This window comes from Nocardiopsis moroccensis (genome assembly GCF_055763695.1).
Genome location: NZ_CP199747.1, coordinates 2674621 through 2903328, shown reverse-complemented (window position 1 = coordinate 2903328; position 228708 = coordinate 2674621). Strand labels below are relative to the sequence as shown.

General features: G+C 71.0%; 207 protein-coding genes, 5 tRNA genes and 1 riboswitch (2 of these 213 cut by a window edge). Of the genes, 121 read left to right on the top strand and 91 right to left on the bottom strand.

Going from position 1 to position 228708, the window contains the following annotated elements; all coding sequences use genetic code 11:
* From ACUKCB_RS12915 to ACUKCB_RS12895, 5 genes are all read left to right on the top strand, one after another.
* A protein-coding gene (locus ACUKCB_RS12915; protein WP_473040733.1) for an ATP-binding protein crosses the window boundary here: on the top strand, positions 1-731 show its 3' portion. Its footprint begins 1060 nt before the window's first position; the window shows 731 of its 1791 coding nt (coding positions 1061-1791); the start codon falls outside the window, past its left edge; the stop codon is at positions 729-731.
* A gap of 98 nt (positions 732-829) precedes the next feature.
* A complete protein-coding gene (locus tag ACUKCB_RS12910) occupies positions 830-1249 on the top strand; it encodes a roadblock/LC7 domain-containing protein (protein ID WP_473040732.1) in 420 nt (139 codons plus the stop codon).
* Positions 1246-1617: a DUF742 domain-containing protein gene (locus ACUKCB_RS12905; protein ID WP_473040731.1), complete on the top strand. Its 372-nt coding sequence runs from the start codon at positions 1246-1248 to the stop codon at positions 1615-1617. The genes ACUKCB_RS12910 and ACUKCB_RS12905 overlap by 4 nt, the downstream gene beginning before the upstream one ends.
* On the top strand, positions 1598-2272 hold the full coding sequence (locus ACUKCB_RS12900) for a GTP-binding protein (protein ID WP_473040730.1): 675 nt from the start codon (positions 1598-1600) through the stop codon (positions 2270-2272). Before ACUKCB_RS12905 ends, ACUKCB_RS12900 begins: the two co-directional genes overlap by 20 nt.
* Positions 2269-3543: a cytochrome P450 gene (locus ACUKCB_RS12895; RefSeq protein WP_473040729.1), complete on the top strand. Its 1275-nt coding sequence runs from the start codon at positions 2269-2271 to the stop codon at positions 3541-3543. Before ACUKCB_RS12900 ends, ACUKCB_RS12895 begins: the two co-directional genes overlap by 4 nt.
* 45 nt (positions 3544-3588) lie before the next feature.
* Here the strand turns inward: ACUKCB_RS12895 and ACUKCB_RS12890 are convergent, their stop codons facing one another.
* Together ACUKCB_RS12890 and ACUKCB_RS12885 are read right to left on the bottom strand one after the other, a co-directional pair.
* A complete protein-coding gene (locus tag ACUKCB_RS12890) occupies positions 3589-4830 on the bottom strand; it encodes a cytochrome P450 (RefSeq protein ID WP_473040728.1) in 1242 nt (413 codons plus the stop codon).
* Positions 4831-5013: 183 nt separating this feature from the next.
* Positions 5014-5355 carry a UBP-type zinc finger domain-containing protein gene (locus ACUKCB_RS12885; RefSeq protein WP_473040727.1) on the bottom strand — a complete coding sequence of 114 codons (342 nt, stop codon included), beginning with the start codon at positions 5353-5355 and terminating at the stop codon, positions 5014-5016.
* A 137-nt stretch (positions 5356-5492) separates the two neighbouring features.
* Here ACUKCB_RS12885 and ACUKCB_RS12880 point away from each other — a divergent pair, with 137 nt between their 5' ends.
* On the top strand, positions 5493-6260 hold the full coding sequence (locus ACUKCB_RS12880) for an enoyl-CoA hydratase/isomerase family protein (protein WP_473040726.1): 768 nt from the start codon (positions 5493-5495) through the stop codon (positions 6258-6260).
* 57 nt (positions 6261-6317) lie between these two features.
* Here ACUKCB_RS12880 and ACUKCB_RS12875 read toward each other — a convergent pair whose 3' ends face one another.
* The 9 genes from ACUKCB_RS12875 to ACUKCB_RS12835 form a co-directional block, all read right to left on the bottom strand.
* Complete coding sequence (locus ACUKCB_RS12875; protein WP_473040725.1) at positions 6318-7571, bottom strand: RNA-guided endonuclease InsQ/TnpB family protein; 1254 nt, start codon at positions 7569-7571, stop codon at positions 6318-6320.
* Between the two features lie 217 nt (positions 7572-7788).
* A complete protein-coding gene (locus ACUKCB_RS12870; RefSeq protein ID WP_473040724.1) occupies positions 7789-8082 on the bottom strand; it encodes an Rdx family protein in 294 nt (97 codons plus the stop codon).
* 113 nt (positions 8083-8195) lie between these two features.
* Complete coding sequence (locus tag ACUKCB_RS12865; RefSeq protein WP_473040723.1) at positions 8196-9311, bottom strand: winged helix DNA-binding domain-containing protein; 1116 nt, start codon at positions 9309-9311, stop codon at positions 8196-8198.
* 99 nt (positions 9312-9410) lie between these two features.
* A complete protein-coding gene (locus ACUKCB_RS12860; RefSeq protein ID WP_473040722.1) occupies positions 9411-10997 on the bottom strand; it encodes a BCCT family transporter in 1587 nt (528 codons plus the stop codon).
* Positions 10998-11662: 665 nt separating this feature from the next.
* Positions 11663-11736 (bottom strand) — tRNA-Val (locus tag ACUKCB_RS12855).
* Positions 11737-11756: 20 nt separating this feature from the next.
* Positions 11757-11831, bottom strand: a tRNA-Cys gene (locus ACUKCB_RS12850).
* Positions 11832-11882: 51 nt separating this feature from the next.
* Positions 11883-11955, bottom strand: a tRNA-Gly gene (locus tag ACUKCB_RS12845).
* Between the two features lie 71 nt (positions 11956-12026).
* A tRNA-Gly gene (locus ACUKCB_RS12840) sits at positions 12027-12099 on the bottom strand.
* A 160-nt stretch (positions 12100-12259) separates the two neighbouring features.
* Positions 12260-12691: a roadblock/LC7 domain-containing protein gene (locus tag ACUKCB_RS12835; protein ID WP_191273248.1), complete on the bottom strand. Its 432-nt coding sequence runs from the start codon at positions 12689-12691 to the stop codon at positions 12260-12262.
* Between the two features lie 398 nt (positions 12692-13089).
* On the opposite strand from ACUKCB_RS12835, the gene ACUKCB_RS12830 reads away from it, so the two are divergent.
* Positions 13090-13932 carry an aminotransferase class IV gene (locus ACUKCB_RS12830; protein WP_473040721.1) on the top strand — a complete coding sequence of 281 codons (843 nt, stop codon included), beginning with the start codon at positions 13090-13092 and terminating at the stop codon, positions 13930-13932.
* 144 nt (positions 13933-14076) lie between these two features.
* Here ACUKCB_RS12830 and ACUKCB_RS12825 read toward each other — a convergent pair whose 3' ends face one another.
* Positions 14077-14499, bottom strand: a complete 423-nt coding sequence (locus ACUKCB_RS12825) for an SsgA family sporulation/cell division regulator (protein WP_191273252.1) — start codon at positions 14497-14499, stop codon at positions 14077-14079.
* 477 nt (positions 14500-14976) lie between these two features.
* On the opposite strand from ACUKCB_RS12825, the gene ACUKCB_RS12820 reads away from it, so the two are divergent.
* Positions 14977-15050 (top strand) — tRNA-Val (locus tag ACUKCB_RS12820).
* A 138-nt stretch (positions 15051-15188) separates the two neighbouring features.
* On the opposite strand, the gene ACUKCB_RS12815 is transcribed toward ACUKCB_RS12820, so the two are convergent.
* A complete protein-coding gene (locus ACUKCB_RS12815) occupies positions 15189-15506 on the bottom strand; it encodes a PGPGW domain-containing protein (RefSeq protein ID WP_473040720.1) in 318 nt (105 codons plus the stop codon).
* Positions 15507-16085: 579 nt separating this feature from the next.
* Between ACUKCB_RS12815 and thrS the strand changes: the two genes are divergently transcribed.
* Entirely contained in the window at positions 16086-18059 is a 1974-nt protein-coding gene (thrS, locus tag ACUKCB_RS12810) for a threonine--tRNA ligase (RefSeq protein WP_473040719.1), read from the top strand.
* Positions 18060-18175: 116 nt separating this feature from the next.
* On the opposite strand, the gene ACUKCB_RS12805 is transcribed toward thrS, so the two are convergent.
* From ACUKCB_RS12805 to ACUKCB_RS12780, 6 genes are all read right to left on the bottom strand, one after another.
* Positions 18176-18334, bottom strand: coding sequence for a hypothetical protein (locus ACUKCB_RS12805; RefSeq protein WP_473040718.1), 159 nt, complete (start codon positions 18332-18334; stop codon positions 18176-18178).
* Positions 18335-18445: 111 nt separating this feature from the next.
* A complete protein-coding gene (locus ACUKCB_RS12800) occupies positions 18446-19135 on the bottom strand; it encodes a hypothetical protein (protein ID WP_473040717.1) in 690 nt (229 codons plus the stop codon).
* A gap of 240 nt (positions 19136-19375) precedes the next feature.
* Positions 19376-20272 (bottom strand): serine/threonine-protein kinase, encoded by an 897-nt coding sequence (locus tag ACUKCB_RS12795; RefSeq protein WP_473040716.1) that lies wholly within the window; start codon positions 20270-20272, stop codon positions 19376-19378.
* 792 nt (positions 20273-21064) lie between these two features.
* Positions 21065-22222 (bottom strand): acyl-CoA dehydrogenase family protein, encoded by a 1158-nt coding sequence (locus ACUKCB_RS12790; RefSeq protein WP_473040715.1) that lies wholly within the window; start codon positions 22220-22222, stop codon positions 21065-21067.
* Positions 22222-24363 carry an acetyl/propionyl/methylcrotonyl-CoA carboxylase subunit alpha gene (locus ACUKCB_RS12785; RefSeq protein ID WP_473040714.1) on the bottom strand — a complete coding sequence of 714 codons (2142 nt, stop codon included), beginning with the start codon at positions 24361-24363 and terminating at the stop codon, positions 22222-22224. Before ACUKCB_RS12785 ends, ACUKCB_RS12790 begins: the two co-directional genes overlap by 1 nt.
* Before the next feature lie 7 nt (positions 24364-24370).
* On the bottom strand, positions 24371-25981 hold the full coding sequence (locus ACUKCB_RS12780) for a carboxyl transferase domain-containing protein (protein WP_473040991.1): 1611 nt from the start codon (positions 25979-25981) through the stop codon (positions 24371-24373).
* Between the two features lie 138 nt (positions 25982-26119).
* Here ACUKCB_RS12780 and ACUKCB_RS12775 point away from each other — a divergent pair, with 138 nt between their 5' ends.
* The 4 genes from ACUKCB_RS12775 to ACUKCB_RS12760 all read left to right on the top strand — a co-directional run bounded on the left by ACUKCB_RS12775 (position 26120) and on the right by ACUKCB_RS12760 (position 28652).
* Positions 26120-26758 carry an SACE_7040 family transcriptional regulator gene (locus ACUKCB_RS12775; RefSeq protein WP_473040713.1) on the top strand — a complete coding sequence of 213 codons (639 nt, stop codon included), beginning with the start codon at positions 26120-26122 and terminating at the stop codon, positions 26756-26758.
* 300 nt (positions 26759-27058) lie between these two features.
* The gene (locus tag ACUKCB_RS12770; protein WP_473040712.1) at positions 27059-27658 is read left to right on the top strand and encodes a sulfite oxidase-like oxidoreductase; all 600 of its coding nucleotides are present in this window, start codon (positions 27059-27061) and stop codon (positions 27656-27658) included.
* Positions 27658-28383, top strand: coding sequence for a ferredoxin reductase (locus ACUKCB_RS12765; protein ID WP_473040711.1), 726 nt, complete (start codon positions 27658-27660; stop codon positions 28381-28383). The genes ACUKCB_RS12770 and ACUKCB_RS12765 overlap by 1 nt, the downstream gene beginning before the upstream one ends.
* Positions 28383-28652 (top strand): DUF6510 family protein, encoded by a 270-nt coding sequence (locus ACUKCB_RS12760; protein WP_473040710.1) that lies wholly within the window; start codon positions 28383-28385, stop codon positions 28650-28652. Before ACUKCB_RS12765 ends, ACUKCB_RS12760 begins: the two co-directional genes overlap by 1 nt.
* 127 nt (positions 28653-28779) lie before the next feature.
* Here the strand turns inward: ACUKCB_RS12760 and ACUKCB_RS12755 are convergent, their stop codons facing one another.
* Positions 28780-29208, bottom strand: a complete 429-nt coding sequence (locus ACUKCB_RS12755) for a hypothetical protein (RefSeq protein ID WP_473040709.1) — start codon at positions 29206-29208, stop codon at positions 28780-28782.
* Positions 29209-29513: 305 nt separating this feature from the next.
* On the opposite strand from ACUKCB_RS12755, the gene ACUKCB_RS12750 reads away from it, so the two are divergent.
* Complete coding sequence (locus ACUKCB_RS12750; protein WP_473040708.1) at positions 29514-30890, top strand: NAD(P)/FAD-dependent oxidoreductase; 1377 nt, start codon at positions 29514-29516, stop codon at positions 30888-30890.
* Here the strand turns inward: ACUKCB_RS12750 and ACUKCB_RS12745 are convergent.
* Positions 30875-31564, bottom strand: a complete 690-nt coding sequence (locus ACUKCB_RS12745) for a metal-sensitive transcriptional repressor family protein (RefSeq protein ID WP_473040707.1) — start codon at positions 31562-31564, stop codon at positions 30875-30877. The two genes, ACUKCB_RS12750 and ACUKCB_RS12745, sit on opposite strands and share 16 nt — an antisense overlap.
* Before the next feature lie 80 nt (positions 31565-31644).
* Positions 31645-31935, bottom strand: a complete 291-nt coding sequence (locus ACUKCB_RS12740; protein WP_191273738.1) for a metal-sensitive transcriptional regulator — start codon at positions 31933-31935, stop codon at positions 31645-31647.
* Between the two features lie 308 nt (positions 31936-32243).
* Here ACUKCB_RS12740 and ACUKCB_RS12735 point away from each other — a divergent pair, with 308 nt between their 5' ends.
* From ACUKCB_RS12735 to ACUKCB_RS12715, 5 genes are all read left to right on the top strand, one after another.
* On the top strand, positions 32244-32489 hold the full coding sequence (locus tag ACUKCB_RS12735) for a DUF2630 family protein (RefSeq protein ID WP_191273275.1): 246 nt from the start codon (positions 32244-32246) through the stop codon (positions 32487-32489).
* A 132-nt stretch (positions 32490-32621) separates the two neighbouring features.
* Positions 32622-33317: a DUF4126 domain-containing protein gene (locus tag ACUKCB_RS12730; protein ID WP_473040706.1), complete on the top strand. Its 696-nt coding sequence runs from the start codon at positions 32622-32624 to the stop codon at positions 33315-33317.
* Positions 33318-33370: 53 nt separating this feature from the next.
* Positions 33371-34048, top strand: a complete 678-nt coding sequence (locus ACUKCB_RS12725; protein WP_473040705.1) for an HAD family hydrolase — start codon at positions 33371-33373, stop codon at positions 34046-34048.
* A gap of 307 nt (positions 34049-34355) precedes the next feature.
* On the top strand, positions 34356-36413 hold the full coding sequence (locus ACUKCB_RS12720; RefSeq protein ID WP_473040704.1) for an acetoacetate--CoA ligase: 2058 nt from the start codon (positions 34356-34358) through the stop codon (positions 36411-36413).
* 117 nt (positions 36414-36530) lie between these two features.
* Positions 36531-37793, top strand: a complete 1263-nt coding sequence (locus ACUKCB_RS12715) for a heparan-alpha-glucosaminide N-acetyltransferase domain-containing protein (protein WP_473040703.1) — start codon at positions 36531-36533, stop codon at positions 37791-37793.
* 12 nt (positions 37794-37805) lie between these two features.
* On the opposite strand, the gene ACUKCB_RS12710 is transcribed toward ACUKCB_RS12715, so the two are convergent.
* Together ACUKCB_RS12710 and ACUKCB_RS12705 are read right to left on the bottom strand one after the other, a co-directional pair.
* On the bottom strand, positions 37806-38504 hold the full coding sequence (locus tag ACUKCB_RS12710) for a hypothetical protein (protein WP_473040702.1): 699 nt from the start codon (positions 38502-38504) through the stop codon (positions 37806-37808).
* A gap of 70 nt (positions 38505-38574) precedes the next feature.
* Positions 38575-39786 (bottom strand): IS30 family transposase, encoded by a 1212-nt coding sequence (locus ACUKCB_RS12705; protein ID WP_473037630.1) that lies wholly within the window; start codon positions 39784-39786, stop codon positions 38575-38577.
* A 385-nt stretch (positions 39787-40171) separates the two neighbouring features.
* Here ACUKCB_RS12705 and deoC point away from each other — a divergent pair, with 385 nt between their 5' ends.
* The 7 genes from deoC (at position 40172) to ACUKCB_RS12670 (ending at position 47721) form a co-directional block, all read left to right on the top strand.
* Complete coding sequence (gene deoC, locus ACUKCB_RS12700) at positions 40172-41119, top strand: deoxyribose-phosphate aldolase (protein WP_473040701.1); 948 nt, start codon at positions 40172-40174, stop codon at positions 41117-41119.
* A gap of 3 nt (positions 41120-41122) precedes the next feature.
* The gene (locus ACUKCB_RS12695) at positions 41123-42553 is read left to right on the top strand and encodes an aldehyde dehydrogenase family protein (protein ID WP_473040700.1); all 1431 of its coding nucleotides are present in this window, start codon (positions 41123-41125) and stop codon (positions 42551-42553) included.
* Entirely contained in the window at positions 42546-43538 is a 993-nt protein-coding gene (locus ACUKCB_RS12690) for an aldehyde dehydrogenase family protein (RefSeq protein ID WP_473040699.1), read from the top strand. The genes ACUKCB_RS12695 and ACUKCB_RS12690 overlap by 8 nt, the downstream gene beginning before the upstream one ends.
* Before the next feature lie 64 nt (positions 43539-43602).
* Positions 43603-44253, top strand: coding sequence for a GNAT family N-acetyltransferase (locus ACUKCB_RS12685; RefSeq protein ID WP_473040698.1), 651 nt, complete (start codon positions 43603-43605; stop codon positions 44251-44253).
* Entirely contained in the window at positions 44250-44888 is a 639-nt protein-coding gene (locus ACUKCB_RS12680) for a GNAT family N-acetyltransferase (RefSeq protein ID WP_473040697.1), read from the top strand. The genes ACUKCB_RS12685 and ACUKCB_RS12680 overlap by 4 nt, the downstream gene beginning before the upstream one ends.
* Positions 44885-45682 carry a purine-nucleoside phosphorylase gene (locus ACUKCB_RS12675; protein WP_473040696.1) on the top strand — a complete coding sequence of 266 codons (798 nt, stop codon included), beginning with the start codon at positions 44885-44887 and terminating at the stop codon, positions 45680-45682. The genes ACUKCB_RS12680 and ACUKCB_RS12675 overlap by 4 nt, the downstream gene beginning before the upstream one ends.
* 365 nt (positions 45683-46047) lie before the next feature.
* A complete protein-coding gene (locus tag ACUKCB_RS12670; protein ID WP_473040695.1) occupies positions 46048-47721 on the top strand; it encodes a phospho-sugar mutase in 1674 nt (557 codons plus the stop codon).
* An 18-nt stretch (positions 47722-47739) separates the two neighbouring features.
* On the opposite strand, the gene ACUKCB_RS12665 is transcribed toward ACUKCB_RS12670, so the two are convergent.
* Positions 47740-48234, bottom strand: coding sequence for an Lrp/AsnC family transcriptional regulator (locus tag ACUKCB_RS12665; RefSeq protein ID WP_452545838.1), 495 nt, complete (start codon positions 48232-48234; stop codon positions 47740-47742).
* Between the two features lie 749 nt (positions 48235-48983).
* Here ACUKCB_RS12665 and ACUKCB_RS12660 point away from each other — a divergent pair.
* The 10 genes from ACUKCB_RS12660 to ACUKCB_RS12615 all read left to right on the top strand — a co-directional run bounded on the left by ACUKCB_RS12660 (position 48984) and on the right by ACUKCB_RS12615 (position 60291).
* The gene (locus ACUKCB_RS12660) at positions 48984-50021 is read left to right on the top strand and encodes a thiamine pyrophosphate-dependent dehydrogenase E1 component subunit alpha (RefSeq protein ID WP_473040694.1); all 1038 of its coding nucleotides are present in this window, start codon (positions 48984-48986) and stop codon (positions 50019-50021) included.
* Positions 50018-51037 (top strand): alpha-ketoacid dehydrogenase subunit beta, encoded by a 1020-nt coding sequence (locus tag ACUKCB_RS12655; RefSeq protein ID WP_473040693.1) that lies wholly within the window; start codon positions 50018-50020, stop codon positions 51035-51037. The genes ACUKCB_RS12660 and ACUKCB_RS12655 overlap by 4 nt, the downstream gene beginning before the upstream one ends.
* A 5-nt stretch (positions 51038-51042) precedes the next feature.
* Complete coding sequence (locus ACUKCB_RS12650; protein WP_473040692.1) at positions 51043-51387, top strand: biotin/lipoyl-containing protein; 345 nt, start codon at positions 51043-51045, stop codon at positions 51385-51387.
* 177 nt (positions 51388-51564) lie between these two features.
* Positions 51565-52287: an alpha/beta fold hydrolase gene (locus ACUKCB_RS12645; protein WP_473040989.1), complete on the top strand. Its 723-nt coding sequence runs from the start codon at positions 51565-51567 to the stop codon at positions 52285-52287.
* A 313-nt stretch (positions 52288-52600) separates the two neighbouring features.
* Positions 52601-53656, top strand: coding sequence for a BMP family lipoprotein (locus ACUKCB_RS12640; protein ID WP_191273310.1), 1056 nt, complete (start codon positions 52601-52603; stop codon positions 53654-53656).
* A gap of 191 nt (positions 53657-53847) precedes the next feature.
* Positions 53848-55455, top strand: a complete 1608-nt coding sequence (locus tag ACUKCB_RS12635; RefSeq protein WP_473040691.1) for an ABC transporter ATP-binding protein — start codon at positions 53848-53850, stop codon at positions 55453-55455.
* Positions 55452-56930, top strand: coding sequence for an ABC transporter permease (locus ACUKCB_RS12630; RefSeq protein WP_473040690.1), 1479 nt, complete (start codon positions 55452-55454; stop codon positions 56928-56930). The genes ACUKCB_RS12635 and ACUKCB_RS12630 overlap by 4 nt, the downstream gene beginning before the upstream one ends.
* A complete protein-coding gene (locus ACUKCB_RS12625; protein ID WP_473040689.1) occupies positions 56927-58519 on the top strand; it encodes an ABC transporter permease in 1593 nt (530 codons plus the stop codon). Before ACUKCB_RS12630 ends, ACUKCB_RS12625 begins: the two co-directional genes overlap by 4 nt.
* A complete protein-coding gene (locus ACUKCB_RS12620; protein WP_225942370.1) occupies positions 58516-58914 on the top strand; it encodes a cytidine deaminase in 399 nt (132 codons plus the stop codon). Before ACUKCB_RS12625 ends, ACUKCB_RS12620 begins: the two co-directional genes overlap by 4 nt.
* An 87-nt stretch (positions 58915-59001) precedes the next feature.
* On the top strand, positions 59002-60291 hold the full coding sequence (locus ACUKCB_RS12615; RefSeq protein WP_473040688.1) for a thymidine phosphorylase: 1290 nt from the start codon (positions 59002-59004) through the stop codon (positions 60289-60291).
* Positions 60292-60456: 165 nt separating this feature from the next.
* Here the strand turns inward: ACUKCB_RS12615 and ACUKCB_RS12610 are convergent, their stop codons facing one another.
* Together ACUKCB_RS12610 and ACUKCB_RS12605 are read right to left on the bottom strand one after the other, a co-directional pair.
* Complete coding sequence (locus ACUKCB_RS12610; RefSeq protein ID WP_473040687.1) at positions 60457-61035, bottom strand: hypothetical protein; 579 nt, start codon at positions 61033-61035, stop codon at positions 60457-60459.
* Between the two features lie 95 nt (positions 61036-61130).
* A complete protein-coding gene (locus tag ACUKCB_RS12605; protein ID WP_473040686.1) occupies positions 61131-61595 on the bottom strand; it encodes a hypothetical protein in 465 nt (154 codons plus the stop codon).
* Positions 61596-61748: 153 nt separating this feature from the next.
* On the opposite strand from ACUKCB_RS12605, the gene ACUKCB_RS12600 reads away from it, so the two are divergent.
* The 6 genes from ACUKCB_RS12600 (at position 61749) to ACUKCB_RS12575 (ending at position 69902) form a co-directional block, all read left to right on the top strand.
* Entirely contained in the window at positions 61749-63557 is a 1809-nt protein-coding gene (locus ACUKCB_RS12600) for an acyclic terpene utilization AtuA family protein (protein WP_473040685.1), read from the top strand.
* Positions 63554-65152 carry an acyl-CoA carboxylase subunit beta gene (locus ACUKCB_RS12595; RefSeq protein ID WP_473040684.1) on the top strand — a complete coding sequence of 533 codons (1599 nt, stop codon included), beginning with the start codon at positions 63554-63556 and terminating at the stop codon, positions 65150-65152. Before ACUKCB_RS12600 ends, ACUKCB_RS12595 begins: the two co-directional genes overlap by 4 nt.
* 13 nt (positions 65153-65165) lie before the next feature.
* Entirely contained in the window at positions 65166-67316 is a 2151-nt protein-coding gene (locus ACUKCB_RS12590) for an ATP-binding protein (RefSeq protein WP_473040683.1), read from the top strand.
* A gap of 8 nt (positions 67317-67324) precedes the next feature.
* Positions 67325-68485: an acyl-CoA dehydrogenase family protein gene (locus ACUKCB_RS12585; protein ID WP_473040682.1), complete on the top strand. Its 1161-nt coding sequence runs from the start codon at positions 67325-67327 to the stop codon at positions 68483-68485.
* A gap of 34 nt (positions 68486-68519) precedes the next feature.
* Positions 68520-69131: a TetR/AcrR family transcriptional regulator gene (locus ACUKCB_RS12580; RefSeq protein WP_473040681.1), complete on the top strand. Its 612-nt coding sequence runs from the start codon at positions 68520-68522 to the stop codon at positions 69129-69131.
* Between the two features lie 195 nt (positions 69132-69326).
* Positions 69327-69902 carry a hypothetical protein gene (locus ACUKCB_RS12575; protein WP_473040988.1) on the top strand — a complete coding sequence of 192 codons (576 nt, stop codon included), beginning with the start codon at positions 69327-69329 and terminating at the stop codon, positions 69900-69902.
* Between the two features lie 39 nt (positions 69903-69941).
* On the opposite strand, the gene ACUKCB_RS12570 is transcribed toward ACUKCB_RS12575, so the two are convergent.
* The 4 genes from ACUKCB_RS12570 to ACUKCB_RS12555 form a co-directional block, all read right to left on the bottom strand.
* On the bottom strand, positions 69942-70346 hold the full coding sequence (locus tag ACUKCB_RS12570) for a hypothetical protein (RefSeq protein ID WP_473040680.1): 405 nt from the start codon (positions 70344-70346) through the stop codon (positions 69942-69944).
* Positions 70347-70413: 67 nt separating this feature from the next.
* Positions 70414-71694, bottom strand: a complete 1281-nt coding sequence (locus ACUKCB_RS12565) for an MFS transporter (protein WP_473040679.1) — start codon at positions 71692-71694, stop codon at positions 70414-70416.
* Between the two features lie 151 nt (positions 71695-71845).
* Positions 71846-73816, bottom strand: coding sequence for an acyl-CoA dehydrogenase family protein (locus ACUKCB_RS12560; protein WP_473040678.1), 1971 nt, complete (start codon positions 73814-73816; stop codon positions 71846-71848).
* A 185-nt stretch (positions 73817-74001) separates the two neighbouring features.
* Complete coding sequence (locus ACUKCB_RS12555) at positions 74002-74301, bottom strand: helix-turn-helix domain-containing protein (RefSeq protein WP_473040677.1); 300 nt, start codon at positions 74299-74301, stop codon at positions 74002-74004.
* Between the two features lie 82 nt (positions 74302-74383).
* On the opposite strand from ACUKCB_RS12555, the gene map (ACUKCB_RS12550) reads away from it, so the two are divergent.
* From map (ACUKCB_RS12550) to ACUKCB_RS12540, 3 genes are all read left to right on the top strand, one after another.
* Positions 74384-75151, top strand: a complete 768-nt coding sequence (gene map / locus ACUKCB_RS12550; RefSeq protein ID WP_473040676.1) for a type I methionyl aminopeptidase — start codon at positions 74384-74386, stop codon at positions 75149-75151.
* An 83-nt stretch (positions 75152-75234) separates the two neighbouring features.
* On the top strand, positions 75235-76296 hold the full coding sequence (locus ACUKCB_RS12545; protein WP_473040675.1) for a potassium channel family protein: 1062 nt from the start codon (positions 75235-75237) through the stop codon (positions 76294-76296).
* Positions 76297-76457: 161 nt separating this feature from the next.
* Positions 76458-77597, top strand: a complete 1140-nt coding sequence (locus ACUKCB_RS12540) for an RNA-guided endonuclease InsQ/TnpB family protein (protein WP_473040674.1) — start codon at positions 76458-76460, stop codon at positions 77595-77597.
* Between the two features lie 197 nt (positions 77598-77794).
* Here the strand turns inward: ACUKCB_RS12540 and ACUKCB_RS12535 are convergent, their stop codons facing one another.
* From ACUKCB_RS12535 to ACUKCB_RS12520, 4 genes are all read right to left on the bottom strand, one after another.
* Positions 77795-78679 carry a S66 peptidase family protein gene (locus tag ACUKCB_RS12535; RefSeq protein WP_473040987.1) on the bottom strand — a complete coding sequence of 295 codons (885 nt, stop codon included), beginning with the start codon at positions 78677-78679 and terminating at the stop codon, positions 77795-77797.
* A gap of 241 nt (positions 78680-78920) precedes the next feature.
* Positions 78921-80312: a M20/M25/M40 family metallo-hydrolase gene (locus ACUKCB_RS12530; RefSeq protein ID WP_473040673.1), complete on the bottom strand. Its 1392-nt coding sequence runs from the start codon at positions 80310-80312 to the stop codon at positions 78921-78923.
* A 239-nt stretch (positions 80313-80551) separates the two neighbouring features.
* Positions 80552-81385 carry a M55 family metallopeptidase gene (locus ACUKCB_RS12525; RefSeq protein WP_473040672.1) on the bottom strand — a complete coding sequence of 278 codons (834 nt, stop codon included), beginning with the start codon at positions 81383-81385 and terminating at the stop codon, positions 80552-80554.
* Between the two features lie 211 nt (positions 81386-81596).
* Positions 81597-82040: a MarR family winged helix-turn-helix transcriptional regulator gene (locus tag ACUKCB_RS12520; protein ID WP_473040671.1), complete on the bottom strand. Its 444-nt coding sequence runs from the start codon at positions 82038-82040 to the stop codon at positions 81597-81599.
* Positions 82041-82133: 93 nt separating this feature from the next.
* Here ACUKCB_RS12520 and ACUKCB_RS12515 point away from each other — a divergent pair, with 93 nt between their 5' ends.
* A complete protein-coding gene (locus ACUKCB_RS12515; RefSeq protein ID WP_473040670.1) occupies positions 82134-82487 on the top strand; it encodes a hypothetical protein in 354 nt (117 codons plus the stop codon).
* 240 nt (positions 82488-82727) lie between these two features.
* Positions 82728-83057, top strand: a complete 330-nt coding sequence (locus ACUKCB_RS12510) for a DUF6247 family protein (RefSeq protein ID WP_452545888.1) — start codon at positions 82728-82730, stop codon at positions 83055-83057.
* Between the two features lie 41 nt (positions 83058-83098).
* Here the strand turns inward: ACUKCB_RS12510 and ACUKCB_RS12505 are convergent, their stop codons facing one another.
* On the bottom strand, positions 83099-83953 hold the full coding sequence (locus ACUKCB_RS12505) for a HEAT repeat domain-containing protein (RefSeq protein WP_473040669.1): 855 nt from the start codon (positions 83951-83953) through the stop codon (positions 83099-83101).
* A gap of 161 nt (positions 83954-84114) precedes the next feature.
* Positions 84115-84966: a type I methionyl aminopeptidase gene (map, locus tag ACUKCB_RS12500; protein ID WP_473040668.1), complete on the bottom strand. Its 852-nt coding sequence runs from the start codon at positions 84964-84966 to the stop codon at positions 84115-84117.
* A 127-nt stretch (positions 84967-85093) separates the two neighbouring features.
* Here map (ACUKCB_RS12500) and ACUKCB_RS12495 point away from each other — a divergent pair, with 127 nt between their 5' ends.
* Both ACUKCB_RS12495 and npdG read left to right on the top strand, forming a co-directional pair.
* Positions 85094-85285, top strand: coding sequence for a hypothetical protein (locus ACUKCB_RS12495; RefSeq protein ID WP_473040667.1), 192 nt, complete (start codon positions 85094-85096; stop codon positions 85283-85285).
* Positions 85286-85418: 133 nt separating this feature from the next.
* Complete coding sequence (npdG, locus tag ACUKCB_RS12490; RefSeq protein WP_473040665.1) at positions 85419-86114, top strand: NADPH-dependent F420 reductase; 696 nt, start codon at positions 85419-85421, stop codon at positions 86112-86114.
* A gap of 75 nt (positions 86115-86189) precedes the next feature.
* Here npdG and ACUKCB_RS12485 read toward each other — a convergent pair whose 3' ends face one another.
* From ACUKCB_RS12485 to panB, 5 genes are all read right to left on the bottom strand, one after another.
* The gene (locus ACUKCB_RS12485) at positions 86190-86795 is read right to left on the bottom strand and encodes a hypothetical protein (RefSeq protein ID WP_473040664.1); all 606 of its coding nucleotides are present in this window, start codon (positions 86793-86795) and stop codon (positions 86190-86192) included.
* 26 nt (positions 86796-86821) lie between these two features.
* Entirely contained in the window at positions 86822-87439 is a 618-nt protein-coding gene (locus tag ACUKCB_RS12480; RefSeq protein WP_473040663.1) for a hypothetical protein, read from the bottom strand.
* Between the two features lie 40 nt (positions 87440-87479).
* On the bottom strand, positions 87480-88049 hold the full coding sequence (locus ACUKCB_RS12475) for a hypothetical protein (RefSeq protein ID WP_473040662.1): 570 nt from the start codon (positions 88047-88049) through the stop codon (positions 87480-87482).
* Between the two features lie 193 nt (positions 88050-88242).
* Positions 88243-89283, bottom strand: a complete 1041-nt coding sequence (locus ACUKCB_RS12470; protein WP_473040661.1) for an LLM class F420-dependent oxidoreductase — start codon at positions 89281-89283, stop codon at positions 88243-88245.
* A 197-nt stretch (positions 89284-89480) separates the two neighbouring features.
* Positions 89481-90335, bottom strand: a complete 855-nt coding sequence (panB, locus tag ACUKCB_RS12465) for a 3-methyl-2-oxobutanoate hydroxymethyltransferase (protein ID WP_473040660.1) — start codon at positions 90333-90335, stop codon at positions 89481-89483.
* Positions 90336-90866: 531 nt separating this feature from the next.
* Here panB and ACUKCB_RS12460 point away from each other — a divergent pair.
* The 4 genes from ACUKCB_RS12460 (at position 90867) to ACUKCB_RS12445 (ending at position 97722) form a co-directional block, all read left to right on the top strand.
* On the top strand, positions 90867-92462 hold the full coding sequence (locus tag ACUKCB_RS12460) for an MFS transporter (protein ID WP_473040659.1): 1596 nt from the start codon (positions 90867-90869) through the stop codon (positions 92460-92462).
* A 288-nt stretch (positions 92463-92750) separates the two neighbouring features.
* Positions 92751-93197: an RrF2 family transcriptional regulator gene (locus tag ACUKCB_RS12455; RefSeq protein ID WP_473040658.1), complete on the top strand. Its 447-nt coding sequence runs from the start codon at positions 92751-92753 to the stop codon at positions 93195-93197.
* 221 nt (positions 93198-93418) lie between these two features.
* Positions 93419-94636: a globin domain-containing protein gene (locus ACUKCB_RS12450; protein ID WP_473040657.1), complete on the top strand. Its 1218-nt coding sequence runs from the start codon at positions 93419-93421 to the stop codon at positions 94634-94636.
* Between the two features lie 146 nt (positions 94637-94782).
* Entirely contained in the window at positions 94783-97722 is a 2940-nt protein-coding gene (locus ACUKCB_RS12445; RefSeq protein WP_473040656.1) for a helix-turn-helix transcriptional regulator, read from the top strand.
* Between the two features lie 35 nt (positions 97723-97757).
* On the opposite strand, the gene ACUKCB_RS12440 is transcribed toward ACUKCB_RS12445, so the two are convergent.
* Together ACUKCB_RS12440 and ACUKCB_RS12435 are read right to left on the bottom strand one after the other, a co-directional pair.
* A complete protein-coding gene (locus ACUKCB_RS12440) occupies positions 97758-98285 on the bottom strand; it encodes a hypothetical protein (RefSeq protein ID WP_473040655.1) in 528 nt (175 codons plus the stop codon).
* Between the two features lie 165 nt (positions 98286-98450).
* Positions 98451-98801 carry a hypothetical protein gene (locus ACUKCB_RS12435; protein WP_473040654.1) on the bottom strand — a complete coding sequence of 117 codons (351 nt, stop codon included), beginning with the start codon at positions 98799-98801 and terminating at the stop codon, positions 98451-98453.
* Positions 98802-98886: 85 nt separating this feature from the next.
* Between ACUKCB_RS12435 and ACUKCB_RS12430 the strand changes: the two genes are divergently transcribed.
* From ACUKCB_RS12430 to ACUKCB_RS12420, 3 genes are all read left to right on the top strand, one after another.
* Positions 98887-99669 carry a Scr1 family TA system antitoxin-like transcriptional regulator gene (locus ACUKCB_RS12430; protein WP_473040653.1) on the top strand — a complete coding sequence of 261 codons (783 nt, stop codon included), beginning with the start codon at positions 98887-98889 and terminating at the stop codon, positions 99667-99669.
* Entirely contained in the window at positions 99662-99910 is a 249-nt protein-coding gene (locus ACUKCB_RS12425) for a DUF397 domain-containing protein (RefSeq protein WP_473040652.1), read from the top strand. Before ACUKCB_RS12430 ends, ACUKCB_RS12425 begins: the two co-directional genes overlap by 8 nt.
* 205 nt (positions 99911-100115) lie before the next feature.
* Positions 100116-103001, top strand: a complete 2886-nt coding sequence (locus ACUKCB_RS12420) for a helix-turn-helix transcriptional regulator (RefSeq protein ID WP_473040651.1) — start codon at positions 100116-100118, stop codon at positions 102999-103001.
* Positions 103002-103081: 80 nt separating this feature from the next.
* Here ACUKCB_RS12420 and ACUKCB_RS12415 read toward each other — a convergent pair whose 3' ends face one another.
* Positions 103082-104443, bottom strand: a complete 1362-nt coding sequence (locus ACUKCB_RS12415; protein ID WP_191273394.1) for a glutamine synthetase family protein — start codon at positions 104441-104443, stop codon at positions 103082-103084.
* Between the two features lie 274 nt (positions 104444-104717).
* Between ACUKCB_RS12415 and ACUKCB_RS12410 the strand changes: the two genes are divergently transcribed.
* Positions 104718-106493: an NAD+ synthase gene (locus tag ACUKCB_RS12410; RefSeq protein ID WP_473040650.1), complete on the top strand. Its 1776-nt coding sequence runs from the start codon at positions 104718-104720 to the stop codon at positions 106491-106493.
* A 105-nt stretch (positions 106494-106598) separates the two neighbouring features.
* Here the strand turns inward: ACUKCB_RS12410 and ACUKCB_RS12405 are convergent, their stop codons facing one another.
* Complete coding sequence (locus ACUKCB_RS12405; protein WP_473040649.1) at positions 106599-107207, bottom strand: dihydrofolate reductase family protein; 609 nt, start codon at positions 107205-107207, stop codon at positions 106599-106601.
* Between the two features lie 117 nt (positions 107208-107324).
* On the opposite strand from ACUKCB_RS12405, the gene ACUKCB_RS12400 reads away from it, so the two are divergent.
* Positions 107325-107903 carry a TetR/AcrR family transcriptional regulator gene (locus tag ACUKCB_RS12400; protein ID WP_473040648.1) on the top strand — a complete coding sequence of 193 codons (579 nt, stop codon included), beginning with the start codon at positions 107325-107327 and terminating at the stop codon, positions 107901-107903.
* Positions 107904-108001: 98 nt separating this feature from the next.
* Here the strand turns inward: ACUKCB_RS12400 and ACUKCB_RS12395 are convergent, their stop codons facing one another.
* From ACUKCB_RS12395 to ACUKCB_RS12385, 3 genes are all read right to left on the bottom strand, one after another.
* Positions 108002-111031, bottom strand: coding sequence for a helix-turn-helix transcriptional regulator (locus ACUKCB_RS12395; protein ID WP_473040647.1), 3030 nt, complete (start codon positions 111029-111031; stop codon positions 108002-108004).
* Positions 111031-111183: a hypothetical protein gene (locus tag ACUKCB_RS12390; RefSeq protein ID WP_473040646.1), complete on the bottom strand. Its 153-nt coding sequence runs from the start codon at positions 111181-111183 to the stop codon at positions 111031-111033. Before ACUKCB_RS12390 ends, ACUKCB_RS12395 begins: the two co-directional genes overlap by 1 nt.
* Positions 111184-111251: 68 nt before the next feature.
* Complete coding sequence (locus ACUKCB_RS12385; protein ID WP_473040645.1) at positions 111252-111404, bottom strand: hypothetical protein; 153 nt, start codon at positions 111402-111404, stop codon at positions 111252-111254.
* Positions 111405-111701: 297 nt separating this feature from the next.
* Here ACUKCB_RS12385 and ACUKCB_RS12380 point away from each other — a divergent pair, with 297 nt between their 5' ends.
* The 3 genes from ACUKCB_RS12380 to ACUKCB_RS12370 all read left to right on the top strand — a co-directional run bounded on the left by ACUKCB_RS12380 (position 111702) and on the right by ACUKCB_RS12370 (position 115009).
* Entirely contained in the window at positions 111702-112424 is a 723-nt protein-coding gene (locus ACUKCB_RS12380) for a hypothetical protein (RefSeq protein ID WP_473040644.1), read from the top strand.
* 84 nt (positions 112425-112508) lie between these two features.
* Positions 112509-112847, top strand: a complete 339-nt coding sequence (locus tag ACUKCB_RS12375) for a hypothetical protein (RefSeq protein WP_473040643.1) — start codon at positions 112509-112511, stop codon at positions 112845-112847.
* Between the two features lie 350 nt (positions 112848-113197).
* On the top strand, positions 113198-115009 hold the full coding sequence (locus ACUKCB_RS12370; RefSeq protein ID WP_473040642.1) for a carbohydrate-binding module family 20 domain-containing protein: 1812 nt from the start codon (positions 113198-113200) through the stop codon (positions 115007-115009).
* A 104-nt stretch (positions 115010-115113) separates the two neighbouring features.
* Here ACUKCB_RS12370 and ACUKCB_RS12365 read toward each other — a convergent pair whose 3' ends face one another.
* Positions 115114-115782, bottom strand: a complete 669-nt coding sequence (locus tag ACUKCB_RS12365) for a M15 family metallopeptidase (RefSeq protein ID WP_473040641.1) — start codon at positions 115780-115782, stop codon at positions 115114-115116.
* 185 nt (positions 115783-115967) lie between these two features.
* On the opposite strand from ACUKCB_RS12365, the gene ACUKCB_RS12360 reads away from it, so the two are divergent.
* Together ACUKCB_RS12360 and ACUKCB_RS12355 are read left to right on the top strand one after the other, a co-directional pair.
* Positions 115968-116642 carry a response regulator transcription factor gene (locus ACUKCB_RS12360; protein WP_473040640.1) on the top strand — a complete coding sequence of 225 codons (675 nt, stop codon included), beginning with the start codon at positions 115968-115970 and terminating at the stop codon, positions 116640-116642.
* Positions 116639-117835: a sensor histidine kinase gene (locus tag ACUKCB_RS12355; protein WP_473040639.1), complete on the top strand. Its 1197-nt coding sequence runs from the start codon at positions 116639-116641 to the stop codon at positions 117833-117835. The genes ACUKCB_RS12360 and ACUKCB_RS12355 overlap by 4 nt, the downstream gene beginning before the upstream one ends.
* Here the strand turns inward: ACUKCB_RS12355 and ACUKCB_RS12350 are convergent.
* The gene (locus tag ACUKCB_RS12350) at positions 117823-120900 is read right to left on the bottom strand and encodes a bifunctional [glutamine synthetase] adenylyltransferase/[glutamine synthetase]-adenylyl-L-tyrosine phosphorylase (RefSeq protein ID WP_473040638.1); all 3078 of its coding nucleotides are present in this window, start codon (positions 120898-120900) and stop codon (positions 117823-117825) included. The two genes, ACUKCB_RS12355 and ACUKCB_RS12350, sit on opposite strands and share 13 nt — an antisense overlap.
* Before the next feature lie 153 nt (positions 120901-121053).
* Positions 121054-122478, bottom strand: coding sequence for a type I glutamate--ammonia ligase (gene glnA, locus ACUKCB_RS12345; RefSeq protein ID WP_473040637.1), 1425 nt, complete (start codon positions 122476-122478; stop codon positions 121054-121056).
* A gap of 329 nt (positions 122479-122807) precedes the next feature.
* Here glnA and ACUKCB_RS12340 point away from each other — a divergent pair, with 329 nt between their 5' ends.
* From ACUKCB_RS12340 to ACUKCB_RS12320, 5 genes are all read left to right on the top strand, one after another.
* Positions 122808-123314, top strand: coding sequence for an RDD family protein (locus ACUKCB_RS12340; RefSeq protein WP_473040636.1), 507 nt, complete (start codon positions 122808-122810; stop codon positions 123312-123314).
* A 214-nt stretch (positions 123315-123528) separates the two neighbouring features.
* On the top strand, positions 123529-124959 hold the full coding sequence (locus ACUKCB_RS12335; RefSeq protein WP_473040635.1) for an LCP family protein: 1431 nt from the start codon (positions 123529-123531) through the stop codon (positions 124957-124959).
* Positions 124960-125271: 312 nt separating this feature from the next.
* Complete coding sequence (locus ACUKCB_RS12330; protein WP_473040634.1) at positions 125272-126666, top strand: LCP family protein; 1395 nt, start codon at positions 125272-125274, stop codon at positions 126664-126666.
* 147 nt (positions 126667-126813) lie between these two features.
* Positions 126814-127476 carry a DUF2975 domain-containing protein gene (locus ACUKCB_RS12325; RefSeq protein ID WP_473040633.1) on the top strand — a complete coding sequence of 221 codons (663 nt, stop codon included), beginning with the start codon at positions 126814-126816 and terminating at the stop codon, positions 127474-127476.
* Positions 127476-127712 carry a helix-turn-helix domain-containing protein gene (locus tag ACUKCB_RS12320; RefSeq protein WP_473040632.1) on the top strand — a complete coding sequence of 79 codons (237 nt, stop codon included), beginning with the start codon at positions 127476-127478 and terminating at the stop codon, positions 127710-127712. The genes ACUKCB_RS12325 and ACUKCB_RS12320 overlap by 1 nt, the downstream gene beginning before the upstream one ends.
* Positions 127713-127783: 71 nt before the next feature.
* On the opposite strand, the gene ACUKCB_RS12315 is transcribed toward ACUKCB_RS12320, so the two are convergent.
* From ACUKCB_RS12315 to ACUKCB_RS12270, 10 genes are all read right to left on the bottom strand, one after another.
* Complete coding sequence (locus ACUKCB_RS12315; RefSeq protein ID WP_191273421.1) at positions 127784-128500, bottom strand: DUF4191 domain-containing protein; 717 nt, start codon at positions 128498-128500, stop codon at positions 127784-127786.
* 214 nt (positions 128501-128714) lie between these two features.
* Entirely contained in the window at positions 128715-129668 is a 954-nt protein-coding gene (gene lipA / locus ACUKCB_RS12310) for a lipoyl synthase (RefSeq protein WP_473040631.1), read from the bottom strand.
* Positions 129669-129764: 96 nt separating this feature from the next.
* Positions 129765-130469 carry a lipoyl(octanoyl) transferase LipB gene (gene lipB / locus ACUKCB_RS12305; protein WP_473040630.1) on the bottom strand — a complete coding sequence of 235 codons (705 nt, stop codon included), beginning with the start codon at positions 130467-130469 and terminating at the stop codon, positions 129765-129767.
* Between the two features lie 9 nt (positions 130470-130478).
* The gene (locus tag ACUKCB_RS12300; protein WP_473040629.1) at positions 130479-131411 is read right to left on the bottom strand and encodes a TIGR01777 family oxidoreductase; all 933 of its coding nucleotides are present in this window, start codon (positions 131409-131411) and stop codon (positions 130479-130481) included.
* A gap of 351 nt (positions 131412-131762) precedes the next feature.
* Complete coding sequence (locus ACUKCB_RS12295) at positions 131763-132326, bottom strand: NADPH-dependent FMN reductase (RefSeq protein WP_473040628.1); 564 nt, start codon at positions 132324-132326, stop codon at positions 131763-131765.
* A 192-nt stretch (positions 132327-132518) separates the two neighbouring features.
* Positions 132519-134303, bottom strand: a complete 1785-nt coding sequence (sucB, locus tag ACUKCB_RS12290; protein ID WP_473040627.1) for a 2-oxoglutarate dehydrogenase, E2 component, dihydrolipoamide succinyltransferase — start codon at positions 134301-134303, stop codon at positions 132519-132521.
* 103 nt (positions 134304-134406) lie between these two features.
* Complete coding sequence (gene lpdA, locus ACUKCB_RS12285) at positions 134407-135783, bottom strand: dihydrolipoyl dehydrogenase (protein ID WP_473040626.1); 1377 nt, start codon at positions 135781-135783, stop codon at positions 134407-134409.
* Between the two features lie 133 nt (positions 135784-135916).
* A complete protein-coding gene (locus ACUKCB_RS12280) occupies positions 135917-137440 on the bottom strand; it encodes a leucyl aminopeptidase (RefSeq protein ID WP_473040625.1) in 1524 nt (507 codons plus the stop codon).
* A 355-nt stretch (positions 137441-137795) separates the two neighbouring features.
* Entirely contained in the window at positions 137796-138587 is a 792-nt protein-coding gene (locus ACUKCB_RS12275) for an adenosylcobinamide-GDP ribazoletransferase (protein ID WP_473040624.1), read from the bottom strand.
* Entirely contained in the window at positions 138584-139576 is a 993-nt protein-coding gene (locus tag ACUKCB_RS12270; RefSeq protein ID WP_473040986.1) for a bifunctional adenosylcobinamide kinase/adenosylcobinamide-phosphate guanylyltransferase, read from the bottom strand. Before ACUKCB_RS12270 ends, ACUKCB_RS12275 begins: the two co-directional genes overlap by 4 nt.
* A gap of 206 nt (positions 139577-139782) precedes the next feature.
* On the opposite strand from ACUKCB_RS12270, the gene ACUKCB_RS12265 reads away from it, so the two are divergent.
* Entirely contained in the window at positions 139783-139986 is a 204-nt protein-coding gene (locus ACUKCB_RS12265) for a hypothetical protein (RefSeq protein WP_473040623.1), read from the top strand.
* An 83-nt stretch (positions 139987-140069) separates the two neighbouring features.
* Entirely contained in the window at positions 140070-141281 is a 1212-nt protein-coding gene (locus tag ACUKCB_RS12260; protein ID WP_473037630.1) for an IS30 family transposase, read from the top strand.
* 99 nt (positions 141282-141380) lie between these two features.
* Here the strand turns inward: ACUKCB_RS12260 and ACUKCB_RS12255 are convergent, their stop codons facing one another.
* Positions 141381-142385: an aldo/keto reductase family protein gene (locus ACUKCB_RS12255; protein ID WP_473040622.1), complete on the bottom strand. Its 1005-nt coding sequence runs from the start codon at positions 142383-142385 to the stop codon at positions 141381-141383.
* 163 nt (positions 142386-142548) lie between these two features.
* Positions 142549-143211: a DUF3043 domain-containing protein gene (locus ACUKCB_RS12250; protein ID WP_473040621.1), complete on the bottom strand. Its 663-nt coding sequence runs from the start codon at positions 143209-143211 to the stop codon at positions 142549-142551.
* Between the two features lie 96 nt (positions 143212-143307).
* On the opposite strand from ACUKCB_RS12250, the gene ACUKCB_RS12245 reads away from it, so the two are divergent.
* The 7 genes from ACUKCB_RS12245 to rpsD all read left to right on the top strand — a co-directional run bounded on the left by ACUKCB_RS12245 (position 143308) and on the right by rpsD (position 149012).
* Positions 143308-144078, top strand: a complete 771-nt coding sequence (locus tag ACUKCB_RS12245) for a PspA/IM30 family protein (RefSeq protein ID WP_191273445.1) — start codon at positions 143308-143310, stop codon at positions 144076-144078.
* Positions 144075-144353, top strand: a complete 279-nt coding sequence (pspAA, locus tag ACUKCB_RS12240; protein ID WP_473040620.1) for a PspA-associated protein PspAA — start codon at positions 144075-144077, stop codon at positions 144351-144353. The genes ACUKCB_RS12245 and pspAA overlap by 4 nt, the downstream gene beginning before the upstream one ends.
* A gap of 278 nt (positions 144354-144631) precedes the next feature.
* Positions 144632-145558, top strand: coding sequence for a zinc metalloprotease HtpX (gene htpX / locus ACUKCB_RS12235; RefSeq protein WP_473040619.1), 927 nt, complete (start codon positions 144632-144634; stop codon positions 145556-145558).
* 62 nt (positions 145559-145620) lie between these two features.
* On the top strand, positions 145621-146220 hold the full coding sequence (gene pspAB, locus ACUKCB_RS12230) for a PspA-associated protein PspAB (protein WP_473040618.1): 600 nt from the start codon (positions 145621-145623) through the stop codon (positions 146218-146220).
* Positions 146221-146553: 333 nt separating this feature from the next.
* Positions 146554-146904: a HesB/IscA family protein gene (locus ACUKCB_RS12225; protein WP_191273453.1), complete on the top strand. Its 351-nt coding sequence runs from the start codon at positions 146554-146556 to the stop codon at positions 146902-146904.
* Positions 146905-147146: 242 nt separating this feature from the next.
* Positions 147147-148118, top strand: a complete 972-nt coding sequence (locus tag ACUKCB_RS12220) for a carbohydrate kinase family protein (protein WP_473040617.1) — start codon at positions 147147-147149, stop codon at positions 148116-148118.
* 282 nt (positions 148119-148400) lie between these two features.
* Positions 148401-149012 (top strand): 30S ribosomal protein S4, encoded by a 612-nt coding sequence (gene rpsD / locus ACUKCB_RS12215; RefSeq protein ID WP_452545992.1) that lies wholly within the window; start codon positions 148401-148403, stop codon positions 149010-149012.
* Positions 149013-149237: 225 nt separating this feature from the next.
* Here rpsD and ACUKCB_RS12210 read toward each other — a convergent pair whose 3' ends face one another.
* On the bottom strand, positions 149238-149486 hold the full coding sequence (locus ACUKCB_RS12210; protein ID WP_452545994.1) for a sulfurtransferase TusA family protein: 249 nt from the start codon (positions 149484-149486) through the stop codon (positions 149238-149240).
* A gap of 401 nt (positions 149487-149887) precedes the next feature.
* Here ACUKCB_RS12210 and ctaC point away from each other — a divergent pair, with 401 nt between their 5' ends.
* From ctaC to ACUKCB_RS12190, 4 genes are all read left to right on the top strand, one after another.
* The gene (ctaC, locus tag ACUKCB_RS12205) at positions 149888-150832 is read left to right on the top strand and encodes an aa3-type cytochrome oxidase subunit II (protein ID WP_473040616.1); all 945 of its coding nucleotides are present in this window, start codon (positions 149888-149890) and stop codon (positions 150830-150832) included.
* Positions 150833-152503, top strand: a complete 1671-nt coding sequence (ctaD, locus tag ACUKCB_RS12200; protein WP_191273464.1) for an aa3-type cytochrome oxidase subunit I — start codon at positions 150833-150835, stop codon at positions 152501-152503.
* Positions 152500-152925: a cytochrome c oxidase subunit 4 gene (locus tag ACUKCB_RS12195; protein WP_473040615.1), complete on the top strand. Its 426-nt coding sequence runs from the start codon at positions 152500-152502 to the stop codon at positions 152923-152925. The genes ctaD and ACUKCB_RS12195 overlap by 4 nt, the downstream gene beginning before the upstream one ends.
* A 251-nt stretch (positions 152926-153176) precedes the next feature.
* Positions 153177-154484 carry a L,D-transpeptidase gene (locus ACUKCB_RS12190; protein ID WP_473040614.1) on the top strand — a complete coding sequence of 436 codons (1308 nt, stop codon included), beginning with the start codon at positions 153177-153179 and terminating at the stop codon, positions 154482-154484.
* Here ACUKCB_RS12190 and ACUKCB_RS12185 read toward each other — a convergent pair.
* The 5 genes from ACUKCB_RS12185 to ACUKCB_RS12165 all read right to left on the bottom strand — a co-directional run bounded on the left by ACUKCB_RS12185 (position 154481) and on the right by ACUKCB_RS12165 (position 160186).
* Positions 154481-155629 (bottom strand): glycosyltransferase family 4 protein, encoded by a 1149-nt coding sequence (locus ACUKCB_RS12185; RefSeq protein WP_473040613.1) that lies wholly within the window; start codon positions 155627-155629, stop codon positions 154481-154483. The two genes, ACUKCB_RS12190 and ACUKCB_RS12185, sit on opposite strands and share 4 nt — an antisense overlap.
* A gap of 139 nt (positions 155630-155768) precedes the next feature.
* Positions 155769-156791 (bottom strand): C40 family peptidase, encoded by a 1023-nt coding sequence (locus tag ACUKCB_RS12180; RefSeq protein ID WP_473040612.1) that lies wholly within the window; start codon positions 156789-156791, stop codon positions 155769-155771.
* A gap of 346 nt (positions 156792-157137) precedes the next feature.
* The gene (locus ACUKCB_RS12175; protein WP_473040611.1) at positions 157138-158130 is read right to left on the bottom strand and encodes a C40 family peptidase; all 993 of its coding nucleotides are present in this window, start codon (positions 158128-158130) and stop codon (positions 157138-157140) included.
* A gap of 383 nt (positions 158131-158513) precedes the next feature.
* Positions 158514-159908: an NYN domain-containing protein gene (locus ACUKCB_RS12170; RefSeq protein WP_473040610.1), complete on the bottom strand. Its 1395-nt coding sequence runs from the start codon at positions 159906-159908 to the stop codon at positions 158514-158516.
* Positions 159905-160186 (bottom strand): hypothetical protein, encoded by a 282-nt coding sequence (locus tag ACUKCB_RS12165; RefSeq protein WP_473040609.1) that lies wholly within the window; start codon positions 160184-160186, stop codon positions 159905-159907. The genes ACUKCB_RS12170 and ACUKCB_RS12165 overlap by 4 nt, the downstream gene beginning before the upstream one ends.
* 131 nt (positions 160187-160317) lie before the next feature.
* Here ACUKCB_RS12165 and ACUKCB_RS12160 point away from each other — a divergent pair, with 131 nt between their 5' ends.
* From ACUKCB_RS12160 to ACUKCB_RS12150, 3 genes are read left to right on the top strand one after another with little or no spacing between them, the layout of a single operon-like run.
* Complete coding sequence (locus tag ACUKCB_RS12160; RefSeq protein WP_473040608.1) at positions 160318-162042, top strand: DEDD exonuclease domain-containing protein; 1725 nt, start codon at positions 160318-160320, stop codon at positions 162040-162042.
* Positions 162020-162784, top strand: coding sequence for a rhomboid family intramembrane serine protease (locus ACUKCB_RS12155; protein WP_473040607.1), 765 nt, complete (start codon positions 162020-162022; stop codon positions 162782-162784). Before ACUKCB_RS12160 ends, ACUKCB_RS12155 begins: the two co-directional genes overlap by 23 nt.
* A 49-nt stretch (positions 162785-162833) precedes the next feature.
* Positions 162834-163109: an Lrp/AsnC family transcriptional regulator gene (locus ACUKCB_RS12150; protein ID WP_473040606.1), complete on the top strand. Its 276-nt coding sequence runs from the start codon at positions 162834-162836 to the stop codon at positions 163107-163109.
* 119 nt (positions 163110-163228) lie between these two features.
* Here the strand turns inward: ACUKCB_RS12150 and trpD are convergent, their stop codons facing one another.
* Together trpD and ACUKCB_RS12140 are read right to left on the bottom strand one after the other, a co-directional pair.
* Complete coding sequence (gene trpD / locus ACUKCB_RS12145) at positions 163229-164341, bottom strand: anthranilate phosphoribosyltransferase (protein WP_473040605.1); 1113 nt, start codon at positions 164339-164341, stop codon at positions 163229-163231.
* 240 nt (positions 164342-164581) lie between these two features.
* Positions 164582-165019, bottom strand: coding sequence for a hypothetical protein (locus ACUKCB_RS12140; protein WP_452546012.1), 438 nt, complete (start codon positions 165017-165019; stop codon positions 164582-164584).
* Between the two features lie 481 nt (positions 165020-165500).
* Between ACUKCB_RS12140 and ctaE the strand changes: the two genes are divergently transcribed.
* The 4 genes from ctaE to qcrB are packed head-to-tail and all read left to right on the top strand — an operon-like array spanning position 165501 to position 169865.
* Positions 165501-166127 (top strand): aa3-type cytochrome oxidase subunit III, encoded by a 627-nt coding sequence (gene ctaE, locus ACUKCB_RS12135; RefSeq protein ID WP_473040604.1) that lies wholly within the window; start codon positions 165501-165503, stop codon positions 166125-166127.
* A gap of 17 nt (positions 166128-166144) precedes the next feature.
* The gene (gene qcrC, locus ACUKCB_RS12130) at positions 166145-167083 is read left to right on the top strand and encodes a cytochrome bc1 complex diheme cytochrome c subunit (RefSeq protein ID WP_473040603.1); all 939 of its coding nucleotides are present in this window, start codon (positions 166145-166147) and stop codon (positions 167081-167083) included.
* A complete protein-coding gene (gene qcrA, locus ACUKCB_RS12125) occupies positions 167076-168209 on the top strand; it encodes a cytochrome bc1 complex Rieske iron-sulfur subunit (RefSeq protein WP_473040602.1) in 1134 nt (377 codons plus the stop codon). The genes qcrC and qcrA overlap by 8 nt, the downstream gene beginning before the upstream one ends.
* 3 nt (positions 168210-168212) lie before the next feature.
* Complete coding sequence (gene qcrB / locus ACUKCB_RS12120; protein WP_473040601.1) at positions 168213-169865, top strand: cytochrome bc1 complex cytochrome b subunit; 1653 nt, start codon at positions 168213-168215, stop codon at positions 169863-169865.
* A gap of 414 nt (positions 169866-170279) precedes the next feature.
* Here qcrB and ACUKCB_RS12115 read toward each other — a convergent pair whose 3' ends face one another.
* Positions 170280-172088 carry an AMP-dependent synthetase/ligase gene (locus ACUKCB_RS12115; protein WP_473040600.1) on the bottom strand — a complete coding sequence of 603 codons (1809 nt, stop codon included), beginning with the start codon at positions 172086-172088 and terminating at the stop codon, positions 170280-170282.
* A 557-nt stretch (positions 172089-172645) separates the two neighbouring features.
* Between ACUKCB_RS12115 and ACUKCB_RS12110 the strand changes: the two genes are divergently transcribed.
* Both ACUKCB_RS12110 and ACUKCB_RS12105 read left to right on the top strand, forming a co-directional pair.
* Complete coding sequence (locus ACUKCB_RS12110; protein ID WP_473040599.1) at positions 172646-173158, top strand: hypothetical protein; 513 nt, start codon at positions 172646-172648, stop codon at positions 173156-173158.
* A gap of 145 nt (positions 173159-173303) precedes the next feature.
* A complete protein-coding gene (locus ACUKCB_RS12105; protein WP_473040598.1) occupies positions 173304-174248 on the top strand; it encodes an ROK family glucokinase in 945 nt (314 codons plus the stop codon).
* Positions 174249-174340: 92 nt separating this feature from the next.
* On the opposite strand, the gene ACUKCB_RS12100 is transcribed toward ACUKCB_RS12105, so the two are convergent.
* Positions 174341-175180 carry a lysophospholipid acyltransferase family protein gene (locus ACUKCB_RS12100; protein ID WP_473040597.1) on the bottom strand — a complete coding sequence of 280 codons (840 nt, stop codon included), beginning with the start codon at positions 175178-175180 and terminating at the stop codon, positions 174341-174343.
* A gap of 425 nt (positions 175181-175605) precedes the next feature.
* On the opposite strand from ACUKCB_RS12100, the gene ACUKCB_RS12095 reads away from it, so the two are divergent.
* From ACUKCB_RS12095 to macS, 3 genes are read left to right on the top strand one after another with little or no spacing between them, the layout of a single operon-like run.
* On the top strand, positions 175606-176403 hold the full coding sequence (locus ACUKCB_RS12095) for an alpha/beta hydrolase (protein ID WP_473040596.1): 798 nt from the start codon (positions 175606-175608) through the stop codon (positions 176401-176403).
* Entirely contained in the window at positions 176400-177323 is a 924-nt protein-coding gene (locus tag ACUKCB_RS12090; protein ID WP_473040595.1) for a hypothetical protein, read from the top strand. Before ACUKCB_RS12095 ends, ACUKCB_RS12090 begins: the two co-directional genes overlap by 4 nt.
* Positions 177324-177326: 3 nt before the next feature.
* Positions 177327-178460: a MacS family sensor histidine kinase gene (macS, locus tag ACUKCB_RS12085; protein ID WP_473040985.1), complete on the top strand. Its 1134-nt coding sequence runs from the start codon at positions 177327-177329 to the stop codon at positions 178458-178460.
* Positions 178461-178463: 3 nt separating this feature from the next.
* Here the strand turns inward: macS and ACUKCB_RS12080 are convergent, their stop codons facing one another.
* Positions 178464-179099 carry a molybdopterin-dependent oxidoreductase gene (locus ACUKCB_RS12080; protein WP_473040594.1) on the bottom strand — a complete coding sequence of 212 codons (636 nt, stop codon included), beginning with the start codon at positions 179097-179099 and terminating at the stop codon, positions 178464-178466.
* A 369-nt stretch (positions 179100-179468) separates the two neighbouring features.
* Between ACUKCB_RS12080 and aroF the strand changes: the two genes are divergently transcribed.
* Entirely contained in the window at positions 179469-180515 is a 1047-nt protein-coding gene (gene aroF, locus ACUKCB_RS12075; protein ID WP_473040593.1) for a 3-deoxy-7-phosphoheptulonate synthase, read from the top strand.
* A 61-nt stretch (positions 180516-180576) separates the two neighbouring features.
* Here the strand turns inward: aroF and thiI are convergent, their stop codons facing one another.
* The 7 genes from thiI to thiO all read right to left on the bottom strand — a co-directional run bounded on the left by thiI (position 180577) and on the right by thiO (position 188642).
* Positions 180577-181860 (bottom strand): tRNA uracil 4-sulfurtransferase ThiI, encoded by a 1284-nt coding sequence (gene thiI, locus ACUKCB_RS12070; RefSeq protein WP_473040592.1) that lies wholly within the window; start codon positions 181858-181860, stop codon positions 180577-180579.
* 212 nt (positions 181861-182072) lie between these two features.
* Positions 182073-183098 carry a 6-phosphofructokinase gene (locus ACUKCB_RS12065; RefSeq protein ID WP_191273519.1) on the bottom strand — a complete coding sequence of 342 codons (1026 nt, stop codon included), beginning with the start codon at positions 183096-183098 and terminating at the stop codon, positions 182073-182075.
* Between the two features lie 169 nt (positions 183099-183267).
* Complete coding sequence (locus ACUKCB_RS12060) at positions 183268-183933, bottom strand: response regulator (RefSeq protein WP_473040591.1); 666 nt, start codon at positions 183931-183933, stop codon at positions 183268-183270.
* A 49-nt stretch (positions 183934-183982) separates the two neighbouring features.
* Positions 183983-185959 carry a Stk1 family PASTA domain-containing Ser/Thr kinase gene (gene pknB / locus ACUKCB_RS12055; protein ID WP_473040590.1) on the bottom strand — a complete coding sequence of 659 codons (1977 nt, stop codon included), beginning with the start codon at positions 185957-185959 and terminating at the stop codon, positions 183983-183985.
* Positions 185960-186288: 329 nt separating this feature from the next.
* Positions 186289-187119 carry a thiazole synthase gene (locus ACUKCB_RS12050; protein WP_473040589.1) on the bottom strand — a complete coding sequence of 277 codons (831 nt, stop codon included), beginning with the start codon at positions 187117-187119 and terminating at the stop codon, positions 186289-186291.
* Between the two features lie 3 nt (positions 187120-187122).
* Positions 187123-187335 (bottom strand): sulfur carrier protein ThiS, encoded by a 213-nt coding sequence (thiS, locus tag ACUKCB_RS12045; protein ID WP_473040588.1) that lies wholly within the window; start codon positions 187333-187335, stop codon positions 187123-187125.
* On the bottom strand, positions 187326-188642 hold the full coding sequence (thiO, locus tag ACUKCB_RS12040; protein WP_473040587.1) for a glycine oxidase ThiO: 1317 nt from the start codon (positions 188640-188642) through the stop codon (positions 187326-187328). The genes thiS and thiO overlap by 10 nt, the downstream gene beginning before the upstream one ends.
* Positions 188611-188721: riboswitch (TPP riboswitch) on the bottom strand. Its footprint overlaps the gene before it by 32 nt.
* Before the next feature lie 121 nt (positions 188722-188842).
* Here thiO and ACUKCB_RS12035 point away from each other — a divergent pair.
* Together ACUKCB_RS12035 and thiE are read left to right on the top strand one after the other, a co-directional pair.
* Positions 188843-189202, top strand: coding sequence for an Rv2175c family DNA-binding protein (locus ACUKCB_RS12035; protein WP_191273527.1), 360 nt, complete (start codon positions 188843-188845; stop codon positions 189200-189202).
* 79 nt (positions 189203-189281) lie between these two features.
* Complete coding sequence (thiE, locus tag ACUKCB_RS12030) at positions 189282-189953, top strand: thiamine phosphate synthase (RefSeq protein WP_473040586.1); 672 nt, start codon at positions 189282-189284, stop codon at positions 189951-189953.
* Positions 189954-189996: 43 nt separating this feature from the next.
* Here thiE and ACUKCB_RS12025 read toward each other — a convergent pair whose 3' ends face one another.
* The 4 genes from ACUKCB_RS12025 to ACUKCB_RS12010 form a co-directional block, all read right to left on the bottom strand.
* Positions 189997-190998, bottom strand: coding sequence for a zinc-binding dehydrogenase (locus tag ACUKCB_RS12025; RefSeq protein ID WP_473040585.1), 1002 nt, complete (start codon positions 190996-190998; stop codon positions 189997-189999).
* Positions 190999-191137: 139 nt separating this feature from the next.
* The gene (locus ACUKCB_RS12020) at positions 191138-192031 is read right to left on the bottom strand and encodes an SDR family oxidoreductase (RefSeq protein ID WP_473040584.1); all 894 of its coding nucleotides are present in this window, start codon (positions 192029-192031) and stop codon (positions 191138-191140) included.
* A 68-nt stretch (positions 192032-192099) separates the two neighbouring features.
* Positions 192100-193389: a DUF418 domain-containing protein gene (locus tag ACUKCB_RS12015; protein ID WP_473040583.1), complete on the bottom strand. Its 1290-nt coding sequence runs from the start codon at positions 193387-193389 to the stop codon at positions 192100-192102.
* A gap of 149 nt (positions 193390-193538) precedes the next feature.
* Entirely contained in the window at positions 193539-194615 is a 1077-nt protein-coding gene (locus tag ACUKCB_RS12010; protein WP_473040582.1) for a polyprenyl synthetase family protein, read from the bottom strand.
* 268 nt (positions 194616-194883) lie between these two features.
* Here ACUKCB_RS12010 and metF point away from each other — a divergent pair, with 268 nt between their 5' ends.
* Positions 194884-195813 (top strand): methylenetetrahydrofolate reductase [NAD(P)H], encoded by a 930-nt coding sequence (metF, locus tag ACUKCB_RS12005; RefSeq protein ID WP_473040984.1) that lies wholly within the window; start codon positions 194884-194886, stop codon positions 195811-195813.
* On the opposite strand, the gene ACUKCB_RS12000 is transcribed toward metF, so the two are convergent.
* On the bottom strand, positions 195725-196339 hold the full coding sequence (locus ACUKCB_RS12000) for a GNAT family N-acetyltransferase (protein ID WP_473040581.1): 615 nt from the start codon (positions 196337-196339) through the stop codon (positions 195725-195727). The genes metF and ACUKCB_RS12000 overlap by 89 nt on opposite strands.
* A 338-nt stretch (positions 196340-196677) precedes the next feature.
* Complete coding sequence (gene bldD, locus ACUKCB_RS11995; RefSeq protein WP_013154123.1) at positions 196678-197172, bottom strand: transcriptional regulator BldD; 495 nt, start codon at positions 197170-197172, stop codon at positions 196678-196680.
* 531 nt (positions 197173-197703) lie between these two features.
* On the opposite strand from bldD, the gene pyrR reads away from it, so the two are divergent.
* The 15 genes from pyrR (at position 197704) to ACUKCB_RS11920 (ending at position 215079) form a co-directional block, all read left to right on the top strand.
* Complete coding sequence (gene pyrR / locus ACUKCB_RS11990) at positions 197704-198372, top strand: bifunctional pyr operon transcriptional regulator/uracil phosphoribosyltransferase PyrR (RefSeq protein ID WP_473040580.1); 669 nt, start codon at positions 197704-197706, stop codon at positions 198370-198372.
* A complete protein-coding gene (locus tag ACUKCB_RS11985) occupies positions 198372-199280 on the top strand; it encodes an aspartate carbamoyltransferase catalytic subunit (protein ID WP_473040579.1) in 909 nt (302 codons plus the stop codon). Before pyrR ends, ACUKCB_RS11985 begins: the two co-directional genes overlap by 1 nt.
* A gap of 126 nt (positions 199281-199406) precedes the next feature.
* Complete coding sequence (locus tag ACUKCB_RS11980; protein WP_473040578.1) at positions 199407-200708, top strand: dihydroorotase; 1302 nt, start codon at positions 199407-199409, stop codon at positions 200706-200708.
* A gap of 53 nt (positions 200709-200761) precedes the next feature.
* The gene (gene carA / locus ACUKCB_RS11975; protein ID WP_473040577.1) at positions 200762-201904 is read left to right on the top strand and encodes a glutamine-hydrolyzing carbamoyl-phosphate synthase small subunit; all 1143 of its coding nucleotides are present in this window, start codon (positions 200762-200764) and stop codon (positions 201902-201904) included.
* A 15-nt stretch (positions 201905-201919) separates the two neighbouring features.
* Positions 201920-205228, top strand: coding sequence for a carbamoyl-phosphate synthase large subunit (gene carB, locus ACUKCB_RS11970; protein ID WP_473040576.1), 3309 nt, complete (start codon positions 201920-201922; stop codon positions 205226-205228).
* 119 nt (positions 205229-205347) lie between these two features.
* Positions 205348-206247, top strand: coding sequence for a dihydroorotate dehydrogenase electron transfer subunit (locus ACUKCB_RS11965; protein WP_473040575.1), 900 nt, complete (start codon positions 205348-205350; stop codon positions 206245-206247).
* Positions 206248-206308: 61 nt separating this feature from the next.
* The gene (locus ACUKCB_RS11960; RefSeq protein ID WP_473040574.1) at positions 206309-207250 is read left to right on the top strand and encodes a dihydroorotate dehydrogenase; all 942 of its coding nucleotides are present in this window, start codon (positions 206309-206311) and stop codon (positions 207248-207250) included.
* Positions 207251-207568: 318 nt separating this feature from the next.
* Positions 207569-208276, top strand: coding sequence for an orotidine-5'-phosphate decarboxylase (gene pyrF, locus ACUKCB_RS11955; RefSeq protein WP_473040573.1), 708 nt, complete (start codon positions 207569-207571; stop codon positions 208274-208276).
* A gap of 389 nt (positions 208277-208665) precedes the next feature.
* On the top strand, positions 208666-208989 hold the full coding sequence (mihF, locus tag ACUKCB_RS11950) for an integration host factor, actinobacterial type (RefSeq protein WP_017546565.1): 324 nt from the start codon (positions 208666-208668) through the stop codon (positions 208987-208989).
* A 327-nt stretch (positions 208990-209316) separates the two neighbouring features.
* A complete protein-coding gene (gene gmk, locus ACUKCB_RS11945; RefSeq protein WP_473040572.1) occupies positions 209317-209907 on the top strand; it encodes a guanylate kinase in 591 nt (196 codons plus the stop codon).
* Positions 209908-210020: 113 nt separating this feature from the next.
* Positions 210021-210287, top strand: a complete 267-nt coding sequence (gene rpoZ / locus ACUKCB_RS11940) for a DNA-directed RNA polymerase subunit omega (RefSeq protein WP_191273558.1) — start codon at positions 210021-210023, stop codon at positions 210285-210287.
* Between the two features lie 166 nt (positions 210288-210453).
* The gene (gene coaBC, locus ACUKCB_RS11935) at positions 210454-211647 is read left to right on the top strand and encodes a bifunctional phosphopantothenoylcysteine decarboxylase/phosphopantothenate--cysteine ligase CoaBC (protein ID WP_473040983.1); all 1194 of its coding nucleotides are present in this window, start codon (positions 210454-210456) and stop codon (positions 211645-211647) included.
* A 267-nt stretch (positions 211648-211914) separates the two neighbouring features.
* Positions 211915-213108 carry a methionine adenosyltransferase gene (metK, locus tag ACUKCB_RS11930; protein ID WP_191273764.1) on the top strand — a complete coding sequence of 398 codons (1194 nt, stop codon included), beginning with the start codon at positions 211915-211917 and terminating at the stop codon, positions 213106-213108.
* Between the two features lie 158 nt (positions 213109-213266).
* Complete coding sequence (locus ACUKCB_RS11925; protein WP_473040571.1) at positions 213267-213926, top strand: hypothetical protein; 660 nt, start codon at positions 213267-213269, stop codon at positions 213924-213926.
* 127 nt (positions 213927-214053) lie between these two features.
* Positions 214054-215079: a hypothetical protein gene (locus tag ACUKCB_RS11920; RefSeq protein ID WP_473040570.1), complete on the top strand. Its 1026-nt coding sequence runs from the start codon at positions 214054-214056 to the stop codon at positions 215077-215079.
* An 82-nt stretch (positions 215080-215161) separates the two neighbouring features.
* Here the strand turns inward: ACUKCB_RS11920 and ACUKCB_RS11915 are convergent, their stop codons facing one another.
* The gene (locus tag ACUKCB_RS11915; protein WP_473040569.1) at positions 215162-216394 is read right to left on the bottom strand and encodes a DUF349 domain-containing protein; all 1233 of its coding nucleotides are present in this window, start codon (positions 216392-216394) and stop codon (positions 215162-215164) included.
* Positions 216395-216856: 462 nt separating this feature from the next.
* Here ACUKCB_RS11915 and ACUKCB_RS11910 point away from each other — a divergent pair, with 462 nt between their 5' ends.
* Complete coding sequence (locus ACUKCB_RS11910; RefSeq protein ID WP_473040982.1) at positions 216857-217534, top strand: MBL fold metallo-hydrolase; 678 nt, start codon at positions 216857-216859, stop codon at positions 217532-217534.
* Positions 217535-217708: 174 nt separating this feature from the next.
* A complete protein-coding gene (gene aspS, locus ACUKCB_RS11905; RefSeq protein ID WP_473040568.1) occupies positions 217709-219478 on the top strand; it encodes an aspartate--tRNA ligase in 1770 nt (589 codons plus the stop codon).
* Positions 219479-219612: 134 nt separating this feature from the next.
* Here aspS and ACUKCB_RS11900 read toward each other — a convergent pair whose 3' ends face one another.
* Positions 219613-219753, bottom strand: coding sequence for a hypothetical protein (locus ACUKCB_RS11900; RefSeq protein ID WP_473040567.1), 141 nt, complete (start codon positions 219751-219753; stop codon positions 219613-219615).
* A gap of 576 nt (positions 219754-220329) precedes the next feature.
* Here ACUKCB_RS11900 and ACUKCB_RS11895 point away from each other — a divergent pair.
* Positions 220330-222366, top strand: a complete 2037-nt coding sequence (locus ACUKCB_RS11895) for a SpoIIE family protein phosphatase (protein ID WP_473040566.1) — start codon at positions 220330-220332, stop codon at positions 222364-222366.
* Between the two features lie 51 nt (positions 222367-222417).
* Positions 222418-223752 (top strand): replication-associated recombination protein A, encoded by a 1335-nt coding sequence (locus ACUKCB_RS11890; protein WP_473040565.1) that lies wholly within the window; start codon positions 222418-222420, stop codon positions 223750-223752.
* 80 nt (positions 223753-223832) lie between these two features.
* Here the strand turns inward: ACUKCB_RS11890 and ACUKCB_RS11885 are convergent, their stop codons facing one another.
* Positions 223833-225401, bottom strand: coding sequence for a protein kinase (locus ACUKCB_RS11885; protein WP_473040564.1), 1569 nt, complete (start codon positions 225399-225401; stop codon positions 223833-223835).
* Between the two features lie 399 nt (positions 225402-225800).
* Here ACUKCB_RS11885 and ACUKCB_RS11880 point away from each other — a divergent pair, with 399 nt between their 5' ends.
* The 5 genes from ACUKCB_RS11880 to alaS all read left to right on the top strand — a co-directional run.
* Positions 225801-226193: a DUF948 domain-containing protein gene (locus tag ACUKCB_RS11880; RefSeq protein ID WP_191273577.1), complete on the top strand. Its 393-nt coding sequence runs from the start codon at positions 225801-225803 to the stop codon at positions 226191-226193.
* Complete coding sequence (locus tag ACUKCB_RS11875) at positions 226190-226468, top strand: hypothetical protein (RefSeq protein WP_473040563.1); 279 nt, start codon at positions 226190-226192, stop codon at positions 226466-226468. Before ACUKCB_RS11880 ends, ACUKCB_RS11875 begins: the two co-directional genes overlap by 4 nt.
* Before the next feature lie 126 nt (positions 226469-226594).
* Complete coding sequence (locus tag ACUKCB_RS11870; protein WP_473040562.1) at positions 226595-227152, top strand: hypothetical protein; 558 nt, start codon at positions 226595-226597, stop codon at positions 227150-227152.
* Positions 227153-227320: 168 nt separating this feature from the next.
* A complete protein-coding gene (locus tag ACUKCB_RS11865) occupies positions 227321-227908 on the top strand; it encodes a hypothetical protein (protein WP_473040561.1) in 588 nt (195 codons plus the stop codon).
* 346 nt (positions 227909-228254) lie between these two features.
* On the top strand, positions 228255-228708 hold the beginning of the coding sequence (alaS, locus tag ACUKCB_RS11860) for an alanine--tRNA ligase (protein WP_473040560.1). It continues 2213 nt past the right edge of the window; only the first 454 of its 2667 coding nucleotides appear in the window; the start codon lies at positions 228255-228257; the stop codon falls past the right edge of the window.

The following is a 228708-nucleotide window of genomic DNA, read 5'->3' as shown; positions in this document are numbered from 1 at the left end:
ACGTCCAGGAGGAGGACACCGGGGTCACCATCACCGTCGAGGACAGCGGGATGGGGATGCGCCGGCGCGAACGCCGCGTCGCCGAGAACCTCATCGCCGAGCCCCGCACCCTTGCCACCCTCCCCGGCATTCGGACCGGGCTGGCGGTCGTGGGCTGCCTGGCGGACAAGTACGGCCTGAAGGTGAGTTTCCGGCCCTCGGCCAGGGGCGGCGTCGGGGTGGTCGTCCTCATCCCGCCGAACCTCATCACCGAACCCCGTGCCCGGGTGCGGCGACCGCGCGCGACCACCGCCGGTACCCCCGTGGTCAGCGCCCCCGGGACCGGTACGCCGCCGGCCGCAGTGCCCTCGGCCGGCACTCCCGCTGCCGGGATTCCAGTGGCCGGGACGCCGTCGGCCGGGATGCCGGTCGGCCCGCCGCCCCCGGCACGGGGCGCTACGGACCGCCCGCCCCTGCCCCGACGCGACGCCCGCTCCGGCCCCGCCGGCCCGGAACCGTCCGGCACCGGCCCCGGACAGCCGACCGGGCCCGTCAACCTGCCCCAGCGCCGACGCGGCCACACCCTGGCCGAAGCGGTCCGGGAGAACCCCGAGCAGCTCTTGCCCACCGCGCGCAGGCACCTCGACCCCCAGGCGCGCAACGGGATCCCCACCCGGTTCGCCGCCTTCCGGGACGCCGGTGCCCCGCCCGAGGGGAACGGCCGGGACACCACCCGGGAGAGCGGCCGATGAACACGCTCCCCGCCGCGTACCAACCGAAACCGATCGAAGAGGAACGGAGGGAGGGGCACCGGGCCGTACCGGGTCCGGACCACCGCCCCAAGAACCCGATGACGACCACGGATGCCAGCCTCGACTGGCTGCTGGAGAACCTGAGGCACCGGACACCGGGCATCCGACACGTCCTGGTGCTGTCCAGGGACGGGCTCAGGATGTGCCACAGCCAGGAACTGGACACGGACCGGGCCGACCAGCTCGCCGCGATCTGCGCCGGGATCCAGAGCCTGTCCCTCAGCGCCTCCGCCGAGTTCGGCGACGGGACCGGTGCGGGCCAGGCCATGCTGGAGTACGGCGGTGGGCTCCTGCTCATCGTCGGCGCGGGCGAGGGCGCCCACCTGGCCGTCGTCGCCGGGTACGAGGCGGACGTCGGCGCGGTCGCCCGCCACATGAACGAACTCGTCGAGCAGATCGCCGTCCACCTGCCGGCCGAACCCCGCCGCAGGTACCACGAGGCGGCTTCGCCCCGATGAACACGGACCATCTCGACAGTGAGGCACCGGATCGGCTGTACACGGTCACCGGAGGGCGCGGCGACCCCGGCGATCCCGGCGTCCCCGCCCTCGACTCCGTCACCCTCCTCGTGGCCGAGTCCGAACCCGCGCCGCACATGCAGTCCGAGCACGCCGACATCCTCCGGTTGTGCACACGTCCCACCGCCGTGGTCGAGATCTCCGCCGAACTCGGGCTCCCGGTGAGCGTCGTGCGGATCCTCCTCATCGACCTGCTGGACACCGGGGCGGTGGTGGCCCGGCACCCGGTCCCCTCCACTCCCCAGGAGGGGCCGCGGCACGACCCCGACACCCTGAAGCAGGTGCTCCTTGCCCTCCAACGCCTCTGAACAGACGACCGGGACGGCCACGGCAGCCGACCGGGGGACGACGGCCACGAGGCGTCCGCCCCTCGCCGGCACGGCGAGCAACGCCCTCAAGATCGTCATCGTGGGCGGGTTCGGCGTGGGGAAGACGAGCATGGTCGGTGCGGTCAGTGAGATGCGCCCGCTGAGCACCGAGGAGATCATGACGCGGGCCGGCGCCGGGGTCGACGACCTCAGCGCCGTCCGCGACAAACGCACCACGACGGCCGCGTTCGACTTCGGCCGGATCACGGTCGACGCCACCCGGGTCCTCTACCTCTTCGGCGCCCCCGGCCAGAAACGCTTCTGGTTCCTGTGGGAGCAGCTCTTCGTCGGCAGCCTCGGCGCGGTCGTCCTCGTCGACACCGACCGGGTGGAGGAGTCCTGGTACGCCATCGACCGCCTCGAACACCACCGGACGCCGTTCGTCGTCGCGGTCAACCGCTTCGGCCCGGGCCCGAGCCTGGCCGACGTGCGCACCGCCCTGGACCTGTCCGACGAGGTCCCGCTGCTGGAGTGCGACGCGCGCCGCCGCGAGTCCAGCCGCGACGTCCTCATCGCCCTCGTCCACCACCTGGCCAGACACCGTCCGACCGCGCCCGAGGCCGGGCACGCGTCCACCCCGGAGGGGCCGACATGAACAACACCGCGGGAACACCGGGAACCGCCGTCCGCCCCCCGGGTCGGGGGACGGCGCCCCTGTCACCCGAACACGAGAACGCCATGCGGTTCTACGGTCCCGACATCGCCCGGGACCCGGTACCGCTGTACGAGGAGATGCGCAGACGCTTCGGCCCGGTCGCCCCCATCCTCCTCGACGGCGACATCCCCGCGTGGTTCGTCCTCGGCTACCGGGAGCTGCACCACGTCACCGGCAGGCCCGAGTGGTTCGCCAGGGACTGCCGCCGCTGGAACCTGTGGGACCACGTCCACGACAGCTGGCCCCTCCTGCCGTACGTGATGTGGACCCCGTCGGTGATGTTCACCGAGGGCGCCGAACACCAGCGCAGGGCCGGAGCGATCGGTGACGCCCTCGACGCCACGGACCGCGCCGACCTGCACGCGCTGTGCCGGCAGGTCTCCGACCGGCTCATCGACCAGTTCGCCGGTGATGGTGAGGCCGACCTGGTCAGCCAGTACGCCCACCAGATCCCGGCAGCGGTGGTCGCCCGGCTGTACGGCCTTCCCGAACCGGAGGTCCCCGGCATGGTCCGGGACATCCTCCTCTCCCTGGACGTCACGGCCGACGCCACCCGGGCCCACCAGCGGGTGCAGGAGCGGATGCGGCGGATCGTCGGCGAGCGTCGGGCCCACCCGCGCGACGACGTCCCTTCCCGGCTGCTCCTGCACTCGGCGGGGCTCACCGACGAGGAGGTGGTCATCGACCTGCTCGTGATCATGTCGGCGGCCCAGGCGCCCACGGGGAACTGGATCGGCAACACACTGCGGCTCATGCTGCTCGACGACGACTTCTCCCTGACCCTCCAGGGCGGGCGCAGCAGCGCGGGCGAGGCGCTCAACGAGGTGCTGTGGAAGAACACCCCCACCCAGAACTTCATCGGCCGCTGGGCGGTACAGGCCTGTGAGCTGGGCGGACGCCGGATCAACCGGGGAGACCTGTTGGTGTTGGGGCTGGCCGCGGCCAACTGCGACCCCCGGCTCAACACCGGGGACCTGGGCATCCACGGAACCAACCGGGCGCAGATGTCGTTCGGGCACGGGGAACACGGCTGCCCGTTCCCCGCACCCGAAGCAGCGGAGGTGATCGCTCGCACCGCGGTGGAGACCCTGCTGGACCGGCTGCCGGACGTGCGGATGGCCGTGCGTCCCGAGCAACTGCGCTGGCGGCCCTCGGTGTGGATGCGCGGTCTGTTCGAACTGCCCGCGAGGTTCAGCCCGATCACCGGCTGAGGGCCCTGCCCCGCCCGCCGTCCCCCCGCCCGCGGCCAGGCGCCCTCAGCGGGTGGGACGGGGGCGGGGCGCCGGTGAGAACTCCAGCGGGAGTTCGCGCAGGCCCCGGGTGAACAGGCCCTGCTCGACCAGTTCGGCGCCCTCGGCCAGTCGCACGTCCGGCATGGCGTCGAGCAGGTCGTTCACCCCCACCCGGACCTCGGCCTCGGCCAACAGGGCGCCCACGCAGAAGTGCCGGCCCAGGGCGAAGGAGAGGTGTTCGGCCGCGGCGGAGAAGGAGGTGGCCTCCGCCAGTTCCGTGCGGAACAGGTCGAAGGTGTCGGGGGCGGCGAAGCGGTCGGGGTCCCGGTTGGCCGCCCCGATCAGGCAGGTGACGGTGGCCCCCGCGGGTACCGTGCCGCCGCCGATCCGTACGTCCCGGACGGCCTGGCGCATGATCATCTGCACGGGCGGGGTGAACCGCAGCGACTCGGCGAAGGCACGGGGGATCAGGGAACGGTCCTCGCGCACGGCCGCGAGCTGGTCGGGGGACGCGATCAGGTTGGCGAACAGGCCGGCCAGAGCCTTGTCCGTGGTCTCCCCGCCCGCTGCCAGCAGGAGACTGCAGAAGGCCTTGACCTCCTCGTCGGTCATCCGGGTGCCGTCCACCTCGGCCAGGCAGAGCCGGGAGAGCAGATCGTCGCCGGGGTTCTCCCGGCGTTCGGCGATGATCGGGAGCATGTACTCCGCGAACTCCTCCCGGGTCCGCAGCCCGGCCTCGGCCACCCCGGGGTCCTGGGAGAGGTTGCCGAGGAAGGCGATGATCGAGGTGTACCAGTCGTGGAAGCGGTCGTGGTCGGCCTGGTCCAGACCGAGCATGTCCACGATGACGTTGATCGGGAACCGGGTCGCGTACTGGGAGACGAGGTCGACGCGGCCGGTGGTACGGAAGGCGTCGATGAGCGCGCGGCTGTTGCGCTCGATCACCGGGAGGAACCGCTCGCGCAGGTCCCGGCCGCGGAAGGCGGGCACGACCAGGGCGCGGCGCACCGAGTGCTCGCGCCCGTCGAGCTGGAGGATGGTCCGCCCGTGGACCGGTTCCAGCTGCCAGCCGTAGTTGTCCGTGCAGAAGTCCCCTTCCCGGTCCTGGAAGACGCGCCGAACGTCGTCGTAACGGGAGAGGACGTAGCTGGAGGTGGGCTCGTGCCACAGGAGCGGGGAGCGCTCGCGCAGCAGGGAGTAGGCGGGGTAGGGGTCGGCGAGGAACTCGGGGGAGAGCAGGTCCGGGATGCCATGGGCGGTGGTCACACGATCACGCTCCAGGTCACGGGGTGGCAAGGGGGAGGCGTCCGCGCTGGGCGGGTGCCCGGTCACAGTCCATCCCTGCCCCCGATGCCCGCGCCGTGAACCCGGTGCCCGGGCGAAAAGGGCGCCGGGCCGACCGGACCGTGGGCCGGTCCGCCCCGGTCGGGGCCGTCACGGCCCCCGACCTCAGCGGACGAGTTCCCGCCAGTTGGCCGGAACCCGGTCGGCGGGAGCGGGCACCGGCTGGTCCCGCGGGTGCGAGGTCGGCGCAGCCAGTTCCGGACCCCGGCCGACCTCGCGGGTACGGAAGTCGTAGAACCACTCCTCGCCCGGTTCGAAGCTCTGCACGATCGGATGGCCGGTGGCCTCGAAGTGGCGGGTGCCGTGCTGGGCGGGTGAGCTGTCGCAGCAGCCGACGTGCCCGCACTCCGCGCAGCGGCGCAGGTGCACCCACCACCCGTCGCCGGCGAGACACTCCTGGCAGCCGTCGCCGCTGGGCGGGACGGCCGGGTCGATCTCGTTGCTCATGGCGCCACGCTACCCACCGCGGCGGGCACGGAGGGTGAACCACGCCCGAGCCGCGCACCGGCGCCCGGTGTGCCGGGCCGAGCGGGGCGGCCGATAACCTCGTCGCCGTCGCCCCGAACAACCTGGAAGGCACTCCCATGAGCGAGGAGCTGTCCGTGCGCGTCGACGGTCACGTCGGCGTCCTGGAGATCCACCGCCCCCCGAACAACCACTTCGACCTCGACGTCCTCACGGAGCTCGCGGACACCGCAGAGGAGCTCAGCGCCCCCGGCGGCTGCCGTGCCCTCATGCTGTGCTCGGAGGGCAGGAACTTCTGTGCCGGGGTGGACTTCGCCTCCGGCGGGGTCGGCGACACCCCCGTCCGGACCCTCGACGCCATCTACGGCCAGGGGCTGCGCCTGTTCTCGCTGCCGGTGCCCGTCATCGCCGCCGTCCAGGGCGCGGCCGTGGGCGGCGGGCTCGGCCTGGCGTGCGCGGCGGATTTCCGGGTGGCCGCGCCCTCCACCCGCTTCCACGCCAACTTCGGACTCCTCGGCCTGCACCAGGGCTTCGGGCTGACCGTCTCTCTGCCCCGCATCGTGGGGGAGCAGCGGGCCGCCGACATGCTCTACACCGCCCGCCGGGTCCACGGCCACGAGGCGCACACCATCGGGCTGGCCGACCAGCTGGTCGCGGACGGCGCCGTTCGTGAGGGCGCGTTGGAGTACGCGCACCGGATCGCCGCCTCCGCGCCGCTGGCGGTGCGTTCGATGAAGGTCACCATGCGGGCCGACCTGCTCGCCGCGCTGCCCGCCGCGCTGGACCGGGAGGTCGTCGAACAGACCAAACTGCTCGACACCAAGGACAACGAGGCCGGGGTCGCCGCCTCGCTCGACCGCACCAGTGCGACCTTCACCGGGGATTGACTTCCTCCCCTCCCTGAAGGGAGGGGATTCCGATACGCGCTTGCGCGCGTATGGGCCCTAAGGCCCGGCCCTCACAGGCCCGGTTTCCTGCTTCGTTGCCGACTGCGGAAGGGAGGACCCTTGCCGACTGACACCAGCTCCACAGGCATCACCCGAGTGTTCTCGGGCTGCGACTCGACCAGCCGCAAGGATGTTCTTGGCCGCGTTGACATCACGGTCGTGCCGTGTGCGGCAGGCCGGGCACGTCCAGTGCCTCGTGCCCAGGGAAAGCTTGGCGAGCAGGTGCCCGCAGTCCGAGCAGGTCTTGCTGCTGGGGAACCACCGGTCGACCACCGCGATGGTGCGTCCGGCCCGGTGGGCCTTGTACTCCAGATGGCGGCGGAACTCGCCCAGGGCGGCGTCCAACACCGAACGGTTCAGCCCGGACTTCTGGGCGACCTGCTTGCCGGGGGCGTCGACGGTACCCCGGCAGGAGCGGGTCATCCCGGACACGTTGAGGTCTTCGATAGCGACCAGGTCGTGCTCGCGCACCAGACGGGTCGTGGTCTTGTGCAGGAAATCTTGCCGTGCGTGGCGGACCTTGCGGTGCGCGATCGCGACCTTGCGCTTGGCCTTGCGGCGGTTGTTGGAACCGCGCTGTGTGCGGGCCATCCGCCGCTGGTACCGGGCCAGATTCTTCGCCTTACGCTCCAGGTGCCGGGGGTTGGGAATCTTCTCCCCGGTGGACAAGGTGGCGAAGTCCTTGACCCCCAGGTCGATACCGACCTCGGAGTTGCACTCGGGTGCGCGCTCGGGATCAGCCGCCTGTACAGCGAAGGTCGCGTAGTAGCGGTCGTCCGGCTCACGGGAGAGGACCACCATGGTCGGGTTCAGCGCTGTGAGATCCACCTGCGGCCAGGACCACGCCACCGCCAAGGGCCGGGTCTGCTTGGCCAGGAACACCTGCCCGTTGCGGATGCGGAACGCGCTGCGGGTGTAGTGCGCCGACTGGCGACCGGTCCTGCTCTTGAACCGGGGGTACTTGGCGCGTTTGGCGAAGAAGTTCGCGAACGCGGTGTGCTGGTGCCGCAGGGCCTGCTGGAGCGGGACCGAGGACACCTCTGCCAGGAACGCCAGGTCTTGGCCGCGCTTCCACCCGGTCAGCGCCTGGTCGGTCTGCTTGTACGAGGTTTTCTCGCCGCGCTGGTGGTATGCCGTGTGGCGCTCAGCGAGGGTCTTGTTCCACACCAGGCGCACGCATCCGAACGTGCGGCCCAACTGGGCCGCTTGTTCGGGGTCCGGGTAGGCCCGGCACTTGTACGCCGTCCGCATACAGCAAAGTATGACCCAAGGAGGGGCATGTGTAAGGCAAAACAGCAGAGCGCAGGCGGGTTGTCCCGGATTCCTCCCCGGCCTGAAGACCGGGGCATCCTCCGGGAGGAACGGTGACCCGCCCCGGTGGCGGCGTCGGCGGGGCGCGTGGCCGCCGGAGGCCGGGGCCGCGGGCGGTCTCCCGACCGCCCGGGTCACCCGGGTCCGTCCAGGGCTCTCAGGTCTGCCGCTCGGAGTGGCCCAGAGGCCGCTCGGGGGCGACCCGGTCCCGGACCAGCCTCTTGACGTCGGCCGCGTCGGTGAAGGCGGCGTCGCTGCTGCGGGACCAGACGGCCTCGCCGTCGACACGGATCTCGAAGACGCCTCCGGTGCCGGGCACCAGGGCGACCTCGCCGAGTTCGGCCTCGAAGGTGGTGAGTAGTTCCTGCGCCATCCACGTCGCGCGCGGCAGCCACCTGCAGCGCGTGCAGTACTCGATTTCCAGCCGGGGTTTCCTCACCTGTTCTGACACGGTCACCAGTATGCCCGGTGCCTGACAGCGGGACCTCCACCGTCGCCGTCAGGGTCCTCCCGTCGGCCGCGGTGGTCGCGCCGCGCACCGCGGTCCGGCCCCGTCCGACCCGTTCAGCCGACCGGGACGTCGATCCGTACCCGGTCGGTCCCGCCGTCGGAGAGGAACAGGGCCAGCAGCTCGGCCCGTGCACCGACCTCCGTCCGCTCGGCCCCGGTCAGCGGCCGCAACGGGGTGACGGCCACGGTGCCGTCCTCGGCCCGCCAGGTCGCGGCGACGCGGCCGTCCACCAGCACCACGCGTTCACCGGCGACCGACAGACCCCGGTGCCGGTCGTCGATGATCCGCCCGCGGTGGTGGTAGCCGAGGACCGCGTTGTCGAACGCGGGCAGGAACCGCACCGGGGCTTCCGTCCCGGGGTCCGGGCGCGGGGCGTCGGGCAGGTCCAGCAGTTCCCGGCCGCGTTCGTCGCGGAAGGAGACCAGCTCCTCGCGGGTGGCGGCCACCGCAGCGGGCAACCCGGCCAGCCCGCACCAGGAACGCAGGTCGGTGGAGGTCGCGGGTCCGTAGGCGGCGAGGTAGCGCCGGACCAGGGCCTGGCCGACCGGGTCGGAACCCTCCGGGGCGGGCGGGGCGGGTTCTCTCCCGAGCCAGGAGGAGATCAGGACGTTGCGTACCCCGCCCCTGGCCCGCCACAGGCCGCGCGGCGGGGCCTGTACGACGGGGAGCAGCGCCGAGACCAGCATCTCGCCCAGGGGCCGTTTACCCGGTCCGGGCCAGCGGTCGGCGACGGCCGCCACGAGTTCGCTCATGGTGCGGGGCTCACCGTCGGACATCACCGCCCGGCCCGCCTCGGCGAGCTCCGCCAGGTCCACATCCCGGAGTTCGTTCCGGTAGACGCCCATGACCTTCTGGCACAGCATGGTGTCGAACCGGCTCCGCCAGGCGAGGGCGTCCTCGGCGGTGACCAGGTGCACGGTCCGCCGCATGAGGTGGACCCGCACCACGCGGCGTTCGGTCAGCAGCGCCGACAGCTCCGACGGATCGAAGGAGCGCAGCCGCGACCAGAGCCCCACGAACGGCTCCTGCGGTTCCTGCGCCTGGAGGCCGCCGAGGTGGGCCACGGTCTCCAGGGCCGACATGTCGGTCGGGGCGAGCAGCGCCTGCCGGGCCAGCGTGGCGCGGTTGAGCGCCCGCTGGTCCAGGGCGGGCTCGGTTCCGGTGGGCATCGCCTGCTCCTGCGGTCCTCGTGGTTTCCAGGAGAACGATCCCAGAGGTGGAGGTCGGATCCTGTCCGCCACTTCCCGGGGCCGGGCCCGCCCCGGCGATCAGTTCGACCGGAGCGGCTCGCTCACCTTCGCCGCGGGCTCGTCGTCCGCCGGTGCGGGGTGCGCGGTCGGCGCGCCGACCGGCTCCGCCCGTTCCTCGCTTCTCAGGTCGCGGCAGAAGCTGACGACCACGCCCACGATGATGACCAGGAAGGGCGCCGAGGCCACGATGACGGTCTGTTGCAGCGCGTTGAGTCCGCCCGAGAACAGCAGGATGATCGCCAGGGCTCCGGTCATCGCCCCCCACAGCAGCAGGATCGGCGTCCGGGGTCGGATGGAACCGTGCGTGGTGAGCATGCCCAGCACGTAGGTGTTGGCGTCGGCTCCCGAGACGAAGAAGAGCACCGCCAGGATCACCACCAGCGCCGTCGTGACCGAGGGGATCGGGAACTCGGCCAGGGTGGCGAAGAAGGCGCTGTTGAGGTCGGCCGCGGTGGCGCCGGCGATGTCCGTGCCGTGGTTCAGGTCCAGGTCGATGGCCGAACCGCCGAAGACGGAGAACCAGGCGAAGAAGGCCAGGCTGGGCATGCCGAGGACGACCAGGACGAACTGGCGGATCGTGCGGCCGCGCGAGATACGGGCGAGGAACAGACCGACGAAGGCGCCCCAGGAGACCCACCAGGCCATCATGAAGTACGTCCAGCCCTGGAGCCACTCGGCGTCGCCGAAGGCCGGGCCCCGCAGGCTCATCAGCAGGAAGTCGCCGCCGTACTGGCCGAAGGACTCCAGGAAGAGCGAGATCAGGAACGCGGTCGGGCCGAGGAGGAGCACGAACAGGAAGAGCACCGCCGCGACCGAGAGGTTGATCTCGCTGATGTAGCGGATGCCGCGCTTGATCCCGGAGGCCGCGGAGAGGCTGAACAGCGCCGTGACCACGACCACGATGACGACCTGGGTGGTGATCCCGGTGGGGGTGCCCAGGAGCCGGTTCAGCCCGTTGTCGATCTGCAGGGCTCCCAGACCGAGGGAGGTGGTGGTGCCGAACAGGGTGGCGAAGATCGTGAAGACGTCGATGGCCTTGCCGAGGGGACCGTCGGCGTGCCGACCCATCAGCGGCCGGAACAGGGCGCTGACCAGGCCGGGGCGCTTCCTGCGGTGCATCGAGTAGGCCAGGGCCAGACCGAAGATAGCGAAGATCGCCCAGGCGTGCAGACCCCAGTCGTAGAAGGAGTACTGCAGGGCCAGGACCGCCGCTCCCGGGGTCCCCGCCTCGGCCAGGTCGTGGGGAGGGGTGGTGAAGTGCGAGATCGGCTCGGCGATGCCGTAGGAGACCAGGCCGATGCCCATCACCGTGCACAGGATCATGGCGATCCAGGTGTGGGTGGCGAACTCGGGGCGGTCCTCGTCCGAGCCCAGCCGGATGCGCCCGTAACGGCTGCAGGCCAGACCGGTCAGGAGTACCAGGAGCAGGAGGGGTAGCAGCAGGTACGCCCAGCCGAAGCTGCTGGTGATCCAGTTCAGGGCGGAGCTCATGGTGGCCGTCTGGTGCTCCGGGGCGGCCACGCCCCAGACCACGAACAGCGCCGAGATGGAGAGGGAGGCCCAGAAGACCACCCCGACGGTTCCTCGTTCGGTGGTGTCATTCATGGGTCGACTCCTCTCTCGCGACGTCGGCCACCTTCGGTGGTGACACACGGCACGAGGGTTCGCACGGCTGTGGGCCGTCGCGTTCGTCTGGTCTGGGGCCAAGGGCGGATTGCACGGAAACGGGCCGCCTGTTCGTCGGTGGATGATCGAGATCTCGGGAGCCCCTCCGCGGTGTGCGGGGCGTGCCGAGTGGAGAATCAGGACGGATCGGGGTCGAGGCGAGCATGCGGGACCCCGAGGGATACCGGTGGCGGCGAGGAGGGCCCCGTGACATCGGCGGCAGGCCCTGGTCCGAGTCGGCGCCTGCCGCGGTCGACAGCACGGCCGCGCACTGACTCAGGGGCCTGCGCACACGGTTCCGACTGACGGGCCGACCGGGAAACGGTCGTGTTTCGGCCCCCGGACACCGTCTCCCGCGGGGTGCCGCGGGACCGGCCGGGCCGCGTCGGGCCGAGGAACCGGCGGAGCCTCCGAACGAGCGTACTCGCATGTGGGAGCGGGTGCCGCCGCTCCGGCCCCGGAACCCTGTGCCGCCCGTCTCACTGCCCGGGCGGCCGCCGGACGGGCCCGCACCCCCTCCTGCGGGGGCGGCCCGGGACAGGTGCTCGGCAGTCCCGGAAACGACGAAAGGCCAGATCCGAAGATCTGGCCTTTCGTACTGCGTGTGGGCGATACAGGACTCGAACCTGTGACCCCTACCGTGTCGAGGTAGTGCTCTAGCCAACTGAGCTAATCGCCCTCATGGGAATGAGGTTCGCATGGAGCCGGAGACGGGAATCGAACCCGTGTGCAGGGATTTGCAGTCCCTTGCCTCAACCACTCGGCCACTCCGGCTTACAGGAAGCACGAGGGTGCCGAGCGGCACCCATGCGTGCCTCTTCTCCGAGCGGACGACGGGATTCGAACCCGCGACCCTCACCTTGGCAAGGTGATGCTCTACCAGCTGAGCCACGTCCGCGTGCGGCCTGGGATGTTCTCCCGGGCCTGATCCGATTATGCCACCTGGGGCGGCGCTATGCGAATCGTTCGAGCGGACGACGGGATTCGAACCCGCGACCCTCACCTTGGCAAGGTGATGCTCTACCAGCTGAGCCACGTCCGCACGGCGAGTTCTCGGTTCGGCTCCGGTCTTCGCCGGTGCCGCGTCCCTCGCTGCGTTAGGAACTCTAGCGGAAGTTGGGGCAAGTGCGAAATCGACTTCCGCCGGAGGGCTCCTGCGCCCTGCCGTGGCAGGCCCGGCCGGCCCGCCGCGGCGGCATTGGCTACTTCTCCACGTGGGCGGGGGAGGAGGGCATGTCGGGCCGGGGCGGGGCGGACAGGTACTGGCCGACCCGCTCGATCACCTTGTTCATCTCGTAGGCGATGAGCCCCACGTCGCTGTCGGCGTCCGACATCAGGGCCATGCACGCGCCCTCTCCCGCGGCGGCCACGAACAGGAAGGCGCGGTCCATCTCGATGATGCTCTGCCGGATGGTCCCGGCGGAGAACTGCTTGCTGGCTCCTCCCGCGAGACTGTGCAGACCGGAGGCGATGGCCGAGAGGTGCTCGGCGGCGGGGCGGTCGAGGCCGCTGGAAGTGGCCATCAGGAGTCCGTCGGTGGACAGGACGATCGCGTGCTGTGTGCCCGAGGCGCGGGTGAGGAGGTCGTCCAGCAGCCAGCTGAGTTCGCCGCGGGCGGTGCTCGGTGGGGTCATGTCTCTCTTTGCTGTGTCTGGTGTGGTCGCGAGTGACAGGGGCACGCGCGCTGCGGAACGCTTCACGTACACCGGTCGGAGAGGCGGCGGGGGCGGGCGCCACCGGTCCCGCATAAGCGTTGCCCAGATGATAGTCATTCGTAACTTATCTGTCCGGCTGCAGCCGTCGGTTCCGGGTGGGCCGCATCGGAGGGCCGACTCCGTGACCAGTGGAGACGCCCCCGTACGGAACGCGGGAACCGGACCGGCGGCCGGTGCCGGACAGAGGACTTGCCAAGGCGCGGGCCCGGCGGGTAAGGGCGGGTACGGCGGATTCTCCGGGCACGGTGGGTGCCGCAGGTGGGAGGATTCGGGAAGAGACCGGCCCGACCAGGGGCCTTGAGAACTCGGGGGTTGGAATGAGGGTGTGGATCGCCGGCGCCGGTTATGGCCGCGGCGCCGTGCTGGAGGACGAGGACGCGCGTATCCCCGTGACCGACCACGGGATCACCGTGGGGGACGGGGTCTTCGAGACGGTCCGCTCACAGGGCGGCAGGCCGTTCGCGCTCACCCGCCACCTGAGGCGGTTGGCCCGGTCCGCCCGAGGGCTGGGCATGGCCGAGCCCGACCTGGAGCTGATCGCGGACGGCGTGGCCCGGGCGGTGGCCGCGAACCCGGAGCTGCCGGACGCCCGGGTGCGCATCACCGTCACGGACGGGACCGGCCCCCTGGGCTCGGACCGGGGCCGGGGGGAGCAGACCGCCATCGTGGCCCTGGGCCCCTTCCCGGGCATCGCCCCCGCCACCGACGTGGCCCTGGCGCCCTGGCCGCGTAACGAGTTCGGTGCGCTGGCGGGCCTCAAGACGACCTCCTACGCGGACAACGTGCGCGCCCTCGCCTACGCGCGTGAACGCGGGGCCGGCGAGGCGGTCTTCCGCAACATCAGCGGGAACCTCTGCGAGGGCACCGGCAGCAACGTCTTCGTGGTGCTCGACGGCCGGCTCCTCACCCCTCCGCTCTCGGCCGGTCCGCTCGCGGGCATCACCCGGGAACTGGTCCTGGAGTGGTTCGGCGGTGCGGAGGAGGACGTTCCGATGGAGCGGCTCCCGGAGATCACCGAGGCCTTTCTGACCTCCACCGGCCGCGACGTACAGCCGATTCTGAACATCGGTGACCAGCGGGTGTCCGCCGAGGCGGGCCCGGTCACCGCGAAGGCCAGGGCCGTGTTCGCCGAGCGTTCCGCGGCCGACCTCGACCCGTGACGGACCCGTCCGGGCCCGCCGGAGGTGACACGACAGGGCAGGGACGGCGCCCAGGCGCCGTCCCTGCCCTGTCATCGGTCCTTCCCGCCGCCCCGCGGACATGCGGGACCCCCACGGGCGCCCAGGTGCCGCTGGACCTTCGCGTCAGGAGTGGAGGTGCTGCTGGATCTCCTCGTCGAGGTCGACGAACTGGGCTTCCTGCCCGGCCGGGACGATCTCGTAGGTGCGGTGGAGGAACTCCGCGAGGGGGGCGACCTGGGTGTCGAACTCGGCCTGCCCGAAGGGCGAGGAGAGCGCGATGCTGACCGAGCGGTCCCCGCTGTCGTCCTTGGAGGGCCACACCCGGACGTCTCCCTCGCCGACCGGGCGCACGATGCCCACGGTGAGGAGTTCGCGCGCGAAGATCCACTCGACGGGGTTGTCCTCGCCGGTGTGGAAGGCGACGCGAATCGCGTACGGGTCCTCAGAGCTGTAGTCGAGTCGTGCTACCAGTGGAACCGCGGTGCGCTCCGGGACCACGAGTCGCAGGCCCAGCTCGGCGGTGGCAGTGGTGTCGCTACTGTTCATGTTCGCCAAACCTTTTCTCGTCCGGCCCAGGCGTCCTGGGGCGCGAGCCGGTTGCCGTCTCACTCGCTCCAACGCGGGTACCCGCGGACCATGACGTGAGTACGGAGACTTTTCTTGGTCGATGGGACCGGAGGTCTCGCTGCCCGCCCAGCGGGTCCAGCGCGCCGCGGGGCGGCACCACGATCCTTCGTCACTGTAATGACCAGGGGAAACCAAAGATTTCCCCATGATGAGTGGCCCGTGTCACGCGGAGGTCAATCCGCGGTCGTCTCGGGAGGGTCCACGGAGGCGGGAACTCCTACTCACTGCGGGGATCGCGGCCGGTAAAGGAATCCTGTGGGACCCCGCCAGCCATGATATGTGACCTCAGTCACACCTGTGTGGGCCCGTGGGCGGCCGGGGGTGCATCAACCACCCCCGAACATGCGCTAGAGTTTTTCTTGTCCGGCCGAGAGGGCGGACGGGGCACAGGCCCGAGGGCGATTAGCTCAGTTGGCTAGAGCGCATCGTTCACACCGATGAGGTCACTGGTTCGAGTCCAGTATCGCCCACAGGCGGGAGGACCCACTCCGTATCGCACGGAGTGGGTCCTCTTTTTTTGGTTTTGGTCCCGCAAGGCCCGGGCAACGTGCGCGTATGCGTCCGCAGGGTGGTTTTCGGAAGTTGCCCGGGGCGGGAAAGGTTCCCGCCTATTCCTCGGGTGCGCCGTGCGGGGAGGCGCGTCCCCGTAGTTCGGCCCTGGCGGCCCTGCGCGAGCGCAGACGCGACAACAACTCGCTCCTCACCCGCATCGCCCACCTCTCACCCTTCCGGGACCACACCCGGGCGGGCCTCAACAGCCGGTGGGCCCAGCGGAACTCGCTGCTGAGTACGAGCATGCCCAGGAGAACCGAGGCGATCCCCGGCCCGGGGACGATCATCATGACGACCCCGGCCAGAATGACGACGGTGCCCACCGTGCCGACCAGGATGCGCCACGGAAGGTGCAGGGCCGGGTGGGTGTGCATGCGTCTGCGGAAGAGGCGCAGCCGTGCGCGCAGGCGCCTCCACCGGCGGATTCGGGCGTGGTGAGTGGGGGATGTCTCCCGGGCGGAAGGCCCGTTTGGTGGGCTCGGTGACATGCGCTCACAGTATTCGGTCGATACGACGGGTGCGTTCGGGACGGAGGCGAGACACGAGGTCGAATGTCTGCTGATTGTCACCGATCTCGTTGATCGGATCAATGGTTCCTTCAACGGTGGCGTTGAACCACCGAAAAACATGACGATTGCTGACAGAACACTCTGATGTCGGCAGGTTCATCCCCGCTGGAGTCCGTCTCGGGGACCTCCCGGTGACCGGCTGGGGGTGTCGTCGCACTGCGGCGGAACAGGCCGAATCCCCGGACCGAATCGGGATGATTCCCTCCTCCCCGGGGCCCGGCCGGAAGGAGGGGCAGGCGTGCCACCGACCGCCGGTCGCCGGACCTGTGGACAACCAGAAGCGGTCCCACCCCGGAGCCGATAGCATCGGGGTGCGAAAACCCTGGCCGCCGTCTCCGGCGGCCGGTTCGCGTCCACGACATCGACGTATCCCTAGGAGTCACCGTGTCCGCCGCGTCTGAGCTGCACATCACCCTCGCCGGAACCCCGCGTGCGGTGGCGGCCACGACTACCGCGGGGCAGGCACTGGAGGCGGACGGCAGGACCGTGATCGCCGCCCTGGTCAACGGGGAACCCCACGATCTGGCCTGGGAGCTCTCCGACGGAGACACCGTCGAGCCGATCGCGATCGACTCGGAGCAGGGACGGGCGATCCTGCGCCACTCCACCGCGCACGTCCTCGCCCAGGCCGTCCAGGAGCTCTTCCCCGAGGCCAAGCTGGGTATCGGCCCGCCCGTCGAGAACGGTTTCTACTACGACTTCGACGTGGCCGAGCCCTTCACCCCCGCCGATCTCAAGAGCATCGAGAAGAAGATGCAGCAGATCATCAAGCAGGGGCAGCGCTTCGACCGCCGTGTCGTCTCCGATGACGACGCCCGCGCCGAGCTGGCCACCGAGCCCTACAAGCTGGAGCTGATCGGCCTCAAGGGCGGCGCCGCCGAGGCGGCCGACGGTGCTTCCGCCGAGGTCGGCGCCGGTGAGCTCACCATCTACGACAACATCCACCCGCGCACCGGCGAGCAGTGCTGGAAGGATCTGTGTCGGGGACCGCACGTCCCCACCACCAAGGTGGTCCCGGCCTTCAAGCTCATGCGCACCGCCGCCGCCTACTGGCGGGGCAAGGAGACCAACCCGCAGCTCCAGCGGGTCTACGGCACCGCCTGGGAGAACAAGGACAGGCTCAAGGAGTACCTGGCCTTCCTGGAGGAGGCCGAGAAGCGCGACCACCGCAAGCTCGGCTCCGAACTCGACCTGTTCTCCATCCCGGACGAGATCGGTTCCGGCCTGGCGGTCTTCCATCCCAAGGGCGGCATCATCCGCCGGGTCATGGAGGACTACTCCCGCAAGCGGCACGAGGAGAGTGGCTACGAGTTCGTCTACACCCCGCACGCCACCAAGAGCGCCCTGTTCGAGAAGTCGGGGCACCTCGACTGGTACGCGGACGGCATGTACCCCCCGATGCAGCTCGACGGCGGTCAGGACTACTACCTGAAGCCGATGAACTGCCCGATGCACAACCTGATCTTCGACGCGCGCGGGCGCTCCTACCGTGAGCTGCCGCTGCGCATGTTCGAGTTCGGCACCGTGTACCGGTACGAGAAGTCCGGTGTTGTGCACGGCCTGACCCGCGCCCGGGGCTTCACCCAGGACGACGCGCACATCTACTGCACCCGCGAGCAGATGGCGGACGAGCTCGACTCGCTGCTGACCTTCGTGCTGGAGCTGCTGCGCGACTACGGTCTGGAGGACTTCTACCTGGAGCTGTCCACCAAGGACCCGGAGAAGTACGTCGGTGACGACGCCAGCTGGGACGAGGCCACCGACACCCTCCGCCGGGCCGCCGAGAAGCAGGGGCTGGAACTGGTCCTGGACCCGGGCGGCGCAGCCTTCTACGGTCCGAAGATCTCCGTGCAGGCCAAGGACGCCATCGGCCGTACCTGGCAGATGTCCACCATCCAGTTGGACTTCAACCTGCCCGAGCGCTTCGACCTGGAGTACACCGCCGCCGACGGCACCCGCCAGCGCCCGGTGATGATCCACCGCGCCCTCTTCGGTTCCATCGAGCGGTTCTTCGCCGTGCTGCTGGAGCACTACGCGGGCGCCTTCCCGGCGTGGCTCGCCCCGGTCCAGGCGGTGGGCATCCCCATCGCCGACGAGCACGTCCCCTACCTGCAGGAGGTCGCCGCCAAGCTGCGCGCGGAGGGGATCCGGGTCGAGGTCGACGCCGGAGACGACCGGATGCAGAAGAAGATCCGCAACGCCCAGAAGCAGAAGGTGCCCTTCATGCTGCTGGCCGGTGACGAGGACATCAGCAAGAACGCGGTGTCCTTCCGTTACCGCGACGGTTCACAGAACAACGGAGTCCCCGTGGAGGAGGCGGTCGCCGAGATCGTCACCGCGGTCCGTGAGCGCCGCTGACGAACGCCCCGCCGACGGCTTCGGGGCGGAGCCCGTCCCGAAGCCGTCCCACGGACGTGGAGAGCGCCCGTCCCCTTTCGGGGGCGGGCGCTCCGTTTTCTCCCGGGCGGGCCGGGTCAGCCGCGCTCACTCTGGCCCTTGGGCTCCTTGTCGTCCTTGAAGAGGTCCTCGCGGGAGATCTTCGCGGTGGCGTTGGGGTCCGCCGTGGTCTCCTCCTCGTCATCGCGGAACAGGTCCTCGCGCGAGATGCGGTGTGTGGCATTGGGGTCGCTCATGGGGGTTCCACTCCTTGTGCGTTGGGGTAAGCCGGATTTTATCCGTCCTCGGCACGGGGGACCGCATGTTCGTGCCCGCCTCCGCCCCGGCGCGGGACCGCGGGCCACGGATCAGCACTCGGTGGTATCGCGTTCCCACGCCTGGGCGGGGACCCGGTCCACCAGGTCGATCAGATAGTCCGCGGCGGTCAGGGCGCGGTCCGGATCCAGGTGCATGGCAGCCCAGGTCAGGACATGGGATCCGGTGAAGCGTACCGGCAGGGAGCGTGACCGGCAGTCCGACAGCAGCCAGGAGACGGTGTCCTGGCCCAGGACGGCACGGGTGAAGTCGTCATCGGTACCGACGGTGCGAAAGGCTTCGGAGAAGGCCCGGTCGACTTCCTCCGGATCGCCCCGGCCGTCGAGGGACACGATACGGGCCAGGTCACGACGGTGGATCTCCAGGTCCGCGCTGGGCCCCGGGGTGCGCACCGCGACGACCCGGTAGGTCTGCCGCTCCTGCCCGGCGCCGCGCCGCGAAACGGGGGAGGGGCTGCGAGTGACCTCGAACATGGTGGTCAGGTGCGTGCCCCGGCGCCCGGTGAGCACGTGGCGGGCACGTGTGCCGGGTCCCTGGACGGGCCGGGGCAGGACCGCGTCCTCCAAGGGGCTCGGGTGGTGCTCGGTGTAGTGCCAACCGTGTTCTCGGGCCCATGCCTGGAGTTCGGCGGCCCGCTCCTTGCGAAAGTGCGCGGCGACCGTGATCACCCCGGCCGACACCACCACGGTGACCAGGGCGAGCAGGGACAGGGCGCCTTCCATCCGGTGTCTCCTCGGGTGGGGAACGTGAGGAGCCAGGGACCCGGTACGGGCCCGCCGAGGCGGGCCGGGTCTCCGCGGACCCGGAAATCAGGGGGCCCGCACTGGCCTTGTCAGTCCATTCTGTGCCGATTGGTGGTGCTTGTCACCCCTCAGGGGCGCCCTGCGGTGGCACAGGGAGGAGTAGACCCCGCGAATGGAGGCGGAACCGGCAAGCGCCTGTCCGGAAGCGGACAGGCGCTTTCAGCGTCCGAGCCACGGCAGGTGTCCGGGGTCGCGCTCCGCCGACCAGCTGGCACGCGCCGCGGGGACGGTCGCCCCGCCGGTGCCCGTCGTCCCCCCGACCGCCCGCAGCAGATGCAGGATCTGCGCCGGGGAGGGCCGGTAACCGGGCGGTTCGATCAGTGCCGCCCGGACCGGGACGACCAGCTCCCCGGGCACCCCGGTCAGGTCGGCCTCACCGCGCAGGACCCGTTGGGTCAGCGCCTCGGGGCTCCCGCGGCCGAAGGGGTTGCGTCCGGTGGCGGCGTAGGCGGTCAGCTGGCCCCAGACGAACACGTCCGAGGCCGCGGTGGCGGGCGCTCCCCGGAGGCGTTCGGGGGCGATCCAGCCGGGGGTACCCATCACCCCGCCGGCCCTGGTGTGCACGGTGCCGTCCAGGGTGCGGGCGATCCCGAAGTCCAGGATGCGCGGGCCGTCGGGGGAGAGGACGACGTTGCTCGGTTTGAGGTCGCTGTGCACGACCCCGGCCCGGTGGATGTCGGCCAGGGCGGAGGCCACCCCCACGGTCACCCCGGCCAGGGCGCCGCCGAGCAGTGGGCCCACGCCTTTGACCTGTTCGCGCAGGGTCGGTCCGGGCACGTACGCGGTGGCCAGCCAGGGCATCTCCGCCTGCGGGTCGGCGCCGAGGAAGCGGGGCACGAAGGGGCCGCGCACCCGGCGCAGGGCTCCGACCTCCCAGGCGAAGCGGGCGCGGAACTCCGGTTCGTCGGCCAGTTCCGGGTGCACGGCCTTGACCGCCACCAGCCTCCCGAACCGGGACCGCCCCAGGTAGACGGTGCCCATGCCACCGGAGCCGAGCCGCCCGAGCAGGCGGTGCGGGCCCAACCGGACCGGGTCGTGTGCGCCCAGGGGTCTCATCGGCGGGCTGTCGGTTTTCCTCCGCTCATGCCGCAGGCGAGCCATACCGCTCCTCGGTCGTGTGGGCGGCGCGGGCCGGCGGGCGGGCGCCCTGGGGGAGACGGGGCGGGAAGGACACGGGGGCGGGGTGGAAGAGGAGCACAGTGGCGGAACCTCGTGGGGGTAGGGGGCTCGGAGGCGGGACCCATCGGTGACGGGACCGTCACCGGATGGTCCCAGCACGGTGGACGCCTCAGGGCCCGGGAAAGTTCGGCTGAGGGGTGGTTCCGTCCCCGCGACGGAGGATCTGGCACGCGGGTGCGCGCTCGTCCTTCCGCCACCGCCCGGGAAGGTCTTCGTTCCGGCCTCGCTGCGGGTGCTCCCCTCGGACCCGCCTCGTTGCGACGGCTGGTGGGCGGCTACCGGGAAACGGGGGCGTGTGGTCCGACCGAACCACGGTGATCTTGCTACCAGGGGCAACTTCGGCGCCGAACTTGCCCCTGGTAGCAAGATCACCGAGAAAAAGGGGACCCGAACCGCGTGGGGCGGACAGCAGAGCAGGAGGACCGGAGCGACCGGGAGTGAGCAGGAGGACCGGAGCGACCGGGAACGAGTAGGAGGAGCTGGGCGACAGGGGTGGAGTGAGCGGATCCGTCTCCGAGCTGAGGATCCGGCCTCTCCCGAACAGGAGCTCTATATGACGGGACCGGCGTCCAGCCGGTGGGATCGCTTCCCGGTGGAGCCGACATCGACCCCGAGTGAGAACGCGGCCCCGGGGACTCCGTTGTCCTCGGGGCCGCGTAACCGTGGGGATCAGGCGGGCAGTCCGAGCTCCCTGGCGATGAGCATCTTCTGGACCTCGCTCGTGCCCTCGCCGATCTCCAGGATCTTGGCGTCCCGGTAGAAGCGCCCCACCGGGTAGTCGTTCATGAACCCGTAGCCGCCGAAGACCTGGGTGGCGTCGCGGGCGTTGTCCATCGCCGCGTTGGAGGCGATGAGCTTGGCGATGGCCGCCTCCTTCTTGAAGGGCTCACCCGCCAGCATCCGCGAGGCCGCGTCGTAGTAGGCCAGGCGGGCGCTGTACGTGCGGGCCTCCATCTCGGCGATCTTGAACTGGATGGCCTGGTACCGGCCGATGCTGTTGCCGAAGGCCTGCCGTTCGTGGGCGTAGCGCACGCTCTCGTCCACGCATCCCTGGGCCAGGCCCACCGACAGCGCCGCGATGGCGATCCGTCCCTCGTCGAGGATGCGCAGGAACTGGGCGTAGCCGCGGCCGCGCTCGCCCACGAGGTTGGCCTCGGGGACCCGGCAGTCCTCGAAGACCAGCTCGTTGGTGTCCGAGGCGTTCCAGCCCACCTTCGAGTACTTCTGTCCGAGGGAGAACCCCGGGGTGTCCCTGGGGACCAGGATCGAGGAGATCTCCGGACGCCCGTCCTCCCGCGTACCGGTCACGGCGGTCACGGTGACCAGGGCGGTGATGTCGGTGCCCGAGTTGGTGATGAACGACTTGGTTCCGTTGATCACCCACTCGCCGTCCTCCAGGCGCGCCGTGGTCCTGGGCGAGCCCGCGTCCGAACCGCCGTCCGGCTCGGTCAGGCCGAACGCCCCCAGCGCCTCGCCGGAGGTCAGCGCGGGCAGGTAGGTCTTCTTCTGCTCCTCGGTGCCGAAGCGGTGGATCGGCATCGCACCCAGCGACACCCCCGCCTCCAGGGTGATGGCCACCGACGAGTCCACCCGGGCCAGCTCCTCCAGGGCCAGGCACAGGGCGAAGTAGTCGCCGCCCATACCGCCGTGCTCCTCGGGGAACGGCAGCCCGAACAGGCCCATCTGCCCCATCTTGGCGATGATGTCGTAGGGGAAGGCGCCCCGCTCGTAGAAGTCTCCGATGACCGGGGCGACCTCGGTCCGGGCGAAGGTCTCCACGGCGGCCCGCAGGTCGGCGTGCTCGGTCGAGAGTTCGTGACGCTTCATCACTGCTGCTCCTCGCTGGTGGCGGGGGTGGAAGGGGTGCCGGCCGGGTTCTCGGCCGACACGGGGAACGGTTCGACGGTCACCAGGACCGCGTCCATGGGCACCGAGGCACCCGGGCGGACCGCCACCTCGGTGACGGTGCCGTCGACGGGCGAGGGCACGGAGTGCTCCATCTTCATCGCCTCGACCACCGCCAGGGCGGTTCCGGCGGTCACCTCCTGGCCCACCCGGACCGGTACGTCGAGCACCGTGCCCGGCATGGGGCTGCGCACCGTCCCGTCGGCGGCCGCCTCGTCCGCGCGCAGAGCGGCGGCCACCGGTTCCTCGTGCAGGGTCCAGGCGGCGCCGTCGAGCCCCAACCACCGGTGCGCGGTGGCCGGGTCGTCGGCGCGGAGGTAGGTGCGGGTCCGGTCGGGGGTGGTGACGGTGAGCCGGGAACCGTCGGCGGAGCGCCGGGCGCGGACCGCCACGGCCCCGGTCTCCCCGGCTTTCCCGGCGACCCTTTCGGCCCCGTCCCCGGCCACGCTCACCAGGTACCGGCCGGCGCCCCCGTCCCGTCGGACCCGGACCACGACGGCGTCGTGCCCGGGCGCCCGCAACCGCCACGGGGTCCAGGCCGGGCCGCCCATCCGCCAGCCGTCGGGTACGGCGAAGCGGTCGGCGCTCGGCGGGCCCTCCAGTTCCAGTTGGTGGTCCAGGGCGGCGGCCGCGTACACCTCGGCGGGTACCCCCTCGGGTGCGGCGGCGGGGGGATCGGCGGCGATCAGGTCGGTGCTCAGGTCACCGGCCGCCACCCGCGGGTGGCGCAGCAGCCGCCGCAGGTACGCGGTGTTGGTGACGCAGCCCAGCAACAGGTAGGAGCCGAGTGCGGCGTCCATCCGGGCCAGCGCCTCGGACCGGTCCGCCCCCCAGGTGATGACCTTGGCCAGCATGGGGTCGAAGTCGGAGGTCACCGACCCGCCCTCGGCGATACCCGAGTCCACCCGCACCCCCGGGCCGGAGGGCTCCCGCAAGGCCAGGACCGGCCCGCCCGAGGGCAGGAACCCCCGGTCGGCGTCCTCGGCGTAGACACGGGACTCCACCGCGTGCCCGACCCACGACACCTCCTCCTGGGTGAAGGGCAGTGGTTCCCCGTTCGCGACCCGGAGTTGGAGTTCCACCAGGTCGACGCCGCGCTCGCCGCGGACGGCCACGACCTCCTCGGTGATCGGGTGCTCCACCTGCAGACGGGTGTTCATCTCCAGGAAGGAGAAGGACAGTTCGCCCCCGGGGCCGGTCTCGGCGATGAACTCGACCGTGCCCGCGCCCACGTATCCGCAGGAGCGGGCGGCCGCCACCGCGGCCTCACCCATGGCGGCGCGCTGCGCGGTGCCGAGCAGCGGTGACGGGGCCTCCTCCACCACCTTCTGGTGGCGGCGCTGCAGGCTGCACTCGCGTTCTCCCAGGTGCAGGACGTTGCCGTGGGTGTCGGCCAGGACCTGCACCTCGATGTGGCGCGGCCGTTGGACCAGCTTCTCGACGAGCAGGGTGGAGTCCCCGAAGGAGGCCAGTGCCTCGCGGCGGGCGGCCGCGGCGTCGGCGAGCAGGGTGTCGGGGGAGTGGACGGCCCGCATGCCCTTGCCGCCGCCGCCGGCGGAGGGCTTGATCAGCAGCGGGTAGCCGGTCTCGGAGGCGGCGTGCAGGAGTTCGTCGTCGGACAGGGGCTGCCCGGGTTTCTCGGTGAACCCGCCCAGGACGGGTACTCCGGCTCGGGCCACCGTGTCCTTGGCGCGGATCTTGTCGCCCATGGCCTCGATCGCGGAGGCGGGCGGGCCGACGAAGACCAGGCCGGCCTCGGCGCAGGCCTGGGCGAAGCCGGCGTTCTCGGACAGGAAGCCGTACCCGGGGTGGACCATGGTGGCGCCGCTCGCGGCGGCAGCCGCGACGATGCCCTCGGCGTCGAGGTAGCGGTCCACTCTGAACGCCTCGTCGGCGGCCAGGGTGTGCGGTGATCCGGCATCGGCGTCGGTGTACACCGCGACCGAGCGCAGTCCCGTCCGACGCAGGGTGCGCATGACGCGGAGCGCGATCTCACCCCGGTTGGCGACCAGTACGGTGGCCGGTCCGGTGCTGTCAGGTGTTGTGTCTGGCGTCGTGGTCAAGGGTTCCTCACATCCGGAAGACGCCGTAGCCCACCGGGTCCAGGGGCGCGTGGCGGGCGGCGGACAGGGCCATGGCGAGCACGTCCCGGGTGTCGGCGGGGTCGATGACGCCGTCGTCCCACAGGCGGGCGGTCGAGTAGTACGGGCTGCCCTGTTCCTCGTACTGGTCGCGGATGGGCGCCTTGAAGGCCTCCTCGTCCTCGGCCGACCACTCCTCGCCCCGGGCCTCCTTCTGGTCCCGGCGGACGGTGGACAGCACGGAGGCGGCCTGTTCGCCGCCCATCACGGAGATGCGGGCGTTCGGCCACATCCACAGGAAGCGGGGCGAGTAGGCGCGGCCGCACATCGAGTAGTTGCCCGCCCCGAAGGAGCCACCGATGACCACGGTGAACTTGGGGACGCGGGCGCAGGCCACCGCGGTGACCATCTTGGCCCCGTGCTTGGCGATGCCGCCCGCCTCGTAGTCGCGGCCGACCATGAACCCGGAGATGTTCTGCAGGAACACCAGGGGGATGGACCGGCGGTCGCACAGTTCGATGAAGTGCGCGCCCTTGAGCGCGGACTCGGCGAACAGGATGCCGTTGTTGGCGATGATCCCGACCGGGTGGCCCTGGATGTGCGCGAACCCGGTGACCAGGGTGGTGCCGTACTCGGACTTGAACTCGGTGAACTCGCTGCCGTCGACCACCCGGCCGATGACCTCGCGCACGTCGTAGGGGGTCCGGGTGTCGGCGGGCACCACCCCGTAGAGCTCCTCGGGGTCGAGCTCGGGCGGGCGCGGTTCGCGGACCTGCCAGGCGGGCGGGTCGAGCGGCCCGAGGGTGTCGGCGATCCGCCGGACCCTGGTGAGGGCGTCGGCGTCGTCGTCGGCGAGGTGGTCGGTGACCCCGGAGATCCGGGAGTGCAGGTCGCCGCCGCCCAGTTCCTCGGCGGTGACGACCTCGCCGGTGGCGGCCTTCACCAGTGGCGGACCGCCGAGGAAGATCGTGCCCTGTTCGCGGACGATGACCGCCTCGTCGCTCATCGCCGGAACGTAGGCGCCGCCGGCGGTGCAGGATCCCAGGACCGCCGCGATCTGCGGGATGCCCGCCCGGGACATGGTGGCCTGGTTGTAGAAGATGCGGCCGAAGTGCTCCCGGTCGGGGAAGACGTCGTCCTGCATGGGCAGGAAGGCGCCGCCGGAGTCGGCCAGGTACACGCAGGGGAGGCGGTTGTGCAGTGCCACCTCCTGGGCGCGCAGGTGCTTCTTGACCGTCATCGGGTAGTAGCTGCCGCCCTTGACCGTGGCGTCGTTGGCGACCACGACCATCGGCCGTCCGGCCACGCGGCCGACCCCGGCGATCATCCCGGCTCCGGGCGCGTCCTGGCCGTCCCTGCCGTAGAGGCCGTAGGCGGCCAGCGGGGCGATCTCCAGGAACGGTGAACCGGGGTCGAGGAGGAGGTCGACGCGGTCGCGGGGGAGGAGTTTGCCGCGCTCGACGTGGCGCGCTCGGGTCTTCTCGGGGCCGCCGAGGGCCGCGGTGGCGATCCGCTCCCGCAGCTCCAGTGCGAGCGCGCGGTTCGCGGCGTCGTTGGCGGCGAACGCGGGACCGGCGGTGTCGACCGCCGAACCGAGCACAGGTGCCCTGCTCATGGTGTCCTCTCGTGGAGGGATGTTAATGCTCACTAACAACAGTGATGTTAGTAACTACTAACATGGGTGTCCAGGGCCGGGAGCGGCCCGGATCACCGGATCGGGTCGACGAGAGGTGGACGGATGGACGCGGGACAGGGGCCGGCGGGGCACAGACAGACGGGGCAGCGGCCGACGGGTGAGCGCAGGACGGCGATCCTGGGGGCGGCCGCACGCCTCTTCGCGGCTCGGGGCTACCGCGGGGTGACCATCGACGACCTCGGGCGGGCGGTCGGTACCACCGGGCCCGCGCTCTACCGGCACTTCCCCGGCAAGGAGGCGCTGCTCGGTGAGGTCCTCGTGGACATCAGCGACCGTCTCTCCCGACGGGGGAGCGAGCTCGTGGCCGGGGCCGGAAGCCCCGGGGAGGCCCTGGAGGCGCTGCTGCGCGGACACATCGAGTTCTCCCTGGACGAGCCCGACCTGATCACCGTGCACGACCGGGAGCTGGGCAACCTCACCGATGAGGACCGCAGCCGGGTCCGGCGCCTCCAACGCGGCTACGTGGAGGAGTGGGTCGGCGTCCTCGCCGAACTGCGCCCGGCGAGCCGGCCCGCCGCCCTACGCGCCTCGGTGCACGCAGCCTTCGGTCTGCTCAACTCCACCCCACACAGCCGGGGCGCGCTGTCCCGTGACGAGATGGCCGCCCTGCTGCTTCGGATGGGCTCCGCGGCCCTGCTCGCCGGGGAACCCCCGGCCCATGTCGAGATGGACCGCCGCTGAACGTGGCTTTGCCCGCTCACGGGTAGGTCGCGCACGAGTCTCCCGGGCTTCTCGGGCCCGGGAGGTGCGCGTCCGTCTCCGAGGGAGGCCCCTGATGGCCGACGAGCGACCCGGATCTCCCGGGGACCGCCAGTGGCGCTGGTGTTCCGGCTCCCGGCGACGAGCAGTTCCGGGCGCAGGCCGGGGCGGCCCCTTCTTCTGCGCGGCGTCCACATCATCGGGGAGACGGACCGGTGCCCGCCTGTCCGAGGGGCCCGCGGGGCGGCCCCGGGCCTCGGTCAACAGCATGAGGGGGACGATGTGAACACGGTGACCAGGGGTTTCCGCGGCCGCAGAGGCGGTGACCCCGCCCGGATCCCACCGGGCCAGTACCAGACCCACGACTTCCCGGTCCTGTCGGCGGGACCCACCCCGCGGGTGGACACCGACGACTGGACCCTCACCGTCACCGAGGAGACCGGACGGATCCTGCGCTGGACCTGGGAGGAGTTCCTGGCCCTGCCCCAGGAGCAGCCGCACGTGGACATCCACTGTGTTACTCGGTGGTCCAAGCTCGACACCGACTGGACCGGGGTCAGCCTGGACGTGCTGTTGGCGGAGGCGGAGACCACAGCGGACCACACCCTGGTGTCCGGCTTCGGCGGCTACACCACCAACATTCCGTTCCAGGACCTGACCGACGGCCAGGCATGGGTGGTGCACGCCTTCGACGGTGAGCCGCTCGCTCCGGAGCACGGCGGGCCCGCCCGGCTGATCGTCCCGCACCTGTACTTCTGGAAATCGGCCAAGTGGGTGAGCGACATCAGCCTGCTCCACCAGGACGAGCCCGGGTTCTGGGAACAGGCCGGGTACCACGACTACGGCGACCCCTGGCGCGAGCAGCGCTACCGGGGCGACTGATGGCCGTGTGGCGGCCAGCCGTGCTGGTGGCCGACCGCTGGGAGAGCGGCAGCGCCCGCACGCTGGTGCTGGAGGTCCCGGGCTGGCCCGGACACCGTGCGGGCCAGCACGTGGACGTGCGCCTGAGGGCCGAGGACGGTTACACCGCGGAGCGCTCCTACTCGGTTTCCTCGGCTTCCGGGGGACAGCGGATCGAGCTGACCGTGCAGCGGGTGGCGGGCGGGGAGGTCTCCCCCTACCTGGTGGACGAGTTCGCGCAGGGCGACCGGGTGGAGGTGCGCGGCCCCCTGGGCGGCTGGTTCGTGTGGGACGCGAAGTCCCCCGATCCGGTGGTGCTGGTGGGCGGCGGCTCCGGCATCGCGCCCCTGATGTCGATGGTGCGTGAGCGGCGCAGGGCGGGCAGCCAGGCGCTGTTCCGCGTCCTGTACTCGGTGCGCACGCCCGAGGACCGCCTCTACCGGGGCGACCTGGGGTCACCGGCGGACGGGGGCGTGGACCTGTTCGTCGCCTACACCCGGCGCGCGCCGGAGGGTTCGGTGCGGACCCCGGCCCGTCTGGGCGTCGCGGAGCTGAACATCCACGGGCTTCCCGCGGAGTTCGTGCCGATGTGCTTCGTGTGCGGGCCGACCGGGTTCGTGGAGACGGTGGCTGACGCCCTGGTGGCGTTGGGCCACGATCCGAGGCGGGTGCGGACCGAGAGGTTCGGCCCGGGTGGAGGTGCGTGATGAGTGAGCCGGGGCATCTGGACGCCAACGTCCTCGCCGGACCGCTGTCGGAGGTCCTGTGCGTGGACCTGACCGCGGCCGAACGGCACTGCGCCGTGTGCGGGGCCGAGGGGGCCTTCGCCGAACTGCACGTGGTGGCGGACGGCCCGGGTCTGGTCGCGAGCTGTCCGAGCTGCCGGACCCTGGTCCTGCGGTTGGTGCGCACCTCCGACAGCCTGTGGCTGGATCTCGGGGGGAGCGGAACCGTCCGGGTGCGGACCGGGATCTGAGGGGCGGGTCCCGGGGGTACTCGAGGTGCGGACCGGCCCGTTAACCGGTCCCGTGTGCCGGGTCGGGGCGTGCGAACACAGGGGAGGGGCGGGCGGCACCGGCCGCCCGCCCCTCGCGCCCGGTGCCCTACGGCAGGCCGACGCCGCCGGTCACGTCGTCCACCGGCTGGGTGACGTCACCGGTGTCGGCGCCGTCGACCGGAAGCTCGCCGGTCACGTCGCCGCTCTCCACCGGCACGTCGTCGGTGCTGACGGGAAGGTCGAGCTCCTCGAGGGCGCCCATCGGGTCCTCGAACTCCAACAGCCCCTGGAGCAGTTCCAGCGCCTCGGGGTCGCTGAGCAACTCCACCGCGTCCTCGTCGGCAAGGATCTCCTGGACCTGCGGGTCCTCGAGCAGGGCCGCCGCTTCGGGTGAAGGGTCCTGCACCGTGTCGGTGACCCCGGCCACGGGCTCGGTGACCTCCTCCGGCGGGTCCGCGAAGGCGGCCCCCGCGCCGAACACGGTCACTCCGGTGGCCAACACGGTGGTGGCGGCGATCCTGGTGAACGCACGCATACTCGTTCCTTGCCCCTCTCCGAAACACGGGCCAGCACTTTCCGTTTGTGTCTGACCACACATGGTGACCAAGTGTCGCTTCTGGGGCGCCAAGTGCGGGTCTCCTCCTCCTGAAGAACCCGCATACCTTTCCCCGCGAGGGCCAACAACGGACAAAGGCCTCGGGGCGGCTGGTGTGGGGAGCGCCGAAATCGATGCCGATCCCCGTACATTCGGCACCGGTGAAGTGGGTACGCCCGCGTCCGACGGCCCAACAGACGCGAAGGACGTCCCTCCCCCCGACACGGAGAAGGAGCGGTGTACTTATGTCTCGGCCTCGGATCGTAGTGGTAGGCGCGGGTTTCGGTGGCCTCCACACCCTGCGTCACCTGGAACGACGCATTCCCAACGGCGCGGCGGACCTCGCCCTCGTGGCACCACACGACTACATGCTCTACAGCCCGCTGCTGCCCCAGGTGGCCTCGGGGCTGCTCACCCCGCAGTCGGTCGCCATGTCGGTGCACCGGCTCACCCGCAAGACCCAGCTCGTCCCCGGCCACGCGGTCGGTGTGGACACCCGGGACCGCACGGTCGTCGTGCGGCGACCCACCGGCGAACTCGCGCCCTGCCGGTACGACCGGCTCGTCCTGGCGCCCGGCGGTCTGACGCGGGGCTTCGACATCCCGGGACTCACCGAACACGCCTACGGGGCCAAGACCCTGGCGGAGGCGGTGCTGTTGCGCGACCACGTGCTGGCCCAGCTGGAGTTGGCCAACGACTCGCGCGACCCGATCGAACGGGAGGAGCGCTGCCGGTTCATCGTGGTCGGCGGCGGCTACACCGGTGTGGAGACGGCGGCCTCGCTGATGCGCCTCTGCGAGGAGGCCGCCCGCCGCTACCCCGAACTCCGTTCCGTCATCCGGTGGCACCTCGTCGACATCGCGCCGAAGGTCCTGCCCGAACTCGGCGACCGGCTCGGCCGCAAGGCGCTCGACCTGCTGCGCAACCTGGGCATCGAGGTGAAACTGAAGGTCAGCGTGCGGGAGGTGACCGCCGACAAGGTGGTGCTCACCGACGGGCGGGCCCTGCCCTGCCGCACCCTCATCTGGACCGCGGGCGTCACGCCCAGCCCGTTGATGGAGACCCTCGGCAAACCGACCCAGCGCGGCCGTCTGGAGGTCGGCGCGGACCTGTCCGTGCCGGGACTGCCGGACGTGTTCGCGCTCGGGGACGCTGCGGCCGTGCCCAACCTCTCGCACCCCGAGAGCGACTACTGCCCGCCCACGGCCCAGTACGCCAGCAGGCAGGCGGCCACCGCCGCCCACAACGTGGTCAACTCGGTGCTCGGCAGGCCGTTGCGCGAGTTCAAACACAAGGACATGGGGCTGGTGGTGGACCTGAGCGGGAAGGACGCCCTGGCCAGAATCCTCCAGTTCGAGCTGAGCGGCCTCCCGGCGCTGGCGGCCACCCGCGGCTACCACATGGCGTCGGTGCCCTCCTCGACGGCGCGGGCACGGATCCTCGCCAACTGGGGTATCCGCGCCTTCACCGGCGGCGAGATCTCCCGGCTGGGGTTCGCCGACGACGGACGGCCCTCCTCCTTCGTGGCCAACGAGTCAGTGGACTACCTGGACCCGGACGCCTCGCTGTCGCAGGGCGCGCGACTGCTCGACAACGAACGGGAGCGTTACGGCGAGGACTGATCCGCTCCGGTCCCTTCTCCTCCGGAGTGCCCGGAGCCCCCGGGGCGCTCGGGGACGTCGGAGGCCTCCCCGTCCGCGCCGCGTCGGCGCAGGTACAGGATGAGAGCGGTCGCGGCGGCGGCCAACGCCAGGGACAGCAGCACCTGCCGGGTCCCGAAGTTCTCCGGGAGGTCGGCGAGGAAACGTCGGCTGGGCGAGTCCGGGTCCAGCAGGATCACGCCGGCGAACACGACGGACAGAGCGGTGGTGGCCGCGGCCACCACCGCCCCGCGCGTCCCGGTCAGCCCCATCCGGCGGCGCAGGACACCGCCCGCCTCGACGATCCTGCTCACGCGGACCAGCCGCAGGGTTCCGGCGACCCGGACCAGGCGCAGGACCTGGGCGGGCCCGAGGGCGAAGACGACGGCGGGCAGGGTCGCCACGGCGACGAACGTGCTCCACCGGTGCGCGCGCAGCCAGTCGAGTTTGTTCTCGGCCAGGGCGATGAGCAGGATCCACTCGGCCCACAGGACCAGCCCCGCGGCCCAGTTGACCCAGTGGCCGGCCTCGGCCCACCAGCCCTGCCCCCACAGGTCGAGGAAGACCGCCGGGACGGAGACGATCGCGCTGACCAGGACGGGCAGGGCCAGACGGGCTTCCAGGGCACGGGCGTGGCTGTTCGCTTCGGGGGACATGCCGGTACGTTAGCCGGGGTGCGGCGACCGGGCCGTGGGGTGGCCGGGGCCGGTCGGACGGCGGAACGGGGCGACGGTCGTCAGGACCGCACCAGCCGGGCGATCGCCTCCGAGGCCTCGCGCACCTTCTCGTCCGCCTCGTCGCCGCCGTTGGCGACGGCGTTCGCCACGCAGTGCTTGAGGTGCTCGTCGAGCATGGACAACGCGAAGGAACGCAGTGCCTTGTTCACCGCCGAGGTCTGGGTGAGGATGTCGATGCAGTACTGGTCGTCCTCGACCATGCGCTGCAGGCCTCTGATCTGGCCCTCGACACGGCGGAGCCGGTTGATGTGGCTCTGTTTGTCGTTGCTGTAACCGTGGGTCGCGGCCATGCCACCGTTTCCGTGTTGTTCCTGCTCAGCTGCCATAACAATACCCCCTCAAGGTATTCAAGTGCGGAGCTTCGAGGCCTATTCCGCCCTTCCGGCCCTCGCCACGCGAACGATTCGTCACCAACCCGGCGTTAAGAGAAGTTTCCCAGACGGCCGGGAGCGGTCGCCCCGTCCGCGTCGCCGGGGCGTGCCACGGGACGGTGCGGCGACCGCTCCCGGCCGCGCCCCGCGTAAACGTTCGGTCCGGACCGGGCAATCCCGGGACCGGGGACCTTGTCCCGGTTCCGCGCCGCACCGACCATGGCGGTATGAGCGACAGCGCCGAACAGGACATCATGACGACCATCCGTGGCCTGATGGACGAGGAGCACGCGCTCCGCTCCGCCCCGGGAGGGCTGGAACCGGGCGAGCGCGGCCGGATGAAGGAGGTCGAGGAGGCACTGGACCAGTGCTGGGACCTCCTCCGCCAGCGCCGGGCCCGCAGGGAGTTCGGCCAGGACCCGGAGGAGGCCAGGGTCCGCCCCGTTTCCGAGGTCGAGAACTACCGGCAGTGACCCGCCGACCGCGCTGAGAACACCGCGCGGGCGAACCAATCGCCCTTCACGGGCGTCAATCCAGGGGACCGGTGTCCGGCCGCGCGCCCGGCCCGGCACCCACCCCCTGCCCGGCGCCGACGAAGGACCCCCATGCTCGCCTCCCTCACCGGCTTCGGCCTGGCCTCGGCCGCGGGGCTCAACGCCTACGTCCCCCTTCTCGTGGTCGGGCTCGTGGCCCGTCACACCGACCTCGTCCCGCTGGGTCCGGCCTGGGCGTGGCTCGAACACCCCGCCACCCTCATCAGTCTCGGTGTGCTGCTCGTCGTGGAGTTCGTGGCCGACAAGGTGCCCGCGCTCGACAGCGTCAACGACCTCCTCCAGACCCTCGTCAGGCCCACCTCGGGCGGGATCACCTTCGCCGCCGGGACCTCCGCGGTCGGACTCACCGAGATCACCGGCGAAGCCTCCGGCGCGGCCGCGGCCACGGGCGGGATCGCCTGGGGGTCGGTGGCCGTGGGGACGATCGTCGCCCTCTTCTTCCACCTGGCCAAGGCGCCGGCCCGGCTGGTGGTCAACACCCTCACGCTCGGTGTCGGCGCTCCCGTGGTCTCCTTCGCGGAGGACGTGGTCAGCCTCGTCGCCTCGGTGATCGCCGTGCTGCTGCCCCTGCTCGTCCTCATCGTGTTCCCACTGATGGTCGCTGCCGGGGTGTGGGCCGTGCGCAGGGGCCGCAGCGCGCGGGCGCAGCGCCGTGCCCGCCGTTTCGGTCCGGGCGGCGTACCGGGGCCGGGTTCGGTTCCCGGACCGGGACCCGGCCGGGGGTGGGGCCACCGTGGACCGTGGTGAGGTGGTGAGAAACGCATACCGGAACCGGTGCGAGGCGTCGTAAAGTGCTCCCAATGGCTGAGATGACTTCCCCGAGAACCGACACCCACCACATCGTCTGGGACTGGAACGGCACCCTCCTCGACGACAACCACGCCAACCTCGCCGCGGTCAACGCGGTGTGCGCCCGGTTCGGTCGCGAGCCGGTCGGGATGGAGTACTGGCGCTCCGTCTTCCGCCGTCCCCTGGTCCCCTGCTACGAGGAGCTCCTCGGCCGGGCCTTCGCCGAAGGCGAGTGGGAGTACGCCGAGAAGCTCTACGACACCAGCTACCTGGAGCACCTGCCCAGCTGCGAACTGGCTTCGGGGGTCCCCGACGTGCTGCACGAGTGGGCCGGAGCGGGCGGCACCCAGTCGCTGTTGTCCATGGCCTCGCACGACCACCTGGTGCCCCTCGTCTCCGGGCGTGGCCTGAAGGCGCACTTCACCCGGATCGACGGCCGCAGGTTCGACACCGAGCACGACTCCAAGGCCGAGCACCTGGTCCACCACCTGGAGAACCAGGGGCTGGACCCCTCCCGCGTCGTGCTCATCGGCGACATCGACGACGACGCGCGCGCGGCACGCGAGGCCGGGGCCCAGGCCGTTCTGGTCACCAGCGGTCTGATGGCCCGCGAGCGCCTGGAGGACACCGGCGCCCCGGTCGTGGACTCACCGGTGGCGGCGGTCGACGCCGTCCGTCGGCTGGGCTGAGAGCCGGTCCGCCCGGTCGACCGCCGAGCCCGCCGACCGTCAGATGCCTGTTGGACCACCGACAGGTGGGCTGATCCCACCTGTCCGAGGTGGGCCATGACGCTCCGTCGCGGTCAGCGCCGCGCACCCGCCCCGAGGATCCGGCCCGGGGCGGGTTTTCCACGTACGCGCGGCCCCACGGTGACCTGCGCACTTCCCAGCCGACTCCGCGCGCCGTTACGCCGGACCGGACCGTGGGCCCGATCATGCGGTGTTGTTAGATGGGTCGCACAGCCACACACAGCCACGCGATTGGGAAGGCGGGCCAATGACGGAGAGCAGCGTGCCCCGTGTGCTCTGGGAGCCCGACGAAGCACGAATCGAGTCCTCCAACATCGTCGCGTTCGCCCGATGGGCCGCACGGAACAAGGGGGTGGAGGCCTTCGGTGGAAGCGGCTCCACCGCCGCCACGGACTTCGACTACGACGCTCTGTGGCGCTGGTCGGTAACCGACGTCGACGGCTTCTGGGCGTCGATCTGGGAGTACTACGGGGTCCGGGCCCGGACCCCCTACGAGCAGGTCCTCGCCGACCGGAGCATGCCGGGCGCCCAGTGGTTCCCCGGAGCGACCCTCAACTACGCCGAGCACGTGTTCGAGGGCCGTGACGCCGACGAGGTGGCCATCCGGCACGCCACCGAGATTCGCGAGCTCGGCGCCTGGACCTGGGGCGACCTGCGCCGGCGTACGGCCGAGATCGCCGCGGCCCTACGCGGGCTCGGTGTGGGCGAGGGCGACCGGGTCGCCGCGTACCTGCCCAACCTCCCCGAGACCGCGGCCGCCTTCTACGCCGTCGCCTCCCTCGGTGCGATCTGGTCCTCCTGCTCCCCCGACTTCGGCGTGCGCAGCGTGATCGACCGCTTCGCGCAGATCGAACCCAAGGTCCTCCTCGCCGTCGACGGCTACCGCTACGCCGGCAAGGACTTCGACCGTCGTCCGGTGGTGGAGGAGCTGCGCGCCGCGCTGCCCACCGTCGAGCACACGGTCCTCCTCGACTACCTCGCCCCCGGCGCCGCCCTCGACGGCACCCTGCCCTGGGACGAGTTCGTCGCCTCCGGCGCGGGGGCCGAACTCGCCTTCACCCCCGTGCCCTTCGACCACCCCCTGTGGGTGCTCTACTCCTCGGGCACCACCGGCCTGCCCAAGGCGATCGTCCAGGGCCACGGCGGCATCCTCCTCGAACAGCTCAAGAACCTGAACCTGCACCTGGACGCCCAGGCGCACGACCGGGTCCTGTGGTTCACCACCACCGGCTGGATGATGTGGAACTTCCTGGTCAGCGTCCTGCTGACCAAGGCCTCCATCGTGCTGTACGACGGAAGCCCCGCCCACCCCTCGCCCTCCACCGCCCCCGGTGGTCGGTCCCCGGCCGCGGAGCCCCCCGCACCGGACCTCGGGTCCCTGTGGGACCTGGCCGCCGAGGCCGGGGTCACCGTCTTCGGCACCAGCGCCGGGTACCTGTCCTCCTGTATGAAGGAGGGCGTCCACCCGCGCGAGGGACGGGACCTGTCCGCGCTCAAGGCCATCGGCTCCACCGGCTCCCCGCTGAGCCCCGAGGCGTTCGCGTGGGTGTACGAGGAGTTCGGATCCGACCTGTGGCTGTTCTCCACCAGCGGCGGCACCGACATCTGCAGTTGCCTGGTCGGCGGCACCCCCACCCTGCCGGTGTACGAGGGCGAGATCCAGTCCCGCGGCCTGGGCATGGCCGTGGCCGCCTGGGACCCCGAAGGCAGGGAACTCATCGGTGAGGTCGGCGAACTCGTCGTCACCGAACCGGCCCCGTCCATGCCGGTGTTCCTGTGGGGCGACACCGACGGCGAACGGCTGCGCGACAGCTACTTCTCCGTCTACCCGGGGATCTGGCGGCACGGCGACTGGATCGAGATCACCGACCGCGGCACCGCCATCATCTACGGCCGCTCGGACTCCACCATCAACCGCGGCGGCGTGCGCATGGGCACCAGCGAGATCTACCGCGCGGTCCTGGCCCTGGACGAGGTGGTCGACGCCCTGGTCGTGGACGTCCCCCAGGGCGACGGATCCTCGAAGATCGAACTCTTCACCGTGCTGCGCGAGGGCTCCGACCTGGAGGGCGACCTGCCCAAGGAGATCGCCCGCCGGATCCGCACCGACTGCTCGCCCCGGCACGTCCCCGACCGGGTCCGCGCCATCCGGGCCGTGCCCCGCACCCTGTCCGGCAAGGTGCTGGAGGTCCCGGTCAAGCGCATCCTCATGGGGGAGAGCCCGCAGAAGGTGGCCAGCCGCGACTCCCTCGCCAACCCGGAGGCGCTGGACTACTTCAGCGACCTGGCCGGCGACGGTTCCTGACCCGTTCGGACCCTCCGGGCCCGCCTCCCCGAACCCCACCGGGGGCGGGCCCGGTCGGCGGGTGGCCGGGTGCGGCCGCGGCTCGCCCGCGCACAGAGCCGGGCGTAGCCTGACAACGTGCCACAGAACCGATCCGACCACACGCCCTCCGTTCCCGGGGCCGCTTCAGTCGAACGCCGGATCGACGGTGTCGACGCCGCGCGTGCGCTCGCGGTGTTCGGGATGTTCGCCGTCCATCTCGGGGTGGTCTCCTTCGGGCTGCTGCCCGAGGAGCAGGGCTGGGAGCTGCACAGCCTGGTGCGCGGCAACTCCTCGGCCCTCTTCGCCTTCCTCGCCGGCGTGTCCCTGTCGCTGATGACCGGACGCACCAGGCCCCTGCGGGGCGACTCCCTGCGCAGGGCCGCCGTCCGTATCCTGGCCCGTTCGTTCCTGATCGGGCTGCTGGGTTTCGTCCTGGACGCCTTCGCCGTCCCGGTCGCGATCATCCTCACCTACTACGCCGGTTTCTTCGTCCTGGCCCTGCCACTGCTCCGGGCCCGTGCCGCCCTGCTGTGGACGGCCGCGGGGACGCTGGCCCTCGTGGGACCGGCCGTGTCCTTCCTGCTGCGCCAGGACCTGTTCCCGGGGGGTGTGCGGACCAGTGCCCTGTCCTCGTTCACCGAATTCTTCCTGACGGGCTACTACCCGGCGATCACGTTCATGGTGTTCGTGTTCGCGGGTATGGCGGTCGGCCGGACCGACCTGACCGCCGTCGCGGTACGGATCCGGACGGCGGTCGCCGGGGCGCTCATGGCCGCGGCCGGCTACCTGGGGTCCTGGGTGCTGCTCAACCCCCTGGGCGGGCTGGACCGGCTGACCGAGGCGCACAGCACCTTCCTCGACGGTGCCCCGCTGAGCTCGGTCGACGCCCGGACCGCCGAGGAGTTGCGCTACAACACGACGGACGCCGCGCACAGCATCAGCGGTCAGGTGCCCACGGACTCCTGGTGGTGGCTGGCGGTGAACACGCCGCACACGGGCACCACCTTCGAGATCCTCGAGGCGGTGGGCCAGGCGCTCCTGGTGCTGGTGGTGTGCATGCTGCTCGCCGAACGGCTGCCGCGCCTGACGTACCCGCTGACCTCGGTGGGCCGGATGCCCCTGACCGTCTACTCCGGGCACATCCTGGTCCTGGCGGTGATCGTCGCCCTGCACCCGGAGAACGCAGCGGGCGGCCCCTGGTACCTGGAGCTGTTCATCCTGGGGGCACTGGTCTTCGCGAGCCTGTGGCGCTTCGGGGTGGGCCGGGGGCCGTTCGAGACCGGGCTGGGGGCCTTCGCCGACGGCGTGGTCACCCTGGTCGGGGCGCCCCGGGAGAACCGGGAGCGCGCCGCGGACTGACACGGGATCGGTTCAGGGGCGGTCGGAACGCTCGTCGGGCCGGGTGATGTGCGCCGAGGTGCGGTCCTGGTGCGCCAGCGTGTCCGTGGTGGTGCGCGTGTTCTGCCGGATGAGGCGCCGGGCGTCGTCGGCGGCCGAGCGCGCCGCCGCGGGGCTGGCCACCGGGCGCTCGGACAGTTCGGTGTCCTGGGGCAGACCGATGTGCATGGGGAGCCCGGCCCTGCCGATCACCCGTAGCTGCGCCGACTCCTGGGACTGGGAGGGGCGGATGTCGCCGTCGGGGGTCTTCCACGCCGACAGCCGGTGGGCGAGCCATCCGCTGCCCCGGTACTCGGGGCCCCGCTCCCAGGCCACCCCGTCCGGGCGGTGGCCCAGCGCGTGCTGGAGGTCGGCCAGGGTCCACCCGGCGGAGAAGAACCGGGCGCTCTCGTCCTTGAGGTAGGCGAAGTCCACCCCGCGCAGCGACGTGTCCTCCCGGCGCAGCAGCTCGCAGGCCTCGTGCACCGCGTGCGGGGTGTGCCGGGGCCGGTGCAGCGGGTCGGCGTCGGGTCTGCGCAGCAGGGCGTCGTCGATCGTCACGATCACCTCGCCCTGCCGGTTGTCCCAGATGCTCACGTCCTCGCGCGCCCACCCCTGTGACTCGGCCAGGGCGGTGGCCAGTCTGCGCAGGTCGACCTGCCTGTCGTCACTACTGATCCGGAACTCCGCCATGGGTCCAGGTTACGGCCCCCGGACGGTGGCGGCGGTTTCTAGGGATCGTTGCAACACGTGGTCAGTCGGTTCAGGCCGCGAGTAGTTTATGCAAGCGCTCGGCTGGGGTTTCCCAGCCGAGCGTTTTGCGTGGGCGGCCGTTGAGCTCGGCCGCGACCGCCTCAAGGCGCTCCCGGTTGTGGAGGGTCAGGTCGGTGCCCTTGGGGAAGTACTGCCGCAGCAGACCGTTGGTGTTTTCGTTCGAGCCGCGCTGCCAAGGACTGGCCGGGTCGCAGAAGTAGACCGGGACGTCCGTGGCGACCGTGAAGGAGCCGTGGGAGGCCATCTCGCTGCCCTGGTCCCAGGTCAGCGACCGCACCAGATGAGTGGGCAGGCGTTGGACGGTGTCCGCCAGGGCGTCACGGACGTGCTCCGCGCTGCGGCCGTGGGGCAGGTGCACGAGCATCACGTAGCGCGTGGCGCGTTCAACCAGGGTGCCGATGGCCGATGCCCCGTCCTTGCCGATGATCAGGTCGCCCTCCCAGTGACCGGGCACGGCCCGGTCCTCGACCTCCGCGGGGCGCTCGCTGATCATCACCATCGGGGTGGAGAACCGCGGGGTGCGCTGCTGGGCTTGGCGGCGCGGTTTGCGGCGTGCCCGGCCCGATCGCAGCGCCTTGGCCAACTCTCGGCGGAGTTCGCCTCGGCCTTGGACGTAGAGGGCCTGGTAGATCGTCTCGTGGACCACGTGCAGCTCCGGTTGGCCGGGAAAGGCTATCCGCAGAGCCTGACAGATCTGTTCAGGGCTCCACTTCTTGTCGAGGCGGTCCTGGATGAAGTCCCGAAGAAGGGGGGTGTGGCCGATCTTCCCCCTCTTGGGGCGGGGACGGCGGGCCTCGGCCCGGGCCTGGGCCGCGTGCGGGCGGTACTGGCCGTTGACCGGGTGCCGATTGCGGCGGATTTCCCGGCTGATCGTGGAGGGGGCGCGGTCCAGCTCCGCGGCGATCTGCCGGATGGTGGCCTTTTCCCTCAGCCGGTCGGCGATGTGGATCCGGTCGGCTTCATGCAGGTAGCGCGAGGGGCCGGAGGGCTCCACCGTGGTGATCGGTGGAGCCCCGCCGGTCCTTGCGGACGGGGCGCGGCCGTTACGCCATCGCTTCCCGGTCCGATAGTTGATCCCGACGATCCGGCACGCTTCCTGACTACTCACGCCTTGCTGCACGAGCTCAAGGTAGACGCGTCGCTCATCGGTCAGCTTACGGCGACCCCGGTTGACGGATCGGTTCCGGATCTTGAAATCCATCGCACTCCCTAGCAGGAGTGTTGCGACAACCACTAGAACCTAAGGGCGCGTGGCGGGGCCGACCGCCGCACGGCCGGGGGACGACCTCCGCAGAGGCCGAGTCCGGTCTGGACCGCACACGACCCGGCGGGGTCGACCCACCGGGGGAGAACCGTGTTTTTCCGGCCTTCTCGCCCCCTGATTGGATGAAAGGACGACACGCCGGCCGCTCTGGCCTTGGAGTCTTCTCCAACCTTGGGTGGCACGAACCCGCGGGGGACTGACGTCGGCCCGGCCCGGGGTTATGGTGACTGCCTGACGGCGGGGACATCCACCCGCGCCGAGCCCAGGACACGCCGTTTCCGCTGGCCGCAGCGGACGGTCCAGTTGAACCGACGAGCTGTAGGTGCCCGTGCCCCACACCGCATTCGAGCCCGAGGCGAGGACCAACCACGCGCTCCGGGCCTACCTGCACGGCCTTCCCGGGGTCGACGAGGTCGGAGCCCGGGCCCGTGCCCAGGACCTGGCCACCCGGTCGATCAAGACCACCGCCAAGGCGAACGCCATCGACCTGGCCATCTCCATGGTGGACCTGACCACACTGGAGGGCGCCGACACGCCCGGCAAGGTCCGGTCCCTGTGCGCCAAGGCCGCCCTGCCCGACCCGACCGACCGCACCGTGCCCCGCGTGGGCGCCGTGTGCGTCTACCCCGACATGGTCGCCACCGCCGTCGAGGCGCTGCACGGCACCGGGATCGGCGTGGCCTCGGTCGCCACCGCCTTCCCGTCCGGGCGCGCGCCGATGGAGGTCAAGCTGGCCGACACCAGGCGCGCCGTCGCCGACGGTGCCGGTGAGATCGACATGGTCATCGACCGGGGCGCCTTCCTGTCGGGGGACTACCGCAAGGTCTTCGACGAGATCGTCGCGGTCAAGGAGGCCTGCGGCGACGCACACCTGAAAGTCATCCTGGAGACCGGCGAGCTCGTCACGTACGACAACGTGCGCCGCGCCTCCCACCTGGCCATCCAGGCCGGCGGCGACTTCGTCAAGACCTCCACCGGCAAGGTCTCCCCGGCCGCCACGCTGCCGGTCACCCTGGTCATGCTGGAGGCGGTGCGCGACCACCACGCCGCCACTGGCCGCCACGTGGGCGTCAAACCCGCCGGGGGCATCCGCACCACCAAGGACGCCATCCGCAACCTGGTCCTGGTCAACGAGACGGCCGGCCCCGACTGGCTGACCCCCGACCTGTTCCGGATCGGTGCCTCCAGCCTCCTGAACGACCTGCTCATGCAGCGCACCAGGCTGTCCACCGGCACCTACCCGGGCCCCGACTACTACACGCAGGACTGAGCCGTGATCTTCGAGTACGCGCCCGCACCGGAGTCCCGCTCCGTCGTCAGCCTGCGCGAGACCTACGACCTCTTCATCGACGGTGAGTTCACCCCGGCTCGGAGCGGTGACCACCTCACCGTGCTCAACCCGGCCGACGAGACCGAACTCGCCCGGGTGGCCGTGGCCGGAGAGGCCGACGTCGACCGCGCCGTCACCGCAGCCCGCCGCTCGTACGACACCGTGTGGAGCCGCATGAGCGGTGCCGAACGCGGCAAGTACCTGTTCCGCATCGCCCGGATCATCCAGGAGCGCTCCCGCGAACTGGCAGTCCTGGAGTCGATGGACAACGGCAAACCCATCAAGGAGACCCGCGACGTCGACCTGCCGCTGGTCGCCGCGCACTTCTTCTACTACGCGGGCTGGGCCGACAAGCTCGCCCATGCCGGGCTCGGCCCCGACCCGAAGCCGCTCGGCGTGACCGCCCAGGTCATCCCGTGGAACTTCCCGCTGCTCATGCTCGCGTGGAAGATCGCCCCGGCCCTGGCCACCGGCAACACCGTCGTGCTCAAACCCGCCGAGACCACACCGCTGACCGCGCTGGTCTTCGCGCAGATCTGCCATGAGGCCGACCTGCCCCCGGGCGTGGTCAACATCCTCACCGGCGCGGGGGAGACCGGCCGGGCCCTGGTCGGGCACCCGGGCACCGACAAGGTCGCCTTCACCGGCTCCACCGAGGTCGGCCGCCAGATCGCCCGCGCGGTCGCGGGGACCGACAAACGCCTCACCCTGGAGCTGGGCGGCAAGGGCGCCAACATCGTCTACGACGACGCCGCGCTCGACCAGGCCGTCGAGGGCGTGGTCTCGGGCATCTTCTTCAACCAGGGCCACGTCTGCTGCGCCGGTTCGCGGCTGCTCGTCCAGGAGTCCGTCGCCGAGGAGTTCCTGCCCCGGCTCAAGGAGCGCATCGCCAAGCTGCGCCTGGGCGACCCGCTGGACAAGAACACCGACATCGGCGCGATCAACTCCGCGGCCCAACTGGAGCGGATCCGCGAGCTCACCGCCACCGCCGACGAGGAGAACGTGGAGCGCTGGTCGCCCGCCTGCGAGCTGCCCGAGCACGGCTACTGGTTCGCGCCCACCGTGCTCACCGGCGTCAGCCAGGCGCACCGGGTGGCCCGTGAGGAGATCTTCGGTCCCGTGCTCTCGGTCCTGACCTTCCGCACCCCGGAGGAGGCCGTCGCCAAGGCCAACAACACCCCCTACGGGCTGTCCGCCGGTGTGTGGACCGAGAAGGGTTCCCGCATGCTGTGGACCGCCGAGCGCCTGCGCGCCGGCGTGATCTGGTCCAACACGTTCAACAAGTTCGATCCGACGAGCCCCTTCGGCGGCTACAAGGAGTCGGGATACGGCCGCGAGGGCGGGCGACACGGTTTGGAGGCCTACCTTGGCTGAGCGGCGCGGCAGCAAGAAGAGCAGGAAGAACACGGACACCACCGACGGGGTCGCAGCGGAGGGCACCGACGGGGGCACGGCCCGGGGCGGCACCACCGCACCCCGGCCCCCCGCCCGGCTGGCGGTCCGCAAGACCTACAAGCTCTACCTGGGCGGGGCCTTCCCGCGTTCGGAATCGGGCAGGAGTTACCCCGTGGCCTCAGCGGACGGCACCCACCTGGCCAACGCCTCGCTCGCCTCCCGCAAGGACGCGCGCGACGCCGTCACCGCGGCCCGCAAGGCCTTCGGCGGCTGGTCCGGGCGCACCGCCTACAACCGCGGTCAGATCCTGTACCGGGTCGCCGAGGTCATGGAGGGGCGCCGCGAGCAGTTCGCCGCCCAGATCGTGGACGCCCAGGGACTGACCCGGTCCCAGGCAGACCGGGTCGTGTCCGCCGCCGTGGACCGCTGGGTGTACTACGCCGGATGGACCGACAAGTTCGCCCAGGTCCTGGGCGGGGCCAACCCCGTGTCCGGGCCGTTCTACAACCACTCCGCGCCCGAACCCACCGGGGTGGTCGCGGTGTTCGCGCCCCAGGACGCCCCGCTGCTCGGGCTCACCTCGGTGATCGCCCCGGTCATCGCGACCGGTAACACCGCCGTGGTGGTCACCTCGGAGCGGGCGCCCCTGGCCGCGATCGACCTCGCCGAGGTGCTCGCCACCTCCGACCTGCCGCCAGGCGTGGTCAACCTGCTCACCGGCAGGGCCGAGGAGCTAGGACCGCACCTGGCGTCGCACGCCGACGTCGACGCCCTGGACCTGGCCGGCGCCGGGGAGCTGGCGGCCGAGTTCGAGAGGGCCGCGGCAACCACCCTCACCCGGGTGCTGCGCCCCGGGGCCGGGGACGGGGACGGGGAGGAAGCCTGGCTCGACACCGACCCCGGCACCTCCCGAATGACCCCTTTCCTGGAGACCAAGACGGTCTGGCACCCGGTCGGGGTGTAAGACTGGCGGACCGGTCCGTCCCACCCCCCGGGGCGGCCCGGTCCGACAGCCGAGTGGAGGAACGGTGCCAGCGAACACCCCCGAACAGGCCGAACCCCGGATCCCGGAGCCCCGCGCGTCCGAACAGCGGCGCGTCCCCAGCCTGCGCCTCGTGCGCCTGGACCGCACCACCCCCGAGGTGGCCCTGCTGCGTGAGGTCCTTCCCCGCCAGCGCGTGGCCCCCGGACAGCGCCGCTTCGTCGACGAGGCGGTGCACACCCTGCCGCGCGCCGACGACGACCCGCACCGCTTCCCCTACGCCGTCGTCCGCAACGACGTCCCGCTGACGGACCGGGCGGCCGTCCTCGAAGCCTGCCTCGGCTTCGGGATCATCGACCGGGTCGGCCCGCTGCGCGACCTGGTCGAGGACCCCGAACACGCCGTGCTGCTGCGCGCCTTCTACGTCACCCCCGAACACCAGGGCCGGGGGATCGGCCGTGCCGCCTGCTCCGCGCCGCTGCTCGACCTGCTGGTCGCGGCGATCGCACCCGGGGCCGCCGAGATCGTGCTGTGCGTCAACGACGGCAACGACGCGGGAGAGCGCACCTACCGCTCCGCCGGATTCGTCCCCACCGGCCGCAGGTACGACGCGGGAGAACACGGTATGCAGAGCGTCTTCGCGCGCCCGGTGGACACCGGGTCCCGCCCCGTCCCGCGATTGCCGGGGACCCGATGACCCGATGGCGAGGCTCGGGCAGGCGGGCCGCCGCGAGCTGGGACACCGCGCAGGTGCGCCTGGTCCGACTGGACCAGGAGACCGGCGAGAGTGCCCTGCTCAGGCGGGTCCTGCCCGAGCACGGCCTGCCGCCCGAGCAGCTGCGCTTCACCGGTCTGCCCGCTCAGACCCTCCCGGACGCGGACTCGGACCCCGAACGGTTCCCGTACGCGGTCGTGGCCCTGGCCGGGCCGCTGACCGACCCGGCCGCGGCCCGGGCCGCCTGCGCCGGCTTCGGGGTCCTGGACCGGGCCCTGCGCGCCCAGCTGGTCGACGCGCCGGAACGCGCGGTGCTGCTGCGCGCCTACTACGTCACGCCACAATGGCAGGGCCGGGGGGTCGGCCGGGCCTCCTGCTCCCCGCCCCTGCTGGACCGCCTGGCCGCGGAGGTCGCGCCGCACGCCGAGGAGATCGTGCTCTGCGTCAACCAGTCCAACCTCCCGGCGCAGCGCGTCTACCGGGCCGCCGGCTTCGGCTTCACCGGGAACACCGTTCCCGGGGACGCGGGCCCCCAGGACGTCATGTCACGTCCCCTGTACACCGGAATCCACCCCGAACCGCACCCGCGGTACCGACGATCGGAGAACTCGCAGTGACTCGCACACCCCAGGCCGCCGCCGAGGAGGCCGCAACCGAACTGCGTTCGCGCACCGGTGTGGACAGCTATGACGTCGCCCTGGTGATGGGTTCGGGCTGGGCGCCCGCCGCCGACCTGATCGGCGACGCCAAGCACGAACTGGCCTCGGCCGAACTGCCCGGCTTCCTGCCCCCCGCGGTGGAAGGCCACAGTGGAACCGTCCGCAGCATCGCCGACGGTGACCGGAACGTGCTCGCCTTCCTCGGCCGTACCCACCTGTACGAGGGGCACGGCACCGACGCGGTCGTGCACGGCGTGCGCACCGCCGTCGCCGCGGGCGCGCGGACCGTCGTGCTCACCAACGCCGCGGGCGGCATCAACGCCGACTACGCGGTGGGCTCGCCCGTGCTCATCGCCGACCACATCAACATGACCGCGAAGTCGCCGCTGACCGGGGCGACCTTCGTGGACCTCACCGAGACCTACAGCCCCGAGCTGCGCGCGATCGCCCGCGAGGTCGACCCCGGACTGCGCGAAGGCGTCTACGCGGCCATGCCCGGACCGCACTTCGAGACCCCCGCCGAGATCCGCATGCTCCGCGCCATGGGCGCCGACCTCGTCGGCATGTCCACCGTGCTGGAGGCCATCGCCGCCCGCGCGGCCGGAGCGCGCGTCCTGGGCATGTCCCTGGTCACCAACGTCGCCGCGGGCCTCCAGGACGCCAACCTCGACCACGAGGACGTCCTCGCCACCGGCCGCGACTCCGCGGCCGCCGTGGGCCGCCTGCTCGCGGACATCGTCAGGCGGTTTTAGTGCTTGCCTGGGGCCTCCGCCGGCGCTTCGGCCCGTGTTCGGGCGCCTGAGGGGAGATGTTCGGGTTGTAGCAGGCACAGCATCCTCGTCTGCGCCTGGCTCGCCCACCCGTCCTTCGCCCTCAACGGACGCCTACGGCGCGGTACCCGTTCCTGCCGGCGGCTTGACTCGTCTTGCACTGTGTTTGCCCAAACCCGGACTCCCGCGCCCGAACGAAAGAACACCCCCTGGGGCGGAGGTAGGCGCGTAGGGGACAGAACACCCCCTGGGGTGAAGGTAGGCAATCAGGGGCACCCCTCCGGCTGAGGTGAGTGGGAGGGGGCCGACGTACCCCCTGTGGCTAGTCATCCAGACAGGAGATCCGCATGACCGACACCGAACTCCTCACCCGGGCGCGGGCCTGGCTCGACCAGGACCCCGATCCCGTGACGAGGGAAGAGCTGGGTGCGCTGCTGGCCCGCGCGGAGGCCGGGGAGGCGGTTGCCCTGGCCGACCTCACCGACAGGTTCGCCACCGGCCTGGAGTTCGGTACGGCCGGTCTGCGCGGAGCCCTGGGCGCCGGTCCCAACCGGATGAACCGGGTCGTGGTCATGCGTGCGGCCGCGGGGATCGGTGCGTGGCTCGGGGCGGGCGGCAAGCACGTGGTCATCGGGTACGACGCCCGGCACCGCTCCGCCGACTTCGCCCGGGACAGCGCCGCCGTCCTCACCGGGGCCGGGCACCGGGTGTCCCTGCTGCCCGGCCCCCTGCCGACCCCGGTCCTGGCGTACACCCTGCGCGATCTGGGCGCGGACGCCGGGATCGTGGTGACCGCCAGCCACAATCCGCCCCAGGACAACGGCTACAAGGTGTACGTCGGCGGTTCCGGTGACGACGCGGGCACCCAGATCGTCTCCCCGGTGGACGCCGAGATCTCCGCCGCGATCGACGCAGTGGGCCCGGTCGGGGCTCTCGCCACGGGTGAGGGCTGGACCGTGCTCGGCGAGGAGGCGGTGCAGCGGTACCTGGCCGCCGTCACCGCGCTGCCGTTGGAGGCGGACCGGGACCTGTCGGTGGTCTACACCCCCATGCACGGGGTGGGCGGCCGGGTGCTGGTCGAGGCAGTGGAACGGGCCGGGTTCGCCCGTCCGGCGGTGGTCGCCGAACAGTTCGACCCCGACCCCGACTTCCCCACGGTGGACTTCCCCAACCCGGAGGAGCCCGGGGCGATGGACCTGGCCGTCGCGGCGGGGGAGGCCCTCGGGGCCGACCTGGTGGTGGCCAACGACCCCGACGCCGACCGGTTGGCGCTCGCGGTCCCCGGGCACGGGTTGCTCACCGGGAACGAGGTGGGCGGGCTGCTCGCCGAGTACGTGCTCGACCACACGAGCGGCGCGGACCGGGTGGTCGCCACCTCGATCGTCTCCTCCGGTCTGCTCGGCAGGATCGCCCGGGACCGGGGCGTGCACTACGAGGAGACCCTGACGGGGTTCAAGTGGCTGGCCCGCGCGGGCACGCCCGGGCAGCGCAGGGTGTTCTCCTACGAGGAGGCCCTGGGGTACTGCGTCGGTGGTGACGGGGGGCGGCCGGTGGCGGACAAGGACGGGATCAGCGCGGCGCTGATGGCGCTCTCCCTGGCCGCGGCCGCGAAGCGGACCGGGCGCACCCTGGTCGACCTCCTCGATGATCAGGCGAGGAAGTACGGCCTGCACCTCAGCGACCAGCTGTCGGTGCGGGTGGAGGACCTGGCGGAGATCTCCGCGGCGATGCGGCGGTTGCGCGCCGAACCGCCCGCCGCGTTCGGCCCCCTGAAGGTGTCGGGGGTCGTCGACTTCGTCGGCGGGCACGCAGGTCTGCCGCCGACCGACGCACTGCGCTTCGAACTGACGGGTGGGACGCGGGGGCGCGTGACGCTGCGCCCCTCGGGGACCGAGCCCAAGCTGAAGGCCTACGCCGAGGTGGTGTCGGGGGTCGACGGCGACGTCGCGGCCGCCCGCGCGCGGGGCTCGGAGCTGCTGGCCGAGCTGATGGCCTCGGTCGCCGAGATGGTCAGGGGATGATCCGGGGGTGGGGCGGGTTCACCCGCTTTCCTCGTTCGGCTCCACGACAGGCCGGTGTACGACCTCGTCGATGACGGTGAGCGTCTGGGTGGACGTCACGCCGGGAAGCGATTGGAGACGGCTCAGGATCAGGTCGCGCAGCTGGTTGGTGTTGGCGACGCGGACCAGCAGGACGATGTCCGCCGACCCCACCACGTACCAGCAGTACTCGATCTCGGGGTAGGAGGAGAGGATCTCCCGGTTGGCCCGCCAGTCGGGTTGGCTCCCCGAGATGAGTACGAGCGCGGTCACGCCCAGCCCCATCTTGGAGTGGTCGGTCACCACGGAGTAACCGCGGATGACGCCCTCGTCGGTGAGCCGCTTGATCCGGTTGTAGGCCGTGGCCCGGGAGACGTTGGCCAGTGCGGCGATCTCCGTGATGCCGGTTCGAGCGTCCTTGGCGAGCGCACTCAGGATGGTCTGGTCGGTCGTGTCCGGCCGCCGGCCGTTCCTACGCTGGTCGCCCATGGCCATGTGCGTGCTCCTCGTGTGCTCTTGTCGCAGTGCTCAACTCCTTGCTGTCATCGTTGACAGGGAGCTAAGGAAATACCAGGTAAACGTTGTTTTCGTCCATAGAAATCTCAGCCGGCGAGATACGGCGCGCGTCCGGGCGGCGGAGTCGGGGGCGGGGGATCGGGGTTCGCGCGGCGACCTCTTGTGCGAACCGCCAAGCGGGGGCCTGACGGGGAAGTCCGACTGTACTCATGGTTGACGCACGGAGTGGGGCGAGGGTTTCCCCGACTGGCCAGTAACCACAACGAACTGGCTGGAATCAGCCAGAAATTCTTACCTATGGACCCATTTCGGCCATATTTGTCGTATCTGTAAGTACAGACAACAACTCGTTGGGTGCGGCTCCGAGGGTGGACGCATCCCTGGGGCAAGCACGCTTCGTGTCGGCGCAAGAACTCTTGGTGGTCGTCGGTCCGAGTTCGGGGGGTGCCCCGGGCGGGGTTCCCGCAGAGGCAGGAGTGGCGCTCCCGGGCGCAGGGCGTCGATGGTGATTCGTGATGTTTGGCACGGTGTGTCGTTTTCCCGTGCTGGGGGTGCTGGATCTTAGACGTATAAGAATATTTTCGGGCATTTCGTCCGCGTATGTATCGACTATTCGGCAATATCTAGCGTAACTGTCCAGTTGTCCGGAGAATCAAGAGCAGACCGTGACCACCCCGAGCCCCGGTCGCGCCACCATGCGCGCAGGGCCACGTTGGGAGCCTCTCGACATGCCACCCCAAGAGTCGAAGGGCCAGGGCGCCATCACCGTGGAGCACCTGCCGCCCGAACTCACCCGCCGGCTCTACCGCGACATGCGCACCGCGCGCGACCTGGACACGGAGGCCATCGCCCTCCAGCGCCAGGGCGTCTTCCCCGCCTACGTCTCCGTCCGCGGCCAGGAAGCGGCACAGGTCGGCAGCGCCACCGCGCTCGACCCCGCCCGGGACTTCGTCTTCCCCACCTACCGGGAAATGGCCTCGGCCCTCGCCTACGGCGTCGAGATGGTCGGCTACATGGCCACCCACCGCGCCCTGTGGCACGGCGGCCTCTACGACGTCATGGACTCGCGCTTCGGCGCCATCAACGCAGTCGTCGGCGGCCCCGTCCCGCACGCCGTGGGGTGGGCGCTCGGTGAGCGGCTCCGCGGTGACGACGGCGTCGCCATGGCCTACTTCGGGGACGGGGCCAGCTCCGAGGGAGACGTCCACGAGGCCATGAACTTCGCCGGGGTCCTCGCGGCGCCCGTCATCTTCTTCTGCCAGAACAACCAGTGGGCCCTGTCGGTACCCAACGAGCGCCAGGTCGCCGGCGGATCCGTCGCCGCGCGGGCCGAGGGCTACGGCATGCCCGGGGTCCTGGTCGACGGCAACGACGCCGGCGCCGTGCACACCGCCACCGCCGAAGCGGTCGAACGCGCCCGGAACGGCGGCGGCCCCACCGTCATCGAGGCGCTCACCTACCGCATCGAACCCCACTCCACCTCCGACGACCCCGGCCGCTACCGGGACGAGGCCGACACCGAGCACTGGCGGCGGCGGGACCCCGTCGCCCTGCTGCGCGCCGCCATGCTCGAAGCCGGGCACGCCGACACCGAGCACTTCGCCGCCGTCGACGCCGAGGCCGCGCGGCGGGCCGAGCAGGTCCGGGACGGCGTCGCCGACGCCCCCGAACCCGACGGCTCCGAACTGTTCACCCACGTCTTCCGGGAGACCACCGAGGAGCTGACCCGGCAGCACCGCACCTGGCAGGAAGAGGTCGAGCTGTGACCGAGCTGATCGAACGCGCCGACACGACGGTGGAGTCCGCAGTGGTGGAGCTGTCCATGCAGCAGGCCATCAACCGGGCCCTGCGCGTCCTGCTCACCGAGGACCCCGACGTCCTCGTCTTCGGTGAGGACGTCGGTGCCCTCGGCGGGGTCTTCCGGGTCACCGACGGGCTCCAGAAGGAGTTCGGCGACCAGCGAGTCTTCGACACCCCGCTCGCCGAGTCCGCCATCATGGGCATGGCGGTCGGGCTGGCCATGAACGGCTGGCGGCCCGTCCCCGAGCTCCAGTTCGACGGCTTCGCCTACCCGGCCGTCGACCAGATCGTCAACCAGGTGGCACGCATGAACTACCGCACCCGCGGCGCCGCCCCCATGCCGATCACCCTGCGCCTGCCCTCCTTCGGAGGTATCCAGGCACCCGAGCACCACGGGGAGAGCCTCGAGGCCCTCTTCGCGCACACCCCCGGACTGAAGGTCGTCGCGCCCTCCGACCCCGCCGAGGCCTACAGTCTGCTGTTGCAGTCGGTGCGTTCCGACGACCCGGTCGTCTACATGGAGCCCAAGGCCCGCTACTGGGACCGCCGACCGGTCCGGTTGAGCGAATCCACCGACCCCATCGGCACCAGCCGAATCGTCCGCCCCGGACGCCACGCCACCCTCGTCGCCTGGGGCGCGATGGTGCACAGGTGCGTCCAGGTGGCCGAGTTGGCCGCGGAGGACGGCGTCGAGCTGGAGGTACTGGACCTGCGCTGGCTCAAACCCATCGACGCCGCCGGGCTCGCCGCCTCCGTCGCCCGCACCAAGCGGGCCGTGGTCGTCCACGAGGCCCCGCTCACCGCCGGGCTCGGCGCCGAGGTGGCCACACTGATCACCGAGAACTGCTTCCGTGAGCTGGCTGCCCCGGTCCAGCGGGTCACCGGGTTCGACGTCCCCTACCCGGCCGGGCCCCTGGAGCCGCAGTACCTGCCGACGATCGACCGCGTCCTGCTCGCGGTCCAGCGAACCCTGGAGTACTAGCCGACATGGCAGAAGAGAACATCACCTTCACCCTCCCCGACCTGGGCGAAGGGCTCGTCGAGGCGACCGTGCTGGAGTGGCAGGTCGCCGTCGGGGACACCGTCGGCCGCAACGATCCGCTGGTCGAGGTGGAGACGACCAAGTCGGCCGTGGTCATCCCCTCGCCCAAGGCCGGCCGGGTGGTCGAGCTGCACGCTCGGGAGGAGGAGGTCGTCCCGGTCGGGGAGCCCCTGGTGACCTTCGCCGTCGAGGTCGAGGAGAGCGCTCCCCAGGCCGGCATCGTCGGGCGGGTCCCCGAGGAGGACGCCAAACCGAAACGCAGAGTGAGGCTGAAGCCTCCGACGGACTGACGCGTCAAAGGTCCCATCTCTGGCGGGGGCCCGTTCGGATGTCAGCACAATCGGCATGCCCAATCCGGGGTTGTCGTTTATGCAAACATCTGAATGGGCCCCCGTTCTCCCGACCAAATCCCGCCCCGGACATAAGAAGGAGGATTCATGACCGTGAATCCCGTCGGAGACGTGACAATGCGCTATGCGGATTTGCCTGCACAGGATCCGACCGAGGACGTGCCGGTGCTCCTGCTGCACGGTTTCGGTACCAACTTCGACATGAATTGGCGCGCCACGGGGTGGCCGCGCGTGCTCGAAGAGGCCGGGCGCCGGGTGATCGGCCCGGACCTGCGCGGCCACGGAGCCAGCGACAAGCCCACGGATCACCGGCTCTACCTGCCCGAACACTTCGTCACCGACATCCTGGCGATGCTCGACGAGTTGGGCGTCCGGGCCGTGGACGCCGTCGGTTACTCCATGGGGGCCCGACTGGCCTGGGAGCTCGCCCTGACCGCGCCGGAGCGGGTCCGCAGCCTCGTCCTGGGCGGCTTCGGTCCGGTCAATGCCCTGGCCGGCCTGGACACGGCCCGCCCGGGAGAGGGCGACAGCCCCTTCGACCACGTCTACCGCACCGTCGCCGGTCTGGCGGGCAACGAAGCGGAGGCGCTCGCCGCCTGTGTCCGCGGTCAGGCCGCACGCCCCTTCCGGGAGGAGCCGCGACCCGAGGGCGTCCCCCTGCTCGTGGCCGCCGGCGCCAAGGACACGGTCGCCGAGGGCGCCGCGGCGTTCGCCGAGCGCTGCGGTGGCTCGTACGTGGAGATCCCCGGTCGGGACCACGCCAACGCGGTCTCCTCCAGGGTCTTCAAGCAGGCCGTGGCGGACTTCCTCGGTGGTCGAGGGCCCGGATCAAGGGGTTAGTCCGGTCTAGACCGGTTGGTGCGGATATGCGGCTGTGACCACCGGTGAAGGTCACGGTACAACCGGTCGTGCAGGCGGTCCCTCCGGAGGAACGGGAGGTCAAAAACGGCGAATAGGCCGTTGGTTGCCACGGTTCGGTGTGCTCTTGGTAACTTCCAGGTAAGGTGCCGTGTCGCTCTGCTCTCGCCTTCATAACAACTCCGTCCGTTGGTTAGGTGTACTTTCGACCAGCGGATATCGTCCGGCAACAGAACTCAGGTCGGATCCGCGCTGAATGCGGGCCGCTGAGAGGGCGAAGGGGAGAGTTACTCAAGTGAAGCGCAGCAACGCAGCCAAGTTCGCCGCGGTCGCCGCGGCGGGCGTGTTGGCACTCACCGCGTGTGACAACGCGGCCGAAGACACCGGCGACAGCGGAAACGGCGGCGGCGAAGAGGCTTCCGAGATCCGCGTCGGCCTTGCCTTCGACGTGGGCGGTCGCGGCGACCGCTCGTTCAACGACTCCGCCTACCGGGGCCTGCAGCAGGCCGCCGACGAGCTCGGCGTCGAGACCGCCGACTTCGAGCCGGCCGACGGGGAGGCCGACTCCGACAAGCAGGACCGCCTCGCCAACATGGCCGAGGAGGGCTTCGACGTCGTCATCGGTGTCGGCTTCGCCTACCAGGAGCCGATGGAGGCCGTCGCCGAGAACTACCCGGACACCAACTTCGCGATCGTCGACTCCGAGGTCGAGGGCCACGACAACATCACCAGCCTCGTTTTCGCCGAGGAGCAGGCCTCCTTCCTGGCCGGTGCCGCCGCGGCGCTGACCACCGAGGAGGACCACGTCGGCTTCGTCGGCGGTGTCGAGACCCCGCTGATCCACAAGTTCGAGGCCGGATACGTCGCCGGTGTCGAGCACGTCAACGAGGACATCAACGTCGAGGTCGACTACCTCAGCCAGCCGCCGGACATGAGCGGCTTCAGCGACCCGGCGCAGGGCCGTGAGGCCGCCCAGGCCCAGTACGACCGCGGCGCCGACGTGATCTACCACGCCGCCGGCGCCTCCGGCAACGGTGTCCTCCAGTCCGCCGTCGACAACGAGTTCACCTTCATCGGCGTCGACAGCGACCAGTACGAGAACGCCGAGGAGCAGCAGAAGCCGTACGTGCTGACCTCCGCCATCAAGCAGGTCGACGTCGCCGTCTTCGAGATGATCAAGTCCGTGGTCGAGGGCGACCCGCAGACCGGCATCCAGCGCTTCGAGCTCGCCGACGGCGGTGTGGACTACACCCTGTCCAACGAGGAGGCCATCGAGCCGATCCAGGAGGAGCTCGACGCGCTCAAGCAGGAGATCATCGACGGCGAGATCGAGGTTCCGACCCAGCCCTAGTCGGCCGGGTCCACACGGTTCGCCCCACCGCGGGTACGGCCCGCGGTGACAGTGCCCCAGGGCGGTACCGGGGGCAGGGGGAGCAGTCCCCTCCCGGTGCCGCCCTGGTTGCCGTTTTCCGCGACGATGGCGTCCGGACACGAACCCTTCGGGGGCCCGTGCGCCACGTTGCTGTTTCCACGAGGAGAAAGATGAGCAGCACGCCATCGGGCGAAGAGGCCACGGGGCCCTTCGCCGTTGAGCTGCGCGGGATCACCAAACGTTTTCCCGGCGTCGTGGCCAACCACGACATCGACATCACCGTGGCTCCCGGTACCGTGCACGCCATCGTCGGCGAGAACGGCGCGGGCAAGTCCACGCTGATGAAGACCCTGTACGGCATGCACCGGCCGGACGAGGGCCATATCCGTATCCGCGGTGAGGAGGTGCGCTTCCACTCGCCCTCCGACGCCATCAGGCACGGCATCGGCATGGTGCACCAGCACTTCATGCTCGCCGACAACCTCACCGTGCTGGAGAACGTGGTCCTGGGCGCGGAGCGCAGGCACGGCATCGGCCGCAGGGCCAGGGCCCGCATCCAGGAGCTGTCCGCCCAGTACGGGCTCGGCGTCGACCCGGACCGCCTCATGGAGGAACTGGGCGTCGGGGACCGCCAGCGCGTGGAGATCCTCAAGGTGCTCTACCGCGGCGCCGAGACGATCATCCTGGACGAGCCCACCGCCGTCCTGGTCCCGCAGGAGGTCGACGAGCTCTTCGACAACCTGCGCGAGCTCAAGCGCGAGGGCCTCACGGTCATCTTCATCTCGCACAAGCTCGACGAGGTCCTGTCCGTCGCCGACGAGATCACCGTGATCCGCCGCGGTACCACGGTGGCCACCGCCGACCCGCGCACCACCACCGCACGGGAGCTGGCCACCCTCATGGTCGGCGGCGAGCTGCCCGTACCGGAGCTGCGCGAGTCCACCGTCACCGACCACGTCATCCTGTCCCTGAACGGGGTGACCGTGCGCTCGCCGGAGGGCCGGCCCGTCGTCGACGACGTCACCCTCGACATCCGCAGGGGCGAGATCGTCGGTATCGCCGGGGTCGAGGGCAACGGCCAGTCCGAGCTGATCGAGGCGATCATGGGCATGCGCCGGGCCGCCTCCGGCAGCATCGCCCTGGAGGGCCAGGACATCACCGACTGGCCCACGTTGCGCATCCGCGAGGCCGGGGTCGGCTACATCCCCGAGGACCGGCACCGGCACGGCATGCTGCTGGACTCCCCGCTGTGGGAGAACCGGATCCTGGGACACCAGACCCGGGGACCCAGTGTCCGCGGCCCCTGGATCAACCGGGCCGGGGCGCGCGCCGACTCCGAGCGCATCGTCACCGAGTACGACGTGCGCACCCCCAACATCGACGTCATCGCCGACGCGCTGTCCGGGGGCAACCAGCAGAAGTTCATCATCGGCCGGGAGATGAGCGCGCAACCGCACTTCCTGGTCGCCGCACACCCCACCCGAGGCGTGGACGTGGGCGCCCAGTCGGCCATCTGGGAGCAGCTGCGCGAGGCGCGTGCGGCCGGGCTGGCCGTCCTGCTGGTCTCCGCCGACCTCGACGAGCTCATCGGCATGTCCGACACACTCCACGTCATCCTGCGTGGCCGCCTGGTCACGGAGGCCGACCCGAACAGCGTCACCCCCGAACAGCTCGGTTCCGCCATGACCGGCGCCGGGTTGGGCGGCGATGACGCGCACACAGAAGGTGGCAGCGGTGCTGAGGGCACCAATGGAAACGAGAGCGAGGGCGGCGCATGAGTAACCCCGAACGCCGCACCATCGCGGCACCGATCGTGTTCGGCCTGGCCGTACTCCTGGGCGTCGCGGCGACCTTCGCCCTGGACCTGTTCCTGCTGTGGTGGGCCGCGCTCATCATCGGCGTCACGCTCGCCTTCGGGCTGGTGGCGGCGCTGGCGCCGTTCACCCCGGACGAGAGCCGGATCGGCGCCGACGGGACCAGGGAGGAGGGCACGCCCCTGCACAACGTCCTGGTCGTCCCGATGTCGCTGATCCTGGCGGTCGCGGGCGGTCTGGTCTGTGCCTGGGCCCTGGACCTGCAACTGATCGAACCCGTCGCGGTCGCGCTCGGCGCGCTCATCGGCTCGGCCCTGGCGTTCGTGCTGTTCCACCGCCTGGCGGCGATGATGGCACTGTCCTTCGCCGCGGTCCTGACCGCCGGTGTGCTCGCGGTCGGCGTCACCGCCGCCGTGCTGCTCCTCAGCGGCATCGCACCGTTCCAGACCTTCGGGCGGATGGCCGAGTTCGGTACCCGGCCCGACAGCCTGGTGCAGATCATCAACAGCAGCATCACCTACTACCTGGCCGCCGTGGCCGTGGCGATCGGCTTCAAGATGAAGCTGTTCAACATCGGTGTGGACGGCCAGTACCGGCTCGCGGCGCTGCTGGCCGCGGCCGTGGGCGGCTACCTCGTGCTGCCGCCGGTGATCAGCCAGGTCGTCATCATCGCCACCGCCATCACGGTCGGCGGCGTGTGGGCCGGTATCGCCGGATACCTCAAGGTGGCGCGGGGCGTGTCCGAGGTGATCTCCACGATCATGCTCAACGCGATCGCCACCGGCATCACCGCCTACCTGCTGAGCACCGACCGCCTCGCGGTGGAGATCAGCACCAACAACATCGGTACGCCGCCCATGCCCGAGTCGGCGTGGGTGCCCGGCATCCCCGCTGGCTTCCTCGGCTCCGACCGGGAGATCTACGGCCTGGTCCTGCTGGCCGTCGCGGTCGGCTTCCTCTACTGGATGATGCTCAACCGCACCCGCTTCGGGTTCGAGCTGCGGGCCACCGGCCAGTCGCAGACCGCGGCCGAGGCCAGCGGTGTGAACGTCAAGAGGATGGTCTTCCTGTCCATGCTCTTCTCCGGCATGGTCGCGGGGCTCGTGGGCCTGCCCCAGCTCCTGGGGCACTCGCACTACTACGCGCTGGACTTTCCGGCGGGTATCGGCTTCATCGGTATCGCGATCGCCCTGCTGGGCCGGAACCACCCGGTGGGCATCGTCTTCGCGGCACTGCTGTGGGCCTTCCTCGACCAGGCGGCGGGGATCCTGCCCTTCGACGGGATCCCGCAGGAGATCGCGGTCATCGCGCAGGCCACCATCGTCCTCACGGTCGTCGTGGTCTACGAGGTGGTACACCGCTGGGGCCGCCGCTACCAGCAGCAGCAGATCGGTAAGCAGCTCGGCAGGGCCGTCGAGTCCAGCGGGGAGGCACAGTGAGCCAGGAACTGAGTGTGAAGGAAGCGGCGAAGACGCCGTCACGGCCCAGGGGGTGGGCGCGGTGGCGTGTCCTGACCCTGTTCGCCGCGGTGCTCGTCTCCCTGGCCGGGCTGCGCGTCATCACCGGCCAGGACATGCTCACCGACTCGGGCACCATTCGCACCACCCTCACCTTCGCGGTACCCATCGGACTGGCCGCCCTCGGCGGACTGTGGGCCGAGCGCGCGGGCATCATCAACATCGGCCTGGAAGGCATGATGATCCTGGGCACCTGGTTCGGTGCCTACTTCGCCTGGAGCACCGACAACCCGTGGATGGGCCTGCTCGCGGGCGTCCTCGCCGGGATGGCCGGCGGCCTGCTGCACGCGGTCGCCACGGTGACCTTCGCGGTGGACCACATCGTGTCCGGTGTGGCGATCAACATCCTCATGCTCGGCGCGATGCGCTACCTGTCGATCCTGGTGTACTCGGACGTGCCCGGCGCGGGTGCCGCCCAGTCGCCGACCACACCCGAATTCCCGACACTGAACCTGCCGGTCCTGCCGGAGCTGCTGCGGCCGGTGGAGGCCGCCGGAACCTTCCTGGTCAGCGACCTGGCCTCGCTGGTGATCGGTCTGACCACCCGCCTGTCGGCGCTCACCCTCGTCGCCCTCCTGATGATCCCGCTGACCTACCTGGTGCTGTGGCGGACGACCTTCGGCCTGCGCCTGCGCTCGGTCGGTGAGAACCCCGACGCCGCCGAGTCGCTCGGCGTGGCGGTGTACCGCCTCAAGTACGTGGCGGTCGTCGTCTCCGGCGGTCTGGCCGGTATGGGCGGCGCGTTCCTGGCCATGGTGGCCTCGAACATCTACCAGGAGGGGCAGACCGGCGGCCGCGGCTACATCGGTCTGGCCGCGATGATCTTCGGTAACTGGCGTCCCGGTGGCCTGGCGATGGGAGCCGGACTGTTCGGCTACACCGACGCCCTCCAGCTGCGCGGCGGCGGCGAGGCCATCCACGCGCTGCTCCTGCTGTTCGTGGCGGCGCTGCTGGCCTGGACGCTGTGGCGTTCGCGCACGGTCCTGCTCGGCCGGATCGGTTCCGTGGCGACCGTGCTCGGTGCGCTGCTCTACGCGTTCACCGCGGCCGGCCCACTGGCCGCCCACTCCGGACTGCTCTACCCGGCGGCGGCGCTCCTGCTGCTGGCCGGCCTGCTCCTGGCCCTGTGGGGCACCCGGGACGCGCAGACACCCCCGCTGGCCGTGGTCGCGGTCGGACTGCTGGCGGCCGGTGCGCTGGCCTACTGGACGAGTTCCTTCCTCCTCGGCGGCGCGGCCCTGAACACCGCGTACGTCGTACTGACTCTGCTGGGTATCGCGGCGGCGTTCGCGGCGATGTGGCGGCGCAAGCAGCGGACCACGGCGATGGCGGCCCTGGCCGTCGGAGCGGCCTCGCTGCTGCTGTTCTGGTACTTCGGCACCGACTCGCTGCCGCGCGAGCTGGCCACCTACAGCCCGCACATCGCCACCCTGCTGGTGCTCTCGCTGGCCTCGCAGCGGCTGCGTCCGCCCGCCGGGATCGGCCAGCAGTGGAGGGCGGGACGCTCATGACCGAACACACCGGCGTGGACTGGGCGGCACTGCGGGAGGCCGCTCGGGAGGCCATGGGCCACGCGTACGCGCCCTACTCGAAATACCCGGTGGGCGCGGCGGCCCTGGTCTCCGACGGCCGGACCGTGAGCGGCTGCAACGTGGAGAACGCCTCCTACGGGGTGGGCCTGTGCGCCGAGTGCGGTCTGGTCAGCGCGCTGCACGCCTCCGGCGGCGGGCGCCTGGTCGCGTTCAGCTGCGTGGACGGCCGGGGCGAGACCCTGATGCCGTGCGGCCGCTGCCGCCAACTGCTGTACGAACACGGCGGGCCGGACCTGCTGGTGGACACGCCAGAGGGGATCCTTCCCATGGAGCGGGTGCTGCCGCAGGCCTTCGGGCCGCACAACCTCGCCTGAGGGGCGAAGCACGATCGGGTGCCTCCCCGGCCGCCGACCCACGGTGGCCGGGGAGTCGTTTTTTCCAGCCACGGAGAGGAACACGACATGGACGTCATCGAGGTCATCCGAGCCAAACGCGACGGGGGAGAGCTCACCCCCGAGCAGATCGACTGGGTGATCGGCGCCTACACCCGTGGTGAGGTGGCCGAGGAGCAGATGTCGGCGCTGGCGATGGCGATCTTCCTGCGCGGCATGGGCCGGGCGGAGGTGGGCCGCTGGACCGAGGCGATGCTGTCGTCGGGGGACCGGCTCGACTTCTCCGACCTGGCCCGGCCCACCACCGACAAGCACTCCACGGGCGGGGTGGGCGACAAGATCACGCTGCCGCTCACGCCCACCGTCGCCGCCTGCGGGGCGGCGGTCCCGCAGCTGTCCGGGCGCGGGCTCGGCCACACCGGCGGGACCCTGGACAAACTGGAGTCGATCCCCGGCTGGCGCGCGTCGCTGTCCACCGAGGAGATGCGGCGGGTCATCACCGAGACCGGCGGCGTGATCTGCGCGGCGGGCACCGGGCTGGCCCCGGCCGACCGCAAGCTCTACGCACTGCGCGACGTCACCGGCACCGTGGAGTCCATCCCGCTCATCTCCGCGTCCATCATGAGCAAGAAGCTCGCGGAGGGCACCGGGGCCCTGGTCCTGGACGTCAAGGTGGGGTCGGGCGCGTTCATGAAGGACACCGGGTCCGCCCGGGAGCTGGCCCGCACCATGGTGGACATCGGCAACGACCACGGCGTGCGCACGGTCGCCCTGCTCACCGACATGGCCACGCCTCTGGGCCGGCAGGTCGGCAACGCACTGGAGGTCGCCGAGGCCGTCGAGGTGCTCTCCGGGGGCGGCCCCGCCGACGTCGTGGAGCTCACCGTGGCGCTGGCGCGGGAGATGCTGACGGCGGCCGGTCTGACCCCGGGCGAGAACGGAGTCAAGGACCCGGCCCAAGCCCTGCGCGACGGCAGCGCCCTCGAAGCCTGGAAGGACCTCGTCCGGGCCCAGGGCGGCGACCCGGACGCGTCGCTGCCCGAGGCGGCCGAGCGCCGGGTGGTGCTGTCCCCGTCCAGCGGCGTTCTCACCCGGCTGGACGCCTACCAGGTGGGGCTGGCCGCCTGGCGGCTGGGCGCGGGCCGGGCCCGCAAGGAGGACGCGGTGTCCTTCGGGGCGGGCGTGACCCTGCACGCCAAACCGGGTGAGGAGGTCCAGGCCGGGGAACCGCTGTTCACCCTGCACGCCGACGAGCCCGAGCGCTTCGACCGCGCCGCCCGGGCACTGGAGGGGGCCTTCGACATCGGTGACGCGGCCGAGTGGGAGACGCGACCGCTGGTCATCGACCGGATCAGCTGACCTCGTCGGCGGCCCGACCGTGTTCCGTGCGGGCCGTCCGTGCCGCCCATCGGGCTCCGACGGAGCCGTGGGCCCGGGGCGCGACCGCGGGGACGCGTAGATGCGGAGGGGCCGGCCGACACACTGGTCGCCGGCCCCTCCCGCGCATGTCTGAAGGCCGCCGAACTAGTCCATGATGGGCGGCATCATCTGCTGCGGGGACGCCTCGGGCATCAGCAGGAAGGCCGCCGCGGCGACGATCACGAACAGAAAGCCCACGATGGTCGTCGCGGTGGCGGTCCACTTCGCCCAGGGCCGGGTCCCCCAGTTGTGCAGGGCGAGCGCCAGGGTCGAGGTGAGCACGGTGAGCAGGGCCACCGCACCGCCCATCCAGATCTGCATCTCGATCTGCCTGATCTGCGCGGGGTCCACGGTCTGGTCGCCGACCAGGAGCATGCTGGTGAGGATCTCCAGCAGTTGCCCGGTCAGGATGGTCACGGCGAGCAGCACCACGCTGACGATGCTCAGGGTCTCGGTGGAGAAGGCGCCCCCGGTCCGGGGCTCGGCCGGAACGGCCCCGTACTCCGCTTCGGGAGCGGTCCCGTACTGGTTCTCCTCGGCCTCCGGGGCCTCGGCGGTTGCCGGGGTCCCGGTTCCGGCGGGCGCCTCCGCGGCGACCCCCGGTTCGAACTTCGGTTGGGGAGCGCCCTCCGCGGGTCTGTCGTTGTTCTCGGCCCTGGCGTTGTCTTCCGGTTCGGTACTCACGCGGCCAACGTACCCGGGGGTCTGTATAAGCGGGGCCTAAGAATCGCCTGATCAGACCATGAAAGCGCCCCGAATCCGTCACGGGGCGCTGATGGTCAGGCGCCGGTGAGCAACACGTACGACAGCACGGTCAGGACCACCAGCACCACGCCCACCAGGACGGTCGCCGCGGCCAGGTGGCGGGCCCAGGCACGGGTACCGGGATCGGCGCGGAGCAGGGCCACGGCGGCGCAGACCACGGCCAGCGCGGAGAACAGTCCGGCGCCGGTCAGCTCACCCTGCACCTCGTAGGTGAGGGAGCCCTCGGCCCCGGTCAGGGTCTGTTGGTTGAAGATCCTGACCAGCTGGGTGGAGAGCAGCGTCGTGGCCAGGAAGAGGAGCCCGGTGACGCTGAAGGTCTCGGGGCCGAACAGGCCGCTCCGGGGCCGGGTGCTCCGCCCGGAGAGGAAGGCCTCGCCGGCGGCGGAGGCGGTGGGGCTCTCGGAGTCGGGGTTCTCCGGGGCGCCGTCGGCATCGGAGGGGGCGGTGGTGGAGGGAGTGTCTTCTGAGGAGGTACTCACCCGCGCCAAAATACCGTCCGGTTCTCCCGAACACGGGGCTCCGTAACGGGTTGGGCGCGGCCAGTTCCGGCCATATCGCCCAAGGGTGCCCAACGGGGTAAAAACAATCATGAGTGCTTGTTTTTTTCTGTGTCCGGTGTCACTCTCTTTGCCATGACCGCTACACCAGCCCCCGCCCTGTGGGTCGGGAACGCCTCCGGTTTCTACGGTGACCGCCTCGGAGCCGTCCACGAGATGCTCACCGAAGGCGCCGTGGACGTCCTCACCGGTGACTACCTGGCCGAACTCACCATGGCCATCCTCGGCCGCGACCAGCTGGCCGACCCCGGCCGGGGCTACGCCAGAACCTTCCTGCGACAGATGCGCGAGTGTCTGGCGATCATCATGGAACGCCGCGTCCGCGTGGTCACCAACGCCGGCGGCCTCAACCCCCGCGGCCTGGCCGACAAACTCACCGAGCTCGCCGAGGGCCTCGGCTTCGAACCACGCATCGCCTGCGTCACCGGAGACGACCTGCTCGACCGCGCGGAGGAGCTCAACCTCGGCGGCCCCCTGACCGCCAACGCCTACCTGGGTGCCTTCGGTATCGCCCGCTGCCTGGACGCCGGGGCCGACATCGTCGTCACCGGCCGCGTCACCGACGCCTCCCTCGCGGTCGGCCCCGCCATCTCCCACTTCGGCTGGACCCGCGACGACCTCGACGCTCTCGCCGGGGCGACCGTCGCCGGACACGTCATCGAGTGCGGAACCCAGGCCACCGGCGGCAACTACGCGCTGGCGCACGAACTCGCCGGACGGAACCTGGACCACCCGGGCTTCCCGATCGCCGAGATCGCCGCGGACGGCTCCTCGGTCATCACCAAGCACACCCGGACGCAGGGCGCGGTCACCGTCGGCACCGTCACCGCCCAACTCGTCTACGAGGTCGCGGGCGCCCGCTACCCCGGCCCCGACGTCACCACCCGGCTGGACACCGTCCAGCTCACCCAGGAGGCCGACGACCGGGTGCGGATCAGCGGGGTGGTCGGCGAGGCACCGCCGCCGGACCTCAAGGTCGGCCTGACCGGGATCTCGGGCTTTCGCAACGACGTCGAGTTCCTCATCACCGGGCTGGACGCCCAGGCCAAGGCGGAACTGGCCGAACGCCAGATGCGCGCCGCCCTGGCCGACAGCCCGCCCGCGGAGCTGGGCTTCGAGTTCCTCCCGGCCCGCGACCCGCACGGCGACACCCAGGACGAGGCCACCGCCAGGCTGCGCGTGGTCGCCCGCGACCACGACCCCGCCGCCATCGGCCGCCGTTTCGGAGCCGCCGCCGTGGAGCTGGCCCTGGGCAGCTACGCCGGATTCCACCTCACCTCACCGCCGCGCGAGGCCCGACCCGACGGGGTCGCCGTCACCCACGCCCTCGTGCCCGCGGCCGAGGTCGGGCACACCGTGATCACCCCCGAGGGCGTCCGAGAGAACGTCGCCCACCCCGAGCACACCCGGGAGCTCACGGAGGTCCCCGAACCCCCGCTGCCCGAGCCGCCGCCCGCGGGCCCCACCCGGCTCGCCCCCCTGGGCCTGGTCCTGGGCGCGCGCAGCGGCGACAAGGGCGCCGACGCCAACGTGGGCGTGTGGGCGACCTCGGACGAGGCCTGGCGGTGGCTGGCACACACCCTCACCGTCGAGGCACTGCGCGACATCCTCCCGGAGACCGCCGACCTCAAGGTCACCCGCCACCTGCTGCCCCGCCTGCGCGCCGCCAACTTCTGGATCGAGGGCATCCTCGCCCCCGGGACCGCCCGCAGGGAGGGCCAGGACCCCCAGGCCAAGGGGCTCGGCGAGTGGCTGCGGGCCCGCCGCGTCCCGATCCCCGAGTCCCTGCTGACGGAGCACCCCGCGCAGACCCGGGCGGCCCCGCCCCGGTCCCCCTCCGCCCCGGCCGAACCCCCGAACCCGCAGAGCGAGGAGTCATCGTGAGCGTCCTGACCTCCAGACTCGACACCCGAGGCCCGGCCTACGCCGAGGCCAGGGACACCATGCTCGCCAAACTGGCCGAGCTGGACACCGAGCACGCCAAGGCCCTCGCCGGAGGAGGGGAGCGCTACGTCGAACGGCACCGCTCCCGGGGCGGGCTGCTGGCCAGGGAGCGCATCGAGCTCCTGCTGGACGAGGGCAGTCCCTTCCTGGAACTCTCCCCCCTGGCCGCCTGGGGCAGCGACTTCCACGTGGGCGCGAGCGTCGTCACCGGCGTGGGGGTGGTCTCGGGCGTGGAGTGCGTGGTCGTCGCCAACGACCCCACCGTGCGCGGCGGGTCCAGCAACCCCTGGTCGCTGAAGAAGTCCCAGCGTGCCGGTGAGATCGCCGAACGCAACCGGATGCCGATGATCAGCCTGGTGGAGTCGGGCGGCGCCGACCTGCCCACACAGAAGGAGATCTTCATCCCCGGCGGGGGCACCTTCCGCCACCTCACCCAGCTGTCGGCCGCCGGGATCCCCACCATCGCCCTGGTCTTCGGCAACTCCACCGCCGGCGGAGCCTACGTCCCCGGGATGAGCGACCACGTGGTGATGGTCCGGGACCGCTCCAAGGTCTTCCTCGGCGGCCCGCCGCTGGTCAAGGCGGCCACCGGGGAGGAGAGCGACGACGAGTCCCTGGGCGGCGCACGGATGCACGCCGAGGTCTCCGGCCTCGCCGACCACCTCGCCGAGGACGAGCACGACGCCATCCGCATCGGCCGCCGCATCGTCGCCCGGCTCAACCACACCAAGGCCGGGCCGCCCCCGGCCGCCGCGGTCCGCGAACCCCTCCTGCCGGCCGAGGAACTCCTCGGGATCATGCCGCCCGACCTCAAGGTCCCGGTGGACCCGCGCGAGGTCATCGCGCGCGTGGTGGACGGCTCGGAGTTCGACGAGTTCAAGCCCTCCTACGGGCCCGGCCTGGTCACCGGCTGGGCCACCCTGCACGGGTACCCCGTCGGCGTCCTCGCCAACGACCACGGGGTGCTGTTCAGCGCCGAAGCGCAGAAGGCCGCCCAGTTCATCCAGCTCGCCAACCGCTCGCACACCCCGCTGATCTTCCTGCACAACACCACCGGCTACATGGTCGGGGCCGAGTACGAGCAGGGCGGCATCATCAAACACGGCTCGATGATGATCAACGCCGTCTCCAACAGCACCGTCCCGCACTTCTCCGTGCTCATCGGAGCCTCCTACGGGGCCGGGCACTACGGCATGTGCGGCCGCGCCTACGACCCCCGGTTCCTCTTCTCCTGGCCCAGCGCCCGCTCCGCCGTCATGGGCCCCAAGCAGCTGGCCGAGGTCATCTCGATCGTCTCGCGCGCCTCGGCCGCCAAGAAGGGCCGGCCCTACGACGACGACCAGGACGCCGCCATGCGCGAACTGGTCGAGAACCAGATCGAGGCCGAGTCACTGCCGATGTTCCTGTCCGGCAGGGTCTACGACGACGGCGTCATCGACCCCCGCGACACCCGCACCGTCCTCGGGCTGTGCCTGTCCTTCGCCAGCAACGCACCCGTACGCGGCACCGACCGCTTCGGCGTCTTCCGAATGTGAGAAGGGGAGGACCATGACCCACACACCCCTCACCGCCCCCGCCAACCCCATCACCACACTGCTGGTCGCCAACCGCGGCGAGATCGCCCGCCGGATCATCCGCACCTGCCGGACCCTGGGGGTGGCCACCGTCGCCGTGCACGCGCCCGGCGAGGAGAACGCCGCGCACGTGCACGAGGCCGACACTGCCCTGTGCCTGACCGTCCCCGAGGGGCGCGGCCCCGTGGACGCCTACCTCGACCCGCACGCCCTCGTGGCCGCCGCACGGGCGTCCGGCGCCGACGCCGTCCACCCCGGATACGGCTTCCTGTCGGAGAACGCCGCCTTCGCCCGCGCCGTCACCGACGCCGGACTGACCTGGGTGGGGCCCTCCGCCGAGGCGGTCGAGCAGATGGGGTCCAAGACCCTCGCCAAGAAGGTCGCCCGCGACGCCGGGGTGCCCGTCGCCGACGCCCTCGACCCCGCCGACGTCCGGGCCGAACACCTCCCCGTACTGGTCAAGGCGGTGTCCGGGGGCGGCGGGCGCGGCATGCGCGTGGTCCGCGACCTCGCCGGGCTCGCCGCCGGGGCCGAGGCCGCCCGCGCCGAGGCCGCCTCCGCCTTCGGCGACCCCGCCGTGTTCTGCGAGCCCTACGTGGAACGCGGCCGCCACGTGGAGGTACAGGTCCTCGCCGACCACTACGGCACCGTCTGGGCGCTGGGAGAACGCGACTGCTCGGCGCAGCGCCGCCACCAGAAGGTACTGGAGGAGGCACCCGCGCCGGGGCTGCCCGAACGGCTCCGGCAGCGGCTGCACCGCGCCGCCCGCGACCTGGCCTCGGCCATCGGCTACACCGGTGCCGGGACCGCCGAGTTCCTCGTTCCCGTCACCGGCGACGGCCTGGGCGAGCCCGTCTTCCTGGAGATGAACACCCGCCTCCAGGTCGAACACCCCGTCACCGAGTGCGTCACCGGCCTGGACCTGGTGGAGTGGCAGCTACGCATCGCCGAGGGCGAGCCCCTGCCCGCCGACGGCCCGCCCGCGCCGCGCGGCCACGCCGTCGAGGCCCGCCTGTACGCCGAGGACCCGCGCGAGGACTGGCGGCCCCGGACCGGGCTGCTGCACACCTTCGACGTGCCCGCGGCCACCGTCGGCTTCACCCCCCTGACCGGACCCGGGGTGCGCCTGGACCACGGTGTGCGGACGGGCGACACCGTCGGAACCGACTTCGACCCCATGCTCGCCAAGGTCATCGCCTACGGCCGTGACCGCCGCGACGCCCTGCGGCGCCTGTCGGCAGCCCTGGCCGGGGCCCGGCTGCACGGCGTGGGCACCAACCGCGACCTGCTCGTGCGGGCCCTGCGCCACCCCGACTTCGCCCGGGCGCACCACCGGCCCGAAGGGCTGCACACCGGCTTCCTGACCGGCGACCGCCTCACCGAACTGGCCCGGCCCCTCGCCGACGGCGACACCGAACGGCTGGCGGCGCTCGCCGCCTCCCTGGCCTCGTTCGAGGCCTCCCGGGGCGGCGGCACCCTCCCTGCCGGGATCCCCGCGGGCTGGCGCAACCTGCCCTCGGCCCCCCACCTGCGGCGCCACACCACCCCTGACGGGCGTGAGATCACCACCGCCTTCCGGTCGGTGCGCGGCGCACACCTGCCCGAGCAGGAGGGCGTCCGGGTGCTGTCCGCCACCCCCGACCGGGCGGTCCTGGAGGTGGACGGGCTGCGCCGGGCCTTCGACGTGTACCGGACCGCCCCGGACCGCCGGGGACCGCAGGGGGCCGACGGACCGGAGGTGTTCGTCGAGTCCGCACTCGGACCGGTCGCCCTGAGGGTGCTCGACCCGCTCCCCGAACCCGAGGCGACCGTCGACCCGGGTGCGCTGCCCGCGCCCATGCCGGGCACCGTCACCGCGGTGGACGTCACCGCGGGGGAGGAGGTCCGGGAGGGGCAGACCCTGCTGCGGATGGAAGCCATGAAGATGGAGCACCGCATCACCGCCCCCGCCGCCGGGACCGTCCGGGAACTCCCGGTCGCCGCGGGGGAGCGGGTCCCCGCGGGGGCTCCCCTGGCCGTACTCGACTACACCGACCCCGACAGCGGCCCCGCGCCCGTCTCCGACAGCGGCTCCGACGGCCACCACGCGGAGGCCACCCCCCACGACGAAGGGCTCGAACATTGACCGGTGCCATGACCTTCAACGAACCCCCCGAGCGTGTGGAGCTGCGGGCCGCGGTGGCGGGCCTCGCCGCCGAGTACGGCTCGGAGTACTACAGGGCCAGGGCCAGGGAGGACGCCTACCTCACCGAACTGTGGCGCGAGGCGGGCGGGCTCGGCTACCTGGGCGTCAACATCCCCGAGGAGTACGGCGGCGGTGGCGGTGGCATCGCGGACCTGGCCGCCGTCCTGGAGGAGCTCAGCGCCGCCGGGTGCCCCACCCTGATGATGGTGGTCTCACCGGCCATCTGCGGCACCGTCCTGGCCCGCTTCGGCACCCCCGAGCAGCGCCGGCGCTGGCTGCCCGGCCTGGCCACCGGCGAGTCCGTCATGGCCTTCGCCATCACCGAGCCCGACGCCGGCTCCAACGCCCACCGCATCACCACCACCGCCCGTCGGGACGGTGGCGGCTGGGTGCTCAACGGCCGCAAGACCTTCATCTCCGGGGTGGACGTCGCCGACGCCGTCCTCGTGGTCGGCCGCGTCGAGGACGAGGACACCGGGCGCCTGTCCGCCGCCCTGTTCGCGGTCCCCACCGGCACCCCCGGGTTCGAGGCCCGCCGGATCGAGATGGACATCGTCAGCCCGGACCACCAGTTCCAGCTGTTCATGGACGACGTCCGCCTGCCCGGCGACGCCCTGGTCGGCGACCCCGACGCCGGCCTCCTCCAGCTCTTCGCCGGACTCAACCCCGAACGCATCATGGCCGCGTCCCTGGCCACCGGCAGCGCCCGGCACGCCCTGGACAAGGCGGTCGCCTACGCCAAGGAGCGCACGGTGTGGCGGGACCGGCCCATCGGTACCCACCAGGGGCTGGCGCACCCGTTGGCCCAGGTGAAGATCGAGATGGAGCAGGCCCGCCTGATGACCCAGTACGCCGCGCTCCGCTACGATTCCGGCGACGACGCGGGCGCGGGCGAGGCGGCCAACATGGCCAAGTACGCCGCCGCGGAGGCGTGTGTACGGTCGGTCGACCAGGCCGTGCAGACCCTCGGCGGCAACGGTCTGGCCAGCGAGTACGGACTGGGAGCGGCGATCGCCGCCTCCCGCCTGGCCCGGATCGCCCCGGTGAGCCGGGAGATGGTCCTCAACTACGTGGCACAGCAGTCCCTCGGCCTGCCCAAGTCGTACTGACCACGGGCAGACCACAGCGGAGAAGAGGCGCGCAGTGGACACGGCATCCGACCGGGAGCCGAGACAGGAACGCAGCCGGGCCACCCGGGCCCGGCTGCTGGACGCGGCGGTGGGGTGTCTGTCCGAACGCGGGGTGGCAGGGGCCACGGTGGGCGCGGTCGCCGAGCGCGCCGGGGTGTCCCGGGGTGCCGCGCAACACCACTTCCCGACCCGTGAGGACCTGCTGCTGGCGGCGCTGCGGCACATGGTGGACAACCGCGGCGCCGACCTGCGCCGCCGGGCCGAGGCGGTCCCCGAGGGGCCCGACCGTACCGAGGCCGTGGTGCAGATGGTGGTGGACGCCTTCAACGGGACCGGCTTCAACGCCGCGCTCCAGCTGTGGGCCGGGGCCGCGAGCGACCCGGTCCTGCGCGAGAGGGTCATCCCGCTGGAGGAACAGGTGGGCCGCCAGGTGCACCGGGCGGTGGTGGAGCTGCTGGGCGCCGACGAGTCGGTCCCCGGCACCCGCGAGGCAGTTCAGGCCACCCTCGACCTCGCCCGGGGGCTGGGCCTGGCCAACCTCCTCACCGACGACCGGGCCCGCAGGCGCCGCATCGTCCGCCAGTGGGCCCGGATGCTCGACCAGGCGCTGGGAGCCGTCGGCTGAACCACCGCCCCGGGGCCCGCGCGGGCCGGTCCGTCCGCGGCTACGGGGACACCGGACCCCGGACCGCCTACCGCATTCGCGCGGTGGGCGCTTATGATCGAAAAGGTTGGGCAAAGTCCCGACCGCAGCGGTTGTTCCACAACAGTTTTCGTGCGACAGGCCTTCGGGCAGGTCGAGAGGGTCGGACAAGGCGGTGTGTCGGTGAGTGCGGATTCGGGCAGGGACATCCCCGGCCTGGCCCAACGGGCGTTGGACGCGTTCGCGGAGAGCTCCGAGCGGGGCAGGGACCGCGACGCCCTCATGGACACCGCCTTCGCGCGGCTCTTCGACCTCTACCGGGCGACCACACGGGCCGAGCGGAGCTCCCCCGCGGGGCAGAACTTCAACGCGACCCTCGCCGGACTGCTGGTGAGCGGCAACAACCCCGACCGGCTCAGCCTGTACGTGGTGCGCAGCCAGACCGCGGCCGAGAACGGTCGGCACGAGGGCTACCGCCCCGCCTGCTGGCGGCGCTCCATGCTCCAGGTCCTCGGTGACGAGTTCGTCCCCCTGCGGGACTTCCTGCGCCCGGTGGACCTGGACGCCATCCCACGCATCGACGACGCCCTGGAGGCCGTGGCCGGCGACGCCAGCCCGGCCACCGTCGAGGCGGTGCCCGCCTGGGTGCCCGAAACGCACTGGTGGTGGTGGGAACCGGCCCGCCGGCGCGGCGAGGAGGCCCCCGGCCACACCCGCACCGACAGCGGGACCCTGGACCCGGTCACCGACTGACAGGGTGCCCTGACCGCAGGGCCGTGCGGCCGACGGGCTTCACTCAGGGGGCTCGGGCAGGGAGTCGAAACCGCCCCGGCTCGGGACCAGGTGGGTCTCCCCGGGCCTGGCGGTCCCGACGGTCTCCTCCAGGTGGAGCATGAGCAGTGCGTAGGCCTCCTCCAGGCCCCCGCGCCGCCGGGTCCCGAACGCCTCCACCGCCCCCTCGGTCAGCTCCCGCAGCCGGGCGGCCAGGGCGGCCGGATCCAGGTGCAGGGTCATCGGCTGCTCCAGTTCCCGGCCCATGAAACAGCTGATCCGGATGGCGTGCTCGCCCGGCAGGACCTCCGCCCGGCTGGTGGCCCGGTAGGTGACCGGCGGGCCGGCTCCCCCCGGGTAGACGGTCACCTCCGTGCCCTCGGTCAGCTCGCCGACCAGCCGGTCCCACCACTCCCGAGCATCCATGCCCGCCATGTTCGCTCCGGTCGGGCGCGGGACGCCGGAGGCCACACGGGCAAGCACGGATCCGGTCTCAGGCCACGCCCCTGATCCGCCAGACCACCGCCGCGCCGAGCAGCGAGATCACCCCGCAGGCCGTGTACAGCACCGGGTAGCCGCCCAGGTGGACCACGATGGGCCCGGCCAGGGCGGGGGCGATCACCTGCGGGCCCGAACTGGCGATGTTGACGATCCCCAGGTCCTTGGCGCGCCCCTCGGCGGTCGGCAGCACCTCGGTGACCAGGGCGTTGTCCACGGAGAGGAAGACACCGAACCCCACACCCAGCACCACCGCGCAGACCAGCACCGACGCCCAGGTGGGGGAGAGGGCCACCATGAACGCGGGCAGGCCCATCACGACCCCGGCGAAGGAGACCATGCCGCGTCGTTTCCCGAGCCGGTCCGAGACCGCGCCCGCCACCACGGTGGTGGCCACGACCGCCGCCGTGTACACCAGGATCAGGGTGAGCAGCCCGTCCGTGGCGGAGGAACCGGGAAAGAGGTCCTCGTAGCCCACCTCGTCGCGCAGGAAGTACAGCAGGTACAGGATGAACATCGCGTTCCCGGTGCCGATGAGGAACCGGGTGAGGAAGGCCCAGGCGAAGTCCGGATGGCGGCGGGGCGAGACCCACAGCCCCCGGGCGAAGTCGCGCCAGGGCGGCCGGGCCCCGCGGGGCAGCGGCGGGTCGGGGGAGAGCAGGGCGAAGGGCAGCACACAGGCGACGGTGAGGACACCGATCAGGGTGTAGCCCGGTGCGGTCTCGGTGACGACGACGGTGACCAGCACGACCGCCGCCACCACCCCGGCCGACTGCGGGATGCCGACCCAGCCCGAAACCGCTCCGCGCTGGCTCCGCGGCACGTGGTCGGGGACGGCGGCGAGCAGGGTCGCGTTCAGGCAGGACAGCGAGGTCTGTACGAACGACCAACCCAGCAGGATCCCGGCGACGCTCTCCTGGGTGCCGAGGACCACCAGCCCGGCACCGCCGAGCACCGCCCCGGCCAGGACCCAGGGTCTGCGGCGTCCCAGCGGCCCGGTGGTGCGGTCCGAGAGCGCCCCGGCCAGCGGGGTGGCGACCATGGCCATGGCCGCGCCGATCCCGGTGACCCAGGCCAGCACCGTCTCCTTGTCCGCGGGCGAGGCCCGGCCGACCTGTTCGGGGAGCAGGACCTGGAGGGGACCGAAGAAGGCCATCCACATACCGAGGTTGGCCAGGCTGATCCCGGCCACCCATAGGGCGCGGACGTTGCGGGTGGGTTCGGCCAGGGCCGGGGGGAGGGAATCCGGGGGCGGTGGCGCCGGGGGTGTGCGCACGGGGTGACCTACCTAACATGAAGGTCACTCATGTTAGGCGGAGCCCAGGTTCCGGGGGAAGAGGGGAAAACGGGTGCGTGCCCGGTCCGGCCGGGGCCCGGGGCGGGCCCCGGCCGGACCGGAAGCGGTCACCCGGAGGGTGCCCGCCGGGTCACTCCTCCTGGCGCCGCTGCTCGGCGCCCAGGGCGATGGGTGCGGCCAGCCACTCGTCGCGCAGGCCGAAGGCGTCGACCAGCTGGACCGCGTACGGGCGCAGTCCCTGACAGAGGTCGTTCACGGCCTGGGTGACCGCCTTGGCCCGGGCGGTGGAGAGCCGCTCGTGCTCCAGGAACCAGGCCCGGTCCTCCTCGATCACCGACAGCACGTACAGGTCGCACAGGCGGTTGAGCAGTTTGGCCGTCGGCTTGTCCCCGCAGCGGTCGATGCCCGCGACGAAGGCCTCCAGCACCACCCGGTCCATGTGCGCGCGGCCCGCCGCGAGCACGTGGTCCTGGGCCTGGTTGAACACGTCGAAGGCGTCGCTGCCGTCCTTCCTGGAGCGGCGCAGGCGCCCCGCCAGGCCCTCGATGATGTGCTTCTCCCGGTCCTCCAGCAGTTCCAGCTGCCAGCCGCGGTTGTACAGGTTGGCCTCCTCGCCCCGGCCGGGGGAGGCGTCGATCAGCCGGTCGATGAGCGGGATCGCGGCAGTGCGCTCGATGACGGTCTCGAACACCTTGCCCGCCATGAACTTGGCCAGGCCCAGTTGGTCCAGGTCGCCGAAGGAGTCCTTGAAGTTGGTGAGCAGACCCTTGGTGAGCTGCTGCAACAGGACGGTGTTGTCACCCTCGAACGTGGTGAAGATGTCCGAGTCGGCCTTGAGCTGCGGGATCCGGTTCTCCGAGAGGTAGCCCGCGCCGCCGCAGGCCTCGCGGCAGGTCTGGATGGCCTCGGTGGCGTGCCAGGTCGCGACCGCCTTGAGCCCGGCGGCGCGCGACTCCAGTTCGCGCTGGGCGTGCTCGTCGCGCTCCTCGGAGCGGGACAGCTCGTGCAGGCGGGTGACCAGCTCCTCCTGGGCGAAGTGCAGCCCGTATGTGCGGGCCAGCGCGGGCAGGAGCTTGCGCTGGTGGGCGAGGTAGTCCAGGATCCGCACCTCCTGCTCGGGCTGGGAGTCGGTGGCCGGACGGGTGAACTGGCGGCGGGTGTCGGCGTAGCGGACCGCGATGGCCAGTGCGGCCTTGGTGGCGCTGCCCGCGCCCCCGGCCACGCTGATGCGGCCGCGGATGAGGGTGCCCAGCATGGTGAAGAAGCGCCGGTTGGGGTTCTCGATGGGACTGGAGTAGGTCCCGTCCGCGGCCACGTCGCCGTACCGGTTGAGCAGGTCGGTGCGGGGCACCCGCACGTCGTCGAACCACAGGCGGCCGTTGTCGACTCCGTTGAGTCCGGCCTTGGGGCCGCAGTCCTCGATGGTCACCCCGGGCATCGGCCTGCCCTTCTCGTCCCGGATGGGCACCATCAGCGCGTGCACGCCGTGCTCGACGAGTCCGCCGTCACCGTCGGGCGTGCGCAGTTGGGCGAAGACCACCGCCATGCGGCCGTCGCGGGCGGCGTTGCCGATGTAGTCCTTGCGCGCGTGCTCGTTGGGGGTGCGGACCACGAACTCCTCGGTGTCCGGGTCGTAGGTGGCGGTGGTGCCCAGGCTCTGCACGTCCGATCCGTGGCCGGTCTCGGTCATCGCGAAGCAGCCGGGCAGTTCCACGCTCATGATGTCCGGGAGGTACCGCTGGTGGTGCTCGTCGGTGCCCAGGGCCTTGACGGCACCGCCGAACAGCCCGAACTGCACGCCCATCTTGACCATGAGCGACATGTCCGCGACGAGCATCTCGAAGGCCACCACCGAGGCGCCGACGTCGTCCGCGCCGCCCACCGACTCGGGAAAGCCGTACGCGGGCATGCCGGTCCCGTTCAGCGCCATGAGCTGTTTGAGGGTGCGGGCGCGGTGCTCCTCCACGGACAGGCCGTGGACCGGGGCGAAGTCCTCGCCCCGGATGACGTCGCGGGCGCGTTCGCGCACGTTGGCCCATCGGCCGTCGAGCAGTCCGCGTAGTTCGGCCTCGTCCAGCTTCAGCGGTGTCTGTTCACTCATGATGTTCCCCCTGTGGTCGACGTTGACGCGACCTTCACGTGGTTACCACCGCGCGCGGGCGGGCGGCTGTGAACACGCCCGGGCCGCGGGTGTGAGTCCCAACCTAGGCGTTGCCCGGGTGTCGGTCCTCGGAGCGGTTTCCCGGGTGCCGGGCGGTGGCGTGTTCTCCGGCACCCGGCCCGTGCTCAGACAGCGATGCCGTGCGGGTGCAGGGGGGCGGGTCCGACGGCGGCGGGTTCGGTCGCGGAGCCGACCCGGTCCAGAAGGGCGTCCAGGGACAGGCCCAGGGTGGCGGCGACGGCCGCGACGGTGAAGAAGGCCGGGGTGGGGATGCGGCCACCCTCGATCTTGCGCAGGGTCTCCACGGAGATCCCGGAGCAGCGGGCGACGTCCACCATCGTGCGATCGGCTCGGGCCTGGCGCAGGAGCGCGCCGAGGGCACGGCCGCGTTCGATCTGCTCTTCGGTCAGCGGTTCACGAACCATGCGGCGAGTGTATCCCGCACCCTCAAAGAGCGTATAGTAATACCGGTATAATTATCTGAGTCCCGTCCTCGAAAGAGTTCCCATGGTTGAGATCAAGACCCCCGCCGAGATCGCCCTGATGCGTGAGGCCGGCCGCGTCGTCGCACACGCGCTCGCCGCAGCCCGCGAGGTCGCCGAACCCGGTCGGACCACCGCCGAGCTGGACCGCGCCGCGGCCGGGACCATCGCCGCGGCGGGCGCCGAACCCCTCTTCCTGGACTACCACCCCGCCTGGGCGCCGATGCCCTTCCCCGGCGTGACCTGCATCAGCGTCAACGACGAGATCGTGCACGGGGTCCCCGGGGAGCGGGTCCTGGCCGACGGCGACCTGGTCAGCGTCGACTGTGGCGCACGGCTGCGAGGCTGGTCCGGCGATGCCGCTATCAGCTTCGTGGTGGGCACGGCCGACCCGGCCGACCTCGCCCTGATCGCCGACACCGAGGCCGCCCTGGCCCGAGGCGTGGAGGCCGCCCGCCCGGAGAACCGTGTGGGTGACATCGGGCACGCCATCGCCACCGGGGCCCGCGCCGCCGGGTACGGTCTCACCGCAGACCACTGCGGACACGGCATCGGCCGCACCATGCACGAGGCCCCCGACGTGCCCAACGACGGCCGCCCCGGAAGAGGGTTCAAGCTCCGCCCGGGACTGGTCATCGCCATCGAACCCCAGCTCGTGCGCGGCGGCTCCGACGGCTACGCCCACGGCGACGACGGGTGGACGGTCCTCAGCGACGACGGCACCAGGGCCGCCCACTGCGAGCACACGGTCGCCGTCACCGAGGACGGCCCGGTGGTGCTCACCCTGCCCTAGCGAACCGCTCCCGGCGCCCCCGGCACCCGCCGCCGTCGTCGTCCGCATGCTTCTCGGGGTGCGGGACGGGTAGCAGGGCGGGTATGGCCATCATCTCGATCGTCGGAATCATCCTGACCGTGCTGGTCGCCTGCGACGCCGCGGTCACCGTGCTGCACCCGGACGCCGAAGGGGTGGCCGCCGTGCTCGTCCGCCGGGCGGTGTGGCACCCCATCGTGTGGTTGAGCACGCGCCTGCCCGGCCCGGGCCAGCACCTCCTCAGCCTCGCCGGACCGTTGATCCTGGTCACGACCTTCCTGGTGTGGCTGGTCTCGCTGGCGCTCGCCCTCGCGTTGGCGGTGTGGCCGATGCTGCCGGAGGAGTTCCAGATCGGTGCCGACCTCGATCCGCTCACCTTCCTCGACGCCCTCTACTTCGCGGCGGGCACGATCACGGTGCTCGGCTACGGTGAGCTCACCCCGCTCTCCACCCTCGGCCAGGTGGTGTCGGTGGTGGGGGCGGCCGTCGGCTTCACCCTGTTCACCGGCATGGCCACCTACGCCATCGAGGTCGTCAACGGGGTCGCCGCCCGCAACCGGTTCTCCCTCGCCGTCCACGACGACGTCCGTGATCGGGACGGGATCACCGTCATCGTCGCTTTGCTGGCCGAGGCCGGCGTGTCCGAGACGCGCGCGCAGTGCCGGCGCTGGGCCGAACACGTGCGGGAGGTCGAGGAGATGGTGCACCGCTACCCGCTGGTGGCCTTCACCTACCGCTCGAAGAGGGAGGAGTACGACCCCGAGACCGCACTGCGCCACCTGGAGGAGAGCACGGTGGCCGCGCTGCTCGCGGGCCGACGCGACCCGGCGCTCCTGTCGGCGGCTCAGACGCTGGACTCCGCACTGGCCCGCCTGCAGGGGACCGTCGCCGGAACCTACCTGGGCCGCAACGTGGCGCGGCGGCTGGCGGACCCCCGGCCCACCGACCAGGACCGGCGGGCCGTGCGACGGGTGGAGCGCATGCTGTCCGAACGCCTCGGCGAAGGCGACCAGCACCCGGAGCGCTCCGAGGCCGAACGGGCGGTGTGCCGCTGCCGTGTCTTCCTCGAAAACCTGCACCGCTGGTCGCACACCCGGCCCCCGGCCCATCGGTGGGACACCGGGTGAGACCGCGGGGAGGCGGCCGCGGTCCCGGCCCCGCCCGCCGCTACCGGTTTTGATCCGAGAGTGCTCCGGCCTTCGGGCCGGAGGTGAATCGGCTCTGGAAAGCCTCCCGTGTGTCCTTGGTCGGTCACGTTCTGTCCTAGCCCGCCTCTACTGTCAAAGGTATGCAGTTGCGGTACAACTTCCGTGTGTACCCGAACGCCGATCAGTGCACAGATCTGGCCCGCGCCTTCGGGTGCTCCCGTGTGGTCTACAACGACGCCCTGCGGGCGCGTGAGACCACGCGGGCGCAGGGTGAGGCCTTCCCCAAGACGGGGGAGTTGTCCACGCGGTTGATCACCCAGGCCAAGGGAACCGAGGAACGGTCCTGGCTGGGCGAGGTCTGCTCGGTGATCCTCCAGCAGTCGTTGCGCGACCTGGATACCGCGTATCGCAACTTCTTCGCCTCCCTGAAAGGTAAGCGCAAGGGTCCCAAGGTGGGTCGGCCCCGGTTCAAGTCCCGCAAGGACCACCGGCAGTCGATCCGGTTCACCGCCAACGCCCGCTGGAAGATCACCGATCAGGGCAAGCTGTGGTTGCCCAAGGTGGGTGAGGTGAAGGTGAAGTGGTCACGGGCCCTGCCCTCGGCCCCGTCCACGGTCACGGTGATCAAGGACGCCGCCGGGCGCTACTTCGCCTCGTTCGTGGTCGAGACCGATGACACACCGCTCCGGGAGAGTGCGGATGATGTGGGGATCGATCTGGGGTCGGGCCACTTCGCGGTGCTCTCTGATGGCACCAAGGTGCCCAACCCGAGGTTCCTGCGCCGTGCCGAGAAGAAGCTGAGGAAGGCCCAGAAGGACCTGTCCCGTAAACGGGAAGGGTCGAACAACCGGGCCAGGGCACGGGTGAAGGTCGCCCGCGCCCATGCGAGGGTGGCCGATGCCCGCCGTGAGTTCCACCATCAGCTTTCCACCACGATCATTCGCGAGAATCAAGCGGTGTTCGTGGAGGAGTTGTGTGTGAAGGGGCTCGGGCGCACCCGGTTGGCCAAGAGTGTGCACGACGCCGGGTGGTCGGCGTTCGTGGGCATGCTGGAGTACAAGGCGCAACGGTACGGGCGCACCTTTGTCAAGGTGGGCCGGTTCCTGCCGTCGTCGCAGACCTGCTCGGTGTGCTGGGTGGTCGACGGGCCCAAACCTCTCCATGTGCGTACCTGGACGTGTTCTGGGTGCGCGACGGTCCATGACCGGGATGTGAATGCGTCTCGGGTGGTGCTCGCCGCTGGACGGAAACTCGCCAGAGAGCGGGAAGCGGAGAACTGAAACGCCGGGCCCCCGCTGTGCGATCATGCCGAGCTTGCGAGGCAACGCACAGTAGGGGCGGGAGGTTGGGTAGGACCACCACCCTTCCGGGTGGGGCGCCGGCCAGCGAAACAGGAACCAGCGGACGCCGTGAGGCGCACCGCGCCTACAGCCGCGAGGCTGTGGGAATCCCCGGGGGGTTCACCCCGAGGAGGACGTCAATCCAGTCCGGGGACGGCCAGCGCGAGAGTGCCCTCCCCGGTGTCCAGCACGGCCGGTACCCCCAGCGGGAGGGTGAGCTGCGCGGCGCAGTGGCCGAAGTCCAGGCCCGCCAGCACCGGCACCCCGAGGGGGGCGAGGCGGTCCCGCATCAGGTCGGACACGGCCTCCGGGCCAGGGGGGCAGTCGGTCCACGTGCCGAGGGCGATACCGGTCACGCCGTCCATCCACCCGGTGCGCAGCAGGTGGGTCAGCATCCGGTCGATGCGGGCCGCGTCCTCGTTGACGTCCTCCAGGACCAGGATGCCGCCCGCCGCTGAGAGCCGGCTGTGCGGTGTGGCGAGCCCGTCGTTGAGCAGGCTCAGGTTCCCGCCGAAGGTCACCCCCTCGGCCCGGCCCGGCACCAGGGCATGCGCCCCCGGGGAGGTGAGCACGGTGCGCCGTTCGGGTGTGAAGAGGGTGGTGTGCAGTTCGTACTGGGCCGCCGCGTCGCCCACGAAGTAGCGGGTCCCCACCACCGGCCCGTGCACGGTCGCCATGCCCAGCTCGACCGCGAACGCCTCGTGCAGCGCGGTGATGTCGCTGAACCCGACCAGGGCCTTGGGGGCGGCCCGGCGCATCGCGTCGAAGTCCAGCAGGTCCAGCATCCGGTGCGCCCCGTCGCCGCCGCGCGCGCAGAACACCGCGCGTACGTCCGGGGCGCACCAGGCCTCCTGGAGGTCCGCGGCCCGGTCCCGGTCGGCCCCGGCGAGGTAGGGCAGGAGCGGGTGGCGGTCACGCACGTGCGGGGCCAGCTCGACCTCCAGACCCCAGCCCCGCAGAACCTCCGCCGCCGCGTCCAGCTGGGGCGCCGGAACCGGGCTGCACGGGGCCACCAGACGCACCCTGTCGCCCTCCCGCAGCCTCGGCGGGCGGGTCAGCGCCCGCACCGTCCGCGGGCTCGGGTCCCCTCCGCCGCCCGGCCGGCGACCCCCGGCCGGTTCCTGCGCACCGCCTGGGCCGTCAAGCGCCTCGGCCACCGACTCACCCACGTTGGTCCCCCATACCTGTCGTCCTGTCCTTCACCTGTCCCGCAGTGCCGCACCGTGTGCGCGGCGCCGCAGCGGGACCCCGGCTGCGCAGGCCTCAGCCGCGCAGGAAGCTGTCCAGCACCCGTACCCCGAACCGCAGCCCTTCCAGCGGCACCCGTTCGTCCACCCCGTGCAGCAGACTCGGGTAGTCGATGCCCGCGGGCATCCGCATGGGGGAGAAGCCGTAGCACTCGATCCCCAGCCGGGAGAACACCTTGGCGTCCGTACCGCCGCCCAGGCACACCGGGACCACCAGGCCCCCGGGGTCGTGGGCGAGGATCGCCGAGCGCAGCGCGTCGAAGGCGGCCGAGTCCACCGGTGCGGCCACCGGCGGCGAACCGTGCGCGTACTCCCATTCCACGTGGTCGCCGGTCAGCGCGTCCATGGTCTCGGTGAACTGGTCCTGGCCGCCGGGCAGGACACGGCCGTCCACCCCGGCCGTCGCCTCGCCCGGCACCACGTTCACCTTGTAGCCGGCGGAGAGCATCGTGGGTGCGGCGCTGTTGCGCACCGTGGGGCCGACCAGCGGGGCGGCAGTTCCGAACCGGGCCACCAGGGCGTCCACGGCCTCGTTGGTGTCGGTGTCGCCAGGGGTGCGTTCGATCCCCAGGGAGCTGGCGATGGAGTCGATGGCGGCGCGGGTGACCGGGGTCAGGTGCAGCGGCCAGCGGTGCCCGTCGATCCGGGCCACGGCGGCGGCCAGAGCACCGACCGCGTTGTCGCGGGGAGGCCGGGAGCCGTGCCCGGCGGTGCCCTGCGAGCGCAGGGTCAGCCAGGCGCTGCCGCGCTCGGCCGACCCGATCGGGTACAGGCGGACGGGGGAGCCGGAGGAGTCCCGGGCGTGCACGGTGTGGCCACCGCCCTCGCCGATGGCCACGGTGCAGCCCTCGAACAGGTCGGGGTGGCTGCGCACGAGGTAGTCGGCCCCGTAGGCGGCGCTGTCCTCCTCGTCGGCGACGAACGCCAGCACGATGTCGCGCCGGGGGCGCAGACCCAGTTCGGACCAGTACCGGACCACGGCGGTGACCATGCCGATGGTGTTCTTCATGTCGACGGCGCCGCGCCCCCACAGTGAGGGCACCCCGGTGGCCGGGCAGTCGGCGACCTCCCCACCGAAGGGCGGGAAGGTCCAGTCGTGGGGGTCGGCGGGCACCACGTCCAGGTGGCCGTGGACCAGGAGGGCGTCGGCGTCCGGGTCCGTGCCCGGGATACGCACGACCACGTTGGCCCGCCGGTCGGCGGACTCCAGGATCACCGGGGACAGGCCCGTGGAGCCGAGCGCCTCGGCGATGAACTCGGCGGCGGCGCGCTCGTCCCCCTCGCCTTTGCCGTGGTTGGTGGAGTCCCGCCGGATCAGCTCGCGGGTGAGGTGGACGGCGTCCTCGCCGGCCTCGACCAGGGCGTCCTCACGGACGCTGTCGGGCAGGGAGGTGTTGGTGTGGCCCACGGGCTCGGCCTCGCTCTCAGCAGGGGTTATGCAGCACGTTCGGGGTTTTCGGTCACTTCGGGCACACGGGCGTCCCGTGCGGTTCGGTGCTGGTACCCGCCACCGTTCTACCGGTTCGCGCGGGGCAGCGCCCGCACGTTCGGCCGGAACCGCCAAAAACACCCCGGTCGTGGGGTCAGCCGTGGGTGGGCCCCGGGACGGGCGCTCGGTGCCGGTGGAGCGGGGGCGGGGGTCAGCGGTCAGCCGTAGTCCTTCTCCATCGCGTTGGAGATCAGGGTGCAGACCGCCTTGAACGCGCGGATCATCTCGTAGGCGTCCGGTGAGATGTACCGTACCCGCCGCGCTCCGGTGCGTGTGACGCCGGGGACGACGGCAGCGGCCTGGGCGAGCTGGGCGGAGTCGACCTCGATCTCCATGGTCTTGGGGGCGGGTTCGGCCGGGGTCAGGCGTCCGGCGAGCGCCATGGCCCGCTCCGCCTCCGCGCGAATGTCGGCGGCGGTGCGGGCGGGTGGGCGGCAGCGGGCGGCGTACCGGCTGACGTGGTCCTTGACCGCCACGGTGCGGGCGGCGGGCGCGTAGGATCCAGCGTCCTCGCAGGTCCGGTCGTCGCCGGTCACCAGGATGACGGGGGTGCCGTACTCGGCGACCACGGCGGCGTTGAGGTAGCCCTCGCCGGCCGGCTGACCGTCGAGCCACACCCCGGTGATGGCGTTGGGCAGGTAGGTGTGCGCGAGCACGCCGTCCTCCCCGGCCCCGCAGTGGTATCCGAGGAAGACGACGCCGTCGACGTCGCCGGTCTGGACACCCTCGACCATGGAGAGTTCCTTGTGGCGTCCGGTGATCATGGTGGCCCGCTCGTCCAGCTCCTCCAGGAGGAGGTTGCGCATGGTGGAGTGGGCCTCGTTGACCAGGACTTCGGTGGCGCCGCCCCGGAGGAGCCCGTCGATCGCGGCGTTGACGTCGCTGGTGAACATGGAGCGGCAGCGCTGCCACTGTTCGGTCCCGGGTTCGCAGTCGGCGGGCCAGGTGACACCGGTGGCGCCCTCCATGTCCGCGGAGATGAGGATCTTCATCCGGCAGAGCCTAGGCCCGGGAGGGGCGGTTATCCACGGTCCGAAGGCCCTGGGGTGGCATCGGAGGGCGAATCGCGATCCCATGGATCCCGGGGGCGCCCGGTCCCAGCCCGCCTCGTCCTGCCCGGAGACCCCCGGGCCTCACCCCGGCCTGCCCTGCCCTCGATCCTGTCCCGACGCCGGGGCAGGAGCAGGGTTCGCGCCGGCCCCGCTAGCAGTCCGGTGTGCGCGACAGGTAGAGCCTGCGCAGCAGCAGGCGCAGTGTCTCCCGCTCGGTGGCGTCCAACGGAGCGAGGTAGTCGTCCTCGGCGCGCAGGAGCAGGGCGGCGGCCTCCCCGAAGGTCCGCTCGCCGTCGGGCGTGCGCGTGACCGCCTGTCGGCGCCGGTCGGCGGGGTCGCGGCGGCGTTCGGCCAGACCGCGTTCCTCCAATCGGTCGACCACCGCCACCATCGTCGTGCGGTCCAGCCCGCTGATCCCGCACAGGGCGCTCTGCGAGAGGGGGTCCTCGGACAGGAAGCCCAGCACCCGGACCTCCCGGGCCCGTAGTCCGGTCGGTTGCAGGGCTCGCTCGATCACCCGGGTCGTGTCGTTGCCCAGGCGGTGGAGCAGGTACCCGGTGAAGTCGGCGATCTCGATCCGTGCGCTGCTGGTCATGGGGAGAGTGTAGGGGCTGCTTGGAAGGGTGCTGATATTCCTCTAATCTGATTGTCAGCAGTGCTGACAAACAGTCTTCGGAAGGACCCCCCCGTGAACCTGCTCCTTCTGGCGCGTACGGCCGCCGCGGCGATCGGCCTCGTGACCTTCGTGTACCTGTTCCACCACGACTCCTGGCACGCCGAGAACCTCTTCCTGGTCCCCGACCTGGTCCTCTGCGCGGCTCTGGCCGCGACCGCACTGCTACCGGCGAGGTGGGCCCGAGCAGGCCTGCTCTTCGCCTTCGGCCTGGGCACGGGGGTCCTGATGACCTCGGCCTCCTCCTACGCGGTGCGGGCAGAGCTGGGCGCGGCGAGCCTGTTGGGCGCCGTCACCTGCGCGGCCTTCGCCCTGTTCCTGGCCGTGCGCGGCACGGAGGGGGCTCGCCGGGCACACGCCGAACCGTGACCCGCCCAAGGTGGCTACGCCAGCTGGGCAGGCTCGCAGGGACGGCCCGGGGTCCGGCGCAGCCACGGTTCCCACCCGTTCCCGCGCCCGACCCCGGGGGCTGAGTTCACACCGGGCGCGGCGGGCGGGTGCTCTCCGACCGGAGGGGCCGTTGAGGCGCTCACCCGGATTCCCCCTGTGGACGACCGCCGTGGCGGCCTCCGTCGCCGTAATCTGGAGGTCGGAGTGAGGAGGACACACATGCCAGCACGTTCCCGGCGAGCCCAGGGCAGCCCAGAGCAGAGCCCGAACGAGCGGATCAACAGGAATCCCAGAGCGATCCGGTCCGCGCTTCTTCCGGAGGAGGCGGGTGACTTCGACCGGGAGTATCGGCGGGTGATGAACGAGGCACGGGAGAGTTTGGACATCGCTCCGGTGAACGAGTGCCTGGATCGCTGGTGGCATGTAGCCATGTCCTCCCGTGACCCTGAAGCCCATCGTCGGATGCTGGACACTGCGGCCAAGGTGGAGAGAGGTGAGCCCGTCTCCACGGTGCCATGGTCAGAACTCAAGGCTCGGTTGGGTTTGTAGTTGTACGCTGTCGCCGGGAACCGGACGCACCGGGGGACGGCTCAGCGTCCGTGCGGCTGCGGTGATCCGGACGGGGTGCGGGTCAGGTGCGGGCGCCGGTCGGTGCGGGTGGCGAGGGCCACCACCGCCTCCTCACGGACCTGCAGATCGGGGTCGGCGGCCAGTCGGGTGAGGAGGGCGTCCACGCCCGGGGTCGACCAGGCCGCGACGGCCTCGGCCAGGGAGGCCCGCACCAGAGGATGCGGATGGTCGGCCAGCGGGGCCAACTCCTCCACGGGGCCGCGGCGGCGCCGACTGAACCAACCCAGCGCCTCGCGCAGCGCCGCGGCGTCCCCGCGGGTCCGTGCTTCGGAGATCCGCCCCACCAGCACCCGGGGCGGGGGTACCGGGCCGTCCAGGGGGTGCGGACGGCGCTGGCGCAACCGCCTGGCGCCGTACCCGCCGCGCACCGCACAGTCCGCGCAGGCGCAGGGGGCGGGGCCGTGGGAGTCGGGGAAGTAGCGCCATCCGGTCACCTGCCGGACCTCCCGGATACGGTGCACCTCGCTCCGGGTCACCGGGCGGGGCACGACCACCTCCCAGCCGCGCGGGTCCTCCAGCGCGGCGATCACGCGCACCGCCTCCGCGGCGGTCACCTGCCGCGGTCCCCGCCGGTCGTCGTGGTGGCCGACCGTGACCGTTTCACCGTCGGGCAGCCGCACGTACACCCCGACCAGGCCACGCGGCCCGTGGTGGCGGGACAGCTCCCGCAGCCACTGATGGGTCACCGTGTACGACGGCAGGACCGGGAAGCAGAACACTCCGCGCGCATCCCCGAACCCGGTGGTCGTGCGCAGGCCGGACCGCCGGACGCGGGTGATGTTGGCGCGGGGGGTCAGGTGGACGAACATCGCCATGGCAGGGTCCCCGTGTGTCGGTCGGACGTGGTCACCGGCGCGGCGGCCGGGCTCGTACAGGGTTCTCGACACCGGCTCGGCGGCCGGAGCCCGGCGGCGCCTTCGGGGAACGAAGGCGCCGCGGCCGGGCCCTCGGGCGGCTGGGGGACGGGCACGCCCGGTTACGGCAGGGTGAGGATCTCAGCTCCGGAGTCGGTGATGACCAGGGTGTGCTCGAACTGCGCGGTCCACCGACGGTCGGCCGTGACGGCGGTCCAACCGTCGTCCCACATGTCGTAGTCCACGCCGCCCAGGGTGATCATGGGTTCGATCGTGAAGGTCATGCCCGGCTCCATCACGGTGGTGGCGCGCGGGTCGTCGTAGTGCGGGACGACCAGCCCGGAGTGGAACTCGGGCCCCACCCCGTGGCCGGTGAAGTCACGGACGACGCCGTAGCCGAACCGCTTGGCGTACGACTCGATCACGCGGCCGATCACGTTGATCTGGCGGCCGGGCCGGCACGCCTTGATCGCGCGCATCGTCGCCTCGTGGGTGCGCTCCACGAGCAGGCGGTGCTCCTCGGAGACCTCGCCGGACAGGAACGTGGCGTTGGTGTCGCCGTGCACGCCGTCCCTGTACGCGGTGATGTCGATGTTGACGATGTCACCGTCCTGGACCACCGTGTCGTCCGGGATGCCGTGGCAGATGACCTCGTTGAGGGAGGAGCACAGGGACTTCGGGTAGCCCTTGTATCCGAGGGTGCTCGGGTAGGCGCCGTGGTCCAGCAGGAACTCGTGGCCGATCCGGTCCAGCTCGTCCGTGGTCACACCGGGCTGGACGTTCTTGCCGACCTCTTCGAGGGCCTGGGCCGCGATCCGGCCCGCGACCCGGATCCGCTCGATGGTCTCCGGAGTCTGGACGTCTCCCAGAACACCCTCCACCGGGTGCTTCTTGCCCACGTATTCCGGTCGGACGATGTGCGGGGGAACCGAACGTTGTGGCGAGATGCGCCCAGGAACCAGCGGAGTAGTCATGGACACTGATTGTAGTTCGTGGGTGCACCCTCCCGGCCGGGCCGCGGCACGTCCGGGGCGGGTGTGAGGAGCGCCCCAGGTTCGGGTAGGTGCCCCACGTATCCGAAACGAGAGAGGTGGTTCGGTAGTGGGCGACGCACAGGACGACGGCTGGTGGTACTGCCTCAAACACAGCAGGGTCGAACACGGCGCGGGCTGCCCCAACAGCCAGCGGCTCGGCCCCTACCCCGACGAGGCCACGGCGGCGCGCGCCCTGGGCATCGCGGCCGAGCGCAACGAGGCCTGGGAGGAGCAGGAGGAGAACGGGGGAGACCGCTGATGGCGCGGACGCCGGGCCGGTCGGCCGTCCAGCCCCGCCCGGGAGCGGCCCTGACCAGGGGCGGGAGGGGTTGGTCCGGCGAAGACCGGCCCTGTGCGTTCCGCACCGAACCCCGTTCTGACAGGATCGGCGCATGAGTGAACAGAACGCGACACAGGGCGCGGACATCACCGGGCTGACCATCGCCGTCCTGGGCGGGACGGGTGACCAGGGGCGTGGTCTGGCCCGCAGGTTCGCCCTGGCCGGGCACACCGTCTACATCGGTTCCCGAAGCGCCGAGCGCGCCGCCAAGGCAGCGGGTGAGCTGGTCGAGGCCGAGTCGACCGCCATCCGGGTGCACGGGTTGGACAACGTGGAAGCGGCCGTCCAGGGGGACGTGGTCATCGTCGCCGTGCCATGGGACGGCCACCGCGAGCTGCTGGTGTCCCTGGCCGACAGGCTCGCCGGCAAGATCGTGGTGGACTGCGTCAACCCGCTCGGCTTCGACAAGAAGGGGCCCTTCGCCCTGGACGTCGCCGAGGGCAGCGCCGCCCAGCAGGCCGCAGAGGTCCTGCCGGGCAGCCGGGTCACCGCGGCCTTCCACCACGTGTCCGCCGTGCTCCTGCTCGACCCCGAGGTCGAGGAGATCGACCTGGACGTCCTGGTGCTGGGCGAGGACCGGGAGGCCACCGACGTCGTGCGCGCCCTGGCGGAGCGGATCCCCGGCGTCCGGGGCGTGTTCGGCGGGCGGCTGCGCAACGCCCACCAGGTGGAGGCGCTCACCGCCAACCTCATCGCGGTCAACCGCCGCTACAAGACCCACGCGGGGATCCGCATCACGGGTCTGTGAGCCCCGGGCCGTGCCGCGCCGGTCGGGGAACCGGGGGCGCGGCACGACCGGGAGTTCCGTGGGCAGGAGGCCGGGTCAGCCGCAGAAGGCGGCGCGCTCCCCGTCCGTCATCTGCCTCGTGGACTGGGTGACGGTGCTGCCCTGGTCGTCCGCGGGTCCTTCGGCGGTGAAGGGCGCGTACCAGATGTAGTGGCCCCACTGGCGGCTGCCGAAGTGCAGCTCGTAGGTGCCGTGCACGCGCTGCATCCTGGGCCCGTAGTACACGGTGGCCACCTCGCCCGGCTGGGCGGTGATCTGGGTCCGCTGGGTCTGCGTGTGCTCCGAGCTCCACTCGTGGCCGTAGGAGACGGTGAAGCTCTGCTTGAAGATCGCACCGAACGTGGCCGTCATCGACAGGTTCACGCTGTTGGACTCGCCCGTGGTCTTGGACCAGGACACCTGGGAGAGCTGCTCGTGGTCGGTGCAGTTGTAGACCGGTGCGCCGACCTGTTCGGCGGTGTTCTGGAAGTACTCCGGGGCGCCCGAGGGGTGGAACTCGCACAGGTCGGTGCTCTCACCGCACCTCTCCAGCAGTTCCCGGACGGTCGGGGTGCCCTCGTGGTCGGCCGCGGCCGGTGCGGGGGACAGTACCAGGGCCGCCGCCACCGCGCTCGCCGCGGCGCCGGCCGCGAGGGTCCTCATCGTTGTGCCCCTCCCGGGGCGGGGGGTCACGGGCACGCCGCCTCCTCCGCGTCGGTCATCGGCCGCACGTTCTGCGTGACGATCTCGTCCGGTGATCCGGGCACGGGTCCTTCGGCGGTGAAGGGCGCGTACCAGATGTAGTGGCCCCACTGGCGGCTGCCGAAGTGCAGCTCGTAGGTGCCGTGCACGCGTTGCATCCGCGGTCGGCGCTCGACCCAGCCCACCTCACCGGGGCCGGTGTTGACGAAGGTGGTCTGCGCCTCGGTGTGCGAGGTCGTCCAGGTGTGCTGGAAGGACTGTTCGTAGGACACCGAGAAGACCTCTCCGAATCCGGCCTCGGTGGTCAGGGCCAGGCCGACGCTGTTGCTCTGGGACGTGGTGTCGGACCACTGCACGGCCATGTTCTGGCGGCCCGAGGTGCAGTTGAACACCTCCGATCCCACGACGCGGCCATGGGCGGAGAACAGCTCGGGCTCTCCGCCGGGGTGGAACTCGCACAGGTCCGTGGACACGTCGCACCGCTCCAGCAGCTCGCGCACCGTGGGCGTGTCCTCGTGGTCGGCGTAGGCCGGGGTCGGTGCCGTGGTGACCGCGGTCGCCACGGCGACCGCGGCGGCGGCGAGCACGGCGTACGTGCGTCTCATGTCGGTTCTCCCATCGAGCGGGGGTGGGGGGAGTCGGACGTCAGCCCAGGGTGGTGGAGACGGTGCGGTCGTTCATGTAGCCGCCGATGTCGGGGGTGTTCTCGCGGTAGGGGCCGTCGCGGTCGCCGGTGCCGTCCGGTCCCGAGTGCAGCCACAGCGAGCACCGCGCCCAGGGCTGGGCCGAGGAGATGATGTTCTGCCACTCCGGGGGGAAGGTGAACCAGAACTCGATGTCGTCGCCGCCCTGGCAGGTGTTGTCCCCGTGGAGGGTGAACGTGGCGCCGCCGTAGTTCCCGTGTTCGAAGTAGGTGCCGATGATCACGTTGGAGCTGCTCTCGGCGGCGAGGGCGCTGATCCGGGGCCCGGACAGGGTGTGTTCCTGTTCGGCGAGGGCGCGTTCCTGTTCGGCCAGGGTGTGTCCGACGCGGTTCTCCGCTGCGTCGATCGCCTGGGCGTAGGTGTCGAAGCACTCCTGGCTGCTGCCGTCGATGTCGCCGACGCAGTGTTGTGCGGGGGCGGCGGCCGCAGGCAGCGGGGAGGCGAGGACCGAGCCGAGGGCGGCCGCCATCAGGAGGGCGCTCGCGCCGAATCTGCGGGGTACGGGGGGCATGCGTTCTCCGGTTTCGTCCGGGGGCGGGACGTTACTTAACGCATGTTAACAGAGCAATAAGTGGGATTTCGGTTACCGAGGGTATCGAATGCGGGGTGCGCTGCGCCTTCGTGTGGAAAAGAAGTCCCCCGTTTCTTGGGGAACCGCGTGCCCCACGGGAGCGCGGGGCACGCGACCTGGTGTTACGGGTGGCTCAGGAGGCCCACTCCTTGACCTTCTCGATGAGCTTGGCGGGGTTGTCGCCCACGGGCGTCACGTTGAGCTGGGTGACTCCGGCGGCCCGGAAGGCCTCCACGCGCTCGCGTACGTAGGACTCGGGGCCGACCAGGTTGGTCAGCTCCACGAACTCGTCCGGGACCGCCGCGGCGGCCTCGTCCTTCTTGCCGTCCAGGTACAGGTCCTGGATCTTCTCGGCGGCCTCCTCGTAGCCGTACCGCTGGGCGACCGTGTTGTAGAAGTTCTTGCCCTTGGCGCCCATGCCGCCCACGTACAGGGCGATCATCGGGCGGGTGAACTCCATCAGCTTCCTGGTCTCCTCGCCCTCGCCGATGGCGAGCAGGCCGCCGGCGGAGATCTCCAGCGCGCCCAGGCCCGGGTCGCGTTTGGCCTTGCCCCTGGCGAGGGACTCGCCCCACACGGTCTCGGCCTTCTCCGGGATGAACAGGTGCGGCAGCCACCCGTCGGCGGTCTCGGCGGTCATCTCGACGTTCTTCTCGCCCAGGGAGGCGACGAAGATCGGGATCGCGGGCCGGACCGGGTGGTTGATGATCTTGAGCGGCTTGCCCAGGCCGGTGCCCTTCTCCGGCGGCAGCGGCAGCTGGAACACCTTGCCGTCGTGGGTCAGGCGCTCCTCGCGGGCCCAGATCTTGCGGCAGATCTCGATGGTCTCGCGGGTGCGGCCGAGCGGCTTGGTGTACGGGATGCCGTGGAAGCCCTCGATGACCTGCGGGCCGCTGGCGCCCAAGCCGAGGATGGCGCGCCCGTCGGACAGGTAGTCCAGCCCGGCGGCGGTCATCGCGATCAGGGTGGGGGTCCGGCTGTACATCGGGAGGATGGCCGAACCGATGGCCACCCGCTCGGTGCGGGCGGCGAGGTAGCCCATCAGGGTGGGGCTGTCGTAACCGTAGGCCTCGGCGACCCACACGGTGTCCAACCCGGCCTTCTCCAGTTCGACGACCTGGTCGACGGCGGCCTTGGGCTCGCCCGAGTACTGGAGCGGCATCGAGATGCGCATGTGCTGTCCTCCCGGTGGGCCGGGCTTCCCGGCCCGCGTAGGTGCTCGGTGTGCCGTCACTGTACTACCGAGTCCAGTTCGGTTTGTTGTCTGGCTCACCGGTTCCGTAACCCTCTCCGAGACCGCCCCCCAGACGCGACGAACCGCCGGTCGCGGCACGAGGGCCACGTCCGACGGTTCGCCCGCCGTCCGGCGGATCAGCTGGAGTAGGTGTGCTCCTCGGCCGGGAAGCTGCCCCTGACGACCTCGTCCGCGTAGGAGGTCGCGGCGTCGCGCAGGGTTCCGGCCAGGTCGGCGTAGGTCTTGACGAACTTGGCCACCCGCGGGCTCAGCCCGGCCATGTCCTGCCACACCAGCACCTGGGCGTCGGTGGACGGGCCCGCGCCGATACCGATGGTCGGGACGGACAGCTGCTCGGTGACCTCGGCGGCCAGGTCGGCCGGGACCGCTTCGAGCACCACCGAGAACGCGCCCGCACGCTCCAGTTCCTTGGCGTCCTTGAGCAGGCCGGCGGCGGCCTCGCCACGGCCCTGCACCCGGTAACCGCCCAGGGTGTTCACCGACTGCGGGGTCAGGCCGACGTGACCCATGACCGGGATCCCCGCCGAGACCAGCATCTCCACCTGGGGAGCCACCGTGTGGCCGCCCTCCAGCTTCACGGCCTGGGCGTTGCCCTCCTTCATGAACCGGGAGGCCGCCTCCAGCGCCTGCTGGGGGGAGCCCTGGTAGGAGCCGAAGGGCAGGTCGGCCACGACCAGCGCCCGCGTGGTGGAGCGGGAGACGGCCGCGGTCAGCGGAACCAGCTCGTCCATCGTCACCGGGACGGTGGAGTCGTAGCCGTAGACGACGTTGGCGGCGGAGTCGCCGACGAGGAGGACGGGGATGCCCGCCTCGTCGAAGATCCGCGAGGTGAGGGCGTCGTAGGCGGTCAGCATCGGCCAGCGCTCGCCGCGCTGCTTGGCCAGGGCCAGGTCGCGGATGGTGACCCGCCGGTTGGTGACCCCGCCGTACAGGGCGTTCCCGGCGGAGGGGGTCTTCGGGGTGGTGTTCATGATGTTTCTTCCTCCGTTGTCTCGAAGCACCCGCTGGGGGTGTCCCCGGACCTGTGGACGAAAACAGTTGTCGTACGTGCTCTCGCACGCGGGTTCCCCGGAGGGAACGGTGTCGCCGTGCGGGTTGTTCCCCGCGTCCGGTTCCGGGCCGCCCGGCGGAACCGGTGCGGGAGGAACAGGTGTGCGGGGGCCGCACGCAAGCATCATCGCACGCTGCCGTCCCGGCGTCTGCCCCCGGGGACGGACTCGTTCGCACCGGCACGGGCACCGCACACGCCACCTGCGGGAGGGGCGGGACGGGTGTGCGCGACAGGTGCTGTGCGGCCCTACCGTGGCGGAGCGGAACCGTACGTCAACGCCGCCGCGCCCCCGTCTGTTCCCCGGAGCCCGTCCGGAGCGGCTGCCTCCCTCGGGGTGGCGGACGGGTGGTTAGCATGACACCGGCACCGGCCCCCGACACCGGGACCAGGGCAGCCGCGCGGGTGTGTGGCCGGCGCGCGGGCCGGGCGCCGTGGACCGGAAGGTGTTCCCGTGGACCAGCAGACAGCGTATCGGCGCAGGTGGGGCGGGTTGGCGGTGCTCGTCATCTGCCTGTTGGTGATCGTGGCCGACAACACCATCCTCAACGTAGCGCTGCGCACCCTCTCCGATCCGGTCCTCGGCCTGGGCGCCAGCCAGTCGCAGCTCGCATGGGCGATCAACTCCTACACGCTGGTCTTCGCGGGGCTGCTGTTCACCTTCGGTGTGCTCGGCGACCGGTGGGGCAGACGCCGGCTGCTCGTGGCCGGGCTGGTGGTGTTCGGCGCGGCCTCGGCGCTGTCGGCCTACTCGCAGAGCCCCGAACAGCTCGTCTGGGCGCGTGCCGTGATGGGTTTCGGCGCCTCCATGGTGATGCCGCAGACCCTGTCGGTGATCACCAACGTGTTCCCGCCGGAGGAACGCGGGCGGGCGATCGGGCTGTGGGCCGGCGCGGTCGGCCTGGCGATGGCGATCGGCCCGTCAGCGGGCGGGCTGCTGCTGGAGAACTTCTGGTGGGGTTCGATCTTCCTGGTCAACGTGCCCTTCGTGATCGTCGGCCTGGCGCTGATGTACCTCCTCATCCCCGAGTCCAGGGACGAGGACGCCGGGCGCCCCGACGTGGTCGGCGTCCTGCTCTCCATCCCGGGGCTGGTGCTGATCATCTACGGGATCATCACGGCGGGGGAGCGGGCCTCGCTGTCCGACTGGGACGTGTTCGGCTCGCTGCTGCTGGGGGTGGCGGTGCTCGTGCTGTTCCTGGTCCACGAGTCGCGTACCCCGAACCCCTCGCTGGACGTGCGCTTCTTCCGCGACCCCCGGTTCAGCGTCTCCATCGCCACGATCATGGTGTTGTTCTTCAGCATGGCCGGGATCATCTTCTTCCTCAGCTTCTACTGGCAGAGCGTGCGTGAGTTCTCCCCGTTCTTCGCGGGCCTGCTGGTCCTGCCCGCCGCGCTGGGCCAGATGATCTTCGCCCCGCTCAGCCCCACCCTGGTGCGCCTGCTCGGCCCGCGCACGCTCGCTGCGGCGGGGGTCGTCGCTGTCTGCTGCAGCTTCGTCTTCTACACGCAGATCGCGGTGGACACCCCGCTGCCGCTCATCATCGGGTTCTTCTTCCTCCAGACCTCGGCGATGGCGGTGGTGCTCACCCCGGCCACCGACGCGATCATGTCGTCGGTCCCGTCGGGCAAGGCCGGAGCCGCCTCGGCGGTCCAGAACACGGTCCGCCAGGTCGCCACCGCCATGGGCGTGGCGGTTCTGGGGGCGGTGATCTCCTTCCACTACCGGGCGGGGATCGCGCCCACCCTGCGCACCGTGGCGGAGGAGTCCGAGGACGTGGGCCCGGGGGAGCTGCGCTCGGCCGGTGAGTCGATCGAGGGCACCATGGCGCTGGCCCGGAGGCTGGGGGCGGAGGGAGAGGCCCTGGTCGCCCCGGCCAAGGAGGCGTTCCTGGCGGGGCTGCACCTGGCGGCGCTGGTCTCGCTGTGCTTCGGTGTGGTCGGGCTGGTCGTGGTGCTGGTGTGGATGCCCCGGGACGCCGCTGTCCACCGGCCGGATCGGGGGAGCCGCGAGGCCGAGGGGAGCGGGTCGGAGCGCCCCACGGGCTAGGCGCTCTCTGCGTTCGGTCAGGGGCCGGACGTTCTGCCGTTGACCGGGGCCGGACGTTCTACCGTCGGTCCGCCTGACGAACACGGTCTGGGAAGGGTGAGCGCCACGACTGCCCGAAACCGCTGTCTCCCCGTGATCTTGCTACCAGGGGCAAGTTCGGCGCCGAACTTGCCCCTGGTAGCAAGATCACCTTCGAACAGGGGGCCGTGACAGCTCCAGGTGTCGACCGCCGGGCTGGGGACATCCGGAGCCGGGGCCGGGGTCGGGCGCAGGACCTACCATGGGTCCATGCGCCTGACCGCCTTCACCGACGTCTCCCTGCGCCTGGTCATGCGGCTCGCGGTGGCGGGGGAGGGCGAACTCCTCACTACCCGCACCGCCGCCGGGATGCTCGCCGTGCCCTACACCCACATGGCCAAGGCCGTGGCGCGGCTGGCGGAGATGGGGCTGGTGGAGGCGCGGCGGGGCCGCGGCGGCGGGCTGCTGCTGACCGAGGCGGGACGGCGCTCCTCGGTGGGGGCGATCGTCCGCGAACTGGAGGGGGCCGGGGACCTGGCCGGGTGCGAGGACGACCCGCCCTGCCCGCTGCGCGCGGCCTGTCGGCTGCGCGGTGCGCTGGCCCAGGCCCGGGAGGCCTTCTACGTGTCCCTGGACGGGGTGAGTGTGGAGTCCCTGGTGTCCCCGCCCGCGCGGCAGACCCTCATCGTGCTCGGTGAGGACGCCCCTCCGGCCTGACCGCTGCCTGCCGCTGTCTGCCGCTGTCTGAACGCGCCCTGACTGCCGGAGTGCTCGCCCTGGCAGGGGCGGGGTCTCCCCCTCTGGTGTCCCGAATGATCTGCTGACCTGCCCTTTCGCGTTTGAGCCCACCCCGGTGCGGGGATCTCGGGCCTCGGTTTTAATATGCATTTCATATACCAATTATCTGACACGGGCCCCGCCCCGACGAAGGAGGAAGCGTGCTCTCCACCGAGTCCGCAGCCACGATCCGCGCCACCATCCCCGCCGTCGCGGGTGCGCTGGAGGCCATCACCGCCCGGTTCTACGACACGATGCTCGGCGAGCACCCCGAGCTCCTGGACGGGCTGTTCAACCGGGGCAACCAGGCCAGCGGCGAACAGCGCAGAGCCCTGGCCGGATCCATCGCAGGCTTCGCCACCGCCCTCCTGGAGCACCCGGACGAGCGCCCCGACGCCCTGCTGTCGCGCATCGCGCACAAGCACGTCTCCCTCGGCATCACCGAGGACCAGTACGTGATCGTGCACAAGTACCTGTTCGCCGCGATCGCCGACACCCTGGGCGAGGCCGCCACCCCCGACGTCGTCGCGGCCTGGGACGAGGTCTACTGGCTGATGGCCGGAAGCCTCATCGCCATGGAGGCCCGCCTCTACCAGGAGTTCGGGACCACCGGCCGCGACGTGTGGCGCCCCTGGCGGGTGGCCGACCGCTCCGCGCAGACCCCCGACACCGTCTCCCTCACCCTGGAGCCCCGAGGCGACGAACCGGCACCCGGCTTCCGGCCCGGCCAGTACGTCAGCGTGCGCGTCCAACTGCCCGACGGCCTCCACCAGGCCCGCCAGTACTCCCTCTCCGGCTGGGACGGCAGCCGCCGCCGGATCACCGTCAAGCGGCTGCGCGCGGGCGAACACCCGGCCGGCGAGGTCTCCACCCTCCTGCACGACACCGCCGTCCCCGGCGACACCCTCATGGTGTCCACCCCCGCGGGCGACGTCACCCTGGCCGACGGCGACCACCCGCTCGTCCTGGCCTCGGCCGGGATCGGCTGCACCCCGATGGTCGCCATGCTCCAGCACCTGGCCGAACAGGGCAGCACCCGCCCGGTCCTGGTGCTGCACGCCGACCGCGGCCCCGAGGACCACGCCCACCGCGAGGAGATCGCCGCCCTGGTCGACCGGCTCCCCGGCGCCACCGCCCACACCTGGTACGAGAACTGCCAGGCGGGGTGCCCCGGGGACGACGGCACCGGCGGCGACCACCACGCCGGGACGATGGACCTGGACCGGGTCGAGGTGCCCGAGGGCGCCGAGGTGTACCTGTGCGGCCCGCTGCCGTTCATGCGCGACGTCCGGGCCCAGTTCCTGCGCGCGGGCGTGCCCGCCCGCTCGGTCCGCTACGAGGTCTTCGGCCCCGACCTGTGGCTCGGCGCCGACGACTGACCGCGTTCACCGGGGAGGGTTCGACGGGAACCGGCCGTTTTCCGGGGCGGCCGCCCTTCCGGGGGCTGTCCGCCGCTCGGCGAGTCGGCCGGTTCCGGCCCGAAAGCCTGCTGCCACAGGCGGTTGCTCCGGACATACTGGACAGCATGCAGGTCCACGATCCCTCCTCCCTCATCGGCCGTCAGCAGCAGCTGGACCAACTCCTGTCCGCGGCCCGGACCGCGAGGGAGGGGGCCCCGCAGACCACAGTGCTGTGTGCCGACGCCGGGATCGGCAAGACCAGGCTCATCACCGAGTACCTGGCCCGCACACCCCTGACCCGCACCGTTGTCGGCGGCTGTCTGGAACTGGGCACCGAGGGCATCGCCTACGCGCCCTTCACCACCGTCCTGCGCCACCTGGTCCGCGAGGGAGCCCCCGGCGGCACCGTTGGGGGAGAACTGGCCCGGCTGGTCCCCGGCCTGGGCCCGGCCCCGGAGGCCACCGAGGAGAGCCGCGCCCGCCTGTTCGAGGCGGTACTCACCTTCCTGGAGGAGCGTGCCCGACCTGAGGGCCTTGCCGTGGTCGTCGAGGACCTGCACTGGGCCGACGCCTCCACCCGCGACCTGCTCGTCTTCCTGCTGCGCAACCTGGAGGCGGCCCCCGTCCACCTCCTGATCAGCGTGCGCACCGACGACCTGCACCGCAGTCACCCGCTGCGGCGCCTGCTACCCGAAGTCGAACGCCTGCCCGGGGTCCGCCGTCTCGACCTGGGACCGTTCTCCCGGGACGAAGTGGCCGAACAGGCCGCCGCTCTGGGCCGACAGGCCGACCCCGACCTCCTGCACGCCCGCAGTGGCGGCAACCCGCTGTTCGTCGAGTCCCTACTCGCTGACCCCGGCCCCCTGGACACCGCTCTCCCTGACGGTCCACGCGAACTCCTGCTGCGCGGCGTCGACCCCCTGCCCGAGACCACCCGCGCCGTCCTGGGCCTGGCCTCGGCTGCCGGGGACCGGGTCGACCACAGCGTCCTCGCCGAGGTGGCCGAACACTCCGGGATCAGTGAGGGGGCACTCGACTCCGCCCTGCGTCCGGCTATCGATGCCAGGGTCCTGCGCGCCACCGAGGACGGTTACGTGTTCCGGCACGCCCTGCTCGCTGAAGCCGTCTACGCCGACCTGCTGCCCGGGGAACGCGTGCGAGTCCACCGCCGCTACGCCGACGTCCTCGAAAAGGGCGTCCCCGGCCGGGTCCCCGGTGAGACCGCCGCCCAGTTGGCCCGGCACGCCCACGCCGTGCACGACCACCCCAGGGCCCTGACCGCAGCCTGGACCGCAGCCGAGCACGCCGCCGTCACCGCAGCACACCCCGAGCACCTGGACCTGCTCGAACGGGTGCTGGAGCTCTGGGAGCTGGTGCCCGACGCCGCCGACCGCCTCGGTCTGCCCCACGGCGAGATCCTGCGCCGCGCCTGCACGGCCGCGCACGTCTTCGGCAGCCCCCGCCGCGCCGTCGCGCACGCCACCGCCGGACTGCGCGCCACTGATCCGGCCACCGCACCCGACCTCACCGGCGAACTCCTCATGGCCCGTGGCCGGGCCCGCAGCGATCAGGGCCGGGTTGACGCCCTGGAGGACCTGAGGGCCGCCGCCGAACACCTGCGCCACGACCACCTCCGGCGGCCCGTACTGGACGCCGCCAGCGCCACCGTCCTGATGCGGCTGGGACGCGAGGAGGAGTCCGAACAGGTGGCCCGGGCGGCGCTCGCGGCGGCTCAGCGGACGGGCGACCAGGTCAATGAGGTGGACGCGCTGATGACCCTGGCCAACCTGCTCGGTGAGACCTCGGGGATCGGACAGGACCCGGCCGGTGGCCGAGGAGCCGGTGGTGGGTCCGGGATCGGTGTGGAGAGGAACGAGGAACCCGGTGCGGGGAAGGCCGTCGCCGCGATGCTGCACCGGGCGATCGACCTCGCCCAGCGCACCGGGCAGGTGCGCATGGAGGTGCGCGCCTGGCGCAACCTGGCCGCTCACCTGGATCAGGAACTGCGGTTGGCGGAGGCCTACCGTGCGGCCCAGCGAGGGGTGGAGCGCTGCGCCGAGCTCGGGGTCTCCCGTAGCCAGGGGGTCGGCTGCGGAGCGACGATGGCGGCCCTGCTCACCGACATGGGGCGGCTCGACGAGGCCGAGGCTCTGCTCGCCCGGCTGCCGCGCGGTGAGTCACGCCAGGAGGCCCACCGGCTGAACCTGATGGCCCAGTTCTGCGCGCTCCAGGGGCGTTGGGCACAGGCGGAGCAGGCGCTGGAGGCGTTCACCCGGATTATGCCCCGGGACGTCTCCTCCCCGGTCGAGTACCTCAACCACTACTACGCCCGGTCCCACCTGTTGATCTTCCGGGGTGAGTTGGTTGAGTCCGCCCGAGAGGTCGAACGCGCCCACGACGACATCGGCATGCTGGAGCCCGGCCGGTTCCCCCTCGACGGGCTCGCCATGGTCGGCGTACTGGTGTTCCGGCTCCGGCGTCAGCGTGACCCCGAAGGGCTCCGGATGGCCGAGAAGCTCGCTGCTCACCTACGGGCCAATCTGGACCACGATCAAGGGCGTATCTCTCCCATGGGGTGTCTGGGCCGCAGGGTGCTTGTGGGTTTCTTGTCCGAGGACCCTGCGGAGATGCTGGAGCACCTGGTCGGGGCAGCGGAGACCGCCGAACGCGCCGGATACCGGGGATTCCAGTTGCGGTCTCTGATGGGAGCCTTCCACGCCGCCCTCGACCTGGGCGACCACGGCCGGGCCCGGGCGCTGCTGGAACGCTACGAGACCTCCCTCGGCCCGGGGACCGCATGGAACTTCGATCAGGAAGCCGGGTGGATGCGCACGGACCTGAAGGAGGCCGTCACTGTCCCGGCGACCCTCCCCGACGGACTGACCCGGCGGGAGCTGGAGGTGCTGGCGCAGGTGGCCAAGGGGTTGAGCAACCGCGAGATCGGCCAGGTCCTGTTCATCTCCGCCAAGACGGTGAGCGTGCACCTGAGCAACCTGATGGGCAAGCTCGGGGTCGGCAACCGCACCGCCGCCGCGGCCAAGGGGCGTGAGCTGGGCCTGGTCTGAGCGCGGGCCGGGGACCCGGGCCGGGGCGGGAGAGGTCAGACGGGGTGGCCGGCGCGGGCGGTGCGGGTTCGGGCGGCGCGGGTGTGCTGTTCGTGGGCGCGGTAGTAGGTGCGCACGAGGTCGACTCGGCCAGCGGCAGCGGAGGATTCCGGCACGGGCGTGTGGCCGTGGGAGACGCGGAAGGTGGGCAACAGCGCCCGGGGCGTGTCCGGGGCCGGGTGCGTGGTCCGGGGGTCGGCCGGGAGCGGGGTCGGGTGTTGGACGTCGACGGGACGGCGGGGGCGGGGGATGAACGGGCCGGCCTGGTCCGGGGCCTGGGCGGTGACCTGCTTGGGTCCGGTGTTGCTCGCGGTGCTCGCGCTCTGGATGGGGCTGGTGCGCGGCACGGTGCCGTCCGGGCGGCTGGGGATGTGCTCGGGCAGGGTGTAGCGGCGGACCCGGCGGGAGCGGCGCCGGTACTCGGCGGCCAAGGTGCGCAGGTAGCCGGAGGGGTCGGCGTGCAGCCCGCCACAGGGGCGGAGCAGGCGCACCAGGGTGCACAAAGCGGCGGTAACGTACGTCATGGCAAGTGGTTCCTTCACTTGTCCGGGCCCGGGGTGTTGGTAGCACCGCCGGGCCGCTTCGGTTGTCAGGCCCCTGCATGTCTGTGCGGGGCGGGCCTCCGGTTGCCGGGGGGCGAGGGGCTGTCCGGGGGTGTTCCCGGATCAGCGGGGTGTTTCAGTCAGAGGTCAGGGCCTGCGGGGCAGGGGCGGGACGAACCCGGCGAATTCCTCGACCACTTCGTGTACCAGGCGGCGGACCTGGGACCGGGGGACGTAGCGCCAGGTACGGCCGTCCCGGGACTGGTAGACCCAGTGGCTGCGGTCCTTCAGCCCCAGGGCGACATTGCCCAGGTAGGCGGGGCCGACCAGCGCGCGTTCGAGGTCAGCGCCCCGGGTCCAGGGGAAGCGCCGCCATTCGACGGTGAAGGTCAGCCCCCGCATCTCATGGAAGGCCTGCAGGGCCTCCGCCCGAGGGTCGGTGTTCTGGCTCTGAGTGGTCCGGGTGGTCTGCGTCTGCCGCTGTCCGAAAACGTCCATGACCACATGCTGAGCCCAACGACTTTTGTCGCCTAGGGCATGACAATGTTTCTCAGTAGACACTCCTCACCCGTGTTGAAAGTGTGTGATCCTGTGTCATGTGAATGACTTTCAAAGAGAGCTTCGTCGTTTGCGTAAACAGAACGGTCTCACGCAAGCGCAGGTCGCCAGCCATGTCGGCTACGTTCCCTCAGCCGCTTCTAACTGGGAAAACGGTCGAACGACACCAGATGAGGAAACTGCGAAAAAACTGGACGAACTTCTTGGAGCGCGGGGCGGTCTGCTCCGGGTTCTTCAGGACGTGACACAGACTTCGGGTGCACCTCCGTGGTTGCGTGATGATGATCAGCTATCTCGACAAGCTGTGACGATCGAGGTCGTCACACCCGTGTTGGTCCCCGCGATTCTGGAGTCGCCGCTGTACGCGCGTTATGCCTTGGCGGAGGGCAGGCCATCTGACCCCATGGGGGTCATCGATGAACTGGTAAAAATCCGTTGCTCGCAGCTGTCCCGTTTGGACCCGGGACTGAGAGTGTTCGCGACCTTCCCTGAGGTGGGCCTTACGGGGGTTCCAGCTACTGCGAGGAAAGAACAGGCGGCTCACCTGTTAGACCTGGTGTCGACCGACCGGGTAAGGGTCAACATGGTTCCGACCAACAGCATCCTTGCTGGAGTGACGTCGCCCTTCCAGATCTACAAGCTGAGGGACGGCTCCCGGGTGGCGACTTCGGAGCATACGAACGGGAGTATCGTGGTGAACGAAGCCCGTGGTGTTCAGCGGTTGCAAGACCTCGCGCGCACCGCTCTAGGTAGTGCCCTCCCCGTAGACGACACCCTTCGCAGACTGAAGGAGATCAGTGATGAGTGACTGGCACAGGTCGACGTACTCCCAGAACGGGGGGCAGTGCGTGGAGGTCGCTGTCGTTCCCGGTCACGAGGTGGTTGTGGAGAACAAGAGCGCTGATGGCGAGGTCTTCGTCGTCCGTGACTCGAAGAACCCTGATGCCGCGCCGTTGGTCTTCACTCGTGCTGAGTGGGATGCCTTCGTTGAGGGTGTCAAGGATGGGGAGTTCGACGCCGAGCGCCTGCTCTCCGCCCTGGTCAGCTGACCCCCGACCTCCCCCTTCAAGGGTCCACCTCCGCCCGGTGGGCCCTTTCTCCTGTCCCGGCCCGGGTGATGTGAGGACAAGCGAGCACGGGGACCACTGACCACCCGACCCAGGGCGGCGAGGGCTGTCGCAGACCCGGCGAACCGGCCGGTTCCGGCCCGAAATCCGGCTGCCGGACCGGGATCAGCCGGACATACTTGGCCGTATGCAGGTCCACGATCCTCTCCCCGCCCTCGTCGGCCGTCAGCAGCACCTCGACCGCCTCCTCTCCGACGCCACTCGAGCGCGCACGGGCGAATCCAGGGCGGTCCTGCTCTGCGGCGACGCCGGGATCGGCAAGTCCCGGCTCCTGGAGGAGTACCTGGACCGCACGCCGCTGCGGCAGGCGGCCCTGGGCGGCTGCTTGGAACTGGGCACCGAGGGCATCGCCTTCGCCCCCTTCACCGCACTCCTGCGCCAACTCGCCCGCGCTGACGGCGGCGCCGCAGAGCCCGGCGGTGAACTCGCCCGCCTCCTCCCCGGTCCCGGTCGAGAATCCACCCCGGCCCCGGGAACCGACGACAACGGCCGGGCCCGCCTGTTCGAGGCGGTCCTGACCTTCCTGGAGGAACGGGCTGCCCCCGGCGGGCTCAGCCTGGTCGTCGAGGACCTGCACTGGTCGGACGCCTCCACCCGCGACCTCCTGGTCTTCCTGCTGCGCAACCTCGGCGCCGCCCCGGTCCACCTGGTGGTCTCGGTGCGTACCGACGACCTGCACCGCACCCACCCGCTGCGGCCCCTGCTCCCGGAGCTGGAACGGCTGTCCCGGGTGACGCGCCTCGACCTCGAACCGCTCTCCAGGGAGGCCGTCGCCGAACAGGCCGCCGCCCTGCGCGGCACCGCCCTGGACCCGGCCGCCCTGGACCTGCTCGTCGAACGCAGCGGCGGCAACCCCCTGTTCGTCGAGTCCTTCCTCACCGTGCCGGACGGCGGCACGGTGCCCGACGGCCCGCGCGAACTCCTCATGCGCCGCGTCGACCCCCTCACCGCCACCGCCCGCAAGGTCCTGGGCCTGGCCGCGGTGGCCGGGGACCGCGTCGACCACGGCCTGCTCGCCGAGGTGGCCGAGGCCTCGGGGATCGGCGAGGACGACCTGGACGAGGCACTCCGCGAATCCGTCGACGCCCAGGTGCTGCGCGCCACGGACACCGGATACGTGTTCCGGCACGCCCTGCTCGCCGAGGCCGTCAAGGGCGACCTGCTGCCCGGACAGCGGGTACGCGCCCACCGCCGCTACGCCCAGGCCCTGGACGCCGGGGTCCCGGGCCTGCCCCGTGCCGGGACCGTCGCCCGGCTCGCCCACCACGCCTACGCCGCGCACGACCATCCGCGCGCGCTCACCGCCGCCTGGGAGGCGGCCGGGCACGCCGCCGTCACCGCGGCCCACCCCGAGCACCTGGAGCTGCTCGAACGGGTCCTGGAGCTGTGGGAGCTGGTGCCCGACGCCGCCGACCGGCTGGGGCTCTCCCATGGCGAACTCCTGTTGCGGGTCAGCCTGGCCGCGCAGATCGCGGGCGGTCTGCGCCGGTCGGTCGAGCACGCCACCGAGGCCCTGGCCGACCTCGACCCGGAGGCGGTCCCCGAGCTGACCGCCCGTCTGCTGGTGGCCCGCGCCCTGGCCTACAAGGACCTGGGCCGCCTCTCCGCGCTGGACGACCTGCGCACCGCCGCCGGACTCCTGCCCGAGGGCCACCCCGAACGGGCCGCGGTGAGCGCCACCACCGGTTCGGTGCTGATGCTGCGGGGCCGCGACGCCGAGGCGGAGCAGGTCTCCCGCGCCGCCATCGAGGAGGCCCGCGCCTGCGGCGACCGGGCCAGCGAGGCCGACGCGCTCATCACCCTGGGCAGCCTGCTCGACGTCACCGGCTCCGAGGAGCCCCTGGAGATGCTGCGCGAGGGCATTCGGATCGCCCGGGAGCTGGGCGAGGTCCAGGTGGAGATGCGCGGACTCAACAACCTGGGCAGCAACCACGCCAGCCGGTTCGAGTTCGAGGAGTGGCTGGCCTGCGCGCAGGAGGCACTGGACCGCTGCGCCGAACTCGGACTGCTGCGTACCCAGGGCGCCGGGTACGTCAACGGGATGGCCAGCGCCCTCGACAGTCTGGGTCGGTTCGACCAGGCCCGGGCGAAACTGCTCGCGGCCCCCGCCGCACAGGACCTCGTCGGCGGGCGCCGACAGGCCCTGCTCGCCCAACTCGCAGCCTTGGAGGGCGAGTGGGAGGCCAGTCGGCGCGCACTGGAGGAGTTCGCCCGGCTGCTGCCCCGGGACACCACGTCCTCGGTGGAGTACATGCCGGAGTACCACACGCGGATCCTTCTGCTGCTGCACGGACCGGGCGACCGGCTGGCCGAGGCGGCCCGGCTGGTGCTCGCGGGGGAGGCCGACATCGGCATGCTCTCCCAGGTCCGGTTCAGCGCCGGCGGACTGCCCACCATGGCGAGGGTGGCCTGGCGGCTGCGGCGGCGGGCCGCCCCCGGGGACCGCGAGCTCGCCGAGGAGCTGGCCGGGGTCCTGCTGGGGCTGCTGGCGCGCGAGGACTGGCCGGTATCCCCGATGGGGGAGCTGGCACGCCACGCCGGCAGGGGCTTCCTGGAGGAGGACCCCGCCCGGGCCCTGGCCCACTGGGACCGGGCACTGCCGCTGGCCGCCAGGGCCAAGGGCACCGTTCGGAGTGAATGCCTCTACGGGGCCTTCTGGGCCGCCCACGGGGCGGGTGAGGCGGAGCGCGCCCGCGCACTGCTGGACCAGGCCGAGGCACTGCTCACCGAGCTCGACGTCCACGTCGTCCGTCAGGAGGTGGCACAGATGCGTGAGGTTCTCCCTGCCGACCCGGTGCCGAAGGCCACTGCCGTGCTGCCCGCCGGACTGACCCGGCGCGAACTGGAGGTCCTGGCCGAGGTGGCCGAGGGCCTGTCCAACCGGGAGGTGGGCCAGGCGCTGTTCATCTCCGCGAAGACGGTGAGCGTGCACCTGAGCAACCTGATGGGCAAGCTCGGGGTCGGCAACCGGACCGCCGCCGTCGCCAGGGCCCGCGAGCTCGGGCTGGTGTAGCCCTCGGACCGGCGGCTCCCGGCCCGCCGGGCAGCGGCCCGGCGGGCCGGAAGGACAGGGGGCCGGCCCGCTCCCCGGGGCTAGAGCGTGGGCAGGTACCGCTGCAGCTCGTAGGGGGTGACCTGGCGGCGGTAGGAGTTCCACTCCGCCTTCTTGTTGCGCAGGAAGAAGTCGAACACGTGCTCGCCCAGGGTCTCGGCGACCAGCTCGCTGTTCTCCATCAGGCGCAGGGCCTCGTCCAGGCTCTGCGGCAGCGGCTTGATGCCCAGCGCGCGCCGCTCGGCGTCGGTCAGCGCCCACACGTCGTCCTCGGCGCCCGGGGGCAGCTCGTAGCCCTCCTCGATGCCCTTGAGGCCGGCGGCCAGGATCACCGCGTAGGCCAGGTACGGGTTGGCGGCGCTGTCCAGCGAACGGATCTCGATCCGGCTGGAGTTCGACTTGCCGGGCTTGTACATCGGCACCCGGACCAGCGCGGACCGGTTGTTGTGGCCCCAGCAGATGTAGGCGGGGGCCTCACCGCCCATGCCCGCAGAGGCGGCCGGGTCGTCCCAGATGCGCTTGTAGGAGTTCACCCACTGGTTGGTGACGGCGGCGATCTCGTCGGCGTGCCGCAGCAGGCCCGCGATGAACCCGCGTCCCACCTTGGACAGCTGGTACTCGGCGCCGGGCTCGTAGAAGGCGTTGCGGTCGCCCTCGAACAGCGACAGGTGGGTGTGCATGCCCGACCCGGGGTACTGGGTGAAGGGCTTGGGCATGAACGTCGCGTACACGCCCTGCTCCATCGCCACCTCCTTCATCACGAGCCGGAAGGTCATGATGTTGTCGGCGGTGGTGAGCGCGTCCGCGTAGCGCAGGTCGATCTCCTGCTGACCGGGGCCGCCCTCGTGGTGGCTGAACTCCACCGAGATGCCCATGGCCTCGAGCATGTTGATCGCGTTGCGCCGGAAGTCGTGCGCACTGTTGTGCGGTGTGTGGTCGAAGTAGCCGCCCGAGTCGTTCGGCTCGGGGAACTCGCCGTGCTCGGGGAACTTCTTCAGCAGGTAGAACTCGATCTCGGGGTGCGTGTAGAACGTGAACCCGAGGTCGGAGGCCCGGCTGAGCTGCCGCTTGAGCACGTGCCGGGGGTCCGCGGGGGAGGGGGAGCCGTCGGGCATCAGGATGTCGCAGTACATCCGCGCGGTGCCGTGCGGCTCGTTGCGCCAGGGCAGCACCTGGAAGGTGGAGGGGTCGGGCTGGGCGAGCATGTCGGCCTCGTAGACCCGGGCGAACCCCTCGATGGCCGAACCGTCGAACCCGATGCCCTCGGAGAAGGCCGCCTCCAGTTCGGCGGGCGCCACCGCCACGGACTTGAGGTACCCGAGCACGTCGGTGAACCACAGCCGCACGAACCGGATGTCGCGCTCCTCCAACGTGCGGAGCACGAATTCCTGCTGTCGATTCACGATCAACCTTCCTCGATGCCGGTCGGTCCCGGTCCCGGTCCACGCTCTGCGGGGCCAAGCCGGACACGTTGTCCCAGGACCAGTCTGCCGTGCGGATATTTCCAGGGTATTTCCGCACACGCCAGCCAGCCTGCCCGGTCCGTTCCCCCTACACGCATTATGGCCTCAGCCCGGGGGGTCCGGGGCCGTTCCCGCCGCAAGGAACGGCCCGGATCCACCGGGCACGGCCGGGCGCGACCCGGGGCGGAAACATCCGGCCGTTAGGCTCGGTCCCGTGGCACAGCTGAGAATCGCACTGGCCCAGGTCAACCCCACCGTGGGTGACCTGGAGGGAAACCGGCGAACCGTGGTCGGCGCGGCCCGCCGGGCCGCGGAGAAGGGCGCGCACCTGGTGGTGCTCCCGGAGATGGTCGTCACCGGGTACCCGGTCGAGGACCTGGCCCTGCGGGACTCCTTCGTGTCGGCGTCGGTCCGGGCCACCCGCGCCCTGGCCGCCGACCTCGACGCCGAGGGGTTGGGCGACCTGCCCGTCGTGGTGGGGTTCCTCTCCCGCAGGGAGGGCCCGGGTGAGCGGTACGGCCAGCCCTCCGGGGCGCCGCAGAACGCGGTCGCCGTGCTGCTGCGGGGCGGGGTCGAGCTCACCTCCGCCAAACACCACCTGCCCAACTACGGGGTCTTCGACGAGTACCGCAACTTCGTGCCCGGCGACACCCTGCCGGTGATCCGGGTGCGCGGCGTCGACGTGGCCCTGGCTGTCTGCGAGGACCTGTGGCAGGACGGCGGTCCGGTCACCGCGGCCCGCGCCGCCCGGGTCGGCCTGCTCGTCACCCTGAACGGGTCGCCGTACGAGCGGCACAAGGACGACGTGCGCCTCGAACTGTGCTCGCTCCGCGCCCGCGAGATCGGCGCCGCCCTGGCGTACGTGAACATGGTCGGCGGGCAGGACGAGCTGGTCTTCGAGGGCGACTCCCTGGTGGTGGACTCCGAGGGCGAGCTGGTGGCCCGCGCGCCGCAGTTCGAGGAGGACCTGCTCCTGGCCGACCTGGACCCGGCCGCGGCGGACGGGGAGCGGGGCGCCCGGGACGGGGACGTGGTCGACGGGATACGGATTGTCCGGCGCACGCTGTCCGCCGACCCGGTGCCCGCCTACGAGCCCGGGGCCAACACCGTCACGCCGCGCCCGGACCCGCTGTCCGACACCGGGGAGGTCTACCGGGCCCTGGTCGTGGGGCTGCGCGACTACGCGGCCAAGAACGGTTTCGCCTCGGTGGTCCTGGGGATCTCCGGGGGGATCGACTCGGCGCTGGTCGCGACCATCGCGGTGGACGCGCTGGGCCCCGACCGGGTACACGGCGTCCTGCTGCCCGGCGAGTACTCCAGCGCGCACTCGGTGGCCGACGCCGAGGACCTCGCCCAGCGGCAGGGGTTCGCCGCCCGCACGGTCCCGATCGCCCCCGCGGTCGAGGCCTTCGAGCAGGCCGCCGCCTCCGCGGACGCCGCCCTGAGCGGGCTGGCGGCGGAGAACCTGCAGGCCCGGGTGCGCGGCACGCTGCTCATGGCGCTGTCCAACCAGGAGGGGCACCTGGTGCTGGCCACCGGGAACAAGAGCGAGGCGGCCACCGGCTACTCCACCCTCTACGGCGACTCCGTGGGCGGCTTCGCCCCGATCAAGGACTGCTGGAAGACCCTGGTGTGGGAGCTGTCGCGCTGGCGCAACGCCGAGGCGGAGCGGCTGGGCCAGACCCCGCCGATCCCGGAGAACTCGATCAGCAAACCGCCCAGCGCCGAACTGAGCCCCGACCAGACCGACGCGGACTCCCTGCCCGACTACGCGCTCCTGGACTCGGTCCTGGCCGCCTACGTGGGCACCGACCGCGGTGAGGCGGAACTCGTGTTCGCCGGCTACGACCCCGACCTCGTGCGCCGGGTGATCCGCCTGGTGGACCGGGCCGAGTTCAAGCGCCGCCAGTCCGCGCCCGGTACCAAGATCAGCTCCCGCAACCTCAGCCGGGACCGCCGGGTGCCCATCACCAACCGTTGGACGGTCTGACCAACCGTTGGACGGTCTGACCAACCGTTGGACGGTCTGACCAACCGTGGGTGGTCAGACCCTCCGCCGGGGGCGGGTGCGAGGGGCGGTCCCCGGCCGGTCCGCTCACCTCGCACCGGCCGTGCTGCGCCGGAACAGCGTGTAGTCCGCTCCGCCCCCGAAGACGGTGCCCTGCACCCGCTCGAAGGCGGCCGGGTCGAACGCCGCTCCCTCGAAGAACGTCCTCCCGGACCCGGCCACCACCGGGTAGCGCTTGATCATGAGTTCGTCGATCTCCGGCAGCAGGTACCCGGCGATGGCCGGTCCGCCGACCATGCAGACGCCCAGGGGGCCGTCCTCCCCCTTGAGTTCGCGGACGGTCTCCAGGGGGTCGGTGGCCACGACCGTCACGTTCGGGTCGGTGTCGGCGGGCAGGGTGCGGGAGAACACGTACTCGCGCATGTGCGCGTAGGGGCTCGTGACGCCCAGGTCCAGGGCGACCTGGTAGGAGCCCCGGCCCTGGAGCATGGTGTCGTAGTGCCTGTTGGGCACGTCCAGCCCCAGGTGGGCGCGGACGTGGCTGGGCAGCAGTTCCGGGTACTCGTTGGCGTGGAACTCGCCGGTCTCCCCGAGCTCCCCGCCGTCCCCGCCCGGGGTGAGGAAGTCGAAGGAGCCGTCGGGCGCGCAGACGTAGCCGTCGAGCGAGACGGCGACGAAGTAGGTGAGGTTTCGCATGCATCTCCTTGGCGGGGTGTCCCCGCGTCCAGTTGACCACTATGTTTGGAGTACTACGAGTAAAGTACTTCAAGCGTAGTGGTTTGCCAAGGGTTTTCCGGAGAACAGGAGAGGACCATGGTCAGGAACCCGGAGCGCCGCGCCGCGCTGCTGGACGCCGCCATCGACGTGCTCGCCGAGGAGGGCGCCCGCGGGCTCACCTTCCGCGCGGTCGACACCCGGGCGGGGGTCCCCGCGGGCACCGCCTCCAACTACTTCGCCAACCGCGAGGAACTGCTCGCCCAGGCGAGCGTGCGCACCTACGAACGCTTCACGCCCGACCAGGCCGAGTGGGACGACGTGTTCACCGGTCCCCGCGACCGCGCCAAGCTCGTGGAGCTCATGCGCGCCACGGTCACCCGCCTGGCCGCCGACCCGAACGTCTACCTGGCCACCCTGGAACTCCAGCTGGAGGCCACCCGCCGCCCCGAACTGCGCCGGAACATCACCGAACGCGTCCGAGCCGACCTGGACGCCAACATCACCTCCCACGAGAAGGCGGCCATGCCCGGAGGCCGCGACACCGTCCTCGTGCTCTACCTGGCCCTGAACCGGCTGGTCGCCGACCACCTCACCCTCCCCGGCGTCCTCGCCGCGGAGGGGTCCCTGGACGAGCTGGTCGCCAAGGTGGTGGAACACGTCGTCCCCGAGCACTGAGCCCCGGCCCCGGAACCGTCCCGGACAGGGAGGCCGCGTCCGCCGGGACCCGTCCCAGCCCCCGCCGCACGGCCGGGACGGGGCACCGGGCGGGCCCGCTACCGGACCAGGCCGAGCCCGCGGGCCCGCGCCCCGGCGGTGGCGCGGTTGGGCACGTCCAGCTTGGCGAGGATGTTGGACACGTGCACGCTGGCGGTCTTGGGGGAGATGAACAGCTCCCCGGCGATCTGGGCGTTGGTCGCACCCGAGGCGAGCAGCCGCAGGACCTCGGCCTCCCGGGCGGTCAGCCCGGCGGGCGCGGGCGGGGGCACGGACTCCTCGGACAGTCCCGTACCGAGCCTGCGGGCCAGGTCCTCGGCGGCCCGGGCCAGGGGCGCCGCTGCGCACTCCGTGGCGGCCTGGTGTACCTGCCGGGTCCGTCGCACGGCCAGGGTCCGGTCACCGGTGGCGACCAGGGCCTCGGCCTCGCGGAGCCGGGCCCGGGCCCGGTGCAGCCGCAGAGGGGTGCGCTCCCACGCCGCCACCGCCGCGGCCCACAGCCCGGCCAACGCGGCGGGGCCGGGCCCCTCGCCGCGAGCCCGGTCCACCTCGGCGACCAGGGCGCTGACCGTCGCCGCGTACGCCGGACGGACCAGGCCGGTGAGCGGTAGCTCGGCCGCGATCCCGCCGACCAGCTCGCGCACCCGCAGGGCCGCACCGGCCGTCTCCGCCTCGCGGCCCCGCTCCGCCCCCAGCCGGGCGGCCTCGGCCATCTGCTCCAGCAACGGCCACGTGTAACCGGGCGAGCACTCCAGGACCACCCGTTCCAGCACGTCCCGGGACAGGGACAGGGCCTCGGCGACGTCGCCCTCGGCCAGGGCCGCGTCCAACAGGCCCATGGTCCGCAGCTGGACCATGTTCATCCGGTGCGCGTCCAGCATGGAGCGGTCGCCCACCGGCCCCGCCTCGGCCCGTGCCGCGGCCGTGTCCCCCATCGCCGCGGCGGCGCGCGCCTCCACCGCCTGGATGTAGTGCAGGTGCTTGCCGTCCCGTTGGTCCCGACTGAGGTAGCGCCGGAAGATCTCCCGGGTCCCGCGCAGGTCGCCCAGTTCCAGCAGGATCTCGGCCCGGTTCTGGTGGTTGAATGACTTGCGCGCCGGGGCCCAGCCCAGCGACTCGTGCCGGGCCAGGGACGCCTCCAGCACGCGGAGCCCCTCCTGGTGGTGGCCCAGTTCGCGCAGGAAGTGGCCCAGGTTCCCGGCCCCGCGCGCCTCCATGTGGGGCTGGCGCAGCTCCTCGGCCCGGCGCAGGCCCTCCTCCATCAGCGGGCGCCCGCGTTCGAGGTCGCCGTCCTGCATGAAGACCCCGCCGAGGGTGATGCGGGCGTCGGCGGCCGCGCACAGGTCGGAGGGTCCGTCGGTGTCGGCCGCCTCGATCGCCAGCCTGGCCAGGTCGCGGGGCCCGTGGCCGCTGCGGGCCAGTTCCAGCAGAAGCTTCTGCTCGGGGGTCTCCTCCCGGTCCTCGCGCAGCAGGGCGCACTCCCGGGCCAGGATGGCCAGGAGCTGGCTGTACCCGGGCATGTGCGGCGGATGCAGTTCCAGGGCCCGGACCAGGTCGCTGAGCCCCCCGTCGCGTACGTGGTAGGCGCGGGCCTGGCCGCGCTGGCGCAGCAGGACCGCCCGCAGGGCGCGGGTGGCGTCGTCGTCGGGGTGCTCGGGCAGGGTCGCCAGCGCCTCGTCGACCAGCTCCAGCGCCCGCCGGTTGCGGTTCGCCGAGATCGCCGTGTTCGCCGCCCGGCTGACCACCTCGGCCCAGCCGAGCCCCTCCACCCGGCTGCTGGGGTCGGGCACCCGGTCCCACAGGGCCAGGACCCGTTCCAACATGCCCAGCCGCTCGTCGAAGGCGAGCGTCTTCTCGGCCTGGACGGCCGCCCACCAGGCGGCCTCCATGGCCCGGGGCAGGTCCTGCGCGGCCTGGTAGTGGTGGGCCTGCTCGGCCGCGCGGCGGTCGGCGGGCACCGCGTCGGGGTACTCGTCGATGAGCTGGGCGAAGCGCAGGTGCAGTCGTGAGTGCGGGCCGGGCAGGATCTCCTCGTGCACGGCGTCGCGCAGCAGCGCGTGCCGGAACCGGTAGTCGGTGCGCCCGGGACGGAGCACGTTGGCGTCCACCAACGTGTGCAGCGCCGCCTCCAGTTCGTGTTCGGGCAACCCGGCCGCGTGGTAGAGCACCTCGTGTTCGATGCTGTCCGCCACGGCGCCCACCGCGGCCGCCCGCAGCACGGTCAGGGCGGTGCCGTCGAAGCGGCGGACCGGTTCCAGCAGGAGGTCGCGGAAGTGGTCGGGCAGCTCGGGGTCCTCGTCGTCCGGACAGGTCTCGGCGGCGGCCAGCGCCTCCACGAACAGCGGCACGCCCTCGCTGCGCCGGTAGAGCGTGTTCAGGGCGTCGTGCCCCAGCTCCTCGCCCCGGATGGCCGCGGCCTGGCGGCCCACCTCGTCGCGTGTGAACGGCTCCAGCACGATCCGGCCCACCCCGGGCAGGCGTTCGAGTTCGGGCAGCAGGCGGCGCAGCGGGTGCGTGCGGTGCAGGTCGTCGCTGCGGTAGGTGACGACGATCTGGGTTCCGGGCCGGTCCAGGTTGCGGCTCAGGAAGACCAGCAGGTCCCGGGTCGCTCCGTCGGACCAGTGCAGGTCCTCCAGTACCACGGTGATCCCGTGGTCCCCGGCCACCTGCTCGAACAGGCGCAGCACCTGCTCGAAGAGGATGCCCCGGTTCTCCCGCCGGTCCGCGGGGGGCTCGCCCAGCTCCGGCAGGAGCCGGGCGAACTCGCCGACCCCGCCCGGTGCGGCAGCCTCGAACGGGGCCCGGCCCCGCTCGCGCAGGATCTGGCGGAGCACCGCGGTGAAGGGCGCGTAGGACAGACCGTCCACGCCCAGTTGCAGGCAAGCCCCGACGAACACCGTCCCGGCGGGCCGGGTGGCGGCGAACTCGGTGACCAGACGGCTCTTGCCGACCCCCGCGTCCCCGCCGACCAGCAACGTCTCCGGCGGCCCGGTGCGTACGCGGTGGGCCTGGTCGGTCAGGAGCCGCAGCTGGTCCCGGCGGCCGACGAAGAGGGGACTGGTATCGGAAATCAGGGGCATATCGCCCATTATGCTCTCCGTGGCTGAATCCGCTCCTGGTTTTCCCGGCTGGCCCGTGCCTCGGCGCGCAGCCGACGGGCGCGGCGGCCGAGCTCGGCCTGGCGCAGGCGCTCGTCCCGCAGCGCGGTGGCGGTGACGGAACGCAGGTCGTTGTAGGTCATGGTCTTCCTCCTGGTGCTGGGGCGCCCCTCGGCGGGCGCCGGGGCGGATCGGGCGGGTGCGGTCCGGGTCAGGTCCCCTTGGCCCGTCGCCTCGCGCGTTCGGCCCTGCGGCGGGCGCGTGCCTCGGCCCGTGCCCTCGTCGCCGCCCGGAGGTGTTCGCTCTCGCGGGCGGCGGTCCGGGAGAGGGTGCGGCTGTCGCGTGGTGGTTCGAGGTGGAACACGGTGGTCCTTTCCGTGGTGCGGCGGAACCCGTGTTCCGCCCCCGTGCCCTCCACGATCCGGCTAAGGGGTGCCCCCGCACATCGGAAGGAATGACCGGTTTTCCGCAGCAAGTGGCGGGTCGGTGGGCCAAGCGTCCTAAGGCGGGTGAGATGCGTCCTAAGCGCTCGGGCCCGGAGGCGGACCGGAGCGGTTTCCGTCGGAGGTTGTGCTGGTCGGGGGCGTGTCACCGAGCGTTCGGAGATGATCGCGCGTAGTTGTCTTGAGGTGTCACAGGGTGAACCTCAAGGAGGCGTGGGATGACTCGGGTCGCTTGCGGGACCGGTCGGCGGGGCACGGGCCGGGAAGGGCCGTGCCGAGAGGGGACGGACGGGCCAGGAGCAGCCGGGAGCGGGCTCGGCCCGAGGTCCGGCTGGGTCCTCGCGGGGCTGACCGCCGCCGTGCTGTGCGCGGCCCCCGCCGCAGCAGACGGTCAGGGGGGAGGGCGGGCGCAGCCCGGCGCGCTCGCCGACGGCGGCGACGGCCTCGCCGACTCCGAACTGGTGGGCCTGACCCTGACGGGTGCGGAGCAGTCCCCGCTGCCGGGCGAGGAGGTCCGCTACCGGGCGACCGTGGCCAACGGCGGTGCGGCGGCCGTCGAGGGGGGTCTGCTCGCCCAGCACGTCCCCGAACCCCTGGAGGTGGTCGGGATCGACCGGTCCGGCGTGGTCGAGGAGGGCGTCGCCAACTGGCGGGTCGACGTACCGGAGGGAGGGGAGGCCGTGTACACGGTCCGGGTCCGGGTGCCCGAGGACGCGGAGGCGGGGGACCGCGTGGTGAGTACGGCCTGCCTGCTGTTGGACCGGGACGCCGAACCCTCGGCGTGCGCGAGCGACACGCTCCAGGTCGCCGACCGGACGGTGCTCTCGCGGGTGGGGGAACTGATGGACCGGGACGCCCTGGTGCGTGCGGCGGGTGCGGGGGTGCTGGCCGTGCTGGTCTGGTTGTTGTGGCGGCAGTGGGGGCCAGCCGGGCGGAGGTGAACGAAGTAGCGGGTTGTCTGATTTGTTACGTCAGGGCGTCAGTAAGACGGGCTCTTCAACTACAGCGCGTAGTAGTCTGTCGGCATGGACTTTCTCTACTCCGCGCTCGTGTTCCTGCACATGATCGGCCTGGCCGGCATCATCGCCGGGTTCCTGATGCAGCTGATGACCGACAACGTCAAGGCGACCAAGGTCCTGCTGCACAGCGCCCTGCTCCAGTTCGTCACGGGGCTGCTGCTGGTCGGCGTCGCCGAGATGGCGGACCTGACCGAGCTCGACCACGTCAAGATCGCGGTCAAGCTCCTCGTCGCCCTGGCCGTCGTGGTCCTGGGTGTGCTGAACCTGCGCAAGCCCGCCAGGAACCTCGCGACCATCGCCGGGGTCCTCGCCATCGTCAACATCGGTGTCGCGGTCTTCTGGTAACGCCCCCCCGGGCGGCGCCCGCCGCGGGGCGCCGCCCGCTCCCGCCCGCACGGGGTCAGCCGGTGGCGGGCCAGGCCGAGAGGTCTGGTCCGCCACCGGCTTTTTCGTGCCCTTCCGGGGTCCTCCAGAGGGCTCTCTACGCACCCGTCGTTGAAATTTTTGCAGCTTCTTTCGTCGGTATTCACCGAGCTTGCGCGTTCGGGCAGTGGAAAGGTGCCGGAAATCCGTTGTTCACAACCCAGAGTTCATCTGTTACCTTCGTCACGCTTGCGCAAACTCTTGCAAAGACTGCAAGAGAGTGTCGGCGGGGCAGCGTGGCCCCGCCGAGGACCTCCCCCCAAGGAGCGCACATGAGAACACCCCGCCCCGGCGCCCTCATCGGCGCCGTGCTGCTGGGAACCGGCCTGCTAGCGGTTCCCGGCCCGGTCGGCCCCCAGGAGGCCGTCGCCGCCTCCGCGGACAGCCCCGCCCCCCTCCGGGAGGGCGGCGACACCATCGTCCACCTGTTCCAGTGGAACTGGGATTCCGTGGCCGCCGAGTGTGAGGACTTCCTCGGCCCGAACGGGTTCGGCGGCGTCCAGGTCTCCCCGCCCCAGGAGCACGTGGTCATCCCCTCCGCCGAAGGCGGCAACTACCCCTGGTGGCAGGACTACCAGCCGGTCTCCTACCAGATCGACAACACCCGGCGCGGCACGGCCGAGGAGTTCGAGGCCATGGTCGCCACGTGCCGCGAGAACGGCGTCCGGATCTACGCCGACGTCATCATCAACCACATGACCGGCCCCGGTTCGGGCACCGGCAGCAACGGCACCGAGTGGGAGAAGTACGCCTACCCGGACCTGTTCGGCGACGGCAGCGCCGCCTACGGAGGCGACGACTTCGGCCCCTGCTTCGAGACCATCAGCGACTGGAACGACAAGTGGGAGGTCCAGAACTGTGAGCTCCTGGAGCTCTCGAACCTGAACACCGCCACCCCGCACGTGCGCGAGCAGTTGCGGCGCTACCTCAACGGGCTCGTGGACATGGGCGTGGGCGGATTCCGCGTGGACGCCTCCAAGCACGTTCCCGAGGCCGACGTCGAGGCGCTCTTCAACGGACTGAACGAGGTCCCCGGCTTCGGCGGACAGCCCGACGTCTACCACGAGGTCTACGGCGACCAGACGGTGCCCTACACCGCCTACACCCCGTACGGCAAGGTCACCAACTTCGACTACAAGAACGACTTCGCCGGGAAGTTCGCGGGTGGGGACCTGGCCGGACTGGTCGACATGCCCGACTACGGCGGCCTGACCACGGACGAGGCCGTGGTCTTCGTCGACAACCACGACACCCAGCGCTACACGCCGACCCTCACCTACAAGGACGGCGACCGCTACCACCTCGCCACCGCCTTCATGCTCGCCCACCCCTACGGCACCCCCGTGGTGATGTCGAGCTACGACTTCGGCGACAACCAGACCGAGGGCCCGCCCAGCGTCGGCGAGGTCGACGGCAACCCAGCGGGCTGGATCACCGAGGACAGCGACTGCGCCGACGCCGACTGGGTCTGCGAGCACCGCGACGACACCGTCGCGGGGATGGCCGCCTTCCGCAACTCCACCGACGGCACCGGGATCACCCAGCGTGCCACCGACGGCAGCGCACGGGTCGCCTTCGACCGCGGTGACCGCGGCTTCGCGGCCTTCAACGCCGGCGGCGGCACCTGGAACGTGACCGCCACCACGTCCATGCCCGACGGCATCTACGAGAACGCGGCGGGTAGCGGCTCGGCCACCGTCTCCGGCGGTCAGGTCACCGTGGACGTCCCGTCCGAGGGCGCTGTCGCCATCCACGTCGACGGCATCTGCGACCTCGACGAGTGCGACGGCGGCGGCGACCCGGGGGAGCCCGGCGACCCGCACACCATCACCGCGACCGTGCAGACCGAGTTCGGCCAGGAGGTGCACGTCGTCGGCTCCACCCCCGAACTGGGCTCCTGGAACCCGGCTGACGGCGCCCCCCTGAGCACGGACTCGTCCACCTACCCGGAGTGGTCCGGCAGCGCCGTCATCGGGGCCGACACCGAGTGGAAACTCGTCAAGGTCTCCCCGGACGGCAGCGTCGCATGGGAGAGCGGTGCCAACCGGGTCGGCCCGGACGCCTCCGTCACCTGGCGCGACTGACCACCGACCGCTGACCGCACGACCAGGGCCGTGACTCCCCGGCCCGCCCCCGGCACCCCGGCGCCACACTCCTCCGGCGCCGGGGTGCCCCCACTCCGACATCCTCAGTCCGCGGACGCGTCCGCCACGGGCTCGGGGCAGGTGCCGCCGGGTTCCACGGTGAGCTCGTAGTGCCAGATCTCGTTGGCGTAGGTCTGGCAGAGCCCGAACCGCGGGCCGTGCTCGGCGAACCAGTACGCCGCGTCGGTGCGGCCGATGTCCACGGCCTCGCCGGTCACGTGCGAGGACTCCTCGGGCCCGGCGACCCATCTGGCCGCCTCCTCCTCGCTGCCGTACACCCCGACCGCCGAATCCAGCAGGAACCGCTGGTAACGCTCGCTGCGCCACCCGCTCGTCACCAGTACCTCGATTCCGTCCTCCGCCAGAGCCGCGTCGGCGGCATCGTGCACCGCCGCCAGCAGCTCGGTGTCGAGTCCGGTCAGGGCGGGCACGTCCTCGGAGGGGTCCAGGGCCCCGCCCTCGGGGACGAAGCCGTCGTCCTCGTCCAAGGGGGTGGACCGGGTTACCGGGAGGTCCTCCGACCGCGACCGGTCGGGGCTCTCCCCGGACACCTCACCACGGTCGGGGCCGCCACCGCTGTCCGTGCCGCCGGCCGAACCGCCGTCCGCGCCCGACGCCGCACAGCCACCCAGTGCCAGCACGGACACCACGGTCGCGGTGGTGAGAACAGCCGGTCGGAACCGCAACCAGCGCATGAGACGTCCCTTCGCCAAGGCCGGGCCCCGTGCCCGGCACCGAAGGGACCACAGCACCAGGGAGGTTGTTGCGCGGATGTAGGCCGGCGACCCAACGTTTTCGCAACACGGCCCCTGCCTACACTGAGTTGCCTCAGCCCCTCTCCGTGGTCTGTGAGCTGCCCGAACCCGGAGAAGCGGGTCCGCCGAACAGGGGGAACCACATGCGCGTGCTGGTCGTCGAGGACGAGGTCTTCATGGCCGAGGCCCTCCAGTCGGGGCTGCGGCAGGAAGCCATCGCCGCTGACGTCGCGCTGGACGGCGACGCCGCGCTGGAACGGATCGGGGTCAACGACTACGACGTGGTCGTCCTCGACCGGGACATCCCCGGTGTCCACGGCGACCAGGTGTGCGCGGTCCTCGCCCGCGACCACCCCGGCACCCGGGTCCTGATGCTCACCGCCGCGACCCGGCTCAGGGACAAGGTGGACGGGTTCGCCCTGGGCGCTGACGACTACCTCACCAAACCGTTCGCGGTGGAGGAGCTGGTCGTGCGCCTGCGCGCGCTCGCCCGGCGGCCCTCCGCCACCGTCCAACCGGTGTTGGAACAGGCCGGCCTGCGCCTGGACCCCTACCGCAGGGAGGTCTACCGGGCAGGCCGCTACCTGCGGCTGCCCCGCAAGCAGTTCGCCGTCCTCGAACTGCTCATGCGCGCCGACGGGGGAGTGGTCAGCGCGGAAACCCTCCTGGAGAAGGTCTGGGACGAACACGCCGACCCCTTCACCAGCGCGCCCCGGGTCACGGTGTCCCAGCTGCGCAGGGCCCTGGGCGACCCGGACCCCATCGTCACCGTGCCCGGCGCGGGCTACCGTCTCGTCTCTCCCGGCGAGGACCGGTGAACGGCCGCGAGAGGGACGCGGCGCCGCCCGGACCGAGGGTCAGCGCACGTCTGCGCCTGACCCTCGGCTACGCCGGTTTCCTGGTCATCGCGGGGCTGGCCGTCCTGGCCGGGATCTACGTGGTTCTGCGGTACGTCCCCAACTACCCGCTCACCGCGGCCAACCCGAGCGACGCCCACCTGGTGATCCCGGCCCGCTCGGAGATCCTGAGCGCGCTCGTCAACGTCTCGGGGGCGGTCCTGCTGGTGCTGGCCGTGCTCGGGCTGGTCGGCGGCTGGTTCCTGGCCGGCTGGGTGCTGCGTCCTCTAAGGCAGATCAACGACGCGGTCCTGAACGCCGCGACGGGGCGGCTGGAGCACCGGATCGCGCTCTCGGGGCGCAACGACGAGTTCCGCCAGCTCGCTGACGCCTTCGACCACATGCTCGACCGCCTCCAGGACGCCTTCGAGGCGCAGGAGCGCTTCGCCGCCAACGCCGCACACGAACTGCGCACCCCGCTGGCCGTCAACGCGACCCTGCTGAACGTGGCCCGCCGCGACCCGGAGGGACAGGACCACCCCCGCCTGCTCGAACGGCTCGACATCACCAACGCCCGTGCGATCGAACTCACCGAGGCGCTGCTGCGGCTGGCCGACGCCAACGCCGTCACCGCGGCCGCCGCGTCGACCGACCTCGCCGAGGTCGCACGCGGTGTGGTCGCACGACACGCGGACGAGGCGAAACGGGCCGGTGTCCGGTTGCGACACACGCTGCCCCCGGCCCCGACGGTCGGTGACATCACCCTGCTCACCCAGCTCACCGAGAACCTGGTGCACAACTCCCTGCGCCACAACGCCCGGGCCGGCACGGCCGACGAGGGCACGGCCTCCGTCACCACCGGCCGCGACCCCCGCACCGGCGGCGCCCTCCTGCGGGTCGAGAACACCGGCCCCGTGTACACGCCGCAGACCGTCGCACGCCTGCACGAACCCTTCCTCCGCGGGCAGGGCCGGGTCAGCACCGGTCAGGGGCACGGCCTGGGCCTGGCCCTGGTGGCCCGGGTCGTCGACGTCCACGGCGGCACCCTGGAGCTGTGGCCGCGCCAGGCGCGGGAAGGGGGAGGGCTGACCGTCACGGTCACACTGCCTCCCCCGTCGGATCCCCCCGTGAAGCCGACCGCGGCCCCGTCCGCGCCGCGGCCTCAGTCGTCGTAGAAGGTCCTCTCCATGACCGCGCGGGCCCGGCGGGTGGCGCGCAGGTAGGCGTCGGTCAACTGCTCCGCGGGGCCCTCCGGCTCCAGGCCGTCGCCGCCGTCCTCGTCATCGTCCCCGTCGTCCTCGCCGTAACCCATGGCCTGGGCCAGCGCGGCACGCACCCGCAGGTCGTTCGGGATCGAGTCGCCGCCCCGGCCGCGCACCAGCATGACCATCCCGCGCACCCGGGAGGCCAGACGCCAGGCCTCCTCCAGCACCACACCGTCGTCGGCCGCCAGCAGACCGTGCGCCACCGCGACCCCCAGGGCCTCCAGGGTCCCGGTCGTGCGCAGGTCCGGGTGCTCGTGGGCGTGGCGCAACTGCACCAGCTGGGCCACCCACTCCACGTCCGAGAGCCCGCCCCGGCCCAGCTTCGTGTGCAGGGTCGGGTCGGCCCCGCGCGGCAGCCGTTCGGCCTCCATCCGGGCCTTGAGCTTACGGATCTCCAACACCGCGGACCCGTCGATGCCCCCGTCCGGGTAGCGCAGGGGATCGATCAGGGCGGTGAAGGCCGAACACAGCCCCTCGTCGCCCGCGATCGGCCGCGCCCGCAACAGCGCCTGGCTCTCCCACACCTGCGACCAGCGGCCGTAGTAGGCGGCGTAGGAGTCCAGCGTGCGCACCACCGGCCCGCTCCTGCCCTCCGGCCGCAGGTCGGTGTCGATCTTGAGCGGCGGCTCGGCCTGCGGCATCTCCAGGAGCCGGGCCAGCTCCCGCACGGTCGCCAGGGCCTGCCTGGTGGCCGAGCCCGTGTCCACACCGGGCAGCGGGTCGTGCACGTACATCACGTCGGCGTCGCTGGCGTAGGTCAGCTCACCGCCGCCGAACCGCCCCATGGCCACCACGCACACCCGGGTGAGCCTCTCACCGCCGGAATCGGCCACCGCCTTGGCGTAGGCCGCGCGCAGGGCCGCGTCGATGGTCACCGCCGCGATGTCGGTCAGCGCGGTGCCGACCTCCTCCACCGAGGACACGCCCAGCAGGTCCGCGGCGGCCGTGCGCAGCAGTTCCCGGCGGCGCAGGGCCCGCACCGCCGACACCGCCTCCTCCGGGGTGTCGTAGCGGCGCAGCGCCGCATCGGCCTCGGCCATCAGGGTCCTGGTCTGGCGGCGCCGCAGGTCGGCGTCGTCGGCCAGGGTCGCCACGGCCTCCGGGGCACGCAGCAGCAGTTCGGTGGCGTAACGGCTCGTCCCCAGCAGCCAGGCCATCCGCTCGGCCACCCGCACGTCGTCGCGCAGCAGCCGCAGGTACCAGGGGGTGGTGCCCAGGGAGTCGCTGACCTGGCGGAAACCGAGCAGGCCCGCGTCCGGGTCGGGGGAGTCGGCGAACCAGCCCAGCATCACCGGCAGCAGCGTGCGCTGGATGGCCGCACGCCGGGACAGCCCCGACGTCAGCGACTTCAGGTGGCGCAGGGCCCCGCGCGGGTCCACGAAGCCCAGGGCGCCCAGCCGTTCCACCGCCTGCTCGGGGGAGAGCCGGGCCTCGTCCTCGGGGAGCTTGGCCACCGCGTTCAGCAGCGGACGGTAGAAGAGCTTCTCGTGCAGGCGGCGCACCTCGGCCGACACCCGCTTGCGGGCCTCGGTCAGCTCCCGTACCGGATCGGCGGTGAACCCCAGGGCCCGGCCCAGTTGGCGCAGCTGCGCGGGGCCGTCCGGGGACTGGGGGTCGGGCAGCAGGTGGGTGCGCCGCAACCGCTCCAGCTGCAACAGGTGCTCCACCCGGCGCAGGAACCGGTAGGCCTCGGCCAGCCCGGCCGCGTCCTTGCGGCCCACGTAGCCGTACTCCGACAGGGCGGTCAGGGCCCGGAGGGTGTTGCCCGAACGCAGCCGGTCGTCGGAGCGCCCGTGCACCAGTTGGAGCAGCTGCACGGAGAACTCGATGTCGCGCAGCCCGCCCGGGCCCAGTTTCAGTTCCCGCTCGGTCTGGCCCGCGGGGATGTGCGCCACCACCCGGCGGCGCATCGCCTGGACGTCCTCCACGAAGTCCTTGCGCCCGGCGGCCTCCCACACCATCGGGGAGATCGCCTCCGAGTACGCCCGGCCCAGCTCCGCGTCACCGGCGATCGGACGGGCCTTGAGCAGCGCCTGGAACTCCCAGGTCTTCGCCCAGCGCTCGTAGTACGCCAGGTGCCCGGCCAGCGGACGCACCAGCGGACCGTTCTTGCCCTCGGGGCGCAGGGCCGGATCGACCTCCCACAGGGTGCCCTCGGCGTCGGTCTCCGACAGGATGCGCATCATCGCAGTGGCCAACCGGGTGGCCGCTCGCTGGGCCCCCTGCTCGTCCCCGGCCGCCTCGCCCGCGTCCACGGCGGGTTCGGCCACGAACACGACGTCCACGTCGCTGACGTAGTTGAGTTCCCGGCCGCCGCACTTGCCCATGCCGATCACGCTCAGCCGGCACAGCTCCGCGTCCTCGGGCGCCTCGGCCCGGGCCACCGCCAACGCCGCGTCCAGGGTCGCGGCGGCCAGGTCGGCCAGCTCGGCGGCGACCTCGTCCACCGTGTTCACCCCGGTCAGGTCCCGCCCGGTCAGCCTCAGGACCCGCCGGCGGTAGGCCACCCGCAGCGTGTGCCGCAGCACGGCCGAGGGCTCCGCCTCGGACCCCTCACCCAGGGAGAGGTCGGCGACGGGGGCGGTGTCGTCGGGGTGGGCGCCCACGGTGTGCATGAGTCCCCGGCGCAGCTCCTCCGGTTCGGGGGTGCGCGCGGCGTCGGCCCCGCGCAGCTCACGCCAGTCACCGGGGTGGCGGACCAGGTGGTCGGTCAGGGCCGTGCTGGCGCCCAGGATCCGGCACAGCCGGGTCCGCAGCTCCCGTTCCTCCCGCAGCGCGAGGAGTACCTCCTCGGGGTCGGGCGCGGCCTCCAGCAGCCGGAGCAGACCCAGCAGGGCCTGGTCGGGGTCGGCGGCCGCCGCGAGTGCGCCGATGATCTCGGTGTCGGCCCGGGCGTCCAGGCCGGCCTCGGTCACCAGCCGCAGAGCCCGGGTGCTGTCGCTGAAACCGAGCCTGGCGAGCGCGCCTGCTGTCATGTTGGTTATTCCGTCCCTTGCCACGCGTCAACGGTAGCCGCACGGCCCGCGCACGGACCGCACGGCCCGGCCCTGGGTCCGGGCGCCGACGAACGGCCCCGGAACCGACTCGGGGCCGGTATCCGAACTGGATACCGGCCCCGAGGGGTGCTGCTAGATGTCGTAGTAGAGCTCGAACTCGCGCGGGTGCGGGCGCAGACGCAGGGAGTCGATCTCCTCGGTGCGCTTGAAGTCGATGTAGGTCTCGATCAGGTCCTTGGTGAAGACACCGCCCTCGAGCAGGAACTCGTGGTCGGCCTCCAGGGCCTTCAGGGCGTCGTCCAGGGACGCGGGGACCGTCTCGATGGCCGCGGCCTCGGCCGGGGGCAGCTCGTAGAGGTCCTTGTCGACCGGCTCCGGCGGCTCGATCTTGTTCTTGATGCCGTCCAGGCCCGCCATCAGCATGGCGGAGAAGGCCAGGTAGGGGTTGGCCGACGGGTCCGGCACGCGGAACTCGATGCGCTTGGCCTTGGGGTTGGAGCCGGTGAGCGGCAGGCGGATGCAGGCCGAACGGTTCCGCTGGCTGTAGACCAGGTTGATCGGGGCCTCGTAGCCCGGCACCAGGCGGTGGAAGGAGTTCACCGTCGGGTTGGTGAAGGCCAGCAGCGCCGAGGCGTGCTTGAGCAGGCCGCCGATGTAGTAGCGGGCCGTGTCGGAGAGCTGGCCGTAACCGGACTCGTCGAAGAACAGCGGCTCGCCGTCCTTCCACAGGCTCTGGTGGCAGTGCATGCCGGAGCCGTTGTCGCCGAAGAGCGGCTTGGGCATGAACGTGGCGGTCTTGCCCGCATTGTTGGCGACGTTCTTGACGATGTACTTGTACAGCTGCGTCTTGTCCGCCATCTGGAGCAGCGTGCCGAACTTGATGCCGATCTCGGCCTGGCCGGCGGTGCCGACCTCGTGGTGCTGGAGCTCGACCTCGACGCCGGACTCGATCAGGGTCTGCACCATGTCGGAGCGCAGGTCGCTGTAGTGGTCGACCGGCTCGACGGGGAAGTAGCCGCCCTTGAAGCGCGGACGGTAGCCGCGGTTGCCGCCCTCGATCGCGGAGCCGGTGTTCCAGGCGCCCTCGATGGAGTCGATCTCGTAGTAGCCGGTGTTCGCACGCGTCTCGAACTTGACGTCGTCGAAGATGTAGAACTCGGCTTCGGGGCCGAAGAAGGCGGTGTCGGCCACGCCCGAGCCCTTGAGGTAGGCCTCGGCCTTGCGGGCGACGTTACGCGGGTCGCGGCTGTAGGACTCCAGCGTGAGCGGGTCGTGGACGAAGAACGTCATGTTCAGCGTCTTGTGCTTGCGGAACGGGTCCAGGACACCGGTGCTCAGGTCGGGGAGCAGCAGCATGTCCGACTCGTGGATGGCCTGGAAGCCGCGGATCGACGAGCCGTCGAACATCTGGCCGTTGGTGAACGTGGACTCGTCCACGTTCTGGACCGGGAGGGTAACGTGGTTCACGCCTCCGAACAGGTCCGTGAACCGGACGTCGAGGAACTTGACGTCCTCGTCTCGGATGTAGGCGAGAACCTCGTCGACGCTGCTGAACAAAACGGAACCTCCGTGCAGGTGGCTGAGACGGTGGGCTCGTGATCCGCTCCGTCGCGGACATGTCGAACCACACGCCGTCTCCCGGCTTCGCTATCGAAGCTAGGAGCGCGTGATTTCCACACCATGTCTCGATTGTTTCCTGCATGTTACGGAGCTGGGTGTTTTCGCAGACCAATGCTGCTGACCCGGTGATTCCGCCTGTTTGAGGGGCAAAACGGGGCGCATCCGGCCTTCGGAGTGACCGTCGACACGCAAGGCCCCGGCCCAGGTCACAGTGCTCCTGCGCACCCGCGCGCGGGGGGTCGTTCCGGGCCGATACCGTGAAAAGCATGAGTGACGAGAGCCGGAGCGGTGCCTCCGCGGCCCCCGAGGACGACTTCCGCTACCGGGGCAACCGGCTCGGTCTGCCCGAGAGCGGTACCGGTTCGGTCCCCGGGGTCATCCGGCGCCTGGTCGGCCTCGCCCTGGACTGGGGTATCGCCGCGATGCTGGTGTGGGTCGCCGTCAACCTCGGCCTGATCGGGCAGGAACTGGCCGCGGCCGCGGCCGCGGGCGGTGACGAGGAGGCCCTCGCCCTGACCAACTTCACCGCCCTGTCCACCCTGGTGGTCTTCGCTGCGATGAACATCCTGCTGCTGACACTGTTCGGTACAACGATCGGACGGCGGATCGTCGGTGTGGGGATCGCGGCCACGGGGGAGCGCCCCTGGCCCTGGTTCTTGTCGATGACCGTGCGTACCCTCCTGTTGTGCCTGGTGATCCCGGCGGTGGTCTACGACCGTGACACCCGCGGCCTGCACGATCGGGCCGCGGGCACCGTGGCGTCCCGGTACTGAGCGCCCACCGACGGTTCGGTCGCCGTCCCCGCGCGCGCCACGCGCGTGCGTACCCCGCACAAGCTGCTGTTAGCATCCGTTCACGGCATTGTGCAGGGGACCGCGACCCTCGCAGGCGGCGTTCCCTCCCCGACGGGTGAGAGCACGCACGGAACACGCCTCGGCCGCCCTGACCCCGCCACCCAAGGTCTCACCGCACCCTCCGAAGGTTCGCATGGCTGGAAAACGCTCCGCCCCCCACACCTCCGGCGTCCTCGGCGTCGCCCGATTGTCCGCCGGACAGTGGATCGCCTGTGTGGTGACCGCTCTGGCCATCATCGCGAGCCTCGGCAGCTACGGCTGGTACCAGGGCCTGGTCGGCAACATCACGACGACGCAGGTCGACACCGACGCCTGGGACCGGCCGACGAGCGTCGAGGGGGTCATGAACCTCCTCGTCATCGGCTCCGACGTCCGCTCCGGTGAGAACGCCGAGTATGGGGAGGTCGAAGGGGAGCGGCCCGACACGATGCTCATCGCGAGCATCGACGTGGACGACGGCGCGGCCACCCTGGTGAACCTGCCCCGCGACCTCGTGGTCGACCTGCCCGGCTGCGAGGCGGTGGAGGGCTACCAGGGCATGAGTCCCCAGCAGGGCATGATCAACTCCGCGATGACCTTCGGCGGGGTGGGCTGCCAGTGGAACGCGGTCGAGCAGGTCACCGGTGTGCACCTGGACCACTTCATCATGATGGACTTCACCGGCTTCAAGGACATGGTCGACGCCATCGGCGGCGTGGAGATGTGCGTTCCCGAACCGATCGACGACCCCAAGGCGCACCTGGAGCTGGACGCCGGACTCCAGACCCTGGACGGTGAGGACTCGCTGGGCTTCGTGCGCTCCCGTTACGCCCAGGGCGACGGCAGCGACCTGTCGCGGATCGACCGCCAGCAGGAGTTCATGGGGGCCATGCTGCGTGAGGTCCTCAGCAGCGAGGTCATGACCAGCCCCGTCACCGTCACGAACTTCCTCGGGGCCGTCACCGACTCGATCAGCACCGACGACGACCTGACCGTCGAGACCATGACGGACATCGCCATCTCCATGCGCGAGGTCGACCTGGACCGGGTCCAGTTCGTCACGGTCCCCAACGGCGCCCACCCCGACGACAACAACCGCATCATGATGAGCCAGCCCGCCGCCTCGGAGCTGTTCGAGGCGATCAACACGGGCGCGGACCTGGCCCCCGGTTCCGGCGAGGACGAGGACAAGGACGCCGACAGCGCCGAGGAGAGCTCGGTCGAGCCCTCCGACGTCTCGGTCGAGGTGCTGAACAACACCGGTATCGACGGCCTCGCCCTGGAGATCCAGGCGGTCCTCGTCCAGGAGGGCTACGTGGTCACCGGGGTCGGCAACCCGGAACTGCGCGCCCCCGACGCCACCACCGTCTACCACGGGCCGGACGACGCGGCCGCGGCCGAACTGCTCGCCGGTTCCCTCACCAACGCCCGGACCGAGGAGGCCCAGGGCCTGGAACAGACCCTCGAACTGGTGGCCGGGTCCGACTGGAACGGGTTCGGCGGCGACCCCTCCGAGACCGACCTGTCCATCACCGAGGACCTCGGCGGCGTCACCGCCGAGCCCGAGGAGAAGAGCGCCTGCTAGGGCACGTCCGGCGGACCGTTTCGGTCCGCCGGACGTTCCGGCGGGTCCCCGAGGGGCCCGCCGGTTTTTCTTTTCCGCTGGTGCCGGCGCCGGGCTGCGGGAGGACACCCACTCCTCGGTGCCGGGCGCCGACGAGGTGAGCGGAGCCGCCGGTCGTCGTCTGACACGTCGTGACCGTTCCGGTAGCATCCGGGGGGTTACGTCCTAGTATCCGCGCGGTGGTCCCCCTCCCGCGGCGGTGCTCCCCTCACGGGCGGACACCCCTCTCGTGCCCCGGATCGGATCGCAGGTGCCCTCTTGGCCCCAAGAAACGTGTCTACGGCCGTCGACGCCGTCAGGATGACCCTCGGCAAGTGGGTGGCGTGCGGCATGACCGGTGTGGTCATCGCCGCGAGCCTGGTCGCCTACACCGGTTACCAGGACATCCTCGGAATCGAGACCGCCGAGGTCGATCCGGACAGCTGGGGCGAACGCCCGGCCCAGGTCGAGGGGCTGCACAACATCCTGCTCCTGGGCACCGACGAGCGCACCGAGGAGAACGCCTCGTACAGCGAGCTCCACGGCATCCGCCCGGACGTCCTGATCCTGGCCAGCATCGACGCCGACGACGGCGGTGTGACGATGGTCAACCTGCCCCGCGACACCATGGTCGACATCCCGCCGTGTGAGGCCGACGAGAACAACGAGGGCTGGAACGGCGGGGTGGACCAGCTCAACCACGCGATGGCCTACGGCGGCATGGACTGCCAGGGGAAGACGGTGGAGGCGATCACCGACATCCACCTGGACCACATCGTCATGGTGGACTTCGCGGGCTTCCAGAACATCGTGAACACCCTCGGCGGCATCGAGATGTGCGTTCCGAAGTCGATCGACGACCCCAAGGCCGACCTGAAGCTGGACGCCGGCGAACAGACGCTCAACGGCGAGCAGGCCCTGGGGCTGGCCCGGTCCAGGGACAGCGCGGAGAACGGCAGCGACCTGGGTCGGATCAAGAACCAACAGCGCATGATGGGCGCCATCCTGCGCGAGGTCACTGAAGGCGAGACCCTGTCCAGTCCCAGCACCGTATACGGGTTCCTCGAGGCGGTCAGCGACAGCCTGGTGACCGACAGCAACTTCTCCACGGAGAAGATGGGCGAACTGGCCATCGCCATGCGCGAGGTCGACCTGGGCCGGATGAACATGGTCACCGTCCCGGTCATGGATTACCCGCCCAACACCGACAAGGTCCAGTTCAACGAGCCCGACGCGGGGGAGTTCTTCGCCGCGGTCTCCGCGGGTGAGCTGACCGGGGACGAGGGGGCCGAGGAGGAGGCCGAGGAGAGTGTCGAACCCTCCGAGGTGTCCCTGCGGCTGCTCAACAACACGACCACGAACGGGTTGGGGGCCCAGGTCGGGCCGCTGCTGGAGGCCGAGGGCTTCGTCGTCACCGAGATCGACAACCCCGGAGCCCGCGCCCCCGCCGCCACCACCGTCTACCACGGTCCCGACCGGGCGGAGCACGCCGAACTCCTCGCCTCGGCCCTGGACAACGCCCAGGTCGTCGAGGAGCCCTCGTTGGGTGAGGAGCTCGAACTGGTCATGGGCTCGGCCGACTGGGAGGGCCTGGCCGACGACGAGCCCCTGGACGCGAAGGACGGGGAGGCCCTGCTGGAGGAGGTCGGCGCCACCTCGGCGGAGGAGGACAAGGTCAGCTGCGGCTGAGTCGAGGGCTCTTCCGGGGCGGCGGTCCGACACGGACCGCCGCCCCGTTCGCGTTCCAGGGGGTGTCGGACCGGAACCCCGGAGGGGTGACAGCACGGGGCATATCGTTTATCGTTAATATCGAAAAACGATATGTTGGAGTAGCCCATGCCCCCACGCAAAGCGTTCCAGCGCCTCCTCCCGCGCTGGAGCCGTACCGACTCGGTGGTCGCACAGGTCGTCCTGGTGCTCCTGATGGCCGGGGTCGTCGCGTCCTTCCTGTACGTCCTGGCGTGGATCACGCCCCTGTTCCCGGCGGGAGGGAGCGACTGGATGAACCAGGCCACCGTGTACCACCCGGACGGCGCCCCGGGCGGCGTCCCCGGGATGGAGCCCGTGCGCGAGGACGTCACCGTCAGCGCTGCCGAGACCGTGGTGGTCACCTTCGATGACCCCAGCACCAGGGAACGCCTCCTCCTGGCCCTGCCGACCCTGGTCCGCCAGGTCACCAGCCTCGCCGTGGCCTTCCTGGCGCTGCGGATCGTCCAGAGCCTGAAGGCGGGGGACCCCTTCGTCCCGGCCAACGTCCGCCGCCTCTACGGCATCGCGTTCACCGTCATGGCCGCCGCCCTGGTGTGGACCGCCGTGGACGGGACCACCGCGTCCGCGCTCCAGCGTGCGGCCCTTCCGGTCGAGGGCCACGTCTTCTTCGAGGCCCGGTTGGACTTCGGGTTCACCAACGGACTCCTCGTCGGCTTCCTCCTGGCCGCGCTGGCCGAGGTCTTCCGGCGCGGTACCCGGATGCGCGACGACGTCGAGGGCCTGGTCTGATGCCGCCGGAGGAAGCCACCGGGGTCCGGATCCACCTGGACAAGCTGCTGGCCGAACGGGGGATCACCCTCACCGAACTCTCCGAACGGGTGGGGGTCACGGTGGTCAACCTGTCCGTGCTCAAGAACGGCAGGGCCAAGGCGATCCGCTTCTCCACCCTGGCCGCGCTCTGCCGTGAACTGGATTGTCAGCCGGGCGACCTCATCAGCCACCGGGACGGACCAGGGGATCCCTGAAGGAGGCCGGGCACGCGAACGGGGCCGTCACAGCGGGTGTGACGGCCCCGTCGGGGAAGCGTGGGGCAGACTCAGCCTCCGGCCTTGTTGCCGCGCATGCCCTTGGGCAGCTTGGCGCCCTTGGGCATCGGACCCTTGGGCATCTGCGTCGCGGCGGGCAGCGCCTTGAGCCGGTAGTTCAGCTCGGCGGTGTCTGACTTGTCCAGGTTGCGGGGAAGCTTGACCAGCGTCCGCTGCAGCTTGGAGACCGGGACCTGGCCCTCGCCGTTGCCGACCTTGAAGTCGTAGATGGGGGTGTCCAGGGAGACGCGAGCCACGCGCTTCTTCTCCCCGGCGATCAGCCCCTTCAGGCGGCCGGGGTCGCCCTCGCCGACCAGGACGACACCGGGACGGCCCACCACGCGGTGGACGACGTCCATCTGCTTGTTGGCGGCCACACCGGGCTCGACCACCCAGTTGCCGCGCATGTTCTCCAGGATCGCCATGCCCGCGCCCAGCCGTCCGTCCAGCATCTTGTACTGGACCCGCTGGGCGGCACGGGTGAACATGATGAAACCGACCAGGAACGCGATCGGCAGACCGGTCAGCGGCCAGATGATCCAGGAGCCGGTCCAGATACCGATGCCGACGAAGGCGGCGAAGATCAGGACGGCGATGGTGATCGCGATCGGGATCGTGCGCGGGCTCTGCTGGTGCACGACCTTGGCGACCATGCCGATCTGCTTCAACCGGCCCGGCTGCTTCTCGCCACCCTTACCGGCGGTCGTGTTCTCGGACTTCTTCGCCATCGTGCTTTCAGGCAGCGCACACCGAGCGGATCGGCGGGGAAGGAGCTCCCTGTGCTGCCTTGCCTCCTCTTCGCGGTCGACCTACGGTGTGGCGCCTTCCGGCGCCACGAGCTGGGCGCCTGGGACCACCAGGATATGTGTCCGACCCCGAGATGCGGAACGGTGGCCCGCGGGCCACCGTTCCAGCTTGGTCACGACTCGGGTGATTCGGCCGTTATGCGTTGCTCGTGGTTTCGGCGGCCTCGGCGTCACGCTTCTCGCGGGCCTGCTTGTACAGGGTCCCGGCCCGGTAGGACGAGCGTACGAGCGGTCCGGACATGACCCCGGCGAAGCCGATCTCCTCGGCCTCCTTGCCCAGGTCCGCGAACTCCTGCGGCTTCACCCAGCGGTCGATCGGGTGGTGCAGCTTGGAGGGACGCAGGTACTGGGTGATGGTCAACAGGTCACAGCCGGCCTCGTGCAGGTCGCGCATGGCCTCGCTGATCTCCTCACGGGTCTCGCCCATGCCCAGGATCAGGTTCGACTTGGTGACCAGGCCGTCCTCGCGGGCCCTGGTGATGACCTCCAGGGAGCGCTCGTAGCGGAAGCCCGGACGGATCCGCCTGAAGATCCGGGGCACGGTCTCCACGTTGTGCGCCAGGACCTCGGGGCGCGAGCCGAAGACCTCGGCCAGCTGTTCGGGGTCGGCGTTGAAGTCCGGGATCAGCAGTTCGACGCCGGTGTCCGGGTTGAGCTCGTGGATCTTGCGGACCGTCTCGGCGTAGAGCCAGGCGCCGCCGTCCTCTAGGTCGTCGCGGGCCACACCGGTGACGGTGGCGTAGCGCAGCTCCATCTTCCTGACGGAGGTGGCGACCTTGGTCGGCTCCATCCTGTCCAGGGGGCTGGGCTTGCCCGTGGCGATCTGGCAGAAGTCGCAGCGCCGGGTGCACTGGTCGCCGCCGATGAGGAAGGTGGCCTCGCGGTCCTCCCAGCACTCGTAGATGTTGGGGCAGCCCGCCTCCTGGCAGACCGTGTGCAGGCCCTCACTCTTGACCAGGGACTGGAGCTCGGTGTACTCCGGCCCCATGTGCGCCTTGATCTTGATCCACGGCGGCTTTCTCTCGATCGGGGTCTCGCTGTTGCGCGCCTCCACGCGCAGCAGCTTGCGGCCCTCAGGAGCGATGGTCAACGCGAACCCGTTCCCTTCTGTACCCCTTGGCGGGGACCCTCGCGCCCCTTGTGGGGGCTGCACGTCCCGGTGGGGACTGGCTCATGGTGTGCTCTGTCATCCTCGGGCAGTGGCGCCGGAGAGCATTCCGGTGCCGTCGGTGTGGCTGTACTCCGCCGCACCGAGGACGTCGGCCAGATGCCGTTCGAGGCGCGGACGCACGTCGGTGACGGTGACGGCGCGCCCCAGTTCTTCGGTGAGCGAGGTGACCCCCGCGTCGGAGATCCCGCAGGGGACGATCCGGTCGAACCACGACATGTCATTGTCGCAGTTCAGGGCGAGGCCGTGCATACCGACCCCGCGCGCGATGCGGCAGCCGATCGCGGCGATCTTGCGTTCGCTCAGCCCACGTTCCGGGTCGGCGTCCAGCCAGACCCCGGTGCGGCTCTCGACCCGCCTACCGGTCAGGTCGTAGTCCGCGAGGGTGCGGATGACGGCCTCCTCGAGCATGCGGACGTAGGCGATCACGTCGATCGGGTCCGGCAGGCGGACGATGGGGTACACCGTGAGCTGCCCGGGACCGTGCCAGGTGATCTTGCCGCCCCGGTCGATGTCCACCACGGGAGCACCGGGGTCGGTGATGGGACGATCCCACCTCCCGGTACGTTTGCCCGCCGTGTACACGGGCTCGTGCTCCAGGAAGAGGACCGTGTCCGGCACCTCATCGGCGACGCGGCTCCGGTGGAGCCGCTTCTGGAGGTCCCAGCCCTGGTGGAACGGGACGGGGGTGTCGCCCAGCCATGCGTAAACGAGATCACTCACACCACCACCTTACGCCCCGGCGGGAGGGGCGGGTCTGACCAGGATGTCGGATAGCGCACTGTCGACGGTGGGCAGGACGAAGGAATACCCCGCCTCCTCCAGCCGTTGGGGCCGCGCCCTCAGGTCGATCAGCGCGGTCTCCTCCGCGAAGTCCCCCAGGGTCGCGCGCATCGCCGTCGCGGGGACAGGCAGGATCGTCGGACGTCCCAGGGCCCGGCCCAGCGCTTCGGTGAAGGCGGCGTTGCTGACCGGTTCGGGCGCGCACATGTTCACCGGTCCGGTCAGCTCGGGCCGGTCCAGCAGGAAGCGGATCGCACCGATCTCGTCCGTCAGTGATATCCAGGTCATGTACTGGGCTCCCGAGCCCAGACGGCCGCCCAGACCGGCTCGGTACAGCGGCAGGAGCGTTTTGAGCATCCCGCCGGAGCGGGCCAGCACCACGGCCGTGCGCATGTGGGCCACGGACAGGCCGACCTCCTCGGCGGGCCGGGTGGCCGCCTCCCAGTCCCGGCAGACCCGGGCGAGGAAGCCTTTACCCGGAGGGCTCTCCTCGGTGGCCACCGTCCCGCCGGTGTCCCCGTAGTAGTGCATCCCGGAGGCGCTGAGCAAGCGGGGCGGGGGAGACTGCATCCGGGCCAGGGCCCGGCAGAGGGTCCGGGTGCCGCGCACCCTGCTGCGGCGGATGACGGCTCTGCGGCGGCTGGTCCACAGGGCGGGTCCGATCGGTGCGCCCGCCAGGTGGACCACGGCGTCGGTCCCGTGGAGGGCCACGGTGTCCACCCGCCCCTGTTCGGCCCGCCACTCCGCCTCCTCCAGGCGCGGGTCCGGGCCGGAGCGGGGCGGCCGCCGGACCAGGTGCACCACGGAGTGGCCGTCCTCGAGCAGGGACGCCGTCAGCGCTCCGCCGATCAGTCCGCCCGCTCCCGTGATCGCCACTCTCATGAGGGGGTTCTACCCGCTCTGTCCGGTTCGGACCGTGTTCGGACCGTGTGCGGGTTCCTCATGGCCCGAGCCGGGCGGCGGGTCGGGGCGGGGACGGAAAGATTTCTTCGGCTTTTTCGGCGAAAGCACTGCGGGCGGTGCCGGGGTCTTCTAGGTTGAGTGTGGGACATGGAACTCCGCGTCAGCGCGGGGCTACCGTGAGCGATCCCCTGTCGGGCTGGCAGGCTCGCACTCCCGCAGACCTTTGATGATGGGGATCATCAGGGGATGGTGATTGGTGGGGTAGAAAGACGGGGCGGCGCCGTTCAGGCGCCGCCCCGTTCACCGTCGGGGCGGGCCGGCCGTCTCGGCTCAGCCCGGGTAGGGGCGGCGTGCGCGGGCCTCGCGCAACGACAGCGCCCACCACGCCAACTGGTCCAGCATCTCCCCGACCGCGTCCTCCGCGTCCCGCAGGACCTCCGGAGCGGTCCCCTGCGTGCCGAACACGCGCTGCGCGTTGTGCAGGCTGACGGAGGTGCGCACCGTCGTGGCGTGCAACTCGGCGAAGACCGCGCGCAGCTGCTCCACGGCCCGCAGGCCGCCGGACATGCCCCCGTAGGAGACGAAGGCGACCGGCTTGGCGAACCACTCCTTGCGCGCGGAGTCGATGGCGCTCTTCAGCGGCCCCGGGTAGCCGTGGTTGTACTCCGGGGTCACCACGACGAAACCGTCCGCCGCCTCGATCCGGGACGAGAACGCACCCAGCGGCGTCCCGTGCCCGTCGCCGAGGTCGAACTCGGCCACGTCCAGCGCGTCGATGTCGACCCCCGTGCGGGACGCGGCCAGGTCGAGGAACCAGCCGGAGACCACGGGGCCGGTGCGGCCGCTGACGTTGCCGCCCAGGATGACCGCGATCCGAAGGTTCTCTTGCTGCATGTGGTTCCTCGTCTTCGGCCGGCAGGGCTCGGGGGCGGGGTTCAGGGGGTCCTACCCACGTTAGGACGTCAAGTTAGGTTGAGGTCAATTCGGGGTCCGGGCCCGGCCGCACACGGAAGCGGCCCGGGCCGGGCACCGGTGTACGGTGCCCGGCCCGGGCCGGGACGAACATCCCCGGACGGGGGCGCGGGGTCAGCCCAGGCCCAGGTCGTCCTCGAAGGACCCCTCCTCCAGCCGCTCCTTCACGGTCTGCAGGAAACGGCCCGCGTCGGCGCTGTCGATCAGGCGGTGGTCGTGCGCCATCGACAGGTAGACCATCCAACGGACCGCGATGACCTCGCCGCCCATGGCCTCGTCCTCGACGACGACGGGACGCTTGACGACCGCGCCGGCGCCCAGGATCGCCACCTGCGGCTGGTTGATGATCGGGGTGCCGAACAGCGCACCGGTGTGCCCGGTGTCGGTGACCGTGAACGTGCCGCCGCCCAGCTCGTCCGGGCCGAGCTTGCCGGTGTGGGCGCGCTCGGTCAGGTCCGTGATGCTTCGGGCCAGACCGCCCAGGTTCAGCGAACCGGCGTCCTTGACCACGGGCGCGAGCAGGCCGCGCTCGGTGTCCACCGACACACCGAGGTTCTCGACCTCGTGGTAGGTCACCGTCCGGTCGGTGCCGTTGATCACGGCGTTGACCTTCGGGTGGGTCTTGAGGGCCTCCACGGCGGCCAGCGCGAAGAACGGGAAGAAGTCCAGTTCCACGCCCTCGCGCTGGGCGAAGGAGTCGCGGGCCTGGTCGCGCAGGCGCGCGATCTTGCTGACGTCCACCTCGATGACCTGGGTCGTCGTGGCGGAAACGTGCAGAGACTCGACCATGCGGTCCGCGATGGACATGCGCAGCCGGGACAGCTTCTCGGTGCGGCCGCGCAGCGACGGGTCCGGGGCGACCTTGTGCTGGGCAGCCGGTGCGGGCGTGGCGGCGGCTTCGCGCTGGGCCTCGGCGGCCTTGAGCACGTCCTGCTTGCGGATACGACCGCCCACGCCGGTGCCGGAGACCCGGCTCAGGTCGACCCGGTGCTCGTTGGCCAGCTTGCGGACCAGCGGCGTCACGTACGCCTCGGTCACGGCGTCGGTGCCGGTGGCCCGGCCGGTACCGCTGAGCGTTTCCACGTCCACCGACGGGCTGCCACCGTCCTGCTCTCGTGCGGCGGGAGCAGGCGCGGACTGGGCTGCCGGGGCGGGCTCGGCCTTCGGCTCGGCCTTCGGCTCGGCCTTCGGCTCGGGCTCGGCCTTCGGCTCGGCCTTGGACTCGGCCGGGGCGGGGGCCGAACCGGAGCCGCCGACGATCGCGATCTCGGTGCCGATCTCGACCGTCTCGTCCTCGTCGACGAGGATCTTGGTGAGTACACCGGCCACCGGGGACGGGATCTCGGTGTCCACCTTGTCGGTGGAGACCTCGAGGAGCGGCTCGTCCTCCTCGACGGTGTCGCCGACGCTCTTCAGCCACTGGGTGATGGTTCCCTCGGTGACGCTCTCGCCCAGGGCGGGGATGGTCACGGGGGTGCCGGAGCCGTCGGAGGCGTCGTCACCGGAGGCCGGGGCGGCGGGCTCGGGCTCGGCGGCGGGCTCCTCCGCGGCCTCTTCCGCGGCCGGTGCGGGCTCCGGCTCGGGCTCGGCGGCCTGTTCGGGTTCAGCGGCCTGCTCGGGCTCGGCGGACGCGGAGGACGCGTCGTCGTCGGCGTCCTCACCCTCGCCGCCGATGACCGCGATCTCCGCGCCGATCTCCACGGTCTCGTCCTCGTCGACGAGGATCTTGGTGAGTACACCGGCCACCGGGGACGGGATCTCGGTGTCCACCTTGTCGGTGGAGACCTCAAGGAGCGGCTCGTCTACCTCGACGGTGTCGCCCACGTTCTTCAGCCACTGGGTGACGGTCCCCTCGGTGACGCTCTCACCCAGGGCGGGCATGGAAACGGAAGTCGGCATGGGTTCCTCGTTGGATCTGGGCGCGGTACCTGCCCAAGGCCTTGATGGGCAGCGCGGATGTGTGCGGGGGCGGGCCCGTGGGGCCCGCCCCCGGGTGAAGCGGTCAGTCGTGGACGTGCAGCGGCTTGCCCGCCAGCGCGAGGTGCGCCTCGCCCAGCGCCTCCGACTGGCTCGGGTGCGGGTGGATCAGCTGGGCCACCTCGGAGGGCAGCGCCTCCCAGTTGTAGATCAGCTGGCCCTCGGCGATCAGCTCGCCGACACGGCTGCCGACCATGTGGACGCCCAGCACGGGGCCGTCCTTCTCGGCGATGACCTTGACCGCGCCCTGCGTCTGGAGGATCTGGCTCTTGCCGTTGCCCGCCAGGTTGTAGTTCATCTCGACGACGTCGTGACCGCGCTCCTTGGCCACCTTGGTGGTCAGACCCACGGACGCGACCTCGGGCTCACAGTACGTGACGCGGGGGACACCGTCGTAGTCGATCGCGGGCGGGTTCTGCCCGGCGATGTGCTCGGCGACGAAGATGCCCTCGGCGAAACCGACGTGGGCGAGCTGGAGGGTCGGGATGAGGTCGCCGACCGCGTAGACGTTGCCGACACCGGTGTGCAGGTTCTCGTCGACCTGGACGAAGCCGCGGTCGAGGGTGACGCCCTGCTCCTCGTAGCCCAGGCCCTCGGAGACCGGGCCGCGGCCGATGGCGACCAGCAGGACCTCGGCCTCGAGGGTCTTGCCGCCCTGGAGGGTGACGACCACACCGGAGTCGGTGGTCTTGACCGACTCGAACGGGGTGCCCAGCTCGGCCTTGATCTTCCGCTTGCGGAAGGCGCGCTCCAGCAGCTTGGAGCTGGACTCCTCCTCGACGGGGACCAGGTTCTTGAGGGCCTCGACGACGGTGACCTCGGCGCCGTAGGAACGCCACACGCTGGCGAACTCCACGCCGATCACGCCGCCGCCCAGGACGATGACGGACTCGGGGACACGGTTCAGTTCCATGGCCTGGTCACTGGTCATGACCTTCTCGCCGTCGATCTCCAGGCCCAGGGTCTTGGGCTTGGAACCGGTCGCCAGGAGGATGTTCCTCCCCTTGTAGACCTTGCCGTCGACCGTGACCTCGTCCTTGCCGGTGAGCTTGCCCTCACCCTCGACGACGGTGATCTTGCGGGACTTGACCAGCCCGCTCAGGCCCTTGTAGAGGCCGCTGATCACCTTGTCCTTGTACTTGTGCACGGCCTCGATGTCGATGCCCTCGAAGGTGGCCCTGACACCGAAGTTCTCGCTCTCCTTGGCGGAGTCGGCGACCTCGGCCGAGTGCAGGAGGGCCTTGGTGGGGATGCAGCCGCGGTGCAGGCAGGTGCCGCCGAGCTTGTCTTTCTCGATCAGGACGACGCTCAGGTCCAGCTCGGCGGCGCGCAGTGCCGCCGCGTAGCCGCCGCTGCCGCCGCCAAGGACGACGAGGTCGAAGGTGCCGCCGCTCTCACTCACGGGAACGAACTCCTAGTTGTGGTGGCTGGTGATGGGTGGTGGAAGACCGCGGTACGCCGCCGGGGGCGGATCGCGGCTGCCGGGGAGGGGGCGGCAGTCCGGCTCACAGGACTGCCGCTCCGACCTTGCAGGACTACTGCTTGCGGGCGTAGTCCTCGGCGATGCGGACGAGGGTGCGGGTACCCGCACCCGTCCCGCCCTTGGGGGTGTAACCGTGCGGGCCGCCCTGGTTGAAGGAGGGCCCGGCGATGTCGAGGTGGGCCCACTTGGTGCCCTCCTCGATGAACTCCCGGAGGAAGATGCCCGCGGAGAGCATCCCGCCCCAGCGCTCGCCCGCGACGTTGGCGATGTCGGCGACCGAGGAGTTGAGGCCGGCGCGCAGCTCGTCCGGGAGCGGCATCGGCCAGGAGGCCTCGCCCTCGGCGCCTGCGGCGGTGACGATCTCCTCGCGCACGGTGTCGTCGTTGGACATGACCGCGAACACGCGGGTGCCCAGGGCGACCAACTGGGCGCCGGTGAGCGTGGCGATGTCCACGATCAGGTCCGGCTCGTCCTCGTGTGCGCGGACCAGCCCGTCGGCCATGACCAGGCGGCCCTCGGCGTCGGTGTTGAGGACCTCGACGGTCTTGCCGCCGTAGATGCTCAGGACGTCGGAGGGGCGCTGGGCGGTGCCGCTGGGCATGTTCTCGGCCACGGTCAGGTAACCGACGACGTTGACCTTCAGGCCCAGGGTGGAGATGGCGCGCATGGCGGCGAGCACGGAGGCGGCACCGCTCATGTCGGACTTCATCCACTCCATCCCGCCCGAGGGCTTCAGGGACAGGCCGCCGGAGTCGAACGTGATGCCCTTGCCGACGAAGGCGACCGTCTTCGTGGCCTCCGGGTGGCTGTGGGCCAGCCGCACCAGGCGGGGCGGGTTCGCCGAACCCTGGCCGACACCGGTCAGGCCGCCGTAGCCGCCCTCGGACAGGGCGCGCTCGTCCAGGACCTCGACCTCCAGGCCGGCCTGCCGGGCGATCTCCTGTGCCGCGGCGGCCAGGTCCTCGGGGACCAGGTCGGCCGGGGCGGTGTTGACGAGGTCGCGCGTGAAGGAGACGGCCTCGGCCAGGACGGCGGCGCGCTCCACGGCGTCGCCGGCGCCGGCGGCCTCGCTGACCACGGTCAGCTTGGTCTCGGCGGCCTTGGCCGCCTTCTTCTCGGCCTTCTCGCCGGTGCGGTACCGGTCGAAGCTGTAGTTGCCGAGTTCGGCGCCCAGGGCCACGGCACCCGCCTGCTCGGCGGTGGTCGCGGGCAGCGCCAGAACGACACGGCCCGCGCCCTCGGGGCGCGAGCCCAGTGACCGCAGGGCGGTACCGGCCGCACGGGACAGGACATCGGAGTCGACGGGGCCGTCGGTGGGTGCCGGGCCGAGACCGACCGCGACGACGACCGGGGCCTTGACGGCTCCGAGGGAGGCAATGGTGTGCACCTCCTCGGGTGCGCCGCTCGCTCCCAGGAGCGACAGGGTCGAGCCGAGGCCGCCCGCGAAGGCGGCGTCGACGGAATGAGCGCCCGATGCGGGCTCCGGGGCGTCGCCTCCGGAGTGGTAACCGACGACAACCGCGTCGGCGTCGAGCGAACTGGGGGACTCCGTGTTTACTGACAACGTCGTGCTCACGTCCCCGATGCTAGTCCTCCCGTGCCCCCCGCGGCGACGCGGCGCCCCGTGCCCCGTGGGCTCTGACGCGGCGCTCCGCGCCGTCGGGCGAAGTGGAGCGCCCCCCGGGCGGGTCCGCGCCCGTCCGCGGCGTGCGGGGGCTCTGGCCCCTCGCGGGGGGTCTCGCAGGCGGTTGCCGGTGCGGGCCCCCGTCTGCCCGTGGGGTGATCGGGTGAAACTCCGTGTGAAAAAATGTGATCATGCCGACATTGGGGTGCGGGTAAGGTCTACCGGCCAGTAAGAACCGCCTGGTGGGAGCCGCCCCGGCCCCCGGCCACGGCGGACGGTGTGCCCGGGGGCCGGGGCCGGAACTCTCTCAGACCCAGGCGAGCGCAGCCGCCGTCACCAGCAGGGAGGTCGTCGCGGCCGTCTCCACCAGGGCGCCCAGCACGTCCCCGGTGATGCCGCCCAGGCGGCGCACCGCACGGCGCAGCAGAGCGCCCGCCGCCGCCAACCCGCACACCGCCCCCGCGGCACAGGCCGCGGCGAACCCGGGTGAGTGCGCCAACCCGAGCGCGCACAGTGCCAGCACCCCGGCCGCGCACACGGCCGCGGACCGGGGGCGCACCGTCCCCGCCACGAACGCGCCCAGCCCCTCGGGCCGGGCGGGGGGAACCCGGGGCGTGCACGCCAGGGTGGCCGCCAGGCGACCGGTCGCGCCCGCCGTCACCGCGCCGGCCAGAGCGGCCCACGGGGAGGCCCCGACGAGCTGGCCCAACGCCAGGACCTGCGCGCCGACCGCCACCAGCAGGGTGATCACCCCGAACGGGCCGATGTCGGAGCGCCGCATCACCTCCAGCGCGCCCTCGGCCGGGCGGCCGCTGCCCAGGCCGTCGGCCAGGTCGGCCAGCCCGTCCAGGTGCAACCCCCGGGTGAGTACGGCGCCCAGACCGGTCGCGAGCAGCGCCGCCAGTGGAGCCGACCAGCCCCACCACACCCCAGCCGTCGCGAGGGAGGCGGTGACCGCGCCCAGGAGGGCGCCCAGCACCGGGGCCCACCGCATCGCCCACCCGGCCACGGGGCGGTCCACCCGTTCCACCCGCACCGGCCAGGCGGTGAAGGTGCCCACGGCCATGCGGGCCCCGTCCACGGTGTCGGAGCGGCTCACGGAAGCTCCACCACGCGCCCGACCGTGGCCAGCACCACGTCCTCGGACTCCGCGCCCACCCACTGGTTCAGCAGCCCCAGGTGGTCGCGGAAGAGCCGTCCAGACCGGGTCGCCGGGACCACACCCGACCCCGCCTCGTTGGTGACCGCCACGACATAGGCCTGGGTCGAGCGCCAGGCGTCCAGGAGGTCGTGCACGGCGGCCTCCACCCGCTCCTCGGCGTCCCGGGGCGGGTTCTCCTCCCACAGGCCGCACTCGCCCATGACCCAGGTCAGCCAGGTCCCCAGGCAGTCGACCAGGACCGCGCCCCGTGTCTGCCGGAGCAGCACCGCGAGGTCGGTGGTCTGTTCGGTCCGCCACCACCAGGGGCGGCGCCGTACGTGCCGGGCGACGCGCTCGGCCCACTCCGGATCCGCCTCCGCGTCGGGAACCGGGCCGGTGGCCGCGTACACCACCTTCGGCTCGGCCAACAGGCGCAGCTCGGCCTCGCGGGACTTGCCCGAACGCGCACCCCCGGTGACCAGGGTCCGGTGCGGACCGCGCGGTCGGGACTCCGGCCACACCGCGGGCGGGCACGGGATGACGGTGCCGTCCCCCGGGACCAGGGCGCCCCACAGGCGGGCGCGCCTGGCGAACTCCTGCGGTGAGCGGACCCGGTGGTCGCCGCCGACCGCGACCACCGCCGTGGTCACCCCGATCACCCCGGACCGGCGCAGCTCCCCGATGACCTCGGGACGCTGCACGGCGTCCACGATGACCATGTCCACCTGTTGCTCGGGCGCGGAGGAGTACACGGACGAACCCGCGGGCCGGGCCCCGGCGGGCGGCCCGCCGGGCAGCGGGCCCTGGGTGGAGCGGGCGTACAGCAGGCGGCCGCCGTCGGCGCCCTCGACACGGACGCCGTCCGGGGTGGGGGTGACCGTGTACTCCGGTGGGACCGGGCCGACGACCCCGGCCTCGCGGATGCGGAAGCGGTCGTCGACGGTCACCCTCAGCGGCAGACGGCGTTCCGCGTGGGCCTTGTTGCAGGACGAGCAGGTGCACTGCGGGGCCGGCCAGCCCGAGTGACCCGCTGTCCCCAGAAATCGGATACGCACCCAGCAGAGTAAACAGCATGAAGCGCCAAGCCTTGGTTAAGCTCGGCACAGGATCGCGGTGTACCCACCGTGGAACCGGCGACGAAGGGCGGTCGAACATGGCGTGGACGTGGCGCTACCACGAGGCGGACGGTGCCCAGATGAGGGCGGAGGAGCTGCCGGCCGAGTCGTTCACGTCGCGTGGCGACGCCGAGAGCTGGCTGGGTGAGAACTGGGCGGAGCTCGCGGAGGGCGGCGTGGGCAACGTCGCCCTCCTGGAGGAGGACCGGGAGGTCTACACGATGCCCCTGGCCGCCGAGTAGCCCCGCTCCGGGGGTACGCGAAGGCCCCGGCGCCGCCAGCTTAGGTTCTAGTGGTTGTCGCAACACTCCTGCTAGGGAGTGCGATGGATTTCAAGATCCGGAACCGATCCGTCAACCGGGGTCGCCGTAAGCTGACCGATGAGCGACGCGTCTACCTTGAGCTCGTGCAGCAAGGCGTGAGTAGTCAGGAAGCGTGCCGGATCGTCGGGATCAACTATCGGACCGGGAAGCGATGGCGTAACGGCCGCGCCCCGTCCGCAAGGACCGGCGGGGCTCCACCGATCACCACGGTGGAGCCCTCCGGCCCCTCGCGCTACCTGCATGAAGCCGACCGGATCCACATCGCCGACCGGCTGAGGGAAAAGGCCACCATCCGGCAGATCGCCGCGGAGCTGGACCGCGCCCCCTCCACGATCAGCCGGGAAATCCGCCGCAATCGGCACCCGGTCAACGGCCAGTACCGCCCGCACGCGGCCCAGGCCCGGGCCGAGGCCCGCCGTCCCCGCCCCAAGAGGGGGAAGATCGGCCACACCCCCCTTCTTCGGGACTTCATCCAGGACCGCCTCGACAAGAAGTGGAGCCCTGAACAGATCTGTCAGGCTCTGCGGATAGCCTTTCCCGGCCAACCGGAGCTGCACGTGGTCCACGAGACGATCTACCAGGCCCTCTACGTCCAAGGCCGAGGCGAACTCCGCCGAGAGTTGGCCAAGGCGCTGCGATCGGGCCGGGCACGCCGCAAACCGCGCCGCCAAGCCCAGCAGCGCACCCCGCGGTTCTCCACCCCGATGGTGATGATCAGCGAGCGCCCCGCGGAGGTCGAGGACCGGGCCGTGCCCGGTCACTGGGAGGGCGACCTGATCATCGGCAAGGACGGGGCATCGGCCATCGGCACCCTGGTTGAACGCGCCACGCGCTACGTGATGCTCGTGCACCTGCCCCACGGCCGCAGCGCGGAGCACGTCCGTGACGCCCTGGCGGACACCGTCCAACGCCTGCCCACTCATCTGGTGCGGTCGCTGACCTGGGACCAGGGCAGCGAGATGGCCTCCCACGGCTCCTTCACGGTCGCCACGGACGTCCCGGTCTACTTCTGCGACCCGGCCAGTCCTTGGCAGCGCGGCTCGAACGAAAACACCAACGGTCTGCTGCGGCAGTACTTCCCCAAGGGCACCGACCTGACCCTCCACAACCGGGAGCGCCTTGAGGCGGTCGCGGCCGAGCTCAACGGCCGCCCACGCAAAACGCTCGGCTGGGAAACCCCAGCCGAGCGCTTGCATAAACTACTCGCGGCCTGAACCGACTGACCACGTGTTGCAACGATCCCTAGAAACCGCCCAGGGCGCCGGGGCCGAACGAACCCGGGTGGGGCGAGCCCCTCACCGGTCACGCCGACGTCAGCCGCGGATGTTCTCCGGGCTCTTGGTGAGCGCGGGGTCGCGCTCGATGCTGTCGCCGAGGACCTCGTCGATCCGGGCCATCAGCCCGGTGTCGAGCTTGACCCCGGCCGCCTTGACGTTGCTCTCGACCTGCTCGGGGCGGGAGGCGCCGATGATCGCGGCCGAAACGTTGGGGTTCTGCAGGACCCAGGCCACCGCGAGCTGGGACAGGGTCAGCCCGGCCTCCGCCGCCAGGGGCTCCAGGCGCTGCACCCGCTCCAGGAGAGCCTGGTCGGAGACCTTGTCCGCGAGGAACTTCTCGCTCTTGGGGTCGGCGGCGCGCGAACCAGCGGGCAACTCCTGCCCGGGGCGGTACTTGCCGGTCAGGATCCCGCCGGCGATCGGCGACCACACGATCTGACCGATCCCCTCGCGCTCGGACAGCGGGACGACCTCGGACTCGATGACCCGCCAGAGCATGTTGTACTGCGGCTGGCTGGAGACGATCCGGTCGAAGCCCATCTCGTCGGCGATCTTGAGGGCCCGCTCGATCTCCTCGGCGCGCCACTCGGAGACACCGATGTAGAGGGCCTTGCCCTGGCGGACCAGGTCCTCGAAGGCCCGCATCGTCTCTTCCAGCGGGGTGGTGTAGTCGAACCGGTGCGCCTGGTAGAGGTCCAGGTAGTCGGTGCCCAGACGGCGCAGGGAGTCCTCCGCGCCGCGGATGATGTGCTTGCGGGACAGGCCCTTGTCGTTCTTGCCCTCGCCCATGGGCCAGAAGACCTTGGAGAAGATCTCCAGGCCGTCGCGGCGCTCGCCCTTCAGCGCGCGGCCGAGCACCTCCTCGGCCCTGCCCTGGGCGTAGACGTCCGCCGTGTCGAAGGTGGTGACGCCCGCGTCGAGCGCGGCGCGGACACAGGAGGCGGCGGTGTCCTCCTCGACCTGGGAGCCGTGGGTGATCCAGTTCCCGTAGGCGATCTCGCTGATGATCAGACCGCTGTTGCCTAGATGCCGAAAGTCCATGGGGAGCACTCTAGCCCGGGGGAACAGGATGGCGGAGAGCGCCCGCGGTCTTTGCCGGGAACGCTCCCATCGGGGGTGGAAGTGAAGGGCCGGTGCGGACACCGGCCCTGCTCACTCACGTCGGACGGGATGGGGATGACGGGGATACGGTCGGGCGGGCCGTTCAGCGCGTGCTGCTCGGAGCGGGGTCCTCGCCGACCTTGACGCGGGGCTTGGGCAGGCGCAGGCGCCGGAACTGGAGCTGGCGCATCGCGGCGTACAAGCCGATGCCCTTGAGCCCGGAGTCGTCGGGGAAGTACTCGGCGGCACGCCGCTTCACCGTGCGGCCGACCAACAGGCCCTCCGCGATGAGCGTGACCATCATCAGCGGCCACAGGACGTAGGCCACACCCACCTGGAACGCGGGGTTGTTGATGAACAGCAGCGCGATGATCAGGATCGAGAACGGCAGGAAGAACTCACTGGCGCTGCGGCGCGAGTCGATGAAGTCGCGGGCGAAGGCGCGGGCCCTGCCCATGTCCTGCTGGCGGAAGTACTTCTCGTCGCCCTTGGGGGCGCCGGAACGCTGCGCGCCCTTGCCGCGTTGACGTTCAAGACGATCCCGGTAGGCGCGGTATGCCTCCTTACGGGTCTCGGGAGCCTTCACCGGTCGGCGCGGGGTGCTTTCGGATTCCCTGCGCTTGGGGGTGGGCACACCCTTCTTCGGGGTGTATCCCTTAGGTTGGGTGGACTCAGTGGCCTCAGGGCTGGCGGATTCGGCAGAGTTCGAATCCGGGGCTGCGGAAGCGGAGCGACGTCGGAACACACCCTCAGGGTAGCCGGTCATAGCTTTATGGCGACCGCGGGCCAGACCGCGTAGGGTTGGGCAAAGCGCCCGCTGGGAACAGCCGATGTACGCACCGAGAAGGGGACGGCCACGCCAATGAGCGTGTTTCAGCGACTTTCGATGATCTTCAAGTCCAAGGCCAACAAGGCCCTGGACTCGGTCGAGGACCCCAGGGAAACCCTCGACTACTCGTACCAGAAACAGCTCGAACTCCTGCAGAAGGTCCGTCGCGGTGTCGCCGACGTCGCGACCTCCCGTAAGCGGGTCGAGCTCCAGATCCAGCAGCTCGAACAGCAGTCCGGCAAGCTGGAGAACCAGAGCCGGGCCGCCCTGACCCAGGGCCGTGAGGATCTCGCCCGCGAGGCCCTCACCCGCCGGTCCGGGCTGACCAGCCAGATCGAGGGACTGCGCGAGCAGCACGCCAACCTCCAGGGCGAGGAGCAGAAGCTCACGATGGCCGCCCAGCGCCTGCAGTCGAAGGTGGACGCCTTCCGCACGCGCAAGGAGACCATCAAGGCGACCTACACCGCCGCCCAGGCCCAGACGCAGATCAGCGAGGCCTTCTCCGGTATCTCCGAGGAGATGGGCGACGTGGGCATGGCCGTGCAGCGCGCGGAGGACAAGACCGCCGACATGCAGGCCCGGGCCGGCGCGGTGGACGAGCTCCTCGCCTCCGGCGCGCTGGACGACGTCACGGGCACCGGCCCCAGGGACGACATCCAGAACGAGCTCGACCAGATGGCGAGCACGTCCGGTGTCGACGCCGAGCTCGAGCGGATGAAGCTCGAACTGGGCGGCGGCAGCAGTGGCGCTCCCCAGCAGATCGAGGGTGGCAACGGCTCGGCCGGGAACAGGGAGGGCGCATGATCGTCCGCATCATGGGCGAGGGTCAGATGGACCTGACCGACGCCGACATCGACCTGCTCAACGACTTCGACTCCGCCCTGGAGGCGGCGATCGAGTCGGGTGACGAGGCCGAGTTCCGCAAGGCCCTGCACGACCTCCTGGAGAAGGTGCGCCAGGACAGCAAGCCGCTGCCGCCCGACTCCCTGGAGCCCTCGCAGTTCATCCTCCCGCCCGCCGACGCCACCATGGCCGAGGTGCGCGAGATGCTGCAGGACGACGGACTCATCCCGGGCTAGGGGCGTGTCCGCCGAGGACCCGCCACCACCGTCCGGGCGGGTCCCCGGGACAGGCGACCCCGTCGGCCGTTCCGCCCCGGCCCGGGTCGCACTCGGTGCCCCCACAGGCCTTGTTTCCACCGCGGCCGCCGTGACGTGGTCACGGCGGCCGCGGTGCGTCCGGCGGAGGCCCGCGGGCCGGCCGGGGGACGTGTCGCAGGAACACGCGGCGGCCCGCTTTAACCCGTTTCTCACCTGCGCGAACTACACTCCGAACCATCCAGAGGGAAGGAATCGGCGTGGCAGGTTCGAAGTTCCGTCCGGACCGGGGGCTGACGGCCCGGATGGTCATGACCATGGTCCTGCTGTTCCTGGTCTATGTCGCCTTCGTGTTCGGGCTGGTCCTCGCCGGACTCAACATCTGGCTGGTGCTGGTCCTGGTCGCGGCCTTCGCACTGTTCTCCTACTTCTCCTCCGACCGGATCGCCATGTTCGCCATGGGGGCCAAGGAGGTCACCCCCCAACAGGCCCCCGACCTGCACGCCATGGTCGACCGCCTGTGCGCCATGGCCGACATGGCCAAACCGCGCGTGGGGATCGCCGACACCGACGTGCCCAACGCCTTCGCCACCGGCCACAGCGAGAAGTCCGCGGTCATCTGTGTGACCACCGGGCTGATGCGCCGCCTGGACGGACCGGAGCTGGAGGCGGTCGTCGCGCACGAGCTCTCCCACATCGCCCACCGCGACGTCATGGTCATGACCATCGCCGGGTTCCTCGGCATCGTCGCGGGTTTCCTCACCCAGGCCGGGCTGCGCTTCGCCATGTTCGCCGGCGCCGGCGGTGGGCGCAGCAACAACAGCGGGCCCGCCCCGGCGGTCGTCGCACTCCTGGTCGTCGTGGTCAGCGCCCTCGCCTGGGTCCTCAGCTTCCTGCTCACCCGCGCCCTGTCCCGCTACCGCGAGCTCGCCGCGGACCGGGCCGCCGCCTACCTGACCGGCCGCCCGTCCGTGCTGGGCAGCGCCCTGTCCAAGATCACCGGTGACATGGCGCGCATCCCCACCCGGGACCTGCGCCAGGCCGAGCCGTTCAACGCCTTCTTCTTCGCCCCGGCCTTCGCGAAGAAGGGCTTCAGCATGAACCAGCTGATCGCCACCCATCCGCCGGTCGAGCAGCGTCTGGCCCAGCTCTCCGACATCTCCCGCCAGCTCGGACGCGGAGCCTGAGCCCCGCCCCGGGCCCCGCCCCGGGCCCCGCCACCGAACCACCCACGAGGGGAACCCACCACATGAGTTTCTGGCGCGCCCTGCTCGGCCGTTCCAAACCGGTCAAGCCCGACCTCGACGCGCTCTTCGGCCTGCCCTCGGCCGCCCTCACCCTGCGGGCCGGAGCGGGCCTGACCCCGACCGGGACCGGGTCGGTGGCCTTCCGCGCCTCCGAGGGCGCCGCCTTCGCGGACGTCGAGCGCGACGTGACCGAGCTGCTCAACACCGGTGACGGACCCCCGGTCGAGCAGACCACCGACGACTACGGCTACACCTGGCTGGTCCTGCGCGCCGGGGGAGGGGATCCCGGCGACGGGGAGCTGGTGGACACCGACATCACCGGCCTGGTCACCGACCTGCACGCGGTCAACTCGACCCTGGAGGCCAACGGTTACGGCCCCTCCCTGCTGTGCTCCCTCGTGGGTTTCACCGACGGCGGGGGCCGCTCGGCCGGCCTGGTCTACCTGTACAAGCGGGGCACCTTCTACCCGTTCGCACCCCTGGGTGGCCAGCGCCGCGACAACGCACTGGAGCTCCAGGTCGAGGCGGCGGTCTCCGGCGACCTGCCGATGGAGGAGGACCGGTCCCGCTGGTTCCCGGTCTACGGGGCGCCCGGCCTCTGACCGGGCCGGGGCAAGGGGCCGCGGAGGCTCGCCGAGCTGGGCGGACCGTCCCGTGCCGGCCGCGCGGCCCGCATCCGGACCCGCGGAAGATGGCATCCGGGGCCGGGACAAATTACCCTTGGACCCACGGGCACACCCGTGCGCCGCCACGACCGCACGGACACCGTGTGACCGCGGCGGCAGGGCGAACACAGCGGCCACACGGCGGAATGCCACACGGGCTCCCGGCGTTGGGACCCGTTGAAGAGGACTGGACCCGCCCAGGCGGGCCGATCCGGTAAGCGACCGGGGTCGCCAGACGGCCGCAACCCCTTTCAAGAGGAGCTTTACAACATGACGGTTCAGAGCGAGGCCACCACGCAGGGAGTCATCCTCACCGACGGCGCGGCCGACAAGGTTCGGGCGCTCCTTGACCAGGAGGGCCGGGACGACCTGCGCCTGCGTGTGGGCGTCCAGCCCGGTGGTTGCTCGGGGCTGCGTTACCAGCTCTACTTCGACGAGCGCGACCTGGACGGTGACGTCATCGCGGACTTCGACGGCGTCGAGGTCGTCACCGACCGCCGCAGCTCCGCCTACCTCATCGGCGCGACCATCGACTTCGTGGACACGATCGAGAAGCAGGGGTTCACCATCGACAACCCCAACGCCACCGGCTCCTGCGCCTGCGGTGACTCCTTCAACTAGGAGCATCCGGGCGCCCCGGCGCATCAGCGAGGCGTGACCGGACCCGGTGGAGCTGGGGACGGTGTCGGGGGAGGTCGGACGCGTTCGAGCGTCCGCCCTCCCCCTTGTCGTGCCCATCCGCCTGAAGGCGTGTCGACCTGGATACCCTGTGCAGGTCCGAACGGGCCGCCCCCGGCGTGCCCGAACCAGCTCGCTCAGCTCGCCCCCGAGCGAAACCTTCCCTACCAAGGAGCCCACGTCCCGTGCGTATCGCGGTTGCCGGATCCATCGCCACCGACCATCTGATGACCTTCGAGGGTCGGTTCGCCGAGCAGATCATCCCCGAGCAGATCCAGCAGTTGTCCCTCTCCTTCCTCATCGACGAGCTGGACGTGCGCCGCGGCGGCGTCGCGGCCAACATCTGTTTCGGCATGGGCGGGTTCGGCCTCAACCCGGTTCTGGTCGGCGCCGCCGGAGCCGACTTCGAGGAGTACCGCTCCTGGCTCGACCGCCACGGGGTCGACACCTCCGCGGTGCACATCTCCGAGCTGCGGCACACCGCCCGGTTCGTCTGCACCACGGACAAGGACCAGAACCAGATCGCCTCCTTCTACGCCGGTGCCATGGCCGAGGCCCGCAACATCGAGCTCCAGCCGATCGCCGACCGCGTCGGCGGTCTCGACCTCGTTCTCATCGGCGCCGACGACCCGGCGGCCATGGTCCGCCACAGCGAGGAGTGCCGTACCCACTCCATCCTCTTCGCCGCCGACCCCTCGCAGCAGCTCGCCCGGATGGAGGGGCCGCAGGTGCGCACGCTCATCGAGGGCGCCGCGTTCCTGTTCAACAACGAGTACGAGAAGGCCCTGGCCGAGCAGAAGACCGGCTGGTCGGACGCAGAGATCCTCGCCAAGGTCGGCACCCGCGTCACCACGCTCGGCGCCAAGGGCGCCCGTATCGACCGGCAGGGCGAACCGAGCATCCACGTGCCCTCCGCCGCCGTCGACCAGCTCGTCGACCCCACCGGTATGGGCGACGCCTTCCGCGCCGGGTTCCTGGCGGCCCACTCCTGGGGCCTGTCCCTGGAGCGCGCCGCCCAGGTCGGCAACGCCACCGCCGTCCATTGCCTGGAGGCCGACGGCCCGCAGGAGTACGTGCTCACCGGCGCCTCCCTGCTGGAGCGCCTGGAGCGCTCCTACGGCGCCGGGGCCGCCGAGGAGGTCCGCCCCTTCGTGTGAACCGCGCCGCCCGCGGCCGGAAAACGCGCGTTCTGGTCGGGGTGGTGCCCACAAGCCCGTAAAGTGGATGGTCGTGACCCGCACGGGATCCCCGTGCTCCCCCGGTGCGTTGAAACGCGTGCCGGGTCATTCGCCCAAGCCGTTCGCGCCGGGTCACGCGCGGCGGTGGGGAACCCGCTTCCGACCCGCACCGCGGGAACCGGGGCTCGGGCGCCAGGAGCGCCTCCCAGATCTAGGCCAGCCTTACCTGGGATTCCCTGATTCACCCTGAAAGGACTCTGCATGCGCTACACCGGACCGAAGGTGCGGTTGTCCCGGCGCGCCGGCACCCCGCTGACCCGTAAGGCGGTCAGCTACTTCGAGAAGCGCCCGTACCCGCCCGGCGAGCACGGCCGCCGCGTCCGTCGCAACAGCTCCGACTTCGCCGTCCGTCAGGCGGAGAAGCAGAAGGTGCGCTGGTACTACGACCTGACCGAGAAGCAGCTTCTCAGGATCTACGAGAACTCCAAGAAGCGTTCCGGCCGTACCGGTGAGGAGATGCTCGCCGAGCTGGAGCTGCGTCTGGCCACGGTCGTCCTGCGCGCCGGTCTGGCCGCGTCGATCTACGCCGCGCGCCAGTTCATCAACCACGGCCACATCACCGTGGACGGCAAGAAGGTCGACATCCCGTCGTACCAGGTCAAGCCGGGCCAGATCATCAGCGTTCGGGAGAAGTCCCGCTCGATGGTCCCGTTCGTCGAGGCCGCCGAGGGCATCCACGCCGACGACAAGATCGCCGGATTCCTCGCGGTGAGCCACAAGGACCTGCGCATCGCGGTCATCGACCGCCCCAAGCGTGAGCAGATCCCGGTTCCCTTCGACGAGCAGCTCGTCGTCGAGTTCTACGCTCGCTAAGCAGCTCTCGGAGTCGCGGGCCCACCCTCCTCCAGGGCGGACCCGCAGCGCGGGAAAGGCCGCGCGGACCACGTGTCCGCGCGGCCTTCGCCTTGCCCGGCGGCCCCCCGCGCGCCGGACGGGGGTGCGGACGCGCCGTGCCGCCTCCGAAAAACGGGCTGGCGCGAATCGTTATCGCAACGGAACCGGAACCTCCGATCCGACCCCGGGGCCCTCGCCGGGCGGTCAGTACATCCGGCGGATGTGAAACGCGCTACCCCGCGCCAACGGCTGCTCGACGACGAACTCGTGCATCTTCATCCGGCACCAGGCAGGTATGTCCGCGCTCGCCGCGGGATCGTCCGCGGTGACCGCGATGACCGCGCCGATGGGCACTTCGTGCAGTCGGGCGGCGAGCATGATGATCGGGATCGGGCACTTGCGGCCCAGCGCCTCCACGGTGACCAGAGGCCGCGGTCGTTCGGGCACGTCCACCCCTTTCGGTTGTCGTCCTGTGGCCCAATCTTGATCCGGGCCGCGCGAAAAGGCGCACCCGGTTAAGGGTGTCGTAAACCCAGCGATACGCTCGCCTTAGTCTCGCGCCGTGAACGCGTACACCACCGCCGCGGGCGGCGATGTACACGATCGCGGCCGAGGGCTCGGGGGAACGCCGGGCCGCGCCTCGTAGCCAGCCGGGAGGAAGTCCCTCGGGGGCGACCTGGCCCGGCTCCGCGAGACCACCGGGCGTTCCGGGGGGCGTGTCTGGCAACACGCTGACCAGGCAAGCCCATGAACGGCACGCTGGGCGGTTCGCGATAATGTTTCCCCCTGACAAGCTTTGGATACTTAGGCCGCCCGTGGAGGATCCACGGGCTTCACCGCTGGGAAGGCAATCCGTGAGTCCGACCCGCCAAGAAAATCGGCGCTCAACTCTGCGCCGATGGGCACCACGCGGCGCCGCGCTCGCCGTGCTGGGGCTGGCCGCGACCGGCTGCGCGTCGAACGAGCTCACTCGTTTGGGCATGCCGGAGCCGATCACCGAGCAGGCCGAGCGTGTTCTCTCGCTCTGGCAGGGCTCGTGGTTGGCGGCTTTCGCGGTCGGCATTCTCGTGTGGGGACTGTTCATCTGGACGATCCTCTTCCACCGCAAGCGCTCTGAGCAGCTGCCGCCACAGGTGCGGTACAACATGCCCATCGAAGCGCTGTACACCGTCCTGCCGATCGTCATCATCTCGGTGCTCTTCTTCTTCACCGCGCGAGACCAGGCCTACCTGCTCGACACCGAAGAGCCCGCGGACGTCCATGTAGAGGTCGTGGCCTTCCAATGGGCCTGGCAGTTCAACTACATGGACGACACCAAGGAGAACGGCGGGGAGGTGCTCTTCTCCGAGACCGGTGTCCCCAACCCGGACGGCACCGCCAACCGCGACACCCAGACCACCCTGGTGCTTCCCGAGGACGCCGTCGTCCACTTCGACCTCCACTCGCCCGACGTCATCCACTCGTTCTGGATTCCGGCGTTCGGCTTCAAGATGGACGTCGTCCCGGGCCGTGACAACGCCTTCCAGGCGAACATCAACGAGGGCACCGCGGGCGACTACGTCGGACGCTGCGCCGAGCTGTGCGGTGTGGACCACACCCGCATGCTCTTCAACGTCGAGGTTCTCCCGCAGGACGAGTACGACACCTGGGCCGCCGAGCAGGAGGCCGAGGCCTCCGAGGCCGAGCAGGCCGAGGGTCCCGGCGCCGAGACCGACCTCGCCGAGGGCACGGGTGCCGACGGCACTGACGCTGAGGGCACGGGCGCCGAGGCGACCGAGTCCGAGGAGAATGACGAGTAAATGGCAACCGAACCCCACGACGGGCAGACACCGTCACGCAAAGGGTCGATCATCGTCAACTGGATGACGTCGACCGACCACAAGGTCATCGGGTACATGTACCTGATCACCTCCTTCGCCTTCTTCCTCCTGGGCGGCGTGCTGGCGCTCATGATGCGTCTGGAGCTGTTCCTGCCGGGCATGCAGGTCATGTCCAACGAGCAGTTCAACCAGATGTTCACGATGCACGGCACGATCATGCTGCTGATGTTCGCGACCCCGCTGTTCGTCGGGTTCTCGAACATCCTCATGCCGCTGCAGATCGGCGCCCCGGACGTGGCCTTCCCCAGGATCAACCTGTTCGGCTACTACCTGTACCTGTTCGGCAGCCTCATCGCCGTCGGCGGGTTCCTGACCCCGGGTGGCGCGGCCAGCTTCGGCTGGTTCGCCTACACGCCGCTGTCCGACGCGGTCCGCTCGCCGGGCCTGGGCGGCGACCTGTGGATCCTGGGCCTGGCCGTCTCCGGTCTGGGCACCATTCTGGGCGCGGTCAACTTCATCACCACCGGCCTGTGCATGCGCGCGCCCGGTATGACGATGTTCCGGATGCCGATCTTCACCTGGAACACCCTGCTCACCAGTGTTCTGGTGCTCATCGCGTTCCCGGTGTTGACCGCGGCCCTGATCGCCCTGGGCGCGGACCGGATGATCGGTACCCAGGTCTTCAACGCCGAACACGGCGGCGCCATCCTCTGGCAGCACCTGTTCTGGTTCTTCGGGCACCCGGAGGTCTACATCATCGCGCTGCCGTTCTTCGGTATCGCGACCGAGATCCTGCCGGTGTTCAGCCGCAAGCCGATCTTCGGCTACAAGAGCCTGGTGGCGGCCACCATCGCCATCGCCGGCCTGTCCGTGACCGTGTGGGCCCACCACATGTTCCCGACCGGCGCCGTGCTGCTGCCGTTCTTCTCCTTCATGACGTTCCTCATCGCGGTTCCCACCGGTGTGAAGTTCTTCAACTGGATCGGGACGATGTGGCGCGGCCAGCTCACCTTCGAGACGCCGATGCTCTTCACGGTCGGCTTCCTGGTCACCTTCCTCTTCGGTGGTCTGACCGGTGTGCTGCTGGCCTCTCCGCCCATCGACTTCCACGTCACCGACTCCTACTTCGTGGTGGCGCACTTCCACTACGTGGTCTTCGGCACCGTGGTGTTCGCGATGTTCGCGGGCTTCTACTTCTGGTGGCCCAAGTTCACCGGCAGGATGCTCAACGAGAAGCTGGGCAAGTTCCACTTCTGGCTGCTGTTCCTGGGCTTCCACGGCACCTTCCTGGTGCAGCACTGGCTGGGTGCGATGGGCTTCCCGCGCCGTTACGCGGACTACCTGCCCGGTGACGGGTTCACCGAGCTGAACCAGATCTCCTCGGTGTCCTCGTTCGTGCTCGCGGCCTCCACGCTCATCTTCTTCTGGAACGTGTACATCACCGCGAAGAGGGCGCCGCTGGTCACCGTGGACGACCCGTGGGGCTACGGCTGCTCCCTGGAGTGGGCGACCTCCTGCCCGCCGCCGCGGCACAACTTCACGTCGCTGCCGCGGATCCGGTCCGAGCGTCCGGCCTTCGACCTCAACCACCCGCACGCCGCGGCCCCAGGTGCGACCGATCCCGAGAGGAACAGGGTGAGCATGCCATGAAGATGCAGGCCTATCTGTTCATGGGCATCTCGACCTTCTTCGGTCTTGCTGCTGCCCTGTACATCTACTGGTCCATCCAGGACACCGGCCAGATCGAGTGGGCGGGTACCACCGCCCTGGTCGTGGCCATCGGCTTCGGCTGGATGGTCGGCTTCTGGCTCTGGCAGGCGGCCCGCCGCAGTGAGCACTTCCACGGGCTCCCGCCCGAGGAGCGCCTCGACGGTGAGATCGCCGAGAACTCCGGCGAGTACGGTTTCTTCAGCCCGCACAGCTGGTGGCCGATGTTCGTCGCGCTGGCGGTCGCCTTCACGGCGGTCGGCGTCGCGATCGGCTGGTGGATGGTCATCACCGGCTTCTTCGCGATCATCCTCACCGCGATCGGCTGGATCTTCGAGTACTACCGCAAGGAGTTCCAGCACTGACGTGCGCACCCCACGTGGCGATTACTCTTTGAGAGGGATTGGCTACGCAGGGTAGGATGCGAGAGTCACCGCCCCGGTGGCCGGACGGTCGTCCCAGGACGATCCCCGGGCACCGGGGCGCTCTTTTCCGGTGACCTCCGCGGCCTCTTCCCAGGGGCCGCGGTGCATTCAGGCCCTGACGGCGTCACACCGGCGCGCATCCGCTCCGCACACGCCCGGGCCCGTCGAGACAGACGCTGGAGGTCCTTGGTGTGAAGCGACGAATCTCCCACCCGCGACCGGCCGTGACGGCCGCTGCCACTCTCGTGTTCCTCACGGCGGCCTGTACCTCCCCGGGCGGGCCCGAACCCGAGGGCACCGCGGTCCCGGGGGAGGGCTCCACGGGGCCGGAGGTGGAGATCACCCCCGAGCCCGGAGCCACCGCGGTCCCGCCCAACAGCCCGGTCCGGGTGACGACCGCGGACGGAACCGTCACCGACGTCCGGATCGAACAGGCCACCCCGGACGAGATCGCCTCGGGCGGCTCCGAGGACCCGGAGGAGGGCGGGAACGCCTTCGAGGTCACCGGCACCCTCAACGAGGGCGGCGACACCTGGGTGAGCGACTGGAACCTGCGCCCCGGGGCCGCGGTCACCGTCACCGCCACCGCCGCGGACGCCTCGGGTGAGGAGACCGAGGTCGTCTCGGAGTTCACCACCCTGGAGGCCACGCCCGGGCAGCGCCTCGAACTGGCCGCCAACTTCCCCAACAGCGGTGACGTCGTCGGGGTGGGCATGCCGGTCATCGTCACCTTCGACCTGCCCGTCACGAACAGGGAACAGGTGGAGAACTCCATCGAGGTCACGGCCGAACAGGAGACGGAGGGCGCCTGGAACTGGATCACCGACGAGACGGCGGTCTTCCGGCCCAAGGAGTACTGGGACCCCTACCAGGAGGTCTCCGTCGACCTGCGCCTGTCCGGAGTGGAGGCCGCGGACGGCGTCTACGGAGTCGAGGACCACCGGATCGAGTTCGAGGTCGGCCGCGAACTGGTCTCCACCATGCACGTGCCCGACCACGAGATGAACGTGGCGATCGACGGCGAGAACGTCCGCACCATCCCGGTCAGCAACGGTGCGGCCCAGGAGCGGTTCAACACCACCACCTCCGGGACCCACCTCACCATGGAGAAGTACCGGACACTGGTCATGGACTCCGCGACCGTGGGCATCCCCGAGGGTTCGCCCGGCTACTACCGGTTGGACGTGGACTGGGCGGTCCGCACGTCCAACAGCGGCGAGTTCACCCACGCCGCCCCCTGGAACGGCAGGATCGGCAGCGCCAACACCTCCAACGGCTGCACCAACATGTCCGTGCAGGACGCACGCTGGTTCCACGACCAGTCGCTGATGGGGGACGTCCTGGAGACCACCGGAACCGACCGGCAACTGGAGTGGGACAACGGCTGGGGCTACTACCAGCGCTCCTGGGAGGAGTGGCTCTCCCACAGCGCGACCGGCCTACCCCAGAGCACCGACGGCTCCGGCACCCCCGGCTCCGTGCACGGGGAAGGCCTCTAGGGAGCCGTCCCCGCGCCCCCCAGAAGGCCGTCCAGGCGTTCGAGGGTGCGGTCCCAGGTCCATTCCCCGGACACCCACTCCCGGCCGTGTGCGCCCATCTGGGCGGCGCGGTCGGGGTCCTTCAGGAGCCGGATGAGCGCACGGGCGGTCGGCCCGGGCACCGAACCGTCGACCACGTGTCCCGTCCGGTCCTCCAGCACGGCGTCCGGGGCGCCCCCCGAGGCCCCGGCGACCACCGGGAGCCCGGTGGCGGAGGCCTCCAGGTAGACCATCCCCAGGCCCTCGACGTCCAGGCCGTCCCATCTGGTCCGGCAGGGCATCGCGAAGACGTCGCCCGCGTCGTAGTGGGCGGGCAGTTCGTCGGCGGGGACCGGGCCGGTGAACCGTACGGAGTCCATGCCCCGTGCCGCCGAGCGGAGCCGGGGGGCGTAGGGGCCGTCGCCGACGAACAGCAGGACGGCGTCCGGGACGTCGGCCAGGACCCGGGGCCAGGCCCGGATCAGGGTGTCCTGGCCCTTGCGGGGCACCATGCGGGACACGCACACGACCACGGGCCGCGTGCCCAGACCGAGGCGCTGGCGGACCTCGTCCCCGCCGACCCCGGGACGGAAGCGTTCGGTGTCCACGCCGGGGGCCAGGCGGCGCATCCGGGACGCGGCCGAGGGGGAGAGCGAGCGCGTCAGCCGTCGCCTGGTGTACTCGCCCAGATAGGTGACGGTGTCGACGGTCTCCCCGATGCGCCTGAGCACCGAACTCCCCCCGGGGACCACCGTCCAGCCGGTCTCGTGTCCGTGGGTGAGCGCCACCTGGCGCCGTACCAGCGGACGCAGGCCGGCGGCGAGCAGGCCCAGGGGGGCGGCGGCCCCGTAGAGCACCGAGTCGCACCCCTCCAGCTCGGCGATGGCCCGGGCCCTGCGGGCCACCCTCGGCGTGGGCAGCAGCACCCTGGCCGCGTCCCGTACGACGGGGAAGGGCTGGCGCAGGTCGAAGTGCGGGTCGGCGGTCCGGTCCGCGTCGCCGGGGGAGGAGCAGTAGACCAGGACCGACCCCTCGGGGCGGCGCCGGGCCAGCTCGTGCACGAAGGACTCGATGCCGCCCGCGCGCGGAGGGAAGTCGTTGGTGATGATGAGGGTTCTTCGGGACACCCCAGGATTCTAGGGCCCGGGGGCGCGGACGTCCTGGAGCGGCGCGGGCGGGCCGGGACAGGTGCCCGGCGATCTTGCTACCAGGGGCAACTTCGGCGCCGAAATCGCCTCTGGTAGCAAGATCACCGCGGGGGAGGGCCTAGGGGCGCACGGCGGCGACGAAGTTGGAGCGGTAGTAGTCGCTCAGCTGGACCGTGCCGATCGGGCGTGAGGAGGTGGAGGCGTGGACCATCACGCCGTCGCCCGCGTACAGGCCCACGTGGCTCGGGCTGGAACCGTAGAAGAAGAGCAGGTCACCGGGCTGCTTGTTCTCCCAGGACACCCGCTGGCCCGCGTTGACCTGGTCGTAGGTGGTGCGCGGCAGGTTCACGCCGACCTGGGCCCAGGCGGCCTGGGTGAGGCCGGAGCAGTCGTAGCCGTCGGGGCCGGTGCCGCCCCAGACGTAGGGCTTGCCGACCTGGTCGTAGGCGAAGCTGAGCACGGTCTGGGCATTACCCGAGGCCGGGCCGGTGTAGGTGGCTCCGCCGCCCCCGCCGCTCCCACCGCTGTCGGTACTGACGTTCTCGGTGGCCGCCGCCTGCTCCTCGGCGGTCAGGTCGGCGAGGATCGCCTCCTGCTCGGCGATGGCCTCCTCGGATTCCTCGGTGGCGGTCTCCGCCTCCTCCAGCGCCTCCGCGGCGGATGACTCGGTCTCCTCCGCCTCGGTGCGCAGGCTCTCCAGGTGCTCCAGCTGCTCCACGTACTGGGAGAGGCTCTCCTGGTGCTGTTCCGAGAGGTAGGCCAGGTCGGCCTGGTGCTCCAGGGCCTCCTCGGGGCCGGTGGCGCCGATCAACTGGGTGGGGGAGGTCAGGTCCACGCCGGTGTAGGCGGTGTTGGCCAGGGTGCGCACACCACCGCTGAGTTCCTCGACCCGCTCCTCGGCGGTCTCGATGTCCCCGAGGATGCCCTCCAGCTTCTCCTCGGCGGCTTCGTAGGTCTCCTTGGCCTCGTTGTAGGTCGCGTTGAGTTCGATGAACTCCTCTTCGAGGCTCTCGATCTCCTCGCGGACCTCGTCGGCGGTCGGCTCGGCGTGGGCCACGGCGGCGGGGAGGAGGAGGGCGCCGAGGGCGAAGGAGGCGATGACCGCGGTCTGGCGCCGGCGGTCGCCACGGGATGCAGACACAGGGAAACACCTTTCTCCCCTTGTCCCAGACCTACGGGAACAAGGGACTGCACCGGGTGGGATCCTCGGGCCAGAGTGGGTGGCCGAAACGGTGTGGGGGTGTGCCCGACCCGGTCGCGGCTGTCACCACCGGGGGGTGGTGAAGAGGAGCAACCACGCTCGGCGATGAACACTAGTGCATCTCTTGGGACGCTCTCAACTGTTTCGTGACGTTCCAGCACAAGACGTGGACTGTCCGAAATACGATTCCTCGGCCCGGGCACGCCATCCGAGCTCGGCCCCGCATGCGTGAGGCCGCCGCCCCGGAACGGGACGGCGGCCTCACGGACGGGTGTGGAACCGCGGTCTACAGACGCACCGCGAACTCGAACTGGCCGGCCCAGTAGGCGGCCAGGTCGACGACCTCGATGTTGCGGCCGCTGCTCGGAGCGTGCACCATCTGGCCGTTGCCGGCGTAGAGGCCGTTGTGGCCCTGGCCGGAGAAGAACATGATGTCGCCCGGCTGGAGCGAACCGTAGTCGTTGATCCGCGTGCCCATGCCGGCCTGCGCGTAGGTGGTGCGCGGCAGGTTGACGCCGGCGTGGCGCCAGGAGGCCTGGACCAGTCCGGAGCAGTCGTAGCCGTTCGGGCCGGTGCCGCCCCACACGTAGGGCAGACCCACCTTGGAGTAGGCGAAGTCCAGGGCGGCCGAGGCGTTGCCACTGCCCGCGTGGGTCTGGCCGGCGCTGTCGTCGGCGCCCTCCGCCGAGGGGTCGGAGTCGGGGAACTGGGCCAAGAGCTCCTGCTGCTCCTCGATGGCCTCCTCGACCTCCTCCTTGGCCTCCTCGGCCTCGTCCTTGGACTCCTCAGCGTCCTCCAGGGCCTTCTCCGCCTCGTCCTTGAGCGCGAACAGGCGCTCGGAGGACTCGCCGAAGTCGTCGAGCTGGCTCTGCTGGCTCTCCGACAGGTAGTTCAGGTCGGCGTTCTGCTCGAGCAGCGTCTCGGGGCCGTCGGAGGTCAGCACGTTGGCGGTCGAGTTGAGGTCACCGCCCTGGTAGGTGGCGTTGGCGAACTGCTGGACCTGTTCCCGCAGCTCGTCGTAGCGCTCCTGCTCGTCGCCGACCTGCTCGTCGAGTTCGTCGTAGGCGGCCTTGGCGGCCTCGTAGTCCTCCTCGGCCTGGTTGTACTCCTCGACCGCGGTGGAGGCCTCCTGGTTCAGCTCCTCGATGCGGTCCTCGACCTCGTCCTGGGTCGGCTCCGCGTGTGCGACACCAGGGGCGATGAAGGTACCGGCGGCGACCACGCCGAGACCGGTCGTAGCGATTCGGCGAGCCGTACGCCGACCACCGGGGTTCTTCATGGCGGTCCACGCTCCTTGGAATTGGGAAGTCCGCATGGGGTATTCGGGAGACGGAGAGGCGCGGGGGTCCCGTATGCGGGCACGGGCCTCGTGTGAGTGTGCGGGCCTGTCGCCGGTCAGGAGAGGGCACAGGGGCGGCCTTCTATCCGACGAAGCACTCACGCTCCGGGAAGAACCTAGCGGACCGGCCCGTGCCTCTCAACCACGACGCGGAACGGACTTCGCCCGTAACGGCGGCCCCAGCCGCCCCGGTCCGGGCGTTTGGGCAGTGGAACGGGGGTGCGCCGGGCCCGGCCGGCATCCGCGCGTGGGTTCGCTCTCAGCCGGGGCGTCCGCACCCGGGTCCGGTCCGGGTACGGGCGCCCCGGCTGCGGGAACCCGGTTCAACCGTGCGAGTCCAGGCGGCGCAGGAAGATCGGGGAGGGCACCGCGCGTGCACCCACCCGCCGTACCGCCGTCACGATCTCCTTGTCGGAGGTCACCACGGCGATCGGCCGGCCGGGAGGTTCGGCCCGCACGAGGCGGACGATCAGCTCGTCCGCGGTCTCACCGGGGGCGCTGAACAGCAGACGGACCCGGCGGCTGGGCACCACCGGAGGGGCCTCCACATCCGCCCCGTCGAACACGCAGGTGATCTCCGCCTTGGTCCGGCTGGCGAGCCCCTCCAACGAGGTGAGCAGCCGGTTGCGCTGGTCGGCCAGGGGCAGGGTCCCGTACCCGGTCTTGGTGACGTTGTAGCCGTCGACCAGCAGGTGCACCCGGGGGACCGTCAGCAGGTGCTCCAGCAGACCCGGGTCGTCGTCGGGCAGACCGCCCAGCGACACCCGGCGCTGCTCCTCCTGCGCCTCGGCGAGCAGGTCGGCCGGGCTGTCCAGTGCGGTGGGCAGCGCCAGTTCACGCCGCAGACCGTGCGAGGCGTCCACCAGGACGTCCAACAGCACGCGCAGGCGCGCCTCGTCGGCGTTGCGGCCGGTGCGCACCGCCCGGCGGGCGTTCTCCACCTGGGCCTCGGCGTCCGCGAGCCGGGACCGCAGCCGGCGGTTCTCCACCTCCAGCGCGCTGACCTGGTTCTCGCTCTCGTGGCGCCGGTCGGCGGTCTCGGCCAGGGCCCGGTCCGCCTCGGCGGTGGCCCTCCTCGCGCGCTGCCGCTCGGTGTGCACCTTGCGGCGCAACTCGGCGATCTCCGCGCGCTGGTCGCCGATCTGCCCGCGGAGCCGTTCCAGCTCCGCCTGGTGTCCGCGCCGGGCCTCCTCCAGGCGTCTGCGAACGTCCTCGAGGGCCTCCGCGGCCTCGTCCACCTCCTTGGCGCTGGTCTGCCGGTCCAGCTCGGCGTGGACGTCCTCGATGATCCCGGACCAGCCCCGTGGCCGTAGCAGGTAGGCGCTGGCGGCCACCGCCACCGGGTCGGCCGCGGGCGGGACCACCCCGGCGCGCATGCCCTCGGCGAGTTCGGGCCACACCTGCTCCACCCGGGCGGCGACCATCCCCCGGAAACCGGCGTCGTTCTCCAACTGGGCGGCGATCTGCGGACCGGCCAGCCTGGCCCGGCGGCGCGGTTCGAACCTGGCGACCCTGCGCAGCAGCGGGGGAAGGTCGGCCGGACGCATTCCGCCGAGCACGTCGGAGCCGTACTCGACCACCCGGGCCCGCACCGCCTCGGGCAGGGGACGCCGGAGCAGCTCCCCGCCGTTCTCACCGTCCGTGGTTCCGGCCGCGCCGTTCCCGTCGTCCGGGTCGGCGCCGTCGGCCTCGCCGCCCGCCTCCGGGCGGGCGCTCATGACCGACCCGTCGGGCTCTCCGACGAGGAGCCGGAGACCGGGCTGTCGGCGTCGGGACGGGGGACGATCTCCACGCTGTCGGTGGCGCCGCACCACCGGCACCTGACCCGCTCGACCGTTTCGGAGAGCACGGTGCGCTCCTCGACCTCGCCGGCACCGGACAACTCCTGGTGCACGAAGTCCTGGGAGCGCACGGTCCGGGTCACGTCGAACCGCGTGAGATTACCGCACCCGGTGCATCGCCAACGCTCACTGTCACCCGGCATCGCGATCCCCACGGTTCCTCCTTGCGTCGTGCTCCTCGCGGGGCGGCGGTCCGTGCCGCCCCGTCATCCACATCTTTCCATGTCGGGCGGGGCGGACCGTAGCCCGGCGGTGTTTGGTCGTGGGCCCCGACTACCCTGACCGGGTGCTTCGACAGTCAGCGGCGCCCGCGGGCGTCCAAACCAGCCTCGAAGACCTGGGCACGCCGCTGTCTGAGGTCTCCTTCGTCGTGGTCGACCTGGAGACCACCGGCACCAGCGCCTCGAAGTCCCGGATCACCGAGATCGGCGCGGTCCGCGTGCGCGGCGGGCGGGTCGTGGACGAGTTCGCCACCCTGGTCGATCCCGGCACCCTCATCCCCGCCGACGTCACCCTGCTGACCGGGATCACCCAGTCGATGGTGGCCACCGCCCCGCCGGTCGGGGAGGTCCTGCCGGACCTGCTCGCCTTCCTGACCGCGGACCCGAACACCGTGCTGGTCGCGCACAACGCCCCCTTCGACACCGGTTTCCTCCGGGCGGCCTGTGAACGCGAGGCCGTCGAGTGGCCCGCGCCCCCGGTCGTGGACACCCTGCGCCTGGCCCGGGCCGTGCTGCCCCGGCCCGAGGTCCGCAACCACCGCCTGGGCACCCTGGCCGCCTACTTCGGCACGCCCACCACCCCCAACCACCGGGCTTTGGACGACGCCCGCGCCACCGTCGACGTGCTCAACGGGCTGCTCGCCCGGCTCGCGCCCCTGGGGGTGAGCAGCCTGGAGGAGCTGCGGGCCGTCAGCAAGCCCCCCACCCGCGCCCAGCGCGAGAAGCGGCACCTGGCCGAGGACCTGCCCGAACGCCCCGGCGTGTACGTGTTCACCGACGCCCGGGGCCAGAGCCTGTACGTCGGCAAGAGCAACAATCTGCGCCGCCGGGTCGCCTCGTACTTCACCGCGGCCGAGTCCCGCAGACGGATCAGGGAGATGGCCGGGCTGGTCGAGGGGGTCACCCCCATCGTGTGCACCACCGACCTGGAGGCCTCGGTCCGCGAACTCCGCATCATCGCCGAACGCAAACCGCCGTTCAACCGCCGCTCGCGCAACCCCGAACGCGCCGCCTGGGTCAAGCTCACCACGGACGCCTATCCGCGCCTGTCCGTGGTGCGCGTGATCAAGGACGACGGAGCGCCCTACCTGGGCCCCTACAACTCACCGAGGGAGGCGGAGGCCGCCCGGGAGGCGATTCTGCACGCCCTTCCGCTGCGCCAGTGCACGCACACCTTCAGCCCGGACCGGCCGGTGGCCCGGTGCGTACTCGCCCAACTGGGGCGTTGCGGCGCCCCCTGCGACGGCTCGGAGACACCGGCCGCCTACACCGTGCACGCCGACGCCGCGCACACCGCCATGACCGGGGACCCCGCCGTCGTCGTGGACGCCCTCACCGGCCGCATCCGCGAACTCGCCGCCGAACTGCGCTACGAGGAGGCGGCGAGTCTGCGCGACCGGCTCGCCGCCTTCCTGCGCGGCGCCCGGCGTGCCCAGCGGCTCACCGCGATCGCCGCGGTGCCGCACCTGGTCGCCTCCCGGCCCGGGGCCACCGGGTGGGAGACCGTCGTGGTCCGCCACGGCCGCCTGGCGGCCAGTGCCGTCCTCGCGCCCGGCACCGACCCCGCCGCGTTCCTGGGCTCCCTCACCGCCACCGCCGAGCGGGTACCCGCCGGGTACGGTCCGGTCCCCAACGCCACGGCGGGGGAGACCGAACTGGTCCTGGACTGGCTCACCGGAGCGGGCACCCGCCTGGTCGAGATCGAGGGGGAGTGGACATGCCCGCTGCGGAGCGCCGAAGCGCACGCCGAGATGACACACTGGGCCCATGGCCGCGCTTCCGCTCAATGACGACTACCCCGTCCGTCGCGCACCCGTCGTCGCCTTCGGGCTGATCGCGGTCAACGTCCTCGTCTACCTGCTGTCACCGCAGGCGACCACCGCCGTCTGGTACCCGGTGGACATGGTGGGGCGCTTCTGCGCGATCGACGACTACTTCATGCGCTGGGGCGCGATCCCCGACGAGATGCTGGGCCGGACCGACCTGGCCGCCCCGCTGACCCCCGAGTGCGGCGGCATCGAGGGCAAGTCCGTCTGGTTCTCGGTGCTCAGCTCGATGTTCCTGCACGCGGGGCCCGCGCACCTGCTGGGGAACATGGTCTACCTGTTCGTGTTCGGGCCGGTCGTCGAGGACCGGATCGGCAAGTTCCGCTTCCTGGTCCTGTACCTGGTCACCGGGATCGTCGCCGCCTACGGCTTCGCCCTGGCCGACGCGGACGGAACCGTGCCCATGATCGGTGCCTCGGGGGCGATCTCCGGGGTACTCGGCGCGTACCTGGTGGTGCAGTTCCGCAGCCGGGTCACCACGTTGGTGTTCGGGGTCATCCCGATGCGTCTGCCCGGGTGGGCCGTGGTGGGCAGCTACTTCGCGCTTCAGTATCTTCTCTACGTCACATCCTCGACCGCTCCGGGCGCCGGATCCAACGTGGCCTACGCGGCGCACGTCTACGGGTTCGTCGCAGGGGTGATCGTGGGACTCGTGGTGTACCGGCTGCGATGGCGCTCCGGGACGCGGCTCTCCGACGTCTACTAGTGCCCCGCCGGCCGGCGCCCGTCCCGCACCGAACCGCCCAGGAGGCACAGTGATCACCGCGATCGTCATGATCAAGGCCGACGTCCACCGCATCCCCGAGGTCGCCGAGGCGATCGCCGAGATCGACGGGGTCAGCGAGGTCTACTCCGTCACCGGTGGGGTCGACCTCATCGCCATGGTGCGGGTGCGCCGCCACGAGGACCTCGCCGAGGTGATTCCGGGCCGGGTCAACAAGGTGCCCGGTGTGACCTCCTCGGACACCCACATCTCCTTCCAGACCTACTCCAAGCACGACCTGGAGTCGGCCTTCGCCCTGGGCTGGTAGCCGTACCCGGCCGCAGGGGGCCCAACGGACGGCAGGGGCCACGGATACGGCCGGGGGCGCGGTGAACGGCTTCCGTCCACCACGCCCCCGGCGTGTGTCCTCGGCGCTCCCGGCCGTGCCTAGAGGCCCTTGGCCAGGCCCTGGCTGGTCTCCACCCAGGAGGCGAGGAGGCGCTGCGCGGCGCCGCTGTCCACCGCCGCGGCGGCCCGCTCGTAACCCGAGCGCACCGCCTCGGTCAGCGAGCCCTCGACCCCGTCCACGGCGGCCAGGGCGGCGCCGGCGTTGAGCAGCACGGCGTCGCGCACCGGACCCCGGCGCCCCCCGACCAGGTCGCGCACGGCCTGGGCGTTGAACTCCACGTCGCCGCCGCGCAGGGCGTCCGGCGCGGACCGTTCGATGCCCAGGTCGGCCGGGTCGAGCCGTTCGCGCCGGGCCCGGCCGTCGGAGACCACCCAGACCGTGGACGAGGTGGCCGTGGTCAGTTCGTCCAGGCCGTCGTCGCCCCGGAAGACCAGGGCACGGGAACCGCGCCGGGCGAACACCCCGGCGATCACCTCGCACATGCGCTCGTCGAACACGCCGATCGCCGAGGCGGTGGGCTGGGCGGGGTTGGTCAGCGGACCGAGGAAGTTGAACACGGTCGGCACCGCCAGCTCACGGCGCGGCTTGGCGGCGAACCGCAGCGAGGGGTGGAACAGCGGGGCGAAGCAGAAGGTGATGCCCGCCTCCTGGGCCACCCGTACGGTCAGCTCCGGCGGCAGGTCCAGGACCACGCCGAGGCGCTCCAGTACGTCGGCGGTACCGCAGGAGGAGGACGCCGCGCGGTTGCCGTGCTTGACCACACGGGCGCCCGCGGCCGAGGCGACGACGGCGGCCATCGTGGACACGTTCACGGTGTGGGCCCGGTCGCCGCCGGTTCCGACGATGTCCAGGGTCGGGCCGTCCACGCTGATTCGAACCGCGTTGTCGAGCATGCCCTGGGCCAGACCGCTCACCTCGGACACGCTCTCGCCCTTGGCGCGCAGGGCGATCGCGAAACCGGCGATCTGGGCGTCGGTCGCCGACTCCGACATGATCTCGTTCATCGCCCACTCGGTGTCGGCGGTGCTGAGGGAGACCCCGCCCAGCAGGGCGGTGATCAGGTTGGCCCAGGTCCGCTCCTCGACGGCGGAGTCGGTCCGCTCCTGTTCCGGCCGGTTCGGTTCGGGGGCTGAGGCTTCGGGGACGTTCATGGCGTTGACTCCACGGGTGACGAAAGGGGCGGACTGGCGAGACAGCCGTCGTGGGGCGGGCGGAAGCGGACCGCCCGCCCTCAACGGCTCCGGGGGAGGGAGAGGGACAGGGCGCGGCCGCGCCATCGCCCTCGGCCCCATGATTCGGGGCACCGTCTGCTGCGTGGCTGAGAATCCATGTCCCTGTCGCCGTTCTCTCGCTCGGTCATCGCCTGACCGGGTTCGTCACGCCCCACCGGTTCACCCGCTGAGCGCCGCGGTGCGCCGGCGCATGAGTTCGGCCAGCGACTCCGCGAGCGCGACGGGGTCGATCGGGTGGCTCACCACCTGGTCGGCCTGCGACCAGGTCGCCAGCCAGCCGTCGTCGCGCCGCCCCACCAGCAGGAGCACCGGCGGGCAGCGGAAGATCTCGTCCTTGATCTGGCGGCACAGGCCCATCCCGCCGGTGGGCGCTGCCTCACCGTCGAAGACGGCCACGTCGATGCGCTCGGCCGGGTCCTTGGACTCCAGCTTGCGCAGGACACCGGGCGCGGTCGCGCACTCGACGAACTCGACCTTGGGAACATCGGCGGCGGGGCGGCGACCGATCGCCAACCGCACCTGCTCACGGGTGTCCGCCTTGTCGCTGTAGACCAGCACGCGCATCCTGGCACCCGTGTCCGTACCGCTGACCACCATCGCGCAACCGTCCCATCGCGTCTGTCCGCGGCCGCCGCCGTGGGGGGTGCGGCCGTGGCGTTCGTTGGCTGTATGCCTATGACTGTATTGCCTCGAGGTCACCCGGCCCAGAAGGGCCGGGGAACCGGCGAAGGGGTTGAGACCTTCGACACCACAGGATGCCAGGCCCCCGGGGAGCTTCGCTAACCAGCCCCGGGGGCGGCGTTGCCCAACGGTGACCGTTTCGATACCTCAGCGTTGGGCGGGTGGGGTTCAGGCGTCTCGTCGGCGGGTACGGATCGCCTCAGCCGCCCAGGATCGAGCTTTTCCGCCCATGTGAGCGCGTCAGGTGCCGACGGACGGCGCACGAGCGGTTACAGTAACGCCTGAGTCACAGTGACAGAGCTGCTCCGGGCCCTGGCGGCGGTCGATACCGGGACCGATCCGCCTCCTTACGGGGGGTCGAGTACGGACCTTCGCGAGAAGCCGTAATAATGCTCCCGTGGCGACAGCAACCGCGAACCCAAAAACAGCAACCGCATCAGCGCATGGTGCGGCAAAGCGTCCTGACCTGGTGAGCGTTGGCACCATCGTGTGGCTTGCCAACGAGCTCATGTTCTTCGCTGCGCTGTTCGCGATGTACTTCACCATCCGATCGGTGACCAACGGGAACCCCGAGCTCGGCGAGTGGGCGGACGTCCACCTCAACGTGCCGTGGGCGTCCACGATCACCGTTGTCCTGGTGGCTTCCAGCTTCACCGCGCAGTTCGGCGTCTGGGCCGCGGAGCGCGGCGACGTCAAGAAGCTGCGCATGTGGTTCTTCATCACGTTCTTCATGGGCCTGTTCTTCATCCTTGGACAGGCGTATGAGTACTACGAGCTCATCCTCCACGAGGGCCTGACTCTGCAGTCGAGCGCCTACGGGTCGATGTTCTTCATGACCACGGGCTTCCACGGACTCCACGTCATCGGTGGTTTGATCGCGTTCCTCATCATGCTGGGACGCACGTACGCCGCGAAGCGCTTCACCCACCAACAGGCGACTAGTGCGATCGTCGTGTCCTACTACTGGCACTTCGTCGACGTCGTCTGGGTCGCTTTGTTCGTAACCATCTACTTCATCCAGTAACCCGAAACGGGGAAACCGTGAAATGGATTACCGCGCGGCGACGGCATCCCCTGGCGGGGTACGTCGTCGTCATCCTCGCGCTAGCCCTGTTCGGGGTGGGGTACGCCGCACTGGCCCCCACCTCCGACCAGGCGCAGGCGCAGACCCTTGCCGCTGAGGCCCCGTCCGCCGACGAGGTGGACATCGCCGAGGGCAAGGCCATCTTCGACCAGACCTGTGCGAGCTGCCACAACTACGACGGAAGCGGCACCTACGACGAGGACGGGAACGTCACCAACGGTCCCGACCTGCGCGAGGTCGGATCGGCCGCGGTCGACTTCCAGGTCAGCACCGGTCGTATGCCGTCGATGGACCCGGACACCCAGATGCCGCGCAAGCCGATGGCCATGTCCGAGGAGGAACTCGACAACCTGATCGCCTACTACAACGATCAGATCAGGACCGACGGTGCCGGCGCCGACATTCCCTACGAGGTGCCCGGCGAAGCTCCGGAACGTGCGAACTTCGAGGACGAGGAGTCCTACGAGGAGGCCCTCGCCGAGTACGAGGCCGAGTACGACGCCTACATCGAGGGCGCGGACAACACCGACATGGGCATGAAGCTCTACCTGACCAACTGTGCGCACTGCCACAGCTGGTCCGGTGGCGGTGGTGCCCTGACCGACGGCCGTTGGGCCCCCGAGATCCACGACGCGACCCCGCGCCAGATCTACGAGGCCATGGTCAGTGGACCCGGCGCCATGCCGATGTTCAGCGACGGCGTCATCACCCCGGAGGAGAAGCAGGAGCTCATCTCCTACGTGAAGACCCTCCAGGCCGAACCGAACGCCGGCGGGATCTTCGACCTGGACCGAGTCGGCCAGGTGGCGGAGGGTTTCATCGGGTGGACCGTAGGTCTCTCCCTGATCATCGCCTGCGCGATCTGGATCACCGCGAAGCAGCGTGCCCATGACTGAGAACAACAACGACAACAACGCCGGGGACGACGCCAACGAGCGCGTGGTCGGCACCCCGACGGAAACCGCGGACGTGGTGTCCGAGACCGCCCCCGAAACACAGGGTGAGCACGACGGGCCGTACCTGGCCTCCGAGACGCACAAGCGTCCGGAGGAGCAGCAGCGGCGGGGCGAGAAGATCGCCTCGCTGTGGTTCGTCATCGCCTTCCTGGGCGGCATCGGATTCCTGGTCTCGTACTTCCTCTTCCCGCCGAACGCGGCGGGGGAGCCCGCGATCGGGGACCCGCAGATCGCCCAGTACTCGAACATGCTGCTCGGTGGCACGCTCACCCTCGCCATGTTCGGTATCGGTGCCGGTATGACGGTCTGGGCGCGCAACGTCATGCCTCACTACGAGGTGGCCTCGCCCTACGACGAACTGCCCTCCAAGGACGAGGAGAAGGGCTCCTTCAGCGAGTTCTTCATGAAGAGCGCGGACGAGAGCGGCTTCACCAAGCGTCCTCTGATGCGTCGCACCCTCATCGCGGCCATGCTGCCGCTGGGTATCGCCCCGATCGTCCTGCTGCGCGACACCGGCCCCGTTCCCGGGGACAGGATGAAGGAGACCCGGTGGACCGACGGCATGCGCATGTATGTCGAGGGCACCCACCGCTACCTCCGGGCCGAGGACGTGGAGAACGACCCGTACGGGATGATCTCCGCCCTCCCCGCGCTGGACGACGAGGGCTACCCGCACGGGATGAGCCTCACCGACCAGGCCAAGTCCGTCATCCTGCTGATCAAGATCCCGGAGGAGGACTGGGAGTCCGGGATGAAGGAGAAGGTCAGTGAGGACAGCGAGGACACCCACCTGAACTGGACCCACCAGGGCATCGTGGCGTACTCGAAGATCTGCACGCACGTCGGCTGCCCGGCCGCGCTCTACGAGCGCACCACGCACCGCATCCTGTGCCCGTGCCACCAGTCCACGTTCGACGCGGCCAACGCCGCTGAGGTCGTCTTCGGCCCGGCCCACCGGCCGCTGCCGCAGCTTCCGATCGGCGTCGACGACGAGGGCTACCTCGTCGCCCGGGGTGACTTCAACCAGCCGACCGGGCCGACGTTCTGGGAATACGCGGAGGACTAGTCGATGAGTAAGACCACGCAAGCACCCAAGGCGCTGCGCGGCGTCGGAAACTTCATCGACGACCGCTTCCACCTGGCCAAGACCGGTGAGAAGAACCTTCGCAAGGTCTTCCCGAACCACTGGTCCTTCATGCTGGGCGAAATCGCGCTCTACTCGTTCATCATCCTGCTCGTCACCGGCGTGTTCCTCACGCTGTGGTTCAAACCGAGCATGGCGGAGATCGTCTACGACGGCTCCTACGAGCGCCTCCAGGGCGTTCCCATGAGTGAGGCGTTCGCCTCGACCCTGCACATCGACTTCGATGTCCGGGGCGGGTTCCTCATGCGTCAGATCCACCACTGGGCGGCACTGATCTTCGTCGCCTCGCTGGTGGTGCACATGCTCCGGGTGTTCTTCACCGGTGCGTTCCGCAAGCCGCGTGAGATCAACTGGCTCATCGGTGTCGCCATCTTCACCCTGGCCATGGTCGAGGGCCTCTTCGGCTACTCGCTGCCGGACGACCTGCCCTCGGGCATGGGCGTGCGGATCCTCCAGGGCGTGATGCTGGCGATCCCGCTGGTGGGTTCCTACATCTCGATGTTCCTGTTCGGCGGGGAGTTCCCCGGCGAGGACATCATCACCCGCCTGTACATGCTGCACGTGCTGTTGATCCCGGCACTCCTGCTGGGGCTCATCGTCGCGCACTTCATGATCCTGTGGCACCAGAAGCACACGCAGTATCCGGGGCAGGGGCGGACGGACAAGACCGTCGTCGGAACACCCATGTTCCCGGCGTTCGCGGTCAAGGCGGGCGGCTTCTTCTTCTTCACCTTCGCCGTCATCGCCGGACTGAGCGCGTTCGTCCAGGTCAACCCGATCCACCTGTTCGGCCCCTTCACTCCGACGTCCATCACCTCCGGTCTCCAGCCGGACTGGTACATGGGCTTCATGGAGGGTTCCCTGCGTATCTTCCCGAACTACCTGGACTTCACGATCCCGATCGGCGACGGGTACCCGATCATGACCGCGGTCCTCGTGCCGGGTCTGGTCGTTCCGGGCCTGATCTTCGGCGCGCTGGGCGCGTGGCCGTTCATCGAGCAGTGGATCACCGGTGACAAGCGTGCCCACAACGTCGCCGACCGTCCGCGCAACGCCCCGGTCCGCACTGGTCTGGGCGTCGCCGGGATCGTCTTCTACGGCGTGCTCTGGCTCGCCGGCTCGAACGACATCCTGTCGGAGACGTTCTCGATCGACCTGTACCTGACCACGTACATCTTCCGCGTACTGGCCATCGCCGGTCCGATCGTGGGCTTCATCGTCGCCAAGCGGATCTGCCTGGGTCTGCAGCGCCGTGACCGGGAGACCCTGGAGCACGGTTACGAGAGCGGCATCATCCAGCAGCTGCCCAGCGGTGAGTTCATCGAGGTCCACAAGGAGAGCTCGGACGAGACCACCCACGTGCTGGAGAGCAAGCCGGTCATCACCTCGACCGCTCTGGGAGAGGACGAGACCGACGACAGGGGCGTGGAGAATCCCGAGGCGCGTAAGCCCAAGGGCAAGCTCCGCAGGGCTCTGGCTCACTGGTACACGAAGGACAACGTGTCCTTCGAGGGCGTGGCTGCCCACAGCGGCCACCACCTGCACCACTCCGCAGACGGAGACGAGGGGGCCCACTAGGGTTCGACCCACCAGGGCTCCGAAGTGACGACGGACCCGGCCGCACCGCGCGGCCGGGTCCGTCGTGTTTCTCCTGGGTGGCGCCGCTGCCGCCGCTCCGACCCGCGCGGTGCGCCCGGTCCCGTTCCGGGCCCCGTCTGAGGGGCGGCCCCGTCGTCGGAGCCGACCCCGAGCCCCTCGGGCCCGACCCGTGGGGCGGCCGGGGCCGGTAGGGGCCCGCAGCGTACGGCTCAGGGGCGGGGAGCCCCGGTGGTCCTCGCACTGCTCCCCGCCCCGACGTACCCCCGCCCGGACACGGAAAGGCCTGAACCCGCCGAGGACACCCCGAGGAAGCGCAGAAGCCCCTCGGGTACGCGAAAGGGGCCGGCCGCCCGTCGGCGACCGGCCCCCCTCGGCTCAGCGGGAGCGTCGGGCTCAGCCCGTGTAGATGTCGTCGATCTCCTTGCTCCACTGCTTGCTGACGACGTGGCGCTTGACCTTCAGGGAGGCGGTCATCTGGCCGCCCTCCTCGGTGAAGTCGTACGGCAGGATCTTGAACTTCTTGATGCCCTCGGCCTTGGAGACGGCCTTGTTGGCGTCGTCGACGGCGTCCTGGATGGCCGCGTTCAGGTCGGCGTCCTCGGTCAGGTCGGCGACCTCACCGGTCTTGTTGTTCGACTCCTTCCAGAGCTCGAACGAATCGGGGTCGATCGTGACCAGGGCCGCGATGAACTTGCGGTTGTCACCGACGACCATGCACTGGCTGACCAGGGCGTGGGCGCGGATCCGGTCCTCCAGGACGGCCGGGGCGACGTTCTTGCCACCCGCGGTCACGATGATCTCCTTCTTGCGGCCGGTGATGCTGAGGAAGCCGTCCTCGTCCAGCGAGCCGAGGTCGCCGGTGCGGTAGAAGCCGTCCTCGAAGGCCTCCTCGGTGGCCTTCTCGTTCTGCCAGTAGCCGCTCATGATGTGGTCGCCCCTGAGCAGGATCTCGCCGTCGTCCGCGATGCGCACGGTGGTGCCCGGCATGGGCTGGCCGACAGTGCCGATCTTGTTGAACCCGGGGCTGTTGACCGAGGTCGGAGCGGTGGTCTCGGTGAGGCCGTAGCCCTCGACGATGGTCAGGCCGGCGCCGCGGAAGAAGTGCCCGAGCCGGCTGCCCAGGGCGGAGCCGCCGGAGACCGCGTACCTGGCGTCGCCACCGAGACGGGCCATGATCTTCCCGTAGACCAGTTTCTTGAACAGGCCGTGCTTGAGCTTGAGGGTGAACGGGACGTTCCCCCTGCTCAGGGCCTTGCTGTACTCGATGGCGGTCTCGGCGGCGGCGTTGAAGATCTTGCCCTTGCCCTCGCCCTCGGCCTTCTGCTGGGCCTTGGTGAAGACCTTCTCGAACACGCGGGGGACCGCGAGGAGGAAGGTGGGCTTGAAGACCGAGAACTGGTCGATCAGGTCCGGGCCGGTGCTGGGGAAGTGGCCCAGGACGGCTTTGCCCTCGACGACCATGACCTGGACGAAACGCGCGAAGACGTGTGCCAGGGGCAGGAAGAGCAGGGTGGAGGGGGTGCCCTCGTGCTCCAGGATGATCGGCTTGGCCGGACCCTCCAGCGCCGAGTGGGCGATGAACAGGAAGTTGCGGTGGGTGAGTTGGCAGCCCTTCGGGCGGCCGGTGGTGCCGGAGGTGTAGATCAGGGTGGCCAGGTCGTCGGCCCCGACCGCGGTGCGGCGCCTTTCGAGGTCCTCGTCGGAGACGTCGGCACCGGTGGCGCGCAGAGCCTCCAGGTCGCCGCCGTCGAACTTCCAGAGGTTGGCCAGCTCGGGGGTGTTGTCCCGGATGGTAGCGACGCGCTCGGCGTGGGCGTCGGTCTCGACGAAGGCGGCCTTGGCCCCGGAGTTGGAGAGGATCCACTCGATCTGCTCTGCGGAGGAGGTCTCGTAGATCGGTACGGTGACGGCACCGATCGCCCAGATCGCGTAGTCGGCGACGGTCCACTCGTAGCGGGTGCGCGACATGATGGCGACCCGGTCGCCCTGCTCGATGCCCGCGTTGATCAGGGCCTTGGCGTATCCGACGATGTCGCCGTGCAGCTGCTCGACGGTCACGTCGCGCCACTGACCGGATCCGGTTTCCTCCTGGCGACGGGCGGCGACGGCGTTCGGCTCGCTGGCCGCGCGCGCAAAGAGCGTGTCGGTCAGTCGCGCGTCATCGGAGATCTCGGCCTTCGCGGGAGAGCTGTATTCGCGCACGTGGTGCTCCTGGACATGTACGGATTCTTGGTGGTGGGGACGTGATGACCGTAACAACACAACCCTACTCATGAGTAGGACAGGTTGCCGTTCGGTATTCAACGGTGATCGGAGCTTGACGCGTGAGTGAGGGTGAACGCGCTGTTCGGTCGCGTTTGCACCGGCTGCTGCGCGCGGCTGGCCCGGGTCCTCCCCGTGTGGTGTTGTGCGCGTGACCGGGTCCGCCGACGGGCTGGTCGGCCTCCGTCGACCTGCCCGGGAAGATGCAGGTCAGGCGGGTGATTCCGGTTACTTCTCGCGCGGAGCCGAGACTATCGCCTGCCGGGGGCGTGTGCACATCCGGTCGGATCCGTGTCGTTTTCGCCCAAGCGGAGCGTTCCCTCCTTCTTGGCGGGTCCCGTCCCCGCCCCTCCCAACGCTGCCGGGCCCCCGAGTCATCCCTGCCTTCGTCCCCCCTCCTTCCCTGGTTCCCCCCTGAACCTGCCCTGAGACACCTGCCGGTGCCCGGTTCGGGCGGTTAACGTGATGCCACAGGACGCACCACAGGAGGCTCGAACATGACCGACAACAACGGTGCGGGACCGGGGCGGCCGAACAGCGGCCGCCCGGACGGCCCCGACCTCATCGACGACGCCCTGCGCCTGGTCGACAGCCTGCAGCGCAAGCTTCTGGTGGCCGGGGTCAAGCGCGGTGTCAGCGCGGTCACCAGCCCTCCGCCCAAGGACGACGTGTGGGAGGAGGCGATCCGCATGGAGACCAGGCAGGAACGCCCCCCGCTGGAGGAGTTCGTCGAGATCGTGCGCAGGAGTGCCCCCGAGGTCGCCGGGCACCTGGGGAAGGCCGGACTGTCCTTCGCGGACGCGGTGGGGCGGACCTGGGGGGTGGTGGAGCGCTCCTTCGAGCAGGGGCGGGAGGAGGCCGCCCGGGCGCGTGCGGACCGGGAGGCGCGTGAGCGCGCTGACCGGGAGCGCGACGCGCGGGTCGGTCACGAATCCCCTTCCGGTGCCGGAACGGGCGACGGGAGCGGTTCCCAGGACGATGTGGACGAGCAGGTCAAGGCGGGTGAGTAGGGATAAGTGAGAGGTATCGGCCCTCGGGGTGTTCTCGGCTGTCCATGCCTGGTTTAATCGAGTGGTTTACACCATTTGAAAAATCTCTGACATGAACCTTGAGACTTATGTCAGAGTTCGGGCGTAAGTAGAAGGAGCTGCCCCCATGCTGACCATCGGCGTAGACATCGGCGGAACCAAGGTGGCCGCCGGCGTCGTCGACCACGAAGGGCAGATCCTGGACAAGGTCAAGTACCCCACCCCCGCCAACGACCCCCGGCAACTGGCCGAGGTCGTGGCCAAGGCGGTGGAGGAGCTCCGCTCGCGCAGGCCGCAGGAGGTCGGCGCGGTGGGCGTGGGCGTGGCCGGGTTCGTCGACGAGGACCGGGCCACCGTCCAGGTCGCGGTCAACCTCGGTCTGCGCGAGGAGCCCCTCAAGGAGCGCGTGCAGCAGCGCGTGGAGTTGCCCGTGGTGATCGAGAACGACGCCAACGCCGCGGCCTGGGCCGAGGCCCGCTTCGGTGCCGGGCGCGGCAGTGACCACATCGTCTGCGTCACCCTGGGCACCGGGATCGGCGGCGGCCTGGTACTCGGCGGTGAGCTGCACCGGGGGCGCTTCGGGGTGGCCGCCGAGGTCGGCCACTACCGCATGGTGCCCCACGGCCGCCGCTGCGCCTGCGGCAACCACGGTTGCTGGGAGCAGTACGCAAGCGGGCGCGCCCTGGTGGCCGAAGGGCAGGACCTGGCCCGCACCGACCCCGAGCGGGCCGAGAGGATGCTCAAGATCGCCGGCGGCGTGGTCGAGCAGATCGGCGGGGAGTGCATCACGCAGGCGGCCCTGGAGGGCGACGCCGCGGCTCTGGAGTGCTTCCGGATCGTGGGGGAGTGGGCAGGGCTCGGCCTGGCCGACCTGGCGGCGATCCTGGACCCCGAGTGCTTCGTCCTGGGCGGCGGGGTCTCCGACGCGGGCGAGGTCATCCTCGACCCGGTCCGGGCCTCCTTCGCCCGGCACGTCTCCGGGCGCCCGGGCCGCCGACTGGCGCAGGTCCGCGTGGCCGAACTCGGCGGTGAGGCGGGCATCGTCGGCGCGGGCGACCTCGCCCGGCACTGACCGGCCCGCACCGACCGGCACAGCACGAGGGGCGGCCACCGGAAGAACCGGTGGCCGCCCCTCGCCGTCGGCCGCGGATGCCCCGCGTCGACCTAGCCCTTGGCGTCGTCGCTCTCGGCGGACTCCTTCGCGGCCTTCTTCTCGGCACGCTTGGCCTCCTTGCGGGCCCTGCGCTCGGCCTTGCGTTCGGCGCGCCGGCTCCGGCGCTCGTCCTTCGCGCCGGCCTGCTGTTCGCGCCGGGCCTCCTTCTCCTCGGCCTCGATCTCGGCCTTGACCGCCTGCGCGTAGCGGTCCACGTACTCCTGGCCGGAGAGCTCCATCAGGGCGTACATGATCTCGTCGGTGATGGCGCGCAGGACCCGCTGGTCCTTCTCCATGCCGTAGTAACGGGAGAAGTCGAGCGGCTTGCCGAAGACCACCTTGGGGCGCACGCCCAGCTTGGGGACGGTGCGGCCGGGGGGCATGATCTTCTCCAGGTTGATCATCGCCATCGGTACCACCGGGGCCTTGGCCTCCAGCGCCAGCCGGGCCACACCGGTACGCCCCCGGTACAGCTTGCCGTCGGGGGAGCGGGTGCCCTCCGGGTAGATGCCCAGCAGGTCGCCGCGCTTGAGAACGCGCAGACCGGTGCGCAGCGCCGCCTCACTGGCCCTGCCCCCGGACCGGTCGATCGGGATCTGCCCCACCCCGGTGAAGAAGGCCCGGCTGACGAACCCCTTCACACCGGTGCCGGTGAAGTACTCGGCCTTGGCGAGGAACGTGATCTTGCGCGGCAGCGGCAGCGGACCGAAGAAGTGGTCCGAGAACGACAGGTGGTTGCTGACCATGATGGCCGGACCGCGCCTGGGCACGTTCTCCACGCCCTCCGCGCGCGGTTGCCACAAAACGGCCAGAACCGGCCCCAGGATTGCCTTGACCACCCAGTAGAACATCGCTTCAGATCACCCCTGCACACGCGGGGAGCACTGGGCAGGGTCTGCCACGTCTCACTGTCCCGCTCGGCCGATATCGTTCGGAACACTCCCACCGCGGGTGCGGGGGAGGCTGACAAGCGTCATCTTCCCACCACGTGCGGGTAACCGCCAAAGCGCCCGAAACGGACCGCATGGTCCGTCACGTGTGAAGAGGGGCTCACAGGAGCCGCACCGTGGGGGCTCAGTCGAGGATACTCACCGGCGGCGGGGCGCATCGCGGCTGACCCACCCCGGGGGCGGGGAACACGCCGGGCCCGCCCGCGGTTCGGGCATGGGGAGCGCTGACGCGCCCCGATGGCAAACGCCCGTCCGAACGGCTAGCCTCACGCCTGGGGGCAGCCCGCCACCGGAGCCCTCCGCCGTACGATCCCGGGAGCAGACCTGTGAGACCGACCAACGCCATCCCCCTCGCCCCGGGGGCGGAGCCTTTCAGCCACATCGGGTCCGGCGTCGGAGTCCTGCTCTGCCACGGCTTCACCGGTTCGCCCCACTCGATGCGTCCCTGGGCCGAGCACCTGGCCCGGTCGGGGCTGAGCGTCGAGGTGCCCCGACTGCCCGGGCACGGCACCACCTGGCAGGACATGGCCCTCACCACCAGCGACGACTGGTACGCCGAGGTGGAGGGGGCGCTGCTCGACCTCGCGCGCCGGTGTGACGAGGTGTTCGTCATGGGCCTGTCCATGGGAGGCGCCCTCACCCTGCGCCTGGCCCAGGAGTACCCCGAGACCGTCAGGGGCGTCGTCCTGGTCAACCCCTCCCTGGCCGTGGAGGACCCCAGGCTTCCGCTCATCGCTCCCTTCCGCGGCCTCGCCGCGCGCGTCCTGCCCTCCACACCCGGGCTGGCCGGCGACATCTCCCTGGACACCGCCACCGAAGGCGGCTACGACCGGGTCCCCACCGCGGCGGCCGCGACACTCCCGAAGCTGTGGCGCGCAGTTCAGGACGGCATGTCCGGTTTGCGGGCGCCGGTTCTGGCCTATCGGAGCACCCAGGACCACGTCGTGGGGCCGGACAGTCTGCGTATCCTCGCCAGGAGAGCGGTCAACACCCGGCTGACGATCCACCTGCTTCACGACAGCTACCACGTGGCGACCCTCGACCGCGACGCCGCGACCATCTTCGAAGGAAGCCTCGCGTTCGTGCACGAGCGCAGTAGAAGCGGGAAAGGAGCCGCCCGATGACACAACGTCGGGGCAACGGCCTGCTCGCCGACGCCTACGTTCCCCTGATCCTGCTCGCGCCCTCACATGCCGACCGCATGCTGGAGGCGCTCCGGGCCAGCGGGATCGCGGCCTACGCCGTCCCCCTGGAGGAGGACGTCCTGGAACCCACCGGCGGCCAGGCGGACGACGACCCGCCCACCGACCACCTCTACGTCGACGCCGAGGAGCGTACGGCGGCCGAACAGGTGCTCGGCTCCGAACTGCCGGACCTGGGCGACCCGGAGGACGGACCCGATCTGCTCGCTCCGCGCGGCGAGGCCCGCTCGGAGACCGAGGGCGGGGAACACGGCCCGCAGACCCCGGCCGCGCACGAGGGCGGCGAACCCCCGGTCGGCGGCGACCTGCTGGACGGACCTCCGGCCGACTCGGCCACCGAGGCCGCCCCGGCTCGCGACGACGAGGACGGCGTCTGGAAGGACCTGGTCGCCCGCTTCTACGACGACACCGAGACCTCCGGCGAACAGCGCGACCGCGTCGCCTGGCCGGACGCGGAGAACCTCGACGCCCCCGACGAGGGCCGGACGCGAATCGGCGACATCCTCGCCAACCTGCCCCGGGACCGGGACGAGGACCAGGACGAGGACCGCTCCCGCGGGGAGGAGCAGCGTAGGGCCGAGGCGGAGCTCGAAGGTCACTACGAGCCCCCGCCCCCGCCGCCCCTGCTCCAGGGGGACCGGGTCGGCATCGCCGCCTGGTTCGGTCTCCTCGGCGGCCCGGTGCTTCTGTTCGGAGCCGCCTTCCTGGGTATCTCGCTGCCGAACTCGATCATGTTCCTGGCCGTCGCGGCCTTCCTGACCAGTTTCGTCGTGCTCATCCTGCGGATGACCGACTCCCGGCCGCCCGGTGACGGCGGACCGGACAACGGGGCGGTGGTCTGAGCCCTGGGCTTCGACGTCCCCCTATGGCGCGCCTTCTCCCTCTTCCGCGCCGTCGCCCTGATCTACGCCTTCGTGTCGATCGTCCAGCACCACGAGCACCTGGTCCGGCCCTGGGCGGCCTGGGCGGTGCTCGTCGTCATGTCGGTGTGGACCCTGGTGACGGCCTACGCCTACGCGCGCCCGGCCTGGCGCACCTGGCGGCTGCTCACCGCCGACCTCGCCGTGGCCTTCGGCTGCCTGTTCGCCACCGGACTGGCCGCCAGCCCCTACTTCCTCACCCAGGCGCCACCGCTGAGCTCCTACTGGTTCGCCGGGGCCGCGCTGTCGGCCAGCGTCATCTGGGGTCGGCGCGGGGCCGCCACGGTCGCCCTCGCCTACGGGTTCGCCGACATCACCCTGCGCGTGCTCATGGCGGCCGACATCACCGCCGCCACCGTTCGGGGGGTGGTGCTGCTCCTGCTGGCCTGCCTGGCCGTGGGCTACATGGCCCGGGTGGCCGAGCAGGCCGAGGAACGCTTCGCCCGTGCGGTGGCCCTCGAAGCGCGTATCCGCGAACGGGAACAGCTCGCCCGGTCCATCCACGACTCCGTGCTCCAGGTGCTCGCCCTGGTGCGCCGACGCGGGGACGAGATCGGGGGAGAGGCCGCGGAGCTGGGCCGGATGGCCGGCGAACAGGAGGTGCGGCTGCGCTCCCTGGTCGCCGAAGGCCTGGAGACGGCGGTGTCCGGATCCACGGCCGCCGAGGAGGCCCCGACGGACCTGAGGGATCCGCTGCGCCGCCTGGAGAACGTCCGGGTCTCGGTGTCCGCCCCCGCCACCCCGGTGCTGCTGCCCGGGCACGCGGTCGCCGAACTCACCGCGGCGGTGGCCGCGGCCCTGGACAACGTGGAGCGGCACTGCCCGCCGGGAACCCGGGTATGGGTTCTGGTCGAGGACGAGGAGCACGCCGTCACCGTGACCGTGCGGGACGACGGGCCGGGTGTGCCGCCCGGCCGCCTGGCCCGGGCCCGGGCCGACGGTCGCCTCGGAGTGGCCCAGTCCGTCCTCGGCCGGGTACGCGACCTGGGGGGTACCACCGAGATCCACTCCGAACCGGGTGAGGGCACCGAGATCGAGATGAGCGTCCCCCGGGGCTGAGGGTCACGGCGGTGGCCCCGCGCCGGTGTCCTCCTGGTGGGAGAAGCGCTCCTCGTTCCAGGGGTCGGCCCGGTTGTGGTAGCCGCGCTCCTCCCAGAACCCGCGCCGGTCGCCGACCATGTACTCCACCGACCGGAGCCACTTCACGCTCTTCCACCCGTACAGGTGCGGCACCACCAGGCGCACGGGGAAACCGTGCTCGGGGGCGAGCGGAGCACCGTCCCGGTGGGTGGCGAGCAGGACGCCCTCGTCGAGGAAGTCGTCGAGGCGCATGTTGGCGCTGTAGCCGTACTCGCCCCAGGCCATCACGTGGGTGACCTCGGGGGAGGGCGGTGCCAACCGGACGAGGTCGGTGGCGCGGACTCCGCCCCAGGGGACGTCGGGGACGCTGAACCGCATCACGCAGTGGAAGTCGCGCACCACGCCCGCGCGGGGGAGGCCGCCGAACTCCTCCCAGGTCCACCGGTAGGTGCCCAGGGACTCGGTGGCGCCGAACACGCGAAAGTCCCATCGCTCGGGGCGGAAGGAGGGGACCCGCCCGTAGTGCAGGGGCTTGTGCTCGTACCGGACCGCCTGGCCGGGAGGCAGCCGGCCCCGCTCTCCGCCGCCTTCGCCGCCGGTCTCCGTACCCTCGGACACCCCGTCCCCCTGATCCTGTCGTTGCGGCCCCGCGGCCCCTGCACGTCCCCCCGCACGGGGAGACGACGGATTCCTGTCATCCTGCCAGGCGGCGGAGAGAGCCAGATCACTCCCCCCTGGTGTGCGACGCAACGTTGACTGTGCGCTATAGTCACAGCCATGCAGCGAAACTTTTGGCGCTTTTATGGCTACCGGCCCCACTCCCCGGTCGCCTGTAAAGCGCTGCGCTGACACAGACGACCTCCAAGGAGCCCCGGGCCGGTACAGGCCCGGGGCTCCTTTGCTTTTCACCACCGGGTCTGTCTCGACTCCCGGTCAGGCGCGACACCGCGCGGCTCAGCCAACAACCGACGAACAGGGACAACCCACATGGTCATCGTTATGGCGCCGGACGCCACCGCCGACAACATCGACGCGCTCGTCGAACTGGTCACCTCCGCCGGGGGCGAGGCCTACGTGACCCGCGGTGTGAGCCGCACGATCATCGGCCTGGTCGGCAACGTCGAACGGTTCCAGGACCTGGGCCTGGCCGCCAAGCCCGGGGTCAGCGACGTACTGCGCATCTCGGCCCCGTACAAGCTCGTCAGCCGGGAGAACCACGACAGCCGCACCGTGGTCAGCGTGCGCGGCGTCCCGATCGGCGGCGACAACATGACCGTCATCGCCGGCCCCTGCGCGGTCGAGACCCCCGAACAGACCCTCGAAGCCGCCCGCATGGCCAAGGCCGCCGGTGCCGCGCTCCTGCGCGGCGGCGCCTACAAGCCCCGCACCTCCCCGTACGCCTTCCAGGGACTGGGCGAGGAGGGCCTGAAGATCCTCGCCGACGTGCGTGAGAAGACCGGCATGCCCATCGTCACCGAGGTCGTGGACGCCGCCGACGTGGAACTGGTCGCCTCCTACGCGGACATGCTCCAGGTCGGCACCCGCAACATGCAGAACTTCGCCCTGCTCCAGGCGGTCGGCGACGCCGGGAAGCCGGTCCTGCTCAAGCGCGGCATGAGCGCCACCATCGAGGAGTGGTTGATGGCCGCCGAGTACATCGCGCAGCGCGGCAACCTCGACATCGTCCTGTGCGAGCGGGGCATCCGCACCTTCGAGAAGGCCACCCGCAACACCCTGGACATCAGTGCGGTCCCGGTGGCGCAGAACCTCACCCACCTGCCGGTGATCGTGGACCCCTCGCACTCCGGCGGCAAGCGCGAACTGGTCCTGCCGCTCTCGCGGGCGGCCATCGCGATCGGTGCCGACGGCGTGATCGTGGACGTGCACCCGAGCCCGGAGACCGCGCTGTGCGACGGCCCCCAGGCGCTGCTCGAGGAGGACCTGGCCGAGCTCCGCGACCTGGCGGGCACCCTGGCCACGCTGAGCGGCCGTACCCTCACCCCGGCGCCCGGGCGCGAGCTCGCCGCACTGTGAGGCACAGGTGCCCCGGACGCTCGCGAGCGTCCGGGGCACCTTCGTGTCGGTGCCGGCCCCGCTACCCGGCGACGGTGGCGGCGCTGGGCGTGACCCGCTTGGGCGCCGCCTCACCCAGGAAGCTGGGCTTGTGCAGCTGGGCGGTGGTGACCAGCTGCTCGGCCAGCTCCTCGGCGTCCAGGCGCTTCTCGATCTGCCGCAGGTCGCCGATCTTGGCGGCCGTCTCCACCTGGCGCGGCGTGAGCATCGTGCAGCAGTCCTCGTCGGGCAGCTCCGAGATGGCCAGGGTGCCGATCCGGCGGGCCTGGTCCATGATCTCGGTCTTGTCCATGCCGATGAGCGGCCGCAGGATCGGCAGGTCGACCGCGTCGTCCAGGGCGGTGATGTTGGTCATCGTCTGGCTGGAGACCTGGCCCAGGGCGTCGCCGGTGATCAGGCACTCCGCGTTCAGGTCGTCGGCCAGGGCCTCGGCGGTCTTGAGCATCAGGCGCCGCTGGGCGACGATCTGGAGCCGTTCGATGCCGGAACTCTTCAGCTGCTGCTGCGCCTTGCCGAAGGGCACCACGAACAGGCGCGAACCCACCTGGTAGCGGTCCAGCTGGCGGACCAGGCTGTAGGCCTTGTAGATGGACTCCGGGCCGGTGAAGGGCATCCCGGAGAAGTGCAGGAAGTCGACCTTCAGGCCGCGCCGGATCATCCGGTGGGCGGCGACGGGGGAGTCGATGCCGCCGGACATCAGGACCAGCCCGCGCCCGCTCATCCCGGCGGGCAGACCGCCCTGGCCGGGGATGCCGTCGGTGAAGACGAACGCCTCGTCCTTGTCGACCTCGACGTACAGGGTGTTGTCGGGGCGCTTGAGGTTCACCCCGTAGCCGTGGGCCTCGATGATCCTGGATCCGAGGAACCCGGCGAGCTCACCGGAGTTCATCTCGAAGCGCTTGTCGCGGCGGCGGGCACGCACCGCGAAGGTGCCCTCCCGATCGGCCATCGAGCGCACGGCGATGTCGGTGATGGTCTCCAGGTCCTTGGCCACGCGGCGCACCAGGTGTACCCAGACCACGCCCATGACGTTGGCCATCCGGTCGGCGATCTCGGCGACCTCCAGGTCGGAGGCGCCGGGCTTGCGCACGATGATCACACCGGCGCCCCGCTGGGACAGGCGGACGTCGCCCAGGTCGCGCACGGAGTTCCGGATGTTGTTGTGCAGACGGCGCTCGAACAGCTTGCGGTTGGAGCCCTTGAGAACGATCTCGCCGAGCTTCATGAGCACGCAGAGCTCGCCGAGCCCGGCGTCGGCTCCGACCTCGGTTGCGGGGAGCGGCGCGGACTCCAGCGACGCGGACATGGTGCTACCTCCGGAAGATGGTGCTTCGCGCCCCGGCGGGGCGGAGTCGTGGTGACGGAGCCGGATGGGGATCCGGCTCCTCCCAGTATCGAACAATCCCCGGACCGCTCGGTCCATTCCCGCCTTCGTCCGCCGTCCGGTGAGATCCCGGACACGGAGCGGCCCCTCCCCGGGCGGGGAGGAGCCGCGTGCCGGTGCGCGGGGGCCGACCCCTAGCCGAAGAAGACCTCGGCCTCCTCGTACCGCTCGGCGGGGACGGTCTTGAGGGTGTCGGTGGCCTCGGCCAGGTCCACGCGCACGATGTCGGTGCCCTGGAGCCCGACCATCTTGCCGAAGGACTTGTCGTGTACGGCCTCGATGGCGTTCACGCCCAGGCGGGTGGCGAGCACCCGGTCGAAGGCGGAGGGGGTGCCGCCGCGCTGGACGTGGCCCAGCACGACCGAGCGGGCCTCCTTGCCGGTGCGCTTCTCGATCTCCTCGGCCAGCGTCTGACCGATGCCACCCAGGCGCACGTGGCCGAAGGCGTCCTTCTCACCGGTGGCCAGTTCCAACTGCCCCTCCTTGGCGTGGGCGCCCTCGGCGACCACGAGGATGGGGGCGTATTGCGTCTCGAAGCGGCTCTCGACGTGCTTGATGACCTCGTCCATGTCGAACGGCCGCTCGGGGATGAGGATGACGTTGGCCCCGGCGGCCATGCCCGAGTGCAGGGCGATCCAACCGGCGTGGCGGCCCATGACCTCCACCACGAGGGCGCGGTGGTGCGACTCCGCGGTGGTGTGCAGGCGGTCGATCGCCTCCATGGAGATGTTGACGGCCGTGTCGAACCCGAACGTGTAGTCCGTCGCGTTGAGGTCGTTGTCGATGGTCTTGGGTACGCCCACGACGTTGACCCCGCGGTCGTGCAGTTGGCGGGCCACGCCCAGGGTGTCCTCACCGCCGATGGCGACCAGGGCGTCCACGCCCAGCCCGGCCATGTTGTCCTTGACCCGCTCGACACCGCCCTCGATCTTCATCAGGTTGGTGCGGGAGGAACCCAGGATCGTTCCGCCGCGCGGAAGGATGCCGCGCACGGCGCTGATGTCCAGCGGCATGGTGTCGCCCTCCAGGGGCCCGCGCCAGCCGTCCCGGAAGCCGATGAACTCGTAGCCGTAGTCCTTGATGCCCTTGCGGACCACGGCCCGGATGACCGCGTTCAGACCCGGGCAGTCTCCGCCACCGGTCAGCACACCGACTCGCATGCGACTTCTCCTCGACGTTGTGGTTGTCCACGGCGCATGGCGCCATATGGTCTAGACCATAGTGCGCGGGGGGAGCCCAGGCCAACCCCGGTCGGCAATCGCCCTCCGAAACTCCGGGGGCGGGCTGGGAGCGTGACCGAAAAAGTACCGGAGGGGCGTCGGGGGGAGGTTATTCGTCCAGGCCCTGATCGATGGCGTAGCGCACCAGCTCCACCCGGTTGTGCAGGTGCAGCTTGGTCAGGGTGTTCTGTACGTGGTTCTGTACCGTGCGGTGGGAGATGCCCAGGCGACGGGCGATCTGTTTGTAGGCCAGCCCCTTGGCGACGAACCTCAGCACCTCGGTCTCGCGCGGGGTCAGTGCGGGCACCCGCTCCGGCCCGTCCGGCGAGCGGTCGCTGCCGGCCGAGAGCCGCCGGTACTCGCCGAGCACCAGACCGGCCAGCCCCGGGGTGTAGACGGCCTCGCCGGTGTGGACCCGCCGGACGGCGTCGAGGAGCTCCTCGCGCCCGGCCGACTTCACCAGATAACCGGTGGCCCCGGCCTTGACCGCGGACAGTACGTCCTCGCTCTCCCCGCTGGCCGACAGGACCAGCACCCGGGGAGGCTCGGGCAGCCCCACCAGGGCGGCGGTCAGCTCCACCCCGCCGGTGTCCGGCAGGTGCAGGTCCACCACGGCCAGGGTGGGCCGGGCCGCGGGCGCGATACGCAGTGCCTTGGCCCCGTCGCCCGCGGTCCCCACCACCCGCAGGCCCGCCTCGGTCAGGTCGCGGGCCACCGCCTCGCGCCACATGGGGTGGTCGTCCACCACCAGGACCCGGATGTCGTCGCCGTTCATGCCGCCGACGATAGCGTCGCCGCCCGAACCCGCACCAGAGCGGGCCGGGTCAGTCCTCGTCCTCGTCCTCGTCGAAGTCGCCCAGGTCGATCCCGCCGGGGGTGGCGGTGATCGTGATCGTGGTGTCCTTGGGCGCGGTGCCGGTGTGCGACTGGTGCACGACCTCCCGGCCGCCCAGGATGCGTTCGACCTCCACCTTGAACCCGGCGTCCTTCAGTGCCTTGCGGGCGTCCTTGACGGACTCGCCGGTCACGTCCGGGATCTCGATCTCGGGCGGTCCGCTGGAGACGGTCAGGGTGACGGTGGCCCCGGGCCCGAGGTTGGTGCCGGTGTCGGGGGACTGGGTGATCACCTTGCCCTCGTCGATGCTCTCGCTCGCCTCCTCGACGACCTCGACCGTCAGGCCCAGGTCGGTCAGGATCCTCTCGGCCTCCTCCAGCTCCTCGCCGGCCAGGCCCGGAACGGGGATGCCGCTGGAGAAGGTGACCGTCACCGTCTCCTCCCGGTCGGCCTCGGCCCCCGCCTCGGGCACGGTGGCCATCACCTCACCCTGCTCGTGGTCCGGGGAGTCCTGCTCCTCCTGGACGATGTTGTCCGGCTCGAAGCCGAGGTCCTCCAGCTCCTTGAGCGCGTTGGCGACGTCCTCGCCCACCAGTTCGGGCATGGTCACCGACTGCGGCCCCTTGGACAGGAACACGGACACCTCGTCGCCGGGGGAGAGCCGCTCACCGACCTCCGGCTCGGTGCCGCTGACCTCTCCCGCCGCCACCTCGTCGCTGTAGACGTTCTCCTCGGACAGGTCGAAGACCAGGCCCGCCCCGCGGATCTGTTCGCTGGCGGCCTCGGGGCTCATCCCCACCACGTCGGGGACGGGCTCGAACCGGCCGATGAGGAACCACCACCCCGCCACGCCCACGACCAGGGCCAGGGTGGCCGCGCCGACCACCATGAGGAGGTTGCGCGAGGACCGCGGACGTTCCCGATCGGGGTAGTCGTCATCGTCGTCGTAGTCATCGCCACCCAGGTCGACACCGTTCATGTCGACGACCATGGTCGCGTTCTCGGTACCCGGACCGGCGCCCCCGGCGATCAGCTGGGGCGCGGTCATGGTGGCCGCCGCGGGCGCCGGGGCGGCCACCGGGGGCATGCGCCCCGGGGACTCCGCAGGGGTCTCGGGGAGGGTCCCCAGGACCTCCAGTACCTTCGCCAGGTACTGGCCCGCGTTGCTCGGCCGGTACCTGGGGTCGCGCTCGGTCGCCTTGGTGACCAGGGCGTCCACCGCGGGCGGCAGCCCGGGCAGGAAGTGTGAGGGGCGGGGGACGTCCTCGTTCACGTGCTGGTAGGCGATCGCGATCGGGGTCTCGCCGGTGTGCGGCTGGCCGCCGGTGAGCAGTTCGTAGAGCATGATGCCCGCGGCGTAGACGTCGCTGCGGGCGTCGGCCACGCCCCGCTCGATCTGCTCGGGCGCCAGGTAGGCGGCCGTGCCCATCAGAGTTCCGGTGCGGGTCAGCCCCTGGTTGGACTGCTCCACGGCGCGGGCCAGCCCGAAGTCGGCCACCTTCACCCGGCCGTCCTTGCTGATCAGGACGTTCTCGGGTTTGACGTCGCGGTGCACCATGCCCGCCTGGTGGGCTGCCCCCAGCGCGGCCAGCGCCGAGGCCGTCACGTTCAGGGCGTCCCGGGGGGCCAGCCGGCCGCGCGCCTTGAGCAGGTCGCGCAGGGTCTGGCCGGGGACGTACTCCATGGCCAGGAACACGTGTCCCTGGTCCTCACCCTGGTCGAAGACCTGCACGACGTTGGGATGGGAGAGCTTGGCGACCGAGTGGGCCTCGTTGATGAAGCGCTGGACGAAGGAGGGGTCCTGGGCCAGGGAGGGGTGCATCACCTTCAGGGCCAGACGTCGGTCCAGGCGAAGGTCGTGGGCGACGTAGACCGTCGCCATACCGCCACCGGCGATCCTTGACTCGACGAAGTAGCGACGGTCCAGCGTCGCGCCTACAAGCGGGTCGGAAGTCGTCATGTCCACGGCGGAGTTGTGTCCTTGCTGCGGGGAGCGCGGGCGGTCGCGGCCGGTGGCGCGTACCCGACACCTGGTGTCGAACCGACACGATAGCGGAAGCCGGCGCCAGGTCTTGCCCCGCGGTTCACGGTCGCGGTGCCCCCGTACCCACCGGTGTGGCGGCCGACGCGGGGTCGGTGCGGGGCGTTCGCGCCTGGGTGGTCTGTCGGTGTGGGCACCGCCGAGCGGCCCGCACACCCCTCCCACGGTAAGGGACGTCGGCAAACCCGCCGCGATGCCGCGCCGGCCCGCGATCCGCCCGGCTCCCGCCGTGGCGCGGGAGCCCCCGCTCCGGTTCAGACCACGTCGGGGCTGGACGCTCGGGCATGCCGGCGGACCGGGATGCGCCCGGCCAGCCTGGCACCGCGGCCCGCCCGGACGGCGTCGCGCATCGCCGTGGCCATGCGTACCGGGTCCTGGGCGCGGGTCACGGCCGTGGCCAACAGCACCGCGTCGCATCCCAGCTCCATCGCCAGGGCGGCGTCGCTGGCGGTTCCGATCCCCGCGTCCACGATCACCGGGACGTCGGCCTGCTCGACGATCAGTTCCAGGTTGTGCGGGTTGCGGATGCCCAGTCCCGAACCGATCGGCGCGGCCAGTGGCATGACGGCCGCGCAGCCCAGCTGTTCCAGGCGGCGCGCCAGCACGGGGTCGTCGTTGGTGTAGGGCAGGACCGTGAAACCGTCGTCGACGAGCGTCTCGGCGGCGTCCAGCAGCTCCACGGGGTCGGGGAGCAGGGTGTGTTCGTCGGCGATCACCTCCAGCTTCACCCAGTCGGTGTCCAGGGCCTCGCGGCCGAGCCGGGCGGTGCGCACGGCGTCGGCGGCGGTGAAGCACCCGGCGGTGTTGGGCAGGGGCCGGATCCCGTTGCGCTTCAGCACGTCCCACACCGACCCCTGGGTGCCGGGGGCGACCCGGCGCATGGCCACGGTGGTCAACTCGGTTCCCGAGGCCAGGAGGGCCTCCTCCAGGACCTCCAGTGAGGGGGCTCCGCCGGTCCCGGTGATCAGGCGGGACCCGAAGGAGGTGCCCGCGATGACGAGGGGGTCGCCGAAGGCGCGGTCCGGGGTCCGCCCGGACGGGGCGGCCCCGGAGGGGCCCGTTCGGGGTGTGGTCGTCTCGGACATGGTTCAGCCTCCCTGTACGGCGGTGAGTACGTCCACGCGGTCTCCCGCGGACAGCGCGGTGTCCGCCCACGCGGAGCGCCGCACCACCTCGTCGTTGACCGCCACCGCGATCCCGCCGGGGATCTCGCCGTCCCCGGACGACGTGAGGTCGCGTACGACCGCCGCCACCGTGTCGGCCGCGCTCTCGCGGCTCCGGCCGTTGATGATCAGTTCCACTGCTCTTCTCCCTGCTGTTCCCGCGCGGTCCCTTCCGCGCGCTCCCGGAACGTGTCGTCGGCACCGCCGGGTCCGGGCGGTCCCTGCCCGGCGGTGAACCGGTCGGCGGCGAACCGGCGCGCGTACGCGGGCAGCGCGCCCCGGGTGAGGGCCTCGGCCACGGCGTCGCCGGTCGCGGGGGCCAGCAGCACCCCGTGCCGGAAGTGTCCGGCGGCCAGGTGCAGGCCGGGGACCCGCGTGGGCCCGAGGAGGGGTTCGTTGTCGGGGGAACCGGGGCGCAGCCCGACACAGGTCTCGGTGACCTCCAGTTCGCTCACCCCGGGGACGAGTTCGCGCGCGTCCCGCAGGACCTGCCAGAGTCCGCCGACGGTGAGAGCGGTGTCGTGGCCCAGTTCCTCCTGGGTCGCGCCCACGACGACCTCGCCCCCTTCCCTGGGCACGAGGTAGACCGGGAAGCCCCTGACCAGACCGCGCACGGTGCGGTTGACCAGAGGGGGTTCGCCGGCGGGGACCCGGGCGCGCAGCAGTTGTCCCTTGACGGGTCGCAGCGGGGGCACCACGGGTTCGGGTACCCGGACGCGGTCACCCCAGCACCCCGCCGCCAGGACGGCCTGGTCGGCCGGCAGGACGGAGCCGTCGGTCAGGCGCACGCCCAGACGGGCACCGGCGGGGCCGGGGGAGGTGATCTCCTCGGCGTGCCCGCGGACCTCGCGCACCCCTTCCCGCTCACCGGCCAGGGCAAGGGCCAGGAGCAGCCTGCGGGGGTCCACGGAGTGGTCCTCGGGGGCCAGCACCCCGCCGCGCACACCCGGGGCGAGCGCGGGTTCGAGGCGGCGGCACTCGCGGCTGGTCAGCCGTTCGGTCGGTACGCCCAGGCGCCCGTGCAGCTCGTGCAGGCGGGTGAGGACGGCGAGGTCGTCGCGGTCGAAGGCGACCAGGAGCGTTCCCGTACGCCGGTGGCCGACGTCCACACCGCTCGCCGCCTGGAGCTCGGTGACGAAGTCGGCGTACAGGCCCGCCGAGCGCACGCCGAACTCCATCAGCTCCTCCTCGCCGAACACCGCCTCGGTGGCGGGGGTGAGCATGCCCGCGGCGACGGTCGAGGCGGCGCGGGCGGAGGAGGGTTCGGTGACGGGGTCGGGTTCGACGAGGGTGACGGACAGGCCGCGCTGGGCTGCCCGCCAGGCGGTGACCCGGCCGATGACGCCGCCGCCGACCACGACCGCAGTATTGGTAGGACGAATCTTCTCGTGAGGGGGAGCGTCGAAGGTACGCACGGCGCCGTGTTCCACTCCCTTCGCCGGCATGACCCGGATCAGGTTCGTGCGGTCGGAGGCGGTGAGCCTCCCTCTCAGCCGGGTCCACCCGGCTCCCGCGGGACGTGTCTGTTCGACCCCATCCTAGGGCAGGGCGTCCAGCGCCGGCAGTGGCGGGGATCTCCGGACGGGGGCCGCCCCGCCCGGACGGATGGTCCCCGGGGGCCGGTCGGGTGTGGCAGATTGGTGGGGTGACACAAAGCGACCGTGAAATCGACGAACTCGTCGGCGACTGGCTGACCCTGCGTGAGGCAGCCGTGCCGTTGGGTGTGAGCCCCAACCGGATCAAGACGCTCATCCGCGAGAACCGCCTGATGGGCGTGGTCCGCGGTGGCGAGCTCTCCATCCCCGCCGCCTTCCTGGACGGCGAGGACCTCGTCAAGGGGCTGCCGGGCACCATCGTGCTGCTCACCGACGCGGGTTTCTCCACCGAGGAGGCCCTGCGCTGGCTGTTCACCCCGGACGAGAGCCTTCCGGGCACCCCGATCCAGGCCATGCGGGAGAACCGGGGCACCGAGGTCCGCCGTCGGGCCCAGGGGATGGCCTTCTAGTTCCGGGCGCGGCCCGCCGGGCACGCCGTCCCGGTCGCGCCCTTGGGCCGCCGGGGCGTCAGGGCCTAGTGTGGTCGGTGTGAGGACCAGCCACGGAACCAGCCTGCGCAAGCGCCTGGACGCATCCCTTCTGTACCTGTGCACCGACGCCCGGACCGGGCGCGGCGATCTCGCGGAGTTCGCGGACGCCGCCCTGGCAGGGGGTGTGGACATCATCCAGCTCCGGGACAAGGACCTGGAGGCGCGCCAGGAAATGGCGGCGCTCGAGGTCCTGCGGGAGGCGTGCGAGCGCCACGGGGCGCTGCTCGCCGTCAACGACCGGGCCGACATCGCCCGGGCGGTGCGCGCCGACGTCCTGCACCTGGGCCAGCGTGACCTGCCGGTGCCCATGGCCCGCGACATCATCGGTGCCGACCCGATCATCGGCCGCTCCAACAACGACGCCGAGGCCGCCGAGCTCTCCGCGGAGGAGCCCGGGAGCGACTACTTCTGCGTGGGGCCGACCTGGGCGACGCCCACCAAACCGGGGCGTGCGGCCGCCGGTCTGGAACTGGTGGAGCGGGCCGCGGCACTGGGCACCGACCGGCCGTGGTTCGCGATCGGTGGTATCGACCTCGGCAACATCGACCAGGTGCTGGGCGCCGGGGCCACCCGGGTGGTCGTGGTGCGCGCCATCACCGAGGCGGAGGACCCCCGCGCGGCAGCCGGCGCGCTGAAGGCACGGCTGGCCGCTCGCGCCGACAACACCTGACCGCCGCCCGACCGCTTGACCAGGAGTGCAGGGGCGGTGCCCGTCAGGGCACCAGGAGCGCCTTGCCCAGGACCCTGCGGCCCTCCAACGCGCCGTGCGCCTCGGCGGCACGCTCCAACGGCAGGGTCAGCCCCACGTGCGGTCGGATCCGACCGGCCCGGGCCTCTTCCAGGATCAGCCTGGTCAGGTCCCGCTTGCCTGTTCCGTCCGCCGGTTCGAGGTCGAACAGGCCCAGGGCGGTGATCCCGCGGCGTCCGGCCTCCGCGTCGTCGACCTCGGCGAACTCACCGCTGGGCGTTCCGTAGCTCACGAAGCGGCCGCCGTCGGCGGTGGCGGCGAACGCGGCGGTGCCCAGGGCGCCGCCCGCACCGTCGACCACCACGTCCGCCCCGCCTCCGGTGATCTTTCCGACCCGCTCCAACCAGTCGGGTTCGGAGTAGTCCACGACCTCCTCGGCGCCGAGCTCGCGGGCCAGGGCCAGTTTCTGGGGGCCCTTGGCAGCACCGATCACCCGCGCCCCCGCCAGGCGTGCCAGCTGGACGGTCAGGCTGCCGGCTCCGCCGGTGGCGGCCAGCACCAGTACCCAGGAGTCCGGGGTGAACCGGGCCGCCCGCTCCAGGAGCAGGGCGGTGGCACCGTCGGTCATCAGTGCGAGCGCCTCGTGGGCGCCCACGCCCTCGGGCACCCTGATGAGCGAGTCCTGACGCAGCACCGCCCGCTCGGCGTAGCCGTTGACCGGTACGGACGCCTCCTCGTCCCCGTTCGGCGGGCCCGTCTCACCGACGACATCCGTGCCCAGCCACGCCGGGTCCGTCTCCGGGCCGGTCTCGACGACCCTGCCCGACACGCCTCCTCCGGGCACGTAGGGCGGGGCCACCGGGAAGTGGTCCGTGCCCCGGCCCGATCGGATGAGGGTGTCCAGGTACATCACGTTGGCGCCGGTCACCTCCACCAGGACCTGGCCGGGTCCCGGCCTCGGGTCGGGGACCTCCCGGGCCACCAGGACCTCGGGTCCGCCGAACTCGTCCACCCGTACTGCGCGCATCTGCACCACACTCCTTCTCGGCGGGATCGTTCCCGCTGCCCACAGTCTTCTTCCTCAACTAATGTTGAGGTCAACTGGTGGCTCCGGAAAGAACGAAACCGCCGAGCACGGGGCACGGCGGTGGCGGAGAAGGGCGCGGTCAGACCGCGACGTGGGAGAGGGCGCTCGGGTGGCGGCGCAGAAAGCCCTCCATGGACTGCGCCGGATGCCCGGTCAGGTCCGGGACGGTGGTCGAGACCACGTCCATCTCCCCGGCGGCGATCGCCGTGTACGAGGAGGCCCAGCCCTCGATCTCCCACTCGGCGGCCCCGCTCCGGCGGCGCGACTCCAGCGCCTCCTCCCAGGTCTGGGGCACGTATCGGATGTTGCGGCCGGTCAGTCGGCTCAGCTTGGCCACGGTGGCGCCCACCGACAGGGCCTCCGGGCCGGTCACGTCGTAGGTCACCCCCTCGGAGGCGGCCACCACCACGGGGTCGGTCAGTACGGCCGTGGCCACGTCCGCCACGTCGTCACGGGAGACCCACGCGGCCCTGCCGTCCCCGGCCGGTCCGCGCACCACACCCTCGTCGTCCACCCAGCCGGGCAGCAGGTCCAGGTACAGGCTGGGTCTGAGGAACGTGTGCGACACACCGGTCGACCGGATATGGGCCTCGGTGTAGAAGTGCGTACGGGCGAACGTGAACGTGGAGGCGGGGCCCGCGCCGAGGAACGACAGGTACACGATCCGGGACACCCCGGCCCGCACCGCCCCGTCCACCGCGCTCAGGTGCGTACGCACCCGGTCCTCGGACTCGGTCGCCGAGACCAGGAAGAGCGTGTCCACGCCGCGGCAGGCCCGCTCGAAGTCCGCGGTGTCCTCGTAGGCCGCCATCGCCGCGCTGCTCCCCGGGTACTCGGGTGCCCGGTTGATGTCACGCACGATGAGACGCTGCACCAAGCCGAGCCTCGCGATCCGGGCGGCCACACGCCCGCCCAGCGCACCCGTGGCCCCGGTCACCCCTATGGTGTGGTTTGTCATGTGATCGTCGCCCATGGAAACCCATCCTGGGGCATGAGCGGCTGCCCAGCGCTCATCGGCACGCCCCTTTTTGCGCCCGCCGGTCAGGGAGTGGTGCGCTCTTGGTGATCACCCGCCGGACCGCCCCCGGAGGACGGGCCGACCGCTCCGGCCGGGCGCCGGTAGGACAGCCTGCGCAACAGCGCCTCGGCCGGTCCGCGCCGTCCCGCGCGCTCCATCGCGTGGGCAGCCGCCACCGTCACCAGCCACACCCCGGTCGCGTACAGGAACATCGTCCACGAGGACATGTGCGCGGCCAGCCCCAGCCCCCAGGCGGCCAGAAGCGGGGCGCACAGCACCGATTGGGCCAGATAGGAGCTGAGGGAGCGCTTGCCGGTGGCGCTCAGTGCGGTCACGACGACCCCCGGGGCCCGGCCGCGTCCCTGGATCCGGTGTGCGACCAGGGCGATCAGCGCGACGTAGCCGACCCCGCAGAACAGGCCGGTCAGCATGTGCGGCATGGTCAGCATCTGCCCCTGGGTCGGAGACAGTTCCCAGGCACCGGTCTGGGCCAGCGCCAGGGGGAGGCCGCCGAGCCAGCCGACGGTGATGCCCACGACCGCGGCCCAGCGCAGGAGGACGAGGTGGCGCCCCGGCTCCTCCAGAACCCGGCGGCGTGCCGCCCAGTAGCCGAACAGGATCGCGGCGGGCACGGCCAGGCCCAGCAACCCCTGGCCGACACTGACCAGGGGCCAGAACGCCACGCGCTCCAGTGCGGCGGCGAGGGGGGACGCGTCACCGATGTTGGCGGCCGAGGCGCTCAGGTCGAAACCACCCTGGCCGCCCGTGCCGGCCTCGTCGACGAACGGTAGGGCCAGCAGGCTGAACGCGGCCAGCAGCGTGATCAGGGCGGTCAGCACCGCACCCCACACGAGCAGTGTCACGTCCCTGCGCCGGAAGAACAACCATCCCAGGAGCAGCCCGGCCAGACCGTAGGCGCCGAGCACGTCGCCCATCCAGAGCAGGAGGGCGTGGAAGAAACCGAAGACGATCAGCCACAGGTTGCGGCGGCGCAGCAGTGCGTTGACCTCCTTGACGGGCGTGCCCGCCGCCTCCTGGCGCGCGGCCAGCTGCACCATGCCGTAGCCGAACAGGAAGGCGAACATCGGGTAGCTGCGCATGTCCACGGCCATGACCGTGAAGAACTGCGCCGCCGTGTCCAGGACGCCCTCAGGATCCGGGTGCATGGTGGCGCCGCCCCGCGGCGCGGCCCACAGGTACCAGACCGTGTTGGCCAGGGCGATGAACAGCAGCATGAAACCGCGTGCGAGGTCCGGCGCGAGCGCCCGTTCGGACGCGCTGGTCGGTCCGAGCGCGGCGGTGTGTCTGGACATGGGAGGGCTCCGGTTCCGGGATCTGTCTCGGGCTCCGATTCAAACCGGAACCGGACAGCGGGCACAACCGGAAAAAGCCTGAGAAATCCCTCGAATCCTCAGGGTTTTCCCCTGGGGCCTCCGGGAACCGAGGCCCTCGGGGCGACGGATCAGTGCGAGCGCCGGGTCGCGGCCACGACCAGCTCGCCCAGCGGTCCGCGGGCGGACTCGTCCAGCTCAGGGCTCTCCAGGGCGTCGAGGGCCTGCCCGGTGTACTCGGAGATCATCGACTCGCAGGCGGCCAGGGCCCCGGAGGACTCGATCAGGCCGCACATCCACTCCACTGATTCCACCGCCAGGTCGGGGGCGCCCAACAGGTTCCGGAAGCGTTCGGCGTCGGCGGAACCGGACCGGGCCAGGGTCTCGGCCACGACCAGGGTGCGCTTGCCCTCGCGCAGGTCGTCCCCGGCGGGCTTGCCCGTGGTGGACGGGTCGCCGAACACCCCGAGCACGTCGTCGCGCAGTTGGAAGGCGATCCCCAGGGGGATGCCGTAGGCGGTGTAGACCCCGGCCAACTCCTCGTGGCGCCCGGCCAGGGCGGCGCCCAGGTGCAGGGGCCGCTCCACCGTGTACTTGGCCGTCTTGTAGCGCATCACCCGCAGGGCGGCCTCGCGGCTGGCCGTGCCCCGGACCTGCTCCAGGGTGTCCAGGTACTGACCGGCCATCACCTCGGTGCGCATCGCGTCGAAGGGGACCCTGCCCTCGCGGAGGGTCTGCGGTGCGAAGCCGCTCGCCTGGTACATCTCGTCCGACCAGGCCAGGCACAGGTCGCCGATGAGGATCGCGGCGCCCCTGCCGAACTCCTCGCTGTCACCGTTCCAGCCGCGGTCGGCGTGCAGTCCGGCCATGCGCTTGTGTGTGGCGGGCCGTCCCCGCCGGGTGTCGCTGTTGTCGATCACGTCGTCGTGGACCAGCGCACAGGCCTGGAGGAACTCCAGGGAGGCGGCGGCCCGGACCATCCGCTCGTCACCGGCGCCGCCGCCGGCTCCGCGCCACCCCCAGTGGGCGAAGGTGGGGCGCAGGCGCTTGCCGCCGGAGACCATGGCCTCCAGGGAGTCCATCGCCGGGGCCAGCTCCTCTCCCACCTCCAACAGCTGCTCGCGGTGCGAGGCACAGAAGGAGGAGAGTTCACGGTCCACGTCGGAACGGATGACGGAGGCGGCTGAGAAAGCGGAGGAGACGGCCATACCCTGCACATTATCGGCTGTCCGCGACGGGGCGGGCGCCCCTGCGGCGTTCAGCGCGTCCCACCCCGGACAGGGCGTCCGAAGTCGCTCCCGAGACGATGGCGTCTCTTTATCTGGAAGGTTTTTCGGCGAAGGCACTGAAACCTGCTCACATTCTGGGAAAGAGACGGTTTCGGCTCCTCGGGTCTCACCAAATGGGACTCGGTGTCCGGCCACCGGAGGGGGCTCGCCTAGGATTGGTGGCATGTTGGCTGCACCGACCCACCCTGTGGCGCCCCGAACCCCGGCCTCGAAGCCGCGTCATATCCGTGAGCTCCTCGACTCGGGTGAGCCGATGTTCTCCTTCGAGTTCTTCCCGCCCCGGACTCCCGGGGCCAACGAGCGTCTGTGGCGGGCGATCCGCGAGATCGAGGCCCTGGGCCCCTCCTTCGTCTCGGTCACCTACGGCGCGGGCGGCAGCACCAGGGGTATGACGGTGGAGACCACCGAGCGCATCGCGACCGACACCACCCTGCTGCCGGTCGCGCACATGACGCTGGTGGACCACTCCGTGGCCGAACTGCGCCACCTCATCGGACGGTTGGCCGACGCCGGGGTGTCCAACATGCTGGCCGTGCGGGGCGACCCGCCCGGGGACCCGGACGGCGATTGGGTCAGTCACCCGGAGGGGCTCACCTACGCCGAGGAGCTCGTGCGGCTGCTCAAGGAGAGCGGCGACTTCTGCGTGGGCGTGGCCGCCTTCCCCTACAAGCACCCCCGCTCCGCCGACGTGGAGACCGACACCGACTACTTCGTACGCAAGTGCGAGGCCGGTGCCGACTACGCCATCACCCAGATGTTCTTCGACCCCGAGGACTACCTGCGCCTGCGCGACCGGGTGGCGGCCCGCGGCTGCGAGGTCCCCCTCATCCCCGAGGTCTTCCCCGTGGTGCGCACGTCGTTCATCCCGCGTTCGGAGAAACTGTCGGGGGCCCCGTTCCCGCGCGCCCTGGCGGCGAAGTTCGAGAGCTTCGGCGACGACACCGAGGCCGTGAGGGCCTTCGGTATCGAGTACGCCCAGCGCATGTGCGAGCGGCTGCTCGCCGAGGGCGCACCGGGCATCCACTTCATCACCTCGAACCAGTCCACGGCCACCAGGCAGATCTACCGGGAGGTCGCCGGTCCCCGGGCCCGGCGAGCGGAAGCCGGGCGGCCATGATCGCGAAGGGCTGGTCGGGCGATCCGGGGAACGAGAAGGACTCCAGGAGCTCGACGAACCCGCACGAACGGTAGAGATGGCGCGCCGCGGAGGGGCCCGTACGGGTGGACAGCACCGCGGTGTGCTCCGTGCGTCCCGAACACAGGGCGTGCAGGAGCGAACGTCCGATGCCGCGGTTCTGCGCCTCGGGGTGGACGTGCACCTCGGCGATCTCCAGGGGGTCGGCGAGGTAGCGGCCCACGTGCCGTGAACGCCCGTGGGCGCGCAGCCCCTCGGTGACGACGTCGTGCCACCACTGCCCCGCGCGGCCGTGGAAGGCGTAGGCGAAGCCCACCGGGTGCTCGTCGTGCAGCGCCACCACCGACCTGAACCCGGGGTGGCGGGAGTGCTCGGCCATGACGGCGGCCCGCCCCGGGAGCTGCGCGGACGGCGGGCGCATGGCGGCCCCGTAGATCTCCAGGAGCGCCGGGACGGCGTGCGTGAACGCTGGGGGCGCGAGTTCGCGCAACTCGGTGTCGGCTGCCACGTCCCCAGACTAGACCTCGGGCTCCGCCGCCGCTGGTGGTTCCGGCGGGCGGGCCGCGGTCGCCGTTGCCCCCGCGGGTCTCCTTGACGCCCCGAGCCGGAGGAGTGTTAACTGGTTTCTGTCGAACATGAGTTCGACGAGCCCGCCGGTTCGACCGGCGGGGTTAGGCGCGGCCGGGCAGGGGAGGGGAAGCCCCCGCCCGGTCGTGCTGCGCTCCGGGGGCCGTTCCGGCGCCCGGCGTTGACACGGGTGCCCCGGGCCCCGGGCGCGCGAAAGCCGGGTGCCCCGGCTGAGGGGCCACCCGGCTTTCGTGGTCCGCGTGTGTGCGGTCGCCGCTGTTAGAAGGCGTCGACGGCGCGACGTGCCTCCGGGTCGAGGACGCCCCAGTTGATGAGCTCCTCGGTCAGGTCCCCGGGGGACTTGTCGTAGATGACCGCGAGTGAACGCAGGTCCTCCTGGCGGATGGAGAGCACCCGCCCGTTGTAGTCGCCCCGCTGGCTCTGGATGGTGGCGACGTAGCGGGAGAGCGGTCCCGCCTTCTCCTGCGGGAGCTGCTGCATGCGCTCCAGGTCGATGACCAGCTTGGGTGTCGGGCCCAGAGGTGTGGGTGCGGCGCCGCCGGGCAGCAGCTCCGACATCGGCACCCCGTAGAAGTCGGCCAGCTCGGCCAGCTTCTGCACGGTGACGGCGCGGTCGCCACGCTCGTAGGAGCCCACCACGACGGCCTTCCAGCGTCCGTGGGACTTCTCCTCCACCCCGTGCAGGGACAGGCCCTGTTGGGTGCGGATGGCACGCAGTCGCGCACCGAGGGACTTGGCGTATTCGGATGGCATTTTCTTGTCGCTCCCGGCCGTGACGGTGGCTGGCGTGAGTGGGGAGACGTCCGCTCGTACTCGGCGGGCCGCCTGGGCGGTCCAGCGGATGGTCACGGGGTGCAACCCCACCCGGTAGTGGTTACAGACAGTGACGGTAGAGGGGGGCTGGTGTCCAGGTCAAGCCGTTGGTGTGAAACGCGACTAATCAGTGGCCAAACCGTGCGTAGGTGAGACGGCTCTCATTTGTGGACCAGTTGGGGCGAGTAGGGCACGTCTGGAGGGCGGAAAGCCCGCTCCTGCAGGGAATTTCGTGTTTCCTCCCCGTGGGGTGCGAATCCGTAGTGTCATGAAATGAATACCCTTAGCTGGGAAAACGGTGGCATGGGATGTGACTAGCATCACATCCATGGTCTCGGGTTGTGGAACGAGCCCGAGGGCTCCTCCGTCCGCGCTGGTAGCGTGGGCCCGATCGACATCCTTTAACGACCTGTTCTGTGAGGCAGGGAAGGGGTCATTACTTTGCGTGCGCAAAAATCAACAAAAGGTGATGTGGGTTCCGCGCCGGATCCCGACGCACCCGAGGTGCCCGAAGGCACCAGAGCCGTCCTCGACGGCAACGAGCTCAACCGGGCACTGACCCGTATCGCCCACGAGGTGCTCGAACGCACCAAGGGCGGCCAGGACGTCACCCTCCTGGGCATCCCCTCACGCGGCGTACCGCTCGCCCGGCGCCTGGCCCGGCGCATCGAACGGGTCGAGGACCTCAGCGTCCCCACCGGCTCCCTCGACATCACGATGTACCGCGACGACCTGCGGCTGGCTCCCGCCCGCGCTCTCGGCAGGACCGAGATCCCGGCCGGCGGACTCGACGACCGCGTCGTCGTCCTCGTCGACGACGTCCTCTTCTCCGGCCGCACCGTCCGCGCCGCCCTCGACGCGCTCGGCGACCTCGGCCGCCCCCGCGCGGTCCAACTCGCCGTCCTCGTCGACCGGGGCCACCGCGAACTGCCCATCCGCGCCGACTACGTGGGCAAGAACCTGCCGACCTCCCTGCGGGAGAGCGTCACCGTCCGTCTGGACGAGACCGACGGCCACGACGCGGTCCTCCTCGGACCCTCCCGCCCCTCGCCCGCCACCACCATCAAGGGCGGCCTCAAGGGCGGCCCGCGGCCCGGTTCCCCCGACACGTCGCCCGCCACCACCGAAGGGGACGACTGATGCGCCACCTGCTGTCCGCCGGAGACCTCGGCCGCGACGAGGCCACCCTCGTCCTGGACACCGCCGCCGAGCTCGCCCAGGTCGGGGACCGCTCCGTCAAGAAGCTCCCCACCCTGCGCGGCCGCACCGTGGTCAACCTCTTCTACGAGGACTCCACCCGCACCCGGACCTCCTTCGAGCTGGCGGCCAAGCGTCTGTCCGCCGACGTCATCAACTTCTCCGCCAAGGGGTCCAGTGTCTCCAAGGGCGAGAGCCTCAAGGACACGGCGCTCACCCTGCAGGCCATGGGAGCCGACGCCGTCGTCATCCGGCACAGCGCCTCCGGGGCCGCCCACCGCCTGGCCAACTGGGTGGACGGGTCCGTCCTCAACGCGGGCGACGGCACCCACGAACACCCCACCCAGGCCCTGCTGGACGCCTACACCATGCGCGACCGCCTGGGGCGCCTCGAGGGCCTGCGCGTGGCCGTCGTCGGCGACATCCTGCACAGCCGGGTCGCCCGCTCCAACGTGCTGCTGCTCACCACCCTGGGCGCACACGTCACCCTGGTCGCCCCGCCGACCCTGCTCCCGGTCTCGGTGCACACCTGGCCGTGCGAGGTCTCCTACGACCTCGACGAGGTGCTGCCCAAGTCCGACGTGGTCATGATGCTGCGCGTCCAGGCCGAGCGCATGCGCGACTCCTTCTTCCCCTCGGTCCGCGAGTACAGCCGCAACTACGGGCTCGACGGAGAGCGCCTGAACCGGATGCCCGCCGAGGCCATCGTCATGCACCCCGGCCCGATGGTCCGCGGAATGGAGATCTCCGCGGAGGTCGCCGACTCGCCCCGCTGTACCGTCACCGAGCAGGTCGCCAACGGTGTCAGCCTGCGCATGGCCGTGCTCTACCTGCTGCTCGGCGGCTCCTAGCCGACCCTGCCGGCGCCCGAACGGCCCGGCGCCCGAACGGACCCGACACCCGCGCCCGGTGAGCTTCCCGCAGCCCGGACGCCCACGAACCTCATTTCCACCGAACACGAGAAAGCCGACACCCCGATGCCCCATACCAAGGGACCGCACCTGGTCCGCGGAGCCCGCCCGCTCGGCGGCGACCCCGTCGACCTGCTGTTCGTCGACGGCCTGATCGCCGAGACCGGATCCGGCCTGCAGGCCCCCGAGGGCACCCAGGTCGTGGACGCCACCGGCCTGATCGCCCTGCCCGGCCTCGTGGACCTGCACACCCACCTGCGCGAACCCGGCCGCGAGGACGCCGAGACCGTCGCCTCCGGCTCCCGTTCCGCCGCGATGGGCGGCTACACCTCCGTACACGCCATGGCCAACACGGACCCCGTCGCCGACACCGCCGGCGTGGTCGAACAGGTCTGGCGCCTGGGCCGTGAGGCCGGATACTGTGACGTGCGCCCCGTCGGCGCCGTCACCGTCGGCCTGGCGGGCGAACAGCTCTCCGAGATCGGCGCGATGGCCGACTCCGCCGCCCAGGTCAGGGTCTTCTCCGACGACGGCATCTGTGTCTGGGACGCTCTGCTGATGCGCCGGGCCCTGGAGTACGTCAAGGCCTTCGACGGCGTCATCGCCCAGCACGCCCAGGAGCCCCGCCTCACCGAGGGCGCCCAGATGAACGAGGGCTGCGTCTCCGACCGGCTCGGCCTGCCCGGCTGGCCCGCGGTCGCCGAGGAGGCGATCATCGCCCGTGACTGCCTGCTCGCCCAGCACGTCGGATCGCGCCTGCACGTGTGCCACGTCTCCACCAAGGGCTCGGTGGACATCATCCGCTGGGCCAAGGAGCGCGGCTGCGAGGTCACCGCGGAGGTCACCCCGCACCACCTGCTCCTCACCGACGACCTGGTGGAGAGCTACGATCCCATCTACAAGGTCAACCCTCCCCTGCGCACCGCCGAGGACGTCCAGGCGCTGCGCGAGGGCCTGGCCGACGGAACGATCGACATCGTCGCCACGGACCACGCCCCCCACCCGGTGGAGGCCAAGGAGACCGAGTGGTCCACGGCCGCCATGGGAATGGTCGGCCTGGAGACCGCGTTGCCGGTCGTGCAGCGGACGATGGTCGACACCGGCCTGCTCACCTGGGCCCAGGTCGCCGACCGCATGTCCGCCGCTCCGGCCCGCATCGGCCGGGTGAGCGGCCACGGCCGCGGCCTGACGGTCGGTGAACCCGCCAACGTCGTCCTGTACGACCCCGAGGCGCCCGTCGACGTCGACGGGGCGGCCATGGCCACCAAGAGCAGCAACACCCCGTTCCGGGGGATGACCCTGCCCGGCCGGGTCCGCGCCACGTTCCTGCGCGGCGCGCCCACCGTCCTGGAGGGGAAGATCAATTGAGCACAGTGAACAAAGGCACCCAGGCCAGTCCTGGTGGCACAGAGGGGGGAAACGTGTCCGAGGAGACCGGTGGGCCGGCGATTCTGGTACTCGAGGACGGGCGTGTGTTCCGCGGCCGATCCTTCGGTGCCACCGGCGAGACCTTCGGCGAGGCCGTTTTCAACACCGGGATGACCGGCTACCAGGAGACCCTCACGGACCCCTCCTACCACCGCCAGATCGTGGCGATGACCGCGCCGCACATCGGCAACACCGGGGTCAACGACGACGACCCCGAGTCCGGCCGGATCTGGGTGGCGGGATACGTCGTCCGCGAGCCCGCGCGCATCCCCTCCAACTGGCGCGCCCAGCGCACGCTCGACGAGGAACTGCGCCGCCAGAACGTGGTCGGCATCGCCCTCACCGGGACCCGGGCCCTCACCCGTCACCTGCGGGACCGCGGCGCCATGCGCGCGGCGATCAGCACCGTCGAGATCGACCCCGAGGCGCTGCTCGCCCGCATCCTGGAGCAGCCCCGCATGGCCGGCTCCGACCTGGCCGCCGAGGTCAGCACCGACGGCGCCTACGAGATCCTGCCGCCCGAGGGGGTGGCGACCCGCTTCCACGTCGCCGCCGTCGACCTCGGGATCAAGGCGATGACGCCCCAGCGGCTGGCCGAGCGCGGCTGCCGGGTCACCGTGCTGCCCGCCTCCGCCACCGCCGAGGAGATCCTCGCGCTCGACCCGGACGGCGTCTTCTTCAGCAACGGCCCCGGGGACCCCGCCACCGCGGACCACCCGGTCGAGGCCATGCGCGGCGTCCTGGACTCCGGGAAGCCGCTCTTCGGTATCTGTTTCGGCAACCAGATCCTGGGCCGGTCCCTGGGCCTGGGCACCTACAAGCTGCCCTTCGGCCACCGGGGCGTCAACCAGCCGGTCATCGACACCCGTACCAGGAGGGTCGCGATCACCAGCCAGAACCACGGCTTCGCCGTCGACGCCCCGCTCGATGCCCCCTTCGACACCCCCTACGGCCGGGCCGAGGTCAGCCACATCGGCCTCAACGACCAGGTCGTCGAGGGCCTGCGGCTGCTGGACCGCCCCGTCTTCAGCGTCCAGTTCCACCCGGAGGCCGCCGCGGGTCCCCACGACGCCGCCGAGCTCTTCGACGAGTTCGTCGACCTGATGTCCGACCAGCCCGCACCGGCTGCCAAGTAGTAAGAGGAACAGAGCATGCCGCGCCGTAGTGACCTTTCATCCGTCCTCGTGATCGGCTCCGGTCCGATCGTGATCGGGCAGGCGGCCGAGTTCGACTACTCGGGCACTCAGGCCTGCCGTGTCCTGCGGGCCGAGGGCCTGCGGGTCATCCTGGTCAACTCCAACCCGGCCACGATCATGACCGACCCGGAGATCGCCGACGCCACCTACGTCGAACCGATCACCCCCGAGATGATCGAGAAGATCATCGCCAAGGAGCGCCCCGACGCGCTCCTGCCCACCCTGGGCGGGCAGACCGCGCTCAACGCCGCCGTCGACCTGGACGAGGCCGGGATCCTGGCCAAGTACGACGTCGAGCTCATCGGCGCCAACATCGAGGCCATCCAGTCCGGCGAGGACCGGGAGAGCTTCAAACGGATCGTCGAGCGCATCGGCGGCGAGTCCGCCCGCTCGCGTATCTGCCACACCCTCCAGGAGTGCCTGGACACCGCCGAGGAGCTGAACTACCCGGTCGTGGTGCGCCCGTCCTTCACCATGGGCGGCGCCGGTTCGGGCTTCGCCCACAACGAGGGCGAGCTGCGCCGTATGGCCAGTCAGGGCCTCACGCTCTCCCCGACCACCGAGGTGCTCCTGGAGGAGTCCATCCTCGGTTGGAAGGAGTACGAGCTGGAGCTGATGCGCGACACCAACGACAACGTCGTGGTCGTGTGCTCCATCGAGAACCTCGACCCCATGGGCGTGCACACCGGCGACTCCATCACCGTGGCCCCGGCCATGACCCTCACCGACCGCGAGTACCAGAAGCTGCGCGACATCGGTATCGCGGTCATCCGCGAGGTCGGGGTGGACACCGGCGGCTGCAACATCCAGTTCGCCGTCCACCCCACCACCGGCCGGATCATCGTCATCGAGATGAATCCCCGGGTGTCCCGCTCCTCGGCGCTGGCCTCCAAGGCCACCGGCTTCCCGATCGCCAAGATCGCCGCCAAGCTGGCCGTCGGCTACACGCTGGACGAGATCCCCAACGACATCACCAGGGAGACCCCGGCCAGCTTCGAGCCCACGCTCGACTACGTGGTCGTGAAGGTCCCTCGCTTCGCCTTCGAGAAGTTCCCCGGCGCCGACCCCACCCTGACCACCACCATGAAGTCGGTGGGCGAGGCCATGGCCATCGGCCGGTCCTTCCCCGAGGCCCTGCAGAAGGCCATGCGCTCCCTGGAGAAGGCGGGTGTCGGCCTGACCTGGGCGGGCGAGCCCGGTGACAAGGACGAGCTGCTGCGCCGCGCCGCGCAGCCCACCGAGCACCGGCTCCGCCAGGTCCAGCAGGCCCTGCGCGCCGGAGCCACGGTGGAGGAACTGCACGAGTCCACGAAGATCGACCCCTGGTTCCTGGACCAGATGCTGCGCCTGGAGGAGATGGCCCGCGTCCTGGCCGGAGCGGGCAAGCTCGACGCGGACCTGCTCCGCGAGGCCAAGGGCCTCGGTTTCTCCGACGTCCAGATCGGCGAGATCACCGGCAAGTCGGAGGACGTGGTCCGCGAACTCCGGCACGCCCTGGGCATCCACCCCGTCTACCTGACCGTGGACACCTGCGCCGCCGAGTTCGAGGCCCAGACGCCGTACCTGTACTCCAGCTACGACGAGGAGACCGAGGTCCCCACCGGGGACAAGCCCAAGATCATCATCCTGGGCTCGGGGCCCAACCGCATCGGCCAGGGCGTGGAGTTCGACTACTCCTGCGTCCACGCCTGCTTCGCGCTCTCCGACGCCGGGTTCGAGACCGTCATGGTCAACTGCAACCCCGAGACCGTCTCCACCGACTACGACACCAGCGACCGGCTCTACTTCGAGCCGCTCACCCTGGAGGACGTGCTGGAGGTCGTGCGCGCCGAGCAGGCCGCCGGACCGGTCGCCGGGGTCATCGTCCAGCTCGGCGGCCAGACCCCGCTGGGCCTGGCCCGCCGCCTCAAGGCCGCCGGGGTGCCCATCATCGGCACCAGCCCCGAGGCCATCGACCTGGCCGAGGACCGCGGCGCCTTCGGCAGGGTCCTGGCCGACGCCGGACTGCCCGCGCCCAAGTACGGCATGGCCTACTCCTTCGCCGAGGCCAAGGTCGCCGCGGACGAGATCGGCTACCCGGTCATGGTCCGCCCGTCCTACGTGCTGGGCGGCCGCGGCATGGAGATCGTCTACAGCGAGAAGATGCTCGCCGACTACATCGAGCGCAACGCCGAGGTCAGCCCCGAGCACCCGGTCCTGATCGACCGCTTCCTCGACGACGCCATCGAGATCGACGTCGACGCCATCTACGACGGCAAGGACCTTTACCTGGGCGGCGTCATGGAGCACATCGAGGAGGCCGGGATCCACTCCGGCGACTCGGCGTGCACCCTGCCCTCGATCACCCTGGGCAGCGAGGACATCGAGCGCATCCGCTACTCCACCGAGGCCATCGCGCGCGGTACCGGGGTGCGGGGCCTGCTCAACGTCCAGTACGCGCTGGCCTCCGGCGTCCTCAACGTCCTGGAGGCCAACCCGCGCGCCTCCCGCACCGTGCCCTTCGTCTCCAAGGCCACCGCGGTGCCGCTGGCCAAGGCCGCCGCCCGCGTCATGGCCGGGAGCAGCATCGCCGAGCTCCGCGCCGAGGGCATGCTGCCCGCCCAGGGCGACGGCGGCGACCTGCCCGCCGACGCCCCGGTGTCGGTCAAGGAGGCCGTGCTCCCCTTCAACCGGTTCATCAACAAGGAGGGCGAGGGCGTCGACACCGTCCTGGGCCCGGAGATGCGCTCCACCGGTGAGGTCATGGGCCTGGACACCGAGTTCGGTTCGGCCTACGCCAAGTCCCAGCTGGCGGTCAACGGCACGGTACCCACCCGGGGCAAGGTCTTCGTCTCGGTCGCCAACCGCGACAAGCGCTCGATGATCTTCCCGGTCAAGCGGCTGGCCGACCTCGGCTTCGAGATTCTGGCCACCGAGGGCACCGCCGTGGTGCTGCGCCGCAACGGGGTCCACGCCACCGTGGTGCGCAAACACAGCACGGGTGTCGGTCCCCAGGGCGAGCCCACCATCGTGCAGCTCATCCACGACGGTGACGTCGACCTGATCGTCAACACCCCGTTCGGCAGCGCGGGCCAGGCCGGTCCCCGCCTGGACGGGTACGAGATCCGGACCGCCGCCATCGTGCGGGGGGTGCCCAGCGTCACCACCGTGCAGGGTCTGGCCGCCGCTGTGCAGGCGATCGAGGCCCGTGTGCGCGGCGACGTCGGGGTGCGCTCCCTCCAGGAGCACGCCCGGACGCTCACGGCGAGTCGCCGGAGCTCCTAGGCTGTAGCCAGCCCGGGCCCGAGCGGAACACGGGCCCACAGCAGGTATGGCCCGGGCGCCGCGGGGACCCCGCGGCGCCCGGGCCGCACAGCCGAGTTCTAGAGAGGCCGCCAGGACACATGAGCGACAACGGACCGGTGCAGACCAGGTGTCCCGTGCTGAACGTGCGCAGGGTGGACGCCTACTACGCCATCACCGTCGTCGCTCCGGGTATCGCCGAACGGTTCCGCTCGGGGCAGTTCGTGTCGGTGGCGGTCGGCGGCGACCACTCCAGCACCCTGTTGCGCCGCCCCTTCGCCGTGCACGACGTCAAGCCCGACTACGGCGGCACCGTCGAGTTCCTGTTCGCGGTGCGCGGTAGCGGGACCGCCTGGCTGGCCGAACGAAGATCGCGCGATCTGCTCGACGTGGTCGGCCCCCTCGGCCGCCCCTTCCCGCTGCCCCGGGACCCGGTCAACTGTGTGCTGGTGGGCGGGGGCTCCGGGAGCGCGCCCCTGTTCCCGCTCGCGCAGTCGCTGCGCCGTCGGGGCTGTCGGGTGGATTTCGTGCTGGGCGCGACCTCCGCCGATCGTGTGTTCAGCGCCATCACCGCCCGTCGTATTGCCGAAACCGCCGCCTTCACCACCGACGACGGCTCCTTCGGCACACGCGGCCGGGTCTGTGACGTGCTGGGCCGGGTGATCGAGGAGGCCAGGTCCGACGCGGTCTACGCCTGCGGACCGATGCCGATGCTGCGCGCGGTCACGGCCGTGGCGGGCAGCCACGGGCTCCCCGTGCAGGTCGCGGTGGAGGAGACCATGGCGTGTGGTGTCGGTATCTGTATGAGCTGCGTGATCCCGGTGGTGGGAGAGGACGGCATCACCCGGATGGTGCGCTCCTGCGTGGACGGCCCGGTCTTCCGGGGCGAACACGTGCGCTTCGACGATGTCGGCACGATCCCCTTCGACGCCCTGGGCGCGCCCGGCTGGAAGGGGTCCAGCGCGGCCCGTGCCGCCGAGTCGGCCCGCGACATCGCCTGATCCCAGCGCCGTAGAGACCACAGCAGGACCGTGCTGACCGGCCACGAGTGAGCGAAGGCAAGTGAACGCAGACCTCAGGACCAGACTGGGCTCCCTGCGACTCCCGAACCCGGTGGTGACCGCCGCCGGGTGCGCGGGGTCGGGGCGCGAGCTGGCGCAGTTCTTCGACATCGCGGAGATCGGCGCCGTCACCACCAAGTCGTTGATGCTGGAGCCGCGTGCGGGTCGACCCGCGCCGCGTATGGCGGAGACCCCCAGCGGGATGCTCAGTGCCACGGGTATGCAGGGGCCGGGGATCGACGTGTTCCTCCAACGCGACCTGCCGTGGCTGCTCTCCCGAGGGGGGAGGGCGATCGTCTCCCTCGCGGGGTCGGGCGCGGGCGAGTTCGGCGAGCTGGCCAGACGGGTCTCCGAGGCGGAGGGGGTGGGAGCCATCGAGGTCAACCTCTCCTGCCCGAACCCGGCCGACCCGGCGGGGCGCCACTTCGCCGACGACGCGGCCCAGGCCGCGGCGGTGGTGCAGACGGTGCGCTCACACGCCCGCTCCGACGTGCCGGTCCTGGCCAAGCTCGCCGCGGACGTCCCCGACGTCGTCGAGCTCGCCGGGGCCTGCGTCGCGGCCCGTGCCGACGGGCTGACCATGATCAACACCCTGCGGGGGATGAGTGTGGACACCCGTACCCTGCGCCCGGCGGTGGCCGGGGGGATGGGCGGGCTCTCCGGTCCGGCGATCCGCCCCCTGGCGGTGGGGTGCGTCTACCGGGTCCACGAGGCCTTCCCCGAGGTGCCGATCATCGGGACGGGCGGGGTGCGTACCGGGACCGACGTCCTGGAGTTCATGGCTGCGGGGGCGAGCGCCGTGGCGGTGGGGACGGTGAACTTCGCCGACCCCTCGGCGTGTGTGCGGGTGCTGAGGGAGTTCACCGAGGCACTGGACACCAGGGGGGTTTCCAGGGCCTCGGACGTGGTGGGGGCCGCGCACCGGTCGGGAACCGGTGTGTGACGACGGCTTCACGGATCGATAGCGCCCTGACCGGCCTGAACGGCCCTGAGATGGCTCTGTGTGGCCGAACGGGTGCATTCGGGACCGGGGGCTGGGTTCGTTGGGAAAGTGTCCCCAGAGTCGTTTCAGTGGCCGTTACGGGGAAGTGACACGGGATGGGTGCATGAAGCGCCCCATCCGGGGAATCGCACACCTGATGGTGTGCACATGACAGTGGACGTGCATCGGCCGGTGCGTCTGTAATCGCAGACGTAAATACTGGCGGATGCTTCAGTCGCCGGCGTCGACCGCCGGTGGCACACGATTGGAGATACCGACATGACCGCGCCCTCCGCGCCCATCGCCGTCGCGATCGACGCCAACGAGATCGAGACCGCGGCCACCTGGGCCTCCTCGGTCGCACCGCACGTGAGCACGGTGAAGGTGGGTCTGGAGCTGTACCTGCGGTACGGCCCCGAGGTGATCAGCGCCGTGCGCGGCGCCAACCGTGTCGGCGTCTTCCTGGACCTGAAGCTGCACGACATCCCCGCCACCGTCGCCGGTGCGGCGCGCAGCGTGGCGGGCCTGCGGCCCTCGATCCTGACGGTTCACGCGGGTGGGGGAGCGGACATGGTCCGGGCCGCGGTGGAGGCGGCACCGGACACCAAGATCGCGGCGGTGACGGTGCTCACCTCCATGAACGAGACGGACCTGGAGCAGGTGGGGCTGCTCGGTCCGGCACGGGACGCGGTGCGACGCCTGGCGGTGCTCGCGGTGGGCGCGGGTGCGCGCGCACTGGTGTGCTCGCCGCAGGAGGTCGCGCTCGTGCGTGCCGAGGTGGGCCCGGACGTCACCCTGATCACCCCGGGCGTACGTCCGGCCGGGGCGGACACGGGCGACCAGTCCCGGGTGGCCACCCCGGAGGAGGCGATCGAGGCAGGGGCGGACCTTCTGGTCATCGGTCGTCCGATCACCCGTGCCGCGGACCCCGGTGCGGCGGCGGCCTCCATCGCGGCGGCCGTACGGCGTGCCGGGGTCCGTGTCTGATCCTTCGGCCGGTTCCGCGGGCCCGTGGGCTGCGCTGTTCCGGCGGGGAGAGGGGAGGGCGGGCGTTCTCGGCGCACCCGCCTCATCACTCCCAGTTGTGGGTCACGGACGGTTACTAATTGGGTCTGTCCGAAACCAGAAAACCATGGCAAAGGGTGACCCGCGTCACCGCTGGGTGACCTGCGCTGGTGACACGCTTCCCCTGGTCATCAATCGGGACCAAAGTCCTGTTTTTCGTCTCTTAAAGCAATGGACCGGTAACCCTGTGTAGTTCCTTCGATGAAATAGCCCTTGAAAGGGCACTTTACGTTGCCTAACAGGGGTCAGACCTACTAACTTGCGCAGGCGTCCGCCCTCTACAAACGAGTAGAAATCCGAGGTGACCCGGCGTGGCCCTTCCTCCCCTCACACCCGAGCAGCGCAGCGCGGCTCTCGAGAAGGCCGCCAAGGCCAGAAAAGAGCGTGCGGAGGTCAAGAACAAGCTGAAGAACGGCGGCATCTCGCTGTCCGAGGTGCTCTCCAACGGCCTCAAGGACGACGTCATCGGCAAGATGAAGGTTTCGGCTCTGCTGGAATCCCTCCCCGGTGTCGGCAAGGTGCGCGCCAAACAGATCATGGAGCGGCTCAACATCGCTGAGTCGCGCCGTGTCCGGGGCCTGGGTACCAACCAGCGCGCCGCCCTGGAGAGCGAGTTCGGCGACCTCACCAAGTAACACCGGTCCGTTGGGACCGGCCGACACCGCACCCGTCGCGTCCCCCACAGTCGCGCGGGGCCGTCGCAGTCAAGGCGGCGGCAGGCGGTGAGCAGTACCCGGCGCCGCGGTCGGCGGACGGGTGGGCCCCAGGTCACACTCCGTCCGTCGCGCCGTGGCTCGGTGGTATAAAGGGAGCTTCCCGCGACCGTACGCTGCGCACCACAACGCCAGCACGAGCCGCCCGCGCGGTGACGCGTCGGACCGCGAGCCCGGCCACAGGCAGCGCACCCAGGCCCGCCCGCGGCCCACCGCGCGGCGGAGAGCCGAATGGAAGCCTGATCTCACATGCCTGCGCAGACCGCAGACCAGTCCCGACCGGCCGAGAAGCGGCTGACCGTCCTCTCCGGCCCCTCCGGCGTGGGAAAGAGCACGGTCGTCGCACACCTGCGCCAGGTCAACCCCGACGTGTGGCTCTCGGTGTCGGTGACCACCCGCAAGCCCAGGCCGGGTGAGCAGGACGGGGTCCAGTACTACTTCGTCACCGACGAGGAGTTCGACCGCCTCGTCGCCGAGAACCAGCTCCTGGAGTGGGCCCAGTTCGCCGGCAACCGCTACGGGACCCCGCGCGGCCCCGTCGAGGAACGGCTCGCCCAAGGGGTGCCCGTGCTGTTGGAGATCGAGCTCCAGGGCGCGCGCCAGGTGCGCGATTCCATGGACGACGCCCTGCACGTCTTCCTCGCACCGCCCTCCTGGGAGGAACTGGTACGCAGGCTGACCGGCCGCGGCACCGAGTCCGACGAGGTCGTCCAGCGCAGGCTGGAGGTCGCCAAGGTCGAGCTTGCCGCGGAGAAGGAATTCGACACGACCCTGGTCAACACGTCCGTACAGGAAGTGTGCGACGAGCTGCTAGCGTTGATGACCGCGCCCAAGGTGTGATAGCGGCCGCGCCGGCCCCGGCTGCGGCGCCCCGCCTCGGGCCCCGAGAACCGTTCCATCCAACCAACGTCACGGCTTTCGACGAGCCGGAGACCGTCCCTGGGGGTAACAAAGTGGCTGGTACCGAGCCCGTCGCCGAAGGCATCACCAACCCGCCGATCGACGACCTGCTGGAGTGCGTCGACAGCAAGTACAGCCTGGTCACCATGGCCTCCAAGCGGGCCCGCCAGATCAACGCCTACTACGCCCAGCTCGGCGAGGGCCTGCTGGAGTACGTCGGCCCGCTGGTGGAGACCCAGGTCCAGGAGAAGTCCCTGTCCATCGCCCTGCGCGAGGTCAAGTCCGGTCTGCTCACCGCGGAGCCGTACGAGGGCGCCTGATCCCTCGCCGACCCCACGGGGTCGGTGTCGTACACCGCGTGCCCTCCGCGGCGCCCATCAGGGGCGTGCGGGGGGCGCCGTCGTCCCCGGGGGCGGTCCCCGGGAAGCGCCGGGCTGCGGGCCTGGTAGAACTCCTTGTGTGAGTGACACAGAATCCGTTCCCCAGGTGGTCCTCGGAGTCGGCGGGGGCATCGCCGCCTACAAGGTGTGCGATCTGCTTCGTCGGCTGACCGAGTCGGGCCACCGTGTCCGGGTCGTACCCACCGCCGACGCCCTGCGCTTCGTCGGTGAGCCCACCTGGGCCGCCCTGTCCGGCCAACCCGTCGACACCGGCGTGTGGGACCGGGTCCACGAGGTTCCGCACGTGCGCATCGGCCAGTCGGCCGATCTCGTGTTCGTCGCGCCCGCCACCGCCAACATCCTGGCGAAGGCGGCCGCCGGTCTGGCCGACGACCTCCTGACCAACACCCTCCTCACCGCCCGCTGCCCGGTCGTGTTCGCCCCGGCGATGCACACCGAGATGTGGGAGCACCCGGCGACCCGGGCCAACGTGGCGACGCTGCGCTCGCGCGGAGCCCTGGTCCTGGATCCGGCCGTGGGCCGCCTCACCGGTGCCGACAGCGGGCGCGGGCGGCTGCCGGAGGCCGCAGAGCTGTTCGAGGCCGCCCGTCTCGTGCTCCGCCGCGGGGCCGTGGAACCCGACCTCACCGGTAAGCGCGTGCTGATCTCCGCCGGGGGCACCCGCGAGGCCATCGACCCGGTCCGCTTCATCGGCAACCACTCCTCGGGGCGGCAGGGGTACGCCCTGGCGCGGACCGCCGCCGCCCGTGGCGCCGACGTGACCGTGGTCGCCGCCAACGTCAGCCTGCCCGACCCCGCCGGCGTACGCCTGGTGAGAGTGGGTTCAGCGGTGGAGTTGGCCGAGGCGGTGGAGGCCGAGCGGATCGGTGCCGACGCGGTGGTGATGACCGCTGCGGTAGCCGACTTCCGCCCGGTGAACAGCGTCGCCTCCAAGATCAAGAAGTCCGGTACGGCGCCGGCCCCCATCGAACTGGCGGAGAACCCCGACATCCTCGCCGGGCTGGTCGCCTCCCGGGAGAGGGAGGGGCTCGCCCAGGCCATCGTGGGCTTCGCCGCGGAGACCGACGACGTGATCTCCAACGGCCGGGCCAAACTGGCCCGGAAGGGCTGTGACCTGCTCGTGGTCAACCAGGTAGGTGGGGGGAGGGCGTTCGGTACCGACGACAACCAGGCGACCGTCCTGGGCGCCGACGGAACCGTCGTGGACGTCCCCACGGGGCCGAAGGAGGACCTCGCCGACCGGGTGTGGGACCTGGTGGCCGAACGGCTCCCGGGCTGAGCCCCGGTCGGCGGTGGAGGGGCGGTGGAGGGGAGGTAAATCTCCTGCTCGCCACGCTGGATTCCTACCGCTGAGTACGACAGACTTCCTTCGGGTGTCCGTGCACGGCTGAGGAGGCCGAGCAGTGGGCGCCCACCCCCACCAGTCCGGTTACAGTGGACGAATAACCAACCGCGTCGGTCGGTATTGCCGCCCCGGCAGGAGCCGTGGAGGAGCGAAACCGCCCGACACATGTCAGCCAGCAGCCGCTGCAAGGAGTCACGCAACGTGTCCCGCCGCCTTTTCACCTCCGAGTCGGTCACCGAAGGCCATCCCGACAAGATGGCCGACCAGATCAGTGACGCGATCCTCGACGCGATGCTCACCAGCGACCCCAGCAGTCGGGTCGCGGTCGAGACGCTGATCACCACCGGTCAGGTCCACATCGCGGGTGAGGTCACCACTCAGACCTATGTCGACATCCCCGCCATCGTGCGCGAGAAGATCCTCGAGATCGGATACGACTCCTCCGCCAAGGGGTTCGACGGTGACTCCTGCGGGGTCAACGTCTCCATCGACGCACAGTCCCCTGACATCGCCCAGGGTGTCGACACCGCCTACGAGGCGCGTGTCGAGCACGAGGAGGATGTCCTCGACCGGCAGGGCGCTGGTGACCAGGGTCTGATGTTCGGCTACGCCAACCGTGAGACCCCCGAGCTCATGCCGCTGCCGATCAAGCTGGCGCACGCGCTCTCCGAGCGGCTCTCCGAGGTGCGTCGCAACGGCACGGTTCCCTACCTGCGGCCCGACGGCAAGACCCAGGTCACCGTCGAGTACGAGGGCCAGACCCCGGTCCGTCTGGACACCGTCGTGGTCTCCAGCCAGCACTCCGCGGACATCCACCTCGAGGAGATGCTGACCCCGGACATCCGGGAGCACGTCATCGAGCCGGTTGTGGCCGCATACGGTCTGGAGTCGGACGACTACCGTCTCCTGGTCAACCCGACCGGTCGCTTCGAGATCGGCGGTCCGATGGGCGACGCCGGTCTGACCGGCCGCAAGATCATCGTCGACACCTACGGCGGCTACGCCCGCCACGGCGGCGGCGCCTTCTCGGGCAAGGACCCGTCGAAGGTGGACCGATCCGCGGCCTACGCCACCCGCTGGGTCGCGAAGAACATCGTCGCCGCGGAGCTGGCCGAGCGCGCCGAGGTCCAGGTGGCCTACGCGATCGGCAAGGCGCACCCGGTGGGTGTGTTCATCGAGACCTTCGGCACCGAGAAGGTGGCTCCGGAGCTGATCGAGAAGGCGGTCAAGGAGGTCTTCGACCTGCGTCCCGCCGCCATCGTGCGCGACCTCGACCTGCTGCGCCCGATCTACTCCAAGACCGCCGCCTACGGCCATTTCGGCCGTGAGCTGCCGGAGTTCACCTGGGAGCGCACCGACCGCGCCGCTGCGCTGCGGTCGTTCGTGGGGCTCTGACCGGGGACGCATCCGCCCGGGGGCGGGTGGCCGTACGCGGCCGCCCGCCTTCGGTGTGTTCGGGGGCTCCGCATGGCACACGCCCAATATGACTACTTTGTGTTATCAAATAAATACAGAAAGTCATTAGTTGTGCCGCCATGCGGAGGGGGAGCACCATGGCCGTGCCAGCGGTGGTGTCGGCAGTTGGTTTGGCCGCGTTGATCGCGGCGCCCGGGCAGCCGGTGCAGGAGGACGAGGGGCCGGTCCCTGGGGCGGGGAGCCTGTACGTCACCGTCCAGGAGCGAGCGGAGGAACCGCTCCGTGCCGGTGACCGGGTGGAGTACACGATCAGGGTGCGCAACGCCGGGTACGAGGCTGCGCCCGGGGCCCAGGTCGTGCAATACCTGCCGTCCTCGATGCGCTACGTCTCGGGTGTCCCCGAGGGGGTCGAGACGGGTCGGGCGGAGTGGGACCAGCCCCTGGAGCCGGGTGAGCGCGCCGTTCTCTCGGCGGTCGCCGAGATCACCGAGGCGCCCGAGCGGGGGCGGCAGCCGGTCACCACCGTGTGTCTGCGTCCGGGGGCCGAGGCCGAACTCGCCTCCTGCACCTCCTCCGTGCACCAGGTCCATCGCGTACTGCCGTTCGCCTGGGTGGCGGCTGGACTGCTCCTCGTCCTCTCCGCCGCGGTCACCGTCGGCGGCTTTCTGCGCTACCGGGGCACGAGGAAGCCGCGTCCGGTGGCGGAGGCGCCCGGTGGTTCCGGTCCGGATCCCGTGGCCGATGTCGCCGCTCTGCCGGAGCGGGCGCCCGTCTACCATCTGGACGCGCACCGCTAGACCGGGCCGATGGGCCGCACCCTCCTGGGTGCGGCCCATCGGCGTGTATCGACGGTTTGCCACTTTTTTCCGGGACTTGCTGATGTTGCTTAGTCACTTTGAGTAGTGATCTGTGCACAATCCTCGTATGAACTATTGCTCCAAGTACACGCCCAAGGCACCCGAATCCACCGTCAGCGCCCGCAGCCTGATCCGCATGGCCGCTGTCTCCGCAAGCGCCGCGATCGTGGCCCCGTTCCTGTGGGGGATGACCCCGGCGCTCGCCGACGACACCCTCCGTGTCGAGCAGGCCGTCGAGTCGGTCGCCCAGCCGGTCGTCCCGGCGGACACGGCCCCTGCCGGTCCGGTTCAGGTCGAGCTTCCCCAGGTTGTCGAGAACGCGATGCCGGAGCAGCCGGCGCGCCCGGTCGAGCCCGTTGAGGTTCCCCCGGAGCCCGCCCCGGCTCCCGCGCAGGATCTCGCCGAGAGCACCGCGGCCTCGGCTGAGAGCGAGCCCGGCAAACTCGGCGGGGACAAGCCCGGCAAGTCCTATGGGTACGACGGCGACGACGGCCACGATGGCGACGACGGCCACGACGGCAAGGACGGCAAGGACGGGAAGGACGGCAAGGACGGGAAGGACGGGAAGGACGGCAAGGACGGGAAGGACGGGAAGGACGGCAAGGACGGGAAGGACGGGAAGGACGGGAAGGACGGGAAGGACGGCAAGGACGGGAAGGACGGGAAGGACGGCAAGGACGGCAAGGACGGCAAGGACGGGAAGGACGGCAAGGACGGCAAGGACGGCAAGGACGGGAAGGACGGCAAGGACGGGAAGGACGGCAAGGACGGGAAGGACGGCAAGGACGGCAAGGACGGCAAGGACGGCAAGGACGGCAAGGACGGCAAGGACGGCAAGGACGGCAAGGACGGCAAGGACGGTCACGATGGCCACGACGGTCACGACGGTCACGATGGCCACGACGGCAAGGACCATGACCGGCCCGAGCACCCCAAGCACGAGGCCCCCGAACACGATGCCGAGCCCGTCCTCGCGCAGACCGGTGCGTCCGCCGCGGTCCCGGCGGTGAGCGGCCTCCTGGCGGCCCTGACCGGTATCGGCGCCATGGTGATCGGTCGCCGCCGCCCCGCCACGGAGGAGGACGACAGCTAGCGCCCCCGGCCACGAGGCCCGAGAGCGCGAAAGGGCCGCACCCCTGCTCGGGGGTGCGGCCCTCGGTCTTTCCTGCGGAGCGTCAGCTCATCTCGTCAAGAGCCTTCTCCGCCTCGGCCAACCAGGAGCGGCGGGCCTCCAGAGCGGCCTCATGCTCCTTGATCCGGCGGGCGTCGTCGGCGGCCCTGGCCTTCTCCAGCTTGGCCTCCAGCCCCGCGATCGCCGTCGACAGCTGGTCGACGGTGTCCTTGGCGCGGGCACGTGCCTCGGGGCTCGTACGCTCCCACTCCGCGTCTTCCGCCCGGCGCACACTGTCCTCGATCTGCCGGAACGCGCCCTCCAGCTGGTCCCGTACGTCCCGGGGCAGTTCACCGGCCTCCTCCCAGGCCTCCTGGAAGTCACGCAGACGGGCGCGGGCACGGCGCGGGTCGGAGATACCCGGGATCTCGTCCTTGGCCTCCGCCAGGATGCGCTCCTTGGCCTCGGCGTTGACCCGCAGTTCGGCGTCGCGTTCGGCGAAGGTCGCGTTGCGCGCGTCGAAGAAGACGTCCTGGGCGGCCTTGAAGCGGGCCCACAGCTTGTCCTCGCTGCTCCGGTCGGCTCGGCCGCTGGCCTTCCACCGCTGCATCAGGTCCCGGTAGGCCCGGGCGGTGGGCCCCCAGTCCGTGGAGTTCGAGAGGGCCTCTGCCTCGGAGACGATGCGCTCCTTCTCGGCGCGCACACCCTCGCGCTGCTGGTCCAGATTGGCGAAGTAGGTCTTGCGCCGCTTGGAGAAGGAGTTGCGCGCCGCGGACATGCGCTTCCACAGGGCCTGCTCGGTGGGGCGGTCGGCCCGGGGGGCCTTCTTCCACTCCTCGATGAGCTGGAGCATGCGCTCGCCGCCGGACTTCCAGTGCGTGGTCTCCACCGCGACGCGTTCGGCCTCGGCGACGATCCGCTCCTTGATCTCGCGAGCCTGGCTGCGGGCCTGCTCCTGGGCCTGCTTCTGCTCGACCTTGCGCTCCTCGGCGCGGTCGGCCAGCTTGTCCAGTCGCTGGGACAGTGAGTCCAGGTCACCCACCGCGTTCGCGTCCTTGACCGCCGTGCGCAGCTTGTCGATGTTGGCCATCGCCGCGGTGGCGGACAGGTCCGTGCTGCGGAGCCGTTTCTCCAGCAACTCCACCTCGGTGACCAGAGAGTCGTACTTGCGTCGGAAGAAGGCCAGGGCCTCCTCTGGCGCGCCCGCCTGCCAGGATCCGACGACCCGTTCGCCTTCGCCTGTGCGCACATAGACCGTGCCGTCTTCGTCTACGCGGCCCCAAGGGTCCGTGGTCACCGTGTCCTCCTGCTGTCGTGAACCCGGCCGGTCGGGGTCGGGTTCGGGTCGTCGCGGCGGCATCCGTGCCTGTTCGTGATGGGAACCACCGTGCACCAGCACGATATCCATACGTTTCGGCGGACAACGACGCGCCGTGTCTCACATCAACGCAGATCGAGAGGTCTGCTCCCGCTGTCGTGCCGTCGGCCGGGTTCGGCACCCGCCCCGAAAAGGGGAGGCACAGGTCGAAGACCTCGGTGTACACGACGACGGTGACCAATATGGCACTACCACGCGCTTTGGCAAAGAGCCCGGGCGCGCGCGGTGATCGAATGGTGATCAAACGCGTTCGCCGAGAAGCCACCGGTTCGCCCGTCCCGACCCGGCTCGGTAGGCTCTGCGGCCGGGGGCACGTGGCCCGGCCGTGTTCGGGCGTCCCCCGTGGCCAGTGAAAACCACCAGGACAGGATGACCTCCGCCGTGCTCATCGCCGCACTTCCCACCGGGCCCCTCTCCGCGAACTGCTACGTGCTCGCACCGGCCCCGGGCGGCGACTGCGTCATCGTGGACCCGGGTCAGGACGCCGCCCCCCAGGTGGCAGGGGTCCTGGCCGAACACGGGCTCACCCCGACCGCCGTCCTGCTGACCCACGGACACTTCGATCACGTCTGGTCGGCCGCCGAACTCGGTGACCGCCATGGGATCCCGGTGCACCTGCACGGTGCGGACCGCGGTCTGCTCACCGAGCCCGCCGCCGGAGTCGATGCGGGCTTCGCCGCCCAACTGCAGATGCTCCTGGGGCCCGGCCCCCACCCCGAGCCGACCCACCTGGTCGAGATCGGTGACGGCGCGGTGCTCACCCTGGCGGGGATGGAGTTCACCGTCGAGCACACCCCGGGGCACACCCCGGGTTCGGTCGTCTATGTCACGTACACCGAGGACGGGGCTCCGGTGATGTTCGCCGGCGACCTGGTCTTCGCCGGGTCCGTCGGCCGCACGGACTTCCCGGGCGGTGACGGCGCCGCGATGACGGCCAGCCTCGCCAGGGCGGTCCTGGCCCGCCGCGACGACACCCAGATCCTGCCCGGGCACGGTCCCGCCACCACGGTGGGGCGTGAGCGCGCCACCAACCCGTACCTGCGCGGCGTCGCGGGCTGACCTTTCGGCCCCGCCCCCGCCGTTTCGACCAGGAGGCCAGGTGGTGCCGTTGGCGGTAGGATTCCAGATGTTCAAGGGGCAATGCCATGCCTTCAGGCCATGCCTTCAGCCGGGCCCGGTCACGGGCTCCCCGGCATCCTCGCTCAGCCGTGTAGTTAGTGGACTTGGTAACTCATGCATCGTTACAGGACTCATTCGTGTGGTCAGCTCCGTAAGGAGCACGTCGGGCAGCAAGCGCGCCTCTCTGGCTGGGTGCACAACCGCCGTGACCTCGGCGGCCTGCTCTTCGTCGACCTGCGCGACCACTACGGCGTCACGCAGCTCATGGCCCGCCCCGAGTCCCCGGTGTTCGAGGAGCTCAGCCGGATCTCCAAGGAGTCGGTGATCCAGGTCACGGGGCTGGTCAGCGCACGCAGCGCCGAGAACGTCAACCCGAACCTGCCCACCGGTGAGATCGAGATCGAGGCGGCGCAGGTGGAGGTCCTCGGCACCACCGAGGAGCTCCCCCTGACGGTCTTCCCCGAGGACAACACCTCCGAGGAGCGCCGCCTCACCTACCGCTTCCTGGACCTGCGCCGGGAGCGGATGCACCGCAACGTCATGCTGCGCTCGCAGGTGGTGGCCTACATCCGCCAGAAGATGACGGAGCTGGGCTTCAACGAGTTCCAGACCCCGATCCTGACCAGCTCCAGCCCCGAGGGCGCTCGCGACTTCCTCGTGCCCTCGCGCCTGCACCCGGGGGAGTTCTTCGCCCTGCCCCAGGCGCCGCAGCAGTTCAAGCAGCTCCTGATGATCGCCGGGTTCGACCGCTACTTCCAGATCGCCCCCTGCTTCCGTGACGAGGACAGCCGCGCCGACCGCTCACCCGGCGAGTTCTACCAGCTCGACGTGGAGATGAGCTTCGTCGAGCAGGAGGACGTCTTCGAGGTCATCGAGAAGGTCATGACCGAGGTCTTCCGGGAGTTCTCCACGGACTGGGAGATCACCTCCCCCTATCCGCGCATCGCCTACCGCGACGCCCTTGAGTGGTACGGCACCGACAAGCCCGACCTGCGTGCGCCGATGAAGATGCTCGACGTCACCGAGCTCTTCGGCAAGACCGACTTCCGTGCCTTCGAGGGCAAGAGGGTCCGTGCCCTGGCCGTGCCCCAGGTGGGCGACAAGCCCCGCAAGTTCTTCGACGGCATCGGCGACTTCGCGGTCGAGAACGGCGCCAAGGGCCTGGCCTGGCTGAAGGTCGGCGAGAACGGCGAGCTGACCGGCCCCATCGCCAAGTTCGTCACCGAGATCACCGACGAGCTGCTCCAGACCCTCGGTGCCGGCCCCGGATACGGCCTGTTCTTCTGTGCCAGCGAGGACGACGCCGAGATCAACCGGATCATGGCCCCGGTCCGTGTGGAGGCGAGCAAGCGCGCCGACCTCTTCGAGGAGAAGGTCTACCGTTTCTGCTGGATCGTGGACTTCCCGATGTTCGAGCGCTCCGACGAGGGCCACATCGAGTTCAGCCACAACCCGTTCTCCATGCCCCAGGGCGGAATGGACGCGCTCGAGAACAAGGACCCGCTGGACATCCTCGCCTGGCAGTACGACATCGTCTGCAACGGTGTGGAACTGTCCTCCGGGGCGATCCGGAACCACTCGCCCGAGATCATGTACCGGGCCTTCGACATCGCGGGCTACGACAAGGAAGCGGTCGAGGCCGAGTTCGGCGGCATGCTCAGGGCGCTGAAGTTCGGCGCCCCGCCGCACGGCGGCATCGCTCCCGGCATCGACCGGATCGTGATGCTCCTCGCCGACGAGCCCAACATCCGGGAGACCATCGCCTTCCCGCTCAACCAGAACGCGCAGGACCTGATGATGGGCGCCCCCGCGGCCGTCTCCGACCAGCAGTTGAAGGACGTGCACATCCGCACGGTGGTTCCGCCGAAGGACCAGAAGAAGTAGACGCGCGAGGGCGGGGCGTCGGAGTCCGGGTCCGCCCGGAACCCGGCGCCCCGCCCCCTTGCGCCGGGAGCGTTCTCCACGGGGCGGCACACGGTTCTGCCGGGTGCCGCCCCGCCGTCGTTCCGGGGCGGGGTTCAGCGCTTGGTAGCGCCGCACTGTTGGCAGCAGATGTCCTCGTCGTCGGGATTGCTGTAGGTGCAGAGCCGACAGGTCCAGTTCCACGTGGTGCCGTGAAGGAGCCGTCCCGTCACGGAGCGGGCGTGTGCAGGGTGCATGGTGAGTCCTCGGGGTGTCGGACGAGTTCTCGGCTGAACAGTTCGGTGCCCGTAATAACCGCACTTCGAACTTGCCACATTCGGTCAGAATGCGAAGAAAAGGTGATTAACAGGTCAAATAGTCTGCCCGTAAAGGGGAAGTCGATGACACTCGGATGCGGTCGGGCCCGTCATCCCCTACCGTTGGGGGCGAATCACCCTCCCACGCCGCGAACCGCACGTGTTCTGGAGTGAACACGGTGCACCAGCGGGACCGCCCCCATTCGGGGCGAGGTGGGAGCGGAGTGCATTTCTGCGCCGCCGAGTCACACGAGCGTAACGATTCACGCCTCGGGGTCGGTAGGGTGCGGCCACCGGAGCGGAAGCAGCCGTTACCCCGTCACGTTGATGGACCATGAGGGTCCGTGCCCGACGAGGCGGTGCAGCCGACGGGCGGGGCGCCGATACGCCCGCCCCGGTTCCCACCCGGGCCGGGGCCGCCGCCGGACACTACAATGAGCCGAATCGGTACGTTCCAGGGGTGACCGCGCCGGAGCGCGGGTGTGACGTCCGAGCCGACATGAGGATGAGTCATACGTGAACGGAAAACGCGCTTCAGGCGGTGGCTCCGAGAACGCTCTCGCGGAGGCGTTCCGCCACGCACCCGAGCCCATGGCGGTCACCGGGGCCGACGGCGCGATCCAGCACGCCAACCACGCGCTCACCGCACTGTTCGGCGCAGACGAGGCGGAACTCACCGGCAGGCCCTGGTTCGACCTCCTGGAATCCCATGACGTCGAGCATGGGGCGCGGACCCATCGGGAGGCGCTCTCCGGGAACTGGGACCGCCGCTCCCGCCTGCGCCTGTCGGTCACCGACAAATCCTCCCGGATGGCGGAGATCGGGCTGCGCCCCCTCACCGACGGCCACGAGTCCGCTTCCGGTGCGATCGTGCTCTTCCACACGCTGTCCACCGAGGAGGCCGACCTGCGCGTGGTCGGGGACCTGCGCACCGACAACTCCGACTCCGTCCTGTGGAGCCTGGACCTCAGCAACGGCCGCCTCCGGGAACTCTTCGGCCCGACCCCGCTGGGCGGTCTCCTGGCCGGGGACGACCGCGAGCTCGAACACATCCTCGAACGCGTCCACCCGGACGACACGGCCCGTGTGCGCGACGCCATCGCGGTCTCCTTTTCCGGGCGTGACTACGAGCAGCGCTTCCGGATCTTCGACCGCCTCGGCGACGAACGCTCCCTGCACGTGCGCGCCCGGTACGTACCCGGGCAACCCGACCGCCTCGTGGGGATCGTCGACGACGTCACCGAGCACGTCCAGTTGGTGCGCAGACTCGCCGACCGCCGCCGCACCGAGGCCGAGCACGGTCGCCTGGTCACCGAACTGTCCTCCAAACTCGTCTCGGCCACCACCGTCGACAAGGTCATGGACCTGCTCAGCGAGGAGTTCCTGCCGATCTTCGGCGGTACCGGCGCCGCGGCCCTCTACGTCGAGGAGGGGCTGCTGCGCACCTCGCCCAGCGCCCGCGAGCGCGGTTACGTGGAGCACATCGACGGCCGTCGCGCCGATGACACCGACTTCCCGATGGGCGCGGTCATCCAGGACCGCCAGCCCCGCTTCTTCGAGAGCCGGGCCGAGATCGTCAGCCGGTTCCCCGCCGCGGTCGAACTGATGCGCTCGGTCCGCGGCCAGGCCTGGGCCACCGTGCCGATCTTCGGGGACGGCAAGATCGCCCTCGGGGTGTGGCAGATGGTCTGGGACCGGCCCCACCACGCCAGCCGCGACGAACGCGCGCTCATGCTCACCTTCGCGGGCCTGGCCGGTCAGGCTCTCCAGCGGATCAAGGCCCAGCAGGCCGAGCTCGAACTGGCCGATGCCGTCCAACGCCGGATGCTGCCCCGACAGGTGGCGAGCTTTCCCGACATGGACATCGCCACCAAGTACCTGCCCTCCCGTGCGGAGTGGCGGATCTGCGGCGACTTCTACGACGTCATCGAGCTCCCCGACAACAAGGTGGGCCTCCTCGTCGGGGACGTGCAGGGCCACGGGGTGGAGGCGGCCGCGGCCATGGGCCAGATCCGTGTGGCCTTCCGCGCCTACGCGACCAACCAGTCCGACCCCGGCGTGGTCCTGGGCGAAACCAACCGGCTGCTCACCGAGACGGGTGAGATCGTCTTCGCCACCTGCGGCTACCTCGTGGTGGACCGGGGGAGCGGTGTCATGCAGGCGGCCTGGGCGGGCCAGCCCCCCGCCGTGCTCGCGTCCAGGGGAACCTACGAGCTGTGGGCCCCCGAGACCGGCCCGCCCCTGGGCGTGCTCGCGGACACCGAGTACACCGTGACCACCCGGGTCCTGGCTCCGGGCACCACGCTGTTGCTGTGCTCCGACGGGCTCGTGGAGAGTTCCGAGGTCACCATGCAGGACGGGCTGACCCAGGTCGGGGAGGCGCTCGCCGAACACGGAGAGAACCCCGGGGCCGCGGCCCAGGTCCTGGCCGAGATGGCGCCCGCGGGCCGGGGCGACGACATCGCGCTCCTGATCACCCGGATGATCCCGCGCGCCGCGCCGCCCCCCGAGCAGGCGGAGAGCCCGGAGAACCTGCCCGTCAACGCGGGCTGAGGAACACCGGAAGCGGCCGGGAGCGTCCCCGGTCTCACCTACCCTGGGTGGGTGTCCGAAACACTGTTCGACGATGCCGGGGCCGAGGCCGCCAAGGGGCAGGAACCGCTGGCCGTGCGCATGCGGCCGCGCTCCCTCGACGAGGTCGTGGGCCAACGCCACCTCCTGGGCGAGGGCAGCCCGCTGCGCCGCCTGGTCGAGGACGACGCGCCCATGTCCGTGTTCCTGTGGGGCCCGCCGGGGACCGGGAAGACCACCCTGGCCACCGTGGTCAGCCGGGTCACCCAGCGCCGGTTCGTGGAGCTCTCCGCGGTCAACGCCGGGGTCAGGGACGTGCGGGCCGTCGTCGACGAGGCAAAACGCCGCATGGGTATGCACGGCACCCGCACCCTGCTCTTCGTCGACGAGGTGCACCGCTTCAACAAGACCCAACAGGACGCCCTGCTGCCCGCGGTGGAGAACCGCTGGGTCAGCTTCATCGGTGCCACCACCGAGAATCCCTTCTTCTCCGTGGTCAGCCCACTGCTCTCCCGCTCCCTGCTGCTGTCCCTGGAGTCCCTCGACGACTCCGACATCCGGGCCCTGGTCGAGCGGGCACTGACCGACGAACGCGGTCTGGACGGCCGCTACACCCTCACGGAGGAGGGCGGCGACCATCTCATCCGCCTGGCCGGGGGAGACGGGCGCCGTTCCCTGACCTACCTGGAGGCCGCCGCGCTGGTCTCCGGCCCGGTGGGCCCCGAACCCGTGGAGATCACCGCCGACCACGTCGAACGGGCCGTCGACCGCCACGCCGTGCGCTACGACCGCTCCGGCGACCAGCACTACGACGTCATCAGTGCCTTCATCAAGAGCATGCGCGGATCCGACCCCGACGCCGCCCTGCACTACCTGGCACGCATGGTCGAGGCGGGAGAGGACCCCCGCTTCATCGCCCGGCGCCTGGTCGTGCACGCCAGCGAGGACGTGGGGATGGCCGACCCCACGGCCCTGCAGACCGCGGTCGCGGCTGCCCAGGCGGTGGAGCTCATCGGTATGCCCGAGGCGCGCATCAACCTGGCGCAGGCGGTCATCCACATCAGCCTGGCCCCCAAGTCCAACGCGGTCATCACCGCCATCGACGAGGCGATGGCGGACGTGCGCGCGGGACGGGCCGGCCCGGTCCCGCCGCACCTGCGCGACGGCCACTACAAGGGCGCCGCCGATCTCGGACACGGCAAGGGCTACCGCTACGCCCACGACTACCCGGGCGGGGTCGCTCCGCAGCAGCACGCCCCCGAGGGGCTCACCGAGCGCGAGTACTACCGCCCCACCCAGCACGGGACCGAACGGCGGTTCACCGAGGTCCTCCAGCGGATCAGGAGCGTCCTCAAGGGCGGCGGTTAGGGGACCGGCGGGCGGCCCCGGGGGCGGGGAACGCGCGCGGCCCGCCGGGATCCCCGGCGGGCCGCACTCCTGGCGGCGGTTCAGTCGGAGAACAGCTCGACGACCTCCACCACCTCGCGGGGCCCCTCACCCTCCTGGTCCTCGGCGAAGGTGATCTCCACGATCATCACCGGCCCCCAGGAGAGGTAGTCGATGAAGTCGCTCCCGCTCAGCTCCCAGGTACCGCGCGCCTCCTCGTCGAGGAAGACGTGCTCGGGCGCGGCACAGAACCTGGCGCACAGCACCTCGGCGTCGGTCCGGATGACGGCCTGACCGGGTTCCCCGGCCTCCTCCCACTGCTCGGCCCAGGCCTCGTGGCTCGGAATCCCCTGGTTGCGCGGGATCTCGCCGTCCCGGGTGACCGGGGTGTACACCCACACCCGTTCCCCGTCCCCCTCCTCCGGCTCCTCCTGCTCGGCGGGGTCGAAGCGGACCACCAGGGTGCGCGGGTCCTCCTCTTCCTCCGAGGCGGTCTCCTCCGGCTCCTCCGGGACCTCCTCCGCCACCGGACCGGCTTCGGTGCCGCCGCCGACCACCTGGGCGACCCCCCAGGCGCCGCCGCCGATGAGCACGCCGGCCACCGCCACCACACCCGTCAGGAAGAGGGCCCGGGAGGGACGGTGGTTGGACAGCCGCCCCTCCAACCGGATCACCTCGGGGACGCGCGGGGCGGGCTCCACGGCGTGCCACTCGCGTTCGAGGATCCGTCCGATCTCCTCGCGGTCCCCGGGCGCGGGGACCGCCCCCTCCTCGGTGTTCTCGGCCTGCCAGACCGCGATGACCGCTCCGATGACCTCCCGCAGGCTGGGCCGCTGGTCCGGGTTCGGGTCCAGGGCCCGGCCCACGACCGGACGCAGGCCCTTGGCCAGGCCGTCCAGGGAGAAGGAACCGGACGCCACCCGCTGGGAGATCTCCTCGGGCTCACCGGTGCCGAAGGGCAGCCGCCCGGTCCCGGCGAACGCCACGACGGCGCCCCAGGCGAAGACGTCCGCGGCCGGGGTCGCCACACCGCCCCGATAGCGCTCGGGGCTCAGCCACGTGGCCCCCGAACCGCGCAGCCGCTCGGAGTCCGCGGCGACGGCGCACTCCATGATGTGCGGACCGTGCGACTCCAGGAGGACCTCGCTGGGCCGTAGCGAACCGTGCGCCACCCCGCGTGCGTGCAGGGCCGACAACCCCTCGGCCAGCCCGATGGCCAGAGCGATCAGCTTCCCGGTGCCGAGTCCGCCCCGTTTGGTCACGTAGTGGGAGAGCCGTTGACCGGCGAGGTAGGGCATGGCCAGCCACGGCGGGTTGGCGTCCGCGTCGAAGTTCAGGGGGGCGACCACCCGCTGGGGGTCGACGGAGGACAGGTTGCGCAGCCTCTGGGCGAGGGCGGGGTAGACGTCGGGTGATTCCAGCTCGGGGGAGCGGAGCACCTTCACGGCGACCAGTCGGTCACCCGCGGTGGTGGAGGAGGTGTCCACCGCGGCGTAGACGGTACCGGTAGTGCCCTGCCCCAGGCGTCCCAGGGCGAGATAGGGGCCGATTCGTGCCGGATCGTCGGGGTAGAGGGGGGCCAGGTCCGGTGGTACCAGTACGGAGATCTCTCGGGGAGAACGAGGGCTCATGCGTGTCCTGTCGGTGCTTCTGAGGCCAATGAGCGGCTGAGGTGTCCGGACATCGTAGTGAAGTTCCCGCTCTGTAGTGATTCTCCCGGAGGACGCCTGCTTCCGTCGATCCCCGGGGCCCACCGGCCAGGGAGGGCCCGAGCGCGCCCGGTACGTGAGAGGACTCACCGACAGGCCGCACCGTGGCGTGCCCGCACGTCCGTGGGGAGGACGCGATAGGGTCAGCCGAAACCGACCGCCTCGGCCCCACCGGCGGGGGCGGCGGACACGGCTCGGGAGACCCGACCCGGCGCAGTCGCCGGCCCCCCGTACACGCCCCGCGGTACCGGTGCGCGCCTCGCGCGCCGCGACCGTTCGCACACCCTCGAAGCAACCCTCTATCTGCCCTACGGAGCCTTCATGCTGACCGGAGGAGAGGTCGCCGCGCTCGTCGCCGCGGTGGTCTGGGCGGTGCTTGCCACGTTCATGTGCGTGGCGCTCGTCAAACTGATCAAGCTCATCAACGAGACCACGAAGGTCGTCTCGGAACTGGGGGACCGTACCCCGCCGCTGCTGGACGACGTGGCCTCCACGGTGGAACGCACCAACACCTCGCTGGAGCGGGTCGAGGAGATCACCGCCAACGTGCAGGCCTCCTCGGAGGACGTCTCCACCATGACCGCGCTGACCCGGTCGGTGTTCACCGGCCCGCTGGTGAGGGTCGCCTCGTTCTCCTACGCGGTCCGCCAGGTCCTGGGGCGCCGCAAGGCCCTGGCCGTGATGCGCGGCCGCAGGCGGAGGGAGAACCGGTGATCGGCAGACTGTTCTACCTCGCCGCGGGCGCCGCGCTCGGCGGCTACGTGGTCCACCGCGTCAACCGGGCCCGCAACGCCCTGACCCCCGGCGGTATCGCGGACCGGGTCGAGGGCCGGGTCAGCGAGTACCGGGGAGCCCTCCAGGAACTCAACGAGGACCTCGCCGAGGCGGTGCGCCGGGAAGAGGCCGAGATGCTGCGCCGCTACGCGCCCGAGAACCGGTCCCTGCGCTCTGCCGGCACCTCATCGGGGGAACTCCCCGGCCCCGGGTAGCCGCTGAACGCCACGGCTGCGGGACGCAACAGGACTGGTCAAAACTGTGACGTCACCAGGGCGAACCGGTTTCCTCCAGCGTGCGTCTGTACGGTTGACGAAACAGTCAATGATGGAGGAAAAGCCATGTACCCGCCCGAACAGCCCTACGGTTCAGTCCCCGGTGGGCAGGGCCCCTACCAGCAGGGCCCGCCCGGGTTCCCCGGTGCGCCGCAGCAGTCCGACAAGATGCCCGGGACCGCCATCACCGTCCGGGTGCTCATGTTCATCGGGGGTGTCACCGGCCTGATCTTCGGCGGACTCCTCCTGGCGGTGGCGCTCCTGGCCGGTGGTGACAACGAGTTCTCCCAGGGCTTCGCCGAGGGCGTCCAGACATCGGGCACCTACGTCAGCCCCGGGGAGGTCGCCATCGTGATGGCGATCATGGGCGGCATCATGTTCCTTTACGGGTTCGTGTCCACCGCCCTGGCCTCGTTCCTGGGCCGGCGCAGCCCGGTGATCCTGTGGATGACCGTCGTCTTCCAGGCGCTGGCCGCCCTCTCGCTGGTTTTCGGCGTCGCCACCGGCGGCTTCCTGGGGGTCCTCCCGCTGCTCTTCGCGGTCGGCATGATCGTCCTGATGGTGCTCCCCGTCACCCGCGCCTACTACGGACCCCGGCCCGTCAACCCCTACGCGGGATACTGACGGACCCGGGCACCGGCGGGCCGGCCTGAGCCCCCGGCGCCCCGAGGCGGCCCCGCCCCACGACCGGGGCCGGGCCGCCGACGGCGGGTTTCGCCGAGTCCCGGCCAGCGCCTGCCCGCGTCTGTAGGATTTCTCCGCCGTACCCCAGTCTCCCCAGAGAGGACCACAGTGCATCCCTCGTCTTCCCCCGACCCCCACCAGCCCCCCGGCCAGGGCCAGCAGCCGCAGTACCCCCAGCAGGGCGGCTACGGCTACCCCCAGGGCCCCGCGGCCGGTCAGCCCTACGGTGCTCCGGGCGGCCCGGTCCCGCCCCCGCCCCAGTACGGCGCCGCTCCGGGCACGCCCACCTCGCTCCCGGGCGCTGCCATTGCGGTCCGGGTCCTGATGTTCATCGGCGGCCCATTCGGCGTCATCTTCGGTCTGCTCATCGGCTTCGCCTTCCTGGTCGCGGGCGACGAGCTCGTGATGGAGCTCCAGAGCGCGGGCCTCAGCAGCGTCTTCGCCGCACTCGGGTTCCTCTTCGCCCTGATCCCGCTCGTTTACGGCATCGCCTCGATTACGCTCGCGGCCATGATGGGTCGCCGCAAGACCGGGCTCTACTGGGGTGTCGTCGCCTTCAACATCGTCGCTGCTCTGATCCTGGTGTTCCTGATCATCACGGGGGGCTTCCTGATGATCATTCCGCTCCTCTTCCACGGCACGATGATCGGCCTCATGTTCGTTCAGCAGGTGCGTGCCTACTACGCCACCGCCTAGAACGGCCCGCGGCTCCCGTCGGCCCGACGGCGAGCGCGGTACCGGCAGCCAGGGCCCGGCGCTCACGCCGGGCCCTTCGGCGTTCCCGTGCCGGGGCCCGCGTTCGCCCGGGGCCCCGGCCGCGGCGGCCTCCGTGCGGATCCGCCGGTGGTCGGCGGCGATAGCCTTGGAATGGCCGGACCACCGCCGTTGTCCTAACGGTGCGGGTCCCGGCGGCCACAGCAAACCATGCGCGCAGGCGTGGCGGTTCCCTCTACGATGGGCCCCTATCGACCACGCGTGACCACGGTCCCACCCAGGGACAACCCCGCCGCCAGTCGGCGGAGCCAAGCACAGGAGGGCATCAATGGAGACGGCAGAGATCGCGCGCCGCTTCCTCAGTTTCTTCGAGAAGAACGGACACACCGTGGTGCCCTCGGCAAGCCTGATCGCCGAGGATCCCACCCTGCTGCTGGTTCCGGCAGGCATGGTCCCCTTCAAGCCCTACTTCCTGGGTCAGCGCACGCCCTCCTACAGCACCGCCACCAGCGTCCAGAAGTGCATCCGGACCAAGGACATCGAGGAGGTCGGCAAGACCTCCCGGCACGCCACCTTCTTCCAGATGCTGGGCAACTTCTCCTTCGGCGACTACTTCAAGGAGAAGGCGATCCCGCTGGCGTGGGAGCTCGTCACCAGCCCGGTCGACCAGGGCGGTTTCGGGATCGACCCGGAGAAGCTGTGGGTGACCGTCTACCTCGACGACGACGAGGCCGCCCGGATCTGGCGCGACGAGGTCGGGGTCCGCCCCGAGCGCATCCAGC

Excerpts from the sequence above, each read along its gene's own strand:
- ACUKCB_RS12910 (WP_473040732.1), top strand. The coding sequence starts at position 830 with ATGACGACCACGGATGCCAGCCTCGACTGGCTGCTGGAGAACCTGAGG.
- ACUKCB_RS12905 (WP_473040731.1), top strand. The coding sequence starts at position 1,246 with ATGAACACGGACCATCTCGACAGTGAGGCACCGGATCGGCTGTACACG.
- ACUKCB_RS12895 (WP_473040729.1), top strand. The coding sequence starts at position 2,269 with ATGAACAACACCGCGGGAACACCGGGAACCGCCGTCCGCCCCCCGGGT.
- ACUKCB_RS12885 (WP_473040727.1), bottom strand. The coding sequence starts at position 5,355 with ATGAGCAACGAGATCGACCCGGCCGTCCCGCCCAGCGGCGACGGCTGC.
- ACUKCB_RS12880 (WP_473040726.1), top strand. The coding sequence starts at position 5,493 with ATGAGCGAGGAGCTGTCCGTGCGCGTCGACGGTCACGTCGGCGTCCTG.
- ACUKCB_RS12875 (WP_473040725.1), bottom strand. The coding sequence starts at position 7,571 with ATGCGGACGGCGTACAAGTGCCGGGCCTACCCGGACCCCGAACAAGCG.
- ACUKCB_RS12865 (WP_473040723.1), bottom strand. The coding sequence starts at position 9,311 with ATGCCCACCGGAACCGAGCCCGCCCTGGACCAGCGGGCGCTCAACCGC.
- ACUKCB_RS12860 (WP_473040722.1), bottom strand. The coding sequence starts at position 10,997 with ATGAATGACACCACCGAACGAGGAACCGTCGGGGTGGTCTTCTGGGCC.
- ACUKCB_RS12835 (WP_191273248.1), bottom strand. The coding sequence starts at position 12,691 with ATGACCCCACCGAGCACCGCCCGCGGCGAACTCAGCTGGCTGCTGGAC.
- ACUKCB_RS12830 (WP_473040721.1), top strand. The coding sequence starts at position 13,090 with ATGAGGGTGTGGATCGCCGGCGCCGGTTATGGCCGCGGCGCCGTGCTG.
- ACUKCB_RS12825 (WP_191273252.1), bottom strand. The coding sequence starts at position 14,499 with ATGAACAGTAGCGACACCACTGCCACCGCCGAGCTGGGCCTGCGACTC.
- ACUKCB_RS12815 (WP_473040720.1), bottom strand. The coding sequence starts at position 15,506 with ATGCACACCCACCCGGCCCTGCACCTTCCGTGGCGCATCCTGGTCGGC.
- ACUKCB_RS12805 (WP_473040718.1), bottom strand. The coding sequence starts at position 18,334 with ATGAGCGACCCCAATGCCACACACCGCATCTCGCGCGAGGACCTGTTC.
- ACUKCB_RS12800 (WP_473040717.1), bottom strand. The coding sequence starts at position 19,135 with ATGGAAGGCGCCCTGTCCCTGCTCGCCCTGGTCACCGTGGTGGTGTCG.
- ACUKCB_RS12795 (WP_473040716.1), bottom strand. The coding sequence starts at position 20,272 with ATGAGACCCCTGGGCGCACACGACCCGGTCCGGTTGGGCCCGCACCGC.
- ACUKCB_RS12790 (WP_473040715.1), bottom strand. The coding sequence starts at position 22,222 with ATGAAGCGTCACGAACTCTCGACCGAGCACGCCGACCTGCGGGCCGCC.
- ACUKCB_RS12775 (WP_473040713.1), top strand. The coding sequence starts at position 26,120 with ATGGACGCGGGACAGGGGCCGGCGGGGCACAGACAGACGGGGCAGCGG.
- ACUKCB_RS12765 (WP_473040711.1), top strand. The coding sequence starts at position 27,658 with ATGGCCGTGTGGCGGCCAGCCGTGCTGGTGGCCGACCGCTGGGAGAGC.
- ACUKCB_RS12760 (WP_473040710.1), top strand. The coding sequence starts at position 28,383 with ATGAGTGAGCCGGGGCATCTGGACGCCAACGTCCTCGCCGGACCGCTG.
- ACUKCB_RS12755 (WP_473040709.1), bottom strand. The coding sequence starts at position 29,208 with ATGCGTGCGTTCACCAGGATCGCCGCCACCACCGTGTTGGCCACCGGA.
- ACUKCB_RS12750 (WP_473040708.1), top strand. The coding sequence starts at position 29,514 with ATGTCTCGGCCTCGGATCGTAGTGGTAGGCGCGGGTTTCGGTGGCCTC.
- ACUKCB_RS12745 (WP_473040707.1), bottom strand. The coding sequence starts at position 31,564 with ATGTCCCCCGAAGCGAACAGCCACGCCCGTGCCCTGGAAGCCCGTCTG.
- ACUKCB_RS12740 (WP_191273738.1), bottom strand. The coding sequence starts at position 31,935 with ATGGCCGCGACCCACGGTTACAGCAACGACAAACAGAGCCACATCAAC.
- ACUKCB_RS12735 (WP_191273275.1), top strand. The coding sequence starts at position 32,244 with ATGAGCGACAGCGCCGAACAGGACATCATGACGACCATCCGTGGCCTG.
- ACUKCB_RS12730 (WP_473040706.1), top strand. The coding sequence starts at position 32,622 with ATGCTCGCCTCCCTCACCGGCTTCGGCCTGGCCTCGGCCGCGGGGCTC.
- ACUKCB_RS12725 (WP_473040705.1), top strand. The coding sequence starts at position 33,371 with ATGGCTGAGATGACTTCCCCGAGAACCGACACCCACCACATCGTCTGG.
- ACUKCB_RS12720 (WP_473040704.1), top strand. The coding sequence starts at position 34,356 with ATGACGGAGAGCAGCGTGCCCCGTGTGCTCTGGGAGCCCGACGAAGCA.
- ACUKCB_RS12710 (WP_473040702.1), bottom strand. The coding sequence starts at position 38,504 with ATGGCGGAGTTCCGGATCAGTAGTGACGACAGGCAGGTCGACCTGCGC.
- ACUKCB_RS12705 (WP_473037630.1), bottom strand. The coding sequence starts at position 39,786 with ATGGATTTCAAGATCCGGAACCGATCCGTCAACCGGGGTCGCCGTAAG.
- ACUKCB_RS12680 (WP_473040697.1), top strand. The coding sequence starts at position 44,250 with ATGACCCGATGGCGAGGCTCGGGCAGGCGGGCCGCCGCGAGCTGGGAC.
- ACUKCB_RS12670 (WP_473040695.1), top strand. The coding sequence starts at position 46,048 with ATGACCGACACCGAACTCCTCACCCGGGCGCGGGCCTGGCTCGACCAG.
- ACUKCB_RS12665 (WP_452545838.1), bottom strand. The coding sequence starts at position 48,234 with ATGGCCATGGGCGACCAGCGTAGGAACGGCCGGCGGCCGGACACGACC.
- ACUKCB_RS12660 (WP_473040694.1), top strand. The coding sequence starts at position 48,984 with ATGCCACCCCAAGAGTCGAAGGGCCAGGGCGCCATCACCGTGGAGCAC.
- ACUKCB_RS12650 (WP_473040692.1), top strand. The coding sequence starts at position 51,043 with ATGGCAGAAGAGAACATCACCTTCACCCTCCCCGACCTGGGCGAAGGG.
- ACUKCB_RS12645 (WP_473040989.1), top strand. The coding sequence starts at position 51,565 with ATGCGCTATGCGGATTTGCCTGCACAGGATCCGACCGAGGACGTGCCG.
- ACUKCB_RS12635 (WP_473040691.1), top strand. The coding sequence starts at position 53,848 with ATGAGCAGCACGCCATCGGGCGAAGAGGCCACGGGGCCCTTCGCCGTT.
- ACUKCB_RS12630 (WP_473040690.1), top strand. The coding sequence starts at position 55,452 with ATGAGTAACCCCGAACGCCGCACCATCGCGGCACCGATCGTGTTCGGC.
- ACUKCB_RS12620 (WP_225942370.1), top strand. The coding sequence starts at position 58,516 with ATGACCGAACACACCGGCGTGGACTGGGCGGCACTGCGGGAGGCCGCT.
- ACUKCB_RS12615 (WP_473040688.1), top strand. The coding sequence starts at position 59,002 with ATGGACGTCATCGAGGTCATCCGAGCCAAACGCGACGGGGGAGAGCTC.
- ACUKCB_RS12600 (WP_473040685.1), top strand. The coding sequence starts at position 61,749 with ATGACCGCTACACCAGCCCCCGCCCTGTGGGTCGGGAACGCCTCCGGT.
- ACUKCB_RS12590 (WP_473040683.1), top strand. The coding sequence starts at position 65,166 with ATGACCCACACACCCCTCACCGCCCCCGCCAACCCCATCACCACACTG.
- ACUKCB_RS12585 (WP_473040682.1), top strand. The coding sequence starts at position 67,325 with ATGACCTTCAACGAACCCCCCGAGCGTGTGGAGCTGCGGGCCGCGGTG.
- ACUKCB_RS12570 (WP_473040680.1), bottom strand. The coding sequence starts at position 70,346 with ATGGATGCTCGGGAGTGGTGGGACCGGCTGGTCGGCGAGCTGACCGAG.
- ACUKCB_RS12560 (WP_473040678.1), bottom strand. The coding sequence starts at position 73,816 with ATGAGTGAACAGACACCGCTGAAGCTGGACGAGGCCGAACTACGCGGA.
- ACUKCB_RS12555 (WP_473040677.1), bottom strand. The coding sequence starts at position 74,301 with ATGGTTCGTGAACCGCTGACCGAAGAGCAGATCGAACGCGGCCGTGCC.
- map (WP_473040676.1), top strand. The coding sequence starts at position 74,384 with ATGGTTGAGATCAAGACCCCCGCCGAGATCGCCCTGATGCGTGAGGCC.
- ACUKCB_RS12545 (WP_473040675.1), top strand. The coding sequence starts at position 75,235 with ATGGCCATCATCTCGATCGTCGGAATCATCCTGACCGTGCTGGTCGCC.
- ACUKCB_RS12540 (WP_473040674.1), top strand. The coding sequence starts at position 76,458 with ATGCAGTTGCGGTACAACTTCCGTGTGTACCCGAACGCCGATCAGTGC.
- ACUKCB_RS12525 (WP_473040672.1), bottom strand. The coding sequence starts at position 81,385 with ATGAAGATCCTCATCTCCGCGGACATGGAGGGCGCCACCGGTGTCACC.
- ACUKCB_RS12520 (WP_473040671.1), bottom strand. The coding sequence starts at position 82,040 with ATGACCAGCAGCGCACGGATCGAGATCGCCGACTTCACCGGGTACCTG.
- ACUKCB_RS12510 (WP_452545888.1), top strand. The coding sequence starts at position 82,728 with ATGCCAGCACGTTCCCGGCGAGCCCAGGGCAGCCCAGAGCAGAGCCCG.
- ACUKCB_RS12505 (WP_473040669.1), bottom strand. The coding sequence starts at position 83,953 with ATGGCGATGTTCGTCCACCTGACCCCCCGCGCCAACATCACCCGCGTC.
- map (WP_473040668.1), bottom strand. The coding sequence starts at position 84,966 with ATGACTACTCCGCTGGTTCCTGGGCGCATCTCGCCACAACGTTCGGTT.
- npdG (WP_473040665.1), top strand. The coding sequence starts at position 85,419 with ATGAGTGAACAGAACGCGACACAGGGCGCGGACATCACCGGGCTGACC.
- ACUKCB_RS12485 (WP_473040664.1), bottom strand. The coding sequence starts at position 86,795 with ATGAGGACCCTCGCGGCCGGCGCCGCGGCGAGCGCGGTGGCGGCGGCC.
- ACUKCB_RS12480 (WP_473040663.1), bottom strand. The coding sequence starts at position 87,439 with ATGAGACGCACGTACGCCGTGCTCGCCGCCGCCGCGGTCGCCGTGGCG.
- ACUKCB_RS12475 (WP_473040662.1), bottom strand. The coding sequence starts at position 88,049 with ATGCCCCCCGTACCCCGCAGATTCGGCGCGAGCGCCCTCCTGATGGCG.
- ACUKCB_RS12470 (WP_473040661.1), bottom strand. The coding sequence starts at position 89,283 with ATGCGCATCTCGATGCCGCTCCAGTACTCGGGCGAGCCCAAGGCCGCC.
- panB (WP_473040660.1), bottom strand. The coding sequence starts at position 90,335 with ATGAACACCACCCCGAAGACCCCCTCCGCCGGGAACGCCCTGTACGGC.
- ACUKCB_RS12455 (WP_473040658.1), top strand. The coding sequence starts at position 92,751 with ATGCGCCTGACCGCCTTCACCGACGTCTCCCTGCGCCTGGTCATGCGG.
- ACUKCB_RS12445 (WP_473040656.1), top strand. The coding sequence starts at position 94,783 with ATGCAGGTCCACGATCCCTCCTCCCTCATCGGCCGTCAGCAGCAGCTG.
- ACUKCB_RS12440 (WP_473040655.1), bottom strand. The coding sequence starts at position 98,285 with ATGACGTACGTTACCGCCGCTTTGTGCACCCTGGTGCGCCTGCTCCGC.
- ACUKCB_RS12435 (WP_473040654.1), bottom strand. The coding sequence starts at position 98,801 with ATGGACGTTTTCGGACAGCGGCAGACGCAGACCACCCGGACCACTCAG.
- ACUKCB_RS12425 (WP_473040652.1), top strand. The coding sequence starts at position 99,662 with ATGAGTGACTGGCACAGGTCGACGTACTCCCAGAACGGGGGGCAGTGC.
- ACUKCB_RS12420 (WP_473040651.1), top strand. The coding sequence starts at position 100,116 with ATGCAGGTCCACGATCCTCTCCCCGCCCTCGTCGGCCGTCAGCAGCAC.
- ACUKCB_RS12405 (WP_473040649.1), bottom strand. The coding sequence starts at position 107,207 with ATGCGAAACCTCACCTACTTCGTCGCCGTCTCGCTCGACGGCTACGTC.
- ACUKCB_RS12400 (WP_473040648.1), top strand. The coding sequence starts at position 107,325 with ATGGTCAGGAACCCGGAGCGCCGCGCCGCGCTGCTGGACGCCGCCATC.
- ACUKCB_RS12395 (WP_473040647.1), bottom strand. The coding sequence starts at position 111,031 with ATGGGCGATATGCCCCTGATTTCCGATACCAGTCCCCTCTTCGTCGGC.
- ACUKCB_RS12390 (WP_473040646.1), bottom strand. The coding sequence starts at position 111,183 with ATGACCTACAACGACCTGCGTTCCGTCACCGCCACCGCGCTGCGGGAC.
- ACUKCB_RS12380 (WP_473040644.1), top strand. The coding sequence starts at position 111,702 with ATGACTCGGGTCGCTTGCGGGACCGGTCGGCGGGGCACGGGCCGGGAA.
- ACUKCB_RS12375 (WP_473040643.1), top strand. The coding sequence starts at position 112,509 with ATGGACTTTCTCTACTCCGCGCTCGTGTTCCTGCACATGATCGGCCTG.
- ACUKCB_RS12370 (WP_473040642.1), top strand. The coding sequence starts at position 113,198 with ATGAGAACACCCCGCCCCGGCGCCCTCATCGGCGCCGTGCTGCTGGGA.
- ACUKCB_RS12360 (WP_473040640.1), top strand. The coding sequence starts at position 115,968 with ATGCGCGTGCTGGTCGTCGAGGACGAGGTCTTCATGGCCGAGGCCCTC.
- ACUKCB_RS12350 (WP_473040638.1), bottom strand. The coding sequence starts at position 120,900 with ATGACAGCAGGCGCGCTCGCCAGGCTCGGTTTCAGCGACAGCACCCGG.
- ACUKCB_RS12340 (WP_473040636.1), top strand. The coding sequence starts at position 122,808 with ATGAGTGACGAGAGCCGGAGCGGTGCCTCCGCGGCCCCCGAGGACGAC.
- ACUKCB_RS12335 (WP_473040635.1), top strand. The coding sequence starts at position 123,529 with ATGGCTGGAAAACGCTCCGCCCCCCACACCTCCGGCGTCCTCGGCGTC.
- ACUKCB_RS12325 (WP_473040633.1), top strand. The coding sequence starts at position 126,814 with ATGCCCCCACGCAAAGCGTTCCAGCGCCTCCTCCCGCGCTGGAGCCGT.
- ACUKCB_RS12320 (WP_473040632.1), top strand. The coding sequence starts at position 127,476 with ATGCCGCCGGAGGAAGCCACCGGGGTCCGGATCCACCTGGACAAGCTG.
- ACUKCB_RS12315 (WP_191273421.1), bottom strand. The coding sequence starts at position 128,500 with ATGGCGAAGAAGTCCGAGAACACGACCGCCGGTAAGGGTGGCGAGAAG.
- ACUKCB_RS12300 (WP_473040629.1), bottom strand. The coding sequence starts at position 131,411 with ATGAGAGTGGCGATCACGGGAGCGGGCGGACTGATCGGCGGAGCGCTG.
- ACUKCB_RS12295 (WP_473040628.1), bottom strand. The coding sequence starts at position 132,326 with ATGCAGCAAGAGAACCTTCGGATCGCGGTCATCCTGGGCGGCAACGTC.
- sucB (WP_473040627.1), bottom strand. The coding sequence starts at position 134,303 with ATGCCGACTTCCGTTTCCATGCCCGCCCTGGGTGAGAGCGTCACCGAG.
- ACUKCB_RS12265 (WP_473040623.1), top strand. The coding sequence starts at position 139,783 with ATGGCGTGGACGTGGCGCTACCACGAGGCGGACGGTGCCCAGATGAGG.
- ACUKCB_RS12260 (WP_473037630.1), top strand. The coding sequence starts at position 140,070 with ATGGATTTCAAGATCCGGAACCGATCCGTCAACCGGGGTCGCCGTAAG.
- ACUKCB_RS12255 (WP_473040622.1), bottom strand. The coding sequence starts at position 142,385 with ATGGACTTTCGGCATCTAGGCAACAGCGGTCTGATCATCAGCGAGATC.
- ACUKCB_RS12250 (WP_473040621.1), bottom strand. The coding sequence starts at position 143,211 with ATGACCGGCTACCCTGAGGGTGTGTTCCGACGTCGCTCCGCTTCCGCA.
- ACUKCB_RS12245 (WP_191273445.1), top strand. The coding sequence starts at position 143,308 with ATGAGCGTGTTTCAGCGACTTTCGATGATCTTCAAGTCCAAGGCCAAC.
- pspAA (WP_473040620.1), top strand. The coding sequence starts at position 144,075 with ATGATCGTCCGCATCATGGGCGAGGGTCAGATGGACCTGACCGACGCC.
- pspAB (WP_473040618.1), top strand. The coding sequence starts at position 145,621 with ATGAGTTTCTGGCGCGCCCTGCTCGGCCGTTCCAAACCGGTCAAGCCC.
- ACUKCB_RS12225 (WP_191273453.1), top strand. The coding sequence starts at position 146,554 with ATGACGGTTCAGAGCGAGGCCACCACGCAGGGAGTCATCCTCACCGAC.
- rpsD (WP_452545992.1), top strand. The coding sequence starts at position 148,401 with ATGCGCTACACCGGACCGAAGGTGCGGTTGTCCCGGCGCGCCGGCACC.
- ctaD (WP_191273464.1), top strand. The coding sequence starts at position 150,833 with ATGGCAACCGAACCCCACGACGGGCAGACACCGTCACGCAAAGGGTCG.
- ACUKCB_RS12195 (WP_473040615.1), top strand. The coding sequence starts at position 152,500 with ATGAAGATGCAGGCCTATCTGTTCATGGGCATCTCGACCTTCTTCGGT.
- ACUKCB_RS12175 (WP_473040611.1), bottom strand. The coding sequence starts at position 158,130 with ATGAAGAACCCCGGTGGTCGGCGTACGGCTCGCCGAATCGCTACGACC.
- ACUKCB_RS12170 (WP_473040610.1), bottom strand. The coding sequence starts at position 159,908 with ATGAGCGCCCGCCCGGAGGCGGGCGGCGAGGCCGACGGCGCCGACCCG.
- ACUKCB_RS12155 (WP_473040607.1), top strand. The coding sequence starts at position 162,020 with ATGGCCGCGCTTCCGCTCAATGACGACTACCCCGTCCGTCGCGCACCC.
- trpD (WP_473040605.1), bottom strand. The coding sequence starts at position 164,341 with ATGAACGTCCCCGAAGCCTCAGCCCCCGAACCGAACCGGCCGGAACAG.
- ACUKCB_RS12140 (WP_452546012.1), bottom strand. The coding sequence starts at position 165,019 with ATGGTGGTCAGCGGTACGGACACGGGTGCCAGGATGCGCGTGCTGGTC.
- qcrA (WP_473040602.1), top strand. The coding sequence starts at position 167,076 with ATGACTGAGAACAACAACGACAACAACGCCGGGGACGACGCCAACGAG.
- qcrB (WP_473040601.1), top strand. The coding sequence starts at position 168,213 with ATGAGTAAGACCACGCAAGCACCCAAGGCGCTGCGCGGCGTCGGAAAC.
- ACUKCB_RS12110 (WP_473040599.1), top strand. The coding sequence starts at position 172,646 with ATGACCGACAACAACGGTGCGGGACCGGGGCGGCCGAACAGCGGCCGC.
- ACUKCB_RS12105 (WP_473040598.1), top strand. The coding sequence starts at position 173,304 with ATGCTGACCATCGGCGTAGACATCGGCGGAACCAAGGTGGCCGCCGGC.
- ACUKCB_RS12100 (WP_473040597.1), bottom strand. The coding sequence starts at position 175,180 with ATGTTCTACTGGGTGGTCAAGGCAATCCTGGGGCCGGTTCTGGCCGTT.
- ACUKCB_RS12090 (WP_473040595.1), top strand. The coding sequence starts at position 176,400 with ATGACACAACGTCGGGGCAACGGCCTGCTCGCCGACGCCTACGTTCCC.
- aroF (WP_473040593.1), top strand. The coding sequence starts at position 179,469 with ATGGTCATCGTTATGGCGCCGGACGCCACCGCCGACAACATCGACGCG.
- thiI (WP_473040592.1), bottom strand. The coding sequence starts at position 181,860 with ATGTCCGCGTCGCTGGAGTCCGCGCCGCTCCCCGCAACCGAGGTCGGA.
- ACUKCB_RS12065 (WP_191273519.1), bottom strand. The coding sequence starts at position 183,098 with ATGCGAGTCGGTGTGCTGACCGGTGGCGGAGACTGCCCGGGTCTGAAC.
- ACUKCB_RS12060 (WP_473040591.1), bottom strand. The coding sequence starts at position 183,933 with ATGAACGGCGACGACATCCGGGTCCTGGTGGTGGACGACCACCCCATG.
- ACUKCB_RS12050 (WP_473040589.1), bottom strand. The coding sequence starts at position 187,119 with ATGTCCGAGACGACCACACCCCGAACGGGCCCCTCCGGGGCCGCCCCG.
- thiO (WP_473040587.1), bottom strand. The coding sequence starts at position 188,642 with ATGCCGGCGAAGGGAGTGGAACACGGCGCCGTGCGTACCTTCGACGCT.
- ACUKCB_RS12025 (WP_473040585.1), bottom strand. The coding sequence starts at position 190,998 with ATGCGCGCAGTACGGGTGGACGAGTTCGGCGGACCCGAGGTCCTGGTG.
- ACUKCB_RS12020 (WP_473040584.1), bottom strand. The coding sequence starts at position 192,031 with ATGGGCGACGATCACATGACAAACCACACCATAGGGGTGACCGGGGCC.
- ACUKCB_RS12015 (WP_473040583.1), bottom strand. The coding sequence starts at position 193,389 with ATGTCCAGACACACCGCCGCGCTCGGACCGACCAGCGCGTCCGAACGG.
- ACUKCB_RS12010 (WP_473040582.1), bottom strand. The coding sequence starts at position 194,615 with ATGGCCGTCTCCTCCGCTTTCTCAGCCGCCTCCGTCATCCGTTCCGAC.
- bldD (WP_013154123.1), bottom strand. The coding sequence starts at position 197,172 with ATGCCATCCGAATACGCCAAGTCCCTCGGTGCGCGACTGCGTGCCATC.
- ACUKCB_RS11985 (WP_473040579.1), top strand. The coding sequence starts at position 198,372 with ATGCGCCACCTGCTGTCCGCCGGAGACCTCGGCCGCGACGAGGCCACC.
- ACUKCB_RS11980 (WP_473040578.1), top strand. The coding sequence starts at position 199,407 with ATGCCCCATACCAAGGGACCGCACCTGGTCCGCGGAGCCCGCCCGCTC.
- carB (WP_473040576.1), top strand. The coding sequence starts at position 201,920 with ATGCCGCGCCGTAGTGACCTTTCATCCGTCCTCGTGATCGGCTCCGGT.
- ACUKCB_RS11965 (WP_473040575.1), top strand. The coding sequence starts at position 205,348 with ATGAGCGACAACGGACCGGTGCAGACCAGGTGTCCCGTGCTGAACGTG.
- pyrF (WP_473040573.1), top strand. The coding sequence starts at position 207,569 with ATGACCGCGCCCTCCGCGCCCATCGCCGTCGCGATCGACGCCAACGAG.
- gmk (WP_473040572.1), top strand. The coding sequence starts at position 209,317 with ATGCCTGCGCAGACCGCAGACCAGTCCCGACCGGCCGAGAAGCGGCTG.
- ACUKCB_RS11925 (WP_473040571.1), top strand. The coding sequence starts at position 213,267 with ATGGCCGTGCCAGCGGTGGTGTCGGCAGTTGGTTTGGCCGCGTTGATC.
- ACUKCB_RS11920 (WP_473040570.1), top strand. The coding sequence starts at position 214,054 with ATGAACTATTGCTCCAAGTACACGCCCAAGGCACCCGAATCCACCGTC.
- aspS (WP_473040568.1), top strand. The coding sequence starts at position 217,709 with ATGCATCGTTACAGGACTCATTCGTGTGGTCAGCTCCGTAAGGAGCAC.
- ACUKCB_RS11900 (WP_473040567.1), bottom strand. The coding sequence starts at position 219,753 with ATGCACCCTGCACACGCCCGCTCCGTGACGGGACGGCTCCTTCACGGC.
- ACUKCB_RS11885 (WP_473040564.1), bottom strand. The coding sequence starts at position 225,401 with ATGAGCCCTCGTTCTCCCCGAGAGATCTCCGTACTGGTACCACCGGAC.
- ACUKCB_RS11880 (WP_191273577.1), top strand. The coding sequence starts at position 225,801 with ATGCTGACCGGAGGAGAGGTCGCCGCGCTCGTCGCCGCGGTGGTCTGG.
- ACUKCB_RS11870 (WP_473040562.1), top strand. The coding sequence starts at position 226,595 with ATGTACCCGCCCGAACAGCCCTACGGTTCAGTCCCCGGTGGGCAGGGC.